The following is a 228,644-nucleotide window of genomic DNA, read 5'->3' as shown; positions in this document are numbered from 1 at the left end:
GCGGAACTGCGGCAGCACCGCCTGGGTCATGGCAATGGTGCCCAGCGTGTTGGTGGCGAACACCTCGTGCGCGATGTCCATCGAGGTGGCTTCCAGCGGCGTGAGCACGCCGATGCCGGCATTGTTGACCAGCACGTCGATCGGCCCGGCGTCGGCCAGGCAGCGCGCGATGCTGTCGGCGTCGGTCACGTCCAGCGCCAGCACGCGCAGCCGGTCGGAAGGCGGCAGCAGATCGGCTTTGGGCGTGCGCATGGTCGCGATGACCTGCCAGCCCTGCGCCAGGAAGTGCCGGGCGGTCTCCAGGCCGAAGCCGGACGAGCAGCCGGTAATCAGGACGGTGTTCATGGATTGACTCCTTGGTGGAAAAAACGACACGTCCACGATAGGCACCGTCACCAGGACTCACTACACTCACAAGTCCAAGATTCTTTCGCGTGAGTCCGGCCTTGACCGATCCGCTGACCGACGTCGTCACCCTGCTGCAGCCACGCGCGTCGCTGTCCAAGCTGGTCAGCGCCAGCGGCGCGTGGCGCGTCACCCGCACCGAGGTCGGCCGGCCGTTCTATTGCGTGGTGCTGGAAGGCGCGTGTGCGCTCTCGGTGGAAGGCGGCAGTCCGCTGGCGCTGGAGGCCGGCGACTTCATCCTGATCCCGGCGGCCAATCACTTCAGCATGTCCAGTGTGGACCCGGTGCCGATGGAAGACACCGATCCGGCGACCTTCATCGTGCGCGACGGGCATGTGCGCGTTGGCGATCCGCAACAGCCGCTGTCGGTGCAGTCGCTGCTGGGCTATTGCGCATTCGATTCGCCCGATGCCGCGCTGCTGGTCTCGCTGCTACCGCGGCTGCTGCACGTGCGCGGGCAGCCACGCCTGGCCACGCTGGTGCAGCTGGTGCGCGAGGAATCGCGCGCGGCGCGGCCCGCGCGCGAGGTCATCCTGTCGCGCCTGCTGGAAGTCCTGCTGATCGAAGCACTGCGTGCGACCACCGGCACCGAGGCATCTTCCGGCCTGCTCAACGGCCTGGCCGACGAACGCCTGGCCCAGGCGATCCGCGCGATGCACGCCCATCCCACCCAGCCGTGGACCGTGGCGCAACTGGCCGGCGAAGCGGCGCTATCGCGCTCGGCGTTCTTCGAGCGCTTCAACCGCACCGTGGGCGTGCCGCCGATGGAATACCTGCTGGCCTGGCGCATGGCGCTGGCCAAGGACCTGCTGCGCCGGCGCGAAGGCAGTGTGGCGCAGGTGGCCGAGCGCGTGGGTTACAGCTCGGCCAGCACCTTCAGCGTGGCCTTTGCCCGGCACGTGGGCCGGCCGCCGATGCGCTATGCGCGCGAGCAGGAAACCGTCGAGGCATGACGCCATCGCAGAACACCACAGAAACGGCCTTGCAGGCTGCAGGCGCGGACGACACACGCGCCCAAAGCAGGCTTAAACAAGGAGGTAGCGGCGAGGCCGCGCGAGGTCTGTACGAGCGCGTTCGCTGCGCTTCCCTCGCCGCCATGGTCTTCGCGGGCCGCACCCGCGCCAGATCCATCTTCCCCTCCCTGGGTCCGGACTCAGCCGGGACCGGGTCGGACTTTAGCGCGTTTTCCTTGCGTTGCGTGGCTGCAGCGCGCCTTGCACCCCAGCGCACAATCCTTCAACGTGCGTCCGTCGCTGCTCCAGGCCGTCGCATTCCCGCATGGCCTGCACGGGCCGGCATGACAGCACAGCAGGATCGAAGCAGCACGTGATGCGGATTTATCGGGTGGCGATCTATGTCCATCGCGACGGCCAACGGACCATGTTGTACGTCGGCCAGGCTATCGTTTCCTACGGCCAGCCCTGGCTGGTGCTGGAATGGGAGAACGAGGAGATCGGCATCCCGCGCAAGCGCCTGCCGCTGGACCCGGATCTGTTGCTGAAGCAACCACCGCTGGAGGAAGGCGTCGAAGCGGACTGGTCCTACAACGTGGACATGAAGCCGCTGCGCAAGCTGCACTAGCGCTTCGACGCGTTCACTCGGCGCGCGACAGGATCCGCGCCCAGGTCCAGCCGAACACCAGCCGCGCCACATCCTCGCCCAGCTCCGCGCGGGCCTGCACCAGAAACGCCTCGCACGCCTGCTCCATCGGCAGCCGCGTATCGGTGGCCATCGCATAGATTTTGCGCATCTGTTCCCAGCGGAAGGCGAACTGTTCGGCCGGGCAGCCCTTGAGCTCGGCCACCTGGCACCAATGGCGGTACTCGACCTCCATATCCCAGGTCTTGATGGCATCCGGCGGAAACATTCGAAAAAAGCCTGCGCGTGGGGACGGCGGTCGTTGCGCCGTGCCACAGGCTAACGGAGCGGCACATAAAAGGCGCGATTACGCCACAGCGCGTCGCACGCCGGATGGCCGGGCATTCATGTTGCGCGCGGCGCCACGCCGCCGTGTCCCTTGGTGCTGTCGTTTTGCGTGATCCATCGGCAACGCCACCACCGGCCCACGCACCGATGAAACGCCGGCTGCTGTTGATGTTGTTCCTGGCCAGCCACGCCGCTGGCGCACAAGAAGCCAATCCCGGCATGCGCGAACTGCGCACCCAGGTCATCGGCTGGGCGGCGCAGCTGCCGCCGAAGGGCAATGCCGCCACGCCGGCGCGGGCCGCCGGCAATCCCAGTTACAACGCCGCGCGGCAAGCGATGATGGCCGACTACGCTGCGTGGATCCGGCAGAGCTACCCCGCACCGGTCGGCGCCGTGGCCGAGCCGTGGTTCGAGGTGTATCCGGAAAAAGCCAACCCCAAGTTCTATATGCCGACCAGCTGGTCGACCAACCTGCGCTTCTGGAACCCCGCCTACGCCGACGCCAGCCGCAATATCGCCAGGCTCAAACCCGCGCAGCCGGCCGCCTCGTACGACATCCGCGTCGGCGCCAACGTGATTCCCGGGCTGATCGGCACCGGCTGGTTCGATACGCCGACCGCGCTGTACGTGACCTTCCCCGCCAGCCTCAGCGGCGAACCCACCGATCCCGAAGCCGCGGCCGTCTATGCCGAACCGCTGGCCCAGGCCCGGCGCGTGACCGATGGCCGGCTGACGTATCTGGCCGGGCAATCCATCCACGTGCTGCTGGGCATCGACCACATCCCGCTGACGCCGATCACCCGCCGGCAAGCGTTGGACGTGGCCGAAGCCGGCTGCCGCCGCGCCAACGCCAAAGGCGACAACCCCGACGACGCGCTCGCCCGCCAGCTGCAGGTCATCGAGCGCACGCGCAACAAGTATCGAGACAGCCTGGACCAGCCGGCGGCGTTGAACACCGAGCAATTCGGCCCCTACGCCTTCGATGGCACCGGCGATGCCGACTACGATCCGTTCGGCGCTGGCTTCAAGGGTGTGCGCTGGCCGATCTACACCATCGCGCCCGAGATCTACGCCGGCACGCGCAGCAACACGCCGATGTGGATGAGCGTGAGTTTTCCGGCCGTCAGGCTGAGCAAGATCGGACCGGACACGCCCTCGGGCCCATCGCAAACCGCGATCTGGAAGGTGATGACCGAGCGCTTCAACTACGACGCGGTCCAGCAGCTCGGGCTCTCGCCGGAGCAGGCGAAAAGCAGCCGCTATACGCCACGCAGCGGCGACTGAGCCCGACACGCGCTACGCGGCGGCGGCACTTGTGGGCCGCCGCCGCATATCGACTCAACCGTGCGCCGCGACCTGCGTGTAGTCCATCGCCCTGAGGTCTTCCAGGATCGTCGGCCCGGTCGGCGTCCAGCCCAGCCGCGCACACGTGATCGCGCTGGAGGCAATCATGTCCGCATCGGCGAACATCGCCATCCAGCCGAAATGCGCGGCGATTGCCTCGCCACGCACCGACACCACCGGCAAGCCCAGGCCGGCGCCGATCACCTCGGCCATCGCGCGCATCGACACGCCTTCCTCGGCGACCGCGTTGTGGCGCAGGCCGGGTTGTGCATGGGCCAGCGCCAACGCATACAGGCGCGCAACATCGCCGACGTGCGCGGCCGACCAGCGATTGCCGCCCTCGCCCACATACGCCACCTGGCCCTGGGCCAGGCACTGCGCGATATACGGCGTGATCAGGCCCTGCTTCTGCGTGTCATGCACCTGCGGCAGGCGCACGACCGAGACGTTGACGCCCTGCTGCAGCAGCGCTTCGCCCGCCTGTTCCGACGCCGCGCGCGGATGATGCGACTGTGTGTCGAACACCTCTTCCGTGGCGACCTGGCCGGGCTGCAACGCGCCCATGCCCACGCCGGAGGTGATGATCAATGGGCGATCCGAGCCCTTGAGCGTTTCGCCCAGCGCGGTGATGACGCGGCGGTCCTTCTCGCAGTTGGCGACGAAGTTGGCGAAGTCATGGTCGAACGCGGTGTGCAGCACCGCATCGGCCTGCGCCGCGCCGGCGCGCAGGCTGTCCAGGTCTTCCAGCGTGCCGCGATGCACGTCGGCACCGGCGGCCTGCAACGCCTGCGCGCCCGCATCGGAACGGGTCAGGCCCAGCACGTCGTGACCGGCCTTCAGCAGTTCGGGAACAACGCGCGAGCCGATGAAGCCGGTCGCACCAGTAAGAAACACACGCATGGGACATCTCCATTGAAGTCGGCCCGCAGCATCGGCCCGCCCGCCACGCCGTACCAGCCGTGACGTTATCCCGGTATCGCGACTAACAGGCTGGCGGCCCGTCTCGAACGCTGGCAATGCAAGGCGGTCGGTGCTCCATCGCTCAGACCTGCGCCCCTTACCCGTGAAACCTGAAAGTCCCCGCAGGCAAGCGCCGAGAATTTGCACGTAACGCCATCAAAACGTGCTCTTTTCCCTGTGTTTCTCCAAGCCTGAAGCGCTCGCGGGAATGCGAATTCAAATCCCCTTTGCGCCTCCCTATCCTGTGACGCGACCTCGCCCTGACGGAGACACGCCCATGACATCCATCGATCACGCCGGCACGTTCACCCTCGGCAGCCGCACCGTGAAGCGCCTCGGCTACGGCGCGATGCAGCTGGCCGGACCGGGTGTCTTCGGCCCACCCAAGGATCGCGATGCCGCGCTGGCGGTCCTGCGCGAAACGGCCGCACTGGGGATCGATCACATCGACACCAGCGATTTCTACGGCCCGCACGTCACCAACCAGCTGATCCGCGAAGCACTGCATCCCTATGCCGACAGTTTGACCCTGGTCACCAAGATCGGCGCCAAGCGCGGCAGCGATGCCTCCTGGCAGCCCGCCTACTCGCCGGCCGAACTGACCAGCGCCGTGCACGACAACCTGCGCAACCTGGGCCGCGACGTGCTGGACGTGGTCAACCTGCGGATCATGTTCTCGGTGCATGGCCCCAGCGAAGGCAGCATCGCCGAGCAGGTCGACACCCTGGCCGAGCTGCAGAAGCAAGGCCTGGTGCGCCACATCGGCTTGAGCAACGTCACGCCCACGCAGGTCGCGCAGGCGCGGACGCAGGTCGAGATCGTCTGCGTGCAGAACATGTACAACCTGGCGAACCGCCACGACGACGCGTTGATCGACACGCTCGCCGCTGATGGCATCGCCTACGTGCCGTTCTTCCCGCTGGGCGGCTTCAGCCCGCTGCAATCCGATGCGCTCTCCGACGTCGCCCGGCAGCTCGATGCCACGCCCATGCAAGTCGCGCTGGCCTGGCTGCTGCAGCGCTCGCCCAACCTGCTGCTGATCCCGGGCACGTCCTCAGTGGCGCATCTGCGCGAAAACCTCAAGGCCGCCACGCTCACGCTGCCATCCGAAGCGGTCGGCAAGCTGGATGCCATCGCCGGTTAGCCGTTGCGCTATCACGGGGCCGGCGCAAGCAACACGCTGGCCTTGTGACCCACCACCGCTCACAGCACCAAGCCCAGGATGCGGTCGTCGTAGTCCCGGCCGCCGACATTGAACTGGCGCGTGCCTACCTGGTCGAAGCCCAAGCGCGTGTAGAAGGCGATCGCATCTGAGTTGTTGGCGTAGACACCCAGCAACAGGCGCCGCGCGCCGGCCGTGCGCGCATGGTCGATCGCGGTACGCATCAGCCGCTTGCCCACGCCCTGGCCGCGCAGCTTGTCCAGCAGATAGATGCGCTTGAACTCGAGATCGCTGGCATCCAGATCAGCTAGCGGCAACTGCGCGGGCGCCACGACCAGATACCCCACCGGCGCCGCGCCCGGTGCAAGTTCGGCCAGCCACAGCGCATGGCGCGGCGTGGCGAGCCACTGCGTGTAGAGACTCGGCGCGTGGGCTTTCGCGCAATGCGCCACGATGTCCGCGCCGCCCAGCACGCCGGCGAAAGTTTCCAGGAACGTTGCTTGCCCGACCAAAGCAAGTGCTGCGGCATCGCTTGCGATCGCGGGCCGGATCGTCACTTCACTCGACATCGCACTTTTCCCTTTTCGCGCGGACACGAACGCAGCTTGCACCAAGGCGCCCGCGTTGCGTCAACGCGCGCTCAGCCTTTCAGCCTGGTCTTGATCTCGGTGACGGTTGCTTCCCAGGCGGCAGTTTCGTCGACCTCGTCCCAGAGTTCCTTCAGCTCGGAACCTTCGCCGACGATACGCGCCAGCGCGGCCAACGCGAGCTGGACCAGGTCATCGCTAGCGGCCGGCCTGGTGCGCGCCAGCCATTCGGTCAGTTCCTCGTCGGCCTGCGCGGCCGCGGTGGGACGGCCGATGGCCGCGGCCACCACTTCGGCAGCGGCCAGGCCGTAGCAGGCTTCGGGCGCCTCCAGCGCGTCGCCCGCGGCGAGCACGGCCGCCAACGCCTCGCCGACCACGTTCAGATCATTGCCATCGACCACATCGGCGATGAAATCCGCTGCGTCGTCGTTCTCGAATGATCCATGTCCCCAGGCGCCCATGCGTTGCTCCTTCTCGATATCGTGGCGTCACACGCTGATGCATCAGCCGATGTGACCGCGTTCAGTCATGCGGGATGCGCCGACGGTACGCCGCTTCCCGCCGCCTCACGATGCACGCAGATCGCGCACGTTGTGTGTCAGGCCTGCCACCGATGTCGCGTCCTGCAGCTTGAGCGCATCGGCCAGCAGCATTTCGTAGAGCTGGATGCGCAAACGCATGTTGACCGCGACCAGGCCGATCACCCAGGTCACCACGAGAAACAGGCCCAGCCCCGTGAGCCAGGACGGCAACGCCCACAGGTCATGCCAGCTGCGCAATGCGATTAATGCGGCGATGAAAGCCGGCAGCAGGCCGAGCTTTTCCGCCCCACCCGCAAGCAGCCCGAGCTTGGCCGACAGGCGCACCTGCGCATGCTGGGCGAACTGCAGGTGATCCTGCAGCGCCTCGCGCGGGTAGGTTGCCAGCCACTGTTTCAGCTCGGCGAACAGCGGCCGGTCGTGATCGAGCTGCGCGATCCACGTCGTGCGGTGGTGGACGATGTCGCGAATGAGAACAAAGCCACCGCGCAAAATGGCCGGCGCCCACGCTGCGTATGTCACGACCACGCCCACCCGCGCCATCCACAGCATCCAAAGCTCCGGCGCCATGACCTTGATCAGCAGCGACGGCAGGATGCCCACGATGGCGCCTGCGGCGCCGACCACACTGAGGCGCACGATCCAGGCCGGATGCTTGAGGACTTCCAGCGGGCACTCGGGCAACTGTTTGATCCGCGCGTCGAGCAACGCGAAGGAAAGCGGCTCCATTTCCTGACGCTCCATGTCATCGATGCCTTAGATCCAACTCAACACAAAGCGAAGGACACCTTGCGCGTCCTTCGCCATTCAAGACGGGCGCTTGGCTCAGCCTTCGGCCGCCCCAGGCGCGGTATACGCCAGGCTGCGATGCAGGGCGCGGGCAATCTCCACGTCGGCTTCGTCGTCGAAGTAGACGGCCATCTGCACATGGCTGGTCTCGGCGAAGGCATAGCCGTAGTAGCCGGGCATGCGCTGGTCGTCTTCATCGGCGTCTTCGTCGGCATCCTCGTCCGTTTCCTCGGCCAGGCGGTAGGCGTAGAACAGGGTCTCGCCGTCCTGGGCCTGCTCGACGCCTTCCGCGTCGGGCGACATGTGCTGCTTCAGGTCTTCCAGGCGCTCGGCGATGCTGGCGTGCTCGTCGTTGTGCCAGATCGTCATCCAGATGGTGATGCGCGGGTTCCACAGCACCAGATCGCCGTCTTCGATGCGGCGGTTGTAGGGCGCATCCAGCGTGATCGCCCACTCGGGCGTGAGCGGGTGCAGACCTTCGACGACGGGGAAATCAGGATGGAGTGACATGGGCGGGACCTTGCGATTGCCGGCAAACGAGGCGCATAGCGTAACCGGCGCAAAGGATCAGGCGTCACCCGGCGCGTCCAGGCAACCGGTTCCCTGCGCCAGGGAATCTGCCGGCCAGTTGATCGACCCGTGACCGGGTGGTGTTGCCTTGCCCGAGGCAGGCACTACGATCGCAAGCGGCCCTGCACATGGAAAGCCAACGGATGAGATCGACGCGGTGGCGCACGGGCGCCTGCCTGGTTCTGCTCACAGCCGCGTCTCTTGCGCTGGCGCAAGCATCGACCCAGACGAATGCCGGCATGCACCTCGCCAGCCTGTCCGTCGAAAGCACGGACCGTCCGCTGGCCCTGGCGACCGAACACCCGAGGTTCGCCTGGGTGGTGCAGGACGCGCCGCGCGGCACCGCCCCGGTGGCCTATCGGATCGAGGTGGCGCGCAGTCGCCAGGCGCTGGATCAGGATCAGCCCGATGTGTGGGACAGCGGCGACGTGACGTCACATGCTTCCTTCGGCGTGGCCTATGAAGGGCCAGCATTGCAGCCGTTCACCCGCTACTACTGGAAAGTCGTCGCGACCACCACGCAGGGCCGCGTCAGCGCGCAATCGTGGTTCGAGCGTGGCCCGATGACAGGCGAGGACTGGTCGGCCAGCGCATGGATCAGCAAGCCGGCCAACGGCACCACTGCCGCACCACTGCTGCGCACAGGCTTCACCGTAGCGCCGGGCCTGCGCACGGCGCGGCTCTATGTCGCGGCCGGCGGCTATGCCGACGTGTCGATCAACGGCCAGCCTGCCAGTGATGCGGTGCTCTCGCCCGACTTCACCGATTACGACAAGCGCGTGCTCTACCAGGCGCATGACGTGACCGATCGCCTGGTGCCGGGCCGTAACGCCATCGGCATCGTGCTGGGGCGCGGCTTTTACGGCCTGACCAACCCGAATGTCTGGCATTGGGAAAAGGCCCCCTGGCATGGCGAGCCGCGTGTGCGCGCCCTGCTGCGGCTCTGCTACGACGACGGCCGCTGCCAGACCGTCGGCACCGGCCCGGACTGGAAGGCGCACGTTGGCCCGACCCTGCTGGACGATGTCTACGGCGGTGAAACCTACGATGCGCGCGCCGCGCAACCCGGCTTCGACCGGCCTGAGTTCGACGATCGCCGCTGGGCGCACGCCGCGCTGCTGCCAGCGCCCAAGGGCGTGCTGCAGGCGCAGGTGGAACCGCCGATCCGCGTGGCGCAGACCCTGGCGGCCACGGCGGTCAGCCAGCCCAGGCCCGGCGTCTACGTGTTCGCCTTTCCTCGCGTGATCGCCGGCTGGGCCACGCTGAAGGTGCACGGCAAGCCTGGCGACACCGTGACGATGACCTACGGCGAGAAGCTGCTGCCTAATGGCAGCGTCGATGCGCGCGATGACCATCACTACTTCAAGCAGGGCTTCCAGACCGATCGCGTGACGCTGGCCGGCACGGGTGAGGAAACCTGGCATCCGCGCTTTTCGTGGAAGGGCTTCCGCTACGTGCAACTTGATGGCTGGCCCGGCGACACGCCGCCATCGCTTGAGGCGGTGACCGCACAGGTGGTGCATACCGATGCCAAGGTGATCGGGCATTTCTCCAGCAGCAACACGCTGCTCGACTGGATCCACACCGCGACGGTCGACACGCTGCTCAACAACCTCTACGGCCTGCCCACCGACACGCCGATGTACGAGAAGAACGGCTGGACCGGCGACGGCATGCTCGGCGCGGACATGATGCTGCGCAATCTCGCCGCCGCCCCGCTGCTGGCCAAGTGGGTGCAGGACATCGCCGACACGCGCACCCCGCAGGGCGCGCCGTTGCTGATTGCCCCCAACCCCGGCTGGGGCACCGGCCGCGCGCCGCCGTGGCATGCCGCCTATGTGCTGGTGCCGTGGTCTCTGTACTGGCAGCGCGGCGATCACCAGGTGCTGGCCGATCACGCGCCCGGCATGGCGCGCTATGTCGACCTGGAAGACCAGCGCTCGCCCGACGGCATCGCCGAGACCGACCTGGGCGACTGGGTCAGCCCCAGCACCGCGCCCGATGGCGAGAACGCGCCGGAAGACAAGCGCATCGCCGCCACCGCCTATCTCTATCGCATGGCCATCGCGATGGCCGATGTCGGCACCGCGCTGGACGATGCGGCGATGGCACGGCACTTCGCCACGCGCGCCGCGGCCGTGCGAACGGCGTTTAACGCGCGCTTTTTCGATGCCGCGACCGGGCGCTATCGCGGCGAAGGAGACGACGGCGTGCGCCAGACACACCAGCTGCTGGCACTCGATTTCGGCCTTGTGTCGGACGAGCAGCGCACGCGCGTGGCCGATGCCTTGGTCGACGCCGTGCACGCGCATGACGATCACCTCGACACCGGCGCGCTGGGCACCAAGCTGCTGTTGCCGACGCTGACCGACACCGGCCATCCCGACCTGGCGATGAAGGTTGCCACGCAGACCACGTTCCCCGGCTGGGGGTTCTGGCACGCCAACGGCGCCACCAGCCTGTGGGAACACTGGAAACTCGCCTCGCGCTCGCGCGGGCACTACTTCCTCGGCACCATCGACGATTGGCTCTACGACGATGTCGCCGGCCTGCGCCCGCTCGCGCCCGGCTGGCAGCGCATCGGCATCCAGCCGGCGTTGACGCGCCAGCTCGACCACGCCGCCGCCGACACGCTGACGCCCTACGGCAAGGCGTCCGTCGACTGGACCCGCACGCCCACCCAGTTCCGCATCGCCATCGACATCCCCGTCGGCGCGGAAGCCGATGTCCGCCTGCCGGTCAGTCCCGATGCGCCGCTGGAAGAATCAGGCCAGCCGCTGCGTCGCGTGGAAGGGGTCCGCGATGTGCACGCGTGCGGGGAGGACGTTTGTTTCGTATTGGCGTCGGGGCGGTACCGGTTCGCCGGCACGCATCGTTAAAGCCTCAGCGCGGCGTCGACTTGGACCGGTACGTTGAACCCGGCGGCGCCCAGAACACCGCTCCAGAGGGCGGAAGCTCCAGATTGGCGGCCAAGCCACGCTGTTCCAATGCACGCCGCAAACCGTCCAGACCGTCATCGGTTTCGATGACGTATGCCTCCGAGAGCACGTCGCCGTAGTGCTTCTCCGTATTGGCCTTGGCCAGCGCCACCAGGTCATCCACGTTGTCGCCGATTGACCAGATGTGGACGTCCTGGTCCTTGGCGTAGGTCTTGATGCGCCAATTCATGCCATTGCCCGCATAGAACTGCACCGTATCGAACGCCTCTTTTGTCGCCGGAAGCTCGATGTCCTCCGAGTAACTGCTCTGTATCGACAGAAAGAAGATCACAAGGATCATTTTCATGGTGCTGCGATTCCGAATGAGAGTAAGGCCACCACGTCTGGCCCAGACGTGGTGGTGCGCCTAGAAAGGCTTTGCACGCTTACTCCCCGCGCAACTTCTTCGCAGCCTCCACGTACTTCGCCGCCTTCGGATTCTTGTCGTTCCAGCGCGGGGCGGTGGGGTTGTTGGCGATGGTCCAGATGGCGAGGGCGACGGTGCGGTCAACGGCGGCCATGTTGGGGTAGTCGATCTTGTCCCAGGTGTCGGCGGCGCCGTGATAGTCCGGATAGTCGTAGGCCACGCTGATGGTGTGCGCGGGCACGCCCAGGTCGGCCAGGGCCTGGTTGTCGCTGAAGGCGAAATAGCGGTCGCTGTTGACCGGGTGCTTGGTCATGCGGATGCCGGTCAGCTCGCCAGCCTTGCGCAGCACGTCGGCCACCTCGGAGTAGTCGGCGCCGGTGATCGCCGCGGCGCGCACCTGCGGGCCCTCGCTGTCGTCGGTACGGCCGATCTGCTCCAGGTTGATGTTGGCCACGGTGTCGGCCACCGGCACCAGCGGATGGGCGCCGTAATAGCGCGAACCCACCAGGCCGTGTTCCTCGCCGAACACCGTCATGAACACGATGCTGCGCTTGGGCCGCTCCTTCTGCGCGGCGAAGGCGCGTGCCAGTTCGATCACCGAGACCGTGCCGCTGCCGTCGTCGTTGGCACCGTTGAAGATCGGGTCGTCGCCCTTGTCCTTGCGGATGCCCAGGTGGTCGTAATGCGCCGTCACCAGGATGTAGGTCTTGCTCAGGGCCGGGTCCGATCCGCGCAGCACGCCCACCACGTTGCGCACCGTCAGCGGCTCGGGCGCGTCGGCGAACTTGGCCCGTTCCTTCTCCGGCGCGATCTTGCGCCAGTCGGCCGTCTGGAAATAGCCATCGTCGCCCAACGGCTCCAGGCCGGCCGCGCGGAACTGCGAGGCGATGTATTCGGCCGCGATATCCAGCCCGCGCGACGGCGTGCCACGGCCTTCCAGCGCATCGGACGCCAGGAAGGACAGATGCCCGCGCATCGCATCGGCCGAAATGCTCGACAGCAGGCTCGCCTGCTCCGGCGGCAGCGACGGCTCCTTGGCCTGCGCGGTGCCGACGACAAGCGCGGCCGACAGCAATGCGACGCGCAACGTCCTGTAAGTGATCATCCTGTATCCCCTGGTTGGTGAGGGCGGAAGTCTAGCCCGCCCGGACGCGACAACGCAGGCGTCCCCATCGGCCGCGCTAGTCGTATTCCAGCTCGATCACCGCATCGCCCTCGCTGCGCAGGCGCGCGGCGTGCTGCTGGACGAAGGCGATGAACTCCTCCAGCGGCAGCGCCTTGGCGTAGCGCCAGCCCTGCGCATAGGCAACGCCGGCCAGGCTCAGGAACTCGGCCTGCAGCTCGGTCTCCACGCCCTCGGCCACGATCTCCAGCTCCAGGCTGCGCGCGATCTCGATGATGTGCGGCGTCACCACGCTGGTCGCGGTCTGCAGGCCGATCGCATCGACGAAGGATTTGTCGATCTTCAAACAATCCAGCGGCAGCGACTGCAGCAGCGACAGGCTGGAATAGCCCGTGCCGAAATCATCAATGGCGATCTTGTAGCCCTGCGCGCGCAGCTGGGCCAATGTGGCGGTGGCGGCGCGCACATCGATGAAGCCGCGCTCGGTCGCCTCGATCCAGAAGTTCGCCGGCTTGAGGTCGTGCCGCTTGGTCGCGCGGGCCAGCTGGGTGACCACGCTGCCGCTGCGCAGGTCGTCGGCGCTGACGTTGATGGCCACGTGCATTGCGCCATCCAAGGCCAGGATGCGCGGCAGGTCGGCCGCGACCCGGTCGACGACCAATTGCGTGAGCCGTTCCATCAAGCCGGCCTGCTCGGCCAGCGCGATGAAGACATCGGGCGAAGCCAGGTCCGGCCGGCTCTTGGGCCAGCGCAGCAGCGCCTCCGCGCCGGTGCAGCGCCCGGACTCCAGCGAGATGATGGGCTGGTAGAACACCGCCAGCTTCTTGCCGCGGATCGCGGCGGACAGCTCGCGAGCGGGCGAAAGCTGCCAGCGCGTGGCCAGCACGATCAGGCCCGCCAGCAACAGCGACACCAGCACGCCGATCGGCATCCAGCGGAACAGCTCCTGCGTGCGTCGCTCCTGCAGGTCTTCGGTGCGGCCGACCGCCACCGCCCGGAAGAACGGCCCGTGCTGCGAGGCATAGGTCTGCTCACCGACCACGCCGGCCATGTCCTGGCGCAGCAGCGTGTCCAGCAGCGCCGGATCGAGATGGTCGGACTGGGCGATCAGCCGGCCATCGGGCATCGCGATGCCGAACGCCATGCGCGTATCGGACAGCACGTCCACCAGCCGCGCCGGCGGAATCAGCGCGTTGTACGGCCCGTACGACAGCACCACCATCGGCCCGGACGGATTGAGCCGCGGCGCCAGGGTCACATCCAGGCCAAGCCCGTCGCCGAGCGCGTACGGCGCCGGCTTCTGCTCCACGTCCACGTCCACCTTGCCCCACGAGGTGCAAGCCAGGCGCCCTTTCTGGAAGTAGCCGACCTCGTCCACGGCCGTGTTGGACACGGTGAGCTCGCGCATCCGCGCCACGTGCGCGGGCGAACAGCGGTCCCAGCCTTCCTTGTCCAACTGGCGCAGCACCTGCGCCCCACTGTCCAGCGTGTCGCCGGCCCGCAGCAGCACCCACTGCGCGTACTCGGCCAGGTGGCGATTTTCATTGCGCTGCGCGCGCTGCTGGGCAAACCAGAACGCCCCCGCGATCGGCGCCATCGCCGCCACGCAGGCCAGCCCGACCCCCACCCATAGAATTTTTCTGCGTCGCAGCGGCATGGCATCCCTGTTCCCTTGGCCCCGACGGAGTTATAGCAGCGGCGTAGAGGCTGACCGCGACCGGAGTCACATTACGCCGTGGTGCCGCCTGCGTGACGCGCGCGCGTATGGAATCCCGGCCAGGAACAGCCAAGCAGCGCATTGCTCTCGGCTCTACTTGCTGGTCGCGGCGTCTTTCAGCAGATCCGCCAACGCGAGTGCTTCGGTCTTGCTCAAGGTCATCGGGCTGACTTGCAACGCATCGCCGTTGAACCGCTCGAACTCCACACCCACCCAGCCAGGCTCCGCCCTGCCCAGCACGTGCACTTTGACGCGAAGCTCCAGCGGCGTATTCACCACGTTGAGCGAGCCCGCCGTCCGCGTGATCCGTGACTTGAACAGCGCACCGGACGTGCCGCCAAACCTGGCGATGCGGAAACCCCAAATGACCGCCAACACGATGAACGCAATAATCGGAATGGCAATCCAGAAGTCCATGCTTTGGTCCACCAGAAATTGAGACAAGCGTCGAGAGGGCGGGCCTTACTGATTAGCGTACTGCACTAGCGTCTTGATCAAATCGTGCCGAGCCTGATCCACCGTAAAGCAGACATTGTTGATCGCCATTTGCAGCTCATCGTCCAGCGCATCGAACGCGTAGTAGCAATCGTCTGGAAGCCCTGTCGTGCTCGCCACGCGCATCGCTGCATAAATCGTTTCGGGCACCGGACGCGCCCCGGCTTCCAGCTGATTCAAGAGGTCAGCGAAGAGCCAAGGGCCAGCACAGAGGAGATCACCGCCATGTGCGGCCGCTTGCAACGCATCGATGCACGCCACCCGATCTCTGGCCGTCGCCACTTCGATCACTTCGATTGGCGGTGCATCCAACGCCTCGATGACCGAGAACGCCCAAGCTCTGGCGTCTTCGAAATGCAAGACACCCGTGACGACGCCCGCCCAGAAGTAGGCCGCAGCCGTTTCATGCTGGACATCTTCAGGAAATGCGCTTTGCATTGACTTAGCCACTGTCGCTTGCAACTTGCCGCTCAGCCTGCGTCCAATTTGGCGAATACCTCGTCCATCACTTTTTTCGTGACGTTGGCGCCGGAGTGGTAACCGTGCAAAGCGGAATTCTTCCACGACCCGCTCGCGACCAGCGTTCCCGAAGCACCGTTGTAAACCTGGATGTCCAGCGAGCGCAGATACATGGCCATATCCCAGCGCCAATTGTCCGTGTAGCGCACCACCACATCGGTTCCAGGATCGCGCGTCTCAGGCCCCGCCTTCACCTGGATGCCGTGCGCCATCAATTCCTGCTGCACATGGGCATCCATGTCTTCGGAGCTTCCGCCATGCAGCACGACGTAAGCGGACTTGACCACAATGTGATGACCCGGATTGACCACCACGCGGCTATGCGTCGCGCAGCCAGACAGCACCATCAATGCCGCGGCCAACACAGCAAACACGAATCGTTTCATCCAGTTATCCCCCTGTAAGCGCCACACCCCTGTGGCCGGCCTAGTGTGCCCGGCACCTAATAACCAGATCAATGCCGGGCCTGCTGTTGCTGTTGCTCAGCTTTCGATCTTCAGCGTCTTCAAAGCGAGCCGAGCACCGCAGGCTGATCGGGCCGAAAAGGCGCCCTGTTTGAGCGAAGCGAGTTTGGGCGCCGTGCCCGATCAGGCGAGGAGCGCAGGGCACCGATGCGCAGCATCGGCGAGTGTCAGGCGCTGGCGGTTTTGGCTACTTTTTCCAAGACAAAAGTAGCTCGCACGCATCGCGCGATAGCCCTTGCTTCTGCTTCCAGAGCTAGAAGTTGAAATCGACCCCGGCACCTTGGAAGTGCCCCCTAACTTTGCTGTTTGCGCGACAGCCTATTGAGCACCTGGGACAACGGGAAAAACCACAAGCTCGCCATTTGCATCACGGATCGCTTTGCGACAAAGCAACGCATACCCAGGATCGTTGACTGCGCTCAAGTAACGCGCAGATTCAAACATGTCTGGAGTATTTACCAAGGCCACGCCCAGTCGCTTTGCAGCGCTGACACATTTCGCCGTAAACGGCGCAGACCTATCAAGCGGGGGGCTAATCCTGTAAGGATTCCCAAAAAGAACACCTTTAGCATACTCATCGACTTCATCTCGCTGGAAATCTTCGCTTAGATTTCTTTCGAGCTGACTGAATTTTTCGATATTTATCGCCTTGTTGTCGCGCCCTTCAACTTCACCCAAGAACCGCCCTTCATCACTTAAAAAAACTGCATCAAACTCCGAGTCTCCATCAGAGTGATTCTCCGCCTCGAACCCGAAATGACCGAGAGCAATAAGAACTGCCTTCTCGAGCTTTTTCCCTTGCTCGTAAAGCAAAGCCTTCAACTCGCCCTCCTGAATAAGAGATTCTTCAAGAGCGTTCTTTCGCCTATCGAGCGCCTCAATTTCAGCATTCAACGAAAGTATCTCTTCTCTAAGAGCCAGCTCCGCAGGCATTTCATACGCACCTGATTGAACCCAATCTGGTGGCGGCGTCAATTTTACCTCTGATGAAAGCTCATCATCGACCACGCACAGTGCATTAATGAATTTCCTTCCGAAACTAACTGCCCTCTCCGTCCAGAATACTTCCTGCTGGTAGCCCTCCCCCTCAACACGCGTAAATTCCTCATCATCGAAAGACACTGGCGGGATAGCAACCAATGCCCCCGACCCAACTCTGAGGAAGGCACCTACAACTCTCTCACCAGCACGCGTCATTAGCAGGGAATCTGCAGGCACACCGTCGAGATAGAGCTGGTACTCCATGTCCTTAGAAAATTGCGACCAAAATCCTGAGAAGAAGTTCGCTCCTTGCGCAAGACGCATCTCCGCCCCAGAAGCTGCTCGCACTCTCCAGGTGACCGGCAGAGCTTCGTAGGAATTCAACTCGCCTACTATCCTAGTCTTGCGCGCGTTACGCCCAGTTCCGGAATAATCAACCTGGCCTGTGGCTGCGTACACTATCTCCGGCGCTTGCAGAAAAACTACAACTAATTTCCCCGCCTTTAATGCCGCATCAAGCTCCCGACGCCAATGAGCAATGGCGTTTTTTGCACGGAATGAGGAGTCGTCTGAAAGGCAGGGCTTTCCTTGGTATCGTTCTGGCTCGTGGTGATAGGGAACTTCGGGGGAAAACAGAACGATATCCGCATCCAGAAGAGACTGCGAAGACAAGAAATCTATACTTTTCGCCTCGCCACCTGGAATCTCCAAGCCTACTGAGAAAATTCTGCGAGCCATCTCTAGGCGTCCTACCTCAACCGCACTTCGAATACCCGCAGTTCAAGCACGTCGCACACCCATCCATGATCACCTGGGCCTTGGTGTTGCACTTGTGGCACATGGTGGCGCTGGGCGGGAACGAGGCGCCCTCGCCGGTGACGGCGATGTCCTCTTCGTGGTCGGCGGTGCTGTTGGGGATGATGGTTGGCGCAGAAGCGACCCCACCCCGGCCCTCCCCTTCGCTGCGCGTAAGGGAGGGAGCAGAAGCGGTTACGTCAGTGTTTTTTTTTGAGCGGTCTTCGTACTGCTTGCGCTTTTCGGCCAGGAGGGCGCGCTGGTGCTCGCTCATCTCCGGGTCGTGCAGCAGGCCGATGGACTTCATGTGCTCCTCGACAATGGCGCCGAGTTCGGCCACCAGCGAGGGCATGTAGACGCCGCCGGCCTTGAAGTAGCCGCCGCGCGGGTCGAACACGGCCTTCATCTCATCGACCACGAAGGTCACATCGCCGCCCTTGCGGAACACGGCGGACATGATGCGGGTCAGCGCCACGATCCACTGGAAGTGCTCCATGGACTTGGAGTTGACGAAGATCTCGAACGGGCGGCGATGCTCGTGCTCGGTGCCGGCGTTGAGCACGATGTCGTTGATGGTCACGTAGAAGGCGTGCTCCACCATCGGCGACTTGATCTTGTAGGTGCTGCCGATCAGCACGTCCGGGCGCTCGATGCGCTCGTGCATCTGGATGACTTCGGCAACGGGGAGTTCGGCCTCGGCCGTGGCGCGACTGATGGACTCTGCGGGCACCGGCGGGGCGGCGTCACGCGCCTTGTCTTCCGGGGTGAGGACGCTGTAGCCCTTGATTTTCTTGTCGATCTTGACGGCCATGGCCTGGTGTCCTGGATGCTGGGGTGAGGCGAGGGAATGGTGGGCCGGCGGCGCGCGGGCGCGTCCAGGCCGGCGGCCCTTCCCCGTCACGGGGAAGGGCGGTGCGGCTTACTTCGACTTCTTGACGGCTTTCTTTGCGACTTTTTTGGCGGGCGCCTTCTTGGCGACCTTCTTCACTGCGACTTTCTTGGCCGGGGCTTTCTTGGCGACGGCCTTCTTGGCGGGAGCCTTGGTCACGGCTTTCTTGGCGGGCGCTTTCTTGACTGCAGCCTTCTTCGCTACAGCCTTCTTGGCGGCGGCCTTCTTCACTGCCGGCTTGGCAATAAGCTTCTTGGCCGGGGCCTTCTTGACGGCTTTCTTCGCAGCCTTCTTGGCGGCGACCTTCTTGCCCACGCCGGCGGACTTGAGCGCGGCGGCTTCGGTCTTGCCGTTGGTGCTGGCAGTGGCGAGCTTCTTCTTGGTGGTATCCACGGTCTTCTTGACGGCCTTGGTCACCTTGGTGGTGCGCTTGGTCAGGGCTTTCTTGGCCTCGGCGATCTTGCTGCCGATGGTCTTCTTGGCCTTGGCCGCGCGCTTGGCCACTTTGTCGACGGTGACGCTGGCGGTCTCGGCCACGACGGTGGCGATCTCGCTGGTTTTCTCTTTCACGCTGTCCGCTGCATCGGACAGCGTCGCCGTGATATCCGTTCCTGTGCTCATGTGCCCTCCATTAGGGCGTTGAAGTTGATGACGACGTTGATGCTAGTGCAGCGGGGGTGAAGCCTTGGGTGGTATTGCACGACGCGTTGAAGCGGCGTTTGGGTTGTGCCAACCCGGCGTGTGGCGCCGGGCGACACGGCAGGCCATGCCGGCCTGCCGGGGCACGGCTCAGAACTTGCCGTAGTAACCCTCTTTGAGCGCGTCGAACAGATTGGCGGCGGTGTGCATCTCGCCGTCGTATTCGATCTGCTCGTTGCCCTTCACTTCGACGAAGGAGCCATCCTCCAGCTCGAAGCGGTAGGTGGTGTTCTCCAGGTCCGCTTCCTTGACCAGCACGCCCTGGAAGGCAGCCGGGTTGAAGCGGAAGGTGGTGCAGCCCTTCAGGCCCTGCTGGTGGGCGTAGCGGTAGATGTCCTTGAACTGCTCGTACGGGTAATCCGTGGGCACGTTCGCGGTCTTGGAGATGGAGCTGTCCACCCACTTCTGCGCGGCGGCCTGCACGTCGACGTGTTCCTTCGGGTGGATGTCGTCGGCGGCGATGAAGTAGTCGGGCAGCTTGGCCTCGGCTTCTTCCGAGAACGGCATGGCCTTGGCGTTGATCAGCTCGCGGTAGGCCAGCAGCTCGAAGGAGAACACGTCCACCTTCTCCTTGGACTTCTTGCCTTCGCGGATGATGTTGCGGCTGTAGTGGTGCGCGAAGGACGGCTCGATGCCGTTGGAGGCGTTGTTGGCCAGGCTCAGCGAGATGGTGCCCGTCGGGGCGATGGAGCTGTGGTGGGTGAAGCGCGCGCCGACATCGGCTAGCTCGTCCACCAGCTCGGGCGCGACGGTGGCGATGCGCTGCATGTAGCGGCTGTACTTGGCGTGCAGGACCTTGCCTTCGATCTGCTGGCCGACGCGCCAGCCGTCCTTTTCCATCTCCGGGCGCTGGCGCAGCATCGCGGCAGTGACCTCGAAGCGCTCTTCCATGATCGGGGCGGCGCCCTTTTCCTTGGCCAGGGCCAGGCCGGTTTCCCAGCCGGCCACGGCCATGTCGCGGGCGATGGCTTCGGTGAATTCGCAGGACTCGGCGCTGCCGTACTTCATGCGCAGCATGGTCAGGGTGCTGCCCAGGCCGAGGAAGCCCATGCCGTGGCGGCGCTTGCGCAGGATCTCGTTGCGCTGCTGCTCCAGCGGCAGGCCGTTCACTTCGACCACGTTGTCGAGCATGCGGGTGAACACGCGCACGACTTCCTTGTATTCCTCCCAGTCGAACCGCGCCTGGTCGGTAAAGGCATCGCGCACGAAGGTGGTCAGGTTGACCGAGCCCAGCAGGCAGGCGCCGTAGGGCGGCAGCGGCTGCTCGCCGCAGGGGTTGGTGGCGCGGATGTTTTCGCACCACCAGTTGTTGTTCATTTCGTTGACGCGGTCGATCAGGATGAAGCCCGGCTCGGCGTAGTCGTAGGTGGACACCATGATCATGTCCCACAGGTGGCGGGCGCGGATCTGCCCGTAGACCTTGCAGGCCACCAGGCCGTCGTCGCGGCTGATGTAGGCATCAGAGGTGGGCCATTCGCGCCACAGGATCTTGCTGGTGTCGGCCAGGTCGAAGTCGCCTTCTTCCTTCTTGCTCAGCGGGAACACCAGCGGCCAGTCGGTGTCGTTGTCCACCGCCTGCATGAAGCCATCGGTGATCAACAGCGACAGGTTGAACTGGCGCAGGCGGCCATCCTCGCGCTTGGCGCGGATGAAATCCTTGGCATCGGGGTGCGAGACATCGAAGGTGCCCATCTGCGCGCCGCGGCGGCCGCCGGCGCTGGAGACGGTGAAACACATCTTGTCGAAGATATCCATGAAGGACATCGGGCCGGAGGTGTATGCACCGGCGCCGGCGACGAACGCGCCCTTGGGCCGCAGGGTGCTGAACTCGTAGCCGATGCCGCAGCCGGCTTTCAGCGTGAGGCCGGCTTCGTGGACCTTTTCCAGGATGCCGTCCATCGAGTCGGTGATGGTGCCCGACACGGTGCAGTTGATCGTGCTGGTGGCCGGCTTGTGTTCCAGCGCGCCGGCGTTGGAGGTGATGCGGCCGGCCGGGATCGCGCCGCGGCGCAGCGCCCAGACGAAGCGCTCGTACCAGTAGGTGCGCTTTTCGGCCGTGGGCTCGGCATCGGCCAGGGCGCGGGCCACGCGCTGGTAGGTGCCGTCGATGTCGGCATCGATGGCCTCGCCGGCCTTGCTCTTCAGGCGGTACTTCTTGTCCCAGATGTCCTGGGATGCGGGCTGCATCGGAATGATGCGGGCCGCTTGTTCTGTTTTGACCGCCTCAAGGCGCACCGTGCTCATGGGTTGGAGCTCTCCCTAGTGAAAATGATGCCGCCGCGCGGGATCGCACGGGAGCGTGGTGATGTGCTGGCCGGGGACGCGCTGGGCGACGGCAAGGTGCCGCTGGCCTGGCCACCCGGAAAGGGGCTGCGTAGGTGATGCCGATTGTGTTGGCAGGACATCCATCCCGCGCTCACGACCTGATGCATGCGCCGGTTCCCCTGTGGCGCTGGTGTTCCCAAGCCAAACCCTACTGCTTGGGGCCTCTGCATGACCCGCTCGCTACATCTTGGGCCACAAGCCGGCGACGTTAATCCTGCGTTTGGGGTGTGTCAACCGCCCGGAAGCGGTTTTGCGTGGAACCGCGCAGTGCGCCGCGCATGGAACCACGCGACCGCTGGAAAGGCCGATTTCATTGCCGGTTTAGGCGCGGGACAGCACACTCGTTCAGGTTTCTGGCGTGGCCGTTTTGTGCGCCTGCACCACCCTTCTTTCAAAGACCGACCTCGACCCGACGACGCCATGCGCCCTCTGCCGACCCTGCTTGCCCTGACCGCCGCCGCTGCCTTTGGCGGCTTTGTTGCCCTTGGCCTGTATCAGGCGCTGGACCGGCCCGCCCTGGCACGCGAAGACGCGCCGCCTTCGTCATCGATCCTGCCGACCACCGCCGCGGCCGCGTTGCCGGCCGCCGTCGAAGGCCAGCCGCTGCCGTCACTGGCGCCGATGCTCAAGCGGGTCACGCCGGCGGTGGTGAGCGTCTACAGCCGCCAGACCGTGCGCGTGGCCAGCCCGCTGGGGCCGTTCGCGGAATTGTTCGGCGTGCCGAGCATGCCGCGCGAGCGCGTGCAGCGCGCCTTGGGCTCGGGCGTGGTGATCGATGCGCAGCGCGGCCTGATCCTCACCAACCACCACGTGGTCGAAAACGCCGATGGCGTCTCGGTGACGCTGGGCGACGGACGCACGGTGGAAGCCGAGTTCCTCGGTTCCGATCCGGACACCGACGTGGCCCTGATCCGCATCCCCGCCAAGGACCTGACCCAGATCCCGCTGGGCGACAGCGATCAGCTGCAGGTCGGCGATTTCGTGGTGGCCGTGGGCAATCCGTACGGTCTGGGGCAGACGGTGACCTCGGGCATCGTCTCGGCGGTGGGCCGCAGCGGAATCCCGGTGGCAGGCTTCCAGAACTTCATCCAGACCGATGCGTCGATCAACCCGGGCAATTCCGGCGGCGCGCTGGTCAACCTGCAGGGCCAGCTGGTGGGCATCAACACGGCCAGCTTCAACCCGTCTGGCTCGATGGCCGGCAACATCGGGCTGGGCTTTGCGATCCCGATCGACCTGGCGCGCAACATCGCCGAGCAGCTCTATACCAACAAGGGCGTGGTCCGCCGCGGCACGCTAGGCGTGACCACGCAGGATGTCACCCAGCGCCTGGCCGACGGCCTGGGCCTGGACACGCCGGGCGGCGCGCTGATCACGGGCGTGTATCCGGGTTCGGCCGGCGCGGCAGCAGGGCTGCAGGCCGGTGACGTGGTGCTGCAGGCCAACGGCCAGCGCATCACCAACGGCGCGGCGCTGCACAACTTCGAAGGCCTGCAGGGCGTGGGCAGCAAGGTCACGCTGGACGTGCGCCGCGATGGCAAGGCGCTCAAACTCGACGCCACGCTCAAGGAGCAGCTGCGCGAAGTCAGCGGCGCCACGCTGGACGCGCGCCTGACCGGCGCGACCTTCGACGAGCTGGACGAGGCCACACGCCAGCAGCTGCGCGGCATGGGCGCCAACGGCGGCGTGCAGGTCGGCACGGTCACCGAGCGCAGCCGCGCCTGGAACAGCGGCCTGCGCAGCGGCGACATCGTGTACGCGGGCAGCACCGGCAATTTCACCGACCTGGCGAGCTTCCGCTCCGGCTTTAGCAAACCGCCCGCGCAGTTGCTGCTGAATGTCTGGCGCGACGGCACTGGCGAAGGCCGCCTGCTGATGCGCTGACGTGAGCGCCGCGTGCGGAAACGACGCGGCAAACTAACAGGGCGTTCATGCCGGTCTGGGGTATGTTCGGCCGGTCAATCGACCCACTTCTGGAGACGCCCATGAACATGCCGAACGCCGCAGACAACATGAAGAACAACTTGGGCGAGGTGGGCGAACACCTGAAGTCCGCCGCGTCCGCCGCCTCCGATGCCGTGCGCGGCGCCGCCGGCGTGGCCACCGACGAACTCAAGCTGGGCAAGGCGCAGGTGAAGTCGGAACTCTCCGACAGCGCCCTGGCCGGCATCAGCGCCGCCGAGTTCGGTGGTGAAGCCGCACGCGAGCAGATGGACGCGCTGATGGACAAGGGCCGCGACCTGATCGACAGCGCCGCCGAACTGATCCGCGAGCGTCCGCTGGCTTCATTCGGCATCGCCCTGGCCGCCGGCTGGGTTATCGCCAAGCTGGGTCGCAGCAGCGACTAAGTCGCGAGCTGCGCTGGGGAACGCGTGAGCGAAGCAGACCACGACCGGGCCGCACAGCCCGATCCGCCTCCGTCACTGGACGAAAGCCTGCGCAACGTAGGCAAGGCCGGCAAGGAGGGCTTGGGTTCGGCCGTGGACACGGCGCGCGCGTTGCGCTCGCTGATCCTGGCCGACTTTGCCCTGGCCCGCGTCTCGTTGGCGCGGGCAATGGTCTGGATGTCGATCGCCGCGGTGTTCGGGGTCTCCAGCTGGCTGCTGTTGATGGGCGCGCTGATCGCGCTGTTGCAGCGGTTGGGGATGTCCTGGCTGACCTCGCTGTCCATTGCTGCGGGCCTGAGCCTGCTGATCACCGCACTGGGCGTGCTCAAGACGCTGAGCTATTTCGAACACACCCGCATGGATGCCACCCGCCGCCAGCTCAAGGCCATGGGCTTCGGCGACGACGAGCAGGACACGCACGGCGCCGGTGAACCCTCCGCGCCGCTGACGCAGCCGGTGTCGATGCCCGGCGGAAGCGCGCCGTGAAGTTCGACGCGCTCAAGCATCGCGTCGCGCGCGCCGAGGCACTGGTCGAAGGCCGTCGCAAGCAGACGGTCGAACACGCCGATGCGCTGGTGAAGCACTGGCATCGCGGCTGGACGCCGTGGCGGATCGTCGCAGTGGGCTTAGGGCTTGGCTTTCTGACCGGGCAGTCGCGTCCGTCGCGGGCAATGGGCGCGGCCAAGTGGCTGAAGATGGCCGGCTCGATGTCGGGTGTCTTTACTTCGCTCCAGGCCGCGGTTGCTGCGTGGCAGGCCGACCAGGCCGCGGACAAGGCCGACGATGCCGCCGACAGCGCACAAGCCGCGGCCGGCGCCACCCAGCAGGCCGCTGCCGCGACCCATCACGCGGCAAGCAGCGCGGACGACTCGGCCGAACAGGCCGCGCGCCATGCCGCCACCACCCGCGCCGCGGGCATGGCCACCGCCGACGATGGCGGCCACCAGCGCGTGCCGCACATGTCATCCTATCCACGCTCCTCCGAGGCGCGTGGCGAAACCGAACAATGGGCGGCGCATCCACCGCGCCCCGCCGAGGCTGCCACCGACGTTTCCGAACGCTAGAGCGCCTCATGGCCATCCCGCCCTCCGACCTCCCGCCCGACCAGGCGCTGGTCAGCCCCCTGCCCGCCCCACCCGCACCGCGTCCGCGCGGGCCGTTGTCCTTGGTGATCCTGGCGTTCCTGGCCTGCGGCTACACGCTGTGGGCCGCGCAGGCGGTGATCCTGCCGGTGCTGCTGGCGTGCTTCCTGGCGTTGATCGGCAACCCGATCATCCGCGGATTGCAGAAGCTCTACATTCCGCGCTTCCTCGGCGCGATCTTCGTGCTGGTCCTGGGCCTGGCCGCCACCGCGGCGCTGGCTTACCAGATGGTGCCGCCGGCCGCGGCCTGGGCCAAGGCCGCGCCGCGCGAGCTGCGCCAGCTCGCGCCCAAGCTGCAGCTGCTGGCCAAGCCGGTTTACGACGCCAACCAGGCCGCCGAAAACTTCGCCCGCGCCGCCTCCGGCGACACCAGCCGCCGCCCGCAGGTGATGCGCACGGCCGATGATCCGTATCGCACGCTCACCACCACGCCACGCATGGTCGCCTCGGTGCTGGCCGTGGTGCTGCTGACGTTCTTCTTCATGGTCTATGGCGAAACGCTCCAGCGGCATGCGATTGCACTTTTGCCCAGGCGACAGCAACAGAAACTAACCTTCGGCATCCTGCATTCCATCGAGCGCTCGGTCTCGCGCTACGTGTTGACGATCAGCATCATCAACTTCGTCGTGGGCATGTTGTTCGCCGGCGCGCTCTACCTAATGGAACTGCCGGTCGCCGACGCGCTGCTGTGGGGCACGCTGGTGGCGCTCCTCAACTTCGCCCCGTACGTGGGCCCGCTGATCGGCATGGTGATGATGCTGGTGGTTGGCCTGACCACGTTCGACGACGGCCTACAGTCGCTGCTGCCTGCGGCGATCTACCTGGGCCTGCACACCCTGGAAGGTCAGCTGGTCACCCCGATCGTGCTGGGCCGGCAGATGCGGCTTTCGCCGCTGATCCTGATCCTGGCACTGATGGTGTTCGGCTCGCTGTGGGGGATCATCGGCCTGCTGCTGGCGGTGCCGATGCTGGTGTGCATCAAGCTGGTGCTGGCCAAGGTGCAGGGCATGGAGGGATGGGCGCGGTTAATGGAGTGATCCATCGACCTTGGGCGCGCACGCTGACGCCGTCTGCTGTTGCTTCTGACGTTGCCGTTGCTGTTGCTGTTGCTGTTGCTGTTGCTCGTGATGTTGCTTTGTGCGGTTGACGTGTCGAGCCGTAAAGCGAGCCGAGCATCGCAGGAAGACAGGGCCGAAGAGGCGCCCTGTCTGAGCGAAGCGAGTTTGGGCGCCGTGCCCTGACTTCCGAGAAGCACAGGGCACCGCCGCAACGCGGCGGCGAGTGTCCAGCGAAGGCGGTTTTGCTTCCTTTTGCCGCGACAAAAGGAAGTCGCGCCTTCAGGCGCGAAAGCCCTTGATCCTGTTTTGAGATCCTGCATCGCCTTGCACACGACAAAGCGATAGCGATGTAGCCGAAGCAAGTGCAGAGCTTTCGCGCCGCTTCGCGGCACGACTTCCTTTTGTCGCGGCAAAAGTCACCAAAACCGCTTCTCGCCGGACGCACGCCGATGCTCCGCATCGGTCCTCTGCGCTCCTCACAAAGCAGGGCACGGCGCCCAAACTCGCTTCGCTCAGACAGGGCGCCTCTTCGGCCCTGCTTTGCTCCGGTGCTCGGCGTGCTTTGACGGCTCGGTCAGAAAATCAAAGGCAACAACAGCCAAAGCCAGAGCAATCCCTAAGGGCAAAAGCCTCAAAAGCAGCGGCAAGAGCCAAACCCAGCTCCAGCTACGTCCAGATGAAAGGACAAGCAAATCCCCGTCAAAAGCCCACCTGCCCGAGGCACGCTAAAATACCCAGATGAACTTCGATATCCGCGCTGTCACCCTGGACCTGGACGACACCCTGTGGCCGTTCGCGCCGATCGGGGCCCGCATCGAGCAGGTGATGCATGCCTGGCTGGAAACCCATAGCCCGGCCACGGCCGCGCAGTTCCCGGTGGCGACGATGCGCACATTGCGCGAGCAGGTGTTCGCCGAGAACCCGCAGCTGATCCACGACCTGTCGGCGCTGCGCAAACTCACGCTGGAACATGCGCTGCGCCGCAGTGGCGCGGACATGGCGCTGCTGGACCCGGCGTTCGAGATCTTCTATGCCGAGCGCAACAAGGTCGAATGCTATCCCGATGCGGTCGAAGCGCTGGAACGCATTGCCGCGCGCCTGCCGGTGGCGGCGTTGACCAACGGCAACGCCGACCTGGCGCGCTGCGGGCTGGACCAGCATTTCGTGTTCCAGCTGGGCTCGCGTGAACACGGCGCGGCCAAGCCGGACGCCAGCATCTTCCATGCGGCGTGCGAGCGCCTGGCCGTGCCGCCGGTCAACGTGCTGCACGTGGGCGACCATCCGCTGATGGATGCGGCCGGCGCGATGCGCGCGGGCCTTCGCGCCTGCTGGCTCAATCGCGAAGGCGTGGCCTGGCCGTTGGATGAGGCACAGCCCGACCTGGAATTCTCGACCCTCACCGCGTTGGCCGACTGGCTGGACACGCACCTGGACACCAAGGACACCGCTGCCGCATGAGCGCTCCCGCCTTTCTCGACACCGCCGATGCGACCACCCTGCCGCTGCACATCCTGCAGCGCGAACAGTTCGCCGACTGGAACGCGCAGCAACCGGCCGCGATCCGCGCCTGGCTGCTGGCGCAGGGCTTCAGTGCGGCGCCTGGTTCGCTGGCGCTGCTGCCGGGCGAGGCCGGCATCGTCGGCGCGGTGATCGGCATCGGCGATGCGGCCGATCCGCTCAGCTACGGCCACGCACCAACCGGCCTGCCGACCGGCACGAGCTGGCGCGCGCAAGGCAGCTTGTCCGACGAGGCCCGCGCCGCGCTGCAGTTGGGCTGGGGTCTGGGCGCGTATCGCTTCGACCGTTACAAGACGCCTGCGCGCACGCCGGCGCGCCTGTTGCTGGAATCGGCCGATGCCCAGGCCGACGCGCTGCTGGCCGCCTCGCTGCGCGTGCGCGACCTGGTCAACACGCCGACCGAGCACATGGGCCCGGCCGAGCTGGAAGCCGTGGTGCGCCAGATCGGCCAGACCCACGGCGCGCAGCTCGAAGTGTTCGAAGGCCAGGGGCTGCTGGACCACAATTTCCCTGCGATCCATGCGGTCGGCCGCGCCTCGCATCGCGCGCCGCGCCTGATCGCGCTGCGCTGGGGTGCTCAAGACGCGCCCAAGGTGTCGCTGGTCGGCAAGGGCGTGTGCTTCGACACAGGCGGCCTGGACATCAAGCCAGCCGACGGCATGCGCAATATGAAGAAGGACATGGGCGGCGCCGCGCACGCGATCGCGCTGGCCGAACTGGTCATGCGCCAGCAGCTGCCGGTGCGCCTGACCCTGCTGGTGCCGGCGGTGGAAAACGCGATCGGCCCCGATGCATTCCGCCCCGGCGAAGTCATCGCCACCCGCACCGGCGTGAGCGTGGAGATCGACAACACCGACGCCGAAGGCCGGGTGATCTTGGGCGACGCGCTGGCCTACGCCGGCGAGGACAAGCCCGAGGTGCTGCTGGACTTCGCCACGCTTACTGGCGCGGCGCGCATCGCGCTGGGGCCGGAAGTGCCGGTGCTCTTCTCCAACGACGATGCGCTGGCCAACGCCTGGCTGGAAGCCGGCGAGCGCACCCGCGATCCGCTGTGGCGCCTGCCGCTATGGCGCCCTTACCTGCGCTACCTCACCAGCACCGTGGCCGACCTGGCCAATGCCGGTTCGCGCATGGCTGGCGCGGTCACCGCGGCGCTGTACCTGGAGCGCTTCGTCCCGGCCGGCACGCCGTGGGCGCACCTGGACGTGTACGCGTGGAACGACAGCGATCGCCCGGGCCGTCCGGCCGGCGGCGAAGCAATGGCGCTACGTGCGGCGTTCGAGATGCTCAGCGCGCGCTACGGCCGCTGACACGACAACGGCGCGCCTTTCGGACGCGCCGTTTTCTTATCACCTGCTGAAATCGCCTGCTCGAATCAGATCGCGACGCTGACGTCGGTGGATTGGCGCGGGTCGCGATTGCTTTCGACGCGATTGCGGCCGCGCGACTTGGCCTTGTACAGCGCGCGGTCGGCATGGCGCACCAGCGATTCCGGATCGCCGCCATCGTCGGGCGCGAAGGCCAGGCCGATCGACACGGTGACCGGCGGCAAATCCTTGCCCAGGTGCTGGACGCGCATGGCTTCGACAGCGGCGCGGATCTGCTCGGCGCGGGCCAGCGCGGCCTGCGGTGCAGCTTCGGGCAGGATCAGGGTGAATTCCTCGCCGCCATAGCGACAGGCGATGTCTTCCTCGCGCGACAGACTCTGCAGCAGCTTGCCGAAGCCGGCCAGCAGCGCATCGCCGCCGGGATGGCCATGGGTGTCGTTGAAGCGCTTGAAGTGGTCCAGGTCCAGCATCATCACCGCCAGCGGCAGGCCGCGGCGCTCGCAGCGCGACAGCTCGCGCGACAGGGACTCTTCCAGATAGCGGCGGTTGAACAGGCCGGTCAGCGGCTCGCGGATCGACTGGATACGCAGGCGCTCCTGCAGCTGCAGGTTGGACAGCGCCATCGCCAGCTGCTCGGCCGCCGTTTCGATCAGCTGCACGCGTGACAAAAAAGCGTCGTCGGCCGAGGACACATACAGGAACCCGAGCTGGTTGCCCTGGGCGTTGAGCGGGATGCAGGCGGTGGCGCCGACCGTGGATTCGATGTGGCGGCAGCGCACGGTGTCGCCGGGGCCGTGGACCAGCTGCGGCTGGCCGCGGCGCAGCGCCCAGCACTGGTCCGGCGGCAGCATCTGCGCGCTGGGCGCCACCAGCGTGCCCCAGTGCGCCATCGCCTCGGCGTAATCCTTGGAAGCGCGGATGCGGTAGACCGTGCCGCCGGTACCCGGCAGCAGGCGTTCCATCAGCTGGGTGGTCAGTGCCAGGGCTTCGTCCACCTGCACGCAGCTCTGCAGCATGCTGGCGAAGTGGCTCAGCTCGCGCAGGTCCGCGCCGGTGTGCTCCAGCTCCTCGACCGAGGCGGTGAGGCGGGCGTTGGCTTCGATGGTCTGGTGTTCGGCCCGGCCACGGCCGCGGATCTCGCGGATCATCAGCACGTAGACCATCGCGATCACCGCGATGCCGAAGGGAATGCCGGCGATAGCCAGGCCCTTGAGCAGCAGCGCGCTGCGATCGCTGGAAGCGGCACGTTCGACCAGCAGCGCCTGTTCGGCCTCGGCCATCAGCCGCGCCTGGCGGCGGATCGCATCGGAGGTGATGCGCGCATCGGTGCCGATGGCGGCCTGCGCCGCGGCCTGGCCTTGCGCCTGGTAGATGCGCACGACGTTGTCGGTCTGGCGCAGGCGGTGGTCGATCAGGGTGCGCAACTGGACGATGCGCTGGCGCTGCATTGGGTTGTCGCGCACCAGCACGTTGATGTTGGAAAACAGCTCGGGCAGCTGGGTCTTGCCGGACTGGTATTCGGCCAGGTAATCCACCTGCCCGGTCAGCAGGTAACCGCGCTGGGCCGACTCGGCGTCACGCAGGCGCGCTTCGATCTCGTCGATGCGGGCGATGACTTCGTTGGTGTGCGAGACCCAGCGGGCATCCGTCGCAAACCGCTCGGTGCCCTGGAGCACGCCCAGTCCGATGGCGACGAAAATCAGGGCCGCGAACAGCGGTCCGATCTGGTTGACGATGCGACGTGCTGAGAACATGAATTACACGAAAGCAAAGTGTGTGCCAATGGTAGCGCTTTCCGCGATACGGCACTCCGGCCGAATTTGCGTTCCGTCACTTTTTCTCGCATCAACCCCTACAAAAACCCCCTACAACCAGCCCTTTTGTCGGGCCAGCCGGAAGGCCTCGATCCGGTTACCGGCGCCCAGCTTGCTGATCGCCTCGGACAGGTAGTTGCGCACCGTCCCGTGCGAAAGGTGCAGCTGCTTGCCGATGTCCGCCGCGGTGGCGCCGTCGCCGGCCAGGCGCAGGACCTGGCGTTCGCGTTCGTTGAGCGGGTCCTGTTCGGACCAGGCTTCCAGCGCCAGCTCCGGAGCGATGGCGCGGCCGCCGCGGTGGACGCTGCGCAGGGCATCGGCCAGGTGCTCGGGCGGCGCGTCCTTGAGCAGGTAGCCGACCACGCCCGCATCCAAGGCCCTGCGCAGGAAGCCGGGCCGGGCGAAGGTGGTGACGATCACGACGCGGGTGGGCAGTTGGTGACGCTGGACCCGTTGGGCCAGCTCCAGGCCGGACAGGCCAGGCATCTCGATATCGGTCACCAGCACGTCCGGCTGCAGCCGCTGCAGCTCGCGCCAGGCCGCTTCGCCATCGGCGGCGGCAGCCAGCACCTCGATGTCCGCCTCCAGGCCGAGCAGCGCGGTAAGCGCGCCGCGGACCATCGCCTGGTCTTCGGCCAGCAGGACGCGGATCACGGGACGGGAGTCGAAGGCGGCATGGCGGGATTCTAGCGGTCGCGGTTGTGGGAGCTGCGGTTGTGCAAGCTACCTGCTGTAGGAGCTGCTTCAGCAGCGATGCGGCTTTACTGGGAAGGCGTCATCGCCGCTGATGGCCCGAGGCCACGTCGGGCGGCTCCCACAGGAGGCGAAGCGGCGGAGGGCATCGCGTCCGCGGCAGGCTCGGCTGGCTGCGCTTGCGGCACGCGCGCAATCACGGTGGTGCCGCGTCCGCGCACGCCGTCGACCTGCAGCGTGCCCCCCAAAGCCTGCACGCGGGCGCGCATGCCGTCCAGGCCGTTGCCGGGGACCATGTCGCCGCCGCGGCCGTCGTCATGGATTTCCAGCACCAGTGCGTCTTCGATGCACGCAACCACGATGCGCACCGCGCGGGCGCGGGCATGGCGCTGCACATTGGTCACCGCCTCGCGCAGGACCAGGGCAAAGGCAGTTTCCACCTCGGCCGGCAGCGGCGTATCGGCGATGCGGTAGTCCAGCGCGATGCCGTCGGTTTCCAGCAACAGCTTGGCCGAGGCCAGCTCGGCGGCGAGCTGCGCCGAACGGATGCCACTCACCGCACGCCGCACCTGCGCCAGGGCTTCGCGCGAGACGGTGCTGACGTCCTCCATCTCGCGCCGTGCGGCGGCCGGATCGCGTTCGACCAGGCGCAGCGCAAGATCGGATTTGAGTGCCACCAGCGACAGCGTGTGGCCGAGCAGGTCGTGCAGGTCGCGGCCGATGCGTTCGCGTTCGGCAACCGCGGCCAGGCGGCGCACCTCGTCATGGCTCAGGCGCAGCGCGGCGTCCTTGCGATGGTTGAGCCGCTGCACCGAGATCACCAGGCCGGTGCCGATGGTGGTGACCGGCATCCACACCACCACCTGCCACGGATAGCCGACCGCCAGCGTGCACGCCAGGAACGCGAGATTCAGCGCGACCATCACCAGCAGGTAGCGACGGATCGGGTACGGCCCGCCCAGGCGCAGTGTCAGGCAGCCGAAGATGAAATAGCTGATGCCCGAGGGATACAGCGGCGATAGCGCGGTCGCCATGACGATCATGCCCAGCGCGCAAGCATTCGCGCGGCGCGGCGGCGACACCAGCGTCAGCGTGTACAGCAGCAGGAACAGCGGATACGAACCCAGCGTGCACAGCCACCAGTGCAGGTCGTAACCGTTCGGCGTAAACACCGGGGTGACGAACACCCACAACGACCAGATCAGGTGGACGGTTTCCGTCCACGGCGATTTGCCCTGGGCGATCTGATCGGCGGAGTACGAGCCCGGCGCAGGCCGCAGCCATGCAGGAAACGAAAAGTTCATGGCATCCAGTCCTGTACGAAGCGTCGATCTTGCCACCGCACGCGCCAGGACTTCATGCGCGGCGCAGCCGGCGCTGGGCCAGGGCGAAGCAGATCACGGTGAACGCGGCCAGCACCGCGACATGCAGCCACACCGAATGCCCAGCATCGTGGCCCACGACCTTCAGCGCCAGCTGGCCCAGGTGCCAGGCCGGCCACAGCGAGGCGACCTGGCCGAAGAACGCCGGCAGCATCGACAGCGGCACCCACAGCCCCGACAGCAGCGCCATCGGCAGGTAGACCATGTTGACCACCGCAGGCGCACCGCTGCCCCTGACCAGGCTGCCGATCAGCAGGCCCAGCGCGCAGAACGGCAACACGCCCAGCACGTCGACCAGCAGCAGCGCGCCCGTCTGCATCAGCGACAGCTGCACGCCACCGAGCAGGCGCCCGGCCAGCATCAGCAACGCGCCAATGCAGGTGGCGAACACCATCGCCATCACCATCTTGGCCACCAGCGGTGCGCCGGCTGGCACCGGCAGCGCACGCTTGAGCGTGAGCAGTCCGCGCTCGCGGTCCAGCGCCAGGCTCACGCCGAAGCCGAACAGGCCCGGCCCCATCACCCCGAACACGCTGTAGCTGGCCATCAGGTACTGGCTGGCACCGGGATTGCCGCGATTGAGCAGCACGCCGAACAGCACGTAGAACATCAGCGGGAAGATCAGCGTCGGCAGCGCGAACGAAGGCGTGCGCAGCAGGCGGATGAATTCATAGCGCGCCTCGCGTGCATACACGCCCAGCAGCGACGGCGCGGGCGAATTGGTGCTGGATGCGAGAGTGTTCATGCGGCCTCCTGAGACTGGGTGATGGCAAGGAACGCGTCGGCCAGGCCGGCGCGGCGGACTTCCAGGTCGGCCAGCTGCGGATCGGCCTGCAGCAGGCGCGCGACGATGGGTTCGGCCGGTTCGGCCTGGATTTCCAGCACTGCGCCATCGCGGCGTGCGCCATGCACGCCGGGCCAGCCTGCGACCGCGTCTGCATCCAGGTCGGTCTGCGCACGGATGCAGCGCTGCAGCACGCTGGCGCGGATCTGGGCGACGCTGCCGCGCGCGACGATGTGCCCGGCCTGCAGCACCGCGACGTCGTCGGCCAAGGCTTCGGCTTCTTCCAGGTAATGCGTGGTCAGCAGGATCGCGCAGCCGGCGGCGGCGCGCTCGCGGATCGCCGCCCATAGCTGGCGGCGCGCCTGGATATCCAGCCCGGTGGTCGGCTCGTCGAGGAACAACACCTCCGGCCGCCCGCAGATGGCCAGCGCGAACTGCACGCGCCGCTGCTGGCCGCCGGACAGCGCGCCGTAGCGGCGCGGCAATAGGCCTTCCAGCCCGGCGATGGCCGCGCAGTCGGCCATGCTCAAGGCTTGCGAGTAATAGCCGCGCGTCTGCGCCAGCAGCTCGCCGACGGTGAGCGTGTCCGGCAGCGCGGCGCTCTGCAGCATCACCCCGACCCGGCGACGCATGGCGATGGCGTCGGGCGACTGACCGAACAGTAAGGCGCGCCCCGCATCGGAACGCTGCAGACCCAGCATCAATGACACCGCGGTGCTCTTGCCGGCGCCATTGGGGCCAAGCAGGGCCAGCACGCGGCCGGGTTGCAGCGACAGGTCCACGCCATCGAGCGCGACCAGCGCGCCGTAGCGCTTGTGGGCGTTTTCCAGGGAAGCAGGTGCGGGATCGAGTATCGGAGGCATGGACGTATCAACCATTACCGGAGGGTGCGGTTAGCCTGCGCCGCGGGGGGCAGCAGGCGGCAGTGGCCGACATCAGGCATTCCAGGTGACACCTGTCACTGGCGAGGGCCAGGCCGCGCCGCGCATGCTGCGCCTCGCTGCCCCGCGACAAGTTGTGACTTCCGGCAGCTTGGTGCGAATCATCCCGGTGTGGTCACATTCGGGCTTCAACGACGTCATTGATGGACCTATGAACGCTTCTGCAGAACTCCTCAAGGAATTGCGCATCGACCGCAGCAAGGCCCCGCCGCCGTCTTCGGGCAAGGGCGTGTGGATCGCCTTGATCGTCGTGCTGGTGCTGCTGGCCGTGGGCGCCGGCGCGTGGTTCGTGCTGGGCCGGGCCAAGCCGGTGCAGGTGCGCACCGCCACCGCGATGGCGATGGGCGGCGCGGACAGCAGCGCGGCTTCGGTGCTCGATGCCACCGGCTATGTCGTGGCGCGCCGCACCGCCACGGTCTCGGCGCAGATCACCGGCCGGGTGGAGGAAGTGATGATCGAGGAAGGCCAACGTGTGGAGGAAGGCCAGATCCTGGCCCGCCTGGACCCGATCAATGCCGATGCCGAACGCAGCCTCGCCCAGTCGCAACTCTCGTCCTCGCAGAGCCAGGTGCAGAACGTGCAGGCCCAGCTCACCCGCGCCGAAGCCGAGGCCAAGCGCCTGGATTCCCTGGTGCAGCAGCAGCTGGTGTCGCGCTCGCAGTACGACCAGCAGGTCGCCGACCGCGATGCACTACGCGCGCAGCTGGAAACCGCGCGCCGCAACGTGCAGGTCTCGCGCGACCAGCTGAAGATCTCCAACATCGGCAAGGACTACACCGTGGTGCGGGCGCCGTTCGCTGGCGTGATCACCGCCAAGGCGGCGCAGCCGGGCGAAATCGTGTCGCCGCTGTCGGCCGGCGGCGGCTTCACCCGCACCGGCATCGGCACCATCGTCGACATGGACTCCTTGGAAGTGGAAGTGGACGTCGGCGAGGCGTATATCGGCCGCGTGCAGCCCAAGATGCCGGTCGAAGCCACGCTCAACGCGTATCCGGACTGGAAGATCCCGGCCGAGGTCATCGCGGTGATTCCCACCGCCGATCGCGGCAAGGCCACGGTCAAGGTGCGCATCGCGTTGAAGTCCAAGGACCCGCGCATCGTCCCGGAGATGGGCGTCAACGTGAGCTTCCTCGAACGCGCCGACGACGAAACCGCAAAGGCCCAGGACGCCGCGCCCAAGGGCGTGCGCGTGCCGGCCGCAGCGGTGACCGAGCGCGATGGCGCACCGGCTGCCTTCGTCGTGGTCGATGACAAGGTGCAGCAGCGCACGCTCAAGGCCGGCGCCACGTTGGCCAACGATCGCCAGATCCTCGGCGGCGTGCAGGCCGGGGAAAGCGTCGTGCTCGATCCGCCGCCAACGCTGAAGGATGGCGACGCGGTCAGCACTGGCGCCGCAGACAAGTCGTAGCACCACCGCAACAAGGAGGACGGGGGAATCGCACCACGTGATGTCGATCCCCGCCCTGCCCGACCGTCGTTCCGTTTGAGCAAGACCGGCGCTGCCTGCGCCGGGCCACGCGCCGGAGCCGGACTTCCGTGCGCGCATCTTCGTCCCGTTCGGGCCGTCCACCCGAGTCGATCGCACGAGGCACCGCCATGACGTCCCTGGTTTCCATCCGCAACCTCAGCAAGACCTATCAGCGCGGCCCGGAGAAAGTGCAGGTGCTGCACGGCCTGGACCTGGATATCGCCGCCGGCGATTTCGTCGCGCTGATGGGCCCGTCGGGCTCGGGCAAGACCACCCTGCTCAACCTGATCGGCGGCCTGGATTCGGCCAGCGACGGCCAGATCCAGATCGCCGGACAGCACCTGGAATCGATGTCGGCCGGGCAGCTGGCGCAGTGGCGCAGCGACCATGTCGGCTTCGTGTTCCAGTTCTACAACCTGATGCCGATGCTGACCGCGCAGAAGAACGTCGAGCTACCGCTGCTGCTCACGCACCTCTCAGGCGCGCAGCGCAAGCGCAACGCCGAGATCGCGCTCACGCTGGTGGGCCTGGCGGATCGCAAGTCGCACAAGCCCAATGAGCTCTCCGGCGGCCAGCAGCAGCGCGTGGCCATCGCCCGCGCGATCGTCTCCGACCCGACCCTGCTGATCTGCGATGAGCCCACCGGCGACCTGGACCGCAACAGCGCCGAGGAAATCCTGGGCCTGCTGCAGATGCTCAACCGCGAGCACGGCAAGACCATCGTGATGGTCACCCACGATCCGAAGGCGGCCGAGTACGCCAGTCACACCCTGCACCTGGACAAGGGCGTGCTGGTCGAACAGCCGGCCCACGCCTGAGCCTTCGGAGGCCTTCGCCATGAAATACCTGCACCTGATCTGGGCGGCGCTGTTCCGGCGCAAGACCCGCACGATCCTCACCCTGGTCTCGATCCTGGCCGCGTTCCTGCTGTTCGGCCTGCTCAACGGCGTGCGCGAAAGCTTCGCCCAGGCCGGCCAGAGCGCACAGGGCGCCAAGCGCCTGCAGACCGGCTCGCGCCTGTCCTTCATCGATACCTTGCCGCTGTCGCTCAACGACCGCATCGCGCGCGTCGATGGCGTGACCAAGGTGACCTACGCCAACTGGTTCGGCGGCGCCTACCAGGATGCGCGCAACCAGATCTTCAGCTTCGCCGTGGCGCCCAACTACCTGGACCTGTATCCGGAGATCGAGGTCGACCAGGCCCAGCGCGAGGCCTTCGCCAACACCCGCACCGGCATCCTGGTCGGGCAAGGGCTGATGAAGCGCTTCAACTGGAAGGTCGGGCAGAAGATCCCGTTGCTGTCCACCATCTTCCCCAACAGCGACGGCACCAAGAACTGGGCCTTCGACATCGTCGGCGTCCTGCGCAGCAGCAATGAAAGCACGGCTGGCTGGGACGACCAGATGATCCTGATGCACTACAAGTATTTCGAGGAGTCCTCGCCTTACATCGATGGTGACGTGGGCTGGTACGTGGCCGGCGTGGCCGATGCCAACCAGGCCGATCGCGTGGCCAAGGCCATCGATGCGCTGTCGGCCAACTCCGACCACGAAACCAAGACCCAGACCGAATCCGCCGCGATGGCCTCGTGGATGAAGCAGACCGCCGACATCGGCCTGATCGTCGGCTCGATCATGGGCGCGGTGTTCTTCACCCTGCTGCTGCTCACCGGCAACACGATGGCGCTGGCCGTGCGCGAACGCACCTCCGAGCTGGCGGTGCTGAAAGTGATCGGTTTCCGCGATGGCGCGGTGCTGGCCCTGGTGCTGGCCGAATCGGTCCTGCAGGTGCTGCTGGGCGGCGTGCTGGGACTGGGCATCGCCGCGCTGCTGGGGCCGATGCTGACCACCGCCACCGGCGGAGCGATCACCATGCCGCCGGTGGGCCTGCGCAGCTGGACGCTGGGCCTGTCGCTGATGGTGGGCATCGGCCTGCTGGTCGGCCTGTTGCCCGCGCTACGCGCCGGGCGGTTGAACATCGTCGATGCCCTGGCCGGGCGCTAAGGAGACTTGATCATGCGATTCCTGAAATCCTTCGCACGCGGCCTGGGCCTGTTCCTGGTCGTGCTCATCGGCCTGGCCGCCTGGCTGGCGCTGCCGTGGTTCGTGCTGTTGCCGCTGGTCATCGTGTTCGCGCTGTGGATGCTGCTGACCCGGCGCGGCCGCCAGGCCGGTTCGGTCACGCAGGTGGGCCTGAGCACGTTGCGCCAGCGCATCGGCTCTTCGTCGGTGATCGTGATCGGCATCGCCGGCGTGGTGGCGGTGCTGGTCGCGCTGCTGGCGATGGCCGAGGGCTACCGCGCCACGCTGCGCGCCAGTGGCAGCGAGGACACCGCCATCGTGCTGCGCGGCGCGTCCTCGGCCGAGGTGATGTCCACGCTCTCGCACGATGCGGTCAACCAGATCGCGCAGGCGCCGGGCGTAGCCCGCGATGCCGACAACCGCGCGCTCATGTCGCCCGAGCTGGTCGTCGCCGCCAACCTGCCGGTGCGCAACGGCGGCCCGGACGAAGACGGCAGCGTGCAGCTGCGCGGCGTCGGCGCAGCGGCGTGGACGGTGCGGCCCAACGTCAAGGTCGTGCAGGGCGCCAAGTTCGCGCCCGGCCGTCGTGAGTTGATGGCCGGCGTCGGCGCGCAGCGGCAGTTCAAGGGGCTGGAACCGGGCAAGCAGATCCGCCTGGGCAGCCAGCTGTGGACGGTGACCGGCATCTTCCAGTCCGGCGATGCGACCGACTCGGAGCTGTGGGCCGATGCGGAAGTGGTCGCCACCACCTATCGCCGCGGCAGCACGCGCACCTCGGTAACCGCCAAGCTGACCAATCCGGGCGCGTTCGCCGGCTTCAAGGCCGCGCTGGCCGGCAACCCGCAGCTGGACGTGGACGCCGACACCACGTTGTCCTACTTCAGCAAGCAGTCCGAGACGATGACCAAGATCATCCGCGCCATCGGCATGGTGGTCGGCGGGATCATGGGCATCGGCGCGGTGTTCGGCGCGCTCAACACCATGTTCGCCACCGTCGCTGCGCGCGCCCGCGAGATCGCTACGCTGCGTGCGATCGGCTTCCGCGGCGTGCCGGTGGTGGTGGCGGTGATGCTGGAGACGATGCTGCTGGCGCTGGTGGGCGGCGTGCTCGGCGGCGTGCTGGCGTGGGTGATCTTCAACGGCTTCACCGCCTCCACGCTAGCCGGCGGCATCGGCCAGCTGACCTTCGCCTTCGAGGTCTCGCCCGACGTGCTGTGGACCGGCATCAAGTGGGCGCTGGCGATCGGCTTCGTCGGCGGCCTGTTCCCCGCCCTGCGCGCCGCCCGCCTGCCGATCACCGTCGCCCTGCGCGAGGTGTAAGGGCTGCTAGCATCGTGCAGGTCATGGAACGACCTGCGCGATGGCTGTTGATCATGATGTGCATGTGCCTACTTGGCGGATGCGCATCGCATATCTCGCTAGGCAATCGCCTATCGCACCCGACGGCCGTTCAAGCCTGGACGCCACGTGACAGCGCAGCGCTGTTCGAACGTTTGCCGCAGCACACCGGAACCGTCATCACGCCTGAGCAGGTCCGTCTGTTCTGGCGTGCTTTTCCTGCCGGCGACTACCGATTTGAGTCGCACTATCGCAGTGCGGATGGCCGCTCCGAGTTCGGATTCAGCGTCGCGGGCCTTCCCGCCGATCCCAATACCTTTCCTGCAGTGCCCGCGCGCGACACGGTGCTATTGCTTCATGGCTGGGGAATGGAGAGCAGTTCGATGCTGCCGTGGGCGCTGTTCCTCGCGCAGCACGACTACCGCACGATCACGGTCGACCTGCGCAACCACGGCCGATCGTCACGAGCCCCGATGGGCTACGGCATGCGCGAAGCACGCGATGTGAATGCGCTGATCTCGCAACTTCGCGCGCAGGGCGAGATCACCGGCTCGCTGCACGTGCTGGGCGTGTCGTATGGCGCGGCGACGGCGCTGTTCGCCGCGGCACTGCAACCTGGTCAAATCGACGGTGTGATCTCGATCGCCTCGTTCGACAATGCCGCCGATGCCATTCGCGGCATGGTCCCTGCGATCCGCGACACGCCGGCTTCGGGTCTTCGACAGGCATTGACCCGACGGTGGATGCAGTGGCGCTATGGGCAGGTGGATGTGGACGCCGCCATCGACGATGCCAGCCGACGCCTGCACCTCGATCTGGAGCAGGTCGACACGACCCAGGCGATCGCCAGCGCGTCATCATGCGTACTGCTGGTGCACGGCGCCCGGGACAGCTGGATCGCGCCTCGCCAGGCAGAGCATCTTCATGCGGCTTCGCCGCGCAGTGCGCTGCTGATGCTGCCGGAGGACGATCACATCAGCGCCCCGCTACGCCTGGACCTGCTGGCCGAGCCCCTCCTGGCCTGGCTGTCAGCGACACCACCGCGCGGTCAACCCTGTCCTACGCCCCTGCTCGCACCGATCTCCGTCACAGGCAGCACATCCTGAACAGGCCGCCGATCTGAATGGATCGCCGGTGTCATGGGAATGTCACGCCAATGCGATAGCGCGGCGGCGAACGCCGGCGCTAGGCTGCGCGGCCGCTTGTTGTCACCCCACGCCCATGTCCCGCTTGCTCCTGCTGGTGGTCGCCTGCTGCATCTGGCTGGCCGCCTGCATCCCGCCCACTTCGACCTCGCTCAGCACCCGCATCGTCGCGCCCGGTGGCGTATCGCCGTTGCTGGACAGCGCGCACGTGGAAACGCTGATGGCGCGCCTGCCCACGCGCAGCGGCAAGCTGGCCGGCGAAGGCGGCGTGCCGATCTTCTGGCGCGCACTGGACCCGGGCAACTACCAGCTCGACTATCGCTACACCGGCAATCCGGATGGCACGGCGATGCAGCAGGTCGCCTTCGACGTGGGCTTCGCCAAGCCGACCGCCGCACCGGCGCCGCGTGGCACGGTCGTGCTGTTGCACGGCTGGATGATGGATGGCGACTCGCTGATGCCGTGGGCGCTGCAACTGGCCCAGGCCGGCTATCGCACGATCAGCCTGGACCTGCGCAACCACGGCCGCTCGGGCACCGGCCCGGCCGGCTACGGCACCCGCGAAGGCGAGGACGTCGCGCGCGTGGTCGGCGAACTGCGCGCGCGTGGCGAGATCGCCGGGCCGCTGTATCTGTTCGGCGTGTCCTATGGCGCAGCCACGGCGATCTTCGCCGCGCATGACCTGGGCGATCAGGTCACTGGCGTGGTGGCGATGGAGTCCTTCGCCAATGCCGGGCGCGGCATCCGCGACATGGTCCCGCACATGCTCGCCAGCCGTCCCGATACCTGGAAGACCGCGGCCACCACGCTGATCGCGCAGGCCACCTACGGCCGCCAGAACCTGGATGCGGTGATCGCCGCGGCCGACGCGCAGCTCAAGCTCAACCTGGACGATGTAGACGTGGCCGGTGCGCTACGCGACACGCCGGCCTGCGTGCTGATCGTGCATGGCCGCAACGACCACCACATCCCGGTCGCGCACGGTCGCATGCTCGCCGCCGCTGCGCCGCGCGATGCCTATCTGGAAGTGCCGGGCGAGACCCACCTGAGCCTGCCGATGCGGCTGGACCGGCTGGCGCCGACCGTCGATGACTGGTTCCGCGAGACGGCGAATACCGGCACGCGCTGCCCGACCCCGCAGCCGCTGATGCCGGTCGCGCCCGCCGCGCTGGTGGCCAGCGCGCACTGAAACCGCAGCGTTAGATCTGCGCGTCGATCCAGCCGCGTCGCGCCGCCTCCAGCAGGTCCGGCGGCGTATCCAGATCCAGCAGCAGATCCGGCGCGTGCAGCTGGCCGACCTGATCCGGCGGCAGCGCGTTGAGCACTTCGCGCAGGCCGGCATCGCCCTGCGGCTGGGCCTGCAGCAGGCGCGCCAGCGTGACCACGGCGGGAATCCCGATCCGCGCGCCATGCACGGTGCCGGCGCAGCCTGACGGCGCCTGCGCGGCTGCGTTCAACAAGGCCTGCAGATGCGGCACTTCCAGCGCGGGCTGGTCACAGGCCAGCAGCAGGCACTGCGTCGCCCCGGCCGCGTCCTGCGCCAGCGCATCGCGCGCGGCGCGCACGCTGGAGGCCAGGCCTTCGCGCCAGTCACCGTTGCGCACCACCTGCACGTCCGGCGCGCGCGCGGACGCGGCGATCTGGGTCGCACGCGCGCCGACCACCAGCACCAGGCGACGCGGCGACGTCGCACGCGCCAGGCGCAGCGCGCGGTGCACGAGCGGCTCGCCGTCGCGCTGGATCAGCTGCTTGGGTTTGCCGCCCAGCCGGCGACTGCCGCCGGCGGCCAGCACCACCGCCACGTGCTCGGTCACGCGGCGCGCCCGTGGTGCCAGGCCTGCAGCTGCGCGGCGATGCTCAGGGCGATGGCATGCGCGCCGCGCCCGCCCAAATCGAGTCCAACCGGCGAACGCAGCCGCTTGCCCAGCGCATCGGTCGCCGACGGCGGCAGCAGGCGGAACAGATCCTCGCGCCGCCGCTGCGGCCCAAGCAGGCCGATGAAGGGAATGTCGGTCGCGGCCAGCGCTTCGAGCGTCTCGCGGTCGAGTTCGAAATTGTGGTTCATCACCAGCGCCGCATCCGCGCCCACCAGCGCGGGCAACTGCGTTGCCGCGGCGGGCGTCAGCGGCTGCCAGGCATCGACCGGCAGCGGCCGTTCGGCGGAAGGCGACCAGCGCGGACGTCGCTCGACCAGCGTGGTCACCCAGCCAGCATCGCGCAGCAGCGGTAGCAGGTGCGGCGATTCCGGCCCCGCGCCGAACAGCAGCACCTGCGGCGGCGCTTTGAACAGCAGCGCCACGCCGCACTGGAGCGACGCCGGCACCGGCGCGCAGTCGAGTTCCCAGCGCTGCGCGCCGAAACCCAGCACCACGCGTGCGGCATCGCTTGGCTGCAAGGTCAGGTGCACGTCGCCGCCGGCCCGCCAGGCCAGCACCGCCTCGCCCCAGCCCGGCAGCGCGGCCAACGGCAGCAGCGCCAGCTGCAGATGGCCGCGACAGCCCACCGCCGAACCCGAGAGCAAGTCCTCGTCATCGCGCGTATCCACGTCCATCCAGTCCAGTCGACCGGCTTGCGCAGCGGCCAGCGCGCGGGCTTCGATCTCCGGCTCCAGGCAACCGCCACTGAGCCAGCCGACCTGCCCGCCGCGTCCGTCGAACAGCGCCATCGCGCCACTGCGGACATAGGTGGAGCCTTCGGTCTCGACCACCAGCGCCAGTGCCGCGTGCGGATGGTCGGCCAGCGCGCTCGCATCGAGCACCGCGCGGTGCGCATCGGCCAGTTGCAGCGTGAGAGCGACATCGTCTTTCATCGTCTGATGATGCCTAGCGCTGCTTCAGAACACCGTGATGTTGCGGTCAGCCGCGCACACGGGCGCGCAACAACATGTCGCCCACGAACACCGCAAGGGCGGCCCAGATCAGGGCAAAGCCGACCAGCCGCGCCTGGTCGAACACCTCGCCGAACACCAGCACGCCCAACAGCAGCTGCAGCGTCGGCGAGATGTACTGCAGCAGGCCGACCAGTGACAGCGGCACGCGGCGCACGCCATAGGCAAAGCCCACCAGCGGGATCGCGGTGACCGCGCCGGCCAGGATCAGCAGCAGGTCGGTGCCCAGGCCCCAGCCGCTGGCGAACTGTCCGCCGTGCCCGGTTTCGCCCCAGGCCACCAGCGCCAGCGCAGGCAGGAACAGGTACAGGCTTTCCAGCCCCAGCCCGGCCACCGCGTCGACCTGCACCAGCTTGCGCAGCAGGCCGTAAGCGCCGAAGGAAATCGCCAGCCCGATCGCGATCCACGGCGCGTGCCCGGCCTGCCAGGTCAGCCACGCGACGCCCGCTGCGGCGGTGGCCACGGCCAGCCACTGCAGCCGCGTCAACCGTTCGCGCAGCACGACCACGCCCAGCAGCACGTTGACCAGCGGATTGATGAAGTAGCCCAGGCTAGCCTCGACCACGTGGCCGTTGTTGACCGACCAGATGTACAGGCCCCAGTTGAAGCTGATCAGCACGCAGGTGATGGCCAGCGTGGCCAGCGCGCGCGGCTGCGCGGCGATCGCGCGCAGCCAGCCGAAGCCGGTCCGCAGCAGCAGCCAACCCACCACCAGCACCGCGCTCCAGACCACGCGGTGGGCGATGATCTGCAGTGCCGGCACGTGGTGCAGCAACCGCCAGTACAGCGGAAACAGGCCCCAGATGACGAACGCGCCGACCGTCGCGGCCACGCCACGGCGGTCCAGCACGGGCGCTGCCAGGTTCATTTCGCCCGCACCCGCGCCAGGTTGATCACCACCACGCCGGACAGGATCACCGCCATCGCGCCCAGGTCGTGCGCGGTGAAGCGCTCATGCGCCAGCCATGCACCCAGCGCCACGGCGATCACCGGATTGACGTAGGCGTAGCTGCCGGCCAGCGCCGGGCGCACGTTGTGCAGCAGCCACACGTAGGCGGTGAACGCGATGACCGAGCCGAACACCGCCAGGTAGCTCACCGCCAGCACGCCTTCCAGCGGCGGCCAGGCGCTGATGCGTTCGCCGCGCAGCGCGCCGGCCAGCATGATCAGCACGCCGCCGCACAGCATCTGCGAGGCAGCGGCCATGAACGGCGACGGCAGGTCGCGCCCGCGCGACCACACCGAGCCGAACGCCCAGGCAATCGGCGCCACCAGCAGGCAGACCAGGCCCAGGGGGCTGCCGGTCAAGGTGCCGCCCGCGTTGAGCCAGACCACGCCGATGAAGCCCAGCACGATCCCGATCCACTCGCCGCGCGTGGCACGCTGCCCGCGCAGCATCCCGAACAGGCCCATCCACACCGGCATCGAGGCCACCGCCACCGCGGCCAGGCCGGAGGAGACCGTGGTTTCGGCCAGCACCACCAGGCCATTGCCCATGCCCAGCAGCAGCGCGGCCATCACCATGATCGTTGGCCACTGCTTGCGCGTCGGCGCGGCCACGCCACGCAGGCGCAGGAAGCCGAACATCACCGAGCCGGCCACGACGAAGCGCAGGCCCGAGGTCACCAGCAGCGGAGGCATGCCGTGGTCCAGCGCGATGCGGATGCCCAGGTAGGTCGAGCCCCACACCACGTACACCAGCAGCAGCGCGATCAGGACCGCCAGGCCGGTCTGCGGGGCGGTGGCCGGGGCTGGCGTGGGCGACGACATGGGAGCGGGACCTGCGAAGGGGCCGCACAGTCTAGGGGAGCCCATTGCGATTGCGTCAGGCGCGCGGCCTCCAATCGCAGCACGGCGATGGAAACAGGCGTTGCAGCATCGGATCAGCGCGCGGCGCCGCTGTGCAAACGCAGAACAGGCGCCTTGCGGCGCCTGTTCCTCGAAGCATGATCGTCTGGCCTATAGGCCGTCGATCAGTCGGCCCAGCTGCTCGGCTTGGTCGACTCCGGCAGCACCTGCGCCGAGAGCTTCTTGTCCTGGCCCAGCACTTCGATCGCATCGCCCAGGATCGCCGCCGATTCGTGCAGAAGCGGATCGGGACGCTTGTCGGCCAGCTTGTCGCGCGCCGCATCCTTGACGATGTCGCGCTCGCTGGCGCCCAGGCCGTCATCGGACATATCGCCGGCCAGCGGGTCCAGCGGCATGCCCAGCGCCTTGCGTTCTTCCTGACGTCCCTTGCGCAGGGCTTCCTGCTTGTCGCGCTCGGCGCGGCGGTCGGCCTCGTTGAGCGAGACATACTTCTTGGCCGCCTCGGCGCGGAAGTTGGCCACGTCCTCGGACCACCAGGTGTATTCCTTGTCGGTCTTCACCCGCGCCTCGTGCATGGCTTCCAGCTTGGGCAGCAACGGCGCGAAGTTGCCGTACTGGGTGTGCTGGACCGCCGCGATCTTGGTCCACGGCAGCGCGTTGTCGTAGGTGTCCTCGCCGTACTCGGTCGCGTCCATGCTGGCCGGGAACGAGATGTCGGGCACCACGCCCTTGTGCTGGGTGCTGCCACCGGCCACGCGGAAGAACTGGGCGATGGTCAGCTTGAGCTGGCCGAAGCGCTGCCCGCCTTCATTGGCCGGCCAGCGGTCCAGGTCCACCAGGTTCTGCACGGTGCCCTTGCCGAAGCTGGTCTCGCCGATCACCAGGCCGCGGCCGTAGTCCTGGATGGCACCGGCGAAGATCTCCGAGGCCGAGGCCGAACCACGATTGATCAGCACCGCCAGCGGGCCGTCCCACGACACGCCGGCCGTGGTGTCGCCGCTGACCGACACGCGGCCACCGGACTCACGCACCTGCACCACCGGGCCCTGGTCGATGAACAGGCCGGTCAGGTCGACCGCCTCGTCCAGCGAGCCACCGCCGTTGAGGCGCAGGTCCATCACCACGCCATCGACCTTCTGCGTCTTGAAGCCATCCAGCAGGCGACGCACGTCGCGCGTGGCCGAGGTGTAGTCGTTCGGGTTGCGGCGACGGCCTTCGAAGTCCTGGTAGAACGCCGGCAGCTTGATCACGCCGATCTTGCGCTCGGGCTCCGAGCCGCTGGCCGGCAGGGTCATGATCTCGCTCTTGGCGGCCTGCTCGGCCAGCTTCACCTTGTCGCGAGTGATGGTGACCGTGTTGTGCGTGCCGTCCACGCCGGCTTCCGGCGGGATGAATTCCAGGCGCACCTTCGTGCCCTTCTTGCCGCGGATCAGGTCGACCACGTCGTCGGTGCGCCAGCCGATCACGTCCGTGAAGGCGCCATCGCTGCCCTGGGCCACGCCCACGATGCGCGAGCCGGGCTGCAGCTTCTTGGACAGGTCGGCCGGGCCACCGGGCACGATCTCGCGGATCACCACGGTGTCTTCCTGGCGCTGCAGGACCGCGCCGATGCCTTCCAGCGACAGCGACATCTGCTGGTTGAAGGATTCGGCGGTCTTGGGCGTGAAGTAATCGGTGTGTGGATCGACGGCCGAGGTGTAGGCGTTGAGGAAGGTCTGGAACACGTCCTCGCTGTCCAGCTCGTCGACGCTGCGCTGGATGTTGGCGTAGCGCTTGTCCAGGGTCTGGGCGATGGCGTCGGGCTTCTTGCCGGCCAGCTTCAGGCGCAGCCAGTCGTTCATCACCGACTTGCGCCAGATGTCATTGAGCTCGTTGCTGTCCTTGGCCCACGGCGCCTCCTTGCGGTCGTAGTCCCAGCGCTGCTCGGTGTTGAAATCGAAGTTGGCGTTCTTCAGCAGGCCGCGCGCATAGCTGACCCGCTCCGCCACGCGCTTGCGGTAGACCGAAAACATGTCGTACGCCGGGTTCAACTGGCCGCTCTTGATCGCATCGTCCAGCTGCGTGGACAGCGGCATGAAGCCTTCGATGTCCTTGGCGGTGAAGAACTGCTTGCTGCCATCCAGTGCGTCCAGGTAATGCTTGTAGACGTCCTTGGACAGCGCATCGTCCAGCTGGCGCGGGCGGTAGGCGTAGCGGCTGTCGGACAGCAACCCGTAGACCAGCTTGGAGGTGGTCGACTGGTCGGTGGTCGGCCCCATCGGCACCACGCTCGAATCCGGGCGCGCGGCGGCCGGCTTGTCGCCATCGGGTCGCGCCAACAGCGCGACGGGGGCCGACAAGGCCAGGGCCAACAGGGTGTAGGTGAGCTTGGCTTTCATTCGTTGGACTCGCGGCCGGCAGGCCGGTGGATACGGGTGTGGGGAACAACTGGACGCATTGACAGCATCACAGTGCCGAAAGTTGCGTGGGCTGTCACGTGCAATTCCAGCCTAGCGGCGCATCGGTATCGGAATGTGAACGCAAGCAGGTTTTAGCGCCGGATACGACACCGCCGCCGGCCTTGCGGCGCGGCGGCGGATCGGTGTGACCAGGCTGGCGACGATCGCTCAGGCAGCGACGCCGGCACCGGCGGCCTGCTGGTCGGCGTGGTACGAGGACCGCACCATCGGGCCGGACGCCACGTGGCTGAAGCCCAGCTCGTAGCCGTAGACCTCCAGCGCCTTGTAGTCCTCCGGCGTCCAGTAATGCAGCACCGGATGGTGGTGCGCGGTGGGCTGCAGGTACTGGCCGATGGTGATCATGTCCACGTCGTGCGCGCGCAGGTCGCGCATCGTGGCCTGGATCTGCTCGAAGGTCTCGCCCAGGCCGAGCATGATGCCGGACTTGGTCGGGATCTCCGGGTGCTGGGCCTTGAAGTTCTTCAGCAGCGTCAGCGACCACTGGTAGTCCGCGCCCGGACGCACGTTGCGATACAGGTCCGGCACGGTTTCGATGTTGTGGTTGAACACGTCAGGCGGGTTCTGCGCCAGGATCTCCAGCGCGCGCTCCATGCGACCCTTGCCGCGGAAGTCGGGCGTGAGCACTTCAATGCGCGTGCCCGGCGAGCGCTCGCGGATCGCGGTGATGCAGTCGACGAAATGCTGGGCCCCGCCGTCGCGCAGGTCATCGCGGTCCACGCTGGTCACCACGACGTACTTCAGCCCCATGTCGGCCACGGTATTGCCCAGGCTGGCCGGCTCGTTGGCGTCCGGTGGCTTGGGCCGGCCGTGGGCCACGTCGCAGAACGAGCAGCGCCGCGTGCAGACCTCGCCCAGGATCATGAAGGTCGCCGTGCCGTGGCCGAAGCATTCGTGGATGTTCGGGCAGCTGGCTTCCTCGCACACCGTCACCAGGCGGTTCTCGCGCAGCTTGGCCTTGAGGTTGGCCACGGCATTGCCGGAGGGGATTCGCACCCGGATCCAGGACGGCTTGCGCAGCACCGGCGCATCGGCGAACTGGACCGGCGAGCGGCCGATCTTGTCGCCACCGAGCTGCTTGGCACCGGTTTCCAGCGTGGGGGCGGGCGCCGCCGCGGTCACGACCTGCAGCGGAATCTGGCGGGGGGCGGAAGTTTCCATGGCGTCATTCTATCGCCTGGCCCCGCGCGGCGCCTCGGGCGATGTCCCGTCCGGCGGAACGCAGCAGTGCGGGCCAGGCGGCCTTGAAACCCCGCAGCGGCGGGCTGCCCGGGCGAATTCCAGGCAATAAAAAGCCCGAAATGGCTTGCGCCAATTCCGGGCCTGCTCCCTCCCCCACGTCGGGATGCGGGTCAATCCTGCGCCCCGTTCGCGGACATTGCACGCTGCACTGCAAAACAAAGCACCACTGGCAGCTGAAAGCCGATCACTGCGGCCGATCACTTCAAATACGGCGCCTGCGCGTCGTACCAGCGCCTGGCACCGAGGACATGGAACTGATGCTGGCCGCCGCGCAGCTCCACCGCCGTGCCCAGCACGCCCCAGCGCGCGTAGAGATCGCCCTGCGGCTTGGCGCGATCCTTGAGCTGGAAACGCCCGAGCAGGTCGAACCGGTCATTGCTGGCGTCGATGCCCTCCAGCACCAGATCGCGCCGCTGCCAGCGCACCCTCGCCTTGGCCTGGACATTGCCGGCGTCGACCAGCTTGACCATCCACTTGGGGTAATCACGATCCTGCGAGAACAGATCCAGCAGGAAGCCGACATCCTTCATCTTCGCCGTGACATCGCCCTGCACCGCCAAGCGCTTGCCGGCGGCGTCCAGCTGGGTGCTCGGCAGCGCCACCTGCGCCCACCAGCCGCTGCGGCTCATGCTGCCCTGGGCGAAGCTGACGTTCTTCAGCGCCACGCTGCTGCCATCGACCCGGAATCGCTGCTGCGCCAGATCCGCACGCTGCAGCTTGAGATCGACATCCACATCGCCGCGCATCGCGATGCCCGCCACATGCACGGCCGCGCCACGCCCGGCGATGCGCACCCGGCCATTGCCTGCGTTGCCGGCCGCATCCAGCGCCAGCGTGCCGGACAACGTGCCCGAGCCACCGTCGAAGCGCAGATGGTCGTTGGGCAGGAAGCGGTTGTACGCGCGCAGATCCGGTACGCGTGCGTTCTGGAAACTGGCGTTGCCTTGCAGCGACTGGCGCGCCTTGGCCAGGTCGGGATCGCTCTCGGTGTGCAGCTTCAGAGAGTTGCCCTGGATGTACGGGCGCTTGAGGTCATCCAGCGCCGCGACGCTGAACTCGGACATCGCCACGTCGACGATCGAGCGCGTGCCGCCCTTTGCGCCCTGCTTGAGTTGCGCGTGCGCGCTGGCGGTGCCGGTCACGCGCTGGCCCAGCATGTCGGCCTGCGCCTGCACGCGCGGGACATCGACGCGACTGCCCGGCGCCAGCACGCCGTGATCCAGGGTGACATCGCCTTCGACCCGGCCGGCGCCTTCCAGCGACAGCCACGGCACGTTGACGAACAGGGAGGTGACCCACTTGAGCGAGCTGAACTGCCATTGCCCGGCCACGCGCCCGGACGTGCGCGGCAGCAGCGCGCGGAAGTCGGTCAGCGGGATCTGCGTGCCATCAATCTTCAATTCGCTCTGCAGCGCCAGCACGCCATCGACCTGGGCCGGCATGTTCGCTTTCAGATGCAGATCCTGGTCGACCGACAGCTGCGCGGTCAGCGTGCTGTCGTGCACCTGGCCATGCGTATCGGTGATGGCCACCGGCATGCGCCAGGACAACACGCCACCGGGCTGCAGCGCCGCCTGGGACAACGCCAGCGCGCCCTGCACGTGACCCTTTCCGGGCTGCAGGTGCAGCTCCAGTTTGCCGGCGTCGCTTTGCCGTGCGCTCAGCGCCGGCGTATCGCCATCGATCTTCAGGCCGATCCGGGCAAAGCGCAGCTTGTCGATGCCCACCGCTTGCGCGCGCGTCACCGGCGGCATCGCGAACTGCGCTTCCAGCCGCGCGTTCTGCAGCAGCGCGACGTTGTCCTGGATCAAACGTGCCTGCTGGAACGTCGCGGTCGACGGCAGCAGCTCGGCCGGCCCGCCACGCAGGCGCTTGGTGAAGCCGACCTTGGCCTGGCCTTCACCTTCCAGCACTAGCGCATGGAAGCGTCCGCCGTGGAGGCTGTCGCTGGTGATCGAAGGAAAGTTGAGTAGCCAGCCGCCCGGCTGCGGCACCGGCGCGGGAATTTCATCCTCCACGTGCTGCACGTCGCCCGTGACATCGGTGACCTGCAGGCGCGGCACGTAGACCTGCTTGCCCAGCAGTGCCGTGAGCGAGACATGGCCACTGGCCCTATTGGCCTGCAGCGTCCACACCGTGCGCCCGACGTGACCGCGCATCGAGACTTTCCACAGCACCACTTCGCCTGGCCACCACGTCAGCGCCCGGCCCCAATGCATGGCGAACTTGTCAGGCTTGCGATTGATGCTCCACGGCCCGAGCGCGGTGTTGAGATAGAGATTGCCCAGCACCGCATACAGGCCGTAGCCAATCAGCAGCGCCCACAACGTGCGGCGCAGCCAGCGATGGCGTGGAGGTCGGTCCTTCGAGGCGGCAGGCTGCGATGCGGGTTCATCCATCCGCGGAAGGATGCCCGAAACGCGTGATCGCAGCGTGTGGCCTCACCGGGCCGTGATCACGGCCCTGGTGGAACACGTCGCGGCTCAGGCGGCCTGCGACACCTTGCGCGCGCGACGCGCCTTGACCGCCGCGGCCAGGCGTTCGAGCACGGCGACCGAATCGTCCCAGCCGATGCAGCCGTCGGTGATGCTCTGACCGTAGGTCAGCGACTGGCCTTCGACCAGATCCTGGCGGCCGGCGACCAGATGGCTTTCGACCATCACGCCCACGATGCGCGATTCGCCCGCTTCCAGCTGCGTACCGATGTCGTCGATCACGGCCGGCTGGTTCTCCGGCTTCTTGCTGCTGTTTGCGTGGCTGGCGTCGATCATCAGGCGCGCATCCAGGCCGGATTTGTTCAACACCTCACTGGCCGCCTGCACGCTGGCCGCATCGAAGTTGGGCGTCTTGCCGCCGCGCAGGATCACGTGGCAATCGGGGTTACCGGTGGTCGAGGCGATCGCCGACTGGCCATCCTTGGTGACGGCCAGGAAATGATGCGGATGCGACGCCGCGCCGACTGCGTCGACGGCGATTTTCACGTCGCCGCTGGTGCCGTTCTTGAAGCCGACCGGGCATGACAGGCCGCTGGCCATTTCGCGGTGGATCTGGCTCTCGGTCGTGCGCGCGCCGATCGCGCCCCAGGCCACCAGGTCGGAGATGTACTGCGGCGAGATCACGTCCAGGTATTCGCAGCCGGCCGGCAGGCCCAGCGCGTTGATGTCGCGCAGCAGGTTGCGCGCGGTGGCCAGGCCTTCGTTGATGCGGAAGCTGCCGTCCAGATGCGGGTCGTTGATCAGGCCCTTCCAGCCGACGGTAGTGCGCGGCTTTTCGAAGTACACGCGCATGATGATTTCCAGCTCGCCGCCCAGCGCATCGCGCAGCGGACGCAGGCGCCGTGCGTATTCCATCGCCGCTTTCGGGTCGTGGATCGAACACGGGCCGATCACCACGGCCAGGCGGTCGTCGCGGCCGTGCAGGATCTCGTGCAGCGCGGCGCGCGCGCCTGCGACGGTGTCGGAAACCGCGTCATCGCAGGGGAATTCCTCGATCAGCTCGGCGGGCGTGGCGAGCGGTTCGATCTTGCGGATGCGCAGGTCTGAGGTGAGCGGGGCCATCGGGAAAGTCTCTTTGTCGTCGTGTCTTGATTGGGACCGCGAGGTGCGCTGGCAACAAAAAAGCCGCCAGTTTCGCTGGCGGCTTTCGGGATGCGTCTGAAGGGTTTCTTCAGGGTGAACGCGCTCCTTCCTCCGCCGTGGGCTTCGGAAACCAAAAGTAATAGCGGGCGCGGTAGGCGTTCATTGGAGGGCATTGATAACACGACTTTTCGCGATGCGCGAATGTTTCATGTGCAACTCGGCGCAGCGCCTCCATCGCGCAAAAGAAAACCCCGCCTTGCGGCGGGGCTCTCCTGAGAGCGTGGTGCGAGGGAAGCGGGACTTAGAAGCCCATGCCGCCCATATCGCCCATGCCACCACCCGGCGGCATGGCCGGCTCGTCCTTCTTCGGCGACTCGGCCACCATCGCTTCGGTGGTGATCATCAGGCCGGCGATCGACGCGGCGTTCTGCAGCGCGGTGCGGGTCACCTTGGTCGGGTCCAGGATGCCGAACTCGACCATGTCGCCGAACTCGCCATTGGCGGCGTTGTAGCCGAAGTTGCCCGAACCTTCCTTGACCTTGTTGACGATCACGGACGGCTCTTCACCGGCGTTGGTGACGATCTCGCGCAGCGGGGCTTCCATGGCGCGCAGGGCGATCTCGATACCGTGGTTCTGGTCTTCGTTGATGCCCTTGATCTCGCCCAGGTTGGCCTTGGCGCGGATCAGCGCGACGCCGCCGCCCGGGACCACGCCTTCTTCCACTGCAGCGCGGGTGGCGTGCAGGGCGTCTTCGACGCGGGCCTTCTTTTCCTTCATCTCGATCTCGGTCGAAGCACCGACCTTGATCACGGCCACGCCGCCGGCCAGCTTGGCCACGCGTTCCTGCAGCTTCTCGCGGTCGTAGTCCGAAGAGGTCTCTTCGATCTGCGCCTTGATCTGCTTGATGCGCGACTCGATGCCGCCGGTGTCGCCAGCGCCGTCGATGACGGTGGTGTTTTCCTTGGTGACCTGCACCTTCTTGGCGCGGCCCAGATCCTTGATCGTGGCCTTCTCCAGCGACAGGCCCACTTCCTCGGAGATCACGGTGCCGCCGGTCAGCACGGCCATGTCTTCCAGCATCGCCTTGCGACGGTCGCCGAAGCCCGGGGCCTTGACGGCCACGACCTTGACGATGCCGCGGATGGTGTTGACCACCAGGGTCGCCAGCGCTTCGCCTTCGACTTCCTCGGCGACGATCAGCAGCGGCTTACCGGCCTTGGCCACGCCTTCCAGCACGGGCAGCAGGTCACGGACGTTGGAGATCTTCTTGTCGTGCAGCAGGATGAACGGATCATCCAGGTCGGCCGACTGGCTCTGCTGGTTGTTGATGAAGTACGGCGACAGGTAGCCGCGGTCGAACTGCATGCCCTCGACGACGTCCAGCTCGTTTTCCAGACCCGAGCCTTCCTCGACGGTGATCACGCCTTCCTTGCCGACCTTCTTCATGGCCTCGGCAATGATGTTGCCGATCGACTCGTCCGAGTTGGCCGAGATCGTGCCGACCTGGGCGATGGCCTTGTCGTCAGCGGTGGGCTTGGAGATGTTCTTCAGCTCGGCGACGGCGGCGGTCACAGCCTTGTCGATGCCGCGCTTCAGATCCATCGGGTTCATGCCGGCGGCGACGGCCTTCATGCCTTCGCGGATGAACGCCTGGGCCAGCACGGTGGCGGTGGTGGTGCCGTCACCGGCGTTGTCGGACGTCTTGGAAGCGACTTCCTTGACCATCTGCGCGCCCATGTTCTCGAACTTGTCAGCCAGTTCGATTTCCTTGGCGACGGAGACGCCGTCCTTGGTGATGGTCGGGGCGCCGTAGCTCTTCTCGAGCACGACGTTGCGGCCCTTCGGGCCCAGGGTGGCCTTGACGGCATTGGCGAGTACGTTGACGCCGCGCACCATGCGGGCGCGGGCGTCTTCACCGAAACGAATGTCCTTGGCAGCCATTGCGTATTACCTCAGTTGTTCTTGATGTGTAGGAGTAAAGAAGTCGGACGAACCGCGCGCTCAGGCGAGCGTCGCGAAGATGTCGTCTTCCTTCACCACCAGGTAGTCGGTGCCGTCCAGCTTCACTTCCGTGCCGCTGTACTTGCCGAACAGGACCTTGTCGCCGACCTTGACCTGCGGGGCGCGCACGGTGCCGTTGTCCAGGGTCTTGCCAGCACCGACGGCGATGACTTCACCCTTGATCGGCTTCTCGGTGGCCGAGTCGGGGATCACGATGCCGCCGGCGGACAGCTTCTCTTCTTCCATACGCTTGATGACCACACGGTCGAACAGCGGCTTGATATTGCTCATGTCAATCCTCTTAAGTGATTGATTGGACTAGGAAAGGGTCAGCGATGTTAGCACTCGCATATGACGAGTGCCAGCACACTGGAAACGACAGGCCCCGCATCGCAGCGATGCATCGGACTGACAGGGCAGATTGGGCGGTGCGCGCGGCCTTTCAAGGCCGGGAATGGAAATTCCTGCGCAGCGCGGCGTCAGGCGCCGGAAATGAAGAAGGGCACGCATGTGCGGCATGCGTGCCCTTCTAGGGAATGGGTAATGGAATCCGGTTCCGTCAAGCCCTGACTTGCGCCAACTCCCCCCGCCGACGTCCTGTCTATGTCGACGTCCTTGCCGACGGACATAGAGATACCAACCAATGGCGGGCGAAGCAAAGCCTGAACCCCTCCAAAACCCGGGGTCACTAGTGAACAGAAGGGTCAGAAATCCTTCCGAACCCTTATTCCAATGGGTCCCATGCGATACCTAGAGACCGAAAGCGAACAACGTATGCCTATTTTTGGTCAACAGGTTAGTATTGTTGGCACTTTCCATTCCGCTCCGTGGAACGTTTGGCTATGGTCACAAAAGTTTCTGGATGGCGATCGCCACGGAGAGGTTTGATGGATGCACCCGAGCGAGTCCGCATGGCGCGACGCCTTGCGGGTCTTTCGCAGAGTCAGTTAGCAGAAGCGGTTGGGGTGCAGCGAAGTGCAGTCAGCCACTGGGAGTCACCGAAGGGCAAAAGCCCGAGCGTGTCGCACCTGCGTGAGGTCGCCCTGGCGACCGGGACTCAATTTGAATGGCTGGCCACCGGACGCGGCGCGATGACGCTCTCGCGCGATGCCGAGCTGGATTCGATCGCCACCGCCGAGGCGATCCTGGTCGAAGACCCGCTGGAGTTCCGCCTCGTGCGCGCGTTCCGCGAGGCGCCCCTCAAGGCGCGCTTGTCGTTGCTGGAAGTGATGGAGACGCTGGCCTCGCAACGGACCGGGCGCACCCGCCCGCGCGCGACGGTCAGGACGCCCGAAACGCGCAGCTAAGCGCCGTCCCTGCGCCCTACCGGGGGCGAGACCGGACGCGAACGCAGCCGGCCAGACACCATCAGACCCCGCCGCTTTCGCTAAGCTTTGCGGCATGTCCCTGATCCATCGTCTGGCCACGCTGCTGGCCCTGTCCGCCCTCGCCCTGCCCGCTGTTGCAGTCGATGAGTCCAGCCTGTTGCCTGTCGACCAGGCTTTTGCCCTGACGGCGGAGGCCACCGACCAGGGCATCGCGCTGCACTGGAAGATCGCCGACGGCTATTACCTGTACCGGCACCGGACGGCGGTGACCGCCGACGGCGCCGATTTCCAGGCCGGCACGCTGCAGATGCCCGACGGCGACAAGCACACCGACCAGTATTTCGGGCCGGTGGAGACCTACCGTGGGCGCCTGGATGCACTGCTGCCGGGCCAGTCCGCCAGCACCGGCAATGTCACGCTGAAGGTGCGTTACCAGGGCTGCGCCGATGCCGGCGTCTGCTACCCGCCGCAGAGCCGCACGCTGCAGGTGGCGGTCAAACCGAGCGCCGGCGGTGCGCCCGCACCGACCGCGGGCACGGGTGGACTGGGGCTGCCGACGCCAGCCGGCGGCCTGCCGCTGTTCGGCAAGGCCGCGAGCGGCGCGACCGACCAGGCGCCGTTGCCGCAGGAAGACGCCTTCCACTTCGAAGCCATCGCTGACACCGGCAACCAGCTGCTGCTGCGCTTCACCCCGGCCAAGGGCTATTACCTCTATCGCGACCGCACCCATATGACCTTGGCTGGTGCCGAGGGACTGTCGCTGGGCAACCCGAAGTGGCCGAATGGCAGCGCGCATCGCGACGAGCACTTCGGCGAGGTCACGGTGTACTTCGACCAGATCGAAGTGCCGGTGCCGGTCCAGCGCGATCGCGTCGATGCGACCCAGGCGACTTTGCAGGTCACGTTCCAGGGCTGCCAGACCGATGGCATCTGCTATCCGCCGATGACCCGCGAGGTGACGCTGTCGCTGCCGGCCGGCATCATCACGCCCGAAGCCGAGCGCACCGCCGCGCCGATTCCGCTGGAAAACGACCGCGCCACCCCGGCCCCGGCCGCACCGGCCGAGGTTCCGCGCTCGACGCCGCCGCCGGACGTCCTGGCCCGCGCCCAGCAGGGCAACAGCGCCTCCACCTGGCTGCTCGCGCTGCTGGCGGCGCTGCTCGGCGGCCTGATCCTCAACGTAATGCCGTGCGTGCTGCCGGTGCTGTCGCTCAAGGCGCTGTCGCTGGCCGAAGGCGGCCGCGGCGCCGGGCATGCCCGGGCGAGCGCGCTGTCGTATGCGGCCGGCGTGATGTTGAGCTTCCTGGTGATCGGCGGGATCGCACTGGGCCTGCGCGCCACCGGCCAGGCGCTGGGCTGGGGCTTCCAGCTGCAGCAGCCATTGGTGATCGCGGTGCTGGTGTACGTGATGTTCGCCGTGGGATTGAGCCTGTCAGGCGTGTTCGCGGTGGGCTACGGCCTGGCCGGCGCCGGTCGCGGCTTGACCGAACGCAGCGGGCTAGGCGGCGATTTCTTCACCGGCGTGCTGGCGGTGGTGGTGGCCAGCCCGTGCACGGCGCCGTTCATGGGCACTGCGCTGGCGTTTGCGTTCGCCGCGCCGCTGCCGGTGGCGCTGGCGGTGTTCGCGCTGCTGGGCGTGGGCATGGCGCTGCCGTTCCTGCTGATCGGCCTGGTGCCGGCGCTGGCCTCGCGCCTGCCGCGCCCGGGTGCGTGGATGGATACGCTCAAGCAGGTGCTGGCGTTCCCGATGTATCTCACCGCGGTGTGGATGCTGTGGGTGCTTGGCAAGCAGCGCGGTATCGACGCAGTGGCGCTGGCCCTGGCTGGCCTGGTGGTGCTGGCGCTGGGCCTGTGGGCGTTCCAGCGCGTGCGTTTCCAGACCGCGCCGTTGCGCCGCACGCTGGCGGTGGTCGTCCTGCTGGTGTCGGTCGTGCCGCTGGTGCTGCTGCATCGCCTGCCGCCGCCAAGCGCGACCAGCAACACCGCCTCGGCCGATGGCAGCGAACCCTATTCGCCCGCGCGCCTGGCCGAACTGCGCAAGCAGGGCCAGGTGGTCTTCGTGGACATGGGCGCGGACTGGTGCGTGTCGTGCAAGGCCAACGAGCAGGCCGTGCTGAACCGCGATGATTTCCGTAATGCCCTGCGCAGCAGTAACGCGGTGCTGATGCGCGGCGACTGGACCAACGTGGACCCGACCATTACCGCGTTCCTGACCGAATACAAGGCGGTCGGCGTGCCGCTGTACGTGGTGTTCCCCAAGAGCGGCGGCGATGGCGAAGTCCTGCCCACGGTGCTGACCCCGCAACTGGTTCGTGACGCCCTGAAACGCGCCGCCGGGCAATGACGTCCGGCAACACCCGGCTGCTGCTGGTGGCACTGGCGGCCGGCGTGCTGGGGATCGGCGCCGGACTCTGGTCGCAGGGCAGCTGGCACCGCACCGAGGCCGGCCAGCAGGTGCTGCAACGCGCACTGGATGCGCAGGCGCCGGCACCGCCGGCCGGAGTGACACCGGCCGCGCCGGGCGACCCGATGCCGCCGATCCGCCTGCCCGATCTGGACGGCAACGTCGTCGAACTCGCCGCGCTCGCCAAGGGCCGGCCACTGCTGGTGAACGTCTGGGCCAGCTGGTGCGGCCCCTGTATCCAAGAGATGCCCGAGCTGGATCGCTTCGCCGCCGCGCAGGGCGAGCACGGCGTGCAGGTCGTCGGCCTGGCGCTGGATACGCGCGAAGGCGTGCAGGGCTTCCTGCAGCAGGTGCCGGTGCGCTACCCGCTGCTGCTGGAAAGCCCGGGCCCGGCCGATGCCAGTGTCTGGCTGGGCAATCGCGCCGGCGTGCTGCCTTACAGCGTGCTCATCGGTGCGGACGGGCGCGTGCTGAAGCAGCAGGTCGGCCCCTTCGCGCATGGCGAGATCGACCACTGGGCCGCCGACGCGGCGGCGCGTGCCGGCAAAATTCAAACGCGCGATTAAATCACTGCCAAGTTCGGCGAACTGGACAGCATTGCCGGCATCCTCCAGACTGCCGCCTTCGTCGTGGAGCGCCCGATGGTCAACCTGCTGCATCGCCAACGCCGTTCGACTCACCTCCCGCGCGGCGTCCGCATCGACACGATGCCGCCGCGGCACTGATCCGCCCACGACCCGATTGCGCGCGACCCGGCCAGTGGCCCGGTCCGCCCCCTCCTCCTTCGTACCAACCGCACAACCACAGAGGCCTCCATGGACCTGCGCAAGATCAAGAAGCTCATCGACCTGCTGGAAGAATCCAATCTCGCCGAAATCGAGATCAAGGAAGGCGAGGAATCCGTCCGCCTGGCCCGCACGCCCAAGGGCGGCTACGCCCCGGCGCCGATGAGCTACGCCCCGGCGGCCGTGGCCGCCCCGGTCGAAGCCAAGCCGATGCCGATGAGCTCGCCGACCGAAGCCTCCACCGGCGGCACCGCCAAGCCGGGCAACGCCCTGCCGGACGGCCACGTGGTCCGTTCGCCGATGGTCGGCACCTTCTACGCCTCGCCCTCGCCGGACAAGCCGGCCTTCGTCACCGTGGGCCAGACCGTCAAGGCCGGCGAGACCCTGGCGATCATCGAGGCGATGAAGATGTTCAACCCGATCGAAGCCGATGCCTCCGGCACGGTCGTGGCGATCCTGGGCGAAACCGGCCAGCCGGTCGAATTCGACCAGCCGCTGTTCGTCATCGGCTAAGGCGCACCCATGCTGGATAAAGTCGTCATCGCCAACCGGGGTGAAATCGCGCTGCGCATCCTGCGCGCGTGCCACACCCTCGGCATCCGCACGGTCGCGGTGCATTCCACCGTCGACCGCAACCTCAAGCACGTGGCTATGGCCGACGAGTCAGTCTGCATCGGCCCGGCCCCGTCGAGCGAGAGCTACCTCAACATCCCGGCGCTGATTGCCGCGGCCGAGGTGACCGACGCCCAGGCCATCCACCCGGGCTATGGCTTCCTGTCGGAGAACGCCAACTTCGCCGAGCGCGTCGAGGAATCCGGCTTCATCTTCATCGGACCCAAGGCCGACACCATCCGCCTGATGGGCGACAAGGTCGAAGCCATCCGCGCGATGAAGTCCGCCGGCGTGCCGTGCGTGCCCGGCTCGGGCGGCCCGCTGGGCGACGACATCGTCGCCAACACCAAGATCGCCCGCGAGATCGGCTACCCGGTCATCATCAAGGCGGCCGGCGGCGGCGGTGGACGCGGCATGCGCGTGGTCCACGCCGAAGCGGCGCTGAAGTCCTCCATCGAGACCACCAAGGCCGAGGCGAAAGCCGCCTTCGGCAATGGCGAGGTCTACATGGAGAAGTACCTGGAAAATCCGCGCCATGTGGAGATCCAGGTGCTGGCCGACGGCCAGGGCAACGCGATCCACCTGGGCGAACGCGACTGCTCCATGCAGCGCCGCCACCAGAAGGTGGTCGAGGAAGCGCCGGCCCCGGGCATCACGCCCGAGCTGCGCGACCAGATCGGCAAGGTCTGCGTGGAAGCCTGCGTCCGCATCGGCTACCGCGGCGCGGGCACCTTCGAGTTCCTGTTCGAGGATGGCCGCTTCTACTTCATCGAGATGAACACCCGCATCCAGGTGGAGCATCCGGTGACCGAGCTGGTGACCGGCATCGACCTGGTGTGCGAGCAGCTCAAGATCGCCGCCGGCCAGAAGCTCTCGATCAAGCAGAGCGACATCGTGCTCAACGGCCATGCCATCGAATGCCGCATCAACGCGGAGGATCCGGAAACCTTCATGCCGCATCCGGGCCTGATCCAGCATTTCCATCCGCCGGGCGGCCCCGGCGTACGCGTCGATACCCACATCTACGAGGGCTATCGCGTGCCGCCGAATTACGACTCGATGATTGGCAAGCTGATCGTGCACGGCCCGGATCGCGAAACCGCGATCGCGCGCATGCAGGTGGCGCTCAACGAGACGGTGGTCGAAGGCATCAAGACCAACATCCCGCTGCAGCAGCGCATCATGCGCGACAAGGGCTTCCAGGCCGGTGGCCAGAACATCCACTACCTGGAAAAGCGCCTGGCCGAACGCAAGACCAAGGCCATCTCGCTGACCTGATCGATTCCGATCGATGAAGTGAAGCTACGAAAAAGGCGGGGAGTTCCCCGCCTTTTTTGTTGCCTGCGATGTGCGCAAACCAATCGCTTACTTCGGCACGACCTGCTGGCTGTGGCGTACCGGGGTGATGCCGGTGGATGAGGTGGGGTCGACGATCTGCAGGGTTTCGGTGGAACCATCGGGCCAGACGATCTGGAAGGTCGAGCCAGCCGGCAGCGTGGAGAACGGCATGCCGCTCTGCGCACGATAGATCGCCGCCACTTCCGCCGCGCCGGCGCTGCGTTTGGCCTCCGGGCTGGCGACGGTGGTCAGCTGCACCTTGGAGAGGTTGCGCAGGTTGGCATCGCGCGCATCGACGATGACCACGCCCACGGCCAGCGCCGAGTAGGCGACAAACAGCACCGTGCCCAGCCAGAACTTGGCGCCATGCTTCCAGCGACGGTATTTCATGTACGTCCTCCCGAGCCGTTGACCAACGTGCTCACCATGTCATCGAGTGTGCCCGCGCCCTGCCGCGAGACCGCGGCGTCGAGCACGAAGCTTGAGAAATCCTGTGCGCTGTCCTGCGAGCAGATGCCGCCATTGGCGCAGTAGCTGGTCATCAGCGCGCTGCCGGCGCCGCACTCCAGGCCCAGCTTGCAGGCAGCCAGTTGCCAGGCGAGCTGGGTGAACTGGGTGCCGGCCACATAGCCGCGATACGAAGCATCGCCACTGGCGACCGCGCCCATCGCCGGCGACAGCGCCAGGTAGGCCTGCGGGTCGCGCGAGTCCAGCACGCGCTGGACCAGTCCGCGGCGATAGTCGGCGCTGTCTTCCAGCGGCTTGCCCTGAGCGAGCAAGGCGGCTTCGGCGGCCAAGCTGCCGGCTTCGGCCGCACGTAGGCGCTGCAGGGTGACCAGCGGCGCGCCCAGCCCGTCATCGGCGGAAAATCCGGCGCAGCGCTGCGCCACGCGCCCGCGCGCGGCCAGCATCGCGCGCACGCCGGGCGCGGCGCCCTGCGCGTTCAACAAGTCGTCGGCCTGGTAGCCGGCCGGATCGACCGCATAGCCGGCGCAGTAGTCGTAGACGCGGCTGAGCTGCCAGCTGGCCTGCGCGTCGCCGCCATCGGCCGCGGCTTTCAGCTGCAGCGCGTACTGGTGCAGGTCTGCCTGGCCGTCGAAGTCGCCACTTGGGCGGTGTGCCACCGGCACGACGGTCGAAGCGCTGGCATCCGCGTATTCCAGCGGCTCTACAGGCGAAGTCGCACCCGCAGCTGACAGTTCCGCCTGCGGCGCGTCTAAGGAGAGCCGCACCGGCAGCGCCACCGAGGCCCCATCGCGATAGCACCACGCCGCGACCAGCAGCACGGCAGGCGCGAACAGCCAGCAATGTCGGGCGCGGAACAGCGGCATGGACGGCATCGAGACCAGGGAATGGATGGCGCCCCTGACATCCGGCGCCACACAGCGGCCGGAGTTTAATCGATGAGATCCCTCCCAACGGCGCCCCGCATCCCCAAACGGCGCGCCCGGCCGGACATGCGGCCGCCCGGATCTCGCAGTCACTCGGTTGTCGCATCACGCGCACCCGGAGCCGCCCACCGCCTGCAAGTTGACGCGATGCATTCAAGCCACGCCCAGTTTCGATCCAATGATTGGATCAATACAGGCGGAAAGCGGGCAGAACGCGCATTCATAATGCCGCACTGCAACGTACATGACTGTTCCGTCAGCGGTCCACCGGCCCGCGACGAGTCGCACGCAGCGCCGATCCGGTGCTGCAACCGACGGGCCTCGCGCCCTGCTGTCCCTGGGCGTGGCCCTGCTCATCCGCCCGGCATCGATCCCCGCGCATGAAGGCCGCCCCAGGCGTGACGTTGACGCCTTCGACATCGTCATTGCCTGGAGCCACGCAACCATGTTGCCAGCCACCCCCACCACCCGGCGCAAGTTCCTGCTGGGCTCTCTGTTGGCCCTGCCCACGCTGGGCATCGGCCTGAAGCTGCTCACCGCCGCGCAGGCGGCCGAAATGGCCGCGCCGGACCTGGACGCCTACAAGCCCGCGTTCTTCTCCGCCGACGAATGGAAGTTCGTGCTGGCCGCGTGCGACCGGCTGATCCCGGCCGGCGGCAAGGGCCCGGGCGCGCTGGAGACCAACGTCCCGATCTTTATCGACCAGCAGCTGCATGGCGACTTCGGCAGCGAGATCTACCTGGAAGGGCCGTTCGACCTCCACGCCAAGCCCGAGCTGGGCTACCAGCTGCCGTACTCGCCGCAGCAGATCTACCGCAACGGCATCAAGGCGGCCGACGCGTGGTGCCGCGCGCAACACGGCAAGGCGTTCTGCGACCTGGACGCCGCGACCAAGGACGCGGTGCTCAAGGCGCTGCAGGGCAATGAGGTCGACTTCGCCGCGCAGGGTGAAACCACGCTCAAGCCCAGCCAGTTCTTCGGTGAGCTCAATGGCGACAGCAAGAACGGCTACCTCTCCGACCCGATGTACGGCGGCAACAAGGGCATGAAGGCCTGGATCGCGATCGGCTTTCCCGGTGCGCGCGCCAGCTTCGTCGAGTGGGTCACCCAGCACAACGTGAAGTACCCGCTCGGCCCGGTCAGCGTCATGGGCAACCGCGCCTGATCGCGCGCCCGACTTTCTTTCGTATTCCAAGGGATTCCCGTGGCAAACATCACCAATGACGAAGTCGATGTCGTCGTCGTCGGACTCGGCTGGGCCGGTTCGCTGATGAGCATCGAGCTGGCCCAGGCCGGCCTCAAGGTCCGCGCGCTCGAGCGTGGCCCGGACCGCACCAACGCGGACATCAACTACCCCAAGCCCGCCGACCAGTACGCGTACGCGGTGCGCAACAAGATCATGGTCACGCCGCGCGATGGCGCGCTGACCGTGCGCCACAGCAGCGATGAAACCGCGCTGCCTACGCGCAAGTGGGGCGCCTTCGTGCCCGGCACCGGCGTGGGCGGCTCTGGCTTTCACTGGACCGGCGTGCTGATCCGCCCGACCCCGACCGACATCAAGCTCAAGACCTACGCCGACGGCGCCTACAAGAAGGGCCAGCTGGAAGAAGGCATGCAGGTGCAGGACTTCCCGTTCACCTGGGACGAGATCGAGCCGCACATGGACTTCTTCGACAAGGTCTGCGGCCTGTCGGCCAATCCCGGCAACGTCAACGGTGTCATCCATCCCGGTGGCGATCCGTTCGAAGGCCCGCGTTCCAACCCGCCACCGCTACCGGCGCTGAAGGACACGCTCAACAACACGATGTTCGCCGAGGTGGCCAGCAGGATGGGCTACCACCCGTTCCCCAATCCGTCGGCGAACGTCTCCCAAGCCTGGACCAATCCGTACGGCAACCAGATCGCGCCGTGCAATTACTGCGGCTACTGCAGCAAGTATCCGTGCCTGAACTACTCCAAGGCCTCGCCGCAGACCGCGGTGCTCGATGCGCTCAAGCGCATGGACAATTTCTCCTATCGCGTCAACGCCAACGTGTTGAAGGTGGAGCTGCATCCGGACGGCAAGACCGCGCGCGGTGTGACCTATGCCGATGCCGAAGGCAACATCGTCTACCAGCCAGCGAAGATCGTGGTGCTGGCCGGCTTCCAGTTCGTCAACGTGCGCCTGATGCTGCTCTCGGGCATCGGCAAGCCGTATGACCCCAAGACCGGCACCGGCACGGTCGGCCGCAACTACGCGTTCCTCAGCAACGGCGGCGCGACGCTGTTCTTCAAGGACAAGAACTTCAACTCCTTCGCCACCGCCGGGGCGACCGGGCAGATGTTCAACGACGTCTCGCCGGGCAACTTCGATGGCCCGTCGCTGGGCATCCTGGGCGGCGCGAAGATCCACAGCTCGCAGGCCAGCGGCGCGCCGATCGGCGCCGCGCTGCCCAAGGGCACGCCCGGCTGGGGCCAGGGCTGGAAGGACGGGATGGTCGACTGGTACGACCACTCGATGAAGATCAGCATCACCACCAGCTGCATGTCCTACCGCGACCACTACGTCGACCTGGATCCGACCTACAAGGATCCGTGGGGCCAGCCGCTGCTGCGCATCACCTTCGACTGGAAGCAGAACGAGCTGAAGCTGCAGCAGCACCTGCGCAAGATCGTGCTGGACATCACCAAGGAGATGAACCCTGACAGCTTCAGCGAGAGCTTCCTGTCGCTGGATTCGCATTGGGACATCACCAAGTACGTGTCCACGCACAACGTCGGCGGCGCGGTAATGGGTGACAGCCCGCAGACCAGCGCGCTCAACCGCTACCTGCAGAGCTGGGACGTGCACAACGTGTTCGTGCCCGGCGGCAACGCCTTCCCGCAGAACTTCCAGGCCAACCCGACCGCGATGATCGGCGCGATCACGCTGTTCGCGGCCAAGGCGATCAAAGAGCAGTACCTCAAGAACCCCGGCCCGATGGTGCAGGCATGATCAGGAAACTCTTCTTCGCCCTGCTTGCGCTGGCTATCGTCGTGCTGGTCGGTTTGGGCATCGTGGTGGCCACGCACAAGACCCGGCCTGCGCCCATCGCCAGCGCCGCGCAGGACGACACCGCCAAGCTGATCGAACGCGGCGCGTACCTGTCGCGTGCCGGCGACTGCGTGGCCTGCCACAGCGTGCCGGGCAAGCCCGACTACGCCGGCGGCCTGGCCATCAAGAGCGGACTGGGCACGATCTATTCGACCAACATCACCCCGGACAAGACGCACGGCATCGGTAACTACACCGAAGCGCAGTTCGCCGATGCGCTGCGCAACGGCGTGCGTGCCGATGGCGCCAACCTGTATCCGGCGATGCCCTATCCGGACTTCGTCAAGATCAGCGACGAAGACGTGCATGCGCTCTACACCTACTTCATGCAGGGCGTGGCGCCGAGCGACTACGCGCCGCCGCAGACGGCGCTGACGTTCCCGTTCGGCGTGCGCCCGGGCCTAAAGGTATGGAACGCGCTGTTCACCACCGATGCGGGCTTCACCGCGCCGGCCGGCGCCAGTGAGCAGATCGCGCGCGGTGCCTACCTGACCGAAAGCCTGGGCCACTGCAGCAGCTGCCACACCCCGCGCGGGCTGTCGATGAACGAGCAGGCACTGGACAGCGGCGATGCCAAGTTCCTCACCGGCGGCGAACTCAACGGTTGGCCGGTGCCGGCGCTGCGCGGCATGGCGCACTGGTCGCAGCAGGACATCACCGACTACCTCAGCGGCGGCCGCAACAGCACCGCCGCCGTCGGCGGCGAGATGACAGCCGTGGTCGCCAACAGCACCTCGCACATGACCGATGCCGACCTCCAGGCCATCGCCGCGTACCTGAAGTCGCTGCCGGGTGCGGCCGCGCCGACGGCCAAGCTCGACCCGGCCGCCAGCCAGCAGACCATCGCCCGACTGACCGCCGCCAAGGACCTGAGCACCGGCGAGCGCCTGTACCTGGACAACTGCGGCGCCTGCCATTTCGTCAGCGGCCAGGGCGCAGCGCGCGTGTTCCCGCATGTCGATGGCGCCTCGGTGGTCAACGCCAAGCGGCCCGACGGCTTGCTGCACGTGATCCTGGCCGGCGCAGCCACGCCGTCCACGGCCAAGGCGCCGTCGGTGCTGCCGATGCCCGGCTTCGCCAGCCGCCTGGACGATGCCGAAGTGGCCGAGCTGGCCACCTACGTGCGCCAGGCCTGGTCCAACCAGGCGCCGGCGGTGAGCGCCAAGGACGCGGCGCGGGTGCGGGCCTCGCTGCACAAGTAAGCCCTAGCGACATCACGCGCCTCTACGAAAGCCGGCTCCTGCCGGCTTTCGTGCATCTGGCCACAAGCAAAAGTGGGCCGGCGTGCGCTGGCGGCGCGCCGGGGCTTTGAGTAAGGTGGCGCGCCCTGAAAGCTCGCGCGCATTGCGCGGGCGCCACGCCGAGCGCGCCATGCCCTTCCTCGAACTTTCCGTCCCCTGCAGCGAAGCCCAGCAGCCGCGTTACGAACACGCGCTGGAAGACATCGGCGCACTGGCGGTGACCCTGGTCGACGCCGATGCCGAGACCAGCAACGAGCGCGCCATCCTCGAACCCGGCGTCGGCGAGACCCCGCTATGGCATGCGCTGGTGCTGACCGCGCTGTTTCCCGACGACGCCGACGCGCTGGTGTTGCTGGCCGCGCTGGAGGCCTTCGACGCTGGGCTGGACTGGACCCAGGCCTCGTTCCGCATGGTTGAAGACCAGGACTGGGAACGCGCGTGGATCGACCAGTTCGCGCCGATGCAGTTCGGTGCGCGCACCTTCATCGTGCCTTGGAACCATGACTTGCCCGCCGAGGCACAGACCGCCGAGGCGGCGGTGGTGCGCCTGGACCCGGGCCTGGCCTTCGGCTCGGGCACCCATCCCACCACCGCGCTGTGCCTGACCTGGCTGGACACGCTGGCGGGCGCCGGCCAGCTCGATGGCCAGGCCGTGCTCGACTTCGGCTGCGGCTCGGGAATCCTGGCGCTGGCCGCGCTGAAGCTGGGCGCGGCCCAGGCCATCGGCGTGGACAACGATCCGCAGGCGCTGCTGGCCACGCATGACAACGCTGAGCGCAACGGCGTGGAAGAGCGCCTGCAGGTATTCCTGCCCGACGACGAGCCGGTGCAGACCTATCCAGTGGTGGTCGCCAACATCCTGGCCTCGGCGCTGGATGCGCTGGCAGACACCCTGGCCGCGCGCGTCGCGCCCGGTGGCCGCATCGCGCTGAGCGGCATCCTGCACGGGCAGGAAGACGAGCTGCTGGTGCGCTACGCGGCGTGGTTCGACGAGCTGGTCGCCACCCGCCAGGACGACTGGATGCGGATCGACGGCGTCCGTCGCGCGTCTTGAACCCCGTCCTGTTCCCGCGACCGGCCTGCATGGTTGAATACGGCGATGCTTGAATGCCCGCGATGCCTCCATGCGCTGCTCAACGACCCCACCACCGGGTTGCCGCCGGCGCAGTGTCCGCATTGCGGCCAGGACGCGCCGCGCGGCCCCAGCCTGGCCAGCCTGCTGCGTCCGGGCGCACTGGCCCCGGTACTGACCCGCACCCAGGTGACGCAGACGCTGGACTATCCGGCGGCGCCACGCGCGACGCAGGACCCGCCGATCGTCGCCGACAGCGCGCGCGTTGAATCACCGGCCGTGCCCGAACCCGAGGCCGCGCCGATCGCGCCTACGTCCGCCGTCACCGTGCAGCCAGAGATCGAAGTGCCCGCGGACGAACCGCCGTTGCCCGACGAAGACGAATTCATCGTGCCGCCCGACGACCCCAACGACCCAACCTTGCGCGCCGATCATGAGGCCTTCGACGACACGCCTGGTGTCGATGCCGGCCCGAGCTTCGCCCGTGTCGCGCCGCGCGCGCCGCAGGTGCGTATTCCCAGCTGGCACTGGGCGGCACTGGCCGTGCTGACCGGCGTGCTGATCATCCAGATGCTGGTCGCCGATCGCGCGCGCCTGGCCCAGGACGCTGCGTGGCGACCGCTGCTGGAACGTGTCTGCGGCGCGCTGCGCTGCACGCTGCCGGCATGGCAGCAGCCGCAGGCCTACACGATGCTCGCGCGTGACGTGAAGCCACTGCCCGATGCGGCCGGCGTGCTGCAGGTGCGCGCGACCTTCCGCAACGATGCGCGCTGGCCGCAGCCGTGGCCTTCGGTGAGCCTGTCGCTGTCCGATGCCGATGGCCGCATCGCCGGTGCGCGCGTGGTGGTGCCGGCCGACTACCTGGAGCCGGGCCAGCTGCAGTCCACGCTGGCACCGGGGCAAAGCGGCCAGATGACCGTGCGTGTGCGTGAACCGGAAGGCGGCGTGGTCGCCTTCGCTTTCGAGTTTCACTGAACGCGGCAAATTTGGATTTTGGAAGGTGCGCGCGTGCCGGTCACGCGCTAGACTCCCTCCCCCGTCGAGATCCGCCATGCGCGTCGATCACCGACCGGGCCTTCCTTTCGCTGCATCTACACCGGGGACGCCTTGAACGCTGCTTCGACCCGCCAGGACGCCAGTCGTGGCACGCCCAAGTCGCCGTTGCGCGAACACGTCGCGCAGTCCGTCCGTCGCTACCTGCGCGACCTCAACGGCTGCGATGCCGATGACGTGTACGAGATCGTCCTGCGCGAGATGGAAATCCCGCTGTTCGTCGAAGTGCTGAACCATTGCGAAGGCAACCAGAGCCGTGCCGCAGCGCTGCTGGGCATCCATCGCGCGACGCTGCGCAAGAAGCTCAAGGACTACGGACTGGCCTGAACCGGCCTAGTTCGGCATCAGCGTCCAGTACGCCGCGTAGCCCAGCACCACCAGGACGACATAGGCCTGCGCCGTCGCGCGCGCGCCGATCCGCGCCGTGCCCACGCGCGCCAAGCTGCCCACCAGCAACGCCGCCACGATGAAGCGCAAGCCACGCGCGATCACCGTGAACCCCAGGAACACCGGCAGGCCGATCCCGGCCGCATGGGCCTGCGCCGCATAGAGTTTGTAAGGCACGCCGCTGAAGCCGCCCAGCACCACGCCTGGCGCACCAAGGCTGGTCAATTGTTGGCCAACGCCGGCGATCATCGCCGCGGAGATCGCAGGCAGGCGATCGAACACCGCCAGCAGCGCGGCGTGGCCGTGCAGCGACAGCCCATAGAGCAGGCTGCCACCGATCAGGGCACCAACCAGCGCACAGCCGGCCGCCAGCAATCCCGCGCGACGCGAGCGCAGGGCGCAGCGCCCGATCCACACATCCGGGATCACGAAGAACAGCGTGGTCTCGGCGAATCCCCAAAGCAGTGCAACCAGCGCCAGCGGTGGCGTGAGGCGCGCCGCCGATGCCGGCAAGGTCACGCGCGCGGCACCGACGCGGCCTCGCGCAGGCCGTTGCGGACGCGATTGAAGACCGTCAGTGCGCACAGCGCGGCCATCGCGCCGAGCATGCCGGTGACGAAGCCGGCGCCCAGCCAGCCCGCCGCAAGCACGATCCCCAGCGCGCCGATCACGAACGCGCGGTCGCTCTTGCCCATCGGGCCGTCGTAGCGCCGGCTGGCGCCGACCATCAGGCCCAGCACGCCGGCGTATTCGGTCAGCGCCGCCAGCCAGGTCATCGTCCACAGCAGCGGCGCGTTCACCCCGGGCAGTGACAGCAGGCTCAGGTACAGCGCCGCATCGGCGACGACATCGCTCAGCTCGTTGTAATACGCGCCGGGTTTGGACTGCTGGCCGAACTCGCGCGCCAGCATCCCGTCGACCGCATTCAGCGCCATCCGCAGCAGCATCCAGACCGGCAGCAGCGCGTACCAACCCGGCTGGGCCGGCGCCAGCAGATAGACCGCCGCGGCCACCGCCAGCGAAGCCAGCGCCGCGCCCAAGGTGACCATGTTGGCGGTCACGCCGAGCCGGAACAGCCCGCGCACGCCGGGCCGCAACAGGTCCTGGAACCGGCCCTTCAAGGCGTAGATCGACATCCGTATCCCTCCTCCAGCCCGTCCCCCGGGCGCGGGGGCCTACAATACTGCCCCCGCGTCACTTCCCAGCCTGCCATCCCATGTCCTCCGATTTCCTGCCCGTGCGCCGGGCCCTGCTGTCCGTTTCCGACAAGACCGGCCTGATCGATCTGGCCAAGGCCCTGGCCGCCCGCAACGTCGAGCTGCTCTCCACCGGCGGCACCGCCAAGGCGATCCGCGACGCGGGCCTGCCGGTGAAGGACGTCTCGGACGTCACCGGCTTCCCGGAAATGATGGACGGCCGGGTCAAGACCCTGCACCCGCTGGTCCACGGCGGCCTGCTCGGCCGCGCCGGTACCGATGACGCGGTGATGGCCCAGCACGGCATCGCGCCGATCGACCTGCTGGTGCTGAACCTCTATCCGTTCGAGTCGGTCACCGCCAAGGCCGACTGCACGCTGGAAGATGCCGTCGAGAACATCGACATCGGCGGCCCGGCGATGCTGCGCAGCGCGGCCAAGAACTTCGCGCGCGTCGCGGTGGCGACCTCGCCCGATCAGTACGCCGACCTGCTGGCCGAACTCGACGCCAACGATGGCCAGCTCTCGGCCGCCAAGCGCTTCGCGCTGTCGGTGGCCGCGTTCAACCGCGTGGCCCAGTACGACGCGTCGATCAGCAACTATCTCTCGGCCGTCACCGATACGACGACCGCCGTGCCGGCCCGCAGCGCGTTCTCCGCGCAGGCCAACGGCAGCTTCGTCAAGGTGATGGACCTGCGCTACGGCGAGAACCCGCACCAGCAGGCCGCGTTCTATCGCGACCTGTATCCGGCGCCGGGCTCGCTGGCCACCTTCGAGCAGCTGCAGGGCAAGGAGCTGAGCTACAACAACATCGCCGACAGCGATGCCGCGTGGGAATGCGTGCGCCAGTTCGACGCGCCGGCCTGCGTCATCGTCAAGCACGCCAACCCGTGCGGCGTGGCCGTGGGCGTGGCCTGCGGCGATGCGTATGAACTCGCCTACGCGACCGACCCGACCAGCGCCTTCGGCGGCATCCTGGCCTTCAACCGCACGCTGGATGCGGCCACGGCCAAGGTGATCCTGGATCGCCAGTTCGTCGAGGTGTTGATCGCCCCGGACTACGAGCGAGGCGCGTTGGAATACGCGACCAAGAAGGCCAACGTGCGCGTGCTGCGCATCCCGATGGCGCCGCCGTCCCAGCACTTCATCGACACCAAGCGGATCGGGTCGGGCCTGCTGATGCAGACCGCCGATGACCGCGTGGTGACGCGCGACGAGCTGAAGGTGGTGACCAAGGTCTCGCCGACCGAGGCGCAGTTCGCCGACCTGCTGTTCGCGTGGAAGGTGGCCAAGTTCGTCAAGTCCAACGCGATCGTCTATGCCAAGGACAGCCGCACGATCGGCGTCGGCGCCGGGCAGATGAGCCGCGTGTACTCGGCGCGCATCGCCGGCATCAAGGCCACCGACGCGCACCTGGAAGTGCCGGGCTCGGTGATGGCCTCCGATGCATTCTTCCCGTTCCGCGACGGCATCGACGCGGCGGCCGCGGCCGGCATCAAGGCGGTGATCCAGCCGGGCGGCTCGATGCGCGACAGCGAAGTCATCGCCGCCGCCGACGAAGCCGGCATCGCGATGGTGTTCACCGGCGTGCGTCACTTCCGGCATTGAAGCTCGCTTTTTTCGCCGTCATTCCCGCGAAAGCGGGAACCCAGCGACGTTGACCTTGTTCCCACTTCCATCGCCGGTCAGTTGAGCACGAGATCAGGCGCTGGATTCCCGCTTTCGCGGGAATGACGACTTTGGAGATGCCTGAAATGAAAGTCCTCGTCATCGGCGCCGGCGGCCGTGAACACGCCCTGGCCTGGAAGCTCGCGCAGTCGCCGCGCGTCAGTGAAGTGCTGGTCGCACCGGGCAATGCCGGCACCGCGACCGAAGGCCGCTGCCGCAACGTACCAGTCAAGGTCACCGACATCGATGGCTTGCTGAAGCTGGCCCAGGACGAAGGCGTGGCGCTGACCGTGGTTGGGCCGGAAGTGCCGCTGGTGCTGGGCGTGGTCGATGCGTTCCGTGCCGCGGGCCTGCGCATCTTCGGGCCGACCGCCGCTGCCGCGCAGCTGGAAGGCAGCAAGGCCTTCGCCAAGGATTTCTTGGCGCGCCACGGCATCCCGACGGCGTTCTACGCGGTGCATACCGAAGTCGATTCCGCGCTGGCCTACATCCGCGAGAAAGGCGCGCCGATCGTGGTCAAGGCCGATGGCCTGGCCGCGGGCAAGGGCGTGATCGTGGCGATGACCCAGGACGAGGCCGAAGACGCGGTGCGCGACATGCTTTCGGGCAATGCCTTCGGCGATGCCGGCGCGCGCGTGGTGATCGAGGAATTCCTGGAAGGCGAGGAAGCCAGCTTCATCTCGATGGTCGATGGCAGCACCGCGCTGCCGATGGCCACCAGCCAGGATCACAAGCGCGTCGGCGATGGCGACACCGGCCCGAACACCGGCGGCATGGGCGCGTACTCGCCCGCGCCGGTGGTCACCGCGGAAGTCCACGAGCGCGTGATGCGCGAGGTGGTCAACCCGACCGTGCAGGGCATGATCGCCGACGGCGTGCCGTTCACCGGCTTCCTCTATGCCGGGCTGATGATCGACGCCAGCGGCGCGCCCAAGGTGATCGAGTTCAACGTGCGCTTCGGCGATCCGGAAACCCAGCCGGTGATGCTGCGCCTGCAGTCGGACCTGGTGGACCTGGTTGAAGCGGCCATCGATGCCAAGCTCGACGTCACCCAGGCGCTGTGGGACCCGCGGCCCAGCCTGGGCGTGGTGATCGCCGCGGCGCCTTATCCGGAAACGCCCATCACCGGCGAGGTGATCACCGGCCTGGACTCGGTGCCCGGCATCGCCAAGGTCTTCCACGCCGGCACCGCGCTCAACGACGCAGGCGAGGTGGTCAGCGCTGGCGGTCGCGTGTTGTGTGTGGCCGCGCTGGGCGACAGCGTCTCGGCGGCGCAGGCCAATGCCTATGCCGGCGTCGATGCGATCGCCTGGGAACACGCCTTCCACCGCCGCGACATCGGCTGGCGCGCGATCGCCCGCGAAAAGCAGGGCTGATCTTCCAGCTGCACACGCAGCGTTGCTTCACCCTGCTGCCTGATTGAAAGCGCGCCCTCCCGGGCGCGTTTTCTTGTGCGCGCCGCGAAACGCAACACATCAGCGTCGTGCTGCCCTGCGCGTTCGTTGCACGCGAAACCGCGAGTGTTTCGTTGACGTGACAGTTCCGACAGGGAACAATCCGCGCCAGCCACGTTCGCATGGCGCCTTCGCGCGCACTCGCATCCGCCTCAGCGGATCGCTGCAACCAGCAAGCCAACCCTTCCTTCCGCACTGCTTTCAATGCGGGTTGCCTTGTGCTGTCCGCGAACAGGAATGCCATGTCCCTCAACGCCACGTTCCCTGGCGCGCATGCTGCCGCGCGCCGCTCCCTGCTCCACCGCGGCCTGCTTGCCGCCGCCATCCTCACCAGCTTCCACGCCTACGCCGACGACGCGGAGACCGATGGCAAGAAGAAAGCCACCGAGCTCGATGGCGTCACCGTCACCGGCGTGGCCATCGAGAACGGCACTGGCGCGCTCGGCGACCGCAGCGTGCACGACACGCCGTATGCGATCAGCGTGGTTGGCAAAGAGGACATCGAGAAGCGCCAGGTCAATTCGCTCGGCGATGTGTTCTTCAACGATCCGTCAGTGGTGACCCAGGTCAACAGCTACGCCAGCGGCTGGTCCTCGCCGATCATCAACCGTGGCCTGGGGCTCAGCTACGACAGCTATCGCGTCAACGGCCTGCAGGTGTCCTCGTGGGGCGGCGAATGGCCGCTGGAAGTGATGGAGGAGGTGCAGCTGCTCAAGGGCCCGGGCGGCTTCCTGTACGGCTTCGGCGCGCCCGGCGGCATCGCCAACTACATCACCAAGAAGCCCACCGACGAGACCACGCTGTCCGTCAGCGCCGGCTGGCGCACCAGCGGGATTGCCAGCGGCCAGGTCGATGCGGGCGGGCGCTTCGGCGCGGATGACATGTTCGGCTATCGCCTCAACGTGTTCCGCGAAAAGGGGGAGACCTACAACGGCGGCGAAGTGGATCGCAAGGCGGTGTCGCTGTCGCTGGATGCGCGCCTGAGCGATGCGATGACCTGGACCGCAGACCTGATCCACCAGTCGCGCGATCTCAGCGACGAGGCGCCGGCGTTCTACTTCAGCGGCATCACCCAGCTGCCGCGCGCGATCTCGGGCAAGGCCGATCTATCGGTCGATGGCTCGTACTACAACATCGACCAGAACCTGCTCTCCACCGGCCTGGCGTGGAAGATCAACGACGACTGGACCGCGAACCTCAGCTACGGCGTCACCCGCCACGCCAACGACGTCAACAAGATCTTTTCCTACTTCCAGAACGCGCAGGGCGACTACACCGTCAATTCCTACGAGCTGGGCGGACGCAGCGAATCGCGCCAGGGCCAGGCGCTGCTGCAGGGCAAGTTCGCCACCGGCTGGCTGCAGCACCAGCTGGTCGCTGGCGCGTCGTGGCAGCGCGACCTGGGCTGGGACCGCTCGTACAACTACAACCCGATCACCGATGCCAACGGCGATGCGGTGATCCTCAACCTGTATCAGCCGCAGCGGGTGAGCCATGACAGCACCGCGTCGAAGGAGGTCACGCGCGGCGCGGCGACTTTCCAGAAGGCGGTCTTCGTCAGCGACACGATTCAGTTCGCCCCGGGCTGGTCGCTGCTGGCCGGCTGGCGCTACAACGACTACGAGCAGGTCGGCAGCTACCACACCTATCCGGTGACCCCGACCTACGCGCTGCTGTTCAACCCGATCGACCACGTCACGCTCTACGCCAGCTACATCGAGTCGCTGGAAGCCGGCGGCACCGTGGGCACCGACTACATCAACGCCGGCCAGGTGCTCGACCCGACCATCAGCAAGCAATACGAAGTGGGCGCCAAGCTCGACTTCGCCGGCTGGAATGCCAATGCCGCCGCCTTCCGCCTGGAACAGGGCGCGAGCATCGACCAGTACACCGACGCCGGCAAATACCTGGTGCAGGACGGCATCACCCGCTACGACGGCGTGGAAGTCAGTAGCGACGTGCAGCTCACCGCCGGCCTGCGCGTGGGTGGCGGCGTGACCTGGCTGGACACCGCGTACGACAAGCTCTCGCCCGACAATGCGGCCAACAAGGGCAACCGCGTGGCCGGGGCCTCGCGCCTGTCGGGCGTGGTCCACGCCGACTACGACGTGGCCGCCATCGACGGCCTGAGCCTGTATGCCGGCGCGCGCTACTACGGCGACATTTGGTACGACGCGGCGAACACGCTGAAGATGCCGGGCTATACCCTGGTCAACGCTGGCGCCGGCTATCGCATGGCGCTCAATGGCCACGTGGCCACCTGGCGCCTGAGCATCGAGAACCTCACCGACAAGGCCTACTGGTCCAATGCCGGCCTCGGCGTGCCGCGCACTTACGCAGTCAGCGTGAAATTCGACCTCTGAGTTGACGCGACGGCTGGCCACACGGCCAGCCGTTCGCATGGCCTGCGGACGCGCAACGCATCCGCTGCCCGCCGACCGCAGGTGGGCAACGCCTGTCGCACTCCCATCCCAGACCCAAAGCGCCCCTTTGGACTGGCGAAGCGGCTGGCTCCTCAATGCGTCGTCGAAGACGACGTTCGAGACCGAAAAACGAGCCGCCAGATTCCGGTTTTGCGCGCTTCGCGCTTTGCAGCGCAACATTTTGCGTTCGCCGCGTTGCATCAAGAATTTCGCTAAAACCCTGAAATAAAGGGTTTTTTCAATTACCGCCCATCTGCGACGTGATACTCCCCCCGACTATGTTGGCAAGCCCGGTTTTAGGGGTCTAGGCTCCGCCCACGTCAACGCGGCACGCCTGACGATAGCTGTCCACATATCACCGGAGGGGTGTATGTCCACGCTTTCCTTAGCTTCCCGAATCGTCACACCGATTCTCGTCTCCGCTCTCTGCCTGGCCCCCGCAGCCTGCAACAAACAGAGCGCCGAACCCACCGCACAAACTTCCGCCACCGCACCCACCGCCAGTCCGCCGCCAGCGGCCAAGGCGGATACCGATTCCGAGTTCCAGGCCAACGTCGCCAAGCCCGAAAACTGGGGTGGCATCGGCCGCGACTTCGCCCTGACCCGGCACAGTCCGCTGGCCGACATCAGCAAGGACAACGTCAAAGGTCTCAAGGTCGCCTGGGAAATGAAAAGCGGCGCCACGCGCGGCCATGAAGGCCAGCCGCTGGTGATCGACGGCAAGATGTTCACCGTCAGCGCGTATCCCAACATCGTCCATGCGCTGGATATTTCCCAGCCCGGCCAGCCCAAGGAGCTGTGGACCTATACGCCGCAGCAGGACGAGCGCTCGGTCGCGGTCGCGTGCTGCGACACGGTCAACCGCGGCGGCTCCTACGCCGATGGCAAGTTCGTATTCAACAGCCTGTCCGGCGAAGTGATCGCGCTCGATGCCAAGACCGGCAAGGAAGCCTGGAAGTACAAGGGCGCCGACCCGGGCAAGGGCGAGACCATGACCATGGCGCCGATCATCGCCGACGGCAAAGTCATCGCCGGCATCTCGGGCAACGAGTTCGGTGTACGCGGTCGCGTCGAGGCCTTGAACCTGTCCGACGGCAAGCCGGCCTGGATCTGCCACGCCACCGGCAGCGACAAGGACATCTGCCTGGGCAAGGACTTCAACAAGGCGCACCCGGAATACGGCCAGCTCGGCGACCTGGGCATCAAGACCTTCCCGGACAACGAGTGGGAGCGCGGCGGCGGTGCAGCCTGGGGTTGGTACAGCTACGACCCGAAGCTGCGCCTGATCTACATCGGCACCGGCAACCCCGGCCTGTGGAGCCCGAGCTATCGCTGCGGCGCCAAGCCGGTCACGCAGGAAGCCTGCAACAACGGCGACTGGGACAACAAGTGGTCGATGACCATCTTCGCGCGCAACGTCGATACCGGCGAAGCGGTGTGGGGTTATCAGATGACGCCTTTCGACCAGTGGGATTACGACGGCATCAACGAGCCGATCCTGGTGGACATGGACATCGACGGCAAGCAGGTGCCTTCGCTGGTCACCTTCAACCGCAATGGCCATGCCTATGTGCTGGATCGTCGCGATGGCACGCTGCTGCGCGCGCACACCTACGGTCCGGTGGACTGGGCCGAACGCATCGACATGAAGACCGGTCGCCCGGTCAAGGTCGCCGCGCATTCGCCGCTTGAGGTGGGCAAGATGGTCTCGGCCTCGCCCTCGGCGATGGGCACCAAGGACCAGCAGCCGTGCTCGGTCGATCCCAAGCAGCCGAACATCTTCTTCTGCGGCACCAACAACTGGTACATGGAGCTGACCCCGCAGGAACGCGGCCGCACCATGCAGGGCATGCCGTACGTGTTCGCCAACGTGGCGATGAAGCCGCACAAGCCCGGCGCACTGGGCATCGTGAAGGCCTTCGACGTGCTGACCGGCAAGGAGAAGTGGGCGATCGAGGAGAAGTTCCCGACCTGGAGCGGCACGCTGGTGACCGATGGCGGCCTGGTGTTCTACGGCACGCTCGATGGCTGGTTCCGCGCGGTGGATGAGGAGACCGGCAAGAAGCTGTGGGAAGCCAAGCTGCCCAGCGGCATCATCGGCAATCCGATCACCTACAAGGTTGGCAACGAGCAGTACGTGGCGGTGTATTCGGGCATCGGCGGCTGGATCGGCCTGCCGATCGCCGGCGGCCTGGATCCGAGCGATCCGTTCGGCGCGCTGGGCGCCGCGGGCCTGGCGTTCTCCAACGGCTTCGACAAGATCCCGCTGGGCGGCATGGTCCACGTGTTCCACCTGGGCACCGATGGCGTGCCTGCACAGGCCCCGTCCAAGAGCACCGCGTCGGCGACGCCGCTCAAGCACGCCACGCCTGCGTCCTGACGTTTCGCGCTGTCCCCAAGGAGCGGCGGCCGAAGGCTGCCGCTCCCTCCCACACCGATCCAGGCTCCACACCATGCGTACTCCGATGTTGTTCCTCGCCGCTGGCGCGCTCGCGCTTGGCGCCTGTTCGCAATCGTCGTCTTCAAGCAACACGGCCACACCAGGAGCAACTGCGACACCGCCGCCCAAGGTGGCCAGCGTCGCGCAGGCCGACGACAACGCCCCCTCACTGCGCATCTGCGGCGACCCCGGCAACATGCCGCTGTCCAACCAGGCCGGCGAGGGTTACCAGAACAAGGTCGCCCAGGTGCTCGGCAAATCCCTGGGCCTGCCGGTCACCTATTACTGGCGCACCTATTACGAACGCGGCCTGGCCCGCGGCACCATCAACAGTGGCAAGTGCGACGTGTTGATGGACATGCCTTCCGATTTCGAGATGGGGCTGACCACCAAGCCGTATTTCCGCTCAACCTACGTGCTGGTCAGCAGCGGCAGCAAGCCGCTCAAGCCCACCTCGCTGGATGATCCAGCGTTGAAGCAGGCCAAGATCGGCGTGTTCCAGAGTTCGCCCGCACGCGGCGCGCTATACGACCACGGCATCAAGGGCGAAGTGCAGTACCTGTTCTACGACTCGGCGCGCGAGCCCGAGCAGCATCCCGCGCGCCTGGTCGAACAGGTCGCCAGCGGCAAGCTGGACGCGGTCGAATCCTGGGGCCCCGTTGCAGGCTATTACGCCAAGCGCAGCCAACTGACGATGGTGCCGCTGAATCGTATGAGCGACACGGTGCTGGAGTATTCGATGTCGCTGGCGGTGAGCAAGGACAACGCCGCGCTGCGCGACAAGCTGGACAAGGCGTTGGTCGACAACCGCGATGCCATCGCCGCCATCCTCAAGGACTACGACATCCCGCTGGTGGCCTGCACCGACTGCGTGGTGTCAGGCGATGTGCCTTCGCACGGCGCCTATCCGCCACCGCCGCCGTATCGCGATGCGCCGCTGTCCGATCCCAAGGTGCTGGCGCAGATGCAGGCGCGCGTGCAGGCCGGCGCATCGCCCGATGCCGAACTCAGCGCCGCGGTCTCGGCCAACGACCCGGCGCGCGTGCGCTGGCTGCTGGCCAATGGCGCCAACGGCGATGCGCTGGACGACCAAGGCCGCCTGCCGCTGCAACACGCGATCCGCCTGCGCGAGCTCGCGGTCGGCGATGCCCTCCTCAGCGGTGGCGCCAAGCTGGAAGCGCGCGATGGCGATGGCTGGACGCCGCTGATGACCGCGCTGTGGACCGGCGATGCAGAGACCGTCGATTGGCTGCTGCGCAAGCAACCCAAGCTCGATGTCGTGTCCAAGGACGGCTGGACGCCGCTGTCGGTGGCCATCCACAACGGCGACGAAGCGCTGGTGAACAAGATGCTGGACGCGGGTGCACCGCCGGCGCAGGTCAATGCGGCCGGCTTCACGCCGCTGATGTTCGCCGCAGTGGACGGCCAGACCGGCACGGTGCAACGCCTGCTCAAAGCCAAGGTGCCGGTCGACCACGCCAATAAGGCCGGCATCACCGCGCTGATGCTGGCCGTGGCCGCGCATCGCGAGGAACTGGTGCACACGCTGGTCGCTGCCGGCGCCGATCCCCACCACCGCGATGCCAAGGGCGACAGCGCACTCAGCCTGGCCCAGCAATCCGGTAACGCCAGCTTGCTGGCGCTGGTCTCGGGGCAAGCCAAGCGCTGACACCCAACGCCCAGCACCCGCGCAAGCAATCAAGGAGGAACACCCATGCTCCATGAAACACGCCTCACGTTCACGTCCCTGCTGTTGGTCTCGCTGACGGCCCTGGCGCTGTCGGCCTGCGGTGAGAAGGCCCAACCGGGCGGCCCGGGGACCGAAGCCGCCGCTGCGACGGCCGCGCCTGCGGCATCGCCACCTGCGGCTTCCACGCCCGTGGCTGCCGCCGCCCCGACCGGCGGTGCGACCGAAGCCGCGCCGTCGGCCAATCCCACGCCGATCCCGCACATCGATCCGATCAAGACCTCGCCGGAACTGGCCGCCGAGGGCAAGAAGCTCTACTTCACCGCCGGCTGCAACGCCTGCCACGGCGGCACCGGTGGCGGCGGCATGTGCCCGCCGCTGATCAACAAGATCTGGGTCTACGGCAGCGACGACAGCACCCTGCATGCGCTGATCAAGGAAGGCTCGCAGGCCATGCAGACCACGCACGGACTCAAGCGCGTGGGCCACGAGAACGTGGTCGGCATCATGCCGGCGTTCGCGCCGATCCTCAGCGACGAGGAGATCAACAAGGTCATGGCCTTCATCCACTCGATCAATCCCGACGCGGGCAAGGGCGAGACGCCCAAGGCCGGCGATGCGGCAGCACCGGCGGCCGCTGGCAGCGGCTCGTGAGCGCGCTGCGTTGGCGCTGCGGCGGCGTGCTGGCCGCCGCCTCGTTCGCCCTGCTGGCGGCATGCCAGCCGCAAGCAGCGACCACCGCAAACGCCGACACGGCGCCCGCACCTGCAAAGGCCGAAGCGCCGGCCACGCCAGGCGTGTCCGCCTACGTGCCCAACCAGAAGGACGGCACGATCTCGGTCATCGATACCGGCAGCGACACCGTCGTGCGCACGCTGTCGGCCGGCGGCGCGCTGGGCAAGCGCCTGCAGCAGATCGCGCTCGGTCCGGACGGGCAATCGCTGTATGTGGTCGATGCCGAACACCATCGCCTGCTGCGGGTGGAGATCGCGGGCGACAGGGTGATTGGCGAACTTGATATCGGCGAAGGCGCCGAAGGCGTTGGCCTGTCGCCGGATGGCAGGCAACTGGCGGTGTGCGTGGAGCTGCAGAACCAGGTGATGTTCGTCGATGTCGCCAAACTGGCCGTGACCGGCCACGTGGACACGCAGGGCAAGGCGCCGGAACACTGCGCGTGGACGCCCGATGGCGCCCAGGTCATCACCAGCAACGAGGCCTCCGACAGCCTGGATGTGATCGACGTGGCCGCCGGCAAGTCCATCGCCAGCATCGCCACCAGCGGGCATCCGCGCGATATCGCCTTCGCCGCCGATGGCCACACCGCCTACGTGGCGCAGGAATCGGCCAACGTGGTGGATGTGATCGACCTGGCCACGCGCAAGAAGATGCGCAGCGTGGCCGCCGGCCTGCGCACCGCCGGCGTGGTGGTGTCCGACGACGGCAGCCGCGTCTACGCGTCCAACGGCGGCGGTGCCAGCGTCACGGTCAGCGACGGTGCCAGCGGCAAGCTGCTGGTGGAAATCCCGGTCGGCCAGCGCCCGTGGAATCCCTCGCTCACCCCCGACGGCCGCAAGCTGTACGTGGCCAACGGTCGCTCCAACACGGTCAGCGTGATCGACACCGCCGCGATGAAGGAACTCAAGCAGATCCCGGTCGGTGAGATGCCGTGGGGCGTGGTGATGGGCCGCTGACGCGCGGCCCGCTTCAAGGCCGCAGCGGGAACGTCCGCCGTCCCGGCCCGTGGGCCAAACCGCCCGCGACCGTTCACGCGGTGTGGAAGGTGCCAGCGATAATGCCGGCCCCTTCCCCGTGCCGCGTATGTCCCAGATCGAATCCCGCCTGAGCCGCCTGTGGGCCCACGAAAAGGCCAGCTATGGCCTGCGTGTGTTCATCGCGCTGGGCGTGGTGATGGGCGTGTGCTGGTACCGCGGGCAGCTGCTGGCGATCCCGACGCTGTTCCTGGGCATCATCGCCAGCGCCCTGGCCGAGACCGACGACAACTGGCTGGGCCGTACCAAGTCCGTGCTGCTCTCGCTGCTGTGCTTCACCCTGGCGGCCAGCGCAGTGAAGCTGCTGTTCCCGTATCCGCTGCTGTTCGTCGGCTCGATGGCGGCGGCAACCTTCTGCCTGACCTTGCTGGGCGCGCTGGGCGAGCGCTACGCCTCGATCGCGCTGGGCACGGTGAGCCTGTCGATCTACGCGATGATCGGCATGGACCACGGCATGGGCCAGGCCGCCAGCAGCAGCCTGGCAAGCTGGCAGGGCACCGGCCTGCTGTTGCTGGGCGCGGCCTGGTACGGCTTGTTGTCGATCCTGTGGACGACGCTGTTCGCCAATCGCCCGGTGCGCGAGCGGCTGTCGCAGCTGTTCTGGGAGCTGGGCAAGTTCCTCAAGCTCAAGGCCGACCTGTTCGAGCCCGTGCGCCAGGTCGATCAGCAGGCGCGCCGGCTGGCCCTGGCCAAGCAGAACGCGCGCGTGGTCGAGGCGCTCAACGCAGCCAAGACCGCGATCCTGTCGCGCTTTGGTCGCTCGGGCCGGCCGGGCGTGCAGTCGGGCCTGTATTTCCGCCTGTATTACATGGCGCAGGATTTCCACGAGCGCGCCAGCTCCTCGCACTATCCGTACGAGGCGTTGACCGATGCGTTCTTCCACAGCGACGTGCTGTACCGCTGCCAGCGCCTGCTGGGCCTGCAGGGCAAGGCCTGCGCCAACCTGGGCGCGGCGATCCGCCTGCGCACGCCGTTCGAATATGGCGAGCAGACCCGCATCGCCACTGCCGACCTGGGCGAGTCGCTGGCGTTCCTGCGCGCGCAGAAGAACCCGCGCTGGAATCGCCTGATCGGTTCGCTGGAGCTGCTGGGCACCAACCTGCAGACCATCGAACGCCGCCTGAGCGAAACCGCGCTGTCGGACACCACCACCGAAGGCATCGACACGCGCCTGCGCGATTCGGCGCCGCACACGCTGCGCGAGATGGCTACGCGCCTGGTGGCGCAGTTCACGCCCAAGTCGCTGCTGTTCCGCCACGGCCTGCGCATGGCGATCGCGCTGGCGGTCGGCTATGGCGTGCTGCGCGCAATCCATCCCGAACACGGCTACTGGATCCTGCTGACCACCGCCTTCGTGTGCCGGCCCAGCTACGGCGCCACGCGCCTGCGGCTGGTGCAGCGCATCGCCGGCACGCTGGTCGGCCTTGGCATCACCTGGGCGCTGATGCAGCTGTTCCCCGCGACCGAACTGCAGCTGATCATCGCGCTGGTCGCGGCGCTGCTGTTCTTCATCACGCGCACCGACCGCTACATGCTGGCCACCGCCGCGATCACGGTGATGGCGCTGTTGTGCTTCAACCTGCTGGGCAACGGCTTCGTGCTGCTATGGCCGCGCCTGCTGGACACGGTGATCGGCTGCGTGATCGCCGCCGGCGCCTCGTTCCTGATCCTGCCCGACTGGCAGGGCCGGCGCCTGCACCTGGTGATGGCCACGGTGGTCAACGCCTGCATCCGCTATCTGGACGAAGTGCTAAGCCACTACCGCGGCCGCGGCGGCGATGACCTGAGCTACCGCATTGCCCGCCGCGACATGCACAACGCCGACGCCGCGCTCTCGGCCGCGCTGGGCAACATGGTGCGCGAGCCCGGCTACCTGCGTCGCAACCTGGATGCGGGCTTTCGCTTCCTGGCGCTGTCCAACACGCTGCTGGGATTTCTCTCTGCGCTGGGTGCGCATCGCGCGCCACTGGCGCCGCATGCCGACGATGCGCTGGTGGACGAAGCCGGTGCGCGCCTGCGCACCGCGCTGGATCTCACGGCCAAGGCCCTGTCCGCACGCCAGCCGCTGCCGCAGGACCTGGATGCCGGCGTCGGCGTATTGGCGGACACGCTGGAGCAGATGCCCGAAGACACCGACGACAAGCAGCGCCTCCTGCGCACACAGCTCGCGTTGATCCTGCGCCTGTTGCCCAAGCTGCGCGCAGCGGCGGATGAAGTGATCGCCGGGCCCGCGCCTGAAGCGCCCACGCCTTCGGCCGCCACGCCGGCCTGAGCGCGACGCAGCGTTGCACGCCGTGCGGGCGCGCTGGACCTGATCGCAACATCGACGCGCGCAGACTGGGGCGCATTGGCCTGACGCCTGCCGTCGGCCCCGCCTCTCATCCCCCAAGGAGCTGCGCATGAAGATCGACCTCACCGGCAAGACCGCCCTTGTCACCGCCTCCACCGGCGGCATCGGCCACGCCATCGCCTACGGCCTGGCCGAATCGGGCGCGCACGTGGTGCTCAACGGGCGCAGCCAGGCCAGCATCGACACCGCCAAGGCCAAGCTGCTGGAACGCCTGCCCGATGCGAAATTCAGCGGCATTCCGGCCGACCTCTCCGATGCAGCGCAGACCCAGGCGCTGATCGACGCGTTGCCGCCGATCGACATCCTGGTCAACAACGCCGGCATCTTCGGCCAGGTGGATTTCTTCGAGACCGATGACGCCGAGTGGGATCGCTACTGGCACACCAATGTGCTGTCCGGCGTGCGCCTGTCGCGTGCGCTGTTGCCGGCGATGGTCGACAAGGGCTGGGGGCGCGTGGTGTTCATCAGTTCCGAATCGGCGCGCAACATTCCCGCTGACATGATTCATTACGGCGTCTCCAAGACTGCACAGCTCTCGCTCTCGCGTGGCCTGGCCAAGCGCGTGGCCGGCAGCGGCGTGACGGTCAACGCGGTGTTGCCCGGACCGACGCTGTCCGATGGCTTCGCCACGATGATGGAAGACGAGGTCAAGCGCACCGGCAAATCGCTGGAGGAACTCGGGAAAGCCTTCGTCATGGCACATCGCGCCTCGTCGGTGATCCAGCGCATGGCCAGCGTCGAGGAAGTGGCCAACCTGGTGGTTTACGTGTGCTCGCAGCAGGCGTCGGCCACCTCGGGCGCGGCGCTGCGCGTGGATGGCGGCGTGGTCGACGACATCGTCTGATGGCGTGCGCCCCGCGCAGGACATCGGCAGCCCCGATGTCTTGCGTACCATGACGGCCATGACGCTCCCCCGCTTCGACGCGCGCCTGGCGCTGACCCTGCTGGTCGCCGGCACGTTCTTCATGGAGAACCTGGACGCGACGGTGATCACCACCTCGCTGCCGGCGATGGCGCGCGATTTCGGCGTGGCGCCGGAACACCTGTCGATCGGCGTCTCGGCCTACCTGCTGGCGCTGACGGTGTTCATCCCGATCAGCGGCTGGGCGGCCGAGCGCTTCGGTGAGCGGCGCATCTTCGCCAGTGCGATTGCCGTGTTTACCGTGGCCTCGCTGCTGTGCGCGATGAGCGGTTCGCTGTGGAGCTTCACCGCCGCGCGCGTGCTGCAGGGCATCGGCGGGGCGATGATGGTGCCGGTAGGCCGGCTGGTCGTGCTGCGCGACACGCCCAAGGAAGGCATCGTCAAGGCGATCGCGATCCTCACCTGGCCGGCGCTCACCGCGCCGGTGCTCGGGCCGCCGCTAGGCGGCTGGATCAGCACGCACTGGAGCTGGCACTGGATCTTCCTGCTCAACATCCCGCTGGGGCTGATCGCGCTGATTGCGGCGCTGAAGCTGGTGCGCAACAGCGATGCACCGCGGCAGCCGTTCGATACGCGCGGCTTCGTCCTCAGCGGGCTGGGTTTTGCGCTGTGCATGACCGGGATTGAGCTGGCCAGCCGCAACGACCTGCCCGGCTGGTGGTGGCCGTGCGCGCTGCTGGCCGGCATCGCTTTGCTGGTGCTGTGCGCGCGCCACCTGCGCCACACGCCGCATCCGCTGTTCAACCTCGACCCGCTGCGCATCGCGACCTTCCGGGTGACGGCGGTGGGCGGTTCGCTGTTCCGCACGGCGATCTTTTCCGCGCCGTTCCTGCTGCCGCTGATGCTCCAGGTGGGCTTCGGCTACAGCGCGCTGGAATCGGGCACGCTGCTGCTGTGGCTGTTCGCCGGCAATCTGGCGATGAAGCCGGGCACCACCTGGATCATGCAGCGCTTCGGCTTCCGCACCGTGCTGGTGGCCAATGGCCTGCTGGTGGTCGCCGGCTTCGCCGCCTGCGGGCTGCTGGGCGCCGAGACGCCGCGCGCGCTGGTGATCGCGCTGCTGTTCGTCACCGGGATGAGCCGCTCCATGCAGTTCACTGCGCTCAACACGATTGGCTTTGCCGACCTGCCGCCGGCCCAACTGCGCGATGCCAACACACTGCTGTCAGTGGTGCAGCAGATGAATGCCGGCATGGGCATCGCGCTGGGCGCGCTGGCCCTGTCGCTGGCCCAGCTGCTGCGCGGAACGACCGACGCCATCGCGCAGGCCGGCGATTTCCACCTCGCGTTCTGGATGATGGCGGGGCTGGCCCTGCTGGCGATCGTCGATGCGCTGCGCCTGCCCGCCGACGCCGGCGCCGGCGTGCTGGCCCGCCGCGGCGCCTGAGCGACTTCCGCAACGCCGCGCTTTGCCCTAGGCTGCGCGCAGCTTTCGCATGGAATCGCGCATGTCGTCGGGACACAACCAGTTCACGCTGCTCAAGCAGCGCCGCTTCCTGCCGTTCTTCGCCGTCCAGTGTTTCGGCGCGCTCAACGACAACGTGTACCGCCAGGCGATCATCGGCCTGCTGTTCTACATGGGCATCACCCAGGCCGAGCGCACGCTCTATACCAACCTGGCGCCGGCGCTTTTCATCCTGCCGTACTTCCTGTTTTCCTCCATCGCCGGGCAGATCGCCGAGCGCATGGAGAAGCAGCGCCTGATCGTGATCACCACCACGATGGAGATCGCGATCATGACGCTGGCCGCGGTCGGCTTCATGACCCAGAACATGACGATCCTGCTGATCGCCCTGTTCGGTACCGGCACGCAGTCGACGCTGTTCGGCCCGGTGAAGTATTCGATCCTGCCCTCGGTGCTCAAGCCGGAGGAACTCACCGGCGGCAATGGCCTGGTCGAGATGGGCACCTCGATCTCGATCCTGGTCGGGATGATCTTCGGCGGCCTGATCTTCCAGCTCGCCGGCACGCACGGGCCGATCACCGCGGCCACCGCCGTGATCGTGCTGGCGGTGACCGGTAACACCATCGCCCGCATGGTGCCGCGCGTGGACGCCGGTGCGCCAGAGCTGAAGGTCAACTGGAACCCGATCCCCGAAGCGCTGGCCATCATCCGCCTGTCGCGCAAGCAGCTGGCCGTGCGCAACGCGATCCTGGGCGTGTCCTGGTTCTGGTTTGTCGGCACCGTGCTGACCGCGCAGCTGCCGACCTATGCCGAGGTGAATCTGGGCGGCCAGCCCTCGGTCTACATCTTCGCGCTGGCGCTGTTTTCCATCGGCACCGGCACCGGCTCGCTGCTGTGCGAAAAGCTCTCCGGCCGCACGGTGGAAATCGGCCTGGTGCCGCTGGGCGCCTTCGGCATGAGCGCGTTCCTGCTGGACCTGTACTTCGCGCGGCCCGGCGCGGCGGCGCAGACCGGGCTGACGGTCCTGCAGTTCCTGCAGGCGCATGGCAGTTGGCGCATCTGCATCGACCTGGTCGGCATCGGCCTGTTCACCGGCTTCTTCGTGGTGCCGCTGTTCGCGCTGATCCAGAGCCGCACGCCGCGCAATGAGCTGTCGCGCGTGATCGCCGCGGTCAACATCCAGAACTCGTTGTTCATCGTCATCGCCGCGGTGCTGGGCATCGCGGTGCAGCGCTTCCTGGGCTGGACGATTCCGCAGGTGTTCCTCGCCCTGACCATCGCCAATGTGATCGTGGCGGTGTGGATCTTCTCGATCGTGCCCGAGTTCCTGATGCGCTTCCTGAGCTGGGTGATGGTGCGGGCGCTCTATCGCCTGCGGTTGAAGAACATCGAAGCCAGCATCCCCGCCGAAGGCCCGGCGCTGATCGTGTGCAACCACGTCAGCTACATGGATGCGCTGATCCTGTCGGCGGCGATCCCGCGGCCGGTGCACTTCGTCATGTACTACAAGATCTTCAACATCCCGGTGATGCGCTGGATCTTCCGCAACGCCAAGGCGATCCCGATTGCCGGCGCGCGCGAGAACCCGCAGCTGATGCGCGAGGCCTTCGAGAAGATCGACGAAGCACTCGCTGCCGGCGACCTGGTCGGCATCTTCCCCGAAGGCGCATTGACCCGCGACGGCGACATCGCCAGCTTCAAGTCCGGCGTGGAAAAGATCCTGGAAACACGCCCGGTGCCGGTGGTGCCGATGGCGCTCAAGGGCATGTGGACCAGCATGTGGTCCACGCGCGACTCACGCCTGCGCCGCATGCGCGTGCCACGCCGTTTCCGCGCGCATATCGAAGTGGTCGCCGACGCGCCGATGCCTGCCGACAGCCGCTCAGAACAACTTGAAGCCAAGGTGCGCGCCTTGCGTGGCGACGATGCCTGAGCCGGCAGGTCAAGACTTGCTGCTAGTATTTCGACGGGGCCCGCATCGGCGGGAGAAAGAGTAATTTTGGGGAAGTCATGAGCGCAAACAGGGAGTACGTCCCGAACTATCTGGTGTGGGCGATTTTGTCCACGCTCTTCTGCTGCCTGCCGCTCGGCATCGTGTCGATCGTCTACGCGGCGCAGGTCGACGGTCGCCGTCTGGCGGGCGATCTCAACGGTGCACGTGAGCTGTCGCACAAGGCCAAGATGTGGGCAATCTGTTCGGCAATTGCGCTGCCGGCGCTTGTCATCCTCTGGTTTGTTTTTTTTGGCGGCTTGGCAACGCTGGGAGCACTGGCTTCCGGCGGCGTGCATTAAGCTGATCACATCATCGACGTTGGGAGAGACGCATCATGAGCACAATTCCTCCGCCACCTGGCCCGCCGCTTCCGCCATCGGAGCCGCCGGTGTACACCCCGCCGCCGCAAGAACCACCGCCATATGTTCCGCCGCCACAGGTGGCTGCGCCGGGCCCGATTCCTAACCATCTTGTGTGGGCGATCGTCGCCACCGTGTTCAACCTTTGCGGCGTATGCGTGTGCCTGGGCATCGTTGGCATCATCACCGGTATCGTGGCCATCGTTTTTGCAGCCAAGGTCAACGGCCTGCTCGCAGCGGGTGATTTTGACGGCGCTGCGCGCGCCTCCAACACTGCAAAGATTCTGTGCTGGGTCACGACGGGCTTTGCCGCGGCAGGCATCCTGTGGATTGCTTACAGCTTCACGCTAGGCGGCGGCATGGCAGAGTTCAACTCTGCGATGGAGCAGTACAAGTCTCAATTGCACCAGTGATCGCGCTGACGCGACCACGTGTCGCGTTGTTGGCGGCCACCGTCCCAGTGGTGGCCGCCAGCATTTGGGTTCTGCGACACGTCAATCCAAACCTGCCAGGCAATCCATTGCCGCCATGCGCGTTCCACGCGCTCACCGGCTTCTGGTGCCCCGGCTGCGGCATGACGCGTGCCCTGCACGCACTGATCCACGGCGACGTGCTGCTCGCCTTCCACATGAATCCGCTCGGCATGCTGATGCTGCCCGCGCTGCCCGCGATGCTGTTCTGGTCGTGGGGATGGCAACCGCGCGTGCTGCAGCCGGTGATGCGCTGGCTGATGGACCCACGCGTGTGGCTGGCGGTGATTCCCGCCTACTGGTTGCTACGCAACCTGCCATGGGCGCCGTTTAGCTGGATGGCGCCGCCGGGCTGAAGGTAAGTCCGCGCCGATAGCGCTATTGCTCGCTGCAAAAGCTCACTTCAATTTGATCTTTGCTGCCTTCCGTGGCGAAGCATGACGGCCTTTGGATCGCCCGGCCCGGCCATCCATGGCCGTGCGTTCGCTGACCTGCGAGGCAGGGCCTCGCAAACAGGTCAGCTCACCCAACCAGCAATGACGAACAGCGCCAGCAGGGCGAGCCACAGCAGCAGGATGCGCCACACAAGGCTCATCGCATCGCGCAATTCCGGCATGTCCAGCAGCTGTGGCGGCGACACGCCATCGGCGATGTAGTCCTGCGCTTCGTCGGCCAGCTCGGCGTTGACGCTGGCGCGTGCGGCGAAGCCGAGGAAGCCGGTGTCCAGCTGCCAGCGATTGCCGCCACCGGCACGCCAGGCGTTGAAGACCGCGTCGAAGTGGCTCATCAGCGCCATCGACAGCGTCATCAGCTGCGCGACCGGCCAATCCATCAGCAGCAGCAGGCGCTGCGCGCCTTCGCGATGGGCCTGCGGCAGGCGCGCGGCCGTGACGCCCGTGGCCGACAGCGCGCACAACCGGTACAGCACCGCGCCGACCGGCCCGGCGATGAGGAACCAGAACAACACCGAGAACCAGCGCGTCAACGCGCTGCGGAACACCGCTTCGACCAGCACCGGCGCCTCGGCCCGCGGCGCACCGGCGTCGGGCCACAGCTGCGACATCGCCACGCGCTGGTCGACCGGATCTTCGGCATCGAGCACCGCGCGCACGTCGGCATCCAGGTCGCGCGGTCCCCAGGCCCAGACCAGCACCGCCACGCCGAACAGCAACCCCAGGAAGCCCAGCAGCGGCGCGTGCAGCCACCATTGCAGCAGGCCGACCACCAGCAGCCACGGCACGATCGTCACCGCCGCGCCAGCCGCACCCGTCCAGACGCTGTTACCGCGCAGTTGCTGGTCCAGCCATAGCTGCCAACGCGCGATCAGGTCGTGCCGGCGCCACGCGGCCACCGCATGCGGGGCCAGCTGGCCCAGGACGATGGCGACGACAACGGCGACGAGGGTGATCGACATGCCTGCATTCTCTCCCGTGTCGATGTCAGATGCCGCCGACGCGCAGGCGCATCATGCGGTCATCTTCCGGTACCAGTGCTCGATGAGCGAACGCGAGATCGAAATCCGCGGCGACAGCAGCAGCGTGCCTTCGCCGCGGATCGCAGCACCGACTTCCTCGACGGTGAACCAGCGCGCGTCTTCCAGCTCGCCATTGACCGTGGGCACGCCGGCTTCGGCATCGGCTTCGAAGCCCAGCATCAGCGCGCCAGGGAACGGCCACGGCTGCGAGCCCAGGTAGCGCGCCGCGCGCACGCGGATGCGGGTTTCTTCCATCACCTCGCGCGCGACGGTCTGCTCCAGGCTTTCGCCCGGCTCGACGAACCCGGCCACCACCGAATAGCGATTCGGCGGCCACGACGCCTGGCGCCCCATCAGCAGGCGCTGGCCATCGCTGACGGCCATGATCACCGCCGGGTCCATGCGCGGGTAATGCTCGGCGCGGCACTGCGTGCAGCGCGCGGTGTAACCGGCGCGGCGATATTCGACCTTGCCGCCGCACACGCTGCAGTGGCGCGTCTTGCGCTGCCAATGCAGCAGCGCGCGCGCTTGGGCGAATGCGGTGGAATCGGCATGCGCCCATTCGCTGGCCGCCTGGCGCAGCTCCATGCGGCCGGGCACCTCCAGCGCAATCACGTCGGAAGAAATGGCGAACCACGCCACCTGCCCGCGCATCCCCAGGAAGATCGCCTGCCCCGGCCCGCCGCCGATCTCTTCACCTGTGGGCGCCAGCAGATTTCCATCGGCATCGGCAAAGCACAGGCCTTCCAGGTCAATCACCAGGACGCGTGCCTGTGGCCACAGCGCGGCCAGCGCCTTGCCGTCGTCGCGCAGCGCGTCGGCGCGGTCCAGCGGTTCGGCCACGAACGAAAAACCGGACAGCGGTCCGGTTTCGGTCGGGTGCGGCAACGGGGTTCCGGTCGCGTCGGCCGGCATCACATGCTGAAGCTGCTGCCGCAACCGCAGGTGGTCTTGGCATTGGGATTGCGGATCACGAACTGCGCGCCGGTGAGGCTCTCGGTGTAGTCCACCTCGGCGCCCATCAGGTACTGCAGGCTCAACGGATCCACCAGCAGGGTGACTTCATCGGTCTTGACCGCCAGGTCGTCCTCGGCGCGGTTCTCGTCGAATTCGAAGCCGTACTGGAAGCCCGAACACCCGCCGCCTTCGATGTACACCCGCAGCGCCAGGTCGGCATTGCCTTCCTCGGCGATCAGCTCGCGCACCTTGGCGGCGGCGGCGTGGGTGAAGTTGAGCGGCCGGTCCAGCGACTGGTAATCCGGTGCCGGTGCGGCGGTAGGCAGGGAGACGAACGTGCTCATGCGTGCAGGATGGGGCCAGCCGGCGGCCAGTTCAACCCGCGTCGGCCGCCGCGGCGGCCGTATCCGGGCTCTGCGTGGCAGTCGCCTCGGCCCAGGTGAAGGACTGATCCACGCGGCTGCCGTCATCGGGCTGCAACCGCGCGGTCACGCGCAGCGGCTTGAACTGCGGCGGCAGCACGATCTCGCCTTCCAGCTGCTGGAAATACTTGAACGAAAACGCCATCCCGTCGGCCGTGGGCTGCTGGCGCAGGCGAGGCCAGTCCAGGGTTTCCAGCTTGCCGTCACGGGTGCCTTCCACCGTCAGCTGCAGGCGGCCGCGGTTGACCGCGCCGCGATTGAGGTTCTGGGTGAGCGTGGCGGTGAAATGCCAGGCTTGGTCGGTCTGCGGCTGCAGCTTCAGCTCGTGCACCGCCAGGCCGCGACGCTGCCCGGTGGCGCCGACGAAGCGCTCGTAGAACGCCACGTCCGCGCGCAGCCCGGCGATCTGCTCATCGCGTTCGCCCAGCGTGTCCTGCAGGTCGCGATTGGCATCACGGCTGATCTGGTCCGAGCGTGACAGCGTGGCCACACGCTGCTCCAGCTGCTGGTTGCGGGCCTGCGCGGCCTGCCACTGGGCGCTGCTGGGCAACGCATTGGCGGCGGGCGAAAACACCTTCCATGCGCCCCAGGCGCCGAATCCCAGCGCGACCACCAGCAGCGCGGCCAGCCCGATCACCGTGGCGCGCGCGCCGCGGCTGACCGGCAGCAGGTGCGGCGTGGAACCGGGCGACGGCGCGGGATCGGGCGGGGACATGCGGCGCAGCATAGCCACGCGCGCTTGAGGCCGTTCTGAATGCGTCCGCGGCGCTTCAGCCGCGGTTGCCGCCGGCTCAGCCGTTGGCGGCGATCGACAGGACCGGGGCTTCCGGCGCCACCTCGGCGCTGGCCGCGGCGCGCTCGGCCGAGGACAGGTGCACCAGGTTGCCGATCAGGACCGCGCCGGCGCGCATTTCCACCACCTGGTAGTGGACGTTGCCGCTGACCCGCGCTTTGGCGGCCAGCTCGACCCGCTCGGTGGCGCGGACATCGCCTTCCAGGCGGCCGTTGATGGTCACCACCGGCACGTCCACCACGCCTTCGATGAAGCCGTTCTCGCACAGGGTCAGCATCGCCGGCTGGCCCGGCGCGGCGAACACGCGGCCGTGAATGCGCCCTTCCACCACCAGCCCCCCGCTGAACTGCAGGTCGCCGTGCAGCACCACTTCGGCGCCGATCAGGGTATCGACGGCCTGACCGTCGTGAAAGCTGCTCTTCTTCTTCAACATGCTGACTCCGGAAGACAAAAGGGGGAATGCGTTTCAGCCGCTGGCCGTGGACCAGTCGAACTCGCGCTGCACCGGCGCGCGCTCCGGCGCCTGCAGCGACACCCGCACGCGTTGCGGGGTGAAGCCCGGCGGCAAGGCCACGCTGCCGCTGAGTTCCTGGAAATAGCGGAACGAAAACGCCTGCGGGGTCACGCCGCGACTTCCGTGCAGCTGCGCCCAGTCCAGCACTTCACGTCGGCCGGCGCGCGTGCCTTCCAGCGAAAACTGCATCTGGCCGCTGCTGATCGCGCCGCGGTTGAGGGTCTGGGTCAGTACGATCCGGTAATCGAAGGACGCCGCATCGCGCTCGGTAAACTTGGAGGAGAACACGGTCAGGTCTGTGCGCTGGGCGGTCGGGCCAACCAGGCGCGCGTAGAACTCCACGTCGCTGCGCAGGTCGGCGATCTGGATCTCGCGCTGGGTCAGGGTGTCCTGCAAATCCAGGTTGGCCGCGCGGCTGATCCGGTCCGATTGCTGCAGCACCACCATCCGCCGCTGCAGTTGGTCGAGCTCGTTCTGCAGCTTGGCTTTACCTGATCTGGCCGCCTGCAGCTGGCGGTGCGCCTCCAGCTGACTGCTCGGCCCACCCAGCATCCACATGCCGCCGGCCACCAGCAGCAGCGACAGCACCCAGCCCGTGATCCAGGCGGCACGCTGCCAGGTACGGCGCGCGGGACGCCCCAAGACAATGCGGTACTGCGGATTGCTGGAATTCATCGGCGGCAACAGGTTTCGAAGACAGGCAAGGATCGAGTGCGGCCGTGCGTGCGCTGGCACATGCACGGGCCATGCGTGGCGCAGGCCTATACTGGCAACTCGTTGACGGGGGCCCCTGTTTTCCCCTCCCCGTCGCTCCCAAGTCTAGGGGATCTGGCACCGTGACCGAAGCGCATCTGTTCGTCATTGGGATCCTGTTGGCCTGGATGGCCGGCATCCGCGTCTATCTGACCGTGTTCGGCATCGGCCTGGCCGGGCTGCTGGGCTGGGTGGAGCTGCCGCCAGCCCTGCAGGCCACGCAGTCGTGGTGGGTGCTGGGCACCTCGGGCGCGCTGGCGCTGACCGAGTTCTTCGCCGACAAGATCCCGGGCGTGGATTCGATCTGGGACCTGCTGCAGACCCTGGCCCGTGTACCGGCCGGTGCTTTTTTGGCTGCGGCCACGCTTTCGCCCGATGGCCAGCTGGGCACCGGCGCGCTGGCGGCCGGCGCCGGCGTGGCCTTGACCAGCCATGTCCTCAAGTCCGGCGCCCGCGCCCTGCTCAACACCTCGCCCGAGCCCGTCAGCAACTGGACCGCCTCGCTGACCGAGGACGCGCTGGTCACCGGCGGCCTGGCACTGGCGCTGGTGCATCCGTGGCTTGCCCTGCTGGTGGTCGTCCTGCTGAGCCTGACCATGGCGTTGGTGCTGGTGTGGATCGCGCGTGCGGTTTGGCGGAGACTGCGGCCCAGGCCGGCGCGACCCGCGACGTCCAGTTCCTGAATGCGGGGATGCCCGCAGCAGCGGCCGTCCGTCGCATAATGGAGTCCAGTCAAGCCGGGAAGCCCGATGTCCGCACCGCTGTCGCCCCAACCGTCGTCCCCCTCGCCCGTGCGGCCCGTACTGCGCGCCGAGACACCGCCGCCGCGTTACTGGCGTCGTTGGACCAAGGACGCGCCGGAGTTGCAGGCGTCCAGCAGTGTGGAAGGCGACGCCGCTGACGCGCCTTCTTCGCCCGGCGCACCGGGCACGCCCGCGGCCCCGGCGGGCGGCGGCGATGCAGGCCAGCTCGAATCGCCGTATCGCGTCCTGATCGTCGAGGACGACCGCCCGCAGGCGCTGTTCGCCCAGAGCGTGCTGCATGGCGCCGGCATGCTGGCCGAAGTGGAGATGGATGCCGAGAACGTCATCGACAGCATCCAGCGCTTCGTGCCGGACCTGCTGCTGATGGATCTGCACATGCCAGGTCGCGACGGCATGGCGCTGACCATGGCGATCCGCGAGCGCGCTGAGTACGTCGACCTGCCGATCGTGTTCCTCACCGGCGATCCGGATCCGGAAAAGCAGTACGAAGTGCTGGACAGCGGCGCCGACGACTTCCTGACCAAGCCGATCCGCCCGCGCCACCTGATCGCCGCGGTCTCCAACCGCATCCGTCGCATGCGCCAGCGCAGCCCGGTGCAGGTCATCGCCAGCGCCGCTCCCGAAGCCACCCAGGCACCGCAAGACCTTAGCGCCGAGACCGGCCTGCACACCCGCAGCTACGTGCAGCAGCAGCTGGGTTCGGCCTTGGAAGAACACGCCGACGGCGGCCTGTTCTTCATCGAGATCGCCGGCGCCCTGGGCCTGCGCGAGCGCTACGGCTACGCCAATTACGAACAGCTGATGGTGCAGGCCGCGCGCCAGCTCTCGGCCTTCGCCGCGCCGCAGCCGCTGGCCCGCCTCAACGACAACAGCTTCCTGGCCGTGGCTCGCGGCCTGTCGCGCGACGCGCTGGAAGGCTTCGCCCGCTCACTGCACGACCAGCTGGCGAAGGTGTCGCTGCCGGTGCGTGGCACCGAGACCATCCAGCTGCGCGCGATCATCGGCTACACCGAACTCAACCTGGGGTTCGCCGACCGCGACGCCGCCATCGAGGCTGCCGAACAGGCCACGGTGAAGGCCCGCGCGCTGCCCGGCCATGTTGCCGCGCACGTGCCGGCACCGTCGGCCAAGGAACAGGCCCGCGCCTCGCTGGCCGACACCACGCTGGAACTGCTGTTCCAGCCCATCGTGTCGGTCGCCGGCGGGGACCAGGCCCAGTTCCAGGTGCTGATGCGCCTGCGCCAGGCCGACGGCACGCTGCTGCCGGCCGCGCAGGTGGTGCCGGCGGCGGAACTGTCTGGTGACATCGTCGACCTGGATCGCCAAATCGTCGGCCGTGCGCTGGACCTGATCGCGCGCCGCCAGGTCGAAGGCGCCAGCATGAAGCTGTTCGTCTCGCAGTCGCCGCAGACCCTGGCGCGCAGCGACGCAGCCGAGTGGCTGCTGGCGGAAATCTCGCGCCGCGGCATCGAAGCCGCTTCGCTGGTGGTCGATATCCGCCTGTCCGACGCGCTGATCCACACCATGGCGCTGCGCGACTTCACCCAGGCGCCGATGCAGTCCGGCGTGCAGTTCTGCCTGAGCCAGTTCGAGCCGGGCGCCGAAGCCGAATCGCTGCTCTCGCTGCTGCCGTTGAGCTACCTGCGCGTGTCCAGCCGCTTCGCCGGCGCGCACAAGGACGCCACGCTGCGCGGCCAGCTGCGCACCACCATTGACCTGGCCCACCGCCAGAACCTGCTGGTGATCGGCCAGCAGATCGAGGATCCGCAGGCTGCTGCGGCCATGTGGATGGGCGGCGTCGACTTCATCCAGGGCAACCTGGTGCAGGGCGTCGGCGAAGACCTGGGCTTCGACTTCCATAACGCGGTCCTCTAACGGTGTCCGCACCTGGACGTGCGGCGCTGATGTCATGGCTCGGAGCGGCCGCGGCCGCTGTTCTGCTGGTGGCCCTGTGGCTGGACCTGTCGATGGTCCCGGGCCCGTGGTTGCTGGTGGCGTTTTCCGCAGGCGTTGCGGCGTTGCTGGCCACGGTGGCGACCCTGGTGATGCTGCACAGCGTGGCCCGCCATTCCGAAGCGGCTGATGCGCGCGCGGCCATCGCCGAATCCGAGCGCCAGATGACCCAGCGCGAGGTGGAGCGCCTGGGTCGCATGGAAGGCGAGCTCACGCACGCCAAGCAGGCGGCCGAATCGGCAGTGCTGGCTAAGGGCGAGTTCCTGGCCACGATGAGCCACGAGATCCGCACCCCGCTCAACGGCATCGTGCCGATGCTGGAACTGCTCTCGCGTTCGGCCCTGGCGGCAGATCAGCGCCAGCTGCTGCTGACTGCCAGCAGCTCGTCGCAGGCCTTGCTGCGCATCGTCGACGACATCCTGGACTACTCCAAGCTGGAGGCGAACAAGCTCGAACTGGAGAGCACGCCGTTCAACCTGCGCGAGGTGCTGGAGCAGGTGATGCAGCTGATGCAGCGCCCGGCCGAAAACCGCGGCCTGCGCCTGGGCTTGCAGCTGGACCCCCAGGTCCGCCTGCCGGTACGCGGCGATCCGCTGCGCCTGCGCCAGGTGCTGACCAACCTGATCGGCAACGCGATCAAGTTCACCGAGCGCGGCTCGGTCACCCTGGTGGCGCGCCGCCTGGGCGAAACCGGCGCCCAGCACCTGCTGCGGTTCGAAGTCCGCGACACCGGCATCGGCATCGATGCCGATGCGCAGGCGCGGCTGTTCAGCTCGTTCAGCCAGGCCGACGCTTCGACCACACGCCTGTTCGGCGGCACCGGCCTGGGCCTGGCGATCTGCAAGCGCATCGTCGACCTGATGGGAGGGCGCATCGCGGTGGTGTCCGAAGCGGGGCGCGGCTCGACCTTCTGGTTCGAAATCCCGCTGCTCAAGGCCATCGGCGACCTGCCCACGCCGGAAACCACTCCTGGCCAGGCCCGCGTACTGCTGGTCACGCCCGACCCGCTGCTGCGCTCGCGCCTGGCCAGCCTGATGGGTCAGTGGGGCATCTCGCTGCAGTGCGTGGACAACACGCAGGAAGCGCTGGAGCGCCTGCGCACCTACTCGGCCGGCTTCACCACGGTGGTGGCCGACTACGCCGGCGTGCGCAGCAGTGCGCGAGCGCTGCACCGCGCCCTGGGCCGGGCCTTCATCGAGTCCGGCACCCAGCTGGTCTGGCTGTACGGCGACGAGCCGGTGCCGGAGGAACAGCGCAACGGCGCGACCCTGCTGCCACGCCTGGCCCACGAATCCGACCTGCGCGCCCTGCTCAGCAGCACGCCGGCCTCAGCAGCCACAACCCCGACGGTGCAGTCGCTGCCGCTACCCGAGCCGGAGCAGTTCTTCACGTCCGCGCCCCTGGTCGGCGCCAGCGAGCCCGCGCCGCAGCAGCCGGCCGCGATCGACGGACGCCGCCTGTTGCTGGTGGAAGACAACCCGGTCAACCTCGCCGTGGCCGAAAAGATCCTGGAGTCGCTGGGCTTCAGCGCCGACCACGCCGGCAACGGCATCGTGGCGCTGGAAAAGATGGGCCGCACGCGCTATCCGCTGGTCCTGATGGACTGCCAGATGCCGCTGCTCGACGGCTATACGGCCACGCGCCGCTGGCGCGAGCAGGAGGCCGAACGCGGCGAGCCGCGCATGCCGATCGTTGCGATGACCGCCAACGCGATGGCGGGCGATCGCCAGCGCTGCCTGGATGCAGGCATGGACGATTACCTCTCCAAACCCGTGTCGCGCCATCTGCTGGAAAAGTGCCTGCGCCAGTGGCTACCGCCGATGGAGGCCGCCGCAGCGCCCGAAGCCGTTGCCCCGCAGACCAGCGCAGCGGCCGCGCCGCCTGCATTCGCCAGCGTGCCAGCGCCGGTCGAAGCCGCTCCTGCACCTTTCGTGGAAGAGACCATGCCGCCGCCTGCCGCCTCCGCCGCCAGTGGCGCCGTCATCGCCCTGGACACCAGCGTGCTGGACGAGCTGGCCGAGGTCACCGGCCCTGGCCTGGCCCGCATCATTCATGTCTTCCTGGAAGACGCGCCGCGCTTGATCAGTGAGCTGGAAACGGCCTCGGCCATTCCAGACCTGGACGCCATGCGCGCTGCTGCCCACTCACTCAAGTCCTCCAGCGCCAACATGGGCGCGATGGCGCTGTCCGCTGCGGCCAAGCGCATCGAACTGGGCGCACGCGAACAGCGCCTGGACCGCCCTGCAGTGGCGGTGGCGCTGGTCATCGCGGAATTTGCCCGGGCCAAGGTCGCGCTGCAGGGCTATCTGGTGCGCCTGCAGGGCGCCGGCAACGCGGCTCAGTCGTCAAGCTTCGTCAACAGGTAGTTCGGCTCGCCGATGCGGCCGATGAGATCCAGCTGGGTGTCCAGCCAATCGATCCATTCCTCTTCCTTGTCGAGGATATCGACCAGCAGCTGGCGGCTGACGTAGTCGCTCACCGTTTCGCAGTAGGCCACCGCGTCGCGCAGGACAGGCACCGCCTGCGTGCCGGCCAACGCCAGGTCGCACTCGAACATCTCGCGCGGGTTCTCACCGATGCGCAGCTTGCCCAGCGCCTGGAAGTTCGGCAGGCCTTCCAGAAACAGGATGCGGTCGGCCAACTTGTCGGCCTGCTTCATCTCGACGATGGACGCCTTGTAGGAGTGCTCGGAGAGCTCCATCAACCCCCAGTTCTTGAGCATCTTGGCGTGTAGGAAATACTGGTTGATCGCGGTCAACTGGTCGAAAAGGACCTTGTTGAGGAATTCGATGACCTTGGCGTCGCCTTTCATCGTCATGGCCTGTGCTGTGTGGAATGCGCAGCAGGATAGCCGCCCTCATGGCGGCATGATGAAACGCGAATCGTGATCAGTTCGACGTGCGACGCGCCGGCATCGCGAGCAACCTTCAGGCGGCGAGCGCGTCGCCCAGCATCGGCAGCGGGAAGCCCGCTACGGCGTGATGTTCGGCGAGAATGTCGCCGGCCATGTCCAGACAGCTGCCACAGGTGCTGCCGGCGCCGGTGCGCATCGTCAGCTCGGACACAGTGCGGCAACCGTTGGCAGCGGCTTCGCGGATCTGGTGGTCGGTGACTCCATTACAGATGCAGACGTACACGGCGATGGCTTGGACTGCTGCAGGCCGGAACGGCCCGAAGCCATTCAAACGCGAATGCGAATGGGTGTCAATTGCCAGAAGGGATCGAGCCTGAACCATCACGCCGCCGGCCTGAACGGTTGCGCGGCCGCTGGTGACTGCGGGCCGCCGCCGGGTCCACCGGGCGCCGGTCCAGCCGCGGCATCGGCACCGCCTGCGTGCCCGCCACGATCCGGGCCAATGGCGCCAGATGATCCAGCGCGCGGGCGTAGACGCCCCGCTTGAACATCACGACGTGTTCCATCGGATACCAGAAATCCACCCAGCGCCAATGGTCGAACTCGGGCGTCTCGGTCAGGTCCAGCCGGACATGGTGGTCTTCGCACACCATCTGCAGCAGGAACCACACCTGCTTCTGGCCGATGCACACATGGCGCTCGTTGCGGCGCACAGCCCGGTGCGGCAACCGGTAGCGGAGCCAGCCAGGGGTAGCGCCCAGGACCTCGACATGCTCGGGGAGCAGGCCGGTTTCCTCGCGCAGTTCGCGGTACATGGCCTCGACCGGCGTCTCGTCCGTGTTCATGCCGCCCTGCGGAAACTGCCAGCCATCCCGGCGCACGCGACGTGCCCAGAAGACCTTCCCTTGCGGATGCATCAGCACGATGCCGACGTTGGGTCGGTAACCGTCCGGATCGATCACGACGCGGACTCCTGAAAATCTACTGAGTCCGAATGTGCCACGGTCGGGCCGGCGCCTCAACCCGCAAAGAAGACGTTGACAGACCGCCTCCGAATACCCAGAATTACCGGCTCATTGCGCGGCTATGTAGCTCAGCCGGTTAGAGCACAGCACTCATAATGCTGGGGTCGGTGGTTCGAGTCCACCCATAGCCACCACGCGATCGAAGGCAGCACTAGGCAAGGCTGGAAATCCGAAAGCAATTCGGGCTCCGGCTTTTTTTGTGCCCGAATCAAAGCAGAGCCCCCGACTCTGCGATTCCTTCACCCCATCGCACACAACGGTGTTTCGCCCGGGCGCAAGGTCAGTACGCGCACGCCGGTGCGGGTGACGGCGACGGTGTGTTCGAACTGTGCCGACAGCTTGCCGTCGCGGGTATAGACCGGCCATTGGTCGGGCCGGTGGCGGATCGCGGCCTTGCCCTGGTTGAGCATGGGCTCGATGGTGAACGTCATACCCTCTTCGAGGACCAACCCGGTGCCGGGCCGGCCGACGTGCTGGATCTGCGGGTCTTCGTGCATCTCCCGGCCGATGCCGTGGCCGCAGTATTCCTTGACCACGCTGTAGCCCTGGCCTTTGGCGTAATGCGCGATGGCGTGGCCGATGTCGCCCAGGCGCGCGCCGGGACGCACGGCGGCGATGCCTTTCCACATCGCCTGATAGGTGGCCGACACCAGCCGGCGCGCTGCGTAATCGACCTCGCCAATCAGGTAGGTGGTGCTTGAATCGGCGATGTAGCCGTCCTTCTCCAGCGTGATGTCCAGGTTGACGATCTGGCCGCTGCGCAGCACGTCCTCGTGCGCGGGCATGCCGTGGCAGACCACGTCGTCGATCGAGGCGTTGAGCACATAGGGAAAATCGTACTGGCCCTTGCTGGCAGGCCGCGCCTTCAGCTCATCGACGATCATGCGCTCGACGAAATCGTTGACCTCCATCGTGCTCATGCCTTCCAGCTTGAGCCTGCCGAGCGCGTCGAACACCTGCGCCAGCAACGCGCCAGCCCTGGCCATCAAGGCCAGCTCGGCGGCGCTCTTGATCATGCCCGGCCTGCGCGCAAGGCCTGTGGCTGGACCCCGGCGGCGCGCAACTCGTTGGCAACGATCTCCTGGAAGCTCTGGTCCGGATGCATCTCGCACAGCATCCCGACCTTGATCCAGAAATTGGCCTGCGCGTTGATGGAGCGGCTGCTGACCGTGCAGGCACGACGCAGCTGGTCGTGCAGTTCGTCGTCGATGTTGACGATGCCCATGGCGGGCTCCTGAGCCTGGAATATACGAATCGTATATGTTTCGCATATTCAGCTCAAGCCGACGCCTTGCACGGCGCACTGACGCTCAACAAGAGAAGCCCGCACAAGGCGGGCTTCCGGTGCAGCGAACTGGGCGCGGTCCTGCCATTGATCGACAAGGCCACGCATCAGCCGATCAGGCGTCCTTCGATGCCGCCTGCTTGCGCACGTCGTCGCGCATCTCGAACCACATGCCGTTGAGGATGGCGAAGAACGCTGCAAGGCTCACACCGAGAATCCAGGCGAAGTACCACATGGAAATTGGCTCCTTGAGAAGGGGATCAGTAGGCGCTGGGATTGCGCGACAGGTCGTCGTCGCCGACCTTGCCGCGCAGCACGCGGTACACCCAGGCGGTGTAGGCCAGGATGATCGGCAGGAAAATCGCCGTGGCCACCAGCATGATGAACAACGTCATGTGGCTGGATGAGGCATCCCACACCGTGAGGCTGGAACGCGGGTCCAGTGAGGACGGCAGCAGGAAGGGAAACACCGCCACGCCCTCGGTCAGGATGATCGCGGCGATGCCAGCGCCCGAGGCGAGGAAAGCAGGCAGTTCGCGTCCTGCCCGCAGCAGAGCCGCACAGCCCAGAAACGCGACCACGCCCAGCACCGGGAAGATCCAGGTCCACGGCATCGCGTGGTAGTTGGCCATCCACGCGCCGGCGACCACGTCGACCTGCTTGGCCAGCGGGTCGGACGGGCCGGCCGGATCCAGTGCACCGACCAGCGCATAACCCTTGATGCCCAGCGCCAGCCAGACGCCAGCCAGGGCGAACAACACCGCCGCGGCCAGTGCGGCCAGGCTGCCGAAGCGGCGCGCGCGGGCATTGATCTCGCCGCTGGTCTTGATCACCAGCATGCCGGCGCCGTGCGCGGCCAGCATCGCCACGCTCACCAGGCCGCACAGCACCGGGAAGGGCATCAGCAGGCCGAACAGATCGCCCTGGTAGTGCGGCCGCAGCGCATCGTCGAACTGGAACGGTGCCCCGACCAGCACGTTGCCCATCGCCACGCCGAACACCAGCGCCGGCACCAAGCCCGCGCCGAACAGCACCCAGTCCCACGCGGCGCGCCAGGTGGGATGTTCGACCTTGCTGCGGAACTTGAAGCCGACCGGCCGCAGGATCAGCGCCACCAGGATCAGGAACATCGCAAGGTAAAAGCCGGAAAAGCTGACCGCATACAGCGCCGGGAACGCGGCGAAGATCGCGCCGCCGCCCAGGATCAGCCACACCTGGTTGCCCTCCCAGACTGGCCCAATGACATTGATGACGATGCGGCGCTCGCGGTCGGTGCGGGCCACCGCCGGCAGCAGCGTGGCCACGCCCAGGTCGAAGCCATCCATCACGGCGAAGCCGATCAGCAGGATGCCCAGCAGCAGCCACCAGATGAAGCGCAGGGTTTGGTAATCAAGCGGAATAGTGTCCATCGCAGGTCCTTCAGGCGTTGGCGGCGGCGAGCGGCGCGCCGGTGGTGTCGGGTTGGCGGCCACCGGCAACGTCGGTCGGCCCCTTGAGGATCGTCTTGCGCAGCAGGTAGACCTCGATCACCGCCAACGTGGTGTAGAGCGTCACGAAGATGGCCAGGCTGATCAGGATCTGGTGCAGCTTCAGGCCCGAGGCGGCGAAGAACGTCGGCAGCACGCCGTCGATGATCCACGGCTGGCGGCCGTACTCGGCCACGATCCAGCCGGCCTCGATCGCCACCCATGGCAGCGCCAGCGACCACACCGCGAGCTTCAGGAACCAGCGCTTCTCGTGCAGCGTGTGCTTGGTCGATAGCCAGAACGCCAGCGCGAAGAAGCCGATGAAGTAGAAGCCCAGGCCCGCCATCGCGCGGAAGAACCAGAACAGCGGCGCGACCCGTGGCACGGTATCGAACGCGGCCAGCTCGACCTGCTCGTCACTGGCGTTGCCGATGTCGTCGCGATAGCGCTTGAGCAGCAGGCCGTAGCCGAGGTCGTTCCAGTGTGCGTCGAAGGTTTTGCGCGCCTGCGCATTGGTGCGATCGGCGCGCAGGTCCTGCAGCGCGGCGTAGGCCTGCTGGCCACTGCGGATGCGCTCGCGGGCGCGATCCACCAGCGGCAGGATGCCCGGCATCTCGGTGTTGAACGAGCGCGTGCCGATCAGGCCCATCACCCAGGGAATGTGCACCGCGTAGTCATTGGTGCGCGTGTCCTGGTTGGGGATGGCGAAGGCGTTGAAACCGGCCGGCGCGGGTTCGGTTTCCCACATCGCTTCGATCGCGGCGAGCTTCATCTTCTGGTTTTCACCGGCGACGTAGCCACTCTCGTCACCCAGCACCACCACGCTCAACGAGGCGGCCAGGCCGAAGCTGGCGGCCACCGCCATCGAACGCTTGGCGAATTCCAGATGCCGGCCGCGCAGCAGGTACCACGCGCTGATCGCCATCACGAACACCGCCCCGCACACGTAGCCGGCGCTGACGGTATGCACGAACTTGGCCTGCGCCACCGGGTTGAACAGCACTGCGGCGAAGTCGGTGACTTCCATGCGCATGGTGTCCGGATTGAACTTGGCGCCAACCGGGTACTGCATCCAGCCGTTGGCGATCAGGATCCACAGCGCCGAGAAGTTCGAACCCAGCGCGACCAGCCAGGTCACCACCAGGTGCTGCACCTTGGACAGCTTGTCCCAGCCGAAGAAGAACAGGCCGATGAAGGTGGCTTCGAGGAAGAACGCCATCAAGCCTTCGATCGCCAGCGGCGCGCCGAAGATGTCGCCCACATATTGGCTGTAGTACGACCAGTTGGTGCCGAACTGGAACTCCATGACGATGCCGGTGGCCACGCCCATGGCGAAGTTGATGCCGAACAACGTGCCCCAGAACAGGGTCATGCGCCGCCAGACATCGCGGCCGGTCATCACGTAGACGCTTTCCATGATGGCGATGAGGAAGGACAGCCCCAGCGTCAGCGGGACGAACAGGAAGTGGTAGAGCGCGGTAAGTGCGAACTGCAATCTGCTGAGTTCGACGATGGTCATGTCAGGCATGGCGGCTGCGGCCCGGGGAGGAGATGGGCGCAGGATGCGCCGCAATCCCGGCGCCGGCCTTGATCTGGATCAAGGTGCCGACCGGCGGTGCGGGCGCACAATCGGGCCTTCGTTGCCCACGCGCCCCGCTTCCGCCAGGCCGACCATGACAGCCGCCGCTTCGCCCACCCTCCCGCAACAGCTGCAGGCCCTGACCCGCCCGGTGCGGGGCCGCCTGCGCCTGGCCGGGCTGGCCAACGGGCTGGCCGGCGTGGGCCTGGTCGCGCAGGCCGGCCTGATCGCCCTGGCCGCGCAGCGCGTGCTGGTCGACCATCGGCCGCTGGCCAGCGCCGTGCCGCTGCTGGGCGGGCTGCTGGCCGTGGCCAGCGTGCGTGCGCTGCTGCAGTGGCTTGCCCGGCGCCAGGCCGACGACGCCGTGGAAACCCTGCGCCACCGGCTGCGCCTGTCGGTGGTGCAGCGCCTGCAGGCGCGCGGCCCGCTGTGGCTGCGTCACCAGCGCGCGGGCGCATTGGCGGAACTGCCCGGCACGCACGTCGATGCGTTGGATGGTTACGTCGGCGGCTTCCTGATGGCGCGGATGGAAGTGACCTGGGTGCCGCTGGCGCTGCTGGTGGCGGTGTTCTGGGTGGACCGCATCGTCGGCGGCATCCTCCTGCTGACCTTGCCGCTGATCCCGCTGTTCATGGCGCTGGTGGGCTGGGGCGCGCAGGCCGCCAGCGAGCGTCAACTGGATGCGCTCACGCGGATGGGCGCGCACTTCGCCGATCGCCTGCGCGGGCTGGGCCTGATCCGCCTCTACGGCCGCGCGGCGAACGAACTGGATGGCGTGCGCGATGCCGCCGATGGCGTGCGCGAAGGCAGCCTGAAGGTGCTGCGCATCGCCTTCCTGTCGTCGGCGGTGCTGGAGTTCTTTGCCTCGATGGGCGTGGCGATGGTCGCGCTGTACCTGGGCCTGAGCTACCTGGGCATGCTCAGCCTACGCGCCGCGCCGCTGGATCTTGCGACCGGCCTGTTCTGCCTGCTGCTGGCGCCGGAGGTGTACGCCCCGCTGCGCCGGCTGGCCGCGCATTACCACGACCGGGCCGGCGCACTCGCAGCGATCACCCAGCTCAACACTGCGCTCGATGGCGACACGCCGAACGCAGCGCGCAGTGCCGCGCCTATCGCTTTACCTGCGGGCGTGTGCGTGCAGGCGCGTGAGCTGCGCCTGCGCCATGACGGCGCGGCCACGCCGGTGCTGGAACGGCTCACGTTCGACCTGCACACCGGCCAGCAGCTCGCGCTGGCCGGGCCCAGCGGCTGCGGCAAGAGCACGCTGCTGGAAGCGCTGGCCGGCTGGCTGCCGGCCGACGGCGGCGTACTGCTGCAGCGCGACGGTTTGCGCATCGGTTACGCAGCGCAGCGCCCGCACCTGTTCGCGGGTTCCATCGCCGACAACCTGCGCATTGCCGCGCCAGATGCCAGTGATGCGAAGCTGTACGCTGCCGCCGACGCCGCGCAGGTCATGGCCTTCGCCCAAGCACTGCCACGCGGCCTGGACACGCGCATCGGTGAAGGTGGCTTCGGCCTGTCCGGTGGCCAAGCGCGCCGCGTCGCCCTGGCCCGCGTGCTGCTGCAGGATCCGCAGCTGTTGCTGCTGGACGAACCCACCGCTTTCCTCGATGCGCAGACCGAGGCACGCCTGCTCGACGCGCTGCTGGCCTTTGCACAAGGCCGCTCGCTGGTGATCGCCACCCACAGCGAGGCGGTGATGCAGCGCATCGGCCAGGTGCTGTGGCTGCCCGATGGCCAACAACGCCCATTGCGGAGAGCCGCATGAACACCTTGCTCGGCCTGCACCGCCGCGGGATCGCGCTGACCTTGCTCCTGCTCACGGTGACGCTGCTGGCCGGCACGGCGCTGCTTGGCCTGGCCGGTCACTTCCTCACCGCTGCGTCGCTGGCCGGCGTCGGCGCGCTGGGCTTCAACCTGTTCGGGCCGTCGGCCGGCATCCGCGGGCTGACCTTCGTGCGCATCCTCTCGCGCTATGGCGAAAAACTGATCGGCCACGACGTCACCCTGCGCATCGGCCGCGACCTGCGCCTGGACTTCTTCCGCCGCGCGCTGCCGCTTGCGCCGCTGGGTTTGGGCGGCCTGCGCACCGGCACGCTGCTTGCGCAGCTGGTTTCGGATATCGAGCGGGTCGAAGGCGGCCTGGTGCGCGCGATCGGCCCGCTGGTCGCACTGGCGCTGCTGGTGCTGGTGGCCTGTGGCGTCGCCGCGCTTGCGCTGCCGTGGATGGGCGTGGTCCTGCTGATCGCCTGCACGCTGCTGGCCGGCTTGCTCCCGTGGCTGACCACGCGCGGCGCACGCACGCAGGAACACGCCCGCGAACACGCCCGCGCAACCCTGCGCGCCGATGTGCTCGATGCGGTGCAGGGCGCGACCGACCTGGCCGCGCTGCACGCAGGCGACACGTGGTTCGCGCGCATCGATGCGGCCAGCCAGGCCCTGGCCCGCAGCGAGCGCCAGCGCAAGCAGCGCCTGGCGCTGGGCACGCTGGCCCACGGCCTGGTCACCGCAGCCACGCTGGCGACCGTGCTGGGCCTGCTGCTGGCGGCGGCTTCAGACGGCGTGCTCACGGCGCCGGCCGCCGCCGGCCTGTTCTTCATGGTCGTGGCCACGCTGGAAGCCTGCGCCGGCGCTTCACTGGCCTGGCGCGAACTGCAGGCCGCGCGTGGCGCAAAGCATCGGCTCGATGCCACGGTCTCGCCCGCGCCGGCCATCGTCGATCCCACCATGCCCCATTCGGTGCCCGCGCACGCGACGATGGAGTTGCACGACGTCGGCTTCCATTGGCCCGGCCGCACGCAGCGCGTGCTCGATCACGTCGACCTGTGCATCGCGCCCGGTGCGCGCATTGCCATCACCGGTGACAGCGGCGCGGGCAAGAGTTCGCTGCTGGCGCTGCTGCTGCGCCTGTGCGATCCCGATGCCGGCCAGCTGCGCTACGGCGGGCACGATGTGCGCGACTTAGCCCAGGCCGACTGGCATCGGCAGATCGCCTGGCTGCCGCAGGACGCGCCGGTGTTCGCCGGCAGCGTGCGCGACAACCTGCGCCTGGGCGATGCCGGCGCCGATGACACACGCCTGTGGCAGGTGCTGGCGCAGGTGCAACTGGAAGCGTTGGTGCGCGGCCTGCCCGGCCAGCTCGACGCCTGGATCGGCGAACACGGCCGCACGCTCTCGGCCGGCCAGGCGCGCCGCATCGCCCTCGCGCGCGCCCTGCTGCGCGATGCGCCGCTCCTGATCCTCGACGAACCCACCGAAGGCCTGGACGTGGACACCGCCCACGCATTGCTGGCCGATGTCGCCCGTGCCAGCCACGGCCGAAGCCTCATCGTGATCACCCACGACACTTTGCCCGAGGGCATCGTCGAGCAGCGCTACTTGCTGCGCGAAGGCCGGCTGCAGCTAGCATGATCCACGCGACATCCGGACGCTTCCGCAGTTGGGGTGAGCACCCCACTGCACCACCGCGCAGCGCCCACGTTCACCCGCCAGCAGGCACGCGCATCACTGCCGCGCGCTAGAGTTCGAGCCTCTCCACGCCACGCTGCCGCACATGCACGATCCCGCCCGCGTCCGCCAGCTCGACGAAAAGATCTGCAAGCTGATCTGCCCGATTTCCGCGGCGATGGTCGGCGTCTGCCTGACCGGTGTCGGCCTGCTGCACGTTGCCCTGGCGGTCAATCAAAAGGCGACCCTCGCCGACGACCTCCTTTCATGGGATGCGGTGATCTTCCTGATCGCCACGCTGGTGTCCTACTTCGCCCTGCGCACCAACGCGCGCAGCCACCGGCTCGAACAGATCGCCGATGTCGCCTTCATCGTCGCGATGGTGCTGCTGACCGCAGCCTGCCTGTACATCACCTACAGCATCAATCCGTAACTGCGTAACGAAACATCGAAATCATCCGCGCTCGATCACCGCTGGCGCTGCGGGTGCAGGCTGTTCGTGAATCTCGATCTTCGTGTCCACATCCGGAGCGGTTCGCGCCAATTCGATGATCTCTTCGGCCGACATGCCAGCGATGCGATCCTTGATGCGGCCGGCAGACAACGATTGGAGCGCCGGGTTACCTACCACGTCGTAAACGCTGTTGGTTCCCACAAGATTAAGTTGAAGCATCGCGCCGGCCAGCGCTCCCTGCTTGCTTCTGGGCAGCGCCTTCATCATCTGATTGAAACTTGCATTCGCTGTTTGTTCCGAACTAGCGTCAATGCGTACTGGCTCGCGCGCCTGCGCCATGCCCACGATCGCAGCCAGGCACAACATCGCCCAGATCCTTCTGATTTTCATGCCGCTTCCTTTGTTTGTTCGATGGGAGCATGCCTCGGCAATGCGCCAATCACAAACCGGATGCAGGCGATCAGGCCGCCGCGGCCAGCAACTCCAGCTTCTTCCGATCCAGCAGCTGCACGGTGTGCGGGTCGGGCGTGGCGATCAGGCCTTCGCCGCGCAGTTTGGTGAAGCAGCGGCTCACCGTCTCAATGGTCAGGCCCAGATAGTCGGCGATGTCGGTACGGGTCATCGGCAGGGCGACGACGGCGTCATCCAGGCCTTGCCGCTGACGACGCTGGACCATGTCCAGCAGGAAGCCGGCCAGGCGTTCGGGCGGGGTCATGCGGGCCAGCGCCATCAGCTTGTCGCGCGTGGCATCGAGTTCGATGCAGGCGCGCTGCATCAGCTCGTGCTCCAGCCCGTGGTAGGTCGCGCACAGGGTGCGCATGCCTTCGTGCGAGACCGCACACAGGGTGCTGTCGGTGATCGCCTCGATGGTGTGGCGGTAATGGGTGGCGCTGCTGAAGCCGATGTAGTCGCCCGGCATCAGGAAGCCGGCCACCAGCCGGCGGCCATCGGCCAGGGTCCGGGTGCGGCGCAACGCGCCGGTTTGCACGGTAAACACATAACGCCGCAGGTCGCCTTCGCGCGCCAGCAATTCGCCGGCGTGCAGGCGGGTGTCGCCGGTGAGTTGTTCCAGTGCGCTGGCCTGGTCGGCCGGCAACGCGGTGCACACGGCCAGGTGGCGCACCAGGCAGACCCGGCAGCCGTGGCCCGCTTCAGGGGCTTCGACCATGCCCAGTTCGGCCACGCCAGGCCCGGGGGAATTGCGGTGGATACGCAGGCTGCTCATGGGTCTGCCGGCCTCCAGTCCGGTTCGGCACCGGCCATGATACGCCCCGCCGCCGGGTGAACCGCCCGTCGCGCGGCCGGCACGGCGGGCCCGGATCGGTTACCATGCGCGCGCTTCGCTTTAGCGGCAGTCGTGTTTCCCCTGAAGGGATCTTGCGGCGTTGCATGGGCCTTTCGCCCGCCTCGCCCACCTTCCTCCGACGCCTTCTCGCTTCGCAAAGACGGCCTTGCCACTGTCGGCAGCGCCGCCAAATAGTTACTCGACGCGCGGTTAGGGAACGCTTCGGGCAACAACACGCACTTCCAGCGGTTTTTTCGCGACACGTGGCGCCTTCAGTGCGCCGCGTTTGTGGCGTTTTTGCCGTCCGGCCGCGCGTGCTTCCGGAGCTATCCAATGTCCTTTGAAAACCTGGGGCTTGCCCCGTTCCTGCTGCGTGCGCTGGCCGAGCAGGGCTATGAAAACCCGACCCCGATCCAGGAACAGGCGATCCCGCTGGCCCTGGACGGCCGCGACCTGATGGCTGGCGCGCAGACCGGCACCGGCAAGACCGCCGCGTTCGGCCTGCCGCTGCTGCAGCACCTGGGCACCAACCCGCAGGAAGTCACCCGTGGCCCGCGCAAGCCGCGCGCCCTGGTGCTGACCCCGACCCGTGAGCTGGCCACCCAGGTCCACGACAGCCTGCGTGACTACAGCAAGTACCTGCGCATCCCGTCGGCCACCATCTACGGCGGCGTCGGCATGGGCCCGCAGCTGGACACCCTGCGCCGTGGCGTTGACCTGGTGATCGCCTGCCCGGGCCGCCTGATCGACCACCTGGAGCGTCGCAGCGTCGACCTGTCGGGCATCGAGATCCTGGTGCTGGACGAAGCTGACCGCATGCTCGACATGGGCTTCCTGCCGTCGATCAAGCGCATCCTGGCCAAGCTGCCGCGCCAGAACCGCCAGACCCTGCTGTTCTCGGCCACCTTCGACGACAACATCAAGTCGCTGGCCCGCGAGTTCATGAACGACCCGCTGGAAATCCAGGTCACGCCGAAGAACACCGTCGCCGAGACCATCACCCACCGCGTGCATCCGGTCGACACCGCGCGCAAGCGCGAGCTGCTGCTGCACCTGCTGGCCGAGGATTCGCGCATCCAGACCCTGGTGTTCGCCAAGACCAAGCACGGCAGCGACAAGCTGGCGCTGTTCCTGGAGAAGGCCGGCATCCAGGCCGCCGCGATCCACGGCAACAAGAGCCAGTCCCAGCGCCTGCGCGCGCTGCGCGACTTCAAGGCCGGCAAGGTGACCGTGCTGGTGGCCACCGACATCGCTGCCCGCGGCATCGACATCGACCAGCTGCCGAAGGTCATCAACTTCGACCTGCCGATGGTGGCCGAGGACTACGTGCACCGCATCGGCCGTACCGGCCGCAACGGCTCCACCGGTGAGGCGGTGTCGCTGGTCGCCCAGGAAGACGCCAAGCTGCTGCGCCAGATCGTGCGTCTGCTCAACCGCGACCTGGACATCAAGGACGTGCCGGGCTTCGTGCCGCAGACCCCGATCCGCTGGGGCAACAGCGCCCCGGGCAAGGCTGAGCAGCCGGGCGGCAACCGTCCGCCGCGTCGCCACGACCGTCGCCCGCACGGCGATGCCCCGCGCCACGCCCATGCAGGTCCAAAGCAGCACGGCGGCCCGCGTCCGGGCGGCGCCGGCAACGGCCGTCGCGCAGGCGGTGGCGGGCAGCGTTCCAGCCAGCCGCGTCGCGCCGACTGATCTTTGAAACCGCCAGCGCACTCCGTTTGCACGGGGTGCGCCGGCCGCCGAGAATTCGTCCATGGATATCTTCAAGGTCTTCACCCTGGAAGCCGCGCATCGCCTGCCCAACGTGCCCGAAGGGCACAAGTGCGCGCGCCTGCACGGGCATTCGTTCCGCATCGAGATCCACCTCTCTGGCCCGCTGGACCCGCATACCGGGATGGTCATGGACTTCGCTGACGTCAAGGCGGCCTTCAAGCCGCTCTACGACCGGCTGGACCATCACTACCTCAACGATATCGAGGGCCTGGACAACCCGACCAGCGAGCGCATCGCCGAGTGGATCTGGGATCACCTCAAGCCGGCGCTGCCGCTGCTGAGCCAGGTCGTGGTCCACGAGACCTGCACCGCGGGCAGTCGCTACCGCGGACCGAGCGCAAACTGACGGAAACACAGCAAGGGGAGCCGCAAGGCTCCCTTTTTGTTCAGGCCCAACGACCGTTCGTCGGCCGGCTTCGACCTACGTTGCATTGCACCAAAACCGGGGGTATGCTGCGTCGCAACATCACTCCGCAAGCGACACGCGACAGGGATGGCAAGACACCGCGCCGGCGCACCGCGCCACGCAACCCCGAATTTGTGTGGGTCCCTCCCCCCGCACAAATCCAAGCCCGACAGGTCCCTCCCCCTGTCGGGCTTTTTTTATGCGTCGCGCTTGGAAGGGCAAAGGCGCGTCGGTCTTCCGCAGGCCCAAACGCATCGCTGCTTCGCACGAACGCAGCCAACCCAAGGACGCCACGCAAAGCCAGCCCGCCTATGTCCGCCGCCTGTGGCGAAGTGCGGCGTAGAATCGCGGTCATGTCATTTGCCAGCCAGACCCTCTCAGGGACCAAGCCCGAGCAGTACGCGCAGTTGCTGGACCAGGCGCGCGGCCTGATGTACGGCGAGACCGACCGCATCGCCAATGCGGCCAACCTCTCGGCCCTGCTGTTCAACGCCCTGCCCGACTTCAACTGGGCCGGCTTCTATTTCTATGACGGCACCGAACTGGTGGTCGGCCCGTTCCAGGGCCTGCCGGCCTGCGTGCGGATCAAACTGGACAAGGGCGTCTGCGGCGCCGCGGCCAGCACCCGCCAGACCCAGCGCGTGCACGACGTGGAAGCCTTCCCGGGCCACATCGCCTGCGATGCGGCCTCGCGTTCGGAGCTGGTCGTCCCCCTGGTGAAAGACGGCGCGCTGATCGGCGTGCTGGACATCGACAGCCCCTCGGTCGGTCGCTTCGACGAAGACGACCAACGCGGGATCGAAGCCATCGCCGCCGCCTGGATCGAGACCCTGCCATGAGCACCACGCAGCTACGCAACATCGGCCCCAAGTCCGCTGCGTGGCTGCGCCAGGTGGGCCTGCGCACGGAGGAAGACCTGCGCAGCGCCGGTGCGGTGGACGCCTTCATGAAGGTCAAGCGCGCCGGCTTCCGGCCCAGCCTCAACCTGCTCTACGCGCTGGAAGGCGCGCTGCGCGGCTGCCACTGGCAGGAAGTGCCCGAGGCGCGGCGCCAGGAAATGGTGCAGGAAGTGGAAGTCGCCTCGGCCGCGCTGCCGCCGCCCCGGGGCCGCCCGGCTGCCGCGCCGGTGACCACCACCAACCACGGCAGCGATGAAGGCGGCAGCGCGCCGTCGTTCGATTTCCTCGACAGCCCCGGTCGCGACGACGACTGAGCCGGGCCCACGGCCCGCAGTGCGATCGCGTACACTCTGCGCCGCTTTCAGGTGACCCCACGCGCAGCCACACGCGCGGCGGGTTGAAACGGGAAGCCGGTGAGTCCTATGGACGGACGATTCCGGCGCTGCCCCCGCAACGGTAAGCGAGTCATGCCAACGCATCGGCCACTGTGCGCACCACGCACGGGAAGGCGCCGCGGCGGAAGTGTCGCCACTTCCAACTCGCAAGCCCGGAGACCGGCCTGAAGCACGGATTCACCACGAATCCATCACCGGTTGCGATGCGGAGGGCGTCGCGCGTGCCGCGCCGCGTCCACGCGTGCGCTGTCCGCCTGCACTCCTTCGTCCGCGGCTTCCCCTGCTTTCCATGCGCGCGGGGCGCGCGACGGAGTTGAACATCCCCATGAAGACCACCCTGCTTTCCCTGGCCATCGCGCTGGGCCTGCCTGCCATCGCCTCGGCCGCCACCGGCGACAACGCCACCGACCTGGATCAGGTCTCGGTCACCGGCACCCGCACCGAAGTCGCCGTCCAGGACAGCCTGGTGCCGGTGCAGGTCATCTCGCGCGAGGAGATCGAGCGCAGCCAGGCCACCTCGCTGCCCGACCTGCTGGCCGGCCGCGCCGGCATCAACATCGCCAACCAGGGCGGCCCGGGCAAGCTGACCAGCGTGTTCCTGCGCGGCACCGAATCGGATCACGTGCTGGTGCTGGTCGACGGCGTGCGCATCGGCTCGGCCAGCGCAGGCCTGGCCGCGTTCCAGGACCTGCCGGTGACGCAGATCGAGCGCATCGAAATCGTGCGCGGTCCGCGCTCCAGCCTGTACGGCTCGGAAGCCATCGGCGGCGTGATCCAGATCTTCACCCGCACCGGCGGCCAGGGCCTGACCACCTACGCCCAGGCCGGCTTCGGCACCCACGACCTGCGCAACCACAGCGCCGGCTTCAGCTATCGCGGTGAGCGCGGCTGGCTGTCGGCCAACGCCGGCTACCAGGAAACCGACGGCATCAACGCCTGCCGCGGCACCGCCGGTAATGCCGACGCGCCGTTCGGCGCCGGCTGCTACGCCGATGAGCCCGACCGCGACGGCTACAAGAACACCTCGTTTGGCCTGCGCACCGGCATCAACGTGACCGACACGCTGAGCCTGGAAGCCAACTTCCTCAACGCCGACAGCACCAACGAATACGACGGCAGCGCCTTCGGCGGCAACGAAGCGGAAAACCTGCAGCGCGTCTCCGGCGGCAAGCTGCGCTGGGCGCCGTCCGACGCCTTCACCCTGACCGTGCAGGCCGGCCGCGCCGAAGACCAGTCCGACAACTATTACGCCGATGGCGACGCCGGCACGCGCAGCTACGTCAGCACCTTCGACACCCGTCGCGACACCGCCTCGGCCCAGGCCGATTACACCTTCGCACCGGGGCAGATCATCACCCTGGGCGGCGATTGGCAGAACGACGAAGTCACCAGCAACACCCCGTTCGATGTCGAGAACCGCGACAACACCGGCGTGTTCGCCGAGTACCAGGGCAGCTTCGGCGCCCATTCGCTGCAGGCCTCGGTGCGCAACGACGACAATGAGCAGTTCGGCTCGCACACCACCGGCAGCCTGGGCTATGGCTTCGGCTTCGGTAACGGCTTCAAGTTCACCGCGAGCGCCGGCACCGGCTTCAAAGCGCCGACCTTCAATGACCTCTATTACCCGGGCGGCTTCGGCAACCCGGAGCTGAAGCCGGAGAAGAGCAAGTCGCTCAACCTGGGCCTGGCCCAGTACGGGCAGGGGTGGAACTGGACCTTCAATGCCTATGAAACCCGCATCGACGATCTGATCGGTTACGACACCGCCTTCAACCTGGTCAATGTCGACAAGGCCAAGATCCGCGGCGCCGAGCTGACCGGTTTCGTCTCGCTGTATGGCGTGGACATCAACGCGCAGATCAGCCACACCGATCCGCGCAACGACAGCGACGGCAGCATCAACAAGGACAACTGGCTGGCCCGCCGCGCACGCGATACCGCGCGCCTGGACCTGGACTACGCCATCGGTGACTTCCGCCTGGGCCTGACCGGCAACGGCTACGGCCACCGCTTCGACGACGCGGCCAATACCGCGCGCCTGGCCGGCTACGGCACCCTGGACGTGCGCCTGGAATACGCGCTGTCCAGCGACTGGACCCTGCAGGCCAAGGCCGCCAACGTGTTCGACAAGGACTACGAAACCATCCAGTGGTACAACCAGCCGGGCCGCGAGTACACCGTCAGCGTGCGCTGGCAGGCCAGGCAGCAGTAAGCCTTTCGCTTCACGCGGATGGGTAATGAAAAAGCCGGCAGCGATGCCGGCTTTTTTCGTTCCTGCGAATGTCGCGCTGTGCGCTGCGGTCAGGCGACGTCGAGCAGCGCGGGCATCGTGTCGATCACGGCAAACGCGCCGGCGGCATCCAGGTCCAGCGACTTGGGATAGCCGTAGCGCACCAGGACCAGCGGCACGCCGGCGTTGTGGGCCGCATGGGCGTCGCTTTCCGAATCGCCGACCATCAATGCGCTTTTTGCTTCGACGCCGAACTGCTGGCACAGGTGCCAGAGCGGCTCCGGCGCGGGCTTGCGCTGCGGCAGCGTGTCGCCGCCGACGATGCCGTCGAAGTAGTGCAGCAGGCCGCGCGCTTCCAGCAGCGGACGCACGAACTGCTCGGGCTTGTTGGTGCACACCGCCAGCTTGACGCCCTGCCCATGCAGCGCCGCCAGCGTGTCTTCCACGCCCGGATAGGCCTGGCCATCCAGCGCGGTATCGCCGTAATGCTTGAGGAAGCCGGGCATGACGTCATCGATCGCCGCATCGCTTCCAGCAGCACGCATCGCGTAGGTGATGAGCTGGCGCGAGCCTTCGCCGATCCAGTTGGTGATCTGTGCAAGATCGTAGTTGGGCAGTTTCCAGTCGGTGAGCGTGCGGTTGACCGCTTCGGCGATGTCCGGCGCGCTATCCACCAGCGTGCCATCCAGGTCGAAGATCACCAGCGGATGCGGAAAGGACAACGGCGTGCTCCAGCGCGGACGGGGAGCGGCATTCTACCGCCCGCTCCCCGAACGCCTCATGGCATGGCGCGTTCGCTGCGGCGATGCGCCCAGCGATACAGCACCGGCAACACCAGCAAGGTGAGCAGCGTGGACGAGACGATGCCGCCGATCACCACCGTGGCCAGCGGGCGCTGCACTTCCGAACCGGCACCGACGTTGAACGCCATCGGCACGAAGCCCAGCGACGCCACCAGCGCGGTCATCAGCACCGGGCGCAGGCGGCCGAGCGCCCCGTCACGCACCGCCTGCATCAATGGCACGCCGGCCTCGCGCAGGCTGCGCACGAAGCTGATCATCACCAGCCCGTTGAGCACCGCCACGCCGGACAGCGCGATGAAGCCCACGCCGGCCGAGATCGACAACGGAATCCCGCGCAGCGCCAAGGCCAGCACGCCGCCGGTGAGCGCCAGCGGCACGCCACTGAATACCACCAACGCATCGCGCACCGTGCCGAAGGCCCAGAACAGCAGCGCGAAGATCAACGCCAGGGTCAGCGGCACCACGATCGCCAGCCTCTGGCTCGCCGAAATCAACTGCTCGAAGCTGCCGCCGTAGCGGATCCAGTAGCCGGGCGGCACTTGCACCTTCGCGCCGACGGCCTGCTGCAGCTCGGCGACGAAACTGCCCAGGTCGCGATCGCGCACGTTGGCGGTGACCACGATGCGGCGCTTGCCGTCCTCGCGATCGATCTGGCTTGGCCCCTCGCTCATCTGGATCTTCGCCAGCTCGCGCAAGGGCACAGTGCGCGGCTCGGTGCCGCCCCAGCGCTGCGCGTTCCAGCCACCGATGCGGCTGGCTTCATCGGCACCCGCGTCGCCTTCGCCCGCGCGCGGCAGCGACACGGGAAGATCGGCCAGTGCGGCGGGATCACCGCGCAGGCTTTCCGGCAGGCGCACGACGATGTCGAAGCGGCGATCGCCTTCGAACAACTGCCCGGCCACTTCGCCACCGATCGCCGTGGCCACCGTGGCCTGCACTTGCCCGGGATTGAGCCCGTAACCGGCCAGCGCGGCGCGATCCGGCAGCACCGACAGCAGCGGCAACCCACTGGTTTCGCCGACACGCACGTCCGCTGCACCGGGCACCGTGCGCGCAACGGCCTCGATGCGCGTGCCGAGCTGGCGCAGCGTGTCCAGGTCATCGCCGAACAACCCGATCGCCACATCCGCGCGCACGCCGGAAATCAGCTCGTTCATGCGCATCTGGATCGGCTGGGTGAACTCATAGTTGTTGCCCGGCAACTGCTGCACGGCCGCTTCGAACTCGGCGACCAAAGCGGCTTTGGACTTGCGCGGATCGGGCCACTGGTCGCGCGGCTTGGCCATGATGAAGGTATCGGCCACCGAAGGCGGCATCGGATCGGACGCCACTTCCGGCGTGCCGATCTTGGAGAACACCCGCGCCGCTTCCGGGAACTGCATCAGCCGCGTTTCCACGCGCTGCTGCATCTCCACCGACTGGCTCAAGGAGGTGCCGGGGATGCGCATGGCGTGCATCGCCACGTCGCCCTCGTCCAGCTGCGGCACGAATTCGCTGCCCAGTCGCGTGGCCAGCGCGCCACACGCCAGGACCAGCACGACAGCCGCCACGCCAACCCACCGCCCGTGGCGCAGGCTGCGGTCGAGCAGGCCGGCGTAGCGCGCGCCGATCCACGCCATCAGCCGGTTGTCGTGCGCCTGCACACGCCCGCCCAGGCACAGTGCGATCGCCGCCGGCACGAAAGTCAGGCACAGCAGCATCGCCCCGCTCAGTGCAAGCACCACGGTGATGGCCATCGGGTGGAACATTTTTCCTTCCACGCCGGTGAGCGCGAAGATCGGCAGGTAGACCGCGGTGATGATGCCCAAGCCAAACAGACTGGGCCGGATCACTTCGGCGGTGGCGCTGGCGGTTTCGGCGAAGCGTTCCTCGCGGCTCAGGGCTCGTCCGAGCTGCTGGCGCTGACCGAAGCGGCGCAGCGCGTTCTCGATGATGATCACCGCGCCATCAACGATCAGGCCGAAATCCAGTGCCCCCAACGACATCAGGTTGGCCGAGACGCCGCCGCGCGCCATGCCGGTCAGCGTGAACAGCATCGCCAACGGAATCACCGCCGCGGTGATCAACGCCGCGCGCACGTTGCCCAGCAGCACGAACAGCACCACGATCACCAGCAGCGCGCCTTCGACCAGATTCTTGGCCACGGTGGCGATGGTGCGATCCACCAGCGCCGTGCGGTCGTAGGTGGGCGTGGCGGTCACGCCCTTGGGCAGGCTGCGCTGCGCCTCTTCCAGCTTGGCCGCGGCGGCCTGCGCGACGGTGCGACTGTTGGCGCCGACTAGCATCACCACCGTGCCGAGCACGACCTCGTGCCCGTTCTGGGTGGCCGCGCCGCTGCGCAGTTCGCGGCCTTCGGCGACTTGCGCCACGTCATGCACGTGGATCGGCACGCCTTCGCGCCGCGCCAGCACGATGTTGCCGATGTCGGTGATGCCGCTGACCTGGCCCGGCACGCGCACCAGGAACTGCTGGCCGTTGCGCTCGATGTAGCCGGCGCCGACGTTCTGGTTGTTGGCCTGCACCGCCTGCACGACGTCGTCCAGCGTGAAGCCCAGCGCGCGCAGCTGGGCCGGATCGGGCGTGATGTGGATCTGCCGTTCGAACCCGCCGATCGTGTTGACCTCGGTCACGCCGGGCACGATGCGCAGCTGCGGGCGGATCACCCAGTCCTGCAGCGTGCGCAGGTCGGTGGCGGTATACGGCGTGCCATCGTCCTTGCGCGCATCGGGCGCGGCATCGACGGTGTAAGAAAAGATTTCGCCCAGGCCGGTGGCGATCGGGCCGAGCTGCGGCTCCAGATCGGGCGGCAACTGCGACTTCACCTGTTGCAGGCGTTCGGCCACCTGCTGGCGCGCGAAATACAGATCGGTGCCGTCCTTGAACGCCACGGTCACCTGCGACAACCCGTAGCGCGACAGCGAACGCGTGTTGTCCAGCCCCGGCAAGCCGGCCATCACCGTTTCCACCGGGAAGGTGACGCGCTGCTCGGCCTCCTGCGGCGAGTAGCCCGGCGCCTCGGTGTTGATCTGCACCTGGACATTGGTGATGTCCGGCGTGGCGTCGATGGGCAGCTGCTTGAAGCTGTAGATGCCGACCGCGACCAGGACCGCGGTGAGGGCGAGCATCAGCCAGCGGTGGCGGATGCTGGTGTGGATGATGGATTCAAGCATGGGAGTTGGCTCCCATCGCTTTTTCTTCGTATTGGAGCAAGTGCAAGAGCTTTCGCGCCCGCTGGGCGCGAGCCACTTTTGTCTTGGCAAAAGTAGCCAAAACCGCAAGCGCCGACGCGAGCCGGCCTGCGGCCGGTGCCCTGCGCGCCTCGCCTGATCGGGCACGGCGCCCAAACTCGCTTCGCTCAGACACGGGCGCCTCTACGGCCCGATCAGGCTCCGGTGCTCGGCTCGCTTTAAGGCGCTGAAAGATCAAAAGCGTCTGAAGCAACTGCAACTGCAAGAGCAACGGCGGCTGCGGCTGCGGCTGCGGCTGCGGCTGCGAATTTCGTCGAGATATCCAACGACGAGCACACGCGGGGTCGCCTTTGTCCAGATATTCAAATTTGGTCGCACTGACAGCCGGCGATTGCAGGGAGCCACCGCTTTGGCTTTGGCTTTGGCTTTGGCTTTGGCTTTGGCTTTGGCCTTTGATCTTGCGAGCCGTAAAGGGCGCCGAGCATCGCAGGACGGCGGGGCCGAAGAGGCGCCCGTGTCTGAGCGCAGCGAGTTTGGGCGCCGTGCCCTGCCGGCCGAGAAGCGCAGGGGACCGATGTGGCGCAGCCGCATCGGCGCACGTCCCGGCGAAGGCGGTTTTGCCTCCTTTTGCCAAGACAAAAGGAGGTCGCGCCTGCAGGGCGCGAGCGCTCTGCACTTGGCGCTTCAACAAGACAAAGCGAAGGTCAGTGCTCATGTTCCGCACTCCCCTTCCCGATATCCGCCTTCACCACATAGCTCTGCGCGACCACGACCGCATCGCCGAGCGCGATCCCCGACAGCACCGCAACCTGCGTGGCGTCGCGCGCGCCGAGTTCGACCGGATGCGCGGTGTAGGTGTCATCGCCGGTGCGGACGAACACCACCTCGCGCCCTTCCAGCGTCTGCAGGGCGGTCAGCGGCACCACCAGCGCCGCGGGCGTGCTGGCCACGACGATGCGCGCCTTGACCGCCGCGCCGGGCCGCCACAGGCCATCCCGGTTGTGCAGCACCGCGCGGGCCACCGTGCTCTGGCTGGCAGTCGCCGTGCCAGGCAGCACGCGCTCGAGCGTGGTGGTTTCGCTGACGCCGTCGGTCATGCGCGTCACGGTCACCGGCACGCCGGCGGTGATGTGCTGGGTGTCGCGACCGAAGATATGCAGGTCCACCCATAGCATGGACAGGTCGGCGATCTCGAAAAGCGGCGCGCCTTCGCCCACCGCGCCACCCACCTGCGCGTTGCGCGCGGTGATCACGCCGGAAATCGGCGCGCTGACACTGTAGCTGGTGAGGCTGAGGTTGCTCTCGATGCTGGCCAGCGCCTGGCCGGCGCGCACGGTGTCGCCGACATTGGCGCGCAGCGCACGCACGGGGCCGGGGAAACGCGCCACGGCCTGGGCGATGCTGCCATCGACCGGCGTCAGCAGGCCCTGCACCTCGTGCTCATCCGCGATCGTGCCGGCGGCCGCCGGGGCGACCTGGATGCCGCTGTCGGTGGCGATCTTCAGCGGGATGACGGTGCTGTCGGCGTGTTCCGCTTCGTCGGCGTGCGCATCGGCGTCTTGATGCGCATCGGCTTCAACCTGCGACGTTTCGTCAGGCGCGTCGGGCGATCGGCCGCAGGCGGCGAGCAGCCAGCACGCCATCAACGTGGCGGCGAGTGGGAGAGCTTTCATGGTGCGGAGTCCTTCGAGTTCGTGGCGGCGACGGACGCCTGCCCGGTGAGGCGTTGCAGTTCGATCAGGGCGCTTTGCGCCTGCGCGGCGGCATCGAGCTGGCGCTGTCGCGCTTCGATACGCAGGGCCTGCAGTTGCGCCCATTCCAGATAGCTGATGGCGCCCGCGCGCCATGCGCGTTCGGCGGCGGCTTCGGCCTTGGCCAGCGGCGGCAGCACGTCGCGCGCCATCCGCGTGACCTCCAGCCGCGCGGTGGCGTAACGGCCGTGGGCCTGCGCCAAGGTGGAATACAACTGCAGCTGCCGCGATTCGCGCTGCACGCCGCTCAGCGCCAGCTGCGCGCGGGCCGCCTGCAACTCAGGCTCCGCCCGGCGAACACTACCCAACGGCAGGCTGAAGCCGCCGACCAGCGCGGTGTCGTTGCCTTCGCGCAGTTGGCGCACGCCAATCTGCCATTCGATATCGGCACGCCGCTGGGTCTGGGCCAGGCGCAGTTGCGCTTCCTGCACACGTGTTTCGCCGGCCAGCAGCGCGAGTTCGGGCGTGCGTTCGAGCAAGCGCGCCAGCGCGTCGAAGTCCTCCAGCGCCGGCAGCGTCAGCGGATCGCCGCTGACGATCTCGAAGCCCGGATTGCGGGCGTTCCACAGCGCCGACAGATTCAGGCGCGCGGTACGCGCGGCTTCATCGGCGCGATCGCGATCCAGCTCGGCCTGGGCCAGCGCGGCCTGCGCGGTCAGCAGCACCGACTCGGGCGAGGCGCCGGCGTTGAGGCGCTGGCGTGCGGCCGAGACCGCGCGCTGGCGCTGGCCGATGTCGTCCAGCGCGATGGCGCGCAGCTGGAGTGCGATGGCGATGTCCAAGTAACGCCGCGCGACCTCGGCCAGCAGATCGAGCCGGGCGATTTCGCGCTGGGGCGCGAGTGCATCGAGATTGGCTTGCGCCAGCGTGCGGCGCGCATCGAGCTTGCCGCCACGCTCCAGCACGCCGGCGAGCGTGACGGTCAGCTCGGCCGCATCGAAGCCGCGGGCCTGGCCGCTGCCCAGCGCGTTCTCCAGCTGCGCGCCGAGCATCAACGGCGGCTTCAGCGCGGCGCCTTGGGCCTGTGCTTCCAGCACGGCACGCTGGCCATCAACCAGACGCAGGTCGGGATGGGTGCTGGCGACGCGCGCGATGGCGTCGTCCAGGGTGAGGGGTACAGCACGCGGCGGCTCCTGCGCATGCACGCAGGGCACGGCCGCGAAGACGGCCAAAGCCGCCAGTCGCAACCACATGGGGAATCTCCGAAAGGGCGATGACGCAGATCACTGCCGCGCCCTGGGGGCACGACGGTCGAATCAGGTCAGGCCGCGATCGGTGGACGCAGGCGCAAGGCGGGAATGTGGGACGACGGCGCGCGCATTTCCGCCACGTCCATTGCTGCGTGGACCACCCGCACCGGCATCAGGAAGAAGCGCGACGGAATCGCGCTGAGATGGCCGCAACAGTGTGCTGCATGCATCAAGTCACCGGCCTCATCGTGATCGGCGTTGTCGTCGGTCAGTGCGTGTTCGTCGCTGTCGTGCAGGTGCGAGGCCACGCCGCGCGTGGCTCCATGCAGGTCGCCGACCGCGGCCAGCACCGGGTTGGCCAGCACCGCCAACAGCAGCAACGCCAGCGCGGGCAGGCGCAGCCACAGGGCAACACGACGGGCGGGACGGAACGACATGGGCGCCGATGCTAGTGCGCCGGCGTTGCGTTAGACAATCACGTGACTGGATCGTCATCGCCCTGCGGCAGCGCCGCGTCATCGAACAGCGCGCCCTGCACCGCGCCCTCCTCCCGCTCGCGGAAGCCCGCCAGGCCCACGCCCACCAGGCGATACAGCGTGTCGGCCGGCAGCGCCACGCGATCGCGCAACGACAGGGCGATCGCGGTGAATTCGGCCAGCGAGGCCGGCGAAGCTTCCGGCGTGTAGCTGCGGGTGAGGATGCGGAACTGCGCGGTCTTGAGCTTGAGCACGACGGTGTAGCCGATGCGCTCGGTCTTGCGCGTCGCGGCCCAGGCCTTTTCGGCCATGCGCTTGATCGGCTCGTCCAGTTCGGCCAGCGGCACATCGACGGCGAAGGTGTCTTCGGCCGAGATCGACTGCACCTGCTGGTCCGGTTCGACCGGACGCTCGTCGATGCCACGCGCACGCCGATACAGTGCCGCGCCGAAGCGGCCGAAGCGCAGCTGCAATTCGTCCAACGTGAAGGCGCGCAGGTCGCCGACAGTGGCGATGCCCAAGTCAGCGAGCTTCTTCTCCGCCACCTTGCCCACGCCGGGGATGCGCCCGACCTTGAGCGGGGTGAGGAAGGCTTCCACCTGCGCCGGCTTGATCACGTACTGGCCATTGGGCTTGTTCCAGTCCGAAGCGATCTTGGCCAGGAACTTGTTGGGCGCGATCCCGGCCGAGGCAGTGAGCTGGGTGGCTTCGAAGATCTGCGCACGGATCGTCTGCGCGGTGGCCGTCGCGCTGGGCGAGGCGATCTTCGGTTCGGTCACATCCAGATACGCCTCGTCCAGCGACAGCGGCTCGACCAGGTCGGTGTGCTGCAGGAAGATCTCGCGCACCTGGCGCGAGACCGCTTTATACCGACCGAAATCCGGCGGCACGAAGATCGCATCCGGGCACAGCCGCTCGGCGCGTACCGCCGGCATCGCCGAGCGCACGCCGAACACACGCGCCTCGTAACTGGCCGCGCACACCACCGAACGCGCGCCACGCCAGGCCACCACCACGGGCTTGCCGCGCAGGCTCGGGTCGTCGCGTTGTTCGACCGACGCGTAGAAGGCGTCCATGTCGATGTGGAGGATCTTGCGCATGGGATGCGCAGTATCGCGCGCAAGAGTCTCGGGCGGCGAGACGGCCTTGGTTTCGCGCTGCGAAGCAAATGCAAAAGCAGGAGCTTTCGTGCGGCTTCGCCGCCCGACCCGCTTTCTTTGCTCGTGCAAAGAAAGTCGGGCAAAGAAACACGCCCCTGGCGTCACGCCCGCTTCGCGGGTCCGCTACGGGCCGAGGGATTTTTGGATGGGACATCCTGTCCCGTCCAAAAACGACGTGCATCTATGCACGTCGCCCTACGGGTCTTCACCTCGCCCCTTCGCCGTGCCTCAAGGGGATCTGAAAGCACCGGCAAAGCAAAGCAAAGCAAAGCAAAGCAAAGCAAAGCAGCCGAAGTTTGCTTGAACGTTTTGGCTTTGGCTTTTTCTGTTGCTGTTGCTCAGCCCTTGATCTTCAGCGCCTTCAAAGCGAGCCGAGCACCGCAGGCTGAAATGGCCGAAGAGGCGCGGGTGTTTGAGCGCAGCGAGTTCCCGCGCCGCGCCATTTCAGATGAGGAGCACAGGGCACCGATGCGCAGCATCGGCGAGTGTCAGGCGCTGGCGGTTTTGCTTCCTTTTGCCAAGACAAAAGGAAGACGCGCCGCGTAGCGGCGTGGAAGCTCTGCTTGAAAAAAGCCCAACTAAAGAAAAAGCCGAATCTGTCCCCAGATCCGGCCTCTCCAAACCACCAACCAACAAAAATCAGTTAGCCGGCATCTTCAAATCAAACTGCGCCGGCGGCGTGCCACCAGCGAGATAGCGCACGAAATAATCCCAGCGCCGCCGCGCCACATACGCGGTCATCGCGCCGTAGCCGTGGTGCACGTTGGGGATCATCAGCATGTCGAAGTCCTTGTTGGCCTTCATCAGCGCGTCGGCCACCAGCAGGGTCAGGTAGGGCGGCACGTTGTCGTCCATCGTGCCGTGGACCAGCATCAGGTGGCCCTTGAGGCCGCTGGCCAACGAGGCGTTGGCCTGGCTGTCGTAGTTGCCCTTGCCGTCCTTGTCGAGCACCAGTGCGCCCTGGTAGCGCTCGCCCCAGTCGTCCTCGTAACCGCGGTTGTCGTGGTTGCCGCTCTCCGACCAGGCCACCTTGAAGAAATCCGGGTAGCGCAGGATCGCCGCGGTGGAGGCATTGCCGCCGCCGGAATGGCCCCAGATGCCGGCGCGCGACAGGTCGATCCAGGAGTAGCGCGCGGCCAGTTCCTTCATGCCGGCCACCTGGTCAGGCAGCGTGTTGTCGGCCATGTCGCCGTACCAGGTGTCGTGGAAGGACTTGGATCGCCACGGCGTGCCCATGCCGTCGATGGCCACCACGATGAAGCCCAGTTCGGCCAGTGACTGGTTGTCGCCGTGGGCGGCCAGGAAGCTGCGGCCGCGCACCGAGCCGACCTGCGGGCCCGGATAGATGTAGTTGACGATCGGGTACTTCCTGGACGGATCGAACTTGGACGGCTTGAACATCACGCCGTACAGGTCGGTCTTGCCATCACGGGCCTTGACCGTGAACGGCTCCGGCGCGACCCAGCCAGCAGCTTTCAAGCGGCTGATGTCGGCGGTGGCGACCTTGGCGACATCCTTGCCGTCGGCGCCGCTGCGCAGCACCGTCACCGGCGGCACGGTGGTGGTCGAGTACGCATCGACGAACAGCTTGCCGTCCGGCGACAGCGACACGGTGTGGTCGCTGGGTTCGGGGGTGAGCAGGGTCGGCGCGCCGCCGTCCAGGCTGACCTTCCAGAACTGCTGGTAGTACGGGTTGATGCCGGCGGTGCGGCCGACGCCGCGGAACCAGACCGTGCGCGAGGCCGGATCGACCTTGAGCATCTCGGTGACGTTGCCCTCGCCGGTGGTGATGGCGTGCTTGAGCTTGCCGGTGGCCAGGTCGTACAGGTACAGCTGGCCCCAGTCGCTGCGCTCGGAGAACCACACCGCTTCGTTGGTCTCCGGAAGGTAAGCCCAGCTGGCGGTGCCGTTGCCGCTTTCGTACTGCGTCTTGACGTGCTCGGAGAACACGGTGCGCACCGCGCCGGTGGCCGCATCGGCGATCCGGAACCAGGCGTCCTTGTGGTAGCGCGAGGTCGACACGAAGGCGACGGTCTTGCTGTCCGGCGCCCACTTCACGTCATCCCAGCCGCCGTTCGGGCCGCAGCTGATGTCATCGCACTGGGTGGACCGGTGCTGGTCGGGCTCCATCTTCAGGCGCGTGACCTGTTTGGTCGGCACGTCGATGATGACGCGCTCGATCATGGTCACGTCCTTGTCGCCGGGCAGCGGGTACTTCCACGCCTCCAGTTTCGGCGCGCCCACCTGGGTGGTGACCAGGTACATGTCGCTGGTCTTGCGCTGGTCCTGCTGGAAGGTGGCGATCTTCTTCGAGTCCGGCGACCACTCCAGGATGGCCTCGTCGGTGTGCTTCCAGCCGGCGTTGTCGGTGGCGTAGCCGTAGTCCTTGACGCCATCTGTGGTCAGTTGGGTCTCCTTGCCGGTGGCCAGCTCGCGCACCCACAGGTTCCAGTCGCGGATGAAGGCTTCGGATTTCTTGTCGGGCGAGATCGCACCCGGCTCCAAGTCGGCCTTGGCGTAGACCTTGGCGCACTTGGCCTTGGCATCGCAGGCGACCTCGGTGCCGCGCACGGCAAAGCGGTAGCGCCCCTCGGCGGTCAGGGCGACGCTGCGCAGGCCCAGCTTGTCGGCCTTGAGCGGCTTGTCGCCGGTCGTCAGCAGCTTGTTGAGCGAAGCGGCCAGCGCCTTGGTGTCGAACAGCGGCGCGGTCTTGCCGGTGGCCGTGTCGGTCTGCAGCAGGCGATCGCCGCTGGCGTCGTGGTCGGTGTAGACGTAGTGCGTGGCATCGAGCCAGCTCACGCGGGTCACGGCGTGGTCGACCAGCGGCTGGGCGAACATCAAGGTGCCGGCACGGGCGTAGTCGGCCTCGGTCACGGTCAGCGTCTGCGCGCAGACGGCACCAGACAGCGCGGCCAGGACCAGGGCGCCGAACAGGCGCGGGGCGGTGGATTTCAGGAGCATGCGGATCCCCAGGCGAAGATGAAGCGCGCCGGAGACCTGCCCCGACGCGGGCGAACACGTGATCGTACCGCCGTGCGCGGCACGACTCCCCCTGCCAGAGGTCCCGGTCGCCGCCCGACGCAGCGGTGGGCGGGGTTCCGTTTCAGATGCAGCATTCGACACGGCCCGGTGCAGCGGTCAGCATGGTGGCCTGCGTCGCCGGCCGCTTGCGCCCGACGCGCTCCCCACCGCTTCCCCGCTGCCGATGTCCCCGGTCCTCACTGCCGTCTTCCCGCTGTTCTCGCTGATCGCCATCGGCGCGGCCATCCGCCGCTTCGGCCTGCTCGGCCCGGCGGCGGTCACCGAACTCAACCGCTTCGTGGTGCTGCTGGCGCTGCCCGCGGTGCTGTTCTCGATCATGGCCAAGGCCCACTGGTCGACGCTGGCCCAGCCCGGCCTGGCAACGGTTTACGCGATCAGCATGCTGGGCGTGCACCTGCCGGTCATGGCCTGGCTGCTCAGGCGCGGGGCCAGCCTGACCGACGCCAGCATCGATGCGCTGGGCGCCTCGTACGCCAACACCGGCTTCATGGGCATCCCGCTGACGCTGCTGACCCTGGGCGCGACGGCGCTGCCCGGCGTGGGCCTGTCCGTGGTGATGACCGCCTGCGTGCTGTTCGCGCTGGCGCTGACCACGATCGAGTTCGACCGCCATCGCGGCGCCGGCCTGCTGCCCACACTGCGCAACACCGCCTGGGCGCTGCTGAAGAATCCGCTGATCTGGGCGCCCTTGGCCGGGGCACTGGTCTCGCTGGCCGGCCTGCCGCTGCCCGCCCCGGCGATGACCGCCATCGACCTGCTCGGCGCCGCCGCCAGCCCGTGCGCGCTGGTGGTGCTGGGCCTGTTCCTGGCCGCCCCCGCGCAGGATGAAGTCGCCCCGCCGGCCGGCTGGATCGCGCTGTCGGCGTTAAAGCTGTTCGTGCAGCCGCTGATCGCCTGGCTGGTGGCCGTGCCGTTGCTGCACCTGCCGCCGATGCAGGTGCACCTGGCGATGCTGATGGCGCTGCTGCCCACCGGCACCGGGCCGTTCATGCTGGCCGAGCGCTACGGCCGGCGTGCGGCGATGTCGTCCAAGGTGATCCTGGTGACGACCCTGGTCTCGATGGCCACGCTATCTGCGTACTTGGTGTGGATGGGCTGAACGCGGCGCGCTGGCTCAGGGCGCGTTGGTCATGGGCGTTATCGGCAGCGGTACCGCACCAGCTCGCACACGCAGCCACCACCGCACGCTTTCAAACATCAGCAGCGGCACCAGCCAGCTCATCCACAGCAAGGTCGCGATCAGGGCCGGCGTCGGCACCTGGCCCAACGCAATCGCCGCCGGCAACGACAGCCGGAAGATCGCCGGCGCCAGCGCCACCACGTAGTTGCGCATCATCCAGCGCTGATGCACCGGCACGCGCCGGCGGCGGATCGCGATGAAGCCCATCAGTGCGGTGGTCAACAGCATCGCGGCCGTCATCGAGAACGCCAGCCGGATCGACAGCGGCGCCGGCGAGGTCGCGATCAACCCGCATGCGCCGATGAAGGCCACCAGCATCGCGATGAGATAAACGCGCCCGGCCCAGCGATGCCAGCGCAGCGCACGTCCGCGCCACTGGCTGAAGAATTGCAGCGGCCCCAGCACCAGCATCACTGCGCCGCCAGCCAGGTGCAGCCACAGCCAGCCGCGCCGCGTCATGAACATCGCATAGGCCGCCGAATCCAGCGCGTGGTACTTGCCGTAGGCGGCGACCAGGAACTCCACGCTGATGCCGAGCGCCAGCAGCCACACCAGGCTCCAGCCGAGGCGCGCCATCACGCGCCTACGCGCGTCGCTCACGTCGTTGCGGATTGCGTCACGGGCCATGCGCTGCGTCCTCCGGGAGCGGAGCTTAGCGCAGCCGCGCGGCGGGCCTTGCTGCCACGCCGCGATGGCATCGATCGCGCCGCCAAGATGGCGACGCCATCACGCGGACTGGCTTACTTGCCCCCGGCCGGCGCCGCCTGGACCAGTGGCGCATGCACCTTGGCGAAGTCCGCCGTCGGGATCTTGCTCTGCTCGCGGTCATAGGTGAGCAGGCCGTTGATCTCGCCTTCCACGTCGGTGGTCTGCGTGTACACCGACGCACTCAGGCCCACCTCGCGCGCCTGGCGGACGATCTCGCTGAACTTGCGCTGGTAGCGTTGCAGGTAATCGGCCGGGTCCTTGGCGGTCTGGTAACCCCAGTTGCGGTTGGCCGGAAACCACAGATGGCCTTCCACCGGCAGGCCGATGCCGCCGTATTCACCGATCACGATGGCGCGTTGGGTCTGCCGCGTCGGCACATGCGGCACGTCCTCGTAGGTGTGGATGTCGAAGATGTCCGAGCCCGCATCGCCGGTATCGAGCCAGCCGCTGACCTTGTTGACCACCCGGCTCGGGTCCAGCGCCTTGACCGCCTTGGCCAGGCGCGTGGAGGCGTACTGGCCCCAGCCTTCGTTGTTGACCACCCAGGTGACGATGGACGGATGGTTGCGCAGGTCGCTGATCATGCGCAGCAGCTCGTATTCGAACTCATCGCTCACGCGCGTGGGGAACAGCACTTCATCGTTGGACGCCTGCCGCACGAACTGATCCAGGCTGTCTTCCTCTTCGCCCGAGGGCATGTCCTGCCAGATCAGGATGCCCATCTTGTCGGCCAGGTAGTAGTACTGCGCAGGCTCGACCTTGATGTGTTTGCGCAGCATGTTGAAGCCGGATTTCTTGAGGAAATCCAGTTCAAAGGCGATGGCATCCTCCGACGGCGGCGTGAGCAGGCCATCGGGCCACCAGCCCTGGTCCAGCGTGCCGTTCTGGAACAGCGGCTGGTTGTTGAGCAGCAGCGCCGGCTGGCCCGGAATCGGCCCACGTCCGAGTGAACTCTTGCGCATGGCGAAGTAGCTGCGCACGGTATCCACCGGCTTGCCGACCACCTTGGCCTTGGCGTACGCCTGCGCCTCGACTTCGGTCAGCAGCGTGTCATCGCGCCGACCGTTGGGCCGATGCTGCGACGCATCCTGCTGGTCGAATGGCTCGGTGACCTGCACCAGTTCGACATCCAGGTCGTAGAGATACGGCGTGGTCGGCGACCAGAGTTTGGCATCGGGAATCGGCAGCTGGGTGCGCCGGTTGGCGCGCACGATCTTCGAGGACACCACCTTGCCGCCCGCCTTGGCGGTGATGCGCACGGCATCGGCATCGCTGGCGCTGTGGTTGAGCGCGACATCGACGTTGAGCACGTCGGCATCGATGTCCGGCGTGACGTTGACGTTCTCGATATGCAGCTTGGGCACAGGCTCCAGCCACACGGTCTGCCAGATGCCGCTGACCGGCGTGTACCAGATGCTCTTGGGGTCCAGCTGCTGCTTGCCGCGAGGCTGTGCGCCCTCGGAGGTCGGATCGGTGACCTGCACGACCAGCTCGTTGTCGCCGGCTTTCAGGTAATCGGTGATGTCGAAGAAGAACGTATCCGAGCCACCGCGATGCGAGCCAACCACGCCGCCGTTGACCAGCACGTGCGCCTCAAAATCCACCGCACCGAAGTTCAACAGAACGCGCTGGCCGGCCCAGTCGGCGGGGATCTGGAAGCTGCGGCGATACCAGATGCGGTCTTCCGGCGTGACCTTGCGCGCGACACCCGACAGGCGCGATTCGACGGCGAACGGCACCAGGATCTTGCCGTCCATGCTGGTCGGCTGGCCCTGGGTCTTGGGCCGGATCGCGTAATCCCACTGGCCGTTGAGGTTCTGCCATTGCGCGCGCTTCATCTGCGGGCGCGGATAGCTGCGCCAGGCGTTGTCCGGCGTCACCGTCTTGCCCCAGCGCGTGATCAGGTCGCTGGTGTAGACATGGTCATCCTTGGGCGCGGCGGCCTCCTGCGCGTGAGCGCTGGACAGCGTGAGCGACAGCAAGGCTGCAACGGCGAGGCAGGCGCGGACAGCCGGGGTCTTCATGGTGCGCAGGTCCTTCTTTTTGGCGTGCGGGCGCGGGGGCGCGAAGGGCACGGTGAGCGGAGAGCGTCTACGCCTGCCTGCGGCCAACGGCACCACACGCAGGACGTGCATCGAGCGCGCGCGGCGCGCATCCGCGGCCACGCTTAATGTATGACAATACGACGAATGCGTCGGATCATTCCATGCGTCCATCGTCGAAGGCAAGTCGCACTGCACGATCACGCGCGGCAAGTCTGCCGCTTGATTCTCAGGCACGGAACGGCAGCACGCAGGGCGCAGCATGCGAGGCGTCACATCAGGGAATGCACGCGCGATCGGCGTGCGCAAATCTAAAAACTTTAGACGTCGCTCAGGCCGCCGGCAGCGGCCGCAGGCACAGCCAGATCGCGGCCCAGTGCGCGAGTGCGCCGCCCAGCACATGCGCGTGCCATAGCGCGCGGTTGTAGACCATCGACTTGCGCACGTAGAAGCCGACGCCGACGGTGTAGATCAGGCCGCCGGCCGCGATCAGCCACAGCACCGTGCTATCCAGGCCCGCCATCAGCGGCTTGATCGCAATCACCGAGGCCCAGCCCAGCAGCAGGTAGATCGCCACCCAGAACCCCTTGCCCACGCCGGGCAGGAACAGCTTGCCGAACACACCAAACAGGGCCACCGCCCAGACGCCCAGCGTCATCGACCAGACCCACGCACCGGACAGGCCCAGAACCAGCAGCGGCGTGTAGGTGCCGGCGATCATCACGAAGATGCCGGCGTGGTCCAGCTTGCGCAGCAACGGCTGGCGTGCCGGCGTGGCGAAGTTGTACGCGGCCGAACACGCGAACATCGTCAGCAAGCCCAGCGCATAGACGCAGGTCGCTACCAGCAATGCCTCGTTGGTCACCGCCCGCCAGATCAGCAACGCCCCACCGACGACGGCCAGCGCAAGGCCGGCGACATGCACGATCAGGTCGGCGCGGCGGGCAGTGGGCGTCTGGTAGTGGGGCGCGGTAACGGGAGACGCAGGCACAGGCGTGATCGATACAACAATGGGGGACGGACAGCATACGCGCTGACGTCGCCCGACATCGGCGTGCCAATGCGAAGGCACGCAGCATGTGGGAGCCGCTTCAGTGGCGATGGAGCGTTCTCAGGAAAGCTCGATCGTTGCTGATGCAGCTCCCACCAGAAACATCAGCACATTGCCTGGATCACGCCGCCATGCCGTGATGCCGCAGCAGCGCGTCGATGTTCGGCTCGCGACCGCGGAAGGCGGTGAAGTTCTCCAGCGCGCTGCGGCTGCCACCGCGCGAGAGGATCTCGGCGCGGAAACGCGCGCCGGTTTCCGCCAGTTGATCCGGCGCTTCCTCGAACGCGGCATAGGCATCGGCGCTGAGCACCTCGGCCCACTTATAGCTGTAATAACCCGCGCCATAGCCGCCGGCGAAGATGTGGCTGAAACTGTGCGGGAAACGGTGCCACGCCGGCGGACGGTTCACCGCCACTTCGTCGCGCACGCGTTCCAGCAGCGCCAGCACCGAGTCCTGCGCCGGGTCGAAGCCGCTGTGCAGCTCCATGTCGAACAGCGCGAACTCCAGCTGGTGCACGGTCTGCATGCCGCTCTGGAAATTCTTGGCCGCGATCATCTTGTCGAACAGCGCGCGCGGCAGCGGCTCGCCGGTCTCCACGTGCCGGGTCATGCCCTGCACGCGCGCCCACTCCCAGCAGAAGTTCTCCATGAACTGGCTCGGCAGCTCGACCGCATCCCATTCCACGCCGTTGATGCCGGCGACCGACAGCTCGCCGACTTCGGTCAGTAGCTGGTGCAGGCCGTGGCCCATTTCGTGGAACAGCGTGGTGACATCGCTATGGGTGAACGTGGCCGGCGTGCCGTCCACGCCCTTGCCGAAGTTGCACACCAGATAGACCAGCGGGGTCTGCTCGCCATCGGCGCGATGACGGCGGTTGCGGCAATCGTCCATCCACGCGCCACCGCGCTTGCCTTCGCGCGCATAGAGATCCAAATAGAACTGGCCCACCAGCGCGCCATCGGCGTTCTGCAGGCGATAGAAGCGCACATCCGGATGCCACACCGGCGCGCTGTCGGCGACCACATCCACGCCGTACAGCGACTTGATCACGCCGAACAGGCCGCCCAGCACCGCGTCCTCGGTGAAGTACTGCTTCACCTCCTGCGCCGAGAAGCTGTAGCGCGCCTGCTTGAGCTTTTCGCCCACGTAGGCCACGTCCCACGGCTCGACCGTGTCCAGGCCCAGCTCATCCCGGGCGAAGGCTTCCAGCTCGGCGCGATCCTGCCTGGCGTGCGGCAGCGCGCGCGTGGCCAGGTCGCGCAGGAAGCCCAGCACTTCGGCCGGGCTCTGCGCCATCTTGGTCGCCAGCGAATACTCGCCGTACGACGCGAAACCCAGCAGCTGCGCCAGCTCGGCGCGCAGCGCCAGGATCTGGGTGATCAGCGGCGAGTTGTCCAGCTTTTCATCGCCGGCTTCGGACGCACGCACCGCGTAGGCCTGGTACAGCGTTTCGCGCAGCGGGCGATCGTCGGCGTAGGTCAGCACCGGCAGGTAGCACGGCATCTGCAAGGTGAACTTCCAGCCCGGCTCGCCCTCGGCCTTGGCCGCGGCGCGACAGGCGGCGATCACATCGGCCGGCAGGCCGGACAGATGCTGCTTGTCCTTGATCCAGAACTCGTATTCGTCGGTGGCATCGAGCACGTTCTCGGAGAACTTGGCCGACAGGCTGGCCAGTTCCTCGCGCACGGCGGCAAAGCGCGCCTTCTGTTCGTCCGGCAGCTCGGCGCCGCCGAGGCGGAAATCGCGCAGCGCGTTGTCCAGGGTCTTGGCGCGCGCGGTGTCCAGCGCGGCCAGATCGGTCGCTTCAGCCAGGGCGCGGTACTGAGAGAACAGCGCCAGGTTCTGCCCCAGCGCGCTGCCGAAGCGCGTCACCTTGGGCAGGTTGTCGTTGTAGGCCTTGCGCAGTTCCGGCGAATTGACCACGCCCTGCAGGTGGTTCACCTGGCCCCAGGCGCGCCAGAGCTTTTCGGTCGCATCGTCCAGCGGCACCACGAAGCTGTCCCAGGTCACCGGGGTGACGGTTTCGGCCTGCTTCACCGCGGCTTCGGCATCGGCCAGCAGGGCCTCGATGGCCGGGCCGACGTGCTCGGGGCGGATGGCGTCGAACTGGGGCAGGCCGGAAAAATCGAGCAGCGGATTCATGGGGAAACACTCCGAAACGTGGGGCTGGCGGTCAATCTGGGGGCGCCGGCGCGGCCGGGCAAGCCGGCACGGTGCGCAAGGCCGCCATTATGCGACTGGAGACGTTGATGGAAGGTGGCCGCGCACGCGGCGCGCCTGCCGCCAGGGCTTAAGATGGGCGTCTGCCCTGTGTGCGATGCCCGCTGCCCGTCCATGACCCTGACGCCCGACAAGTCCAGCTCCCGCCGGCGCGCCCCGATGTACGAGGAAGTGGCCGACACCCTGCGCCAGAAGATCTACGACTACGTGCTGCCGCCGGGCGACTGGATCGACGAGCCGGCCCTGGCCCAGGAACTGGGCATCAGCCGCACGCCGCTGCGCGAAAGCCTCAAGCTGCTGGCGGCCGAAGGCCTGGTCCAGATCGAGCCCGGCCGCGGCGCGCGGGTGACGCGCCTGACCCTGGAAGACCTCAACGAGCTTTTCCCGATCATGGCGATGCTGGAAGGCCGCTGTGCGTTCGAGGCAGTGCGCAAGATCGACACCGATGGCCTGGCCCGGCTGGAATCACTGCATGCGGCGATGGAAGCGGCCGCCGAGCGCGGCGACATGGCCGAGTTCTACCGCAACAACTACCTCATCCACGAGGCCGTGCAGGAACACGCCGGCAACCCGTGGCTGATCCGCGTCACCCACGACCTGCACCGCATCCTCAAGATGCACCGTGGCCGCCAGCTGCTCACGCCGGGCCGCATGGCGATGTCGCTGGGCGAACACCGCGAGCTGATGGCCTGTTTCCGCACCGGCGATGCGGCCGAGGCCGAGCGCACCATGAACCGCCATCTGCTCAGCCAGGGCGAGGCGCTGGCCAAGTACATCGCCGCCGGCGGCAAGCTCAACGTGCCCGCCCCGCTGCCGCGCTCGGGCGCGCACTGATCGCCCCATGAAACAACGGCCCGCCATCGCAGGCGGGCCGTTGTTTGCGGAAGCTAGCGCGAGCTAGCCGCCCATCACCGCGCGCGTGGCCAGGAACAACACCGAAGGACACAGCAGGCAGCCCAGGCCGGTGTAGAACGTCGCCGTCATCGCACCGTATGGCACCAGGCGCGCGTCGGTCGCGGCCAGGCCGCCGGCGACGCCGCTGGTGGTGCCCATCAGTCCGCCGTAGACGATCGCCGTCTGCGCGTTGTTGAGCTGGATCCACTTGGCCACGAACGGCGTGCCCACCATCACCAGGATCGACTTGATCAGGCCCGCGGCGATGCTCAGCGCCATCACATCCGAGCTGGCGCCGATCGCCGCGCCGGTCACCGGCCCGACGATGTAGGTCGCCGCGCCCGCACCGATGGTGGTCATGCTGACCGCATCGGTGTAGCCGAACGCATAGGCAATCGCGGCACCGACGATGAAGCTCACCAGCACGCCCAGCAGCAGCGAGATCACCCCGGCCAGGCCTGCGCCCTTGAGCTGGCGCACGTCCACGCCGAACGCCGTGGCGATGATCGCGAAATCGCGCAACATCGCGCCGCCCATCACCGCCACGCCGGCGAACAGCGGCACGTCGGCCAGCCCCTTGGAGCCCCCGGTGTGCAGGCCGCCGAACCAGGCCAGCACCAGGCCGAAGAAGATCGCGATCGCCGAGGCATGCACGCGCCCGCCGGTGAGGTAACGCGACACCAACTGGGCGATCAACATGATCGCGCCGATGATCGCAAAGCCGGCCAGCAGGCTGTTCTTGTCGATCACTTTCATGAAGGTCTCGGCGATCATGGCAGCTCTCCTTCCTTGATCGGCGGCAGCGGTTCGATCGGCGTCTTGCGCAGCTTGTTGAAGACCGGGATCAAGGCCCCGCACGCGGCCGTCGCCAGCACCCCGGCCAGGATCGCGGCCGGGCCACCCTTCAGCGCGGCCAGCACGTTCTGCTGGGCGGCCATGGCCACCACGATCGGGATGTAGATGGCGTTCCAGAAATTGACGCCGTAGTCGGTCAGCGGCGTCTTGCCGCGCTTGTGCAGCCACGTGGACACCGCGATCAGCAGCACGATGCCGAAGCCCACGCCGCCGACATTGGCCTGCACGCCAATGCTGATGCCCAGCAGTTCGCCAATGAACAAGCCGATGATCGTGCAGATCGCCAGCAACGCAACACCATAGATGACCATGAAACCCCTCCCAGGGTGGGCGCGCCGGTGGCTGTACCGGGCGGCGCCGCAGGTGTGGAAACGAAAGAACCGCCTTACTTCACTGCAACCGCTCCTGTGCCGCCGCTACCCAGGCGGCCGCGCCCTCCAGACTCCTGAACTCCTCGACCGATCGCGCTTCGCATTCCGGATAGGCCTCGCGCAGCATGCGCGACAGCGCGCTGCCCGGACCAAGTTCCAGGAACACGCGTGCACCGCGCTCCACGGCCTGCTCCATCACCGCCGACCATTCGACGCTACGCGAGATCTGTGCGGCCAGGGTGTCGATCACACCCTCCGCTGTCCGCACCGGGCTGCCGTCCACGCCGGCCAGCACCGTGATGCCGGGCGCGCGAACCGATGCAGCACGCAGCGCCTGGACGAAGTTGTCCGTCGCAGCCTGCAGGGCGGGCGTATGCGCCGGCACGCTGACCGGCAGCAGCGTGCAACGCGCGCCCTGCGCGGTTGCAGCCTCGGCCAGCTGCATCAATGCGCGGCGCCGCCCGCCCAGCACCACATGGTCTTCGCCATTGGCGATCGCCACGCAAGTCTCAAACTGCTCGCACAAACAATCGATGTCGCTGCGGACCAGGCCGGTCACCGCCATCAGGCCACTGTCGGCAGGACTGGCGGCATCCATCACGCTGGCGCGCGTGGCCGCCAGTGCAAGACACGCATCGGTCGATATGCTGCCGGCGACTGCATGTGCTGCGAGTTCACCCACGCTGTAGCCGAGCACCAACGTCGGCGCTGGCAACTGCTCACGCAGCGCCAGCCAATGGGCCAGCGTGCCGGCGCAGACCAGGGGCTGGGCACGGCGGTTGTCGAAGCGCGCGTCATTGGCCGCCAGGTCCTGTGGCGCCGCGCCGAGCACGGCTTCGGCCTGCTGCAACAGCGGCGCGACTTCGGCGTTGTCCAACACCCGGTCGAACATCGCCGGATGCTGGCCGCCCTGCCCCGGGCATAGCAGCGCCAGGCTCATGTGCGCGCCTGCCGCTGCAGGAAGATCGCGCAGGCCAGCAGGTCCGCACTGCCACCGGGGCTGAGCCGGCGCGCGACGAAGGCGCGCGAAAGGATGGCGATCTGCGCGCGCCAATCGTCCTGCCAGACGCCGCCGCGCGCCAGGAATGTGCGCGCCTGCTGCTGGGCAAAGCGCAGGCCGTCGATGCCTCCGCGATGCAGCAGGTTGAGATCGTCCACCGCCGCGATCAGCGACAGCAGCGTGTGCGTGTGCGCCGCGTCTTCCACCAGCCCGGCATCCAGCGCCGCCTGCAGCGCGGGCAGTGCGATCTCGCGCAGCAGCGGGAAGCCATCGGCGGCCTGTTCGCGCACGCCTGCCACGCCATGCGCGCGACGCATGCGCTGGCCGTGACTGGTCGGGTCCAGCGGCGCGTCCAGCAGGACGTCGCGCCATTGGCTTACACCGGCGCAGACTTGCACGCCCGAGGCCACGGCGCCTTGCGCGCGCAGCTGCGCCGCCTGTGCGGTGAGCAGGCCCAGGCTGAAGATCGCGCCACGATGGGTGTTGATGCCGCCGGTCGCGCCCAGCATCGCGTCCTCGGCATGCAGGCCGAGCCGCCGCAGGGTGTCGAAGCCCGCACCCTCGATGCCGGCCTGCGCAATCGCCACGAAGTAGCCACGCAGCGCGGCCAGGCTGCGCCAGAACGTGCCGGCGTCCATGTCGTCATGGCTGCCGCGATCGGTCGGCGTCACTAGGCCTGGCTTGTGCGCCAGTGCCAGCTCCGCGTGCAGGCTGGCGATCGCCAGGCGCCCGAACCGCTGCGCCAGCGCGCCCGGCGCTGCGGCGCTTGTGTTGGGACGACCGGCTTCGCTGCGTTTCATGCCGCCACCTGTGCATCGCCGGCGAGCGCGCTGCGCGCGACCAGGCGCGCGTCGCTGTCGGTCTTGATGAGCAGGCGCGCCGATCCGCTGGCATATTCGCGCCAGCTGAAAGCCGTGCCATCGGGCAAACGGCACTCACCGTCGGCGCGCAGGCCGAAGCGTGTTTCCCAACGGGAGAGCAGCGCGGCGATCGTATCGGCCTGATCGAGCTCTTCGATCTCCCACAGCAGATCCACATCGGAGCGCGCATGCAGATACGGCAAGGACGTCAAAGCCTGCCAGGCCAGCGCGCCGAACACGCGCGGCATCAAGCCGAGGCGTCCCGCATCTGCCTGCAAAGCACGCAACGCGACCTGCCAGGCGGTGGGCGCAACGGGGGTCACCGCATCAAGCGCAGGCAATGACGCACACCGTAGCAACGACGCGTGCGGCGCGCTCAGCGAAAGCCGTTGCTTGCCTTCGTCCGGCGGCAACGGCACACCAAGCTGCAGCAGCTCGGCCGACATCCCGGGCGCGCGGCGCGCCACGATCGCCGGATGGCCTGCGCCGAACCACGCACGCAGCCGCACCGCCAACGCAGGCGACTGGGCCAGCCAACCGTGATCGGTCGGCAGCCAGACCAGCGTGTGGCGGCGCAGCGCCTCAGTCATGGCCTGCAGCCACCGCAGCGGAAATATCGAGCGCCAGCGTACGGCCGCCGCGCTCGGCGGCCAGCGCACGACGCGTGTCGCCTTCGACCGGCGCGGCGAGCGCATCGAGCAGCGCCTGGGCCAGGTCACCATCCCAGATCGCGCGCACCGCGCCCATCGCGACGTAGTTCTCCACGCCCGGGGCGAACACCGGTGAACTCTTGCTCAGCGCCTGCAGCTTCTCCAGCGGCTGCTTGGTCACGCGCGCCATCGCGCGCAGGTCCATCACCCGCACCTGCGCCTCGGGCAACGCGTAGACCGCATCGGCCATCAGGCCAAACGAGAGGAAACCGCCGCTGACCGATTCGCCGTACACCAGCGAGATGAGCCTGGCGCCGCGCGTGCGTGCCAGATCCAGCGCCTTGGCCAGGTGGGCGAAATACCCATTGATGCCCAACAGTTCATCGCGCCGCGCCAGGCGCTGGCCGGCGGTGTCGACCAGCATCACGATCGGCCGCTGCGGATGCGCGCGCGTGGAGGCCAGCACCGTCGCCGCGAGCTTGAGCGCGTGGTCCACACCGACTTCCAGCTTGTCGGCCGTGCCGATCACGGTGACTTCGCCCGTCGCGGTGGTCGCGCTGCCAGTCAGCACGTGATCTTCGATGGCGATGGCATGGCCCTGCGGAAACAGGGCGTCGAGCAAGGTTTTCAGTTCCACGGCAGGCTCCTGTTAGCGGTGGCGGCCAGGAAGGCGTCGGTGTCCAGCAGCGGCAGCTTGGCGGCGTGGTCCAGGCCCTGCGCCTGCCAGATCTCCAGGCCATCGCGATACGCACCCCAGGCATCGATGCGCGCGGCCAGCATCGCGTGCTCGGCATCGAGCGCCGCCATGGCATCGGCAGCAGGATCGAACGCCGCGATCGCCTCCAGTGCAGCCTCGGCGAAGGCGTCCATGCGGTCGGCCACCAGCGTGGAGGCTTCCCCGATCAGGTAGCGATGCTTGCCGCCGGTCACGCGCCAGACCAGCGCGCGATCGCGCGAATCGAATTCCTCCACGCCGCGCACGGTCTCGATCACTTCCGGGCCGGACAGCGCCAGCCGTCCTTCCTCGGACATGATCACCGCCGTGCAGCAGCGCGCGACAATGCCCATGCCGCCGAAGGCACCATTGCCGCTGCCGATCAGCGCCAGCACCGGCACGGCGGCCGCGCGCGCGCCAAGCACCGCGCGCATGATTTCCGAGATCGCGATCAGGCCCGCATTGGCTTCATGCAGGCGCACGCCACCGGTATCGAGCAGCAGCAGCACCGCTTCGGGTTTGGTCTGCGCGGCACGTTCCAACAAACCGGCGAGCTTGGCGCCGTGGACTTCACCCACGCCGCCGCCCATGAATTCGCCCTGCTGCGCGGCCACCAGCACGCGCTTGCCGCGCAGGGTCGCCTCGCCAACCGCGATGCCATCGTCGAATGCAGCCGGCGTGTCCAGCTGCGCCAGGTGCGGGCTCATCGCGCGTTGGCGTGGGCCGACGAATTCGCGGAACGAACCGGCATCCAGTACGCCGGCGATACGCTCGCGCGCGTCGGCTTCGTAGTAGCTGCGCTCACGCACGGTGTTGGCTATTGCGCTCATGCGTCGCCTCCTTCCTGCAGGGTTTCCACGGCCTGGTCCAGGCGCAGGCTGACCACCGCCGGCGTGGCGCCGACATCGTGGATGGTGATGCGCACATCTTTCAGCGCATGGCGCGCGGCGAAATCGTCCAGCACCGCCTGCCAGATCTGGCCGAAGCCACGCGCGGCGGTGGTGATCTCGATCTCCATCGCGCCGTCCAGCGGTACCGGCTCGATCAGCACTTCCAGGTTGCCGGACGAGACCACGCCGACCAATACATGGTCGAGGCGTGAGCTGGGCGCGGTGCGGCCCTCAAAGCGATATTTCAGGGTTTCCATCTCAAGCCCCTTACCAGTTGCGGAAGCGCTTGGGCGGGTCGTAGAGCCCGCCGGACCAGCGCACCAGATCCTTGACCGTGCGCGCGGCGAGCAGGTCGCGGCTGGCGTCACGGGTGCGGATGCCGAGATCTTCCGGGCGCTTGATCACGCCGCGGTCGCGCAGGTTTTCCACCGCGCGTTTGTCGCGCCCCAGGCCCACGGCCGTGTAGCCGGCGACGCCGCGGATGGCCTGCTCGCGTTCTTCCGGCGTGCGGCACAGCAGCAGGTTGGCGATGCCTTCCTCGGTCAGCACGTGGCTGACATCGTCGCCGTAGATCATCACCGGCGGCAGGTCGAGCTTGGCCCGTTCGGCCAGCTCCCACGCATCGAGTGTGTCGACGAAGGCCGGCGCCATGTGCTCGCGGAAGGTTTCCACCATCTGCACGACCAGCTTGCGGCCGCGCGGAATCTCGCCGGGCTTGGCGGCTTCGCGACCGGCCTTCAACCAGGCCGGACTGCCGTGCCGGCGGCCGCGCGCGTCCGAGCCCATGTTGGGCGCGCCACCGAAGCCGGCGATGCGATCGCGCGTGGCGGTGGAGCTGTTGCCGGCCAGATCCATCTGCAACGTCGAGCCGATGAACATGTCGCAGGCATACAGGCCGGCGGTCTGCGAGAACGCGCGGTTGGAGCGCATCGAGCCATCGGCGCCGGTGAAGAACACATCGGCGCGCGCGGCGATGTAGTCCTCCATGCCCAGCTCCGAGCCGAACGAGTGCACGGATTTGACGAAGCCCGACTCGATCGCCGGAATCAGCGCCGGATGCGGGTTCAGCGCCCAGTGCTGGCAGATCTTGCCTTTCAAGCCCAGCGACTCAGCGTAAGTCGGCAGCAGCAGCTCGATCGCCGCCGTGTCGAAGCCGATGCCGTGGTTGAGGCGGTTGACGCCGTACTCGGCGTAGATGCCCTTGATGGCCATCATCGCCATCAGCACCTGCACTTCGCTGATCTGCGCCGGGTCGCGGGTGAACAGCGGCTCGATGTAGTTGGGACGCGGCGCATGGGTGACGAAGTTCACCCAGTCCGCCGGAATGTCCACGCGCGGCAGCGTGTCGACGATCTCGTTGACCTGGGCGATGACGATGCCGCCGCGGAACGCGGTGGCTTCCACGATCGCCGGCGTGTCCTCGGTGTTCGGGCCGGTGTAGAGGTTGCCGTGCCGATCTGCCGCGTGCGCGGCGATCAGGGCCACGCGCGGGGTCAGGTCGATGAAGTAGCGGCCGAACAATTCCAGATAGGTGTGGATCGCCCCCAGCTCCAGCTGACCATCGCCAAGCAACCGGGCCAGGCGCACCGACTGCGGGCCGGAGAAGGAGAAGTCGAGCTTGCGCGCGATGCCTTTCTCGAACACATCCAGGTGCGAGGCCAGCGACAGCACCGACTGGACCATGTGCAGGTCGTGGATGCGGCCCGGATCGACCTGGGTCAGGCAGTCGGCGAGGAAATCGGCCTGCTTCTGGTTGTTGCCTTCCAGGCAGACGCGGTCGCCGGGGCGCAGCACGGTTTCGAGCAGCGCAACCACGTCGTCGCTATGGACCAGCCGGCCCTGCGCGAACCCCGCCGCGGCCTGCAGCCGCTGGGTCCGGTCGGTACTGAGGGTGTTCCAATCCGTCATCGCATCACCGGGAATTACTTCGTAATTACAGAGTAATCATTCTGCGCCCGGCATGCATGCCGCGCCGCAGCAGCTGGCCGAAAATTCGGCCGCCCCGGTAAATAGCCTAATAACTTCAGTACTTTGAAGCGGAGTCAGACCCTGATCAAGTTGCGACCTGATCGCTGCAAGGGCGCCTCAGCCCTCGGCGGTCGCCAGCGCCGGCAGCGTGCCGCCTGACACCGCAGCAGCCAGGGCCGCATCGCTGTCGACGGTGTCGATCCCGCAGCGGCCGTACCAGTCCGGATCGTAATAGCTGTGTGCGTAGCGGTCGCCGCTGTCGCACAGGATGGTGACGATCGAGCCGTTGATGCCGGCCGCCTGCATCGCGCTCGCCGCGTGCAGCACGCCGACCAGGTTGGTGCCGGTCGAACCGCCCACGCGCCGTCCCAGCGCCGCGCTGGTCCAGCGCATCGCCGCCAGGCTCAACGCATCAGGCACCTTGACCATCGCATCGATGCAGGCCGGCACGAAGCTCGGTTCCACCCGCGGACGGCCGATGCCTTCGATGCGCGAACCACAGTGGTGCAGGCGCGCCGTGTCGGCCTCGCCTACCAGCGCATCGCGGTAGTAGTCGAAGAACACCGAGTGCTCCGGGTCGGCACACAGGATCTTGGTGGGATGGCGCCGATAGCGCACGTAACGACCCAGCGTGGCGCCGGTGCCGCCGGTGCCCGGGCTGCACACGATCCACGCCGGGATCGGATGCGGCTCCTCGGCCATCTGCTTGAAGATGGATTCGGCAATGTTGTTGTTCGCGCGCCAGTCGGTCGCGCGTTCGGCGTAGGTGAACTGATCCATGAAATGGCCGCCGTGCTCGCGCGCCAGCCGTGCGGACTCTGCATTGATCGCGCCGGCCTGTTCGACCAAATGGCACTGGCCGCCGTAGAAGGTGATCGCGGCGATCTTTTCCGGCGAGGTCGTGGCCGGCATCACCGCGATGAAGGGCAGGCCCAGCAGCCGCGCGAAATACGCTTCGGACACCGCGGTCGAGCCACTGGAGGCCTCGATCACCGGTGCGCCCTCGCGCAACCAGCCGTTGGCCAGCGCGTACAGGAACAGCGAGCGCGCCAGCCGGTGCTTGAGGCTGCCGGTGGGATGGCTGGATTCGTCCTTCAGGTACACGTCGATGCCGGGATAGCCTGGCAGCGACAGCGGAATCAGGTGGGTGTCGGCCGAACGGTTGAAGTCGGCTTCGATCTTGTGGATGGCGGCGGCCACCCAGTCGCGCTGCGACATGGGCCTGATTCGATGAAGGAAAGAGGTGCGAATTCTACCGGCGCGGCGCCTCCGGCGCCTGTCGCCACGCGCCCAGTTTGGCCATCGCCCAGATCCCGAGCAGCGGCCCCGGCGCCAGCACCAGCAGCGTCCACTGCCAACTGCCCAGCCCGCGCGCCAGCAGCGGCAGGCCCCACAGCGTGGCCGCGGTCAGCACATAGCCCAGCCCGACCTGCAGCGTGAGCGCAGTCCCGACGAAGCGCGGATCTGCGTGCTCGGACACCAGCGCGGAGAACTGTGCCGAATCGGCGATCACGCTGACGCCCCAGACCAGCGCCACGCCAACGAACAACCACGCCGGCCCGTCGAACACCCACGGCATCGCCACACAGCACGCGGCCGAGACCATCATCGCCAGTGCCGCCGTGCGCGCGCGGCCGAAGCGATCCGCCGCGCGCCCTGCGAGCACGCAGCCCAGCGCGCCGGAGGCGATCACCGCGAAGGTCAGCGCGGCGGCATTCAAGCCGCTGCCCTGCTCGGCCAGCGCCGCGCGTGCGTAGGTCGCGAACCACGCCCACATCGCGTACAGCTCCCACATGTGGCCGAAGTAGCCGCCCATCGCCAGCAGGACGCGGCGATTGCGCAAGGTTGCCGCGGCATCGGCCAGGCGGAACGGTGCCTTCGGAAAGGGGAACGGACCTTCGCGCACGCCGGCGGCGATCAGCAGCGCACCGGCCAGGGTCGCTGCGGAGGTGGCCACGATCACCGCCTGCCACTGCGCGCCGCCCAGCGCACCCAGCAGATGTGGCGACGCCGAACCGATCGTGATCGCGCCGATCAAGACACCCAGCGCCAGCCCGCGACCCTGCACGAACCAGGTCGCCACCAGCTTCATCGCCGGCGGATACACGCCGGCCAGGAACACGCCGGTCGCCACCCGCAGCAGCAGCCATTGCGTAGGGCTGTGCGCGACCAGCAGCAGCGCGTTGCACGCGGCCACCGCCAGCGCCGAACCGATCACCAGCACACGCAGCGGCACCCGATCGGCCAGGCCCGAGGCCGCCGAACCCACCGCGCCCAGCACGAAGCCCAGCTGCACCGCGATGGTCAGCCACGCGCCCACGCTGTCGCCGAAGCCGTACAGCGCGCGCAGCTGCGGCAGCACCGCGGTGGCCGAAAACCACGGGCTCATCGTCAGCACCAGCGCCAGCGCCAGCACCGACAGCGCCGTCCATCGCCCCGACGCCGCCTGCGCGGATGTGGCTTGCGCCTGCGAGGACGTCATCCGCCGATCAAGGGCGTGGCGCTCAAAGCGGTGGTGTACGTGCTGGCCTTGCCCTGCAGGCAGACCTCGCCGTGCTGGTTGGTGATCGTGGTGGCCAGCGTGCAGATCGGCTTGTCCTCGCGCACGGTCAGCACCTCGACCGTCGCCGTGATCGTGTCGCCGACGTAGACGGCCTTGGTGAAGGCCCATTCCACCGACAGGAACACCGTGCCGGGCCCCGGCAGGTCTTCGGCTACGACTGCGTTGAGCAGGCCCGATGTCACCCCGCCCTGCACGATCAATCCGCCGAAGCGCGAGGCCTTGGCCGCAGCTTCGTCGTAGTGCAGCGGATTGCGATCGCCGCTGATCTGGGTGAAGGCCTCGATGTCCTGCATCGACACCGTGCGGGTGCGCTGCGCGCGGGCGCCCTGCGTCGGCATGCCGGCGCGGGTTCCGATCCAGCCTGGGGGCTGCGTCATGGGACTCTCCTGTGCTGCGCGCATTCTCCAACGCCACTGCCGGCGCCCACTACTGAACGATGGGCTAAGCCGCCGCTATCCTGTGCAGCCCTGATCCGGCCGCACCCCATGTCCGACCTGCCTGCCCTGCCCGACACGCCGCCTGGCCGCTATCGCCACTACAAGGGCGGCGAATACGAGGTCATCGGCACCGTGCGCCATAGCGAGACCCTGGAACCGCTGGTGCTGTATCGCGCGTTGTATGGCGAAGGCGGCCTGTGGGTGCGGCCGCACGCGATGTTCTTCTCGCAGGTCGAACACGCAGGCCAGTCCGTAGCGCGCTTTGCACGGATCGCGCCCGCCTCGGCATGAGCATGGAAGGCGACCGCGCGATCGTGATTCGCGAGGCGGTGCTGCCGAATGAACGGGGCGAGGTCGCAGCCTTGTTCGAGGAATATGCCGCCTCGCTGGGCATCGACCTGGGCTTCCAGGATTTTGCTGCCGAAGTGGCGCATCTGGACGCGCATTACGCGCCGCCGCAGGGCGCGCTGTATGTCGCCGAACGCGAGGGCACATTGCTTGGCTGTGTGGCGCTGCGCGCATTCGCCGCGCCGGACATCGCCGAACTGAAGCGGCTTTACGTGCGCCCCGCCGGCCGTGGCCATGCATTGGGCCGTCGCCTTTCGCAGATCGCTATCTCGCGTGCGGCCGCACTCGGCTACACGCAGCTGCGCCTGGACACCTTGCCGAGCATGCTCGCCGCGCAGGCGCTGTATGCGGGACTGGGATTCCGCGAGATCGCGCCATACCGGTTCAACCCGATCGCCGGCACGCGTTATCTGGAATTGATGCTGTCGCCAACCGCCTGAGCGTCAGCGCTCATGGGACCGCAAGCGACAGTTCCATCGCCGGCCCGCGCATCGCGCGCATCGCGCGCAACGTGCCGACAAGACCGGCGAAGCCCGCCGCAAGCTGTGCGAACAGGTCCGCGCTGCCGCGACGCTCGGTCTGCGCCACTTCCGCATATGCGCCACGGCCAAGATCGATGAAATAGCCTTCGCTCACGCGGCGCCGCTGGGCCACGCCGGGGAACAGTCCGGCGATCAGCAGGCAGTGATCGCCCACGTCGCGCAACGCATCAATGCGCCGCTGCCCGACCTGCTGCTGTGCATGCAGCCACGCCAGGGCCTGGGTTCGCGCCAGCAGTGTCTGCTCGCGCTGGTAGCGCAGCAGCACGAACACCAGGTAGGCCTCCTGCGCTTCGTCCAGCGCCTGGCCGCGCTGATCGGCCGCTTCATGCACCAACGATTGCCACAGTTCCAGTGCAGCGCCCTGCCGCCATGCGTCCATCGTCATGCGCCTGCTCCATGATCGCCCCGCCTGCGACGCTACCGCGCGCAAAGGCACGCGTGTTGGCAGCCGCCATCGCAAAGTGCCAACCGTAGCGCTCGATCTTCATGCGGACACAGTAAGATCGCCGCCCAGCTCCCCGAAGGATCGACCATGCTGCGAAGGTTTCCCTTGTTGCTGCCCGCCGTGCTGGCCCTGAGCGCCTGCACCGCCCAATCGCCAGCGCCGAGCCAGCAAGCGCCCGCTACGCCTGCCGCCCCCACGACAACCCAGGACGTCACCCACATGCCAGATGCAAGCGCTGCCCCTGCTTCCAACCCCGTTGCCGATGTCAAACCGCCTGCCGCCGACAGCGTGCTGTACTTCATCAGCAACGTCGACGGTGATGGCGCGCTGAGCTACGAGATCGGTAATGGCAGCTGGATCAACTACTGGTTCGGCTTCCCCTTCGAGCTGGATGGCACGCGCTACTACACCGGCTTTGCCTGGGAAACACCCGAGGACTTCAGCGATCGCAAGGAACCCAAGTATCCGGCGCCCGGCGATACGGTCACCATCACCCAGGCCACCTTCACGGCCAACCCGCCTGGCTCCGAGAAACCCTGGAAATTCCACGACAACCAGCATTCGGTGGGCGAGTTCGGCGGCAACGGCAAGGGCAACACGCTGGACGAGACACGCAAGCCGCAAAGCGCGCGCACTTCCGAGGGCAACCTGCTGCTCGCGGTCCCGACGTGGTACCTGGTATCCGGCACGCGCATGCAGAACTTCGAGCTTCTGCTGTTCAATCCGCACGACCTGGAAAACACCGACAACAAGCGCTGGACCTATGTTGGAAGCCTGTACGCAGGCGAGGACAACAGCGCGGCCTGCGATACCGATGCCGGTGGCATCAAGTGCGTGACGAGGACCGGCACGCTGGCGTTTTCCAGCCAATCCGGCGATCCGATGCCCACACTAAGGATCACCACCGAGGGCGGCCCAGCGGCCGAAATCGCCGAATACCGGTATGATGCGAGCCGCAACACCTATCAACCGACCTCCCGGTAGCAGGCCAACGGATTTGGCCTGGGTCGGTTTCACGCAGCCGTAAACCACGGCTGCTTTCGATCGCAAGGAGAACGCGATGGCACGTGACTACCCGAAGTCCGAAGTCCTGGACATCATCGAAACCCAAGCAAAGCAACATGGCATCCCGCGCGATGACTTCATGCGCTTTGCCTATATCGAAACAGGCGGCACCTTCGACGAACGCGCCTCACGTGGCGCCCATGGCGCCAAGGGTCTGTTCCAGTTCGTTCCCGATACGGCCAGGGACTACGGCATCGCCGGGCGCGAACTCGACCCCGTTGCCAACACCGACGCCGCTGCACGCCTGTATCTGCACAATCGCCAGCAACTGACCCGTCATCACGAACAGGACGGGCGCCCGTATCTGTCCGGCAAGCCGCAGCCCGATGGACTGGACCTGTACTTGGCCCACCAGCAGGGCGCCGCCGGCTACGCCTCGATCCAGACGGCTATCGCGACCGGCGAATTCGGCCGCTCCAGCACGCGCGCATTGATCATCAACAACGTCAGTGAGCGCGACTTCGAGCGGGTGACGCATCAGTCATACGAGCGCTTCACCCACATGTCCGATCGCGACATGGCCAAAGCCTTCACTGGTTATTGGGAAGCCAAGTTCCAGCACGTCAGCATTCCCGAAAAGCAGATCCAGCCCCTGACGGCCACGGCCGCACCGCAACGCAGCGAAGCCGCAGCGGAACCGGCCAAACCCACGCCGAAGCCCGAGCATGGCATTGCGCTGGAGCAGGCGTATGCCCTGACACGCAAGTACGACGATGTCACCTACAAGCTCGGCGGCAAGCATCCCGAGCAAGGCAGCGTCGATTGTTCCGGATGGGTCGGGACGCTGCAGAACGCCACGATGCTGGAGATCAATCAGAAGTCCCACCAAGCGATCTTCAGCAAGACCGACCGCTTCGACCTGGGCAACGACAGCGCCTCGGAAATCGTCCGCAAGAGCCAGCAACGCTCCGGCGTGATGATCGAGGGCAAGGCGGTGACGGCCGGGGTGCTGAAGGAAGGCATGATCATCGGCGAGGACAACGGGCCGACCAGCTTCGACAAGGGGCGCTTCAAGGGGATCGACCACATCACGATGGTCGTGCGCGATCCCAAGTCCGGCGCGCTGATGATCAGCCAGTCGCGCGGTGGCGAGGGCGTGGAACTGACCACCGTCGACAGGTACCTGGACTACAAGCAGTCGCACGGCGTGAAGCTCTATGCCACCGATCCGCTGTCAAAGGCCCGCGACCTGCTGCAGGACCGCGCGCAGACCCAGACGCAGGACCGTGGCGAGACCGTCGCCAAGCCGGCGCAGGACGCCAGGCACGCCGACGGCCCGCGCACGCTCAAGGACGGCGCCAAGGGCGAGGACGTGCAGCAGACGCAGGCGCTGCTCAACCGCTTCGGCTATCGCGATGGCGAGGGCAAGCCGCTGCGCGAGGATGGCGACTTCGGCTCGCGCAGCACCACGGCGGTCAAGGCCTTCCAGCAGGCGCATGGGCTGGAGGCCGATGGCGTGATCGGCAGCAAGACGCGCGAGGCGCTGCAGGGCGCGGCCAAGGCGCCGTTGCTGGCCGATGCAAACCATCCGGACAACGCGATGTACAAGCAGGCCGTCGCCGGCATGGAGACGCTGGGACCGGGCGCGTTCAAGGATCACCACGCGCTGGAGAATGCTGCGGCGAAGATGGTGTTCGAAGCGCGCGTCAGTGGCCTCAAGCAGATCGACCACGTGGTGCAGAGCCCGGATGGCAAAGGCTTGTTCGCGGTGCAGGGCGAACTCAATTCCGCCGCGCACCAGCGCATCTACCTAGACAAAGCCCAGGCCACCCAGCAGCCGGCCGAACAGAGCGCGTTGCAGCTACGCCAGGAGGTGGCGGCGACGCCGGCCCCGGCGCTGGATGCCTCGCAGCGCACGCAGGAACGCGAGAACGCCACGCGCGCGATGGCGTAAGCCTGCTGGCCGCGACAAGCGGTCACGTCGATGAACACCTCAACGCCCGCCTTCCCGGCGGGCGTTGTCGTTTCAGGCCATCACGCGGGGACGCGCCTTCAACCCGCGGCGCGCAAGGCCTCGACCAGCGCTGCCGGCAGCGTGATGCCGTCGCGCTGGTGCTGCGCACGGATCTGCCAGCGTCGGCTGCCGGGCAGGCGCACGCCGTCCTGCGCCAGCATCGCGGCGCAGAGCATCTCGACCCGGTCGGTGAAGCCCTCGGCGAACCGCGTCGGATCGATCAACAGCATCAGGTGCGCGATGTCCGGAGGCGCGCCTTCGGCATCGAACAGCGAGTTGGCCTGGAAGGCAAAACTGCTGCCGGTCAATCCCGCACAGAGCAATTCCAGCATCAGCGCCAGCGCCGCGCCCTTGGCATCGCCAGCGGGCAACATGCTGCCCGCCATCGCAGCGGTCGGATCGGTGGTGGGCTGACCTTCGATGTCCAGCGCCCAGTCGTCCGGGATCGTGGTGCCGGCCTGCTGGGCCAGCATCACCTTGCCGCGCGCGACCTTGGATAGCGACAGGTCCACCACTAGCGGATCGCCTTGTGCGCGCGGCGCGGCAAACGCAATCGGATTGGTGCCGAACAGCGGCGTGCGCCCGCCCCACGGGGCGATGGCCGCCGGCGCGTTGCTGAAAGCCAGCGCGATCAGGCCTTCGCGCGCGGCCTGTTCGACCGGATGCCCGGCCACGCCGAAGTGATGCGAATGGGCCAGCGACAGCGCCGCGATGCCCAGCTCGCGCGCCAGCGCCATCGCCTGTGGCAGGCCGGCCTGCACGGCGGGGAAGGCGAACCCATGTGCCACGTCGACCTGCACGGTGGCGCCGGCCACGCGGATCTGCGGCACGGCCGCGGCGCGGATCTTCCCGCTGTGCAACTGGGCCAGATAGAACGGCATGCGCGCCAAGCCGTGCGAGGGCAGGCCATCGGCATCGGCGGCGACCAGCGCCTGGGCGACGATCCGCGCGGCGTCGACAGGCAGGCCGGTCTTGCGAAGCGCCTGGTCGGCCAGCGCGATCGCGGCGTCCAGGCTCAGGGTGACGCGGCCCGGGGCGGCGTCGGTAGCGGGCAGGTTCAAAGGTGTCCTTCGGCAGGCGCGGCCGTGGGGACCGCGACTGCATTCGACCATCTCGGGCGCGTGCGTGCCAACGGGCGCGGGCCAACGTCTGCCGCAGATGCGACGCGCAGGACGAGAAGCGGGTTTGACGGAACCGCCACAAAAGAGAACAATTCTCATCAGCTACGCCCTGCAGTGCCCCGCACTGCCGCTTCATGGAGAGCCGCGGCCAGCCACTGCACCCCGTTCCAATGCCGCGCGCGTGGACGGTCCCGCTGACGTTCGCGAACAGGATTCCCATGCCGTCCCCACCCCCGACGCCCCACTCGCCGCGTGCCCGGCGGATGCCGATTGCGGCAGGCCACACCACCGCAGGGGCGCACGCGCCATGAGCTCGCGTAGCACCGCCGATGCAGCGCCATTGGCCTTCTGGAAGCGGCCCTGGCTGGGTGTGCTGTCGCGCAGCCTCGCGGCGATCTTCGGCGGCTATGCGCTGGCCGCCAGCACCGGGGCGCTGATGGCCGTGGCCCTGCCGATGGCGCGCAGCCAGGCGGTGCTGACCGGGATGCTGACGGCGATCGTGATCTGCGCCTGCGCGGCGCTGTGGGCCTTTGCCGTGCGCAGCGCCTGGAAGGCCTGGTGGGGCATCGTCACGCCCGCCGTCTTGATGGCCCTGGCCACGTGGTTGCTGCGAGGTGCCGCATGAAAAAACGACAGGACCGTCGTTTTTGTTGCTGCCTTCCATGGCAGCAACCCTGCGGGCCATCGCAAGGCGATGGCAAAAAATTGCTCCCGGCATTTTTTTCACGGCGCAGCCGCCCGCAGGGTGGCGCACAGGGAGGTGCGCCATGAAACAGGGCTTCCGCCAGTCGATGGCTTGGCTGCACACCTGGACCGGGCTGCTGGTCAGCTGGCTGTTGCTGCTGATCTTCATGGGCGGCACTGCCAGCTACTACCGGCAGGAGATCAGCCGCTGGATGCGTCCGGAGCTGCCGCGCAGCGTGGTCGCGCCCGATGTCGCCGCGGCCAACGCGCTGCACTTCCTCAAGACCGAAGCGCCCAACGCCGAGTACTGGAACGTCACCCTGCCCGACGCGCGCAATCCGTCGCTGGACATGTACTGGATGAACCCGGCCAAGGAAGGCGCCTCGCGCCGCGAGCGTTTCGGCCAGGCCACCATCGATGCGGCCACCGGCGAGAAGTCCGACGTGCGCGACACCCGCGGCGGCGATTTCTTCTATCGCCTGCACTTCGACCTGTACTACATCCCGGTGCTGTGGGCGCGCTACCTGGTGGGCTTCTGCGCGATGTTCATGCTGGTGGCGATCATCACTGGCGTGATCACGCACAAGAAGATCTTCAAGGACTTCTTCACCTTCCGCCCGCGCAAGGGCCAGCGCTCGTGGCTGGATTTCCACAACATCAGCGCGGTGATGGCGTTGCCCTACCACCTGATGATCACCTACACCGGCATCGTCACGTTGATGGTCATGTACCTGCCGCTGAGCATCAAGGCGGCCTACCCGGAAGGCGCTGACGCGTTCTACACCGAGTCCTTCAGCGACCTGCCCGACGCCGGCCCCGCGGCAGGCACCGCCGGCACGCCGCGCGCCATCGCCGCCCTGCTCGACAGTGCGCGCATCGAGTGGCACGGCAAGGACGTGGCCAGCTTCAAGGTCAATCATCCGGGCGATGCGGCCTCGGTGGTGGATGTCTATCAGCGCGACGGGCGCCGCCTGTCGTATGAAACCCCGGGCCTGCGCCTGGATGCCAACACCGGCCAGGTGCTGGCGCGCAGCGGCAGCGCTGGCGGCGCATCGGAAACGCGCGGGGTGATGTACGGCCTGCACATCGCGCGCTTCGCCGATGCCGGGTTGCGGCTGCTGTTCTTCACTTCGGGCCTGCTGGGCTGCCTGATGGTGGCCAGCGGCGCGGTGCTGTGGGGCATCAAGGAGCGCACCAAGCACGCCAAGTCGGGCAAGGTCGGCTTCGGCCTGCGCCTGGTCGATGCGTTGAACATCGGCGCGGTCGCCGGCCTGCCGGTGGCATTCGCCAGCTACTTCTGGGCCAACCGGCTGCTGCCGCTGGGCCTGGCCGAACGCCCGGGCGCCGAGGCCAATACGTTCTTCATCATGTGGGGGCTGTGCATCCTGGCCGGGTTCCTCTGGCCGCGTCGGCAGATGTGGGCGTGGCTGCTGTACGTGGCGTCGGCGCTGTTCGTGCTGATCCCGGTGCTGAACGCCTTCACCACGCACGTCCACCTGGGCGTGACGCTGCGCAACGGTGACTGGGCGCTGGCCGGCGTGGACCTGGTCACCTGCGCCATCGGCGTGGTGCTGGGCTACTGCGCGCGCCGCATGCAGCGCTGGCAGCCGCCGGTCTCGGCCGCGGAAAAGCGCCGCCGCCAGGTGCAGGCGACCCAGACGCCCGCGGCCGACGGAGGCGCGGCGTGAGCGCGCTGGCCTTCGCCTTGGCCTTCAGCGCCTTTGTCGCGCTGTGCCTGTCGATGGAGAAGCACCAGGTGGAGCTGCACGGCGCCCAGCGCGCCGGCGCCGCGACGATGCAGCGCCTGCACTGGGCCGGCTGGGCGCTGACCGCGGCGGCTTTCGCCGTGGCCGTGGTCGCGCGCGGCTGGACCATCGGGCCGCTGTGGTGGCTGGGGACGATGACTGCTTCGGGCATCGCGATCACCTATGGCCTGCTGCCGTATCGCCCGCGCTGGGTGAAGCCGGCCGCGCTGACGCTGCCGGTGCTCGCGCTGGTGGCGATGCTACTGTCGCGCTTGGGCTGAAACCGCGTCAGCGTGCGCGGCGCGCTGGCTGCAGGTGATCGGCCAGCGCCTTGACCATCGGCGACAACGCTTTCGCATCGCGCAGGCACAGCATCAGCGTGCGCTGGGTCCAGGCTTCGGTCAGGGGCACCGCGCGCACGCCGTGGCGCCGCCCGAATCGGCGCACCACCATCGCCGGCAGCACGCCCAGGCCGACGCCTTCGCCGACCATGCGACACACGTCCTCCAGGCTGCGCACGCGCAGGCGCCAGGTCAGCGCCACGCCGGCCAGCGTCAGGTTCCGTTCGATCAGCACCTGCTGGGCGGCGTCTTCCATCAAACCGACGAAGGCCTGCCGCGCGATCTGCGTGAGCGACCGCGGTGCACTGCCCTCCAGCGCGTGACCAGCAGGCACCGCCAGCACCAGGGCATCGGCGCGCAGCGGATGGCAGTGCAGGCCGCGCAGGTCGGCCGCATCGGAGGCGATCCCCAAGTCGCAGTCACCGCGGCGCACGGCTTCGGCGATGAATTCGCTCACGTGCTCTTCCGTCTCGACCTGCACGCCGGGATGCGCGCGCAGGAACGCCGGCACCTTGCGCGGCAGCACATCGCTCAGGCCCGAGGTGTTGGCGAACACGCGGATGCGGGTCGTCGAATCCGTGTTCAAGGCGGCGAGCGCGGCCTGCAGCTGCCGCACTTCCTCTATCACGCGGTGCGCGTGCTGCAGCAGCACGTTGCCGGCTTCGGTCGGGGCAATCCCGCGCGCCTTGCGCAGCAGCAGCGGCTGGCCCAGGCGCGCCTCCATGCCGCGGATGCGCTCGCTGGCCGAGGCGAGCGTCAGGCAGGCGCGCTCGGCGCCGGCCGTGATCGAGCCCGCCTCGCACACATGCACGAACAGGCCCAGGTCGGTGAGGTCGAAACGCATCGGCGCAGGCTAGCAGCCTTCGGCGTGGCCTGAGGCTGGCTGCGGCAGATCCCGATGGTGCGATCGCCGCGCTTCGCCGACAGTGGCGGCCCGTTTTCCAGGACGTCCTTCATGCAAGCATCGCTGACGCTGTGGCTGGCCGTGGTCGCGATCTTCATCGCCGCCGGCACGGTCAAGGGCGTGATCGGACTGGGGCTACCGACGATCTCGATGGCGCTGCTGGCCCTCTTCATGCTGCCCAGCCACGCCGCCGCGCTGCTGGTGGTGCCCTCGCTGTTGAGCAATCTGTGGCAGATGCGCCCGTTGAACGCACTAGCGCCGTTGCTGCGCAGAACCTGGCAGCTACAGCTGGGCACGGTGATCGGCACGTTGCTGGCCGGGTTGGTGTGGGGCGCGCCGGCCGGCGCCTGGGCGTCGGTGATCCTGGGCATCGTGCTGTGCGTGTATGCGGCCAGCGGCCTGGCCGGCTGGCAGCTGCCACCGGGACCGCCTCGGCGTGGCGTGGCGATGGGCTTGGCCACCGGCGTGGTCACGGCGATCAGCGGCGTGTTCGTGATGCCGGCGGTGCCTTACCTGCAATCGTTGAAGCTGGAGCGCGACGCGCTGGTGCAGGCGATGGGCCTGTCGTTCACCGTGTCCACGCTGGCCCTGTCGGTGAACCTGGCCGCCGCCGGCGCCTTCCACCTGGCCGACGTGGCCACTTCGTGCGCGCTGGTGGTACCAACGCTGATCGGCATGTCGCTGGGCACCGCGCTGCGCAGGCGGCTGTCGCCGCAGACCTTCCGGCGCTGTTTCCTGATCTCGCTGGCGGTGCTGGGCGTGTACCTGGCCGGCAGCGCGCTGCCGGGCATGCTCACGCGGCACGGATGAATCCTCAGTCGCCGGCGACCCTGCTGCGATGCCGCCGGCGCTTGCGATACAGCTCCTGGTCGGCGTTGGCCAGGGTCTGCTCCAGGGTCTCGCCGGGAATGCGCACGGCCGCCCCCTTGGAGAAGCCGATCGGTGCCTGGTCGGCATCGGCGCGCACCCGCGACAGCCATTGCTGCAACCCTTCCTCGCTTGCACCGGCCAGCAGCACCGCGAACTCGTCCCCGCCCAGCCGCACCACCACATCCCGGTCGCGCGTGTGGCGCTGCAGGAACTCGGCAAAGCCCACCAGCACCTCATCTCCCCGCTGGTGGCCGTGGGTGTCGTTGACCTGCTTGAAGTGGTCCAGGTCGAAAGCCACGCAGGCCACCGGCGCCTGCGCCCACAGGGTTTCCAGTTGCAGCAGATAACGACGGTTGAAGCAGTTGGTCAGCGGATCGCGCTGCGACAGCTCGCGCAGCAGGCGCTCCTGGCCGTACTGCGCGGTCACATCCTGGGCATGCGCCAACACGTAGGGCTCGTCCCCTTCGTCATCGAGCACGTTGTGGAAATTCCAGTAACGCAGCCCACCGTCGCTGGCGATCAGCTCGATCGTGCCAGAAGCGATGCCATCGCCGTAGATCCGCGCCAGGTAGGCCTGAAACTGCTCGTGGCGTTCGGCCCGCATGAACGTCGACAACGGGCGACCCAGCAGCGCGGACACCTCCATTCCCAGCGAGCGCGCCGCCGCCGGATTGATGCTCAACACCATGCCGTCGGCGTCATGGGTGCAGATCAGGCCCAGGCTGAACTGGAAAATCTTGCGGAAGCGGCGCTCGCTGGCTTCCATCGCCTCCACCGCGCGGTGGCGAAGGGTGACATCCTGGAAAGCACCGACCAGCTTGCGCCGGCCTTCCAGTACTTCCATGTTGCCCATGGTCCGCACCCAGATGGGCCGTCCCGTGCGCGTGACCAGCGGCAGTTCCAGGTCCCAGCCCTCACTGGTCTCCACCGCGTGCTGCACGGCCTGCTGGATCACGCCGCGCGCAGGCTCGGGATAGAAGGAATAGGCCTCTTCATAGGTGGACGGGATGAAGCCCGGCGGCACTTCGTGGATGCGGCAGGTCTCATCCGACCACAGGATGTCGCCGCCATCCAGGTCCGCTTCGAACCCGCCCACGCCCGCGGCCTTGCCGGTGCGCTCCAGGAACGCCTCGCTGGCACGCAGCCGTCGCTCCAAAGCCGCGCCACGCTGCAGCTGCGATGACAGCTCCAGGGCGTTGCGGGTCAGCGATTCCTGGTTCTTCATCAGCTGCGCGCGCAGCTCGATCGCGGCCACGGTGGCCTTGGCCAGCTGCTGCAGCGCCGTGCGCTGGCTGTCGGTGAGGTCGCGCGGCACGGTATCGAACACGCACAGCGTGCCGATCCTGTATCCCGATGAGAGCGTCAACGGCGCTCCGGCGTAGAACCGCACGTGCGGCTCGCCGACCACGGTCTCGAAGCGCGAGAAGCGCACGTCGCGCCGCGCATCGCGCACCTCCATCAACTCATCGCTGCGGATCGCGTAATCACACATCGCGGTGCTGCGCGTGGTGGACTCGGCGCCGGGCAACCCGTAGTTGGACTTGAACCACTGCCGGTCCTGTTCGATCAGGGTCACCAGCGCCACTGGCGAACCGGTCAACTCGGCCGCGGCGCGGGTCAAGGCGTCGAACAGCGGCTCGGCTGGCGTATCCAGCAGGCGCAGGTCCAGCAGGCGCTGCAGCCGCTCGGCCTCGTACTCGCGGTCCAGCACGGTCTCGCCCATCGCTCACGCACCTCTGCGGCTACGGCCCGCGTCACGGCGGACTTTCGGATTACGCCTGCATTTTGCCCATTCAGCCAGGCGCGATGACGACAGCGCATGAGACTCCAACCACAGTTCCGATGCGCTGGCGCAAACGTCACATGTTCGGCGCCGAGTGTGCGCATGGCCGGGCGATGCCATCACCGCATGCGTCCCGGATCGGTACAGCGTCGCTATCGAAACCGGGCACGTCCGTGCCACCGAGGCAGACCGTCCAGTCGGCCCGCATGCCTGACCAGATCGCCGAAACATCCATCCTTTCCGACGAACCACCCGGGCATTCCGTCCAAATGCAAGCTGGGTTTTGCAACGCCAGGTCGGGATAATCGCGCCATCCCCCCGCCGCGATGGCGGTTTCCGATGGCCCGCCCGGGCCGTCGTCCCTCTGCAAGGAGTCACGATGTCTGCTGACCTGCTCAAGGCCCTGGGCCTTGGCCCGACCAATTCCGGCACCTACCTCGGCCAGGGCGAATGGTCCAAGACCACCGATGCCGGCGTGCTGGAGTCGGTCAACCCGACCACCAATGCCGTCATCGCCACCGTCCACGCCAGCAGCCAGGCCGACTACGCCTCCGTGATCGAACGCGCCCAGGCCGCCTACAAGGTGTGGCGCACCACGCCGGCCCCGCGTCGCGGCGAAGCCGTGCGCCTGTGCGGCGAAGCCCTGCGCAGGAACAAGGACCTGCTCGGCTCGCTGGTCGCGCTGGAAATGGGCAAGTCCAAGCCCGAGGGCGATGGCGAAGTGCAGGAGATGATCGACATCGCCGACTTCGCCGTCGGCCAGAGCCGCATGCTCTACGGCTACACCATGCACTCGGAGCGCCCGGGCCACCGGATGTACGAGCAGTACCACCCGATCGGCCTGGTCGGCATCATCAGCGCGTTCAATTTCCCGGTCGCGGTGTGGTCGTGGAATGCGTTCCTGGCCACGATCTGCGGCGACATCTGCATCTGGAAGCCCTCCAACAAGACCCCGCTGACCGCGATCGCCGTGCAGAAGATCTGCAACGAAGCCCTCGCCGAGGCTGGCTTCCCGGACCTGTTCTTCCTGATCAATGATGCCGGCATCGAACTGGCCCAACAGTTCGTCGACGACAAGCGCATTCCGCTGATCAGCTTCACCGGCTCGACCGAAGTCGGCCGCACCGTCGGTGAGCGTGTCGCGCGTCGCATGGGCCGCAGCCTGCTGGAACTGGGCGGCAACAACGCCATCATCCTGGACGAAACCGCCGACCTGAAGCTGGCCGTGCCGGGCATCGTGTTTGGCGCCGTCGGCACCGCCGGCCAGCGCTGCACCACCACCCGCCGCCTGATCGTGCACGCCTCGATCTACGACGCCGTGCTGGCCACCCTGGTCAAGGCGTACAAGCAGGTCGAAGGCAAGATTGGCGATCCGCTGGACGCGGCCAACCTGATGGGCCCGCTCAACAGCAAATCGGCGGTCGATGCGTTCCTCAAGTCGATCGAGCAGGCCAAGGCCGCTGGCGGCACCGTGGAAAGCGGCGGCAGCGCGATCGAGCGCGACGGCAACTTCGTCCTGCCCACGATCATCTCCGGCCTGAAGAACTCCGACGCGGTGGTCCAGCACGAGACCTTCGCCCCGATCCTGTACGTGATGAAGTACGAGACGCTGGACGAAGCCATCGACATGCAGAACGGCGTGCCGCAGGGCCTGTCGTCCTCGATCTTCACCAACAACCTCAAGTCGGCCGAGAAGTTCCTGTCGGCCGCCGGCAGCGACTGCGGCATCGCCAACGTCAACATCGGCACCAGCGGTGCGGAGATCGGCGGTGCGTTCGGTGGCGAGAAGGACACCGGCGGCGGTCGCGAGTCGGGTTCGGATGCATGGAAGGCCTACATGCGCCGCCAGACCAACACGATCAACTATTCCGATTCGCTGCCGCTGGCACAGGGCATCAAGTTCGACCTGTAAGCGATCGTCGCCAGGCCGCCATGCGCGGCCCGGCAACAAGACGAACGGCGCCGATCATGGCGCCGTTCGTGTATCTGCGCGTTGCCTTGAAGTGGGCAAGGAACGTGTCGTGTTCATTCGCGCGCGGCGCTATTGCCGGTTGGCCTGGCGCAGCCGCTGCAAGCTCTCCAGCTTGGCCTGGTAGCGCTGCTGGTCGCCCGGCGGGCCAAGCGAACGGGCCAGGCGCAACTCGCGATCGGCCAGCGCGCTGTTGCCGGACAGGAAGGCCACCCGCGCCAGCGCGAAGTGGAACTGATGCGCGTCCGGATACAGGCCGATGGCGCTGTTGTAGTCGCGGATCGCGCTGGCATAGTCGCCGTTGCGTTCTGCTTCCATCCCCAGCGTGTACTGATGGAAAGGATCGCGCACGCGCACCTGCTGCAGGCGTACGAGCATCTGGCTGGCGCGGGCATCGTCGCCCATGCGCCGATAGAGATTGAAGGCGTTGGACATCGCCGAGGCGTACTGCGGATCGAGCATCAATGCCTGCGTGTAGTCGGCAGCCGCGGCGTTCAACGCACCTTCGCGCGCTTCCAGCAGGCCCAGGTTGTTCCAGGCATCGACCAGCTTGGGATCCACGCGCAGCGCCTGCACGAAATACGCGCGCGCCTGCGCGTTATCGCCCACGGCCATCAGCTCGGTGGCGCGGTTGTTGTAGTAGTGCGCGAACAGACGCGTATCGGGAATCGTGCGCGGGCCGCGCCGGTCGACCAGCACGCTGCTGTCCAGATCGACCGTGACCACGCGCCCGTCCATGCGCACCTGCACGTTGACGTGTCCGTAGCTGTAACCCAGCCCGTCGTGCTCGTACCAGGCCAATGCCTGCCCGACCTCCTGCGCACGCGCCGTCAGCCCGACCTGCCGCGCCAGCGCGACGAACATCAGGGTGAAGGACAGGCAGTTGATCCGGCGCGTGGCGAAACTCTCGGCCACGCTATGCGTATCACTGGCGCCGTACTGCAGGGCCAGGCCATCGCTGTCGAACATCAGGTGCACCAGACGCTGCAGGCGCTCGGGCTCGGACTGGCTGCGCCGGACCACGCGCTGCTGCAGCAGGTGACGCAACTCGGGCGGAATCTCCAGCAGCGTTTCCTGCGCGGGCGGCGGAAGGGCCGGCGCGGGCAACGTCGGCGGTGGCGGCGCGACGGCCAGGGCGGAGGCGAGCAGGAACGAGGCCAGGACGGACATCGGACACCTCCACACAGCAGGTGACGCGCACTCTACGCCTGCGCTGGCGCCGCCGGTGCTGCCGTATGTCGGCAATTCCCGACGTCTGAGGTGTGGCGTCAGCGCGCGTTGGAACCGGCCCGCATCAGGACAGTTCGAACGGCCCCAGATGCCCCTTCATGCGCTGCAGGATGCGGCCCCAGACCCGGCCGAACATGCATCGCCGGTCGAGCTCGTCGTAGCCCGATGCCTCGCTTTCCAGCAGGAAGCGCGACAGCAGTGCCTCCATCGGTTCGCGCGGTGCGGCCGCAGCCAGATCGTAGATCGTGCGCGCAAGCCGCCAGCGCGCGACGAACTCGTCGCCCGACACACCCCGTGCCAGGCAGAAGGCCTGCCAATGCGCCTGTTCCTGCGCCAGGCACCAGACCACCAACGGTGATCGATTCATTGCCCCGGTCATGCGCGCCCCGATTTCCACCCCAGCTTTCACTATCGTGAATAGGGGCGGCGACGGCATGTGCCAATGGTCCTGTCCGTGCTTTGCTTGCGCGCGGTGAAGTGAAGCTTCGTCAACGTTGCCGACCAATCGCACGTGCCTTCCGTTTTTAACTGCAAGGATCGACGTCGCACGGCCCTTCGACGAATCAGTGGCCAGCGCAACAACACCTCGCACATCACACGCCGGCACTGATGGTTTCAGGCGCCCAGGCACGCATTTGGTCGGCCTATCCCCGGCTTGGTCGCCTGCTGGCTGGCGCCTGCGCATTGGCTGGGTATGCTCCGCCGCACAAGTTCGCTCCGGGGTGATGCCGTGTTGACCAGTGTGTTCCTGTTTGTGCGCATCGTCGTGGCCTGGGGCCTGTCTGCGCTGGTGGTCGCCTTCCTGTGGTCGGGCTTCTTCCACCACATGGAAGCACCGCCAGGCATCCTCTTCTGGCTGGCTGCCATCGGCCTGACCATCGCCGCCGCCGTGCGCGTGATCGATCATCTGCATCGGGTACGGGTGCTGGCCGGCGACGTCGATGCGGCAACCCTGTCCAGCCGACAGCGTCGTACGGTCGACCTGCCGATGGAGGCCGACGAGGCGTTCGGGCTGATCGAAGGCGCCCTGCGCGAGCTGCCGCGCATCCAGTCGGTGATCCCCACCCGCGACAGCCTGAGCCTGCATGGCCGGGTGCCGCGACCGGGCGTGGACCCGCAGCGCAAGATCCCCTGGTACAACCTGCTGGCCCATTGCGCGATCAAGCAGGACGAGGTCCAGGTGACCATCATGCCGGCCGATGGCACCTGCCGCGCCAGCCTCCACTGCGAGCCCGACGCAGGCGCCTGGCGTGACCTGTACACGGTGGACAAGGGCGCCAATTACGAACACATCGAATCCCTGACCCGCGCCATCGCGCGTCGGGTCGCCGAGCGCCGGCGCGCGGAGCAGGCCGCGTCGGAACACAACGCCAACGAGAAGGAACTCACCCAGGCGCGCCTGAACCTGCTGCAGGCCCAGGTCGAGCCGCACTTCCTCTACAACACCCTGGCCAACGCCCAGGTCCTGGCCGCCACCGACCCGCCGCGCGCCGAACAGATGCTGGGGCATCTGATCCAGTACCTGCGCCGCTCGCTTCCGCGCGAAGAAAACGCCATGTCGCCGCTGGGCGAGGAGCTGGAACGCACGCAGGCCTACCTGGAGATCCTCAAGATCCGGATGGGCGCCAGGTTGCAGGCCAACATCGAGGTGCCCGATGCCCTCAAAGCCGTCCCGTTGCCGTCGATGATGCTGCAGACCCTGGTGGAGAACGCCATCAAGCACGGCCTGGAACCCAAGCCCGGCGGCGGCACGCTCTGGATCATGGCCAGGTCGGTCGACGATGGCGTGGCGATCACCGTCGCCGACGACGGCCTGGGCCTGGGCGGCGCCCCCAGCAGCGGGACCGGGATCGGCCTGCAGAACCTGCGCGAACGCCTGCGCCTGACCTATGGCGTGCAGGCCAGCTTTTCCCTGACCTCCAACTTCCCGCAGGGCGTCGCCGCCACGTTGATCGTGCCCGGCCCGCGCCTGCACGGCCAGGCGATGTCACCGGCATCGCATGGCGCGCGGCCGGCGCCGACGTCGCACCTCACCCCGCCACCGCCACCGCAGGCCTTCGTCGAGGTTGGCCAGCATGGTTGAGTGTGTCGTCGCCGAGGACGAAGACCTGCTGCGGGCCGCGCTGGTGGCGCAGCTGCGCCAGGCCTGGCCGGAGCTGCAGATCGCAGCCGAGTGCAGCGATGGCGCCAGCGCGCTGGAAGCCATCGCCGAGCGACAGCCCGCCGTCGCCTTCCTGGACATCCGCATGCCGGGACTGACCGGCATCGAGGTCGCACGCGCGGTGGCCGATGCCAGCCCGGCGACGCAGGTGGTCTTCGTGACGGCCTACGACCAGTACGCGGTGGAAGCCTTCGAGCATGGCGCGGTGGATTACCTGCTCAAGCCGGTCAGCCAGGACCGGCTGGAGTGGGCCGTGCAACGGCTCAAGGCGCGCGGCCACACGGCGGCACCCGACGTGGCCGTGCTGGATGCACTGCTCAAGCGCCTGGCCCCCAGGGTCCGGCCGGAGGTGGCTCCGCTGGCCTGGGTCACGGCCACGGTCGGCCGCGAAACACGCCTGATCCTGCTCGAAGACGTGGCCTATTTCCGCGCCGATCAGAAGTACACCGTGGTGATGACCGCCGAGGGCGAGGCGCTCTTGCGAACGCCGTTGCGCGAGCTGCTCGTCGCGCTGGATCCGGCGGTGTTCAAACAGATCCATCGCTCCACGATCGTCAACCTCAAGGCAGTGGCTTCGGTGCTACGCGATGACAGCGGCAAGGGACAACTGCGGCTGCGCCATCGCCCCGAATCGCTGACCGTGAGCCAGCCTTTCATGGGGCTGTTCAAAGGCATGTAAGCCAGCGGCACGCCATCACAGCCGCTGTGATCGTTCCCGCCTTGCCGCCGTCCCTGGCGACGGCAGGCCCATGCTCGACACACTGACAAGGAGTGCGCCATGCGCATGTTGACCTCGATGCTGTACTGCCTGCTCGCCCTGTTCGGCTGCGATGGCAAGAGCACCACCACCACGGTGACCCGGAGCCAGCTCAACGGCCAGGACACCTTGCTGAGCCGAACCACGCAGGATCACGACGCTGCCACCTTCCAGTGCGTGACCAGCAGCAGCGGGCGTTGCCATTACCAGGTGTTCGAAGAAACCTGCGCTGCCGCAGCTGCCACCGACAGCGCGCAATGCCAGCGCTCGCCCATGGACAGCTTCAGCCTGCAGGTGGGCGAAAAGCGTCTGCTGAAAGGATTGGCCGGCCAGGTCAAGGACTGCGTCCAGGCGGAGGTGCCCGGACCGAACACGCGCTGCCGCGCGGGATGACAGGCGCCCGCGCGTGCGCAGGCGCGAGGGGCAGATCGCCCGCTTTTCTTCCAGTGCTTCAGCCTTAGCTTTTCGTGCGAACTACTCAGTCGTTTGCCTAGCAATCGCCTTCGCGCACGACGCTTCGCGGAGCGTGTGCCTTACTCGACCGTCACCGCTTTAGCCAAATTGCGCGGCTTATCGACGTCGGTGCCGCGTGCCAGCGCGGTGTGGTACGCCAGCAGCTGCACCGGGATCGTATGCACCACCGGCGACAGCACGCCGGTATGGCGCGGGGTGCGGATCACGTGCACGCCGGCGGACTCGCTGAAATTGCTGTCCTGATCGGCGAACACGAACAGCTCGCCACCGCGCGCGCGGACTTCCTGCATGTTGGATTTGACCTTCTCCAACAGGCGATCGTTGGGCGCGATGAACACCACCGGGATGGTGTCGTCCACCAGCGCCAGCGGGCCGTGCTTGAGCTCGCCGGCCGGATAGGCCTCGGCGTGGATGTAGGAGATCTCCTTGAGCTTGAGCGCGCCTTCCAGCGCGATCGGGTAGCTCAGGCCGCGGCCGAGGAACAGCGCATTTTCCTTCGGCGCGAAACGCTCGGCCCAGGCCGCGATCTGCGGCTCCAGATTGAGCGCGTGCTGCACGCTGCCGGGCAGGTGGCGCAGTTCTTCCAGGTATTGCGCCTCAGCCGCGTCGTCGACCTTGCCATGCAGCTTGCCCAGCACCACCGCCAGTTGGAACAACGCCGCCAACTGGGTGGTGAACGCCTTGGTCGAGGCCACGCCGATCTCGGCGCCGGCGCGGGTGTAGCAGACCAGTTCGCTGGCGCGCGGGATGGCGCTCTCGGGCACGTTGCAGATCGACAGCGTGTGCAGGTGGCCCAGCGACTTGGCGTATTTCAGCGCCTCCATCGTGTCCAGGGTTTCGCCGGACTGGGAGATGGTGACGACCAGATGCTTCGGGTTGGCGTACGCGGCGCGGTAGCGGTATTCGCTGGCGATCTCCACGTTGCACGGCAGGCCGGCGATGGCTTCGATCCAGTAACGCGCGGTCATGCCGGCGTAGTAGCTGGTGCCGCAGGCCAGGATCTGCACGCCTTCGATGTCACTCAAAACGGCTTCGGCATGCTTGCCGAACAGCGTGGCCGGGAAGCCGCCCGCATCGATGGCGGCCTCGATGGTGTCGGCGATGGCGCGCGGCTGCTCGTGGATTTCCTTCTGCATGAAGTGGCGGTACGGGCCCAGTTCCAGTGAGGCCAGCGACACGTCCGAGACATGCACCTCGCGTTCGACGCGCGCATCAGTGGCATCGAAGATGGTCACGCCGTCGCGGGTCACATCGACCGTGTCGCCCTCTTCCAGGAAGATCACCCGGCGCGTGGCCTGCAGGATCGCCGACACGTCGGAGGCGACGAAGTTCTCGCCTTCGCCCAGGCCGACCAGCAGCGGACAGCCCATGCGCGCACTGACCAGGCGGCCGGGCTCTGCCTTGGACACCACCGCCAGTGCATAGGCTCCGGTGAGTTCTTTCACCGCTGCCTGCAGCGCGCCGAGCAGGTCCAGGCCGCCCTGCTGGTGGTGATGGATCAGGTGGGCGATGACTTCGGTATCGGTCTGGGATTCGAAGGTGTAGCCCAGCGCGCGCAGCTTCTCGCGCTGTTCCTCGTGGTTCTCGATGATGCCGTTATGGACCAGCGCCAGCGCGCCGTGGCTGATGTGCGGATGGGCGTTGGCCTCGGTCACCCCGCCGTGGGTGGCCCAGCGGGTGTGGCCGATGCCCAGCGTGGCGCTGAAATGCTCGGCGTGGGCAGCGGCTTCCATCTCGGCCACGCGGCCGGTGCGGCGTACGCGGCGGACCTCATCGCCGACCACCGCGATCCCGGCCGAGTCGTAGCCGCGGTATTCCAGGCGCTTGAGGCCCTCGATGAGAACCGGGACCACATCGCGATCCGCGATCGCGCCGACGATGCCGCACATAGGTAAATCCTTGGACGAAAAATGCCGGAATAGTGTAATGACTTGACGTATTCATGGCCGCTGTCCGGCCGGACAGGACAAGTGTCCGACCGGACACTGTCCGCCCCGCATGCGCCTTTGCATTCAAGCACTTGCAGTTGGCACGCCGCCTGCGTTGCAACGCCGAGCTTCCTCTTTCGTGAATTGCGCCGGCCATGCAGCAGACCGACAACCCCTTCCGCATCCGCGACACCGCCGCCCAGGACATCGTGGTCGAGACCGGCAGCGGCGCCCGCTGGAAGCGCTGGGGCCTGATCGGCGGCGGCGTGGCCGTGCTGGCCGCCGCGCTGGTGTGGGTGGTGATGGGCTGGGCCGCGGGTGGACGCTCGTTCGACGCCAGCCGCGTGCGCATCGCCACGGTGACCCGCGGCGATCTGGTCCGCGACCTGGCCGCCGATGGCCGCGTCATCACCGCCAACAGCCCGACCCTGTACGCCATCGACGGCGGGACGGTCACGCTCAAGGTCGTGGCCGGCGACGTGGTCAAGAAGGACGATCCGCTGGCCGTGATCGACAGCCCGGCGCTGCGCAGCAAGCTGGCCCAGGAAGAATCCACTCTGGCTGGCCTGCAGGCCGAGGCCAGCCGCGCGACGCTGGATGTCTCCCAGGCGCGCTCGGAAGCCAGCAAGCTGATCGACCAGGGCAAGATCGACCGCCAGGCCGCCGAACGCGATGTCGAGCGTTACCAGCGCGCCTACGACGCCGGCGCCCTGCCGCAGGTGGACCTGGCCAAGGCCCAGGACACGCTGAAGAAGGCCGAGATCGAACTGCAGCACGCCCAGCAGGACGCCGCGCTCAAGCAGCAGGGCGCGCAGCTGGACGCGCGCAACAAGGCGCTGCTGGCCCAGCGCCAGGACGCGGTCGTGGAAGAACTGCAGCGCCAGGTCGACGCGCTGACCCTGCGCGCGCCGTTCGATGGCCAAGTCGGCCAGGTGCAGATCGCGCAGGGCACCAACGTGGCGATCAACGCCCCGATCCTGTCGGTGGTGGATCTGTCCAAGTTCGAGGTCGAGATCAAGGTGCCGGAGAGCTTCGCCCGCGATCTCGCGATCGGCGTACCGGCGCAGCTCACCAGCGGCAGTGGCGAACCTTTCCCCGGCAAGATTTCCGCCGTCTCGCCTGAGGTCGTCGCCGGTGAAGTCACCGCGCGCGTGCGCTTCGACGGCAAGCAGCCGCCCGGCCTGCGCCAGAGCCAGCGCATGAGCGCGCGCATCCTGCTGGACACGCGCAAGAACGTCCTGAAGGTCGAGCGCGGCCCGTTCGTCGAACAGTCCGGCGGCCGCTACGCCTACGTCATGGCCGGCTCCAGCGCCCAGCGCCAGCCAGTGCAGTTGGGCGTGTCGAGCCTGTCCGAAACCGAAGTGCTGTCCGGCCTGAAGGAAGGCGACCGCGTGGTCGTCTCCGGCGCCGACCAGTTCGGCGATGCGCCACGCGTGACCGTGCACTGATCCATCCCCGCTTTCGTGGGAGCCGATCGATCGGCGATGAGGCTTTCCCGACAAGTCCCATCGCCGCTGCAGCAGCTCACACCACCACGTTCCACAGACCCGCTCCACTGACAAGGACATTCCCATGCTCGACATGCACGCCGTCTCCAAGGTCTTCCGCACCGAGCAGGTGCAGACACACGCTCTGCGCACGCTGGACCTGCACGTGAAGGAAGGCGAATTCGTCGCCGTCACCGGTCCTTCCGGCTCGGGCAAGACCACCTTCCTCAACATCGCCGGCCTGCTGGAGACCTTCACCTCGGGCACCTACAAGCTCGATGGCGAAGACGTGTCCAACCTGTCGGACAACGCGCGCAGCAAGCTGCGCAACCAGAAGATCGGCTTCATCTTCCAGAGCTTCAACCTGATCCCCGATCTCAACCTGTTCGACAACGTCGACGTGCCGCTGCGCTATCGCGGCATGGCCGCGGCCGAGCGCAAGCAGCGCATCACCGAGTCGCTGGAGCGCGTGGGCCTGGGTTCGCGCATGAAGCACTACCCGGCCGAACTCTCCGGCGGCCAGCAGCAGCGCGCTGCCATCGCCCGCGCCCTGGCCGGCAGCCCGCGCCTGCTGCTGGCCGACGAACCGACCGGCAACCTCGACTCGCAGATGGCCCGCGGCGTGATGGAACTGTTGGAAGAGATCAACGCCCAGGGCAGCACCATCGTGATGGTGACCCACGACCCCGAACTGGCCGCCCGCGCCCAGCGCAACGTGCACATCGTCGACGGCCAGGCCACCGACCTGGTGCGCGAAGCGGCGCTGATGGCCGCGGCCGAACCCGCACTGTCCACGCAAGCCTGAGCTCCACCCCGCCATCCCGGAGCCCACGCATGTTCGCCTACTACTGCAACCTGGCCTTGCGCAGCTTCGGCCGCAACAAGGTGTTGACCGCGCTGATGGTGCTGGCGATCGCGCTGGGCATCGGGGCGTCGATGACCACGCTGACGGTGTTCCATGTACTGTCGGGCGATCCGATCCCGCAGAAGAGCGAGCGGCTCTTCCATGTGCAGGTGGATCCGGAAATGCTGGCCGGCTACACGCCCGGCGACGAGCCGCAGTCGGACATCAGCCGCTACGACGGCGAGACGCTGCTGCAACAGAAGCAGGCCAAGCGCCAGGTGCTGATGACCGGCGGCAGTATCACGGTCGAACCTGCAGGTGGCGCGCTCAAGCCCTTCATGCTGGACGGGCGCTACACCACGCCGGATTTCTTCACGATGTTCGACGTGCCGTTCCTGTTCGGCCGCGCGTGGTCGGCCAGCGACGACGATGGGCAGGCGCGCGTGGTGGTGATCGCCAAGGTGCTCAACGACAAGTTGTTCAATGGCGCCGACAGCACCGGCAAGACGCTGCGCATCGACGGCCATGATTTCCAGATCGTCGGGGTTATCGACGACTGGGCGCCCAAGCCGCTGTTCTACGACTTGAACGTGGGCACCTACAACACCGACGAGCAGGTGTTCGAGCCGTTCCAGACGGCGATCGGCCTGGGCCAGTCGCGCAGCGGCAGCATGAACTGCTACGGCCCGGAGGCCACCATCGACGGCACCGCGCGTGGCGCGCCGTGCGCGTTCGCCCAGTACTGGGTGGAACTGGACAGCGCTTCGAAGGCGGATGACTTCAAGGCCTACCTGGATCGCTATTCGCAGCAGCAGCATGAGAGCGGCCGTTTCCAGCGCCCGCCGAACACCCGCCTGCGCAACGTCATGGACTGGCTGGACTACAACGGCGCGGTGCCGGGCGATGTGCGCCTGCAGCTGTGGCTGGCGATGGGCTTCCTGCTGGTCTGCCTGGTCAACACCGTGGGCCTGCTGCTGGCGAAGTTCCTGCGCCGCAGCGGCGAGATCGGCGTGCGCCGTGCGCTGGGCGCCAGCCGCACCGAGATCTTCAAGCAGTGCCTGGTGGAAGCCGGCAGCATCGGCCTGGCCGGCGGCGTACTCGGCTTAGGCCTGGCCGAGCTGGGGCTATGGGCCGTGCGCCACCGCCCGACCGGCTATGCGGCGCTGGCGCAGCTGGACCTGTCGATGCTGCTGATGACCTTCGTGCTGGCGGTGTGCGCGAGCCTGGTGGCGGGATTGCTGCCGGCGTGGCGCGCGATGCAGATCACGCCAGCGGTGCAGTTGAAGACGCAGTGAGTTGAATCCTTCTCCCTTTGGGAGAAGGTGCCCGAAGGGTGAATGAGGGTTCGGCGGAATCAAAGACGTCCGAGCCACCACATCCTTCACCAACCCTCACCCCAACCCCTCTCCCGAGGGGAGAGGGGCGCCAAGTTTCACGGAGAGACCCATGGAAATCCGCCCGATCCTTTCGACCCTGCGACGCCACAAGACCGCTGCCGCGTTGATCGTGGTGGAGATCGCCCTGGCTTGCGCGATCATCTGCAACGCGTTGTTCATCGTGTCCCAGCGCTGGGAAAGCCTGCGGGAAACCAGCGGCGTCGCCGAGCACGAGCTGGTCACCCTGTATCTCACTGGCGTGGGCAAACATGCCAACCCCAACGCGATCAGCCAGGAAGACCTGGCCGCCCTGCGCGCCGTGCCAGGCGTGACCCAGGTGGCCATCGTCAACCAGCTGCCGTTCCGGCGTGGCTCCAACAACTCCTCGCTGGCGGTCAAGCCCGATCAACAGATCCCGACACTGAGCGCGGCCATGTACACCGGCGACGAAGGCGCCGTGCGCACGCTGGGCCTGAACGTGATCGCCGGGCGCGATTTCAACCCCGACGAATATCTCGACTGGTCCGAGCTGATGACCCAGCTGGGCACCAGCAGCGGCGTGCCCGCGCGCACCCTGTCGCTGATCGTCAGTCGCGAGGCGGCCGAGAAGCTGTTCCCCGGCGAATCGGCCGTGGGCAAGCAGGTCTACATGGCCAACATCCCGCTGATGATCGTGGGCGTGGTCGAGCGCCTGCGCCGCCCCAACCTGATGGCCAACAACACCAGCTATTCGATGCTGATGCCGCTGCGCCAGAACTACACCAGCGGCGGTTACTACGTGTTGCGGGTGAAGGACCCGGCCCAGCGCGCGCAGGTGCTGCATGACGCGGTCGATGCGATCAATCGCGTCAATCCCAACCGCCTGGTGATGCAGCAGAAGACCTTTGACGAATGGCGCACCGATTACTTCAGCGATGACCGCGACATGATGGGGCTGCTGATCACCCTGTGCGTGGCGCTGCTGCTGGTGACCGCGCTGGGCATCATCGGCCTAGCCAGCTTCTGGGTGGCCCAACGCACGCGCCAGATCGGCGTGCGCCGCGCGCTGGGCGCGACCAAGGGCCAGATCCTGCGTTACTTCCAGACCGAGAATTTCCTGCTGGTGACGCTGGGCATCGCGCTGGGCATGGGCCTGGCCTACGCGCTCAACCAGCTGCTCATGCGCCAGTACGAACTGCCGCGGCTGCCGCTGCTGTACCTGCCGATCGGCGCGCTGGTGCTGTGGCTGCTGGGCCAGGCCTCGGTGCTGTGGCCCGCGCGCCGCGCCGCCGCGGTCCCGCCAGCCATCGCCACGCGCAGCGCCTGAGGCGCCCACTGCATCCGGAGTCGACCATGCTTGCCTACTACTTCAATCTGGCGGTGCGCAGCTTCAAGCGCAACAAGGTGCTGACCGCGCTGATGGTGCTGGCCGTGGCGCTGGGCATCGGCGCCTCGATGACCACGCTGACCGTGTTCCACGTGCTGTCCGGCGATCCGATCCCGGCCAAGAGCGACAAGCTGTTCTACGTGCAGCTGGATCCGTTCCCGATGAATGGCTACACGCCGGGCGGCGATCCGGCGCCGCAGCTGACGCGCTTCGATGCCGAAACCCTGTTGCGCGAAAAGCGCGCCGACCGCCAGGCGATGATGTCCGCCGGCAGCGCCGCCGTGGAGCCGGAGACCTCGGGGCTGGCGCCTTTCATCCTGCAGGCGCGCTACACCACCGCCGATTTCTTCCCGATGTTCGACGCGCCGTTCGCACACGGCCAGGCCTGGAGCGCGAGCGATGACGCCGCCCGCGCGCGCGTGGCGGTGATCAGCAGCGAGCTCAGCCAGAAGCTGTTCGGCGATGCCGATCCCACCGGCCGCACGCTGCGGCTGGGCAAGGTCGCGTTCCGCGTGATCGGCGTGCTGGGCGACTGGAACCCCAACCCGCGCTTCTACGACCTGACCAACAACCGCTACAGCGGCGATCCGGAAGAGATCTACGTGCCCTTCTCCGCGGCAATGGACCTGAAGTGGAGCAACAGCGGCAACATGAACTGCTGGAGCGACAGCGATGGCGACAGCACCGACCTCAATGCGCCGTGCATCTGGGTGCAGTACTGGGCGCAGCTGGATTCGGCGCAGAAGGCGGCCGACTATCGTGCGTACCTGTCCAACTATTCGGACCAGCAGCGTGCCGCCGGGCGCTTCCAGCGGCCGAGCAACGTGCGCCTGAGCGACGTGATGACCTGGCTGGATTTCAACCAGGTGGTACCTAGCGACGTGCGCCTGCAGGCCTGGCTGGCGCTGGGCTTCCTGGCGGTGTGCCTGCTCAACACCGTGGGCCTGCTGCTGGCCAAGTTCCTGCGGCGTGGCGGCGAGATCGGCGTGCGCCGCGCACTAGGCGCCTCGCGCGCGGACATCTTCAAGCAATGCCTGGTGGAAGCCGGCACGGTCGGCCTGGCCGGCGGCGTACTGGGTCTGGGCATCGCCCTGCTCGGCCTGTGGGCCGTGCGCCACCAGCCCACCGAGTACGCCGCGCTGGCCCACCTGGATACCGCGATGCTGCTGGGGACCTTCGTGCTGGCCATCGCCAGCAGCCTGCTGGCCGGCATGGTGCCCGCCTGGCGCGCCATGCAGGTCACGCCCGCCATCCAGCTCAAGTCGCAGTAAGGAGATCATCATGGAACTGCGCCCCATCCTGTCCACGCTGTTGCGCCACAAGACCGCCGCGCTGTTGATCGTGCTGGAGATCGCCCTGAGCTGCGCGATCGTCTGCAATGCGCTGTTCCTGATCGGCAACCGCCTGGACCACATGCATCGCCCCAGCGGCATGGACGAAGCGCACCTGCTGTTCGTGCGCACCAATGGCATCAGCGAGGACGCCGACGCGAAGGCCGTCACCCGCGCCGACCTGGACAGCCTGCGCGCCATCCCCGGCGTGGCGTCGGCCACCACGGTCAACCAGGCGCCCTTCGGCAACTCGGTGTGGATGAGCAGCATCAAGCTGCGCCCGGACCAGGACGACGCCACCATGACCACCACCAACTACATGGTGGCCGAGGATGGCATCAAGACCCTGGGCCTGAAGCTGCTCGAAGGCCGCGACTTCAACGCATCCGAGTACGTCGATTCGGACACCAACGAGTACTCCGCCGTCATCCTGACGCGCGCGCTGGCGCAGCGGTTGTTCCCGGACCAGTCGGCCATCGGCAAGTCGATGTATGTCTTCGGCAAACAGCCGCATCGTGTGGTCGGCATCATCGAACACCTGCCCAAGCCGCGCGATGCCGGCCCATCGGCGGAATACGACATGTCGATGCTGTTCCCCTCGCGCTTCAGCTACATGGATGGCGGCGTGTACGCGGTCCGCGTGACCGATGCCAGCCAGCGCCAGGCCATCCTTGAGCAGGCGAAGAAAGTGCTGGCCACGTACGGCCCGACCCGCATCGTCAGCAAGAACGCCACCGGCACGCTGGAAGACATGCGCGCCAAGTTCTACCGCAACGACCGCGCGATGGCCTGGATGCTGGTCGCCGTGAGCGTCGCGCTGCTGGTGGTGACCGCGCTGGGCATCATCGGCCTGGCCAGCTTCTGGGTGGCCCAACGCACGCGCCAGATCGGCGTGCGCCGCGCCTTGGGTGCGACCAGGACACAGATTCTGCGCTACTTCCAGACCGAGAACTTCCTGCTGGCCACGGTCGGCATCGTGCTGGGCATGGTCCTGGCCTATGCCATCAACCAGCTGCTCATGAGCAAGTACGAACTGCCACGCCTGCCGCTGATGTACCTGCCCGTCGGCGCGGTGCTGCTGTGGCTACTGGGGCAGATCGCCGTGTTCTGGCCTGCACGTCGCGCCGCGTCGGTGCCGCCGGCCATCGCCACGCGCAGCGCGTAAGCGCCCGCGCAGGAGCTGCACATGTTCGCCTACTACCTCAACCTGGCCCTGCGCAGCTTCGGCCGCAACAAGGCGTTGACCGCGCTGATGGTGCTGACCATCGCGCTGGGCATCGGCGCGTCGATGACCACGCTGACGGTGTTCCATGTCATCTCCGGCGATCCGATCCCGGGCAAGAGCGCCCGTCTGTTCACAGTGCAGATGAACGTGCTGCCCGACAGCCAGTACGAACCCGACGAGTCAGGCGAATCGCTGCAGATGACCCGCATCGACGCCGAGACACTGCTCAAGGAAGCGCACGGCAAGCGCCAGGCGATGATGTCCGCCGGGCGCGCGGTGATCACGCCGACCACGGCCGGGCAATCGGCGTTCCGGGTCGAATCTCGCTACACCACAGCCGACTTCTTCCCGATGTTCGACGTGCCGCTGCGCTATGGGCGGCCATGGTCGACGCGCGACGATGGTGACCACGCGAGGGTGGCGGTGATTTCTTCCAAGCTCAACCAGACCCTGTTCGGCGGTGCCGACAGCACCGGCCGCATGATCCAGCTCGATGGCCAAGGGCTGCGCGTGATCGGCGTACTCGATACCTGGGCGGTCAATCCGCGCTTCTACGACCTGACCAACAACGAGTTCGGCGACAGCGAGAACATCTTCATCCCCTTTTCCACCGCGGTGGACCTGAAGCTGGCGCTGAGTGGTTCGATGTGGTGCTGGGGCGACGCGCCGGAGGGCCGCACCGCGCTTTCGGCCCCCTGTGCTTTCCTGCAGTACTGGACCGAGCTGGGCAGTGCCTCGGATGCCGCCGGCTATCGCCGCTACCTGGACAACTACATCGCCCGCCAGCACGACCTGGGCCGCTTCCGTCATGCGGGTGAGGTGCAGCTGCGCGACGTGATGCAGTGGCTGGACCACAACCGCGTCGTGCCATCGGACGTGCGCCTGCAACTGTGGCTGGCACTGGGCTTTCTGCTGATCTGCCTGCTCAACACCATCGGACTGCTGCTGGCCAAGTTCCTGCGCCGCAGTAGCGAGATCGGCGTGCGCCGCGCACTTGGCGCCAGCCGGCTCACGGTGTTCGCGCAATACCTGGTCGAGTCCGGCATCGTCGGCCTGAGCGGCGGCGCGCTGGGCCTACTCCTGGCGCTGCTGGGACTGGCCGTGGTGCGCCGGCAGCCGGCCGATTACGCGTCGCTGGCACACATGGACACGACCATGCTGCTGACGACGTTCGTCCTGGCGCTGCTGAGCAGCCTGGTAGCCGGGGCGCTGCCCGCGTGGCGCGCCATGCAGGTCACGCCCGCCATCCAGCTCAAGTCGCAGTAAGGAGATCCCATGGAACTGCGCCCCATCCTGTCCACGTTGCGCCGGCACAAGATCGCCACCGCGTTGATCGTGCTGGAGATCGCCTTCAGCTGCGCGGTGGTGTGCAACGCGCTGTTCCTTATCGGCCAGCGACTGGAACGCATGCAGCGACCCACCGGCCTGGACGAAACGCATCTGGTCGAGGTCAGCGTCAGCGGTATCGCCCAGGACAGCGATCCATTGGCGGTCACTCGCGACGATCTAGCCGGCTTGCGCGCGATCCCCGGCGTCACTTCGGCCTCGATCATCAACCAGACCGTGTTCGGTTCGTCGTTTGGCGTCACCAGCATCAACCTGCAGCCCGACCAGGCCAAACCGACGGCGACCGAGACGGTCTACCTGGGCGGCGGCCAGATCCTGCAGACGCTTGGGTTGAAGGTGGTGTCGGGACGCGACTTCAATGGCGACGAGTACCGCGACTACCGCTCCAACCCCGCGTCAGAAGCCGGTAGCAACACGCCGGTGATCCTGAGTCAGGCACTGGCCCAGCAGCTGTTCCCCGGGCAGAACGCCGTGGGCAAGACGCTCTACATCGATGGCACTAATCCGGTGGTGGGCGTGGTCGACCGGTTGGTGCAGCCACGCGACAACGGGCGTTCGGCCCAGTACGTATACGCCGTGCTGCTTCCGACCAACGTGCCCTACACGCGCGGCACTTACCTGCTGCGCGTGGCCGACCCAGGCCAGCGCGCCGCGGTGCTTACTGCCGCGCTGGATACACTGTCCAAACGCGGCCCGACGCGACTGGTGTCGCGCGAGGAAGCACGCACCGCCGAGCAGGCGCGCCAGACCTATTACAACAACGACCGCACGATGGCCTGGCTGCTGGTGAGCGTGTGCCTGGTGCTGCTGCTGGTCACCGCAGGCGGCATCGTCGGGCTGACCAGCTTCTGGGTGCAGCAACGCACGCGCCAGATCGGCGTGCGGCGCGCCCTGGGCGCCACGCGCGGACAGATCCTGCGCTACTTCCAGGCCGAGAACCTGCTGCTGGTCAGCGCCGGCATCGTCCTGGGCATGCTGCTGGCCTTCGGCATCAACCAGCTGCTCATGAGCAAGTACGAACTGCCACGCTTGCCGCTGATGTACCTGCCCGTCGGCGCGGTGCTGCTGTGGCTACTGGGGCAGATCGCCGTGTTCTGGCCTGCCCGCAAGGCCGCCGCCGTACCGCCGGCGATTGCGACGCGCGCGGCGTAAGCACTTCATGGAAGCACCACGCGAAGGATCGCCCACACGATGAACTACGCCATCGAAACCGGACTGCGCGGCCTGCGCCGCCACCCGCGCACGATGCTGCTGGCCATCCTCACCCTCGGGCTGGGGCTGGCCTCGGTGATGACGATGCTGAGTTTGCTGGCAATGTTGTCGGTCGATCCGCTGCCAGGGCTGAGCCAGCAGCTATACCTGGGGTGGGTGGATTCGCGCAGCCGGGACAGCACCGGCGACGGTCGCAGCGACGACATCAGCAATCCGCCGCGCCTGTGGAAGCTGGAAGACGCCGACGCCATCGCCGCCGCGCAACCGCAGGTCCGGCAGACCGCGCTGGTCCCCACCGAGCTGGAGATTCACACCCCCGCCGGCAAGCGCACCAACCCGCGCGCGGTGCTGGCCAGCGGACCAATGCTGTCGATGTTTGGCGTGCCGCTGCTGCACGGTCGCCAATGGACCCCGCAGGAAGAACGCGAACGCGCGCCCGTGGTGATCCTCGCAAGCTCGGTCAGCCAGCAGTTGCTGGGCACACCCGATGGCACCGGGCAGAGCGTCCGCATCGGCAAGGCGATGTTTCGCGTCATCGGGATCAGCCGGGAGTGGGATCCGCAGCCGCACGTCTACGCCCTGCAGGACGGTGAACCCGCATGGGGGGATCGCTTCGCGGTGAAGGCCTTTCTCCCATTGCATGCCGCCATCGACGCCGGCGTGCCTCCGATGAGCAGCCAGGATTGCGATCACGGCGGGGGCGGCTACCGCTTTGATGCGCTCGACGAAAAGAACTGCCGCTTCCTTCAGGTCTGGGCCGAGTTGACGACGCCATCGGCCATCGCAGCCTTTGGTGATGCTTTGCAGACCTACGCGCAGGATCGCCATGCCGCAGGTGCGTTCCCGCGCGCAGCTTCTTCCCGTCTCTACAGCGTGCCGCAATGGCTGACCGCCAACCGCGTGGTGCCGGACAACGTGCGCCTCCACCTGTGGCTGGCCGCGGGCCTGCTGGCGCTGTGCATGGTCAACGTCGCCGGCTTGCTGGCCGCGCGCTTCCTGCGCCGCTCGGGCGAACTGGGCGTGCGCCGCGTGCTGGGCGCGACGCGCCGGGCCATCGTCATTCCCTGCCTGGTGGAGGCCGGCGCGGCGGGCGTGATCGGCGGCGTGCTGGCCCTGCCGCTGACCCTGCTGGGCCTGTGGCTCATCCGCCAGCAGGACCAGGGCTACACCGAACAGGCACACCTGAATCCTGCGCTGTTCCTGGCGCTGTTGCTGCTCGCCGCATTGACCGGCCTGCTGGTCGGGGTGATCCCCTCCTGGCGCGCAGCACGGCTTGAGCCCGCGCTACAGGTGAAAAGCCAATGAGCGCCATCCTGTCCCTGCCCGCGCTGCGGCCGATGGTTTCCAGCCTGCTGCGCCATCGCCTGATGCCGCTATTGGTGCTGGGCCAGATCGTGCTGGCCTGCGCCATCCTGACCAATGTCGCTTTCCTGCTACAGCGGCAGCTGGGGCCGATGCTGGTTGACGATGGCATCGTCAGAAACGAGATCCTGTTGGTCGACCAGCTGATGCTGCAGAACGCGCGCTGGACCACGGCCCAGAGCCAGGCCCTGCAGCGTGCATTGCAGGCCATCCCCGGCGTCCGCGCTGTCGCCCCCACCATGGGCCTGCCGATGCGGCAGACCATGTCGTTCTCCATGACGCTCAGGAGTCCGGCGGGCGTGGAGATCACGCCGACCGGCTTTGCCGGCGACGGGCTGGTCCAGGCGCTGGGCCTGGAACTGGCCCAGGGCCGCGACTTCAATGCGGACGATTACGTCACTGGCGGCGGGATGTTCAACCGGGGCGCGCAGGGCATCGTCCCGGTGATCGTCACCCAGGCGCTGGCCGACAAATTCTTCCCGGATGGACACGCGCTTGGCGGGCGCCTGGATGGCGGCGACGAGAAGAGCCAGTACGTGGTTGTGGGGATCGTCCGCCACTTGCTGCGCTACGAATTGGCGGAGCTCGACGACGGACACGCCGAGGAGTCACTGGTCTATCCCATGCGCGACATGACCCGCATGCCGCGCATGGCTTACTCGGTACGCACCGAACCGGCGCAGCGCGAAGCCGTCAAGGCCGCGATCCCCGGCGTCATCCAGCGCGAATTCGGCCCGCAGCTGATGCGTGACATTCCCGTGGTGGTTGAAACCTACGAGAAGGTACGGAATTTCAGCTTCAAGCAGCGTCGAGCCGCCGCCTGGCTGCTCGGCTCGGTTTGCGCCGTCGTAACTCTCATCACCCTGATTGGCATCGCCAGCCTGACCGGCTACTGGATTGAACAGCGCACCCGCCAGATCGGCATCCGCCGTGCGTTGGGCGCTTCGCGTGCGCAGGTGCTGCGCCATTTTCAGATCGAGAACTTGCTGCTCACCACGCTGGGCCTGGTCCTCGGCCTGCCACTGGCCTACGCGGTCAACCAGTGCTTGATGCAGTACTACGAACTCCCTCGCCTGCCGCTGATGTATCTGCCTGTTGGCGCGACGCTGCTATGGGCGCTCGGCCAATGCGCCGTGCTAGGGCCAGCCCGCCGCGCGGCCGCCATCGCACCTGCCATCGCCACGCGGTCCGCGTGATGGCTTCCAACCAACCTTCGCCAAAGGATTGCATCTTGATCGGCTACTACGTCCGCCTGGCCCTGCGCAGCTTGCGCCGCACGCCGGTGATGACCGCCTTGATGGTCTGCGCCATCGGCTTAGGGATCGGCGCGAGCATGACGATGCTCACCGTGCTGCATGTCATGACTCAGGATCCGATTCCGGAGAAGAGCGGCGTGCTGTTCTATCCGCGTATCGATCCGCTGCCGTTGAAGTATCCGGTCGACAACCGCTGGGGCAATCCCGCAGATAACCTGACTTGGCCTGATGCAATGGCGCTCATGGCTCATGGAAAAGCTGTGCATCAGGCAGCAATGGCCGGCGGTTACCTCCTGGTTTGGCCGTTGGAGAACACGGGGCGTCCCGCATTTCATTCGGGGCGTTTTACGACCTCTGATTTTTTCGCGATGTTCAACGTCCCCTTCGAACACGGGCAGGGCTGGACACCGCGCGATGACGCGGATCATGCCCGTGTGGTGGTATTGCGACGCGACCTCGCCATGAAGATCTTCGGGACGACCGATGTCGTTGGCAGAAGCGTGCGCCTGAAGGACACCATATTCCGTGTCATCGGCGTCATTTCGCCGTGGGCGCCACAGCCGCGCTTCTATGCCGACCTCAGCTCACAGTCTTTCGGAGATACCGACGAGTTCTTCTTTCCGCTATCACTTGCCATTGAACTTCACCTTGGCATTTCCGGAAGCCAGTCGAGCTGGGCTGACTCGGATGAAAAAGATCTAATGAAGTCTCCAGTATCAAGTTGGCTGCAGTTCTGGGTGCAGCTGGATACGCCGCAGCAGCTCTCAGACTATCGTCGATTCCTGCACGATTACGCAGCCCAGCAGCACGACATTGGACGCTTCGAGCGAGCCCCGGACGCCACCCGTCTCTATTCCCTAATGGACTGGCTGGCATATCGCAAACTAGTGCCCTCCGAAATACAACTGCAGCTGTGGCTCGCAATGGGCTTTCTCGTAGTCTGTCTGGTCAATATCGTGGCGCTGCTGCTCGCAAAGTTCCTACGCCGTGGTGGGGAGATTGGAGTACGTCGTGCGCTGGGGGCACGTAGTCAGGACATCCTGTTGCAGCTTGGCTGCGAGGCAGCGTTGATCGGTCTGAGCGGCGGCCTGCTCGGCATTGGACTTGCTCAACTTGGTCTGTGGAGCATTCGCCAGCGGCCGGATGACTATGCGCGTATCGCGCAGATGGACGCGACGATGCTGCTGTCTACCGTCGCGCTCGCCATGCTGGCCACTCTGCTGGCCGGACTGGTCCCCGCGTGGCGTGCCAGTCGCATCTCGCCTGCCATTCAGATCAAAGGAGTCTGATCATGGCGACGCCTATCAAGCCCATCCTTTCAGCACTGCGCCATCATCGGCTGACCGCATTCCTGCTGACGCTCCAAGTGGCACTGACCTGCGCCATCGTGATCAATGCGGGCTTCATGCTGGTCGGCCGTATCGAACGCATCACGATACCTTCCGGCCTTCCGGAGGATCAGCTGTCGTTGATCTCGGCCAGCGGATTGGATGAAAGAGCCAACGCGGAGGCGCAACGAAAGACGGATCTGACGCTATTGGCTGCGATCCAGGGTGTTCAAGCAGTCACGGCCTTGGACAACGGAAGCCTCCCGCTATCCCGGAATTCCTCAAGCACGGGCGCGTGCACAACGCAGGCTGACTTTGACCGCGCGAAGGCTGCGCATGGTATCAAAGGCATTAATTCCTGCGTTTCGATGCCCCAATATTCCGGCTCCGCAGATCTCATCGCCGCTATGGGTTTGCATCTGCTCTCCGGACGGGACTTTACTGCAGCAGAGCGCGGCACGGATAAGGCAGGTGAGGCGGTCATCGTGACGCGTCGCATGGCGCAGCGCCTCTGGCCGGGACAGAATCCCGTCGGCAAGTTGCTCTACGGATTCAACGGACCGCAGCCCGTTGTAGGCATGATTGATGACATCCTTGCACCGATGCTCTCGGGTGGACCTGACGACACCCTGGTAATGCTGACGTCCAAGAGCTCGCCCAGGATCTCTGCTACCTACCTCCTGCGTACCCTCCCGCATGATAGACAGCGCATCTTGCATAAGGCTGCACAAGTGCTGGATAAAGCCGGGCCTGTGCGCTTAATCGCCGAGGAGCAACAGCTCACCTACACGCAGGTTCGACGCAACTACTTTCAGAGCGATGTCACGATGCTTGGCCTGCTCATCGCCTCCTCCCTGGCCCTGCTCTTCGTCACCGCGCTGGGGATCGCCGGGCTGGCGAACTTCTGGGTGGGGCAGCGCACGCGGCAGATCGGGATTCGGCGGGCGATCGGGGCCACGCGCGGGGACATCCTGCGGCATTTCCAGGCTGAGAACTTCATGATCGTCGGCGCGGGTGTGGTACTGGGCATGGTCCTGGCGTATGCGCTGAACCTGCTGCTGATGCGCCAGTACGAGCTGGATCGGCTGCCGCTGTTCTACCTGCCGTTGGGCGCAGGGCTGCTGTGGCTGCTCGGACAGATTGCCGTGCTTGGCCCTGCCCTGCGCGCCACGCGCGTGCCGCCGGCCATTGCGACACGGGCCGGTTGAGCATGGCGCACGAAGGCTATCCTGTGCACCGTTTCCCGCAAGCGAGAGGCTGCCTGCCATGCCACGACACCTGAGTTTCTTCTGCGCGGCGTTACTGTTGACCGCCAGCTGCAGTCTGCCCGCCTTCGCACCGCAGGCCGCGCCGGCGCCCGACGGCGTGCTGGTCTCCGAAGGCACGCTGGATGGCTACAGCGGCCGCTACGTCACCGCCACCGGTATCGCGCTGAAGGTCTGGCGCGAAGGCCCCACCTTGAAGCTGCAGCCCGAAGGCGGCACGGCGTCCGCACTGATCCCGGATTCGGAAACCACCTTCCGCGTCAGCGGCATGGACGCGCGCGTGGAATTCGTCTTCGACGCGTCCGATCGCATCAGCCACCTGCTGCTCACCCAAGGCGGCGCGACCGTCAAGGCGCTCCACCAGTAACCGCACGATCGACCCCATGCCCACCCTGCTGATCATCGACGACAACCCCGCGGTCGCCACCGCGTTGAACGTGCTGTTCTCGCTGCACGACATCGAGACCGTGCACGCCGCCGATCCCGACACCGGCCTGGCGATGCTGGACCGCGGCGGCATCGACCTGGTGATCCAGGACATGAACTTCTCCGCCGATACCACCAGCGGCGAGGAAGGCCAGGCGTTGTTCGCGCAGATTCGCGCGCGCCATCCGGACCTGCCGGTGGTGCTGCTGACCGCGTGGACGCACCTGGAAGTGGCCGTGGAACTGGTCAAGGCCGGCGCTGCCGATTACATGGGCAAGCCGTGGGACGACCGCCGCCTGCTGGCCACGGTCAACACGCTGCTGGAACTGTCCGAGGCGCGCGCCGAACTCGACCGCCGCCGCGCCCGCGATCGCCTGCAGCGCGTGCAGCTGGAAGCCAAGTACGACCTGCGCGGCGTGGTGTTTGCCGATACCGCCAGCGAGCGCGTGCTGGCGCTGGCCTGCCAGGTCGCGCGCAGCGATCTGCCGGTGCTGATCACCGGGCCCAACGGCAGCGGGAAGGAAAAGATCGCCGAGATCGTGCAGGCCAATTCGTCCGTGCGCCACGGCGCGTTCGTCACGCTCAACTGCGGCGCGCTGCCGAGCGAGCTGATTGAAGCCGAGCTGTTCGGTGCCGATGCCGGCGCCTACACCGGCGCCAACAAGGCGCGCGAGGGCAAGTTCGAGGCGGCCGATGGCGGCACGCTGTTCCTGGACGAAGTCGGCAACCTGCCCCTGGCCGGGCAGATGAAGCTGCTGCGCGTGCTGGAGACCGGCAAGTTCGAACGCCTGGGTTCCAACCGTGAGCGCAGCGTACGCGTGCGCGTGATCAGCGCGACCAATGCCGACCTGCCGGCGATGATCCGCGAAGGCACCTTCCGCGAAGATCTCTATTACCGGCTCAACGCGATCGAACTCAACCTGCCGCCGCTGGCCGAGCGCCCCGGCGACATCCTGCCGCTGGCCGCGCACTTCGCCGACAAGCCCATTGGCGAATCCGCACGCACCGCGTTGCTGCGCCACGCATGGCCGGGCAACGTGCGCGAGCTGCGCAACGTGATCCAGCGCGCCAGCCTGCTCAGTCCCGGTGCCTTGATCGAAGCGCCGGACCTGCAGCTGCCCGCGCACGCACCGGCGCTGCGCACGCAGGCACCGGTGCACGAGCCGGACAAAGCGCAGATCGAAGTGGCCCTGTCGCGTGCCGGCGGCGTGATCGCGCAAGCCGCGGCCGACCTGGGCCTGAGCCGCCAGGCGCTGTATCGGCGCATGGAGCGCCACGGCATCAAGTCGCCGCAATGAAGCGCTCGCTCGCCGGCCGCCTGCTGTTGTGGCTGATGCCGCTGGGCGTGGCGGCCATTGCGCTGCCGCTGGCGCTGCAGCAGTGGCTGGACGACGACTGGCTGGTCGGCGTGATCAGCGCGGCGATCCTGCTGCCGCTGGCGGCGTGGGTGATCCGCCAGGCGCTGGCGCCAGTGAACTCGCTGTTCCGTGCGCTGTCCGGCTCGGTCAACAGCTATCGCGACGGCGAGTTCAACTTCGGCATCCACTGGCAGGGCCATGACGAGCTGGCGGGCCTGGTCGCGTCGCACGAGGAACTCGGCCAGGTGCTGCGCGACCAGCGCCAGGGCCTGGCCCAGCGCGAGCTGCTGCTGGACAGCATGGTCCAGCATTCGCCGGTGGCGATGCTGCTGCTTGCGCCCGGCGGCGATGGCGGGATGCGCGTGGTGTTCGCCAACCTCGCCGCGCGCACGCTGCTCTACGGCGGCCGGCGCATGGAGGGCCAGCCGTTCGATCCGCTGTTGCAACAGGCGCAGCCGGAACTGGTCGAAGCGCTGGGGCGCGGCGGCGACAGCCTGTTCGCCGTGCCGTCCACCGAAGAAGGCGGCGAGGAACAGATCTACCACCTGGCGCGGCGGCGCTTCCAGCTCAACGGTCGCCAGCAGGAATTGCTGCAGCTGTGGCGCTTGACCACCGAGCTGCGCCGGCAGGAAGTGCAGACCTGGAAGAAGGTCATCCGCGTGATCAGCCACGAGCTCAACAACTCGCTGGCGCCGGTGGCCTCGCTGGCGCACTCCGGCGGCGAGCTGGTGCGGCGCGGCCGCTACGACCAGCTGGAGCATGTGTTTGCCACCATCGAGGAACGCGCGCGCCACCTGGAGGAATTCATCCGCGGCTATGCGCGCTTCGCCAAATTGCCGCAGCCCAACAAGCAGGCGATCGAATGGGCGGCGTTCCTGCGCGGGCTGCAGCAGCAGATCGGCTTCACGATTGAAGGCCATGCGCAGGACACGCACAGCCGCATCGATCCGGCGCAATTCGGCCAGGCGCTATTGAACCTGGTCAAGAACGCGCACGAATCCGGCGGCGATCCAACACAGGTCACGGTGCGCGTGCTGCCGCTACACGGACAGGTGCGCATCGAAGTGCTGGATCGCGGCGGCGGCATGAACGAGGCGGTGCTGCAGAACGCGCTGGTGCCGTTTTATTCGACCAAGCGCAACGGCACCGGTCTTGGGCTGGCATTGACCCGCGAGATCATCGAGGCCCACGACGGCCGCATCGCCTTGCACAACCGCGAGGGCGGCGGGCTGTGCGTCACCCTGCACCTGCCTTCGGCCTGAGGCCGCAATGCTCAGGCGCGACGGCGTTGCCGCGCAGGCGTGATCTCAACCGCCTGATCCGCATCCGATAGCCGGCGCTCCAACTGCTGCAGCTCCTGCCGCAGATCGGCATTGATCCGCTGTAGCTGGCGCACCTCGCGTTCGAGTCGTTGCAGGCGCGCGTCATGCACCGCCGGATGCGGGTTGCGCTGCTGGCTGGCATCGCGCCGCAACCACGCGTTGAGCGTCTCGCAGCGACACCCCACCTGCGCCGACACCAGCTGCGCGGCGTTGCGCCGCGAATAGCCCTGTGCCTGCAGGAGATGGACACGCTGCAAGGCATCGGCCTTGGCTTCGGCCGAATAGCGGATGACGGACATCAGCGATGCGCCCCACGGGCGCGGCAACACGGAGATTCAACGAACTTGGGCACGGCACACTCACACATCGGGGGAAGCACGCCATGTAGCGAGCACACGGCGTGCCAGCGCTCCGACCGCGCGTTTCTCCGTTAGTTCAACGACTTGCGCAGGCGCGGTTCATGCGGCATCTGTCCGCGGACGTGCGTCGTGCGGACACGGACAGCGCCGCGCCTTGGCCCGCATCGCGCTACTGCATGATCGTCCCGCTTTCGGTGATGCGTGGCGCGGTCAAGGTACCGCAGCGATCATCCGGTCCATAGCTATGGGTAACGTAGCCATCATCGAAGGGGCCGAAGTACCCGTCGCCCACGGTGTTGTCCTTGAACTGGTTGCCTTGCGAGGCGCATTCATCACCCGTCTCGGCGATCCAGTCCGAGTACGCCGAATACTTGCCCGCGGCGATGAAGCGATTGCCTTCGATCAGGTTGTCGTCCGAGCCATTGCGGGTGCGGATCGCATCGCCGCTGACCTGGCTGAAGTCGTTGTCGGCAATGACGTTGTCGTGCGCGTTATGCGCGGCATAGATGGCGTGGATGTAGCCGGTGAGGTCTTCGTTGACGCCGTCGCCGTCGCTATCGGCGCTGGCCGAGTTCTTGACGCCGTGGAAGCGGTTGCCCGTGATCGAGTTGCCGCTGGAATTGCGCAGCCGCAGCGCGGCATAGCCCATCGGCGGGCCGCTGCTGTAAGCGCCTCCAATGCGTTCGAACAGCATGTCGCGCACCTCGTTGCCGCGATTTCCTGCGGCCTTTTCCCGCCCTAGATCCAGCCCCAGCCAGTAATTGGTAACGGTCAATCCGATGAAATGCAGGTTGGTCGCGATGGCCGCATCGGCGCTGTCTTCCATGACGAACCAGCTCAGGTCCGCTCCACCGCCATCGAACACCGGCTTGGTAGTCGCGCCCGCCGGCGGCGCGAAGGTGATGGGCTGGCCGTTGAAGTACGTCCACAGGACCGACTGGCCCACGTACGTGCCTTCGGCCACCACGATGTCGATGGCATCGGTGGGCGCTGCTGCCTTCACCCGGGTCAACACGCCCTTGAGCGTCTTCAACGCAGTGGCGGCAGTGGCGCCGGTATTGCTGTCGCTGCCGCTGGGCGAGAGATACAGCGTCGTCGCCTGCGCCAGCATTGGCACCAACAGCAATCCACCGCACAACACCCTCAACCTCCATCGTCCCTGCATGCCGCCCTCCCCATGCAGGGAAGAGCTCCCTGCTTCGATGGCAGCGACGCTAGGCGAACAAGGAGCGCACGCGATGCATCGGACAAGGCAATCACCGGTTATGAAACCGCGCGCACTGGTCGACCAGCGCGCAACATCACACGCGCACGCGCGTCCGGCGAAGAGAGACGATATAAGCATTGCGCTGCAGCAGCGCTGCGCGCGTTCGGCGCAACGCAAGACGGCCGATCCGTGCGAATCGGCCGTCGAAGCAAACGCGCTGTATCAGTGCGCGATCAGCGCGTGCCTGCGTAGGCCTTGCAATCCACTTCCAGCAACGCGCCCATCGGCAAGGCAGTCACGGCCATCGCGCTGCGTGCGGGCAGCTTTTCCGGCTTGAAGGCCGCCGTATAGGCCTTGTTGAACGCGGCCCAGTGCGCCATATCCACGATCATGACCGTGCATTGCGCGACATCGTCCATCGACAATCCTGCGCGGCCCAGCGCGGTGCCGACGTTGGCCATCGTGTTGCTCGCCTGGGTGTCGAAGTCCTCCGGCAGCTTGCCGTCGGCGCCGACGCCCAGCTGGCCCGACACGTATAAGGTGTCGCCCGCGCGCACGGCCGCCGAATAGGGCGCCTTGCTGCCTGCTGGGCTGAAATACTGCAGATCGGCGGCGCTGGCCGCGGTGGCAACGACACACAGGCTCAACAGGCCCGCGGCGCGCAGGATGGAACGGGAACACGTCATGCGTCGAACTCCAGTCAGGTGGGAGATCGCAGCGAAGCTTCGCGCCGCTGTCCGATGACGACGGCCCAATCCCTCACCACGCGCGCACAACGCCTCCCACGCTGGACGCAGGACTGAACTTACCTGCGTTAGCGCCGCACGAACAGCTTTGGCTGATTTTTCTAATCGAGCGCTGCCGCGGGGAGCTGCATGCCACTAGCAGCAGCCCACCTGTGCGAGCCGCTTCAGCGGCGATGGAAAGAGCCGGCAGAGGACGCCAGATCGCCGCTCAGGCTCTTCCCCTCGGCTCTTATTTACTTCGGCTTCTTCACCGGACGCTGCCAGCCTTCCAGCGTGACCTGGCGCGCACGCGCGATGGTCAGCTCGCCGGCCGGCGCATCCCGGGTGATCACCGAACCGGCCGCCAGCGTCGCGCCGTCGCCGATGGTGATTGGCGCGATCAGCGCGGAGTTACTGCCGACGAACACGTTGTCGCCGATGGTGGTGGTGAACTTGTTCACCCCGTCGTAGTTGCAGGTGATGGTGCCGGCGCCGACGTTGGTACGGCTGCCGATCACCGTATCGCCCAGATAGGTCAGGTGATTGGCCTTGGTGCCCACGCCGAGTACCGCGTTCTTGGTCTCGACGAAGTTGCCCACGTGCACGCCATCGGCCAGCACCGTGCCCGGGCGCAGGCGCGCGAACGGGCCGATCTGCACCGCGCCTTCGGTCACCACGCCTTCCAGGTCGCAGTGCGCGCGCACTTCGGTGCCGGGGCCGAGCTTGACGTTCTTGAGCTTCACGAACGGACCGATCTGCACGCCGTCGCCCAGCTCCACGTCCCCTTCCAGCACCACGTTGACGTCGATCTGCACGTCCTGGCCCACGCGCACGGTGCCGCGCTGGTCCACGCGCGCCGGGTCGATCAGGCGCGCACCAGCCACGCACAGCGCCTTGGCCTGGCGTAGCTGCCAGGTGCGCTCCAGCTGGGCCAGCTGCCACGGATCGTTCGCGCCTTCGGCTTCCAGCGGATCGGCCACCAGCACCATCTCGGCCGGACTGAACTCGGCCGCGGCCATGCCGAAGATATCGGTCAGGTAGTACTCGCCCTGCACATTGTCGTTGGACAGCTGCGCCAGCCAGCGATGCAGCGCGGTCGATTCGGCGGTGACGATGCCGGTGTTGATGGTGTGGATGCGGCGCTGCTCGTCGTCGGCGTCCTTGTGCTCGACGATCGCGCCGACCTTGCCATTGGTATCGCGCACGATGCGGCCATAGCCGGTCGGGTCATCGGGCTCGGCCACCAGCACCGCAAGGCGGCCAGGCGCGTGCAGCAGGCGCAGCAGGGTTTCCGAACGGATCAGTGGCACATCGCCGTACAGCACCAGCACGGTGGCCGCATCCGGCACGTTGTCCATCGCCTGCTGCACCGCGTGGCCGGTGCCCAGGCGCTGGGCCTGCTCGGCCCAGATCAGGTCGGGCTGGTCAGCGAAGGCATCGCGCACGTCTTCGCCGCCGTGGCCATAGACCACGTGGATCGCCGCCGGCTGCAAAGCACGCGCCGCCTGGATCACATGCGCCAGCATCGGCTGCCCGGCAATGGGCTGCAGCACCTTGGGCCGCGCGGACTTCATCCGCTTGCCTTCGCCAGCGGCGAGGATGATCACGTGCAGGGGCAGGGTCATGGGGGACGACTCGATGCGTAACGGTGGAAGAAGTTTAGAGCACACAGCGCCAGCGTCTCGTCATGCACTTACCGCGACCGTTAGCATGGCGTCATGCGCCTCTCCTCGACTTCCCCATGTCTTTAATCCGGCAAAGCCGCGCCTTTATCGTCGTCGGCGTACTGCAGCTCCTAGTGGACTGGAGCGTCTTCGTCGCGCTCAGCGCCATTGGCGTCGATGCGGTACCGGCCAACCTGTGCGGGCGCGTGGCGGGGGCGATGCTGGGGTTCTGGCTCAACGGCCGCTACACCTTTGCGTCGCAGGATGACGGCGCGCGGCTGGGCTGGGCACGGTTCTGGAAGTTCCTGGCGGTGTGGATTCCCGCGACGTTCCTCAGCACTTGGTTGATCGTGCTGGTCGAGCATCATCTGGGCCTGCAGTTGGCATGGCTGGCCAAGCCGCTGGTGGAAGGCGGGTTGGCGGTGCTGACGTTCCTGGCGGGGCGGTATCTGATCTATCGCTGATTTGGGTGGAAGCTGCTTCGGCGGCGAGGCTCCAGCTTGAAGCGCGATCACCGCTGAAGCGGCTCCCACAACAGCAAAGCGCGCAAGCACAGCGGCGAGAAAGAGGCTGTAAATCAGCGGCAACCTCCGACTCTGGGCACCAACGAAAAACGCCGGCTTGCGCCGGCGTCTTCGTGTCTGTCGGTCGCGATGCGACCGTCGGACGATGGCTTAGTGCTTGAGCGTCTTGCGCAGGCGTTCGAGGGCCTGCAGCTGGACGACGGCTTCCATCAGCTTGCGCTGGGCTTCGGCCAGGTCTTCGGTCTCACCGCGGTTGGCCAGCACGCGCTCAGCTTCTTCCTTGGCAGCCTTGACGGCGGCCTCGTCGATGTCCTGCGCGCGGATGGCGGTGTCGGCCAGCACGGTCACGACCTGCGGCTGCACTTCCAGGATGCCGCCGGAGATGGCGAAGTCCAGGTGCTCGCCCGACGGCAGGGTCACCACGACCTTGCCCGGCTTGAGGCGGGTGATCAGCGGGGCGTGCTTGGGGGCAATGCCCAGTTCGCCAAGCTCACCGGTGGCGACCACCAGGGTGGCTTCACCGTGGTAGATCTCCTGCTCGGCGCTGACGATGTCGCAACGGATGGTGCTCATGGGATTCCCCTTGCCGCATCAGGGCGCGCGTAACGCGCCCCGACGCTGTGCGGATCAGGCCTTGGCGGCCAGCTTCTTGCCCTTTTCCACGGCCTCGTCGATGCCGCCGACCATGTAGAAAGCCTGTTCCGGCAGGTGATCGTACTCACCGTCCAGGATGCCCTTGAAGCCGCGGATGGTGTCCTTCAGCGACACGTACTTGCCCGGGGCGCCGGTGAACACTTCGGCCACGTGGAAGGGCTGGCTGAAGAATCGCTCGATCTTGCGGGCGCGCGATACCGACTGCTTGTCCTCTTCGGACAGCTCGTCCATGCCCAGGATCGCGATGATGTCCTTCAGTTCCTTGTACTTCTGCAAGGTGGACTGCACGCGACGGGCCACGTCGTAATGCTCGGTGCCGATCACCAACGGGTCCAGCTGGCGGCTGGTGGAGTCCAGCGGATCGACCGCCGGGTAGATACCCAGCGAGGCGATGTTGCGGCTCAGCGTCACCGTGGAATCGAGGTGGGCGAAGGTGGTGGCCGGCGACGGGTCGGTCAGGTCGTCCGCGGGCACGTACACGGCCTGGATCGAGGTGATCGAGCCGGACTTGGTCGAGGTGATGCGCTCCTGCAGGACGCCCATTTCCTCGGCCAGGGTCGGCTGGTAACCCACGGCCGACGGCATGCGGCCCAGCAGCGCCGACACTTCGGTACCGGCCAGGGTGTAGCGGTAGATGTTGTCGACGAACAGCAGCACGTCCTTGCCCTTGCCCGACTCGTCCTTCTCGTCGCGGAAGTACTCGGCCATGGTCAGGCCGGTCAGCGCGACGCGCAGGCGGTTGCCCGGCGGCTCGTTCATCTGGCCGTACACCATCGCGACCTTGTCCAGGACGTTGGAGTCCTTCATCTCGTGGTAGAAGTCGTTGCCCTCACGGGTACGCTCGCCCACGCCGGCGAACACGGACAGACCTTCGTGCGCCTTGGCGATGTTGTTGATCAGCTCCATCATGTTGACGGTCTTGCCGACGCCGGCGCCGCCGAACAGGCCGACCTTGCCGCCCTTGGCGAACGGGCACATCAGGTCGATCACCTTGATGCCGGTTTCCAGCAGCTCGGTCGAGGAAGACTGGTCTTCGTACGACGGGGCAGCGCGGTGGATTTCCCAGCTGTCGGTGCCTTCGACCGGACCGGCTTCGTCGATCGGGCGACCCAGCACGTCCATGATGCGACCCAGGGTAGCCTTGCCGACCGGCACGGAGATGCCCTTGCCGGTGTTGGTGGCGACCAGGTTGCGCTTCAGGCCGTCGGTGGAGCCCAGCGCGATGCAGCGGACCACGCCGTCACCCAGCTGCTGCTGCACTTCCAGCGTGATTTCGGTGTTGTCGACCTTCAGCGCGTCGTACACCTTCGGCACGTCACCGCGCGGGAATTCGACGTCGACGACGGCGCCGATGATCTGAACGATCTTGCCCTGACTCATTGCTGCATCCTCTAGATAGGTATCTGTGACCGCGCGCGCTTAGACCGCTGCCGCGCCGCCGACGATTTCGGAGATTTCCTGGGTGATCGCCGCCTGGCGCGCCTTGTTGTACGACAGCTGCAACGTGCCGATCATCTTGCTGGCGTTGTCGCTGGCCGACTTCATCGCCACCATGCGCGCGGCATGCTCGGACGCCACGTTCTCCAGCACCGCCTGGTACACCAGCGATTCCACGTAGCGCACCAGCACGTGCTCCAGCACGGCCTGCGCATCGGGTTCGTAGATGTAGTCCCAGTCATGCTTGGCGACTTCGTGCTCGGCCGGCGGCAGCGGCAGCAGCTGGTCGAAGGCCGCCTTCTGCGACATGGTGTTGACGAAGTGGTTGTAGACCAGCACCACGCGGTCGACCTTGCCGGACTCGTAAGCCTCCAGCATGACCTTGACCACGCCGATCAGCTGCTCCACGTGCGGCGCATCGCCCAGGTGGCTGACGCTGCCGACCATGTTGACCTTGATCCGGCGGAAGAACACCGAGGCCTTCTGGCCGATGGTGACCACGTCGATCTCGGCGCCCTGCTCCTGATGCTTGCGCATCTCGCCCAGGGTCTTGCGGAACAGGTTGTTGTTCAGGCCGCCGGCCAGGCCGCGGTCAGACGAGACGATGATGTAGCCGACGCGCTCGACCTTCTCGCGCTCCACCAGGTAAGGGTGCTGGAAATCGGTATTGGCCTGGGCCAGGTGACCGATGACCTGGCGCATCGCGCGGGCGTAGGGACGCGAGATCTTCATGCGTTCCTGCGCGCGGCGGATCTTGGCAGCCGACACCATCTCCAGCGCGCGCGTCACCTTGCGGGTGTTCTGCACACTCTTGATCTTGGTTTTGATTTCGCGACCGCCGGCCATGCTCTTCTTCCCGTAGCGCGGGGCGTGCCCCGCGTGGTGTTCGACAACGTCAGTGGGGCAAGCCCCACCCTACAAACCGCAGCGGCTTACCAGCTGCCAGTCTGCTTGAACTCTTCGATGCCCTTCTTGAAGGCGCCTTCGATGTCGCCGTTCCAGTCGCCGCTGTCGTTGACCTTGGCCACCAGCTCGCCAGCAGTGTTCTCGAAGTGGGCGTGCAGGCCTTCTTCGAAGGACAGCAGCTTGCTCACGGCCACGTCGTCGAGGTAACCCTCGTTGACGGCGTAGATGGTCAGCGCCTGCAGGCAGATGCCCATCGGGGCGTATTGCTTCTGCTTCATCAGCTCGGTCACGCGCTGGCCGCGCTCCAGCTGCTTGCGGGTGGCTTCGTCCAGGTCCGAGGCGAACTGCGCGAACGCCGCCAGCTCACGGTACTGGGCCAGCGAGATACGGATGCCGCCGGACAGCTTCTTGATGATCTTGGTCTGGGCGGCGCCACCGACGCGTGACACCGAGATACCGGCGTTCACGGCCGGGCGGATGCCGGCGTTGAACAGGTCGGTTTCCAGGAAGATCTGGCCGTCGGTGATCGAGATCACGTTGGTCGGCACGAACGCCGAGACGTCGCCGGCCTGGGTTTCGATGATCGGCAGCGCGGTCAGCGAGCCAGTCTTGCCCTTCACTTCACCCTTGGTGAACTGCTCCACGTAGTCCTCGGACACGCGGCAGGCGCGCTCCAGCAGGCGGGAGTGCAGGTAGAACACGTCGCCCGGATAGGCTTCGCGACCCGGCGGGCGCTTGAGCAGCAGCGAGATCTGGCGGTAGGCCACGGCCTGCTTGGACAGGTCGTCGTACACGATCAGGGCGTCTTCGCCACGGTCCAGGAAGTACTCACCCATGGTGCAGCCCGAGTAGGCGCTGATGTACTGCATCGCGGCCGATTCGGACGCGGTGGCGGCCACCACGATGGTGTGGGCCAGGGCGCCGTTTTCTTCCAGCTTGCGCACGATGTTGGCGACCGTCGAAGCCTTCTGGCCGATGGCGACGTACACGCACTTGATGCCCGAACCCTTCTGGTTGATCACCGCGTCGATGGCCATCGCGGTCTTGCCGGTCTGGCGGTCGCCGATGATCAGCTCGCGCTGGCCACGGCCGATCGGGATCATGGCGTCGACCGACTTGTAGCCGGTCTGCACGGGCTCGTCGACCGACTTGCGCCAGATCACGCCCGGGGCCACGCGCTCGACCGGCGCGGTCTGCGCGGTGTTGATCGGACCCTTGCCGTCGATCGGCTCGCCCAGCGCGTTGACCACGCGACCCAGCAGTTCGGGGCCGACCGGCACTTCCAGGATGCGCCCGGTGGTCTTGGCCACGTCGCCTTCGCGCAGGTTTTCGTAATCACCCAGGACCACGGCGCCGACCGAGTCGCGCTCCAGGTTCAGGGCCAGAGCGAAGGTGTTGCCCGGCAGCTCGATCATTTCGCCCTGCATCACGTCGGCCAGGCCGAAGATGCGCACGATGCCGTCGGCGACGCTGGTCACGGTGCCTTCGTTGCGCGATTCGGCGGCCAGCTTGACCTGCTCGATGCGGGTCTTGATGAGGTCGCTGATTTCAGAGGGGTTGAGCGTGGTGGCCATGATGGTTTCCCTTGTGCAGCCGGGGTGCGGCTACGGATAGATGAATACTTGCGTTGCCGTTCGCGCGTGGGCGCGGCGCAGCGTGCGTGGCGTGACCGGAATTAACCGGCCAGCGCCGTCTGCAGGCGCGCCAGCTTGCCCTTGAGCGAACCGTCGATAACCACATCGCCCGCGTCGATCACAGCACCACCGATCAGCGATGCATCCACCGCCGTGGTGACCTGGACCTCGCGACCGAACCGCTTGGCCAGCGCTGCCTTGATCACGTCCAGCTCGCCTTCGGGAAGCTCAGAAGCGGAGGTCACCGTGGCCAGCACGACGCGCTCGGCTTCGGCGCGCAGCTGCTCGAACAGCGCGGCGATTTCCGGCAGCAGGGTCAGGCGACGCGCATCGGCCAGCACCGCCAGGAAGCGCGAGAACGCTTCACTGGCGCCGTCGGGCGAAAGCAGCGTCAGGGCCTGCTCGCGGACCAGCTGCGGGTTGAGCAGCAGCGCGGCGACCTGCGGGTCGCTGGCGACCTGGGCGGAAAAGCCCAGGGCCTGCGACCACGCCGGCAGCTGCCGTTCGTCCTGCGCCGCGCCGAAAGCAGCGCGGGCGTAGGGGCGGGCAAGCGTGATGGACTGGCTCATGCGTGGATCATCCGGTTCAGATCTGCGCCGCCAGCTCGTCCAGCAGCGCCTTGTGGGCGGCCGGGTCGATCTCGCGGTGCAGCAGCTTCTCGGCACCACTCACGGCCAGCGACGACACCTGCTTGCGCAGATCCTCGCGGGCACGGTTGGCGGCGGCGGCGATCTCTTCCTGGGCCAGCTCCTTCTGCCGGTTCGCTTCGGCGACCGCTTCATTGCGGGCAGCCTCCACGATCTGATTGGCGCGGGCGTGGGCCTGGTCGATGATCTCGTTGGCCTTGACGCGGGCATCCTTGAGGGCCTCGTTGGCCTTCTCCTGTGCCTGCGCCAGATCCTTCTGGCTGCGGTCGGCAGCAGCCAGGCCTTCGGCGATCTTCTTCTGCCGTTCTTCAAGCGCCGCGTTCAGCGGCGGCCAAATGAACTTCATCGTGAACACAATCAGGATCACGAAGGAGAGCATCTGGCCGAAGAAGGTCATGTTGACGTTCATGACGTGTCCTCAACGGGTTCGTTCAACCCGCCATGCGTAAGTGCATGACGGGCATTGCCAGGCGGCCCGCATCAAGCAGGCCGCACGCGACGGCTATTAGCCGGCAGCCTGCTGGACGGCGGTCAGCAGCGGGTTGGCAATACCGAAGTACAGCGCGATGGCCAGGCCGATGATGAAGGCGGCGTCGATCAGGCCGGCCAGCAGGAACATGCGGCCCTGCAGCACCGGGATCAGCTCCGGCTGACGGGCGGCCGATTCCAGGAACTTGGAACCCATGATGGCGATGCCGAGGCAGGCGCCCAGCGCGCCCAGGCCGATGATCAGGCCGATGGCGATGGCGGTCATGCCCTGCAGGTGTGCGATGAATTCCATTGAAATCTCTCCAGCGATTGGTTGGTTAGAACGAAAGGATGAAACGAAAAGTGGGATGAAGCGAATCAGTGGCCTTCACGTGCACCGGCGATGTAGACGACGGTGAGGATCATGAAGATGAAGGCCTGCAGCAGGATGATCAGGATGTGGAAGATGCCCCAGGCCGCGTTGGCGATCACGCCCGGCAGAAAGGTCACCCAGCCACTCATCAGGCCGGCGATCAGCATGAAGACCAGCTCGCCACCGTACATGTTGCCGAACAGTCGCATCGCCAGCGAGATCGGCTTGACCAGCCACTCGATGATGTTCATGGCCAGGTTGATCGGCGCCAGCACGATGGCGGCGAAGCCGTGCGCATGGAACGGCGCGGTCAGCAGTTCCTTGCCGAAACCGAAGCCACCCTTGGCCGCCAGCGCGTGGCCGATCAGGATGAAGAACACGGTGACCGACAGTGCCAGCGTGGTATTCAGGTCGGCCGTCGGGACCAGACGGAAATAGGTGTGGTGCATGGTCTCTTCGCCAGCGAAGAGCTTGATCAGGATGGCCGGCAGATCCAGCGGGATCAGGTCCATCGTGTTCATGAAGACCACCCACATGAAGATGGTCAGCGCCAGCGGGGTCACCGAGTTGCGGTTGCCGTGATAGGTGTCCTTGACCTGGCCATCGACGAACTCCATGACCAACTCGACGAACGCCTGGCCCTTGGAGGGCACGCCAGCGGTGGCGCGGCGGGCGAAAAACGCGAACCAGCCCACGAAGATCAGGCCCAGGGTCAGGGCGATCAGCCAGCTGTCGAAATGGAACTTGCCGCCGAGCGCATTGCCGACGTTATGCCCAAGGTGATGGGTGATGTATTCGGTCAAACCGCCCGAACTATTGGCTTCACTCACGAGGCAACACCTTTCCGTCGAAACACATTGGCCAACACCATACCCAGCGTGGCTCCCAGAACCCCGGTGATCACCGGCAGGCCCGGAAGTCCGAACCCGGCCAGCGAGGCCACCAGCACCAACAACACCACCACCCACTTGACCGCGACCCCCATCATCAACCGCGCGAACGCGGCGCCGGCCGGGGCGATTCCGCCGCCCAGCGCCACTTTCGCGGCGGCCCAGGAGCCAGCGGTGATGCCCAGACCGCCGACACCCGCTCCAAGAGCATGCATCGGCGATGTTGCAAGCCAAGCCAGCGCGACCAACACGGAGGCGGCAGCCTGCCAGGCTGTCGCCCGCTGTGCCAGTTGCCGACCCGTATGTACGGAGTTCAGCACGTTGCGATGGCCTTGCGGGGTTGCGGGGACGGGAGTGCGGGTGACCCGTCAAGCCAACAAAGTATAGCAGCGCCGCCGATTTACCGACAACCTCCAAAAGTCTGATTTGCCTTGGAAAAATGCCGATCTGCGCGCAACGCGCCACAGCGCGTGTGGAACCGGTTACGCGATCGATTTCTCGTACCGCCGGGTACAGGAACTTTTGCGCGACCGCCGCGGTCATTCCTCATGAGGTCTGCGCGCACCTTCTCGTCGGGGCTTCGTCCAGACCCAACAGCCCCGGCCCCTGCGCCGGGGCTTCTTCTTGGGCATCGGGATGGCACCGTATTGCGGCGTCGCTACACGCCGAGCACGGCGCGCATTGGCCCCAGATGCGCGGCATAGCGCCGCCAGCGGCCAATGCCCTGCCGATGCAGCGGCTCGCGCACCTGGGTGGCGCTGGCCGTGGCCACCGGCGCAGGGTTGTGTTCGAACGCCAGGCAGGCCGGATCCCACGGCAGGCCACAGAACGCCAGCAGCTTGCGGGTCTGGCCTTCCTGATCGTCCACCAGGGCTTCGTAATCCAGTTCCAGGATGCGATCTGGCAGCACGCGCTGCCAGTGCGCCATCAGGCGCTGGAACTGCAGCACGTAGCGCGCGGTATCAAGCGGATCGCTGGCGTAGTGGAAGTACGGCGTGTTGACCGCGAACAGTGTGCGCAGGTTGCCGATGCACACATCCAACGGATCGCGGCGCAGGCAGACGATGCGCGCGCCCGGCAACGCGCGCGCGATGTGTCCGGCGTAGAGGAAGTTGTGCGGGAGCTTGTCGGTGAACCGTGGCGCGCCGTCTTGCAGCAGCGGCTGCACGCCGGCGAGGTAATCGCGCCCCAGCCGTGGCCAGTCCATCTGCGCGGTGCGTGCGAGGGTGTCCGCATCAAGCAGGTGGCGCGTGGCGCTGCCGCTGGCGCGCTTGAGCGCCACGCCAAAATTCTGCAGCTCGCCGGCCGACTCCAACTGCGGATGGCTGGAGAGGATGCGATCGACCAGCGTGGTGCCGCTGCGCGGCATGCCGATGATGAAGATCGGCGCCTGTATGGGCGCATCGGGCGACGACGCCGGTAGCGGCGTCGGGAAAGCAGCGATCAGCGCGTCGAACAGCGCTGCATCGCGGGCGGCCACGTCGCCGAGCTGTGCACGATGCACGCGCTTGCTTTCCAGTAGGTGCTGCCAGGCGGCATCGAAGTCGCCGAGGCCTTCGTATTGGCGCGACAGCGCGTGGTGTACGTGCAGTGAGCCCAGCGTGTCGCGTTCGGCTTGCGGAAGCAAAGCCTTCAACGTCGCAATGCGATTGCGCTCGGTCGTGGGCTTGCCGAGCAGCGACAGCGCGGATTGCGCGCGCCAGTGCGTCGGCTGCAGGGCGACACAGGCCTCGTACGCAGCGCGTGCGCCATCGAACTCGCCAAGAAACTTGCGACTGGCCGCGAGGTTGTATTGCAGGCCCGCATCGTCAGGACGCAGCGCGCAGGCCTGCGCGAACGCCGCCGACGCCGCGACATGATCGCTAGCACGACTGAACACCACGCCCAGCAGCCCCAGCGCACGGGCGTCGCCCGCACATAGCGGCAGCCCGCGGCGCGCCTCGACGAGCGACGATGCCTGATGCTGGGCCAGCGACAGCGCGCGTGCATGTTCTGCCGCGGCTTCGCCATCGCCGGGTGCAAGCGTGGTCGCTTGCGCGAGATGACGCAGCGAGGATGCAAGCTGGCGTTGTTCCAGCGCGGCGATGCCGGCCAGCAGATGCGCCTGCGCCTGGCCAGGAGACGCCTGCAACCAGCGCGCACAAAGATCCGCCAGCTGTGGCCAGTGCCCACGCGCGGCCAGCGCACGGGCCTGTTGCGCGAACGCATCCGACGATGGAGGAATCAAAGCCTGCATGCCACTTCAAACGCGAAGGCGTGGCCTCATGGCCGCGCGTTCGAGTATAGCGACGCCCTCACCTGCTACTGGAAGTAGTAGGTGAAGCTGGCGCCGACCCGCAGCGGCGCGATCATCGCCTTGCTGTAGTTGCGCAACGCGAACGAGGTGCCATCGCCTTCGATGTTGGCGATCGACGCTGGCGTGTTGCGCACCGCAGTCTCGGCATAGCGGTCGAACAGGTTCTTCGCGTACAGGGTGAACTTCCACGCTGAACCGGACAGGCTCACCGAGGTGTTGTGCACCGCGAAGCCCGGCAGCACTTCGCCGCCGTTGCGCAGGCCGACGCGCGAATACACATCGCTCTGCGCCGCAACCGAATAATTGGCATCGAAGATCAAGCCGCCGGCCAGCGAATGGGTGTACTGCAGCGACACGTTGCCCATATGCTCGGGCGAGCCCGGGAGGCGATCGCCGTCGAAGGCGTCGTCGCCCGAGACGATGCCCGGCGCGTCCTCGGTCAGCTCGGCGTTGTTGTAGGTGTAGGACGCGGTCAGGCGCAGATCCGGCAGCAGGCGCGCCTGTGCACTGAGTTCCACGCCCTGGCTCTTGGCCTTGGCCCCGTTGACCGTGATCGGGATCGCGCCGTTGACCGTGGTGCCGGCCACCTGCACGTCATCCCAGTCGATGGAATACAGCGCGCCGTTGAGCACCAGGCGATTGTCCAGCCAGCTGCTGCGCACGCCCAGCTCGTGGTTGGTGGTCTTGTCGGGCTGGATCAGGCGCTCGTTGGGCAGCGCGCAGACGTTCTGCCCGGCCGGCAGCGGATCGAGACAGGCCGGCACTGCGTTGGCGCCGCCCGAGCGATAGCCTTCACTGACCGTGGCGTACAGCAGCACGTCGTCGGTGAGCTTGTAGCTGGTGTTGAACTTGAAAATGGAGTCCTTGTCCGACACGTTGACTGGGTCGTAGGTGATGGCGACTTCGTCCGGCGCCGAGCCATCGACCAGCGGCAGGGCGAAACCCACCTTCTGCGCATCGTCGTATTTGAACCAGCGCCCGCCGACGGTGACGTTCCACTTTTCGGTGAAGTCGTAACCCACTTCACCGAAGATCGCCTTCTCCTCAGGCTTGTCGAAAGTGGCCTGGAAGTACTCCAGGTTGTCCGGGCGATCGATGCCCCAGAACTCGGGGATGCCCGGCACGAACTCGCTGCTATAGGCGGTCAGGTCGCTGCGGTCGTAGAAGCCGCCGACGATCCAGGTGAACGGGCCGCTGCTGTTGGACACCAGACGCAGCTCCTGGGTGAAGCGGCGCGTGTCCTGCTCCTCGCGCGTGTAGGCGGCGAAGCTGGGGAAGTCCTCGTAGCCGTATTCGAAGCCGAGCAACAGGTCGGTCTGGTCGCGCTGGCCCAACTCGTCGTATTCGGAATAGCCACTGGCCGAGGTCAGCGTGGCAAAGCCCAGGTCGGCGCTGACCTCCAGCGCCAGCAGCTGGCTCTTGCGGTCGTTGGGCTCCAGGAAGCGATAGGCCGACACGTACTGGCCGGTGCCGAAGGAGTCCATCTGGTTGGTGGTACGTCCGCCCGATTCCTGGCGCTGGTAGTAGTAGGTGAGGTTGGCATCGACCGCATCGCCGAACATCCAGCGCAGGCCCACGCGTGCGGTACTGGTGGTGAGGTCGTTGGCGTCGCGCTTGCGATACAGATTGGCGGCCACGTCCTCGGGATCGCTGAAGTCCGGCTGTGGGTTCGACACGCCCGGCTCGCGCACCAGGAAGTCGTAATCCACCCAGCCCGGATCGTGGTACTTGCCGAACGAGGCACGCAGCGCGCCATGCTGGCCGATGGGTAGATTGAGGATGGAGCTGATCTCCATGCCGGTATCGCCGCTGTGGCTGCTGCTGGATAGGCCGGTGGTGGCCTGCACGCTGGTTTCGCCCAGCTGCGGGCGCACCGGCAGGTAGCGGATCGCGCCGCCCAGGGTGCCGGCGCCGTACAGCGTGCCCTGCGGACCGAGCAGGGTTTCCACGCGCTCGATGTCGGTCAGCCGCAGGTCCAGGTACAGCGGGATGTCGCCCAGGTACTGGGCCACCACGCCGCCGCCATCGCTGCCCACGCCCTCGCTGCTGCTGAGCGAATTGGTGTTGAGCCCGCGCACGGTGAGCAGGTTGGCGTCGCGCCCGCCCTGGTCGACCAGGAACAGGCCGGGCACGGTCTTCACCAGGTCGGCCAGGTCGGTGAGGTTCTGCTGCTCGATATCCAGCCCGGTGGTGGCGGTCAGGTTCAACGGCACGTCCTGCACGGTGGCCGCGCGGCGGGTGGCCGTGACAGTGACCGTATCCAGCTCCTTGGCCGACGCAGGCTTAGTCGCCTCGGAATCGGCCTGCTGGGCCAGGCCGGGTACGGCCAGGCCGGCGAGCAAGAGATGGGTGGCCAGGGCCAGCGGATGGCGACGCAGGCGGGAACGCGATCGGGACATGCGGACAACTCCATGGGGCGGGCGAACAGGCGGGCGTCCATGCGCCGGCCACAGACCGGATCGCACAGCCAAGGGGAAACGCGGCACGACGACCGGCCTGCCCCGTACTGCCTTTCGATTCCCCACCCGCATGGCCGCCTGGAATACGCGCGACGACGACGCGCCCTGCACCCGGATCGGCTGCAAAGCCCGCAACGACGGCGCTCCAGGGCTCCCTCAAGCCCCGGGCCGGGAACCTTGCGCAGTGACGATGCGACAGGATCCGGCCCCTCCCGACCCACGGAATAGCATCGGCCACATTGCGACGTCAATTGCCATGCGCCGACACGGACCGCGATGTCAGCCAGCGCGCCGTGCTTCACGGGATCTCACATATGTGAACCTCCGAGTCCCATTTTTTCACCCCTCCTGCACTTGGGCGGGTGCAACTTTGGCGCCCCCGAGCCGGCGATACGCCGGCGTATTTCCGCTTGCAGGAGCACCCTCGATGAAAGCCCTTCCGTTCCTGGCCCTGGCGGGCCTGACCGCCGCCGTCCTGGCCACCTTCGCCGCTCCCGCCCATGCGCAGGACCAGGACTACGACCGCTTCACCCTGCGCCTGGGCGCGATGGACGCCGACGGCAGCGGCAAGCTCAAGGGCAGCGGCGACATCGCCGGCAATCCGGTCGACTTCGACGAGGACTTCGACTTCGGCAGCAACGAGATCTCGCCGCGCATTGACGGCGTCTGGCGCATCACCCCGCGCAACCGCGTGATCTTCGATTACTTCCGCTTCGACAAGAACAACACCCAGACCCTGGGCCAGGACATCAGCTACCAGGACACCACGGTGCCCGAAGGCAGCTTCGCCAAGCTGGACACGCGCTTCCAGCTGGCCAGCCTGATCTATGACTTCTCGGTGGTGGACAGCGAGCAGTTCTCCTGGGGCCTGCAGCTGGGCGCCGAGTGGGCCAAGCTGGACGGCAAGGTTCGCGCCGATGCGGGCCCGGACGTGGGCAGCTTCTATGGTTCGGCCAAGGAAGACGGCGTCGCGCCCGTGGTCGGCACACGCCTGAGCTTCACCCCGGGCGACCGCTGGCTGATCAACCTGCAGGGCCAGTACCTGGATGCCAGCTGGGGCAGCTTCGACTACGACGGCAAGATCAAGCGCGCCAACGCCATCGTCGAGTACCGCGTGACCCAGAACTTCGGTGTGTTCGCCGGCTACGACTGGTTCAAGATCAACTACAACGAGTCCGGCCGCGACGCTTCCGGCGGCATCGACCTGGAGTTCAAGGGCCCGATGGCCGGCGTGACCTTCGCGTTCTAAGCGAAGTACGCAATGCCGGATACGCACGAGGCCGCGATCATCGCGGCCTCGTCGTTTTTACTGTTTGAACAAGCGGTCAGTCCGCGGACTTTTCCACCACGCCGCCCTTCATCACGAAATCCACGGTCTGCAACACGGTGACATCGGCCAGCGGATCGCCCGAGACTGCGATCAGGTCGCCATAGCGGCCGGCCTCGATCGCGCCGACGTCGTGCTCCTTGCCCAGCACCTTGCCGGCGGTGACCGTCGCGGCCTGGATCGCCTCCATCGGGCGCATGCCCCACTCCACCATCTTGGCGAACTGGCGCGCGTTGTCGCCGTTGGGATACACGCCGCCGTCGCTGCCGAAGCCCAGCGTCACGCCCGCCGCATGCGCGGCCTGGAACGTCTGGCGCTGCTTCAGGCCCACCTGGCGCTCCTTCTCCAGCGACTCGGCGAACACGCCGTTCCTGGCGCCTTCGGCCAGGATGTAGTCGTCGTTGTAGATGTCCATGTCGAACACCGTGCCGTGCTGCTTGGCCAGCTTGAACGACTCGGCATCGGCCAGGCTGGCGTGCTCGATGGTGTCGGCACCGGCGCGGATGGCGGCATCGATGCCGGCCTTGCCGTGCGCGTGCACGGCGACCTTCATGTCCAGCATGTGCGCGGCCTCGACCAGGGCCTGCATTTCCTCGAGCGAATACTGCTGCGCGCCGACGCTGTCGGTCTTGGACAGCACGCCGCCGGTGCCGCAGAACTTGATCACTTCCGCGCCGTACTTGCGCAGGGTGCGCACGACCTTGCGGATTTCTTCCGGCCCGTTGGCCACGGCCGGCGACGGCGCGCTGACCGAGGGCGGGAACTCGGTGGTGTCGCAATGCCCACCAGTCGCGCCGATGGCATAGGTGGCCGGCACGATGCGCGGGCCGCTGATGTAACCGGCGCCGATGGCCTGCTTCAGCGCCACGTCGTCGTAATTGGCCGAGCCGACATTGCGCACGGTGGTGAAACCGGCCTGCAGCGTCTTCTTCGCGTTGGCCACGCCGACAATCGTCCAGAAGTTGTCGGTGAACTCCAGCCCGCGATAGCCGCTGATGGTCGGATCGGAGGTCAGGTGCACGTGCAGGTCGATCAGGCCCGGCAGCAGCGTGCGGTTGCCCAGATCGATGCGCTTGGCATCGGCCGGCGCGGCATCGCCCTTGAGGCCGACGCTGGCGATGCGCCCTTCGGTGATGACCACCTGCGGATCATCGACGACGGTGCCCTTGAGCACATCGATCAGATGCGCGGCGGTGACCACCAAGGTCTGCGGTGCGGGCGCGGACTGCGCAAAGACGGACAACGGCGCAGCCAGGGCCAGACCCAGCGTGCAGGCAGCAAAACGACGCATCGATGATTCCCCGAAAAACAAGAAAGGCGGCCTCTCTCGCGAAAGGCCGCCTCCTTGTTTAATCCACGCCACGCCGCGCTGGCAAGCGCGACGCGCGCGGCTTACTTCTTCTTCGGGATGTACAGGTCGGTGATCGTGCCGTCGTACACCTCTGCGGCCATGCCGACCGACTCGCTCAGGGTCGGGTGGGCGTGGATGGTGTGGCCGATGTCCTCGGCTTCGGCGCCCATCTCGATGGCCAGGCCGATCTCGGCCAGCAGGTCACCGGCATGCACGCCGACGATGCCGCCGCCGACCACGCGGTGCGTGGCTTCGTCGAAGATCAACTTGGTGAAGCCTTCGGTGCGGCCGATGCCAATGGCGCGACCGCTGGCCGCCCACGGGAACTTGGCCACGCCGACCTTCAGCCCCTTGGCCTTGGCTTCGGTCTCGGTGACGCCAACCCAGGCGATTTCCGGGTTGGTGTAGGCCACCGACGGCACGACGCGGGCGACCCATTCCTTCTTCTCGCCCGAGGCGACTTCGGCGGCGAGCTTGCCTTCGTGCGTGGCCTTGTGGGCCAGCATCGGGTTCCCGACGATGTCGCCGATGGCGAAGATGTGCGGCACGTTGGTGCGCATCTGGTTGTCGGCCGGGATGAAGCCGCGGTCGGTGACCTGCACGCCGGCCTTGTCGGCACCGATCTTCTTGCCGTTGGGCGAGCGGCCCACGGCGACCAGCACGCGATCCCAGGTGCCCGATTCCAGCGCCGGCTTTTCGCCTTCGGTCGCCGATTCGAAGGTGACGGTAATGCCCTTCTTCTCGGCCTTGACGCCGGCGGCCTTGGTCTTGAGGTGGACGATGACGCCCTGCTTCTTCAGGCGATCGGCCAGTGGCTTGACCAGGTCCTTGTCGGCGCCCGGCATCAGCTGGTCGAGGAACTCGACCACGGTCACTTCGCTGCCCAGCGCGCTGTAAACGGTGGCCATTTCCAGGCCGATGATGCCGCCACCGACGACCAGCAGCTTCTTCGGGACTTCCTGCAGCTCCAGCGCGTCGGTGGAATCCATCACGCGCTTGTCGTCCCACGGGAAGTTCGGCAGCTTCACCGCCTGCGAACCGGCGGCGATGATGCACTGCTCGAAGCGCAGCAGCTGGGTCTTGCCGTCGTCGCCGGTGATCTCGATTTCGTTGGCCGAGACGAACACGCCGGTGCCCTGCACGGTGCGGACCTTGCGCTGCTTGGCCATGCCGGCCAGGCCCTTGGTCAGCGTACCGACCACCTTCTCTTTATAGGCGCGCAGCTTGTCCAGGTGGATCTTGGGCTTGGCGAACTCGATGCCGCACTCTTCGGCGTGCGCGGCTTCGTCGATGACGTTGGCCGAATGCAGCAGCGCCTTGGACGGGATGCAACCCACGTTGAGGCACACGCCGCCCAGGCTGGCGTAGCGCTCGATCAGCACCGTATCCAGACCCAGGTCGGCGGCGCGGAACGCGGCGGTGTAACCACCGGGACCGGAGCCGAGCACGACCATGCGGCATTCGATATCGGCCGGCTTGCCGGTGCCAGCGGCAGCCTTGGGCGCGGCGGCAGCATCGGGATGCGCGGCCGATGGGGTCACCGGCGGGGCAGCGCGCGGGGCTTCGGCCGCGGCCGGCGCGGATGCGGCGTCATCGCCACCCTCGCCTTCCAGGATCACGACCAGGTCGCCCTGGCTCAGCGAATCGCCGACCTTGACCTTGATTTCCTTGATCACGCCAGCGGCCGAGGACGGCACTTCCAGGGTGGCCTTGTCCGATTCCAGCGTGACCAGGCCCTGTTCCTTGGCGACGGTATCGCCGACGGACACCAGCACTTCGATCACCGGCACGTCGGAGAAGTCGCCGATGTCGGGCACCTTCACTTCGATCGGGCCGCTGGCCGCCTTGGCCGGGGCCGGCTTGGGGCTTTCCGGCTTGGGCGCTTCGGCCTTGGTCTCGGCCTTCGGGGCTTCGGCCTTGGCGGGGGCGGCGGCCTTCGGCGCTTCGGCCGTGGCTTCACCTTCGCCTTCGAGCACGATCACCAGGTCGCCCTGGCTCAGCGTGTCGCCGATCTTGACCTTGATTTCCTTGACGACGCCGGCGGCCGAAGACGGCACTTCCAGCGTGGCCTTGTCCGATTCCAGCGTGACCAGGCCCTGTTCCTTGGCGACGGTGTCGCCGACGGAGACGAGGATTTCGATCACCGGCACGTCGGAGAAATCGCCGATGTCCGGGACCTTCACTTCAATGGTGTTTGCCATGCGTAAGGCTCCCGGTTACAGCAGGACCCGGCGCATGTCGCCGAGTACCTTGGCCAGATCGGCGGTGAAGCGCGCAGCGAGCGCACCATCGATGACGCGGTGGTCGTAGCTCAGCGACAGCGGCAGCATCAGGCGCGGCTGGAAGGCCTTGCCGTCCCACACCGGCTGGATGGACGACTTGGACACGCCCAGGATCGCCACTTCCGGCGCGTTGACGATCGGCGTGAACGCCGTGCCGCCGATGCCGCCCAGCGAGGAGATCGAGAAGCAGCCGCCGCTCATGTCGGCCGGGCCGAGCTTGCCGTCGCGGGCCTTCTTGGCCAGCTCGCCGGTTTCGGCGGCGATGTCGTTGACGCCCTTCTTGTCCACGTCGCGGATCACCGGCACGACCAGGCCGCTGGGCGTGTCGGCGGCGAAGCCGATGTTGAAATACTGCTTCAGGGTGAGGTTCTCACCAGCCGCGTCGAGCGAGGCGTTGAAGGTCGGGTACTTCTTCAGCAGCGCGGCGCTGGCCTTGATCAGGAACGCCAGCATGGTCAGTTTGACGCCGGACTTGGACTTCTCCGCTTCCTTGTTGAGCAGGACGCGCAGGTCTTCCAGGTCGGTGATGTCGGCCGAATCGAACTGGGTGACGTGCGGGATCATCGCCCAGTTGCGGGCCAGGTTGGCGCCGGAGATCTTCTGGATGCGCGAGAGCGGCTTGACCTCGGTCAGACCGAACTTGGCGAAGTCCACCTTCGGCCAGGGCAGCAGGCTCAGGCCGTTGCCACCGCCTGCGACGGCTGCCGGTGCGGAAGCGGTCGCGCCGCCGCCGGCCAGGGCCTTCTTGACGAAGCCCTGCACGTCTTCCTTGGTGATGCGGCCCTTGCGGGCACTGCCGCCGACCTGCAGCAGGTCCACGCCCAGTTCGCGGGCGAACAGGCGCACGGCCGGGCTGGCGTGCGGCACCTTGTCGGGCATCACGCGCGAGGCGTCGAAGGTCACCGGCGGGGTGCTGGTGGGCGGCGACGGCGGCTCGGCCTGGCCGGAGGTGGCGCCCGAGGCGGTGCGCGACTGCGACAGCGCGATCTCGCGCTGGGTCAGCTTGTCGGGGGTCGGGGCCGGTTCGGCGGCGACCGGGGCGGCGGGCTTGGCCGCTTCGGGTGCGGGCGCCTTGGCGGCTTCGGCCGGCTTGGCCTCGGCGGCCGGGGCCGCCGCCTCGCCTTCGGCTTCGATCAGGGCGACGACCGCGCCTTCCGAAAGGTTGTCGCCGATCTTGACCTTGATTTCCTTGACCACGCCGCTGAAGGCCGCTGGCACTTCCAGGGTGGCCTTGTCGGACTCCAGGGTGATCAGGCCCTGGTCCTTCTTGACCGTATCCCCGACGGAGACCAGCACCTCGATCACGGGCACGTCGCTGTAGTCACCGATATCGGGTACGCGTGATTCCTGGGCTTGGGCCATCTTGGGGAACTCCGGTTGGATTGCGGGTAGGTCGGGCTGGCCATTGTACGACCGCAAGGCCTCCCGCCAACCTTGGCGGATGGTCGAAGGCGAAATTGCGTCAAATGAAGACGAAATTTCGTCTTCGCACTGAATTTGGACTTGCATTCGATCGTGAACACCAAGTGTTCACCGTCGTGTGCGAAGAATGCGTCCCAACGTTTGCACGCCGAAGACGCTTTCCCCACCGGCCATGCCTGTCAGTCCCCCCAACCGCTTCCCGCCGCCCCCGGCGCTGGCAGACCGCTGCGCGCTGTTCCTGGACGTGGACGGCACCCTGCTGGAGTTCAACGACGATCCCGGCGCGGTCGGCCTGCCCGACGGCGGGCTGGACACGGTGACCCGGCTGTCGCAGAAGCTCGACGGTGCCCTGGCCCTGGTCAGCGGCCGGCCGCTGGCAGAACTGGACCAGGTCTTCGCGCCACTGTCGCTGCCCGCCGCCGGCATGCACGGCCAGCAGCTGCGTGGCGCGCCGGAGACCACCCGTGCGGTGCCCGGTGCCCTGGCCGAACTGCGCCGTGAGGCCACCGTGCTGTCCCACCGCTATCCGGGCGTCCGCGTGGAAGACAAGGGCGGCGCGATTGCCCTGCACTGGCGCGCCGCGCCGCAGGCCGCCGCCGCGCTGCAGGCGCTGGCCGGGCGCTTCATCCCGCAACTGGGCGGTTATCGCCTGCAACCGGGCGACCAGGTGCTGGAACTGGTGCCGGCCGATGTGGACAAGGGCCGCGCGGTGCGTAGATTGCTGGGACAGCCTCCGTTCGCCGGCCGCGTGCCGGTGTTCGTGGGCGATGACCTGACCGATGAGTACGGCTTCGAGGCCGCCAATTCCCTGGGCGGCTGGAGCGTGCTGGTCGGCCGTCGCCCCAACAGCCACGCGATGTATGCCCTTCCCGATGTGACCGCCGTGCACGCCTGGCTGCGGTCCAACCTGTAGTTCCCCGGTCCCCCACCGCGACAACTTAATGGAGCACGCATGAGCCACCCGAACCTGGATATGGGCGTCATCGGCAACGGCAGTTTTGGTGCCCTCATCGACAAGCAGGCACGCGTGGTCTGGAGTTGCATGCCCGCCTTCGACGGCGACCCGGCCTTCTGCAACCTGCTCTCGCCCAAGGACCAGGTGGGCGGCGACTTCGCGGTGGAGCTGGAGGATTTCGAATCCAGCGAACAGCACTACCTCACCAACACCGCGATCCTGCGCACCGTGCTGCGCGACGCGCACGGCAATTCCCTGGAAGTGATCGACTTCGCGCCGCGCTGGCGCGAGAACCAGCGCTTTTACCGGCCGGTCAGCATCATCCGCCAGATCCGCCCGCTCACCGGCAATCCGCGCATCCGCATCCGCGCCCGGCCGCTGGCCGACTGGGGCGCGCGCAAGCCCGATTCCACCTGGGGCAGCAACCACGTGCGCTGGCTGCTGCCCGAGTTCACCCTGCGCCTGACCACCGATGTGCCGGTGCGTTTCATCCGCGAGGAGACGCCGTTCGTCCTCAGCCATCCGCTGCACCTGGTGCTGGGCGTGGACGAATCGCTGCGTCGCTCGCTGGCCGGCTACGTGCGCGAGGCCGAAGAAAACACGCGCCTGTACTGGACCGAGTGGGTGCGCTACCTGTCCATTCCGCTGGACTGGCAGGAAGCGGTGATCCGCAGCGCGATCACGCTCAAGCTGTGCCAGTACGAGGACAGCGGCGGGATCATCGCCGCGATGACCACCTCCATCCCGGAAGCCGCCGATACGCCGCGCAACTGGGACTATCGCTATTGCTGGTTGCGCGATGCGGCGTTCGTGGTGCGCGCGCTCAACCGCCTGGGCGCGACCCGCACGATGGAGCAGTTCCTGGGCTACATCTTCAACATCGCCACCCACGACGGCACGCTGCAGCCGATGTACGGCATCAACTTCGAGGTGGAGCTGCACGAGGACGAAGTCACCAGCCTGGCCGGCTATCGCGGCATGGGCCCGGTGCGTCGCGGCAACCTGGCCTGGATCCAGAAGCAACACGATGTGTACGGCTCGGTGGTGCTGGCCTCCACGCAGCTGTTCTTCGACCAACGCCTGGCCGATCCCGGCGACGTGCACACCTTCCAGCGGCTCGAACCGCTCGGCGAACGTGCGTTCGCCATGTACGACGTGCCCGACGCGGGCCTGTGGGAATTCCGCGGCCGCGCCGAGGTCCACACCTACACCGCGGCGATGTGTTTTGCCGCCTGCGACCGCCTGGCCAAGATCGCCGCGCGTTTGGACCTGCCCGAGCGCGCCGATCACTGGCGCGCGCGTGCCGACACCATCCGCACCAACACCATCGAACGGGCCTGGCGCGAGGACCTGGGCTACTTCAGCGCCTCGTTCCAGAGCGACTACCTGGATGCCTCGCTGCTGTTGCTGGCCGACATCGGCTTCATTCCCGCCGACGATCCCAAGTTCATCGCCACGGTCGAGGCGATCGGCAACACGCTCAAGAAGGGAGATGCGCTGTTCCGCTATGTGGCGCCGGACGATTTCGGCGAGCCGGAGACCAGCTTCACCATCTGCACCTTCTGGTACATCGACGCGCTGGCCGCGATCGGCCGCAAGGACGAGGCGCGCGAGATGTTCGAACGCATCCTGGCCCGCCGCAACCACCTGGGCCTGCTGTCGGAAGACCTGGCCTTCGACAACGGCGAGGCCTGGGGCAACTTCCCGCAGACCTATTCGCACGTGGGCCTGATCATCGCCGCCATGCGCCTGTCGCGCTCCTGGCAGGAAGCTTCGTGAGTCGACTCGTCGTCGTGTCAAACCGCGTCGCCCTGCCCGGCCAGTCGCAGACCGGCGGATTGGCGACCGGCCTGACTGCCGCGCTGGCCGAACGCGGCGGCCTGTGGTTCGGCTGGAGCGGCAAGACGGCGCGCGACAGTGGCGGCCTGCATGAAGTCAGCGAGGGCAACACGCGTTACGTGACCATGGATCTGTCCAAGGCCGACCACGACGCGTATTACCTCGGCTTTTCCAACGGCGCGTTGTGGCCGCTGCTGCACTTCCGCCTGGATCTGGTCGACTACGACCGCAGCAAGCGCGAAGGCTATCGCCGGGTCAATGCGCTGTTCGCCGACAAGCTCGCGCCGTTGTTGAAGGAAGACGACACCGTCTGGATCCACGACTATCACCTGATCCCGCTCGGCGCACTGCTGCGCGAGCGCGGCATCGGCTGCAAGATCGGGTTCTTCCTGCATACGCCGATGCCCTCGGCCGACCTGATCGCGGCACTGCCCGATCACCAGCGCTTCTTCAGCACGCTGTATTCGTACGACCTGGTCGGCTTCCACACCCAGCGCGACGTGGACCGCTTCAAGGCCTATGTGCGCCTGTTCGGCGGCGGCAAGGCGCTGGACGGCGACACGCTGGAAGCCCCCGGCGGCCGTCGCTTCCAGACCGGCGCCTTCCCGATCAGCATCGACACCGGCCTGATCGCCCAACAGGCGCGGACCTCGGCCAACAAGACTGCGGTGCGCGACCTGCGCAACAGCCTGCGCGGGCGCCAACTGGCGATCGGTGTGGACCGGCTGGATTATTCCAAGGGCCTGCCCGAGCGCTTCAGCGGCTTCGAGCGCTACCTCAAGCGCCACAAGGAGCAGCGCGGCAGCCTGACCTACCTGCAGATCGCGCCGGTGTCGCGGGGCGAGGTCGCCGAATACAAAGTGCTGCGCAGCCAGCTGGAACAGATCGCCGGGCACGTCAACGGCACCTATGCTGAAGCGGACTGGACCCCGATCCGCTACGTCAACCAGAACTACACCCACGCCACCCTGACCGGGTTCTATCGCGCCGCGCGCGTGGGCCTGGTCACCCCGCTGCGCGATGGCATGAACCTGGTCGCCAAGGAATACATCGCCGCCCAGGACCCGGAAGATCCCGGCGTGCTGGTACTGTCGATCCTGGCCGGCGCCGCCGATGAACTGACCGAAGCCCTGATCGTCAATCCCCACGACCTGGACGGTGTTGCCGACGCCATCGCCACGGCCTCCACGATGCCCAAACCCAGGCGCATCGAACGCTGGCGCGCGATGATGGACAAGCTGCAGCACAACGACATCAACGCCTGGCGCAAGGCGTATCTGCAGGCGCTGGAAGCGGCTTGAGTTAGCCATCCCGGGCATCTGTGTTGCCGTTGCCGTTGCTTGAGATTTTGATCTGGTCGTGGCTTTTGCCTGGCTCCTGATGTTCAGCGCCTTCAAAGCGAGCCGAGCACCGCAGGCTGATCGGGCCGAAGAGGCGCCCTGTTTGAGCGAAGCGAGTTTGGGCGCCGTGCCCGAGCAGACGAGGAGCACAGGGCACCGATGCACAGCATCGGCGAGTGTCAGGCGCTGACGGTTTTGGCCACTTTTGCCAAGACAAAAGTGGCTCGCGTCGCGAAGCGACGTGAAAGCTCTGCTTTCGCTCTCGCACCTGCACCTGCTTCGCTTTGCTGACGGAAAACCCGAAACAAGGGCAAGACAAGATCAAGTGCAGAGCTTTCGCGCCGCTTCGCGGCACGACTCCCTTTTGTCGCGGCAAAAGGAAGCAAAACCGCCTTCGCCGGACACTCGCCGCCGCGTTGCGGCGGTGGCCTGCGCTCCTCAGCTGAAATGGCACGGCGCGGGAACTCGCTACGCTCAGACATCCGCGCCTCTTCGGCCATTTCAGCCTGCGGTGCTCGGCTCGCTTTACGGCTCGATCAGATCAACAGCAGAGCCACAGCCACAGCCACAGCCACAGCGAAAGGCGAAAGGCGAAAGGCGAAAGGCGAAAGGCGAAAGGCGAAAGCAAGCGTCAGCCTTGCAGCGCACCTGCGCAAACTGACCCACGCGACAGCCCACAGGCTGAATCAGCAAGCGACTTAGCCAAGCACGCAACCGTGAAGAAAAGCGCCGGAATTTAACGTTTTTCTACACGGCGCTTGGCGATGCGCGTGGCGCCTTCTCCAACAAGATGAAGCGCTGCTGTGCACCAGCCTGAATCGCGTGCGGCACGCCGGCATTCGTTCATCTGCACATTCCTACGGTGTGCGCCGTCCCGCCCCGTTGCGGGCCACATCACAAGAACGAAGAAGAGGTTCACCCCATGAAGATTCGCCTGCTTGGTTTGGCCCTGGTGCCGCTGCTTGCTGCTCCCCCCGTGTTTGCACAGGACGCCGTGAGTGCGGCGACCGACAACGATGGCACGCCGCATGGCGTGGCCACCAACAGCACCACCAGCGGTGATGCCGATGCCGCCTACAAGCGCTGGGCCGTGGTCGGCAGCGCCACCATGATGCAGCCGTCCTCGCGTCCGTTGCGCGGCACCAGCGTCGATGTCGATGGCGATACCGCTCCGACCATCAGCGCCAGCTACTACGCCACGCCGAACATCGCGGTGGAGCTGTGGGGCGCGGCTGACAAGTTCAAGCACGACGTGAGCGACAACGCCGGCAAGATCGGCAGCGTCGACCAGCTGCCGCTGGCCATCAGTGGCCAGTACCACTTCGGCACGGCCGACAAGGTGTTCCGTCCGTTCGTCGGCGTGGGCTACTACCAGTCCAACTTCAGTAATGAAAACCTGGCCAGCGTGCCGGGTGCGCATGTCGGGGTGAAGGATGCCAAGGGCGCCATCGGCACCGTGGGCCTGGACATGAACATCAACCCGAACTGGTTCGCCCGTGTCGATGCGCGCTACATGGATGGTTCGCCGGACCTGACGGTTAACGGCAGCCGCACCGGTGAAGAGCTCGACCTGAATCCTTGGACGGTCGGCGTGGGCATCGGCGCGCGCTTCTAAGCCAAGTGCCCTTGCGCCGCGCGGCCCCCGACGCGCGGACGGTGCCATCGAAGGCGGCGGACCTCACGGTCCGTCGCCTTTTTTTCATGCCGCCACGCCGCGCGCGTTGGATAACGGTGCACTCACCGCGCCTTCGCACGGGCATGGTCAGCATCGTGGGCCACGTTCTACGAGGAGTCCTGCGATGCCCACCGTCCGCTTGCGCGTCACCGGCGATGATGACGCCACTTTGACCCTGACCCATGCGCTGGAAGCCATCGAGGGCATCGAGCATGTCGAGGAGATCGAGGACCTGATGCCGCACATGGATGATGACGATTCCAGCTCGGCGGGCCTCAGCGACGATGCGGCGCCGGGGTATTCGGTGATCGAGGTCGAAGCGCCCAACGATGAAGGCGTACGTCGCGTGCATGCCGTGGTCGAGCGCGTGGCGCAGGCCACCGGTGCGGCCATCGAGATCCTCAACGACGAAGACGACGAGATCTGAGCGGTGTCATCGCCTGCGCGGCAGCCGCCAGCGCAGGCCCCACGCCGTGGCCAGGCCATGGCCCAGCAGCAAACCGCCCAGCGCGAACAGCGTGGTGTGGTCGAACGCCGGCAACCAGGCCAAGGCGCCGTGGCCAGCCAGGCGACGCCAGGCTTCGACCAGCCCGGCCGCGAGCCGCAGCATCACCACGACCAGCAGCAACGCCGCGACCCACGCATTGGGCGTGAGATAGCTGCGCGACGGATCGTGTTCAACCTTGCCCAACACCACGGCCAGCGCGCCCGTGCACACGCCTGCTGCCAGCCCGAGACCTGCATGGCCCAGCGCGCCCGGCCACCAATGTCCGGCGATCGCCACGCTGACGAAAAACAGCGCGGTGGAAATCAGCATCAGCCAGCCATTGAAGCGCACCATCCACGGCACCAGCCGGCGACGCGCCTTGCCCTGGCGGAAGCGCAGGTACAGCCACAGCGGCATCAGCAGCACCCAGGCCGCCAGCACCAGCAACACGACCACCAGCACGATCAGCAGCGGCATGGCGGCGCCCTCACGGCGGTGGCGTGGCCGCGGCGGCGCGGGCGACGACGCGTTCGCGATATAGCACGTACAGGCCGCTGCCGACGATGATGCCCGCGCCGAGCCAGGTGATGCCATCGGGCAGCACGCCCCACAGCGCCACATCCAGCAACACGCCCCACAGCAGCGCCGAGTATTCCAGCGGCGCGATCATCGAGGCTTCACCGCGGCGAAAGGCCTCGGTCAGCAACACCTGCGCGCCGGCGCCAGCCACGCCGACGATGGCGATCTGCAGCCAATGCGCCGATTGCAGCGGCACCCAGCGCGGCCAGGCCAGCAGGCCCGCGGCCACACCCAGCAACGCGACCATCCACAGCACCATCGCCTGGGTGCTGTCGCGTCGTGCCAGCAGGCGCGTGGTGAGGAAGCTGGCCGCGTAGCAGCACGCGGCCACCAGCACCGCGCCGCCGGCCAGCGTCATCATCCCGGCGCCGGTCGGGCGCAGGACCACCAGCACGCCCAGCAGGCCGATGCCGACGGCCGCCCAGCGCCGCGGGCCGACGTGTTCGCCCAGCACCGGGCCGGCCAGCGCAGTCACCAGCAACGGCGCGGCGAAGGTGATCGCATAGGCGGTGGTCAACGGCAGGCGCGCCACGCCATAGACGAAGCCGGCCATCATCAACACGCTCAAGGCTCCGCGCAGCAGGTGCATCGGCCAATGCACGCGAACCAGGCTGCGCACCGAAGCGGTGGACAGCGCCCAGACCAGCACAAGCGGGAATGACGCCAGCCCGCGGATCGCGCCCACCTGTAGCGGCGGATAGTGCGCCGACAGCGATTTCAGGCCCGCATCCATCATCGCGAACAGCGCCACCGCGCCCAGCATGAACAAGGCGGCGGAGCTGCGGTGTGGAGGCGCATGGGTCATGCCGCGATTATCCCGCAGTGCGTGGGTCGCGGTCCGCACAGGAGGCCTGCGCTACCCTATGCGCCACCTTTTCGATCTGCCCCGACTGCCATGCCTTCCTTCGACGTCGTTTCCGAAGTCAACACCCACGAGCTCACCAATGCGGTGGACCAGGCCAACCGCGAGCTGTCCAACCGCTTCGACTTCAAGGGCGTGGATGCCAAGTTCGTGCTGGAAGACAGCACCATCAGCCAGTCCGCACCCAGCGATTTCCAGCTCAAGCAGATGGAAGACATCCTGCGCGCGCGCCTGATCGCCCGCGGCATCGATGCGCGCTGCCTGGAGTTCGGTGAGGTGGAAACCAATCTGGCCGGCGCGCGCCAAAAAATCACCGTCAAGCAGGGCATCGAGCAGAAGCTGGCCAAGCAGATTGCGGCTAAGATCAAGGAAGCCAAGCTCAAGGTCGACACCCAGATCAACGGCGACAAGCTGCGCGTCAACGGCAAGAAGCGCGACGACCTGCAGGACGCCATCGCGCTGCTGAAGAAGCAGGAATTCGAACAGCCCCTGCAGTACGACAACTTCCGCGACTGATCGCGACCAGCCGCGCGCGTCAGCCGGGCAGCAGTCCGGTCGCGCGCGCCTGGCGCAGCTTGGCGTACAGCGTGGTGCGTGAGATGCCCAGCTGACGCGCGGTGGCGGCGACATTGCCGTCGTGTTCGCCCAAGGCCTGGGCGATGGCACGCAAGGTGTGATCCTGCAGGTCGCCATCCCCGGCCAGCGCATCTCCCGATGCAGGGACCACAGGCACCCCTGGATGCGCCTGCAGGCGTGCGCCCGCGGTCACGCCGCGCAGCGGTCCGCGTAGGTGTTGCACCCACAGATGGCTACCGTCGGCGCGCGCCAGACGCTGCGCGTGATGGGCCGGCTGCAGTAGGCGCCGCTGCTGCGCGGGCAAGGCGTGCGCGAACAGCGCCTCCAGCGTCCATGACGTCACCGGGCACTGGACCGGCAGGCCCAGCATGCGCCGCGCGAGCCGGCTAGCCGCGCGCAGGCCGCCGTCTTCATCGATGGCCAGCAGGCCGGCGAGCGGTGTGTCCAGCCAGCGCGGATCGTGCTGGATCGCCAGCAGATGGCAATGACGCAGCGTGGCGAACAGCCGATGCTCGGCCGAGAGCGCGGCCTGGCGGAAATGCTCCTGCAGCAGCCCCGCATCCCGCGTGCCGCGGCCGGTGATGTCCAGCGCGCCGATCACCCGGCCTTCGGTGCCCCAAAGTGGCACGGACAGGCAGAAGATCTGCTCGAACGCGCGCAGGTAATGCTGGTTGCCCTGCACGATCGCCTCGCGGCCATCGCTGAGCACGCAGCTGGGCGCGGTGGTGCCGATATCGCACTCGGCCATGCGCCGCCCGGCGGCGATCGGCAGCAGCACCGGATCGTCGCAGTTCGGGCTATGCCGCGCATGCACGATCACGCCCTGCGGGTTGGCGCAGAAGATGGTCCAGTCCGGTCCGCCGAACGCGCTCCAGAGCTGCTCGATCTCCTCGTGCACACATTGGTACAGGCGTCGATCGTCGGGCTGCTCACGCATGTTGCGGGCGCGCTGGGCCGCGTCGTATTGCGGCACCTGCCCTGGCTGCACGCCAGCCTGGCGCGAGCGCTCCCAGGAGCGGGCCAACCCGTCGGGAAGCAGGGCCTCCGGCAACGGCTCGCCTTGGGCGAACCGGCTGCGGGCCACATCGAGCTGCTGTTGCTGCATCGCCGGAAACATCGACATCGGCACCGGCTCCTTACGCCGCTTCACCGACTGCCAAGGATACGCCGCGGGGCCTTTAGAAACCGCTGCAGGACCGCCGCGCAGCGCGCGACGGTCCGTTGCGATTTACTTGAGAACGGCCTTACTGCGGCATCCGCAACACAGGCTTGAGCGTGATGCCCTTGGTGCTATCTTCGGCCGCCTGGTTGATCTGGTCCAGCGCGTAGAACTTGACCAGCTTGTCGAACGGGAACCGCCCCTGCTGGAACAGCTGCACCAGCTGCGGGATGAACACCTGCGGCACGCTGTCTCCTTCGACGATGCCGCGGATGCTGCGCCCGCCCAGCAACAGGTTGTTGACGTCAAACTCGGCCTTGGTGCCCAGCCTGGGCGCGCCGACCACGCCGATGTTGCCCAGCGAGCCCAGCGCTTCGATGCCCTGCGCCAGCACTTCCGGGCGACCGGTGGATTCCAGTGCGAAATCGGCGCCGCCGCAGATCGCACGCACGGTCTCGACGATGTCCTGCTCGCGGCTGTTGATGACGTGTGTGGCGCCCAGTTCCAACGCCAGCTCCAGGCGCGAGGGCACGACGTCCACGGCGATGATCGTGGTCGCGCCAGCCACGCGCGCGGCCATCACCGCGCTCAGGCCCACCGCGCCGGCGCCGAAGCTGACGAAGCTGCTGCCCGGACGGACTTTGAGCGAATTGATCACCGCCCCGGCGCCGGTCTGGATGCCACAACCCAGCGGACCGAGCAGTTCCAGCGGGGCATCGGCAGGCACTTTGATCGCGTTGTTCTCGCGGCTCAGCGCGTAGCTGGCGAACGAGGACTGTGCAAAAAAATGATCGTGCAGCGGCGCGCCCGCCGGATCGGTGATCGCGGTGTTGCCCTGCAGATCACTGCCACCGAAATTCAAACCGAAGAAATCCTTGCAGTACGCACCGTGGCCGCTGTCGCACTGGTGGCAGTGGCCGCAGGCGCCGTAGGTCAGCACGACATGGTCGCCGACTTTCAGATCCTTGACGTTGGGGCCCAGCGCTTCGACCACGCCGGCGCCTTCGTGGCCCAGCACGGCGGGTAGCGGCACGGGGTAGTACTGGTCGCGCACGATCAGGTCGGTGTGGCACAGGCCGGTGGCAACCACGCGCACCAGGACTTCATCACCCTGCGGCGCGCGCAGGCGGGCCGATTCGATGGTGAAGGGCGCGCCCTGCGAACGGGTGACCGCGGCGGTGATCTCGCGAATTTCGACAGCTGCATTCATGGACATGGTTCCTTCGAATCAGAGCGGATAGGCGGGCGCGTCGCCCTTGACGGTCAGCCACTGCCACTGGGTGAATTCCTCCCAGTTGGCCGGCCCGCCGATGCTGGTGCCGTTGCCGGAGGCGCCGACGCCGCCGAACGGATTGATGACCTCGTCATTGACGGTCTGGTCGTTGATGTGGAGCAGGCCGGTGCGCAGCTGCTCGCCGAGCTTGAGCGCGCGGCCAACATTGGACGACAGCACCGCCATCGACAGGCCGTACTCGGTGTCGTTGGCCAGCGCGATCGCATCGGCATCGGTGTCGAACGGCACCACCACCGCCACCGGCCCGAAGATCTCTTCGTTGAACGCCGGGTTGTCGCGGGTCACGCCGCTGAGCACGGTGGGCTGGAAGAACAGGCCTTCGTAGGCGCCGCCGGCCTCCACTTTCGCACCTGCCGCCGCCGCGTCTGCCACGATCTTTGCCGCGTGGTCGCGCTGGGCAACATTGATCAACGGCCCCAGATGCACCTGGCCCTTGGACGGATCACCAACCACCATCGACTTGGCTTTTGCGGTGAGCTTGGCCAGGAAGGCGTCATAGATGCCGCGCTGGACCAGCACGCGGCCCGACGACATGCAGATCTGGCCCTGGTGCAGGTACACACCCCAGGTGGTGTTGGCGATCGCAAGAGCGAGATCGGCGTCGTCCAGCACGATCAGCGAGTTCTTGCCACCCAGTTCCAACGAGACTTTCTTCAGGTGCTTGCCCGCCGCTTCGCCGACCTTGCGACCGGCACCGGTCGAGCCGGTGAACTGGATCATCGCCACGTTCGGATCGGCGGTCAGCGCCGCACCCGCCGCGCCATCGCCTGGCAGCACGTGCAGCAGACCGGCAGGTAAGCCCGCGAGTTCGAACAAGCGCGCGATCACGAAGCCGCCGCACACCGCAGTGCGCGGATCGGGCTTGAGCACCACCGCATTACCCAGCGCCAGCGCCGGGGCGACCGCGCGCATGGCCAGGTACAGCGGAAAGTTGAACGGCGAGATCACCCCGACCACGCCCAGCGGACGACGGCGCGCCAGGCTCAAACGGCCGGGCACCGAAGGCAGCACTTCACCAGTCGCGCGCGATGGCAGCGCGGCCGCCTCATGCAGCGCCTTGACGTTGATCGACGCTTCAAAGCCGGCCTTGGGCTGGGTCGAGCCGCTTTCGCGCACGATCCAGTCGATGATCTGCGGCGTGTACTGCTCGGCCAGCTGCGCGGCCTTGCGCAGCACCTGCGCGCGGTCTTCGTATGGCGCTGCGGCCCAGGCCTGCTGCGCGGCGCGCGCGGCGGCTGCACTGGTGGCCACCTGGGCAGCGTTGGCCATGCCGATGCTGCCCAGGGTGTCGCCGGTGGCCGGCTCGATCACGGGCTGCTGCGCGCCGGTCGCGCTCCACTGGCCAGTGAACACCTTGTCGCACCAGAGCGCGGCCGGCAGGAAATCGTCTTGTGTCATGACAGGGACCTCGATGGAAAACCGTGGCCGCAGCGTGCGCGCGACCGCGCGCATGGGCCATCCACCTTTGGATCAATCGCGCAAACCCGCGTCGTTGCGTGGCCACGCGGCAGGCACTGTCCAGAAACTGGACAGTGCCGCACTTCGTACCACCGCTCAGAACGTGTACTTGATCGTGGTCTGCAGGCGGTTCAACTCGCCCTCGGCATCGTTGGCCAACTGGCGCTTGGCCCAGCTCAACTCGGCGCCCACGTCCAGGCGCGGGAACGGCGAGTAGATCAGGTTCAGGCGCCAGGACTGGGTGCGCTCGGTGGCCAGCTGGCCCACCGCGGCTTCGTCCACCGAGATGTACGCGGTCGAGTACGCCAGCGTGCTGCGCAAGCTGCCGGTCCAGTTGTGGCGCCACGCGGCGAAGCCCGCGTAGCCGTCCTGCGCCTTGAGCGCGCCGTCGCGTTCTAGGTAGGCATCGGGAATCAGGCCGAAGCCGATGTAGCGCCCCAGGCCCGGGCCACCGCTGACGGTGTACTGCAGCAGGTCGGTGTCGCTGAGCTTGAACGAACCGGCCACGCTGAGCGCATAGCCGGCGGTGCTGTCGTCGGCGGTACGCAGCTGGCGGGCCAGGCCCGACACGCTGAAGTGGCCCCAATTGCCCTTGGTCGTCCAGCGCGCGGTCACGTCGGGGATGTTGTTCTCACCCGAGCTGACCTGCGTGGGCGTGCCGGCCTGGTACCAGGTCTGCGGATTCTCCAGCGAGAACGACCAGTTGCCGGTGCTGTAGCGGATCTGCGCCTGGCGCGCGAAGAGCGTGCCGTCGACGATGCCGACGAAGTCCACCGTTTCGGGCAGCGAGCCCAGGTCCATCGCATTGGTCCAGGTCTGGCCGGCCAGCCAGTGGTTCCACTGCACGTAGGCGTGGCGCAGCGTGGGCGGATAGCCGTTGGAGAATTTTTCGTTGCCGACGTTGCTGTTGCCGCCGCCGAAGAAATCGAACTCCACGTAACCCTTGAGCTTGTCGCCGGTATCGGTGACGCGGTCCACGCCGAACCAGATGCGCGAGAACTGCGCGTGGAAGTCGGTATAGCTCTTGCCCGGGCCGGCATCGACCGGCGTGGCGGCCGGGAAGTAGAACAGGCGGCCCGGCGTGCTGTCGGCGATGGCGCCGTCGCTGGTGTAGGTGGACATCATGTCCAGCTTGATGAAGCCGCCGTAGCTGAAGTGACTGTCGCCGCCGGCGACGATGGCGGTGTTCTGGATCGGCGCGCGCGGCGGTGCGCCTGCGCCCAGTGCGGGCGAGGCCTGCTGCGGCGGCGCGCTGACGATCGCACCACTGCCCTGCACGCCCGGCCCCTTCAGCGGCGTGTTGCCCGGCTGGCTGACGGCCTGCAGCTGGGTGCGCGCATCGACCAGTTGCGTCTGCTGCGACTGGACCATCTCCTTGAGGGCCTGCACCTCGCTTTCCAGCTGGGCAATGCGCTTGTCCTGCTCGGCATCGTTGGACGCCTGCGCGAAGGCGGCGCCCGGGGCAAACAGGGCGACGGAGATGGCGCACGCGAGTGACGCGCGCCGGGTGGCGATGACGAATGAATCCATGCTTCCCTCCCAGGAAAACCCGTGGTGATGTGATGCGCGGCCCGGTGGCCGCGCAGTGGCGTGTATGTCTTGAACCCCAGGCGCGCGGTGGCCACGCGCCCCTCCCCTCGCAACCACTTTTGCTAGCGCGAGGCCTGCTCCGCCGGCACCGCGGCGTGCCCGCGACGCCACTGCAGCAGCAGGTGCGTGGCCACACCGAACAACAGACTCCAGAACGCCGCGCCCACCCCGAACAGCGACATCCCCGAGGCGCAGACGATGAAGGTCACCAGTGCCGCATCGCGATCGCGCGCGTCGGCTACCGCCGTGGTCAGCGCGCCGGCGATGCTGGGGAACAGCGCCAGCCCGGCCAGGGTGGCGATCAGTTCCTTCGGCAGGGTCGAGAACAACGCCAGCACCGTGCCGGCGAAGCAGCCCAGCACCAGATAGGCCACGCCGCCGGCGACGCCGGCCACGTAGCGCCGGCTGACATCGGGATGCGCTTCGGGCCCGGTGCAGATCGCGGCGGTGACCGCGCCCGGATTCAACCCGTGGCAGCCGAACGGCGCCAGCAATGCAGACCCCGCCGCCGACCACACCAGCAGCGGACCGGCCGCAGGGCGCAGGTAGCCGCTGGTGCGCAGCACCGCCATGCCGGGCACGAATTGCCCGGTCAACGCGACCACCACCAGCGGGATGCTGATGCTGACGATGGCCTGCCAGTCGAACTGCGGCGTCACCCACACCGGCGTGGTCAACGCCAGCGCCGGCAACGGCCCGCGCACCTGCCCGCTCGCCAGCGCGACGCCGACGCCGGTCAACAGCACCGCCACGACCGCATAGCGCGGAAACCAGCGGCGCCCGACGAAGAACGCCGCGAACATCGCCAGCACCAGCCACAGCTGCGCGGCCATGCCGACGAACAGCTTGGTCGCAAAGCCGAACAGGATGCCGGCCAGCATCGCCGCGGTGATCGCCGGCGGCAGGCGCGCCACGATGCGATCAAACGCACCGGACACCCCCACCACCAGCAGCACCACGCTGGCCACGATGTACGCGCCGACCGCGACGGGGAATGCCACCGTCGGCAGCAGGCTCACCAGCAGCACCGAGCCGGGGATCGACCAGGCGATCACCGTCGGCGCGCGGTAGTACAGGCTCAGGCCCACGCCCAGCACGCCGCTGCCGATCGAGATCGCCCACACCCACGACGCCAGCAGCGGCGCCGGCAAGCCGGACGCGGCCTGGAACACGATCACCAGCGGCCCGGCGAACGAGATCAGCGTGGCGATCACGCCGGCCAGGATGGCCGGCAGTGACACGTCGCGAAGCAGCTGGCGGGCCAACGCCATGGTTCAGGGCGCCTGGGTCGCGGTGACCAGCGGCGCCGGCGCATTGGCGCGTTGCTGGGAGATGGCGAAGACCAGCATCGCCACCGCCGAGACCGCCGCCGGGATCGCGAAGATCAGGAAGCTCTGCTGCAGCGGCATCTCCTTTGCCAGCAGCACGCCGCCCAGGGTCGGCCCGACGATGGCACCGACGCGGCCCACGCCCGAGGCCCAGCCCAGGCCGGTGGAGCGCACCGACATGGTGTAGAGCTGGGCGACGCTGGCGTAGAGCAGGATCTGCGTGCCGATGGTCGCCGCACCGGCGATGAACACCAGGGTGAACAGCACCGGCACCGCCGGGATGTAGCCGATCGCCGCGATCGACACCATGGCCGCGACGAAGAACGCCACCACCACCTTGGGCAGGCCGAAGCGATCCCCCAGCCAGCCACCGGCGATCGCGCCGGCCATGCCGCCAAAGTTGAGCGAGAACAGGGTCAGCATGCTGGCCTTCTGCGCGTAGCCGGCCTCCTGCATGACCTTGGGCAGCCACGAGCTGAGCAGGAACACCAGCAGCAGGCAGCAGAAGAACGACACCCACAGCATCAGCGTGCGCAGCGCGCGGTGGTGGCGGAACAGTTCCACCACCGACGAGGCCGGGCCCTTGGCTTCGGAGCAGACCAGCACGTCCTGCGCGTCAAGCTTGGATGCGGTATCGAGCTTGGCGTAGATCGCGCGGGCTTCGTCCTGTCGTCCCTGGCGGATCAGGAAGCCCAGCGACTCAGGCAGCTTCCACAGGATCAGTGGCAGCGCCAGCAGCGGCACCGCGGCGGCCCAGAACATCGGCTGCCAGCCCATTGCCGGGATGATCCAGATGGCCAGCATCGCCGCGACCATGCCACCGACCGAGTAGCCGCTGAACATCAGCGCCACCATCGTGCCGCGCATGCGCTTGGGCGCGTATTCGTTGACCAGCGCAACGGCGTTGGGCATCAGCCCGCCGCAGCCCAGGCCGGCGATGAAGCGCAGCGCCTTGAACTGCTCGGGGTTGCTGGCAAAGCCGGTACACAGCGTGGCCACGGTGAACAGCAGGAAGCTGATGGTCACGCCCTTCTTGCGGCCGATCTTGTCGGCCAGCGGCCCCAGCACCAGCGCGCCGAACATCATCCCGAACAGCGCCCAGGCCTGCAGGATGCCGGCCTCCGGCTTGGTCAGGCCCCACTCCTTGATCAGCGTGGGCAGCACCGTGCCTGCGACGAAGACGTCGTAGCCGTCCACGATTAGCAGCAGCCCGCACATGATCACCACCGCCCACTGGAACCCACTGAATCGACCTTGGTCGATCGCCTCACTGACATCGATGCTGCGCATGACCTCTCCCTCCCAGGATGTGCACTGCGTTGAATGAAACGGCCGTCGGCGACGGCCGCGTTGGTATTGCCTGCCTCTCCGTCGCGCCGTGGCTTCAGCGCGGTGGAGAGACGCGTTGAATCGTCAGGCCGTCACGGAAGTCGCCCAGCCGAGCGCCTGACGCGCGCGCGCCACTTCGTCTTCCAGGTCGTAGTTCCAGATCCAGTCGAAGCGCGTGGCCAGCGTCACCTTCAGGCGCGCGTCGTCATCACCGGCAAGCGGATCGCGCAGTTCGTAGAGTTCGCCCGCTTCCCACGAGGTCTGCTGCACGCCGCAGGCACGCGGGCGGCGCAGCCGGTCGTAGACCTGCAGCACTTCGGGAATCTGGGCGGCGGTGAGGCCGGGTTCGGCCAGCAGCTGGGCGAGCAGGTACGCGTCTTCCAGCCCCTGGCCGGCGCCGGCGCCTTGATGCGGCAGCGTCGCGTGCGCGGCATCGCCGATCAGGCCCAGCCGGCCATACACGTAACCAGGCAACTGCGCCAGGTCGTGCAGCGCCCAGTGCGTTGGCGTGTCGATACATTCCAGCAGGGTCTGCGCGGCCACGCCCCAGTCGGCGTAGGCATTGAGCATTTCGCGCCAACTGGCCTCGCGCACCCACGGCTGCTGCGGATGCCACTGCGGATCGGCCTCGCTGCGGTCGGAGACGAAGGCCACCACGTTGATCAGGCGGCCCTGCTTCACCGGGAAGGTGAGGATGTGCGCGTCCAGGCCCAGCAGCATCTGCGGCACGTCGATCAGAGCCATGTCCACGCCGCGTGCGATGAGCGCCGCGCGCAGCCGGTCGCTGTCGATCAGGCCGCGATAGGCGCAGGTGCCGGTGAAACGCGGCGCGGCCTGCGGCAGGCCCAGGCCGGCGAGTACGTCACCGCGCAGCGCAGACTTGATGCCGTCGGCAGCGATCAGCACGTCGCCTTCGTACGAAGTGCCATCGGTGAAGTCGACGCGGATGCCATCGTCGCGCTGCTCAACGCCGACCGCGCGCTTGCCGAAGCGGGCCAGGCCGAACGGCAGCCGACGCGCCAGCGCATCGAGGAAATCGGCGCGATGCACCGAGGACTGGCCCACGCCCGGCGCGAGGGTTTCGCCCAGCAGGCGCGCATCTTCGCCACGCCGCCACTGGAACCACACGTCCTGCCACGGCGCCGGCGTGCGATCGGCCAGCTCGGCATAGGCCTCGCCCATGCCCAGGCCGGCCAGCGCGCGCACCGCGTTGGGACCGAACGACACGCCCGCGCCGATCTCGCCGAAGGCCGGCGCCGATTCGAACAGCTGCACGTCCAGGTGGCGATGACGGCTCAGGCCTAGCGCCAGGCCAACACCGGCGATGCCGCCACCGACGATGCCGATGCGCAATGGCGCGCGGCTCATGGACGGCGCTCCAGGCGCTGCCCGGACGAGGCGATCGATGTGATGTCAGTGTGTTGCATAGTCCCTCCCAGGAGCCGCGCGACGTGGAATGCAAGGACGCCGCGCACCGCGCGGGCCTCGTTCAATGTTGGTGGTTCAGCCGGTGTCGCCTCCGGCCACGGGCAGGATCGAACCGGTGATGTAGGCCGCCTCGTCCGAGGCCAGGAACAGGATCGGTGCGACCTGCTCGTCGATGGTTCCGTAGCGCTTGAGGAAGGTGGACGTGGTGACCTGTTCGACCACCTCGGCCATCCACGCCTGCTCCTGCGCGGTGTCGCCATCGGCATTGCGGGCCACGCGGCGCGGCGGCGCGGCCGTGCCGCCCGGCGCGGTGGCGACCACGCGGATGTTGCGGTCGGCGTATTCCATCGCCAGCGACTGCGTGATCGCGTTGACGCCGCCCTTGGCCGCCGAATACGGCACGCGGTAGATACCGCGCGTGGCATTGGACGAAACGTTGACGATGGTGCCGCCGCCGCGCGCGATCAGGTGCGGCAGCACCGCGTGGCAGCTGTACAGCGTGGGCATCAGTGAGCGACGGATCTCGGCGTCGATCTGCGCCGGCTCGAACTCGGCGAACGGCCGCATCCGGATCGCGCCACCCACGTTGTTGATGAGGATGTCGATGCCACCGAAGGTCTTCGCGGCGAACTCCATGGCTGCGTGCGCGCCGGCATGGGTTTCAAGATCCGCAACAAAGGACGCGGCCACACCATCGGCTTCATCGGCCACGTCGCCGACGAACTCGGCGCGGTCCACCAGTACAACCTGACCTCCCTCGGCCGCGGCCCGCAGCGCGACGCTGCGGCCGATGCCCTGGGCGGCGCCGGTCACCACGATCACCTTGCCGGCGAAGCGAGGACTCACGCGGCCAGGTCCTGCGGGGTGCTGGCCGGCGCATTGGGCGTGAACTTCTCGTAGTAGAAGCTGGCCGGGGTCACCCTGGTTTCGGTGAAGTGGTTGCGCACTGCATCGACCATCGGCGGCGGGCCGCACAGGTACACGTCCACCTTGCCGTCGTGCAGCGCCTCGGGCATCAGGTGCTGGGTGACGTAGCCGATCTTCGGGTGGCGCGAGGCGGGCTCGACCACGCAGGTATCGAAGCTGAAGAAGTCCAGGCGCTCGGCGAACTTCTGCAGTTCATCCACCAGCACCAGGTCCGCGCCACGGGTGACGCCGTACATCAGGTACACCGGATGCTCGCTGCCGTGTTCTTCCAGCCACGCGAGCATCGACAGGAACGGCGCCAGGCCAGTCCCGCCGGCGAGCATCAGCACCGGACGCTTCACTTCGCGCAGGTAGAAGCTGCCCAGTGGGCCGGTCATGTCCAGCACCTGGCCGGGGCTGGCGCTATCCAAATACCCGCTCATCAGGCCGCCGGGCACGCGCTTGATCAGGAAGGTCGGCTCGTGTGAGCCGGGCTTGGAACTGAAGGAATACGAGCGCGTCTGGCCGCTGCCCGGCACCGCGATGTTGACGTACTGGCCCGGCAGGAACCCCGGCGCATCGCCGGTGACTTCCAGCTTGAGTTCCAATGCGGCGTCCTCGTGCGGGACCACGTCCACCACCGCGGCCTTGAATCTGGTGCTGCCGGTCTTGCAGGCGGTGGAGGTGACCGGCACGGCCAGGGTGCAATCGCTGGAGGGCACCATCTGGCAGGTCAGCACCAGGCCAGCCTGCGCCTCGTCCTCGGTCAGTGCGTCGTCGATGTATTCGTCGCCCAGGTCGTAGGCACCGGCTTCGGCGCGGCACTTGCAGGTGCCGCACACGCCGTCGGAACAGTCCATCGGCAGGTTGACCTTGTTGCGGTAGGCGGCGTCCAGCACCTTCTCGCCTGCGTTGCAGTCGATGAAGCGGGTGACGCCGTCTTCGAAATTCAGGGCGATGCGATAGCTCATGGCGGTCCTCCTCTCGCGCAGATCAGATGTGGTAGACGTCGATGACCTGGCGGATGTAGTCGTTCTTCAGCACGATCTTCTTGTGGCTGATCAGGTAGCCGGCGTCGTCGCGGCGCAGGGTCACAAGGCACGTGCCGAAGAAGTGGTCTGTGGTCTTGTAGCGATGGTTGAGCGTGTGGAAGTTGTATCGGACGTCGAGCTCTTCGCCGCGCGTCTCCACCACCTCGATGTTATTGACGTTGTGGCTGGTACGCGGCTCGGGCGTGGACGCACCGGAGCGCTCGGTCTTGATCCGGAACACGCGGTCTTCCAGCCCGTCGCGGCTGGGGTAATAGATCAGCGAGATCTGCGAATGCGGGTCTTCGGTGAGCTGGTCGTCGTCGTCCCAGGCCGGCATCCAGTAAGTGACATCGGTGGCGTACAGCTCCAGCCATTCGTCCCACTGGCGGTCATCCAGCAGGCGGGCTTCGCGATACAGAAACGCGGCAATCGAGGGCAGGTCGTGGCTCACGCAGCGTCTCCGGCCTGTTCGCGGGCCAACGCATCGCGCATGGCCTTGGCCCAGTATTCGTGCTGGCGCACGAACAGGCCTTCGTCCTCGCTGCGGCCGCCGCTGAGCAGCGGCTTGATGCCCATCTTCTGTGCGTTTTCGTCCGCGCCTTCCACCCACAGCGGCGCGCCGCGGCTGAGGTCGTTCCACGCGGCAGAGGTGCCGGCGTAGCCCTGCTGGCAGGCGCGGAATTCCTCCAGGTCATCGGCGGTGCCCATGCCCGAGACATTGAAGAAATCCTCGTACTGGCGGATGCGCGTCGCGCGGTCTTCGGCGCTCTCACCCTTGATGCCGAAGCAGTAGATGGTGATCTCGGTCTTGTCCACGTCGATCGGGCGGGTCACGCGGATCTGGGTGGAGAACTGATCCATCAGGTACACGTTCGGGTACAGGCACAGGTTGCGAGTCTGGCGGGTGATGAAGTCCGCCTTGTCCTCGCCCACGCGCGCGGCGATCTCGGCACGGCGGTTCCACACCGGGCGCACTTCCGGGTTGAGCGAGTTGGTCCACAGTAGGATGTGGCCGTGCTCGAAGCCGTACACGCCGCCGACGCTCTTGCTCCAGCCGTTGGCGTCCACCGCCTTGGTGCCGGTTTCCTTGCGGCGGCCCATGGTGGCCGAGTAATTCCAGTGCACGGAGCTGACGTGGTAACCGTCGCAGCCGTTCTCCATCTG

205 protein-coding genes, 1 tRNA gene, 1 pseudogene and 1 riboswitch (1 of these 208 running past the window's edge) are annotated in these 228,644 nt (G+C 67.2%); of the genes and pseudogenes, 93 read left to right on the top strand and 114 right to left on the bottom strand.

Features of this window, described 5'->3' with window-relative positions; genetic code table 11:
- Positions 1-345: the beginning of an SDR family oxidoreductase gene (locus BMZ17_RS09195; RefSeq protein ID WP_093138301.1), read on the bottom strand. 411 nt of this gene lie to the left of the window's left edge; 345 of the gene's 756 nt are visible here — the first part of the coding sequence; its start codon is at positions 343-345; its stop codon lies off the left edge, out of view.
- 101 nt (positions 346-446) lie between these two features.
- Here BMZ17_RS09195 and BMZ17_RS09190 point away from each other — a divergent pair, with 101 nt between their 5' ends.
- Together BMZ17_RS09190 and BMZ17_RS09185 are read left to right on the top strand one after the other, a co-directional pair.
- Complete coding sequence (locus tag BMZ17_RS09190; protein WP_093138300.1) at positions 447-1,358, top strand: AraC family transcriptional regulator; 912 nt, start codon at positions 447-449, stop codon at positions 1,356-1,358.
- Between the two features lie 376 nt (positions 1,359-1,734).
- The gene (locus BMZ17_RS09185; RefSeq protein ID WP_093138299.1) at positions 1,735-1,986 is read left to right on the top strand and encodes a hypothetical protein; all 252 of its coding nucleotides are present in this window, start codon (positions 1,735-1,737) and stop codon (positions 1,984-1,986) included.
- A 13-nt stretch (positions 1,987-1,999) separates the two neighbouring features.
- Here the strand turns inward: BMZ17_RS09185 and BMZ17_RS09180 are convergent, their stop codons facing one another.
- On the bottom strand, positions 2,000-2,272 hold the full coding sequence (locus BMZ17_RS09180; RefSeq protein WP_093138298.1) for a hypothetical protein: 273 nt from the start codon (positions 2,270-2,272) through the stop codon (positions 2,000-2,002).
- A gap of 206 nt (positions 2,273-2,478) precedes the next feature.
- Here BMZ17_RS09180 and BMZ17_RS09175 point away from each other — a divergent pair, with 206 nt between their 5' ends.
- On the top strand, positions 2,479-3,615 hold the full coding sequence (locus BMZ17_RS09175; protein WP_093138297.1) for a hypothetical protein: 1,137 nt from the start codon (positions 2,479-2,481) through the stop codon (positions 3,613-3,615).
- A 54-nt stretch (positions 3,616-3,669) separates the two neighbouring features.
- On the opposite strand, the gene BMZ17_RS09170 is transcribed toward BMZ17_RS09175, so the two are convergent.
- Positions 3,670-4,575 (bottom strand): SDR family oxidoreductase, encoded by a 906-nt coding sequence (locus BMZ17_RS09170; RefSeq protein ID WP_093138296.1) that lies wholly within the window; start codon positions 4,573-4,575, stop codon positions 3,670-3,672.
- Positions 4,576-4,912: 337 nt separating this feature from the next.
- Here BMZ17_RS09170 and BMZ17_RS09165 point away from each other — a divergent pair, with 337 nt between their 5' ends.
- The gene (locus BMZ17_RS09165; RefSeq protein ID WP_093138295.1) at positions 4,913-5,779 is read left to right on the top strand and encodes an aldo/keto reductase family oxidoreductase; all 867 of its coding nucleotides are present in this window, start codon (positions 4,913-4,915) and stop codon (positions 5,777-5,779) included.
- Positions 5,780-5,838: 59 nt separating this feature from the next.
- Here BMZ17_RS09165 and BMZ17_RS09160 read toward each other — a convergent pair whose 3' ends face one another.
- The 4 genes from BMZ17_RS09160 to BMZ17_RS09145 form a co-directional block, all read right to left on the bottom strand.
- On the bottom strand, positions 5,839-6,366 hold the full coding sequence (locus tag BMZ17_RS09160; protein ID WP_093138294.1) for a GNAT family N-acetyltransferase: 528 nt from the start codon (positions 6,364-6,366) through the stop codon (positions 5,839-5,841).
- A gap of 71 nt (positions 6,367-6,437) precedes the next feature.
- On the bottom strand, positions 6,438-6,845 hold the full coding sequence (locus BMZ17_RS09155; protein ID WP_093138293.1) for a DUF4259 domain-containing protein: 408 nt from the start codon (positions 6,843-6,845) through the stop codon (positions 6,438-6,440).
- A 105-nt stretch (positions 6,846-6,950) separates the two neighbouring features.
- Positions 6,951-7,526 (bottom strand): hypothetical protein, encoded by a 576-nt coding sequence (locus tag BMZ17_RS09150; RefSeq protein WP_139202865.1) that lies wholly within the window; start codon positions 7,524-7,526, stop codon positions 6,951-6,953.
- Positions 7,527-7,748: 222 nt separating this feature from the next.
- Positions 7,749-8,222: a hypothetical protein gene (locus BMZ17_RS09145; protein ID WP_093138291.1), complete on the bottom strand. Its 474-nt coding sequence runs from the start codon at positions 8,220-8,222 to the stop codon at positions 7,749-7,751.
- 299 nt (positions 8,223-8,521) lie between these two features.
- On the opposite strand from BMZ17_RS09145, the gene BMZ17_RS09140 reads away from it, so the two are divergent.
- Positions 8,522-11,161: a family 78 glycoside hydrolase catalytic domain gene (locus tag BMZ17_RS09140; protein ID WP_175485538.1), complete on the top strand. Its 2,640-nt coding sequence runs from the start codon at positions 8,522-8,524 to the stop codon at positions 11,159-11,161.
- Positions 11,162-11,165: 4 nt separating this feature from the next.
- Here BMZ17_RS09140 and BMZ17_RS09135 read toward each other — a convergent pair whose 3' ends face one another.
- The 10 genes from BMZ17_RS09135 to BMZ17_RS09085 form a co-directional block, all read right to left on the bottom strand.
- Entirely contained in the window at positions 11,166-11,567 is a 402-nt protein-coding gene (locus BMZ17_RS09135) for a hypothetical protein (protein ID WP_139202863.1), read from the bottom strand.
- 79 nt (positions 11,568-11,646) lie between these two features.
- Entirely contained in the window at positions 11,647-12,732 is a 1,086-nt protein-coding gene (locus BMZ17_RS09130; protein WP_093138288.1) for a M28 family peptidase, read from the bottom strand.
- Positions 12,733-12,808: 76 nt separating this feature from the next.
- Positions 12,809-14,407 (bottom strand): EAL domain-containing protein, encoded by a 1,599-nt coding sequence (locus BMZ17_RS09125; protein WP_093138287.1) that lies wholly within the window; start codon positions 14,405-14,407, stop codon positions 12,809-12,811.
- A 153-nt stretch (positions 14,408-14,560) separates the two neighbouring features.
- Positions 14,561-14,884 carry a hypothetical protein gene (locus BMZ17_RS09120; RefSeq protein ID WP_093138286.1) on the bottom strand — a complete coding sequence of 108 codons (324 nt, stop codon included), beginning with the start codon at positions 14,882-14,884 and terminating at the stop codon, positions 14,561-14,563.
- Between the two features lie 45 nt (positions 14,885-14,929).
- Positions 14,930-15,400 carry a hypothetical protein gene (locus tag BMZ17_RS09115; RefSeq protein ID WP_093138285.1) on the bottom strand — a complete coding sequence of 157 codons (471 nt, stop codon included), beginning with the start codon at positions 15,398-15,400 and terminating at the stop codon, positions 14,930-14,932.
- 32 nt (positions 15,401-15,432) lie between these two features.
- Positions 15,433-15,867 (bottom strand): hypothetical protein, encoded by a 435-nt coding sequence (locus BMZ17_RS09110; protein ID WP_139202861.1) that lies wholly within the window; start codon positions 15,865-15,867, stop codon positions 15,433-15,435.
- Between the two features lie 396 nt (positions 15,868-16,263).
- Positions 16,264-17,664 (bottom strand): hypothetical protein, encoded by a 1,401-nt coding sequence (locus BMZ17_RS20930; RefSeq protein WP_139202859.1) that lies wholly within the window; start codon positions 17,662-17,664, stop codon positions 16,264-16,266.
- A 16-nt stretch (positions 17,665-17,680) separates the two neighbouring features.
- Positions 17,681-18,532 carry a TSCPD domain-containing protein gene (locus BMZ17_RS09095; RefSeq protein WP_093138282.1) on the bottom strand — a complete coding sequence of 284 codons (852 nt, stop codon included), beginning with the start codon at positions 18,530-18,532 and terminating at the stop codon, positions 17,681-17,683.
- Positions 18,533-18,640: 108 nt separating this feature from the next.
- On the bottom strand, positions 18,641-19,231 hold the full coding sequence (locus BMZ17_RS21140; RefSeq protein WP_175485537.1) for a hypothetical protein: 591 nt from the start codon (positions 19,229-19,231) through the stop codon (positions 18,641-18,643).
- A 168-nt stretch (positions 19,232-19,399) separates the two neighbouring features.
- Entirely contained in the window at positions 19,400-21,553 is a 2,154-nt protein-coding gene (locus tag BMZ17_RS09085; protein ID WP_093138281.1) for an adenosylcobalamin-dependent ribonucleoside-diphosphate reductase, read from the bottom strand.
- Between the two features lie 501 nt (positions 21,554-22,054).
- On the opposite strand from BMZ17_RS09085, the gene BMZ17_RS09080 reads away from it, so the two are divergent.
- The 7 genes from BMZ17_RS09080 (at position 22,055) to BMZ17_RS09045 (ending at position 29,049) form a co-directional block, all read left to right on the top strand.
- Positions 22,055-23,518, top strand: a complete 1,464-nt coding sequence (locus tag BMZ17_RS09080) for a Do family serine endopeptidase (RefSeq protein WP_093138280.1) — start codon at positions 22,055-22,057, stop codon at positions 23,516-23,518.
- A gap of 107 nt (positions 23,519-23,625) precedes the next feature.
- Positions 23,626-23,982 (top strand): hypothetical protein, encoded by a 357-nt coding sequence (locus BMZ17_RS09075; protein WP_093139531.1) that lies wholly within the window; start codon positions 23,626-23,628, stop codon positions 23,980-23,982.
- Positions 23,983-24,006: 24 nt separating this feature from the next.
- A complete protein-coding gene (locus tag BMZ17_RS09070; protein ID WP_254775262.1) occupies positions 24,007-24,507 on the top strand; it encodes a phage holin family protein in 501 nt (166 codons plus the stop codon).
- Positions 24,504-25,085 (top strand): hypothetical protein, encoded by a 582-nt coding sequence (locus BMZ17_RS09065; RefSeq protein WP_093138279.1) that lies wholly within the window; start codon positions 24,504-24,506, stop codon positions 25,083-25,085. Before BMZ17_RS09070 ends, BMZ17_RS09065 begins: the two co-directional genes overlap by 4 nt.
- A gap of 8 nt (positions 25,086-25,093) precedes the next feature.
- Positions 25,094-26,200, top strand: a complete 1,107-nt coding sequence (locus BMZ17_RS09060; RefSeq protein WP_093138278.1) for an AI-2E family transporter — start codon at positions 25,094-25,096, stop codon at positions 26,198-26,200.
- Positions 26,201-26,959: 759 nt separating this feature from the next.
- Complete coding sequence (locus tag BMZ17_RS09050) at positions 26,960-27,679, top strand: HAD family hydrolase (protein WP_093138277.1); 720 nt, start codon at positions 26,960-26,962, stop codon at positions 27,677-27,679.
- Entirely contained in the window at positions 27,676-29,049 is a 1,374-nt protein-coding gene (locus tag BMZ17_RS09045) for a leucyl aminopeptidase family protein (protein ID WP_093138276.1), read from the top strand. The genes BMZ17_RS09050 and BMZ17_RS09045 overlap by 4 nt, the downstream gene beginning before the upstream one ends.
- A 65-nt stretch (positions 29,050-29,114) precedes the next feature.
- On the opposite strand, the gene BMZ17_RS09040 is transcribed toward BMZ17_RS09045, so the two are convergent.
- The 5 genes from BMZ17_RS09040 to BMZ17_RS09020 form a co-directional block, all read right to left on the bottom strand.
- On the bottom strand, positions 29,115-30,821 hold the full coding sequence (locus BMZ17_RS09040; RefSeq protein ID WP_093138275.1) for a sensor domain-containing diguanylate cyclase: 1,707 nt from the start codon (positions 30,819-30,821) through the stop codon (positions 29,115-29,117).
- 111 nt (positions 30,822-30,932) lie between these two features.
- Positions 30,933-31,535, bottom strand: a complete 603-nt coding sequence (locus BMZ17_RS09035) for a response regulator transcription factor (protein WP_093138274.1) — start codon at positions 31,533-31,535, stop codon at positions 30,933-30,935.
- 107 nt (positions 31,536-31,642) lie between these two features.
- Positions 31,643-32,878: a sensor histidine kinase gene (locus BMZ17_RS09030; RefSeq protein WP_093138273.1), complete on the bottom strand. Its 1,236-nt coding sequence runs from the start codon at positions 32,876-32,878 to the stop codon at positions 31,643-31,645.
- 52 nt (positions 32,879-32,930) lie between these two features.
- Complete coding sequence (locus tag BMZ17_RS09025) at positions 32,931-33,701, bottom strand: ABC transporter permease (RefSeq protein ID WP_093138272.1); 771 nt, start codon at positions 33,699-33,701, stop codon at positions 32,931-32,933.
- A complete protein-coding gene (locus BMZ17_RS09020; protein ID WP_093138271.1) occupies positions 33,698-34,603 on the bottom strand; it encodes an ABC transporter ATP-binding protein in 906 nt (301 codons plus the stop codon). The genes BMZ17_RS09025 and BMZ17_RS09020 overlap by 4 nt, the downstream gene beginning before the upstream one ends.
- Positions 34,604-34,832: 229 nt before the next feature.
- On the opposite strand from BMZ17_RS09020, the gene BMZ17_RS09015 reads away from it, so the two are divergent.
- From BMZ17_RS09015 to BMZ17_RS08990, 6 genes are all read left to right on the top strand, one after another.
- Complete coding sequence (locus tag BMZ17_RS09015; RefSeq protein ID WP_093138270.1) at positions 34,833-36,089, top strand: efflux RND transporter periplasmic adaptor subunit; 1,257 nt, start codon at positions 34,833-34,835, stop codon at positions 36,087-36,089.
- Positions 36,090-36,277: 188 nt separating this feature from the next.
- Entirely contained in the window at positions 36,278-36,967 is a 690-nt protein-coding gene (locus tag BMZ17_RS09010) for an ABC transporter ATP-binding protein (protein WP_093138269.1), read from the top strand.
- A gap of 19 nt (positions 36,968-36,986) precedes the next feature.
- Positions 36,987-38,153, top strand: coding sequence for an ABC transporter permease (locus BMZ17_RS09005; protein ID WP_093138268.1), 1,167 nt, complete (start codon positions 36,987-36,989; stop codon positions 38,151-38,153).
- Between the two features lie 12 nt (positions 38,154-38,165).
- Positions 38,166-39,491 (top strand): ABC transporter permease, encoded by a 1,326-nt coding sequence (locus BMZ17_RS09000; RefSeq protein WP_093139528.1) that lies wholly within the window; start codon positions 38,166-38,168, stop codon positions 39,489-39,491.
- Positions 39,492-39,514: 23 nt separating this feature from the next.
- Entirely contained in the window at positions 39,515-40,615 is a 1,101-nt protein-coding gene (locus BMZ17_RS08995) for an alpha/beta fold hydrolase (RefSeq protein ID WP_093138267.1), read from the top strand.
- A 115-nt stretch (positions 40,616-40,730) separates the two neighbouring features.
- Entirely contained in the window at positions 40,731-41,843 is a 1,113-nt protein-coding gene (locus BMZ17_RS08990; protein ID WP_093138266.1) for an alpha/beta hydrolase, read from the top strand.
- 10 nt (positions 41,844-41,853) lie between these two features.
- On the opposite strand, the gene BMZ17_RS08985 is transcribed toward BMZ17_RS08990, so the two are convergent.
- The 10 genes from BMZ17_RS08985 to groES form a co-directional block, all read right to left on the bottom strand.
- Positions 41,854-42,468, bottom strand: coding sequence for a nucleotidyltransferase family protein (locus BMZ17_RS08985; protein WP_254775261.1), 615 nt, complete (start codon positions 42,466-42,468; stop codon positions 41,854-41,856).
- A complete protein-coding gene (locus tag BMZ17_RS08980; protein ID WP_093138265.1) occupies positions 42,465-43,463 on the bottom strand; it encodes an XdhC family protein in 999 nt (332 codons plus the stop codon). The genes BMZ17_RS08985 and BMZ17_RS08980 overlap by 4 nt, the downstream gene beginning before the upstream one ends.
- Positions 43,464-43,509: 46 nt before the next feature.
- Positions 43,510-44,409, bottom strand: coding sequence for an EamA family transporter RarD (gene rarD, locus BMZ17_RS08975; RefSeq protein ID WP_093138264.1), 900 nt, complete (start codon positions 44,407-44,409; stop codon positions 43,510-43,512).
- Entirely contained in the window at positions 44,406-45,311 is a 906-nt protein-coding gene (gene yedA, locus BMZ17_RS08970; RefSeq protein WP_093138263.1) for a drug/metabolite exporter YedA, read from the bottom strand. The genes rarD and yedA overlap by 4 nt, the downstream gene beginning before the upstream one ends.
- 203 nt (positions 45,312-45,514) lie before the next feature.
- Complete coding sequence (locus BMZ17_RS08965; protein ID WP_093138262.1) at positions 45,515-47,728, bottom strand: carboxy terminal-processing peptidase; 2,214 nt, start codon at positions 47,726-47,728, stop codon at positions 45,515-45,517.
- Between the two features lie 228 nt (positions 47,729-47,956).
- Positions 47,957-48,967 (bottom strand): lipoyl synthase, encoded by a 1,011-nt coding sequence (gene lipA / locus BMZ17_RS08960; RefSeq protein ID WP_093138261.1) that lies wholly within the window; start codon positions 48,965-48,967, stop codon positions 47,957-47,959.
- A gap of 278 nt (positions 48,968-49,245) precedes the next feature.
- On the bottom strand, positions 49,246-51,447 hold the full coding sequence (locus tag BMZ17_RS08955; protein WP_093138260.1) for a translocation/assembly module TamB domain-containing protein: 2,202 nt from the start codon (positions 51,445-51,447) through the stop codon (positions 49,246-49,248).
- 84 nt (positions 51,448-51,531) lie between these two features.
- A complete protein-coding gene (locus BMZ17_RS08950; RefSeq protein WP_093138259.1) occupies positions 51,532-52,605 on the bottom strand; it encodes a 3-deoxy-7-phosphoheptulonate synthase in 1,074 nt (357 codons plus the stop codon).
- A 322-nt stretch (positions 52,606-52,927) separates the two neighbouring features.
- Positions 52,928-54,568, bottom strand: a complete 1,641-nt coding sequence (gene groL / locus BMZ17_RS08945; RefSeq protein WP_093138258.1) for a chaperonin GroEL — start codon at positions 54,566-54,568, stop codon at positions 52,928-52,930.
- Between the two features lie 60 nt (positions 54,569-54,628).
- Positions 54,629-54,919, bottom strand: coding sequence for a co-chaperone GroES (gene groES, locus BMZ17_RS08940; RefSeq protein WP_093138257.1), 291 nt, complete (start codon positions 54,917-54,919; stop codon positions 54,629-54,631).
- Between the two features lie 596 nt (positions 54,920-55,515).
- Here groES and BMZ17_RS08935 point away from each other — a divergent pair.
- From BMZ17_RS08935 to accC, 5 genes are all read left to right on the top strand, one after another.
- Positions 55,516-55,935, top strand: coding sequence for a helix-turn-helix transcriptional regulator (locus tag BMZ17_RS08935; protein WP_175485536.1), 420 nt, complete (start codon positions 55,516-55,518; stop codon positions 55,933-55,935).
- Between the two features lie 94 nt (positions 55,936-56,029).
- The gene (locus BMZ17_RS08930) at positions 56,030-58,300 is read left to right on the top strand and encodes a protein-disulfide reductase DsbD family protein (RefSeq protein WP_093138255.1); all 2,271 of its coding nucleotides are present in this window, start codon (positions 56,030-56,032) and stop codon (positions 58,298-58,300) included.
- Positions 58,297-58,926 carry a redoxin family protein gene (locus BMZ17_RS08925; RefSeq protein ID WP_093138254.1) on the top strand — a complete coding sequence of 210 codons (630 nt, stop codon included), beginning with the start codon at positions 58,297-58,299 and terminating at the stop codon, positions 58,924-58,926. The genes BMZ17_RS08930 and BMZ17_RS08925 overlap by 4 nt, the downstream gene beginning before the upstream one ends.
- A 249-nt stretch (positions 58,927-59,175) precedes the next feature.
- Positions 59,176-59,658 carry an acetyl-CoA carboxylase biotin carboxyl carrier protein gene (gene accB, locus BMZ17_RS08920; protein WP_093138253.1) on the top strand — a complete coding sequence of 161 codons (483 nt, stop codon included), beginning with the start codon at positions 59,176-59,178 and terminating at the stop codon, positions 59,656-59,658.
- A gap of 9 nt (positions 59,659-59,667) precedes the next feature.
- Positions 59,668-61,035, top strand: a complete 1,368-nt coding sequence (accC, locus tag BMZ17_RS08915; RefSeq protein ID WP_093138252.1) for an acetyl-CoA carboxylase biotin carboxylase subunit — start codon at positions 59,668-59,670, stop codon at positions 61,033-61,035.
- 87 nt (positions 61,036-61,122) lie between these two features.
- Here accC and BMZ17_RS08910 read toward each other — a convergent pair whose 3' ends face one another.
- Both BMZ17_RS08910 and BMZ17_RS08905 read right to left on the bottom strand, forming a co-directional pair.
- Positions 61,123-61,485, bottom strand: a complete 363-nt coding sequence (locus BMZ17_RS08910; protein WP_093138251.1) for a hypothetical protein — start codon at positions 61,483-61,485, stop codon at positions 61,123-61,125.
- A complete protein-coding gene (locus BMZ17_RS08905) occupies positions 61,482-62,426 on the bottom strand; it encodes a hypothetical protein (RefSeq protein ID WP_093139522.1) in 945 nt (314 codons plus the stop codon). Before BMZ17_RS08905 ends, BMZ17_RS08910 begins: the two co-directional genes overlap by 4 nt.
- A 505-nt stretch (positions 62,427-62,931) precedes the next feature.
- On the opposite strand from BMZ17_RS08905, the gene BMZ17_RS08900 reads away from it, so the two are divergent.
- From BMZ17_RS08900 to fis, 6 genes are all read left to right on the top strand, one after another.
- On the top strand, positions 62,932-63,651 hold the full coding sequence (locus tag BMZ17_RS08900; RefSeq protein ID WP_093138250.1) for a gluconate 2-dehydrogenase subunit 3 family protein: 720 nt from the start codon (positions 62,932-62,934) through the stop codon (positions 63,649-63,651).
- Positions 63,652-63,690: 39 nt separating this feature from the next.
- Positions 63,691-65,460, top strand: coding sequence for a GMC family oxidoreductase (locus BMZ17_RS08895; RefSeq protein WP_093138249.1), 1,770 nt, complete (start codon positions 63,691-63,693; stop codon positions 65,458-65,460).
- Positions 65,457-66,761, top strand: a complete 1,305-nt coding sequence (locus tag BMZ17_RS08890) for a cytochrome c (protein WP_093138248.1) — start codon at positions 65,457-65,459, stop codon at positions 66,759-66,761. Before BMZ17_RS08895 ends, BMZ17_RS08890 begins: the two co-directional genes overlap by 4 nt.
- Before the next feature lie 169 nt (positions 66,762-66,930).
- Positions 66,931-67,854 carry a 50S ribosomal protein L11 methyltransferase gene (prmA, locus tag BMZ17_RS08885; protein ID WP_093138247.1) on the top strand — a complete coding sequence of 308 codons (924 nt, stop codon included), beginning with the start codon at positions 66,931-66,933 and terminating at the stop codon, positions 67,852-67,854.
- Between the two features lie 45 nt (positions 67,855-67,899).
- On the top strand, positions 67,900-68,847 hold the full coding sequence (locus BMZ17_RS08880) for a DUF3426 domain-containing protein (RefSeq protein WP_093138246.1): 948 nt from the start codon (positions 67,900-67,902) through the stop codon (positions 68,845-68,847).
- A 132-nt stretch (positions 68,848-68,979) separates the two neighbouring features.
- Entirely contained in the window at positions 68,980-69,252 is a 273-nt protein-coding gene (gene fis, locus BMZ17_RS08875; protein ID WP_093138245.1) for a DNA-binding transcriptional regulator Fis, read from the top strand.
- 6 nt (positions 69,253-69,258) lie between these two features.
- Here the strand turns inward: fis and BMZ17_RS08870 are convergent, their stop codons facing one another.
- Both BMZ17_RS08870 and BMZ17_RS08865 read right to left on the bottom strand, forming a co-directional pair.
- The gene (locus BMZ17_RS08870) at positions 69,259-69,831 is read right to left on the bottom strand and encodes a hypothetical protein (RefSeq protein WP_093138244.1); all 573 of its coding nucleotides are present in this window, start codon (positions 69,829-69,831) and stop codon (positions 69,259-69,261) included.
- Positions 69,828-70,448: a CDP-alcohol phosphatidyltransferase family protein gene (locus BMZ17_RS08865; protein ID WP_093138243.1), complete on the bottom strand. Its 621-nt coding sequence runs from the start codon at positions 70,446-70,448 to the stop codon at positions 69,828-69,830. The genes BMZ17_RS08870 and BMZ17_RS08865 overlap by 4 nt, the downstream gene beginning before the upstream one ends.
- An 80-nt stretch (positions 70,449-70,528) precedes the next feature.
- On the opposite strand from BMZ17_RS08865, the gene purH reads away from it, so the two are divergent.
- The 14 genes from purH (at position 70,529) to BMZ17_RS08795 (ending at position 89,803) form a co-directional block, all read left to right on the top strand.
- A complete protein-coding gene (gene purH / locus BMZ17_RS08860) occupies positions 70,529-72,115 on the top strand; it encodes a bifunctional phosphoribosylaminoimidazolecarboxamide formyltransferase/IMP cyclohydrolase (protein ID WP_093138242.1) in 1,587 nt (528 codons plus the stop codon).
- A 146-nt stretch (positions 72,116-72,261) separates the two neighbouring features.
- Positions 72,262-73,551 (top strand): phosphoribosylamine--glycine ligase, encoded by a 1,290-nt coding sequence (gene purD / locus BMZ17_RS08855; protein ID WP_093138241.1) that lies wholly within the window; start codon positions 72,262-72,264, stop codon positions 73,549-73,551.
- 320 nt (positions 73,552-73,871) lie between these two features.
- Positions 73,872-75,992 carry a TonB-dependent siderophore receptor gene (locus BMZ17_RS08850; protein ID WP_093138240.1) on the top strand — a complete coding sequence of 707 codons (2,121 nt, stop codon included), beginning with the start codon at positions 73,872-73,874 and terminating at the stop codon, positions 75,990-75,992.
- Positions 75,993-76,422: 430 nt separating this feature from the next.
- Positions 76,423-78,432: a PQQ-dependent dehydrogenase, methanol/ethanol family gene (locus BMZ17_RS08845; protein ID WP_093138239.1), complete on the top strand. Its 2,010-nt coding sequence runs from the start codon at positions 76,423-76,425 to the stop codon at positions 78,430-78,432.
- 73 nt (positions 78,433-78,505) lie between these two features.
- Positions 78,506-80,161 carry a quinoprotein dehydrogenase-associated putative ABC transporter substrate-binding protein gene (locus tag BMZ17_RS08840; protein ID WP_254775260.1) on the top strand — a complete coding sequence of 552 codons (1,656 nt, stop codon included), beginning with the start codon at positions 78,506-78,508 and terminating at the stop codon, positions 80,159-80,161.
- Positions 80,162-80,206: 45 nt separating this feature from the next.
- The gene (locus BMZ17_RS08835; protein WP_093138237.1) at positions 80,207-80,833 is read left to right on the top strand and encodes a c-type cytochrome; all 627 of its coding nucleotides are present in this window, start codon (positions 80,207-80,209) and stop codon (positions 80,831-80,833) included.
- A complete protein-coding gene (locus BMZ17_RS08830; RefSeq protein ID WP_254775259.1) occupies positions 80,830-81,870 on the top strand; it encodes a beta-propeller fold lactonase family protein in 1,041 nt (346 codons plus the stop codon). Before BMZ17_RS08835 ends, BMZ17_RS08830 begins: the two co-directional genes overlap by 4 nt.
- Positions 81,871-81,997: 127 nt before the next feature.
- Positions 81,998-84,220 carry a YccS family putative transporter gene (gene yccS, locus BMZ17_RS08825; RefSeq protein WP_093138236.1) on the top strand — a complete coding sequence of 741 codons (2,223 nt, stop codon included), beginning with the start codon at positions 81,998-82,000 and terminating at the stop codon, positions 84,218-84,220.
- Between the two features lie 127 nt (positions 84,221-84,347).
- The gene (locus BMZ17_RS08820; protein WP_093138235.1) at positions 84,348-85,142 is read left to right on the top strand and encodes an SDR family NAD(P)-dependent oxidoreductase; all 795 of its coding nucleotides are present in this window, start codon (positions 84,348-84,350) and stop codon (positions 85,140-85,142) included.
- Positions 85,143-85,200: 58 nt separating this feature from the next.
- Complete coding sequence (locus BMZ17_RS08815; RefSeq protein ID WP_217645772.1) at positions 85,201-86,607, top strand: MFS transporter; 1,407 nt, start codon at positions 85,201-85,203, stop codon at positions 86,605-86,607.
- A gap of 61 nt (positions 86,608-86,668) precedes the next feature.
- The gene (locus BMZ17_RS08810; protein ID WP_093139513.1) at positions 86,669-88,558 is read left to right on the top strand and encodes an MFS transporter; all 1,890 of its coding nucleotides are present in this window, start codon (positions 86,669-86,671) and stop codon (positions 88,556-88,558) included.
- Between the two features lie 77 nt (positions 88,559-88,635).
- On the top strand, positions 88,636-88,917 hold the full coding sequence (locus BMZ17_RS08805; protein ID WP_093138234.1) for a CD225/dispanin family protein: 282 nt from the start codon (positions 88,636-88,638) through the stop codon (positions 88,915-88,917).
- An 89-nt stretch (positions 88,918-89,006) separates the two neighbouring features.
- Positions 89,007-89,390, top strand: coding sequence for a CD225/dispanin family protein (locus tag BMZ17_RS08800; protein ID WP_343124182.1), 384 nt, complete (start codon positions 89,007-89,009; stop codon positions 89,388-89,390).
- On the top strand, positions 89,387-89,803 hold the full coding sequence (locus BMZ17_RS08795) for a DUF2752 domain-containing protein (protein ID WP_254775258.1): 417 nt from the start codon (positions 89,387-89,389) through the stop codon (positions 89,801-89,803). Before BMZ17_RS08800 ends, BMZ17_RS08795 begins: the two co-directional genes overlap by 4 nt.
- 161 nt (positions 89,804-89,964) lie before the next feature.
- On the opposite strand, the gene BMZ17_RS08790 is transcribed toward BMZ17_RS08795, so the two are convergent.
- From BMZ17_RS08790 to BMZ17_RS08765, 6 genes are all read right to left on the bottom strand, one after another.
- Positions 89,965-90,861 (bottom strand): hypothetical protein, encoded by an 897-nt coding sequence (locus BMZ17_RS08790; RefSeq protein ID WP_093138232.1) that lies wholly within the window; start codon positions 90,859-90,861, stop codon positions 89,965-89,967.
- 51 nt (positions 90,862-90,912) lie between these two features.
- The gene (gene nudC / locus BMZ17_RS08785; RefSeq protein ID WP_093138231.1) at positions 90,913-91,836 is read right to left on the bottom strand and encodes an NAD(+) diphosphatase; all 924 of its coding nucleotides are present in this window, start codon (positions 91,834-91,836) and stop codon (positions 90,913-90,915) included.
- Positions 91,836-92,222, bottom strand: coding sequence for an iron-sulfur cluster insertion protein ErpA (erpA, locus tag BMZ17_RS08780; protein ID WP_093138230.1), 387 nt, complete (start codon positions 92,220-92,222; stop codon positions 91,836-91,838). The genes nudC and erpA overlap by 1 nt, the downstream gene beginning before the upstream one ends.
- Positions 92,223-92,253: 31 nt before the next feature.
- A complete protein-coding gene (locus tag BMZ17_RS08775) occupies positions 92,254-93,015 on the bottom strand; it encodes a DUF6776 family protein (RefSeq protein ID WP_093139507.1) in 762 nt (253 codons plus the stop codon).
- A 76-nt stretch (positions 93,016-93,091) separates the two neighbouring features.
- A complete protein-coding gene (locus tag BMZ17_RS08770; RefSeq protein ID WP_093138229.1) occupies positions 93,092-93,526 on the bottom strand; it encodes a bactofilin family protein in 435 nt (144 codons plus the stop codon).
- 33 nt (positions 93,527-93,559) lie between these two features.
- Entirely contained in the window at positions 93,560-94,282 is a 723-nt protein-coding gene (locus BMZ17_RS08765) for a DUF6776 family protein (RefSeq protein ID WP_093138228.1), read from the bottom strand.
- 161 nt (positions 94,283-94,443) lie between these two features.
- Between BMZ17_RS08765 and BMZ17_RS08760 the strand changes: the two genes are divergently transcribed.
- The 3 genes from BMZ17_RS08760 (at position 94,444) to BMZ17_RS08750 (ending at position 99,443) form a co-directional block, all read left to right on the top strand.
- Positions 94,444-95,043: a DUF4126 domain-containing protein gene (locus BMZ17_RS08760; RefSeq protein ID WP_093138227.1), complete on the top strand. Its 600-nt coding sequence runs from the start codon at positions 94,444-94,446 to the stop codon at positions 95,041-95,043.
- A 66-nt stretch (positions 95,044-95,109) separates the two neighbouring features.
- The gene (locus BMZ17_RS08755) at positions 95,110-96,999 is read left to right on the top strand and encodes an EAL domain-containing protein (protein ID WP_093138226.1); all 1,890 of its coding nucleotides are present in this window, start codon (positions 95,110-95,112) and stop codon (positions 96,997-96,999) included.
- Between the two features lie 29 nt (positions 97,000-97,028).
- A complete protein-coding gene (locus BMZ17_RS08750) occupies positions 97,029-99,443 on the top strand; it encodes a hybrid sensor histidine kinase/response regulator (RefSeq protein ID WP_093139505.1) in 2,415 nt (804 codons plus the stop codon).
- On the opposite strand, the gene bfr is transcribed toward BMZ17_RS08750, so the two are convergent.
- From bfr to BMZ17_RS08735, 3 genes and pseudogenes are all read right to left on the bottom strand, one after another.
- On the bottom strand, positions 99,416-99,889 hold the full coding sequence (bfr, locus tag BMZ17_RS08745; protein WP_093139502.1) for a bacterioferritin: 474 nt from the start codon (positions 99,887-99,889) through the stop codon (positions 99,416-99,418). The genes BMZ17_RS08750 and bfr overlap by 28 nt on opposite strands.
- 115 nt (positions 99,890-100,004) lie before the next feature.
- Positions 100,005-100,214 (bottom strand): (2Fe-2S)-binding protein, encoded by a 210-nt coding sequence (locus BMZ17_RS08740; protein ID WP_093138225.1) that lies wholly within the window; start codon positions 100,212-100,214, stop codon positions 100,005-100,007.
- 199 nt (positions 100,215-100,413) lie between these two features.
- A pseudogene (locus BMZ17_RS08735) lies at positions 100,414-100,893 on the bottom strand (RNA pyrophosphohydrolase); the annotation flags it as partial.
- Positions 100,894-101,013: 120 nt separating this feature from the next.
- Here BMZ17_RS08735 and BMZ17_RS08730 point away from each other — a divergent pair.
- Positions 101,014-101,090 (top strand) — tRNA-Met (locus tag BMZ17_RS08730).
- Positions 101,091-101,195: 105 nt separating this feature from the next.
- On the opposite strand, the gene map is transcribed toward BMZ17_RS08730, so the two are convergent.
- The 5 genes from map to BMZ17_RS08705 form a co-directional block, all read right to left on the bottom strand.
- On the bottom strand, positions 101,196-101,972 hold the full coding sequence (gene map / locus BMZ17_RS08725) for a type I methionyl aminopeptidase (protein ID WP_093138223.1): 777 nt from the start codon (positions 101,970-101,972) through the stop codon (positions 101,196-101,198).
- Positions 101,969-102,181: a ParD-like family protein gene (locus BMZ17_RS08720; protein ID WP_093138222.1), complete on the bottom strand. Its 213-nt coding sequence runs from the start codon at positions 102,179-102,181 to the stop codon at positions 101,969-101,971. The genes map and BMZ17_RS08720 overlap by 4 nt, the downstream gene beginning before the upstream one ends.
- 175 nt (positions 102,182-102,356) lie before the next feature.
- Positions 102,357-102,476, bottom strand: coding sequence for a cytochrome bd-I oxidase subunit CydX (cydX, locus tag BMZ17_RS08715; RefSeq protein WP_093138221.1), 120 nt, complete (start codon positions 102,474-102,476; stop codon positions 102,357-102,359).
- A 25-nt stretch (positions 102,477-102,501) separates the two neighbouring features.
- Positions 102,502-103,650: a cytochrome d ubiquinol oxidase subunit II gene (cydB, locus tag BMZ17_RS08710; RefSeq protein WP_093139500.1), complete on the bottom strand. Its 1,149-nt coding sequence runs from the start codon at positions 103,648-103,650 to the stop codon at positions 102,502-102,504.
- Positions 103,651-103,660: 10 nt separating this feature from the next.
- Positions 103,661-105,235 (bottom strand): cytochrome ubiquinol oxidase subunit I, encoded by a 1,575-nt coding sequence (locus BMZ17_RS08705; RefSeq protein WP_093138220.1) that lies wholly within the window; start codon positions 105,233-105,235, stop codon positions 103,661-103,663.
- A gap of 145 nt (positions 105,236-105,380) precedes the next feature.
- Between BMZ17_RS08705 and cydD the strand changes: the two genes are divergently transcribed.
- From cydD to BMZ17_RS08690, 3 genes are all read left to right on the top strand, one after another.
- On the top strand, positions 105,381-107,054 hold the full coding sequence (gene cydD / locus BMZ17_RS08700; protein WP_093138219.1) for a thiol reductant ABC exporter subunit CydD: 1,674 nt from the start codon (positions 105,381-105,383) through the stop codon (positions 107,052-107,054).
- The gene (cydC, locus tag BMZ17_RS08695) at positions 107,051-108,697 is read left to right on the top strand and encodes a thiol reductant ABC exporter subunit CydC (RefSeq protein WP_093138218.1); all 1,647 of its coding nucleotides are present in this window, start codon (positions 107,051-107,053) and stop codon (positions 108,695-108,697) included. The genes cydD and cydC overlap by 4 nt, the downstream gene beginning before the upstream one ends.
- 142 nt (positions 108,698-108,839) lie before the next feature.
- On the top strand, positions 108,840-109,166 hold the full coding sequence (locus BMZ17_RS08690; RefSeq protein ID WP_093138217.1) for a hypothetical protein: 327 nt from the start codon (positions 108,840-108,842) through the stop codon (positions 109,164-109,166).
- Between the two features lie 21 nt (positions 109,167-109,187).
- Here the strand turns inward: BMZ17_RS08690 and BMZ17_RS08685 are convergent, their stop codons facing one another.
- Both BMZ17_RS08685 and BMZ17_RS08680 read right to left on the bottom strand, forming a co-directional pair.
- Complete coding sequence (locus BMZ17_RS08685) at positions 109,188-109,577, bottom strand: DUF6694 family lipoprotein (protein WP_093138216.1); 390 nt, start codon at positions 109,575-109,577, stop codon at positions 109,188-109,190.
- Positions 109,578-109,647: 70 nt separating this feature from the next.
- A complete protein-coding gene (locus tag BMZ17_RS08680; RefSeq protein WP_093138215.1) occupies positions 109,648-110,412 on the bottom strand; it encodes a Crp/Fnr family transcriptional regulator in 765 nt (254 codons plus the stop codon).
- 393 nt (positions 110,413-110,805) lie between these two features.
- Between BMZ17_RS08680 and BMZ17_RS08675 the strand changes: the two genes are divergently transcribed.
- The 5 genes from BMZ17_RS08675 to btuB all read left to right on the top strand — a co-directional run bounded on the left by BMZ17_RS08675 (position 110,806) and on the right by btuB (position 116,160).
- A complete protein-coding gene (locus BMZ17_RS08675) occupies positions 110,806-112,167 on the top strand; it encodes a DEAD/DEAH box helicase (protein WP_093138214.1) in 1,362 nt (453 codons plus the stop codon).
- A gap of 61 nt (positions 112,168-112,228) precedes the next feature.
- Positions 112,229-112,594, top strand: coding sequence for a 6-carboxytetrahydropterin synthase QueD (queD, locus tag BMZ17_RS08670; protein WP_093138213.1), 366 nt, complete (start codon positions 112,229-112,231; stop codon positions 112,592-112,594).
- Positions 112,595-113,007: 413 nt separating this feature from the next.
- On the top strand, positions 113,008-113,493 hold the full coding sequence (locus BMZ17_RS08665) for a GAF domain-containing protein (RefSeq protein WP_093138212.1): 486 nt from the start codon (positions 113,008-113,010) through the stop codon (positions 113,491-113,493).
- On the top strand, positions 113,490-113,867 hold the full coding sequence (locus BMZ17_RS08660; RefSeq protein WP_093138211.1) for a TfoX/Sxy family protein: 378 nt from the start codon (positions 113,490-113,492) through the stop codon (positions 113,865-113,867). The genes BMZ17_RS08665 and BMZ17_RS08660 overlap by 4 nt, the downstream gene beginning before the upstream one ends.
- Positions 113,868-113,899: 32 nt before the next feature.
- Positions 113,900-114,131: riboswitch (cobalamin riboswitch) on the top strand.
- A gap of 142 nt (positions 114,132-114,273) precedes the next feature.
- Positions 114,274-116,160, top strand: a complete 1,887-nt coding sequence (gene btuB / locus BMZ17_RS08655) for a TonB-dependent vitamin B12 receptor (RefSeq protein WP_093138210.1) — start codon at positions 114,274-114,276, stop codon at positions 116,158-116,160.
- A gap of 89 nt (positions 116,161-116,249) precedes the next feature.
- Here btuB and gph read toward each other — a convergent pair whose 3' ends face one another.
- The 6 genes from gph to dinB form a co-directional block, all read right to left on the bottom strand.
- Positions 116,250-116,900 (bottom strand): phosphoglycolate phosphatase, encoded by a 651-nt coding sequence (gene gph / locus BMZ17_RS08650; RefSeq protein WP_093138209.1) that lies wholly within the window; start codon positions 116,898-116,900, stop codon positions 116,250-116,252.
- Positions 116,901-116,956: 56 nt separating this feature from the next.
- Positions 116,957-120,151: an efflux RND transporter permease subunit gene (locus BMZ17_RS08645; RefSeq protein ID WP_093138208.1), complete on the bottom strand. Its 3,195-nt coding sequence runs from the start codon at positions 120,149-120,151 to the stop codon at positions 116,957-116,959.
- Between the two features lie 722 nt (positions 120,152-120,873).
- Positions 120,874-121,842, bottom strand: coding sequence for an efflux RND transporter periplasmic adaptor subunit (locus BMZ17_RS08640; protein ID WP_093138207.1), 969 nt, complete (start codon positions 121,840-121,842; stop codon positions 120,874-120,876).
- Positions 121,839-123,113, bottom strand: coding sequence for a TolC family protein (locus BMZ17_RS08635; protein ID WP_093138206.1), 1,275 nt, complete (start codon positions 123,111-123,113; stop codon positions 121,839-121,841). Before BMZ17_RS08635 ends, BMZ17_RS08640 begins: the two co-directional genes overlap by 4 nt.
- 68 nt (positions 123,114-123,181) lie before the next feature.
- A complete protein-coding gene (locus tag BMZ17_RS08630; RefSeq protein ID WP_093138205.1) occupies positions 123,182-123,547 on the bottom strand; it encodes a hypothetical protein in 366 nt (121 codons plus the stop codon).
- Positions 123,548-123,585: 38 nt separating this feature from the next.
- Positions 123,586-124,686 carry a DNA polymerase IV gene (dinB, locus tag BMZ17_RS08625; RefSeq protein ID WP_093138204.1) on the bottom strand — a complete coding sequence of 367 codons (1,101 nt, stop codon included), beginning with the start codon at positions 124,684-124,686 and terminating at the stop codon, positions 123,586-123,588.
- Between the two features lie 243 nt (positions 124,687-124,929).
- On the opposite strand from dinB, the gene BMZ17_RS20925 reads away from it, so the two are divergent.
- Complete coding sequence (locus BMZ17_RS20925) at positions 124,930-125,292, top strand: hypothetical protein (protein WP_139202857.1); 363 nt, start codon at positions 124,930-124,932, stop codon at positions 125,290-125,292.
- 93 nt (positions 125,293-125,385) lie between these two features.
- On the opposite strand, the gene BMZ17_RS08615 is transcribed toward BMZ17_RS20925, so the two are convergent.
- Positions 125,386-127,707: a S9 family peptidase gene (locus BMZ17_RS08615; RefSeq protein ID WP_093138202.1), complete on the bottom strand. Its 2,322-nt coding sequence runs from the start codon at positions 127,705-127,707 to the stop codon at positions 125,386-125,388.
- Positions 127,708-127,951: 244 nt separating this feature from the next.
- On the opposite strand from BMZ17_RS08615, the gene BMZ17_RS08610 reads away from it, so the two are divergent.
- Complete coding sequence (locus BMZ17_RS08610) at positions 127,952-128,887, top strand: AEC family transporter (protein ID WP_093138201.1); 936 nt, start codon at positions 127,952-127,954, stop codon at positions 128,885-128,887.
- Between the two features lie 15 nt (positions 128,888-128,902).
- On the opposite strand, the gene BMZ17_RS08605 is transcribed toward BMZ17_RS08610, so the two are convergent.
- From BMZ17_RS08605 to BMZ17_RS08590, 4 genes are all read right to left on the bottom strand, one after another.
- The gene (locus BMZ17_RS08605) at positions 128,903-129,595 is read right to left on the bottom strand and encodes a DUF2306 domain-containing protein (RefSeq protein WP_254775257.1); all 693 of its coding nucleotides are present in this window, start codon (positions 129,593-129,595) and stop codon (positions 128,903-128,905) included.
- Positions 129,596-129,708: 113 nt separating this feature from the next.
- Positions 129,709-131,700: a glycoside hydrolase family 2 protein gene (locus BMZ17_RS08600; protein WP_175485535.1), complete on the bottom strand. Its 1,992-nt coding sequence runs from the start codon at positions 131,698-131,700 to the stop codon at positions 129,709-129,711.
- 349 nt (positions 131,701-132,049) lie between these two features.
- A complete protein-coding gene (locus BMZ17_RS08595) occupies positions 132,050-132,709 on the bottom strand; it encodes a PAQR family membrane homeostasis protein TrhA (RefSeq protein ID WP_093138200.1) in 660 nt (219 codons plus the stop codon).
- Between the two features lie 181 nt (positions 132,710-132,890).
- The gene (locus BMZ17_RS08590; protein ID WP_093138199.1) at positions 132,891-134,912 is read right to left on the bottom strand and encodes a M3 family metallopeptidase; all 2,022 of its coding nucleotides are present in this window, start codon (positions 134,910-134,912) and stop codon (positions 132,891-132,893) included.
- A 192-nt stretch (positions 134,913-135,104) separates the two neighbouring features.
- Here BMZ17_RS08590 and BMZ17_RS08585 point away from each other — a divergent pair, with 192 nt between their 5' ends.
- Complete coding sequence (locus BMZ17_RS08585) at positions 135,105-135,824, top strand: GntR family transcriptional regulator (protein ID WP_093138198.1); 720 nt, start codon at positions 135,105-135,107, stop codon at positions 135,822-135,824.
- A gap of 63 nt (positions 135,825-135,887) precedes the next feature.
- Here the strand turns inward: BMZ17_RS08585 and madM are convergent, their stop codons facing one another.
- The 12 genes from madM to BMZ17_RS08525 all read right to left on the bottom strand — a co-directional run bounded on the left by madM (position 135,888) and on the right by BMZ17_RS08525 (position 146,133).
- Positions 135,888-136,658 (bottom strand): malonate transporter subunit MadM, encoded by a 771-nt coding sequence (gene madM, locus BMZ17_RS08580; protein WP_093138197.1) that lies wholly within the window; start codon positions 136,656-136,658, stop codon positions 135,888-135,890.
- A complete protein-coding gene (madL, locus tag BMZ17_RS08575; protein ID WP_093138196.1) occupies positions 136,655-137,050 on the bottom strand; it encodes a malonate transporter subunit MadL in 396 nt (131 codons plus the stop codon). Before madL ends, madM begins: the two co-directional genes overlap by 4 nt.
- Positions 137,051-137,129: 79 nt before the next feature.
- Positions 137,130-138,050 carry a malonate decarboxylase subunit epsilon gene (gene mdcH, locus BMZ17_RS08570; RefSeq protein ID WP_093138195.1) on the bottom strand — a complete coding sequence of 307 codons (921 nt, stop codon included), beginning with the start codon at positions 138,048-138,050 and terminating at the stop codon, positions 137,130-137,132.
- On the bottom strand, positions 138,047-138,910 hold the full coding sequence (mdcB, locus tag BMZ17_RS08565) for a triphosphoribosyl-dephospho-CoA synthase MdcB (protein ID WP_093138194.1): 864 nt from the start codon (positions 138,908-138,910) through the stop codon (positions 138,047-138,049). The genes mdcH and mdcB overlap by 4 nt, the downstream gene beginning before the upstream one ends.
- The gene (mdcG, locus tag BMZ17_RS08560; protein ID WP_093138193.1) at positions 138,907-139,560 is read right to left on the bottom strand and encodes a malonate decarboxylase holo-[acyl-carrier-protein] synthase; all 654 of its coding nucleotides are present in this window, start codon (positions 139,558-139,560) and stop codon (positions 138,907-138,909) included. The genes mdcB and mdcG overlap by 4 nt, the downstream gene beginning before the upstream one ends.
- The gene (gene mdcE, locus BMZ17_RS08555; RefSeq protein WP_093138192.1) at positions 139,553-140,257 is read right to left on the bottom strand and encodes a biotin-independent malonate decarboxylase subunit gamma; all 705 of its coding nucleotides are present in this window, start codon (positions 140,255-140,257) and stop codon (positions 139,553-139,555) included. Before mdcE ends, mdcG begins: the two co-directional genes overlap by 8 nt.
- On the bottom strand, positions 140,248-141,144 hold the full coding sequence (locus tag BMZ17_RS08550; protein ID WP_175485606.1) for a biotin-independent malonate decarboxylase subunit beta: 897 nt from the start codon (positions 141,142-141,144) through the stop codon (positions 140,248-140,250). Before BMZ17_RS08550 ends, mdcE begins: the two co-directional genes overlap by 10 nt.
- Positions 141,145-141,161: 17 nt before the next feature.
- Positions 141,162-141,482 (bottom strand): malonate decarboxylase acyl carrier protein, encoded by a 321-nt coding sequence (mdcC, locus tag BMZ17_RS08545; RefSeq protein ID WP_093138191.1) that lies wholly within the window; start codon positions 141,480-141,482, stop codon positions 141,162-141,164.
- Positions 141,483-141,492: 10 nt separating this feature from the next.
- Complete coding sequence (gene mdcA, locus BMZ17_RS08540; protein WP_093138190.1) at positions 141,493-143,133, bottom strand: malonate decarboxylase subunit alpha; 1,641 nt, start codon at positions 143,131-143,133, stop codon at positions 141,493-141,495.
- A gap of 177 nt (positions 143,134-143,310) precedes the next feature.
- Entirely contained in the window at positions 143,311-144,411 is a 1,101-nt protein-coding gene (locus BMZ17_RS08535) for a PLP-dependent cysteine synthase family protein (protein ID WP_093138189.1), read from the bottom strand.
- A 34-nt stretch (positions 144,412-144,445) separates the two neighbouring features.
- Positions 144,446-145,675, bottom strand: coding sequence for an MFS transporter (locus tag BMZ17_RS08530; protein WP_093138188.1), 1,230 nt, complete (start codon positions 145,673-145,675; stop codon positions 144,446-144,448).
- Positions 145,672-146,133, bottom strand: coding sequence for a MaoC family dehydratase (locus tag BMZ17_RS08525; RefSeq protein ID WP_093138187.1), 462 nt, complete (start codon positions 146,131-146,133; stop codon positions 145,672-145,674). The genes BMZ17_RS08530 and BMZ17_RS08525 overlap by 4 nt, the downstream gene beginning before the upstream one ends.
- A 108-nt stretch (positions 146,134-146,241) precedes the next feature.
- Between BMZ17_RS08525 and BMZ17_RS08520 the strand changes: the two genes are divergently transcribed.
- Together BMZ17_RS08520 and BMZ17_RS08515 are read left to right on the top strand one after the other, a co-directional pair.
- The gene (locus tag BMZ17_RS08520) at positions 146,242-146,484 is read left to right on the top strand and encodes a DUF1653 domain-containing protein (protein WP_093138186.1); all 243 of its coding nucleotides are present in this window, start codon (positions 146,242-146,244) and stop codon (positions 146,482-146,484) included.
- Positions 146,481-146,981, top strand: coding sequence for a GNAT family N-acetyltransferase (locus tag BMZ17_RS08515; protein ID WP_254775255.1), 501 nt, complete (start codon positions 146,481-146,483; stop codon positions 146,979-146,981). Before BMZ17_RS08520 ends, BMZ17_RS08515 begins: the two co-directional genes overlap by 4 nt.
- Positions 146,982-146,991: 10 nt before the next feature.
- Here the strand turns inward: BMZ17_RS08515 and BMZ17_RS08510 are convergent, their stop codons facing one another.
- Positions 146,992-147,462, bottom strand: a complete 471-nt coding sequence (locus BMZ17_RS08510) for a hypothetical protein (protein WP_175485605.1) — start codon at positions 147,460-147,462, stop codon at positions 146,992-146,994.
- A 285-nt stretch (positions 147,463-147,747) separates the two neighbouring features.
- Here BMZ17_RS08510 and BMZ17_RS08505 point away from each other — a divergent pair, with 285 nt between their 5' ends.
- Together BMZ17_RS08505 and BMZ17_RS08500 are read left to right on the top strand one after the other, a co-directional pair.
- Positions 147,748-148,512 carry a hypothetical protein gene (locus BMZ17_RS08505; protein ID WP_093138183.1) on the top strand — a complete coding sequence of 255 codons (765 nt, stop codon included), beginning with the start codon at positions 147,748-147,750 and terminating at the stop codon, positions 148,510-148,512.
- Positions 148,513-148,588: 76 nt separating this feature from the next.
- Positions 148,589-150,487: a peptidoglycan-binding protein gene (locus tag BMZ17_RS08500; RefSeq protein WP_093138182.1), complete on the top strand. Its 1,899-nt coding sequence runs from the start codon at positions 148,589-148,591 to the stop codon at positions 150,485-150,487.
- A gap of 98 nt (positions 150,488-150,585) precedes the next feature.
- Here BMZ17_RS08500 and BMZ17_RS08495 read toward each other — a convergent pair whose 3' ends face one another.
- Positions 150,586-151,608 (bottom strand): Ldh family oxidoreductase, encoded by a 1,023-nt coding sequence (locus BMZ17_RS08495; protein WP_217645770.1) that lies wholly within the window; start codon positions 151,606-151,608, stop codon positions 150,586-150,588.
- A 367-nt stretch (positions 151,609-151,975) separates the two neighbouring features.
- Between BMZ17_RS08495 and BMZ17_RS08490 the strand changes: the two genes are divergently transcribed.
- The 3 genes from BMZ17_RS08490 to BMZ17_RS08480 all read left to right on the top strand — a co-directional run bounded on the left by BMZ17_RS08490 (position 151,976) and on the right by BMZ17_RS08480 (position 154,378).
- Complete coding sequence (locus BMZ17_RS08490) at positions 151,976-152,293, top strand: DUF3649 domain-containing protein (protein WP_093138180.1); 318 nt, start codon at positions 151,976-151,978, stop codon at positions 152,291-152,293.
- A 142-nt stretch (positions 152,294-152,435) separates the two neighbouring features.
- Positions 152,436-154,040, top strand: coding sequence for a PepSY-associated TM helix domain-containing protein (locus BMZ17_RS08485; protein ID WP_093138179.1), 1,605 nt, complete (start codon positions 152,436-152,438; stop codon positions 154,038-154,040).
- Positions 154,037-154,378 carry a DUF3325 domain-containing protein gene (locus BMZ17_RS08480; protein WP_093138178.1) on the top strand — a complete coding sequence of 114 codons (342 nt, stop codon included), beginning with the start codon at positions 154,037-154,039 and terminating at the stop codon, positions 154,376-154,378. The genes BMZ17_RS08485 and BMZ17_RS08480 overlap by 4 nt, the downstream gene beginning before the upstream one ends.
- A gap of 7 nt (positions 154,379-154,385) precedes the next feature.
- On the opposite strand, the gene BMZ17_RS08475 is transcribed toward BMZ17_RS08480, so the two are convergent.
- Positions 154,386-155,282, bottom strand: a complete 897-nt coding sequence (locus tag BMZ17_RS08475; protein ID WP_093138177.1) for a LysR family transcriptional regulator — start codon at positions 155,280-155,282, stop codon at positions 154,386-154,388.
- 111 nt (positions 155,283-155,393) lie between these two features.
- On the opposite strand from BMZ17_RS08475, the gene BMZ17_RS08470 reads away from it, so the two are divergent.
- On the top strand, positions 155,394-156,152 hold the full coding sequence (locus tag BMZ17_RS08470) for a sulfite exporter TauE/SafE family protein (protein WP_093139492.1): 759 nt from the start codon (positions 155,394-155,396) through the stop codon (positions 156,150-156,152).
- Between the two features lie 4 nt (positions 156,153-156,156).
- On the opposite strand, the gene BMZ17_RS08465 is transcribed toward BMZ17_RS08470, so the two are convergent.
- Positions 156,157-157,935: a sensor domain-containing diguanylate cyclase gene (locus BMZ17_RS08465; protein ID WP_093138176.1), complete on the bottom strand. Its 1,779-nt coding sequence runs from the start codon at positions 157,933-157,935 to the stop codon at positions 156,157-156,159.
- Between the two features lie 439 nt (positions 157,936-158,374).
- Here BMZ17_RS08465 and BMZ17_RS08460 point away from each other — a divergent pair, with 439 nt between their 5' ends.
- Positions 158,375-159,907: an L-piperidine-6-carboxylate dehydrogenase gene (locus BMZ17_RS08460; RefSeq protein ID WP_093138175.1), complete on the top strand. Its 1,533-nt coding sequence runs from the start codon at positions 158,375-158,377 to the stop codon at positions 159,905-159,907.
- 129 nt (positions 159,908-160,036) lie between these two features.
- On the opposite strand, the gene BMZ17_RS08455 is transcribed toward BMZ17_RS08460, so the two are convergent.
- Together BMZ17_RS08455 and BMZ17_RS08450 are read right to left on the bottom strand one after the other, a co-directional pair.
- Complete coding sequence (locus BMZ17_RS08455) at positions 160,037-161,134, bottom strand: tetratricopeptide repeat protein (protein ID WP_254775254.1); 1,098 nt, start codon at positions 161,132-161,134, stop codon at positions 160,037-160,039.
- Positions 161,135-161,258: 124 nt separating this feature from the next.
- Positions 161,259-161,630, bottom strand: coding sequence for a hypothetical protein (locus BMZ17_RS08450; protein ID WP_139202854.1), 372 nt, complete (start codon positions 161,628-161,630; stop codon positions 161,259-161,261).
- Between the two features lie 294 nt (positions 161,631-161,924).
- On the opposite strand from BMZ17_RS08450, the gene BMZ17_RS08445 reads away from it, so the two are divergent.
- The 3 genes from BMZ17_RS08445 to BMZ17_RS08435 all read left to right on the top strand — a co-directional run bounded on the left by BMZ17_RS08445 (position 161,925) and on the right by BMZ17_RS08435 (position 164,505).
- Complete coding sequence (locus BMZ17_RS08445) at positions 161,925-163,277, top strand: sensor histidine kinase (protein ID WP_093138173.1); 1,353 nt, start codon at positions 161,925-161,927, stop codon at positions 163,275-163,277.
- The gene (locus BMZ17_RS08440; protein ID WP_093138172.1) at positions 163,270-164,034 is read left to right on the top strand and encodes a LytR/AlgR family response regulator transcription factor; all 765 of its coding nucleotides are present in this window, start codon (positions 163,270-163,272) and stop codon (positions 164,032-164,034) included. The genes BMZ17_RS08445 and BMZ17_RS08440 overlap by 8 nt, the downstream gene beginning before the upstream one ends.
- A gap of 99 nt (positions 164,035-164,133) precedes the next feature.
- Positions 164,134-164,505: a hypothetical protein gene (locus BMZ17_RS08435; protein WP_093138171.1), complete on the top strand. Its 372-nt coding sequence runs from the start codon at positions 164,134-164,136 to the stop codon at positions 164,503-164,505.
- Between the two features lie 140 nt (positions 164,506-164,645).
- Here BMZ17_RS08435 and glmS read toward each other — a convergent pair whose 3' ends face one another.
- Positions 164,646-166,475: a glutamine--fructose-6-phosphate transaminase (isomerizing) gene (glmS, locus tag BMZ17_RS08430; protein ID WP_093138170.1), complete on the bottom strand. Its 1,830-nt coding sequence runs from the start codon at positions 166,473-166,475 to the stop codon at positions 164,646-164,648.
- A gap of 194 nt (positions 166,476-166,669) precedes the next feature.
- On the opposite strand from glmS, the gene BMZ17_RS08425 reads away from it, so the two are divergent.
- The 15 genes from BMZ17_RS08425 to BMZ17_RS08355 all read left to right on the top strand — a co-directional run bounded on the left by BMZ17_RS08425 (position 166,670) and on the right by BMZ17_RS08355 (position 184,959).
- On the top strand, positions 166,670-167,962 hold the full coding sequence (locus tag BMZ17_RS08425) for an efflux RND transporter periplasmic adaptor subunit (RefSeq protein WP_093138169.1): 1,293 nt from the start codon (positions 166,670-166,672) through the stop codon (positions 167,960-167,962).
- Positions 167,963-168,086: 124 nt separating this feature from the next.
- Positions 168,087-168,806: an ABC transporter ATP-binding protein gene (locus BMZ17_RS08420; protein ID WP_093138168.1), complete on the top strand. Its 720-nt coding sequence runs from the start codon at positions 168,087-168,089 to the stop codon at positions 168,804-168,806.
- Positions 168,807-168,835: 29 nt separating this feature from the next.
- Positions 168,836-170,140, top strand: coding sequence for an ABC transporter permease (locus BMZ17_RS08415; protein WP_093138167.1), 1,305 nt, complete (start codon positions 168,836-168,838; stop codon positions 170,138-170,140).
- 151 nt (positions 170,141-170,291) lie between these two features.
- Complete coding sequence (locus BMZ17_RS08410; RefSeq protein WP_093138166.1) at positions 170,292-171,527, top strand: ABC transporter permease; 1,236 nt, start codon at positions 170,292-170,294, stop codon at positions 171,525-171,527.
- Between the two features lie 26 nt (positions 171,528-171,553).
- A complete protein-coding gene (locus tag BMZ17_RS08405) occupies positions 171,554-172,858 on the top strand; it encodes an ABC transporter permease (RefSeq protein WP_093139488.1) in 1,305 nt (434 codons plus the stop codon).
- Between the two features lie 10 nt (positions 172,859-172,868).
- The gene (locus BMZ17_RS08400) at positions 172,869-174,083 is read left to right on the top strand and encodes an ABC transporter permease (RefSeq protein WP_093138165.1); all 1,215 of its coding nucleotides are present in this window, start codon (positions 172,869-172,871) and stop codon (positions 174,081-174,083) included.
- A 21-nt stretch (positions 174,084-174,104) separates the two neighbouring features.
- Entirely contained in the window at positions 174,105-175,409 is a 1,305-nt protein-coding gene (locus BMZ17_RS08395) for an ABC transporter permease (RefSeq protein ID WP_093138164.1), read from the top strand.
- Positions 175,410-175,418: 9 nt separating this feature from the next.
- Complete coding sequence (locus BMZ17_RS08390) at positions 175,419-176,642, top strand: ABC transporter permease (protein ID WP_093138163.1); 1,224 nt, start codon at positions 175,419-175,421, stop codon at positions 176,640-176,642.
- 39 nt (positions 176,643-176,681) lie between these two features.
- The gene (locus BMZ17_RS08385) at positions 176,682-178,007 is read left to right on the top strand and encodes an ABC transporter permease (RefSeq protein WP_093138162.1); all 1,326 of its coding nucleotides are present in this window, start codon (positions 176,682-176,684) and stop codon (positions 178,005-178,007) included.
- Positions 178,004-179,260 (top strand): FtsX-like permease family protein, encoded by a 1,257-nt coding sequence (locus BMZ17_RS08380; RefSeq protein WP_093138161.1) that lies wholly within the window; start codon positions 178,004-178,006, stop codon positions 179,258-179,260. Before BMZ17_RS08385 ends, BMZ17_RS08380 begins: the two co-directional genes overlap by 4 nt.
- 35 nt (positions 179,261-179,295) lie before the next feature.
- A complete protein-coding gene (locus BMZ17_RS08375; protein ID WP_093139485.1) occupies positions 179,296-180,609 on the top strand; it encodes an ABC transporter permease in 1,314 nt (437 codons plus the stop codon).
- Between the two features lie 2 nt (positions 180,610-180,611).
- On the top strand, positions 180,612-181,856 hold the full coding sequence (locus BMZ17_RS08370; RefSeq protein WP_093138160.1) for an ABC transporter permease: 1,245 nt from the start codon (positions 180,612-180,614) through the stop codon (positions 181,854-181,856).
- A 58-nt stretch (positions 181,857-181,914) separates the two neighbouring features.
- Complete coding sequence (locus tag BMZ17_RS08365) at positions 181,915-182,280, top strand: hypothetical protein (RefSeq protein WP_139202851.1); 366 nt, start codon at positions 181,915-181,917, stop codon at positions 182,278-182,280.
- A gap of 16 nt (positions 182,281-182,296) precedes the next feature.
- Positions 182,297-183,637 carry a sigma-54-dependent transcriptional regulator gene (locus tag BMZ17_RS08360; RefSeq protein WP_093138158.1) on the top strand — a complete coding sequence of 447 codons (1,341 nt, stop codon included), beginning with the start codon at positions 182,297-182,299 and terminating at the stop codon, positions 183,635-183,637.
- Positions 183,634-184,959 (top strand): sensor histidine kinase, encoded by a 1,326-nt coding sequence (locus BMZ17_RS08355; protein WP_093138157.1) that lies wholly within the window; start codon positions 183,634-183,636, stop codon positions 184,957-184,959. Before BMZ17_RS08360 ends, BMZ17_RS08355 begins: the two co-directional genes overlap by 4 nt.
- A gap of 11 nt (positions 184,960-184,970) precedes the next feature.
- Here BMZ17_RS08355 and BMZ17_RS08350 read toward each other — a convergent pair whose 3' ends face one another.
- The 4 genes from BMZ17_RS08350 to glmU all read right to left on the bottom strand — a co-directional run bounded on the left by BMZ17_RS08350 (position 184,971) and on the right by glmU (position 188,935).
- Entirely contained in the window at positions 184,971-185,318 is a 348-nt protein-coding gene (locus BMZ17_RS08350; RefSeq protein WP_093138156.1) for a hypothetical protein, read from the bottom strand.
- A 229-nt stretch (positions 185,319-185,547) separates the two neighbouring features.
- A complete protein-coding gene (locus BMZ17_RS08345) occupies positions 185,548-186,489 on the bottom strand; it encodes a right-handed parallel beta-helix repeat-containing protein (RefSeq protein ID WP_254775313.1) in 942 nt (313 codons plus the stop codon).
- A 329-nt stretch (positions 186,490-186,818) separates the two neighbouring features.
- Positions 186,819-187,271, bottom strand: a complete 453-nt coding sequence (locus BMZ17_RS08340) for a RidA family protein (protein WP_093138154.1) — start codon at positions 187,269-187,271, stop codon at positions 186,819-186,821.
- Positions 187,272-187,564: 293 nt separating this feature from the next.
- Entirely contained in the window at positions 187,565-188,935 is a 1,371-nt protein-coding gene (glmU, locus tag BMZ17_RS08335; protein WP_093138153.1) for a bifunctional UDP-N-acetylglucosamine diphosphorylase/glucosamine-1-phosphate N-acetyltransferase GlmU, read from the bottom strand.
- A gap of 116 nt (positions 188,936-189,051) precedes the next feature.
- Between glmU and BMZ17_RS08330 the strand changes: the two genes are divergently transcribed.
- Complete coding sequence (locus tag BMZ17_RS08330) at positions 189,052-189,438, top strand: GtrA family protein (protein ID WP_093138152.1); 387 nt, start codon at positions 189,052-189,054, stop codon at positions 189,436-189,438.
- Between the two features lie 210 nt (positions 189,439-189,648).
- Here the strand turns inward: BMZ17_RS08330 and BMZ17_RS08325 are convergent, their stop codons facing one another.
- From BMZ17_RS08325 to BMZ17_RS08275, 11 genes are all read right to left on the bottom strand, one after another.
- Positions 189,649-190,071, bottom strand: coding sequence for a F0F1 ATP synthase subunit epsilon (locus BMZ17_RS08325; RefSeq protein ID WP_093138151.1), 423 nt, complete (start codon positions 190,069-190,071; stop codon positions 189,649-189,651).
- Positions 190,072-190,125: 54 nt separating this feature from the next.
- Positions 190,126-191,532, bottom strand: a complete 1,407-nt coding sequence (gene atpD / locus BMZ17_RS08320) for a F0F1 ATP synthase subunit beta (RefSeq protein ID WP_093138150.1) — start codon at positions 191,530-191,532, stop codon at positions 190,126-190,128.
- A gap of 39 nt (positions 191,533-191,571) precedes the next feature.
- Entirely contained in the window at positions 191,572-192,435 is an 864-nt protein-coding gene (gene atpG, locus BMZ17_RS08315) for a F0F1 ATP synthase subunit gamma (protein ID WP_093138149.1), read from the bottom strand.
- Between the two features lie 86 nt (positions 192,436-192,521).
- On the bottom strand, positions 192,522-194,069 hold the full coding sequence (gene atpA / locus BMZ17_RS08310; protein ID WP_093138148.1) for a F0F1 ATP synthase subunit alpha: 1,548 nt from the start codon (positions 194,067-194,069) through the stop codon (positions 192,522-192,524).
- Between the two features lie 101 nt (positions 194,070-194,170).
- Positions 194,171-194,698, bottom strand: coding sequence for a F0F1 ATP synthase subunit delta (locus BMZ17_RS08305; protein ID WP_093138147.1), 528 nt, complete (start codon positions 194,696-194,698; stop codon positions 194,171-194,173).
- 16 nt (positions 194,699-194,714) lie between these two features.
- On the bottom strand, positions 194,715-195,185 hold the full coding sequence (locus BMZ17_RS08300) for a F0F1 ATP synthase subunit B (protein WP_093138146.1): 471 nt from the start codon (positions 195,183-195,185) through the stop codon (positions 194,715-194,717).
- Positions 195,186-195,281: 96 nt separating this feature from the next.
- A complete protein-coding gene (gene atpE, locus BMZ17_RS08295) occupies positions 195,282-195,557 on the bottom strand; it encodes a F0F1 ATP synthase subunit C (RefSeq protein ID WP_093138145.1) in 276 nt (91 codons plus the stop codon).
- Between the two features lie 65 nt (positions 195,558-195,622).
- Positions 195,623-196,447 carry a F0F1 ATP synthase subunit A gene (gene atpB, locus BMZ17_RS08290; RefSeq protein ID WP_093138144.1) on the bottom strand — a complete coding sequence of 275 codons (825 nt, stop codon included), beginning with the start codon at positions 196,445-196,447 and terminating at the stop codon, positions 195,623-195,625.
- Positions 196,444-196,758 carry a hypothetical protein gene (locus tag BMZ17_RS08285; RefSeq protein ID WP_139202849.1) on the bottom strand — a complete coding sequence of 105 codons (315 nt, stop codon included), beginning with the start codon at positions 196,756-196,758 and terminating at the stop codon, positions 196,444-196,446. The genes atpB and BMZ17_RS08285 overlap by 4 nt, the downstream gene beginning before the upstream one ends.
- A gap of 407 nt (positions 196,759-197,165) precedes the next feature.
- Entirely contained in the window at positions 197,166-198,743 is a 1,578-nt protein-coding gene (locus BMZ17_RS08280) for a tetratricopeptide repeat-containing sulfotransferase family protein (protein WP_093138142.1), read from the bottom strand.
- Between the two features lie 65 nt (positions 198,744-198,808).
- Positions 198,809-201,202 carry a TonB-dependent receptor gene (locus BMZ17_RS08275; RefSeq protein ID WP_175485533.1) on the bottom strand — a complete coding sequence of 798 codons (2,394 nt, stop codon included), beginning with the start codon at positions 201,200-201,202 and terminating at the stop codon, positions 198,809-198,811.
- A 487-nt stretch (positions 201,203-201,689) separates the two neighbouring features.
- Between BMZ17_RS08275 and BMZ17_RS08270 the strand changes: the two genes are divergently transcribed.
- Positions 201,690-202,511 carry a porin family protein gene (locus BMZ17_RS08270; RefSeq protein ID WP_093138140.1) on the top strand — a complete coding sequence of 274 codons (822 nt, stop codon included), beginning with the start codon at positions 201,690-201,692 and terminating at the stop codon, positions 202,509-202,511.
- A gap of 76 nt (positions 202,512-202,587) precedes the next feature.
- Here BMZ17_RS08270 and BMZ17_RS08265 read toward each other — a convergent pair whose 3' ends face one another.
- The 3 genes from BMZ17_RS08265 to BMZ17_RS08255 all read right to left on the bottom strand — a co-directional run bounded on the left by BMZ17_RS08265 (position 202,588) and on the right by BMZ17_RS08255 (position 207,584).
- Positions 202,588-203,880 (bottom strand): Xaa-Pro dipeptidase, encoded by a 1,293-nt coding sequence (locus BMZ17_RS08265; protein ID WP_093138139.1) that lies wholly within the window; start codon positions 203,878-203,880, stop codon positions 202,588-202,590.
- 101 nt (positions 203,881-203,981) lie between these two features.
- Entirely contained in the window at positions 203,982-206,141 is a 2,160-nt protein-coding gene (gene lpdA / locus BMZ17_RS08260; RefSeq protein ID WP_093138138.1) for a dihydrolipoyl dehydrogenase, read from the bottom strand.
- A 15-nt stretch (positions 206,142-206,156) separates the two neighbouring features.
- Positions 206,157-207,584, bottom strand: a complete 1,428-nt coding sequence (locus tag BMZ17_RS08255) for a dihydrolipoyllysine-residue acetyltransferase (protein ID WP_093138137.1) — start codon at positions 207,582-207,584, stop codon at positions 206,157-206,159.
- Positions 207,585-207,816: 232 nt separating this feature from the next.
- Here BMZ17_RS08255 and otsB point away from each other — a divergent pair, with 232 nt between their 5' ends.
- Genes otsB through otsA form a run of 3 tightly spaced genes read left to right on the top strand, consistent with a single transcriptional unit; the run spans position 207,817 to position 211,739 of the window.
- A complete protein-coding gene (otsB, locus tag BMZ17_RS08250) occupies positions 207,817-208,557 on the top strand; it encodes a trehalose-phosphatase (protein ID WP_093138136.1) in 741 nt (246 codons plus the stop codon).
- Positions 208,558-208,596: 39 nt separating this feature from the next.
- Complete coding sequence (locus BMZ17_RS08245) at positions 208,597-210,378, top strand: glycoside hydrolase family 15 protein (protein ID WP_093138135.1); 1,782 nt, start codon at positions 208,597-208,599, stop codon at positions 210,376-210,378.
- Positions 210,375-211,739 carry an alpha,alpha-trehalose-phosphate synthase (UDP-forming) gene (gene otsA / locus BMZ17_RS08240; protein ID WP_093138134.1) on the top strand — a complete coding sequence of 455 codons (1,365 nt, stop codon included), beginning with the start codon at positions 210,375-210,377 and terminating at the stop codon, positions 211,737-211,739. Before BMZ17_RS08245 ends, otsA begins: the two co-directional genes overlap by 4 nt.
- A gap of 218 nt (positions 211,740-211,957) precedes the next feature.
- Here the strand turns inward: otsA and BMZ17_RS20920 are convergent, their stop codons facing one another.
- On the bottom strand, positions 211,958-212,278 hold the full coding sequence (locus BMZ17_RS20920; protein WP_175485532.1) for a hypothetical protein: 321 nt from the start codon (positions 212,276-212,278) through the stop codon (positions 211,958-211,960).
- A gap of 422 nt (positions 212,279-212,700) precedes the next feature.
- Here BMZ17_RS20920 and BMZ17_RS08235 point away from each other — a divergent pair, with 422 nt between their 5' ends.
- Together BMZ17_RS08235 and BMZ17_RS08230 are read left to right on the top strand one after the other, a co-directional pair.
- A complete protein-coding gene (locus BMZ17_RS08235) occupies positions 212,701-213,393 on the top strand; it encodes an OmpW/AlkL family protein (RefSeq protein ID WP_093138133.1) in 693 nt (230 codons plus the stop codon).
- Positions 213,394-213,577: 184 nt separating this feature from the next.
- Positions 213,578-213,880, top strand: a complete 303-nt coding sequence (locus BMZ17_RS08230; protein WP_093138132.1) for a hypothetical protein — start codon at positions 213,578-213,580, stop codon at positions 213,878-213,880.
- A gap of 6 nt (positions 213,881-213,886) precedes the next feature.
- Here BMZ17_RS08230 and BMZ17_RS08225 read toward each other — a convergent pair whose 3' ends face one another.
- Together BMZ17_RS08225 and BMZ17_RS08220 are read right to left on the bottom strand one after the other, a co-directional pair.
- Positions 213,887-214,417 (bottom strand): hypothetical protein, encoded by a 531-nt coding sequence (locus tag BMZ17_RS08225; protein WP_093138131.1) that lies wholly within the window; start codon positions 214,415-214,417, stop codon positions 213,887-213,889.
- 10 nt (positions 214,418-214,427) lie between these two features.
- Entirely contained in the window at positions 214,428-215,324 is an 897-nt protein-coding gene (locus tag BMZ17_RS08220) for a DMT family transporter (protein ID WP_254775253.1), read from the bottom strand.
- A gap of 90 nt (positions 215,325-215,414) precedes the next feature.
- Between BMZ17_RS08220 and BMZ17_RS08215 the strand changes: the two genes are divergently transcribed.
- Complete coding sequence (locus BMZ17_RS08215; protein ID WP_093138130.1) at positions 215,415-215,897, top strand: YajQ family cyclic di-GMP-binding protein; 483 nt, start codon at positions 215,415-215,417, stop codon at positions 215,895-215,897.
- Between the two features lie 19 nt (positions 215,898-215,916).
- On the opposite strand, the gene BMZ17_RS08210 is transcribed toward BMZ17_RS08215, so the two are convergent.
- The 11 genes from BMZ17_RS08210 to BMZ17_RS08160 all read right to left on the bottom strand — a co-directional run.
- On the bottom strand, positions 215,917-217,080 hold the full coding sequence (locus tag BMZ17_RS08210; RefSeq protein ID WP_093138129.1) for a helix-turn-helix domain-containing protein: 1,164 nt from the start codon (positions 217,078-217,080) through the stop codon (positions 215,917-215,919).
- A gap of 121 nt (positions 217,081-217,201) precedes the next feature.
- Positions 217,202-218,326, bottom strand: a complete 1,125-nt coding sequence (locus BMZ17_RS08205; protein ID WP_093138128.1) for an NAD(P)-dependent alcohol dehydrogenase — start codon at positions 218,324-218,326, stop codon at positions 217,202-217,204.
- A gap of 18 nt (positions 218,327-218,344) precedes the next feature.
- Positions 218,345-219,808, bottom strand: a complete 1,464-nt coding sequence (locus BMZ17_RS08200; protein WP_093139479.1) for a benzaldehyde dehydrogenase — start codon at positions 219,806-219,808, stop codon at positions 218,345-218,347.
- A 156-nt stretch (positions 219,809-219,964) separates the two neighbouring features.
- Positions 219,965-221,398 (bottom strand): DcaP family trimeric outer membrane transporter, encoded by a 1,434-nt coding sequence (locus tag BMZ17_RS08195; protein ID WP_093138127.1) that lies wholly within the window; start codon positions 221,396-221,398, stop codon positions 219,965-219,967.
- 122 nt (positions 221,399-221,520) lie between these two features.
- On the bottom strand, positions 221,521-222,729 hold the full coding sequence (locus tag BMZ17_RS08190) for a benzoate/H(+) symporter BenE family transporter (protein ID WP_093138126.1): 1,209 nt from the start codon (positions 222,727-222,729) through the stop codon (positions 221,521-221,523).
- 3 nt (positions 222,730-222,732) lie between these two features.
- Entirely contained in the window at positions 222,733-224,076 is a 1,344-nt protein-coding gene (locus BMZ17_RS08185) for an MFS transporter (RefSeq protein ID WP_093138125.1), read from the bottom strand.
- Between the two features lie 123 nt (positions 224,077-224,199).
- Entirely contained in the window at positions 224,200-225,483 is a 1,284-nt protein-coding gene (salA, locus tag BMZ17_RS08180) for a salicylate 1-monooxygenase (protein ID WP_093138124.1), read from the bottom strand.
- A 135-nt stretch (positions 225,484-225,618) separates the two neighbouring features.
- Complete coding sequence (gene benD / locus BMZ17_RS08175) at positions 225,619-226,389, bottom strand: benzoate diol dehydrogenase BenD (protein WP_093138123.1); 771 nt, start codon at positions 226,387-226,389, stop codon at positions 225,619-225,621.
- Positions 226,386-227,420 carry a benzoate 1,2-dioxygenase electron transfer component BenC gene (gene benC / locus BMZ17_RS08170; protein WP_093138122.1) on the bottom strand — a complete coding sequence of 345 codons (1,035 nt, stop codon included), beginning with the start codon at positions 227,418-227,420 and terminating at the stop codon, positions 226,386-226,388. Before benC ends, benD begins: the two co-directional genes overlap by 4 nt.
- A 22-nt stretch (positions 227,421-227,442) precedes the next feature.
- On the bottom strand, positions 227,443-227,931 hold the full coding sequence (gene benB, locus BMZ17_RS08165; protein ID WP_093138121.1) for a benzoate 1,2-dioxygenase small subunit: 489 nt from the start codon (positions 227,929-227,931) through the stop codon (positions 227,443-227,445).
- Positions 227,928-228,644, bottom strand: a 717-nt coding sequence (locus BMZ17_RS08160) for an RHO alpha subunit C-terminal catalytic domain-containing protein (RefSeq protein ID WP_254775252.1), incomplete at its 5' end; no start/stop codon positions are given. The genes benB and BMZ17_RS08160, both read right to left, overlap by 4 nt.

Origin of the sequence: Pseudoxanthomonas sp. GM95, assembly GCF_900109775.1 — a bacterium.
Taxonomy (GTDB): Bacteria; Pseudomonadota; Gammaproteobacteria; order Xanthomonadales; family Xanthomonadaceae; genus Pseudoxanthomonas_A.
Note: the sequence above shows the minus strand (reverse complement) of the source record. Positions and strands in the feature narration are given on the sequence as shown.

Coding starts and splice junctions, on each gene's coding strand:
- dinB (WP_093138204.1), bottom strand. CDS start 124,686: ATGCGCAAGATCCTCCACATCGACATGGACGCCTTCTACGCGTCGGTC.
- BMZ17_RS08350 (WP_093138156.1), bottom strand. CDS start 185,318: ATGTCCGTCATCCGCTATTCGGCCGAAGCCAAGGCCGATGCCTTGCAG.
- BMZ17_RS09140 (WP_175485538.1), top strand. CDS start 8,522: ATGCACCTCGCCAGCCTGTCCGTCGAAAGCACGGACCGTCCGCTGGCC.
- BMZ17_RS08660 (WP_093138211.1), top strand. CDS start 113,490: ATGAGCACCACGCAGCTACGCAACATCGGCCCCAAGTCCGCTGCGTGG.
- erpA (WP_093138230.1), bottom strand. CDS start 92,222: ATGAGCACGTTCGTCTCCCTGCCTACCGCCGCACCGGCACCGGATTAC.
- BMZ17_RS08770 (WP_093138229.1), bottom strand. CDS start 93,526: ATGTTGAAGAAGAAGAGCAGCTTTCACGACGGTCAGGCCGTCGATACC.
- BMZ17_RS08420 (WP_093138168.1), top strand. CDS start 168,087: ATGCTCGACATGCACGCCGTCTCCAAGGTCTTCCGCACCGAGCAGGTG.
- BMZ17_RS08410 (WP_093138166.1), top strand. CDS start 170,292: ATGGAAATCCGCCCGATCCTTTCGACCCTGCGACGCCACAAGACCGCT.
- BMZ17_RS08600 (WP_175485535.1), bottom strand. CDS start 131,700: ATGAAGACCCCGGCTGTCCGCGCCTGCCTCGCCGTTGCAGCCTTGCTG.
- BMZ17_RS08440 (WP_093138172.1), top strand. CDS start 163,270: ATGGTTGAGTGTGTCGTCGCCGAGGACGAAGACCTGCTGCGGGCCGCG.
- BMZ17_RS08775 (WP_093139507.1), bottom strand. CDS start 93,015: ATGTCCCCGCCCGATCCCGCGCCGTCGCCCGGTTCCACGCCGCACCTG.
- BMZ17_RS08845 (WP_093138239.1), top strand. CDS start 76,423: ATGTCCACGCTTTCCTTAGCTTCCCGAATCGTCACACCGATTCTCGTC.
- salA (WP_093138124.1), bottom strand. CDS start 225,483: ATGAGCCGCGCGCCATTGCGCATCGGCATCGTCGGTGGCGGCATCGCC.
- BMZ17_RS08880 (WP_093138246.1), top strand. CDS start 67,900: ATGCTTGAATGCCCGCGATGCCTCCATGCGCTGCTCAACGACCCCACC.
- BMZ17_RS08190 (WP_093138126.1), bottom strand. CDS start 222,729: ATGGCGTTGGCCCGCCAGCTGCTTCGCGACGTGTCACTGCCGGCCATC.
- BMZ17_RS08300 (WP_093138146.1), bottom strand. CDS start 195,185: ATGAACGTCAACATGACCTTCTTCGGCCAGATGCTCTCCTTCGTGATC.
- glmS (WP_093138170.1), bottom strand. CDS start 166,475: ATGTGCGGCATCGTCGGCGCGATCGCGGATCGCGATGTGGTCCCGGTT.
- BMZ17_RS08210 (WP_093138129.1), bottom strand. CDS start 217,080: ATGTCGATGTTTCCGGCGATGCAGCAACAGCAGCTCGATGTGGCCCGC.
- BMZ17_RS08215 (WP_093138130.1), top strand. CDS start 215,415: ATGCCTTCCTTCGACGTCGTTTCCGAAGTCAACACCCACGAGCTCACC.
- atpG (WP_093138149.1), bottom strand. CDS start 192,435: ATGGCCGGCGGTCGCGAAATCAAAACCAAGATCAAGAGTGTGCAGAAC.
- BMZ17_RS08385 (WP_093138162.1), top strand. CDS start 176,682: ATGAACTACGCCATCGAAACCGGACTGCGCGGCCTGCGCCGCCACCCG.
- BMZ17_RS08505 (WP_093138183.1), top strand. CDS start 147,748: ATGCCAGATGCAAGCGCTGCCCCTGCTTCCAACCCCGTTGCCGATGTC.
- BMZ17_RS09115 (WP_093138285.1), bottom strand. CDS start 15,400: ATGCAAAGCGCATTTCCTGAAGATGTCCAGCATGAAACGGCTGCGGCC.
- mdcA (WP_093138190.1), bottom strand. CDS start 143,133: ATGACGGATTGGAACACCCTCAGTACCGACCGGACCCAGCGGCTGCAG.
- BMZ17_RS08610 (WP_093138201.1), top strand. CDS start 127,952: ATGTCCCCGGTCCTCACTGCCGTCTTCCCGCTGTTCTCGCTGATCGCC.
- BMZ17_RS08325 (WP_093138151.1), bottom strand. CDS start 190,071: ATGAGCACCATCCGTTGCGACATCGTCAGCGCCGAGCAGGAGATCTAC.
- BMZ17_RS09130 (WP_093138288.1), bottom strand. CDS start 12,732: ATGATCACTTACAGGACGTTGCGCGTCGCATTGCTGTCGGCCGCGCTT.
- BMZ17_RS08805 (WP_093138234.1), top strand. CDS start 88,636: ATGAGCGCAAACAGGGAGTACGTCCCGAACTATCTGGTGTGGGCGATT.
- BMZ17_RS08790 (WP_093138232.1), bottom strand. CDS start 90,861: ATGTCGATCACCCTCGTCGCCGTTGTCGTCGCCATCGTCCTGGGCCAG.
- BMZ17_RS08245 (WP_093138135.1), top strand. CDS start 208,597: ATGAGCCACCCGAACCTGGATATGGGCGTCATCGGCAACGGCAGTTTT.
- atpD (WP_093138150.1), bottom strand. CDS start 191,532: ATGAGTCAGGGCAAGATCGTTCAGATCATCGGCGCCGTCGTCGACGTC.
- BMZ17_RS08935 (WP_175485536.1), top strand. CDS start 55,516: ATGGATGCACCCGAGCGAGTCCGCATGGCGCGACGCCTTGCGGGTCTT.
- BMZ17_RS08520 (WP_093138186.1), top strand. CDS start 146,242: ATGTCCGACCTGCCTGCCCTGCCCGACACGCCGCCTGGCCGCTATCGC.
- BMZ17_RS09160 (WP_093138294.1), bottom strand. CDS start 6,366: ATGTCGAGTGAAGTGACGATCCGGCCCGCGATCGCAAGCGATGCCGCA.
- BMZ17_RS08360 (WP_093138158.1), top strand. CDS start 182,297: ATGCCCACCCTGCTGATCATCGACGACAACCCCGCGGTCGCCACCGCG.
- mdcG (WP_093138193.1), bottom strand. CDS start 139,560: ATGACTGAGGCGCTGCGCCGCCACACGCTGGTCTGGCTGCCGACCGAT.
- BMZ17_RS09080 (WP_093138280.1), top strand. CDS start 22,055: ATGCGCCCTCTGCCGACCCTGCTTGCCCTGACCGCCGCCGCTGCCTTT.
- BMZ17_RS20920 (WP_175485532.1), bottom strand. CDS start 212,278: ATGGCCGAAGAGGCGCGGATGTCTGAGCGTAGCGAGTTCCCGCGCCGT.
- BMZ17_RS08750 (WP_093139505.1), top strand. CDS start 97,029: ATGTCATGGCTCGGAGCGGCCGCGGCCGCTGTTCTGCTGGTGGCCCTG.
- cydX (WP_093138221.1), bottom strand. CDS start 102,476: ATGTGGTACTTCGCCTGGATTCTCGGTGTGAGCCTTGCAGCGTTCTTC.
- queD (WP_093138213.1), top strand. CDS start 112,229: ATGGATATCTTCAAGGTCTTCACCCTGGAAGCCGCGCATCGCCTGCCC.
- BMZ17_RS08415 (WP_093138167.1), top strand. CDS start 168,836: ATGTTCGCCTACTACTGCAACCTGGCCTTGCGCAGCTTCGGCCGCAAC.
- BMZ17_RS09095 (WP_093138282.1), bottom strand. CDS start 18,532: ATGGCCGTCAAGATCGACAAGAAAATCAAGGGCTACAGCGTCCTCACC.
- BMZ17_RS08850 (WP_093138240.1), top strand. CDS start 73,872: ATGTCCCTCAACGCCACGTTCCCTGGCGCGCATGCTGCCGCGCGCCGC.
- BMZ17_RS08425 (WP_093138169.1), top strand. CDS start 166,670: ATGCAGCAGACCGACAACCCCTTCCGCATCCGCGACACCGCCGCCCAG.
- BMZ17_RS08685 (WP_093138216.1), bottom strand. CDS start 109,577: ATGAAAATCAGAAGGATCTGGGCGATGTTGTGCCTGGCTGCGATCGTG.
- BMZ17_RS08645 (WP_093138208.1), bottom strand. CDS start 120,151: ATGCTTGAATCCATCATCCACACCAGCATCCGCCACCGCTGGCTGATG.
- BMZ17_RS08665 (WP_093138212.1), top strand. CDS start 113,008: ATGTCATTTGCCAGCCAGACCCTCTCAGGGACCAAGCCCGAGCAGTAC.
- lipA (WP_093138261.1), bottom strand. CDS start 48,967: ATGGAAACTTCCGCCCCCCGCCAGATTCCGCTGCAGGTCGTGACCGCG.
- BMZ17_RS08195 (WP_093138127.1), bottom strand. CDS start 221,398: ATGGATTCATTCGTCATCGCCACCCGGCGCGCGTCACTCGCGTGCGCC.
- BMZ17_RS08535 (WP_093138189.1), bottom strand. CDS start 144,411: ATGTCGCAGCGCGACTGGGTGGCCGCCGCCATCCACAAGATCGAAGCC.
- BMZ17_RS08225 (WP_093138131.1), bottom strand. CDS start 214,417: ATGCCGCTGCTGATCGTGCTGGTGGTCGTGTTGCTGGTGCTGGCGGCC.
- cydD (WP_093138219.1), top strand. CDS start 105,381: ATGACAGCCGCCGCTTCGCCCACCCTCCCGCAACAGCTGCAGGCCCTG.
- BMZ17_RS08765 (WP_093138228.1), bottom strand. CDS start 94,282: ATGAATTCCAGCAATCCGCAGTACCGCATTGTCTTGGGGCGTCCCGCG.
- otsB (WP_093138136.1), top strand. CDS start 207,817: ATGCCTGTCAGTCCCCCCAACCGCTTCCCGCCGCCCCCGGCGCTGGCA.
- mdcC (WP_093138191.1), bottom strand. CDS start 141,482: ATGGAAACCCTGAAATATCGCTTTGAGGGCCGCACCGCGCCCAGCTCA.
- BMZ17_RS08460 (WP_093138175.1), top strand. CDS start 158,375: ATGTCTGCTGACCTGCTCAAGGCCCTGGGCCTTGGCCCGACCAATTCC.
- yedA (WP_093138263.1), bottom strand. CDS start 45,311: ATGTCGTCGCCCACGCCAGCCCCGGCCACCGCCCCGCAGACCGGCCTG.
- atpE (WP_093138145.1), bottom strand. CDS start 195,557: ATGGAATTCATCGCACACCTGCAGGGCATGACCGCCATCGCCATCGGC.
- lpdA (WP_093138138.1), bottom strand. CDS start 206,141: ATGGCAAACACCATTGAAGTGAAGGTCCCGGACATCGGCGATTTCTCC.
- BMZ17_RS08950 (WP_093138259.1), bottom strand. CDS start 52,605: ATGGCCCCGCTCACCTCAGACCTGCGCATCCGCAAGATCGAACCGCTC.
- BMZ17_RS09120 (WP_093138286.1), bottom strand. CDS start 14,884: ATGGACTTCTGGATTGCCATTCCGATTATTGCGTTCATCGTGTTGGCG.
- BMZ17_RS08500 (WP_093138182.1), top strand. CDS start 148,589: ATGGCACGTGACTACCCGAAGTCCGAAGTCCTGGACATCATCGAAACC.
- BMZ17_RS08640 (WP_093138207.1), bottom strand. CDS start 121,842: ATGAAAGCTCTCCCACTCGCCGCCACGTTGATGGCGTGCTGGCTGCTC.
- accC (WP_093138252.1), top strand. CDS start 59,668: ATGCTGGATAAAGTCGTCATCGCCAACCGGGGTGAAATCGCGCTGCGC.
- BMZ17_RS09045 (WP_093138276.1), top strand. CDS start 27,676: ATGAGCGCTCCCGCCTTTCTCGACACCGCCGATGCGACCACCCTGCCG.
- BMZ17_RS08345 (WP_254775313.1), bottom strand. CDS start 186,489: ATGCTGGCGCAGGCGACGACGCTGTATCTCTCGCCCAGCGGCAGCGAC.
- btuB (WP_093138210.1), top strand. CDS start 114,274: ATGAAGACCACCCTGCTTTCCCTGGCCATCGCGCTGGGCCTGCCTGCC.
- BMZ17_RS08755 (WP_093138226.1), top strand. CDS start 95,110: ATGTCCGCACCGCTGTCGCCCCAACCGTCGTCCCCCTCGCCCGTGCGG.
- BMZ17_RS08365 (WP_139202851.1), top strand. CDS start 181,915: ATGCCACGACACCTGAGTTTCTTCTGCGCGGCGTTACTGTTGACCGCC.
- BMZ17_RS08470 (WP_093139492.1), top strand. CDS start 155,394: ATGCAAGCATCGCTGACGCTGTGGCTGGCCGTGGTCGCGATCTTCATC.
- BMZ17_RS08680 (WP_093138215.1), bottom strand. CDS start 110,412: ATGAGCAGCCTGCGTATCCACCGCAATTCCCCCGGGCCTGGCGTGGCC.
- BMZ17_RS08910 (WP_093138251.1), bottom strand. CDS start 61,485: ATGAAATACCGTCGCTGGAAGCATGGCGCCAAGTTCTGGCTGGGCACG.
- BMZ17_RS09015 (WP_093138270.1), top strand. CDS start 34,833: ATGAACGCTTCTGCAGAACTCCTCAAGGAATTGCGCATCGACCGCAGC.
- BMZ17_RS08995 (WP_093138267.1), top strand. CDS start 39,515: ATGGAACGACCTGCGCGATGGCTGTTGATCATGATGTGCATGTGCCTA.
- purD (WP_093138241.1), top strand. CDS start 72,262: ATGAAAGTCCTCGTCATCGGCGCCGGCGGCCGTGAACACGCCCTGGCC.
- BMZ17_RS09085 (WP_093138281.1), bottom strand. CDS start 21,553: ATGAGCACGGTGCGCCTTGAGGCGGTCAAAACAGAACAAGCGGCCCGC.
- rarD (WP_093138264.1), bottom strand. CDS start 44,409: ATGAACCTGGCAGCGCCCGTGCTGGACCGCCGTGGCGTGGCCGCGACG.
- BMZ17_RS09010 (WP_093138269.1), top strand. CDS start 36,278: ATGACGTCCCTGGTTTCCATCCGCAACCTCAGCAAGACCTATCAGCGC.
- mdcB (WP_093138194.1), bottom strand. CDS start 138,910: ATGAAACGCAGCGAAGCCGGTCGTCCCAACACAAGCGCCGCAGCGCCG.
- BMZ17_RS08965 (WP_093138262.1), bottom strand. CDS start 47,728: ATGAAAGCCAAGCTCACCTACACCCTGTTGGCCCTGGCCTTGTCGGCC.
- BMZ17_RS08405 (WP_093139488.1), top strand. CDS start 171,554: ATGCTTGCCTACTACTTCAATCTGGCGGTGCGCAGCTTCAAGCGCAAC.
- BMZ17_RS08490 (WP_093138180.1), top strand. CDS start 151,976: ATGAGCTCGCGTAGCACCGCCGATGCAGCGCCATTGGCCTTCTGGAAG.
- BMZ17_RS09170 (WP_093138296.1), bottom strand. CDS start 4,575: ATGCGTGTGTTTCTTACTGGTGCGACCGGCTTCATCGGCTCGCGCGTT.
- atpA (WP_093138148.1), bottom strand. CDS start 194,069: ATGGCCACCACGCTCAACCCCTCTGAAATCAGCGACCTCATCAAGACC.
- BMZ17_RS08455 (WP_254775254.1), bottom strand. CDS start 161,134: ATGTCCGTCCTGGCCTCGTTCCTGCTCGCCTCCGCCCTGGCCGTCGCG.
- bfr (WP_093139502.1), bottom strand. CDS start 99,889: ATGAAAGGCGACGCCAAGGTCATCGAATTCCTCAACAAGGTCCTTTTC.
- BMZ17_RS08340 (WP_093138154.1), bottom strand. CDS start 187,271: ATGACGTGTTCCCGTTCCATCCTGCGCGCCGCGGGCCTGTTGAGCCTG.
- BMZ17_RS08905 (WP_093139522.1), bottom strand. CDS start 62,426: ATGCCGCTGTTCCGCGCCCGACATTGCTGGCTGTTCGCGCCTGCCGTG.
- BMZ17_RS08450 (WP_139202854.1), bottom strand. CDS start 161,630: ATGCCGTCGCCGCCCCTATTCACGATAGTGAAAGCTGGGGTGGAAATC.
- BMZ17_RS08925 (WP_093138254.1), top strand. CDS start 58,297: ATGACGTCCGGCAACACCCGGCTGCTGCTGGTGGCACTGGCGGCCGGC.
- nudC (WP_093138231.1), bottom strand. CDS start 91,836: ATGCCGGCCGACGCGACCGGAACCCCGTTGCCGCACCCGACCGAAACC.
- cydB (WP_093139500.1), bottom strand. CDS start 103,650: ATGGACACTATTCCGCTTGATTACCAAACCCTGCGCTTCATCTGGTGG.
- BMZ17_RS09000 (WP_093139528.1), top strand. CDS start 38,166: ATGCGATTCCTGAAATCCTTCGCACGCGGCCTGGGCCTGTTCCTGGTC.
- benC (WP_093138122.1), bottom strand. CDS start 227,420: ATGAGCTATCGCATCGCCCTGAATTTCGAAGACGGCGTCACCCGCTTC.
- BMZ17_RS08255 (WP_093138137.1), bottom strand. CDS start 207,584: ATGGCCCAAGCCCAGGAATCACGCGTACCCGATATCGGTGACTACAGC.
- BMZ17_RS09185 (WP_093138299.1), top strand. CDS start 1,735: ATGCGGATTTATCGGGTGGCGATCTATGTCCATCGCGACGGCCAACGG.
- BMZ17_RS08900 (WP_093138250.1), top strand. CDS start 62,932: ATGTTGCCAGCCACCCCCACCACCCGGCGCAAGTTCCTGCTGGGCTCT.
- BMZ17_RS08230 (WP_093138132.1), top strand. CDS start 213,578: ATGCCCACCGTCCGCTTGCGCGTCACCGGCGATGATGACGCCACTTTG.
- BMZ17_RS08395 (WP_093138164.1), top strand. CDS start 174,105: ATGTTCGCCTACTACCTCAACCTGGCCCTGCGCAGCTTCGGCCGCAAC.
- BMZ17_RS08475 (WP_093138177.1), bottom strand. CDS start 155,282: ATGCGTTTCGACCTCACCGACCTGGGCCTGTTCGTGCATGTGTGCGAG.
- BMZ17_RS08605 (WP_254775257.1), bottom strand. CDS start 129,595: ATGGCCCGTGACGCAATCCGCAACGACGTGAGCGACGCGCGTAGGCGC.
- BMZ17_RS09155 (WP_093138293.1), bottom strand. CDS start 6,845: ATGGGCGCCTGGGGACATGGATCATTCGAGAACGACGACGCAGCGGAT.
- BMZ17_RS09180 (WP_093138298.1), bottom strand. CDS start 2,272: ATGTTTCCGCCGGATGCCATCAAGACCTGGGATATGGAGGTCGAGTAC.
- BMZ17_RS08370 (WP_093138160.1), top strand. CDS start 180,612: ATGGCGACGCCTATCAAGCCCATCCTTTCAGCACTGCGCCATCATCGG.
- BMZ17_RS08820 (WP_093138235.1), top strand. CDS start 84,348: ATGAAGATCGACCTCACCGGCAAGACCGCCCTTGTCACCGCCTCCACC.
- yccS (WP_093138236.1), top strand. CDS start 81,998: ATGTCCCAGATCGAATCCCGCCTGAGCCGCCTGTGGGCCCACGAAAAG.
- cydC (WP_093138218.1), top strand. CDS start 107,051: ATGAACACCTTGCTCGGCCTGCACCGCCGCGGGATCGCGCTGACCTTG.
- BMZ17_RS08355 (WP_093138157.1), top strand. CDS start 183,634: ATGAAGCGCTCGCTCGCCGGCCGCCTGCTGTTGTGGCTGATGCCGCTG.
- BMZ17_RS08955 (WP_093138260.1), bottom strand. CDS start 51,447: ATGGATGAACCCGCATCGCAGCCTGCCGCCTCGAAGGACCGACCTCCA.
- BMZ17_RS08720 (WP_093138222.1), bottom strand. CDS start 102,181: ATGGGCATCGTCAACATCGACGACGAACTGCACGACCAGCTGCGTCGT.
- BMZ17_RS08615 (WP_093138202.1), bottom strand. CDS start 127,707: ATGCTCCTGAAATCCACCGCCCCGCGCCTGTTCGGCGCCCTGGTCCTG.
- BMZ17_RS20930 (WP_139202859.1), bottom strand. CDS start 17,664: ATGGCTCGCAGAATTTTCTCAGTAGGCTTGGAGATTCCAGGTGGCGAG.
- BMZ17_RS08390 (WP_093138163.1), top strand. CDS start 175,419: ATGGAACTGCGCCCCATCCTGTCCACGTTGCGCCGGCACAAGATCGCC.
- BMZ17_RS08630 (WP_093138205.1), bottom strand. CDS start 123,547: ATGTCGTTCCGTCCCGCCCGTCGTGTTGCCCTGTGGCTGCGCCTGCCC.
- madM (WP_093138197.1), bottom strand. CDS start 136,658: ATGATCGCCGAGACCTTCATGAAAGTGATCGACAAGAACAGCCTGCTG.
- BMZ17_RS08635 (WP_093138206.1), bottom strand. CDS start 123,113: ATGTGGTTGCGACTGGCGGCTTTGGCCGTCTTCGCGGCCGTGCCCTGC.
- BMZ17_RS09165 (WP_093138295.1), top strand. CDS start 4,913: ATGACATCCATCGATCACGCCGGCACGTTCACCCTCGGCAGCCGCACC.
- BMZ17_RS09005 (WP_093138268.1), top strand. CDS start 36,987: ATGAAATACCTGCACCTGATCTGGGCGGCGCTGTTCCGGCGCAAGACC.
- BMZ17_RS09025 (WP_093138272.1), bottom strand. CDS start 33,701: ATGAACACTCTCGCATCCAGCACCAATTCGCCCGCGCCGTCGCTGCTG.
- mdcH (WP_093138195.1), bottom strand. CDS start 138,050: ATGAGCCTGGCGCTGCTATGCCCGGGGCAGGGCGGCCAGCATCCGGCG.
- BMZ17_RS09060 (WP_093138278.1), top strand. CDS start 25,094: ATGGCCATCCCGCCCTCCGACCTCCCGCCCGACCAGGCGCTGGTCAGC.
- BMZ17_RS08280 (WP_093138142.1), bottom strand. CDS start 198,743: ATGCAGGCTTTGATTCCTCCATCGTCGGATGCGTTCGCGCAACAGGCC.
- BMZ17_RS08510 (WP_175485605.1), bottom strand. CDS start 147,462: ATGGACGCATGGCGGCAGGGCGCTGCACTGGAACTGTGGCAATCGTTG.
- purH (WP_093138242.1), top strand. CDS start 70,529: ATGTCCTCCGATTTCCTGCCCGTGCGCCGGGCCCTGCTGTCCGTTTCC.
- BMZ17_RS08690 (WP_093138217.1), top strand. CDS start 108,840: ATGCACGATCCCGCCCGCGTCCGCCAGCTCGACGAAAAGATCTGCAAG.
- BMZ17_RS08815 (WP_217645772.1), top strand. CDS start 85,201: ATGACGCTCCCCCGCTTCGACGCGCGCCTGGCGCTGACCCTGCTGGTC.
- BMZ17_RS08675 (WP_093138214.1), top strand. CDS start 110,806: ATGTCCTTTGAAAACCTGGGGCTTGCCCCGTTCCTGCTGCGTGCGCTG.
- BMZ17_RS08890 (WP_093138248.1), top strand. CDS start 65,457: ATGATCAGGAAACTCTTCTTCGCCCTGCTTGCGCTGGCTATCGTCGTG.
- BMZ17_RS09175 (WP_093138297.1), top strand. CDS start 2,479: ATGAAACGCCGGCTGCTGTTGATGTTGTTCCTGGCCAGCCACGCCGCT.
- prmA (WP_093138247.1), top strand. CDS start 66,931: ATGCCCTTCCTCGAACTTTCCGTCCCCTGCAGCGAAGCCCAGCAGCCG.
- BMZ17_RS09030 (WP_093138273.1), bottom strand. CDS start 32,878: ATGAACTTTTCGTTTCCTGCATGGCTGCGGCCTGCGCCGGGCTCGTAC.
- BMZ17_RS08270 (WP_093138140.1), top strand. CDS start 201,690: ATGAAAGCCCTTCCGTTCCTGGCCCTGGCGGGCCTGACCGCCGCCGTC.
- BMZ17_RS08840 (WP_254775260.1), top strand. CDS start 78,506: ATGCGTACTCCGATGTTGTTCCTCGCCGCTGGCGCGCTCGCGCTTGGC.
- BMZ17_RS21140 (WP_175485537.1), bottom strand. CDS start 19,231: ATGAGCACAGGAACGGATATCACGGCGACGCTGTCCGATGCAGCGGAC.
- BMZ17_RS20925 (WP_139202857.1), top strand. CDS start 124,930: ATGCACGTCGCCCTACGGGTCTTCACCTCGCCCCTTCGCCGTGCCTCA.
- BMZ17_RS08515 (WP_254775255.1), top strand. CDS start 146,481: ATGAGCATGGAAGGCGACCGCGCGATCGTGATTCGCGAGGCGGTGCTG.
- accB (WP_093138253.1), top strand. CDS start 59,176: ATGGACCTGCGCAAGATCAAGAAGCTCATCGACCTGCTGGAAGAATCC.
- BMZ17_RS08705 (WP_093138220.1), bottom strand. CDS start 105,235: ATGCCTGACATGACCATCGTCGAACTCAGCAGATTGCAGTTCGCACTT.
- BMZ17_RS09020 (WP_093138271.1), bottom strand. CDS start 34,603: ATGCCTCCGATACTCGATCCCGCACCTGCTTCCCTGGAAAACGCCCAC.
- BMZ17_RS08380 (WP_093138161.1), top strand. CDS start 178,004: ATGAGCGCCATCCTGTCCCTGCCCGCGCTGCGGCCGATGGTTTCCAGC.
- BMZ17_RS08990 (WP_093138266.1), top strand. CDS start 40,731: ATGTCCCGCTTGCTCCTGCTGGTGGTCGCCTGCTGCATCTGGCTGGCC.
- BMZ17_RS08275 (WP_175485533.1), bottom strand. CDS start 201,202: ATGTCCCGATCGCGTTCCCGCCTGCGTCGCCATCCGCTGGCCCTGGCC.
- BMZ17_RS08465 (WP_093138176.1), bottom strand. CDS start 157,935: ATGGGCGAGACCGTGCTGGACCGCGAGTACGAGGCCGAGCGGCTGCAG.
- BMZ17_RS08590 (WP_093138199.1), bottom strand. CDS start 134,912: ATGAATCCGCTGCTCGATTTTTCCGGCCTGCCCCAGTTCGACGCCATC.
- BMZ17_RS08485 (WP_093138179.1), top strand. CDS start 152,436: ATGAAACAGGGCTTCCGCCAGTCGATGGCTTGGCTGCACACCTGGACC.
- map (WP_093138223.1), bottom strand. CDS start 101,972: ATGATCAAGAGCGCCGCCGAGCTGGCCTTGATGGCCAGGGCTGGCGCG.
- BMZ17_RS08980 (WP_093138265.1), bottom strand. CDS start 43,463: ATGAAAGACGATGTCGCTCTCACGCTGCAACTGGCCGATGCGCACCGC.
- BMZ17_RS08400 (WP_093138165.1), top strand. CDS start 172,869: ATGGAACTGCGCCCCATCCTGTCCACGCTGTTGCGCCACAAGACCGCC.
- BMZ17_RS09110 (WP_139202861.1), bottom strand. CDS start 15,867: ATGAAACGATTCGTGTTTGCTGTGTTGGCCGCGGCATTGATGGTGCTG.
- BMZ17_RS08200 (WP_093139479.1), bottom strand. CDS start 219,808: ATGACACAAGACGATTTCCTGCCGGCCGCGCTCTGGTGCGACAAGGTG.
- BMZ17_RS08525 (WP_093138187.1), bottom strand. CDS start 146,133: ATGACGCAGCCCCCAGGCTGGATCGGAACCCGCGCCGGCATGCCGACG.
- groL (WP_093138258.1), bottom strand. CDS start 54,568: ATGGCTGCCAAGGACATTCGTTTCGGTGAAGACGCCCGCGCCCGCATG.
- BMZ17_RS09135 (WP_139202863.1), bottom strand. CDS start 11,567: ATGAAAATGATCCTTGTGATCTTCTTTCTGTCGATACAGAGCAGTTAC.
- BMZ17_RS08330 (WP_093138152.1), top strand. CDS start 189,052: ATGTCTTTAATCCGGCAAAGCCGCGCCTTTATCGTCGTCGGCGTACTG.
- BMZ17_RS08185 (WP_093138125.1), bottom strand. CDS start 224,076: ATGCGCAGCATCGATGTCAGTGAGGCGATCGACCAAGGTCGATTCAGT.
- BMZ17_RS08585 (WP_093138198.1), top strand. CDS start 135,105: ATGACCCTGACGCCCGACAAGTCCAGCTCCCGCCGGCGCGCCCCGATG.
- BMZ17_RS09075 (WP_093139531.1), top strand. CDS start 23,626: ATGCCGAACGCCGCAGACAACATGAAGAACAACTTGGGCGAGGTGGGC.
- BMZ17_RS08305 (WP_093138147.1), bottom strand. CDS start 194,698: ATGAGCCAGTCCATCACGCTTGCCCGCCCCTACGCCCGCGCTGCTTTC.
- BMZ17_RS08810 (WP_093139513.1), top strand. CDS start 86,669: ATGTCGTCGGGACACAACCAGTTCACGCTGCTCAAGCAGCGCCGCTTC.
- BMZ17_RS09125 (WP_093138287.1), bottom strand. CDS start 14,407: ATGCCGCTGCGACGCAGAAAAATTCTATGGGTGGGGGTCGGGCTGGCC.
- BMZ17_RS08930 (WP_093138255.1), top strand. CDS start 56,030: ATGTCCCTGATCCATCGTCTGGCCACGCTGCTGGCCCTGTCCGCCCTC.
- BMZ17_RS08205 (WP_093138128.1), bottom strand. CDS start 218,326: ATGAATGCAGCTGTCGAAATTCGCGAGATCACCGCCGCGGTCACCCGT.
- glmU (WP_093138153.1), bottom strand. CDS start 188,935: ATGACCCTGCCCCTGCACGTGATCATCCTCGCCGCTGGCGAAGGCAAG.
- BMZ17_RS08865 (WP_093138243.1), bottom strand. CDS start 70,448: ATGTCGATCTACGCCTTGAAGGGCCGGTTCCAGGACCTGTTGCGGCCC.
- BMZ17_RS08835 (WP_093138237.1), top strand. CDS start 80,207: ATGCTCCATGAAACACGCCTCACGTTCACGTCCCTGCTGTTGGTCTCG.
- BMZ17_RS09040 (WP_093138275.1), bottom strand. CDS start 30,821: ATGTTCTCAGCACGTCGCATCGTCAACCAGATCGGACCGCTGTTCGCG.
- BMZ17_RS08235 (WP_093138133.1), top strand. CDS start 212,701: ATGAAGATTCGCCTGCTTGGTTTGGCCCTGGTGCCGCTGCTTGCTGCT.
- groES (WP_093138257.1), bottom strand. CDS start 54,919: ATGAGCAATATCAAGCCGCTGTTCGACCGTGTGGTCATCAAGCGTATG.
- BMZ17_RS08530 (WP_093138188.1), bottom strand. CDS start 145,675: ATGACGTCCTCGCAGGCGCAAGCCACATCCGCGCAGGCGGCGTCGGGG.
- madL (WP_093138196.1), bottom strand. CDS start 137,050: ATGGTCATCTATGGTGTTGCGTTGCTGGCGATCTGCACGATCATCGGC.
- BMZ17_RS09050 (WP_093138277.1), top strand. CDS start 26,960: ATGAACTTCGATATCCGCGCTGTCACCCTGGACCTGGACGACACCCTG.
- BMZ17_RS08435 (WP_093138171.1), top strand. CDS start 164,134: ATGCGCATGTTGACCTCGATGCTGTACTGCCTGCTCGCCCTGTTCGGC.
- BMZ17_RS09145 (WP_093138291.1), bottom strand. CDS start 8,222: ATGTCACTCCATCCTGATTTCCCCGTCGTCGAAGGTCTGCACCCGCTC.
- BMZ17_RS08265 (WP_093138139.1), bottom strand. CDS start 203,880: ATGCGTCGTTTTGCTGCCTGCACGCTGGGTCTGGCCCTGGCTGCGCCG.
- BMZ17_RS08220 (WP_254775253.1), bottom strand. CDS start 215,324: ATGACCCATGCGCCTCCACACCGCAGCTCCGCCGCCTTGTTCATGCTG.